Below are 230,686 nucleotides of genomic sequence, written 5' to 3' on the forward strand. Positions count from 1 at the left end.
GGAAAAAAAGCTTCGCATATTCAGACTTGCATTTAAAAATTTATGAGCCTGTAATTTTCATGTATAACTCATCACCTAAACTTCCAAATAAGCAACCCATTTTGGCTCTGTTGAATGTGATTTATGAATAAAGTTTTAAGGTTGTTTTTCGCATTAAATTTATCTAGCTTTTCTGAGTGTGTACTTTCATCACCAGAAGTAGATGCTGAAGCTATTGTTCAAAAAATTATTCAAGAAAGAATGTTTCAGAGGCTGATAAGAACAAATTCGTTAAGGCTTTGCAGCAAGATATAATTAGAGAACCTTACTATGGGCCATATGGTCTATTTAAGTATTACTTGTACACCGAATTATCCTACTTTAGAAACTTTGTTTAAATGCGAACATGCACTTTATTTTATAGCATTGACAAAATTTAAAGATAAAGATACTGACTATCTGTACTCAATAATATTGAATCGAGATTATTAGCGGTTAATAAGATATTAGCCAAATTAACTCCCAATGATGAAATATTCACACACCCAAGATTGATCATTAAAAATATTGGGAAAAAAGGGCTGACATATTATTAAAGTGTGTGGAATTATTTAGAACTTCGGGGATGCCAGTCACAACTAGTGAATGTAAAAAAGTAACTCCCTCTGCACTCACAGGAAAGCCCTGGAGGTTTGTGCCTGAGTTTAAAAAAACTCTCGACAAGGTTCCACTAGTTGAGTAGCTATTTTAAAAAAAACTGTCATTATATTTAAAACTTATAGTTAAATTTTTTTGTTTTACTGTATCTGAAATAGGCAATGTTACAGAGCACTCATTAATAAAAATTTTGTGCATTTATAAGTGATCTAAATCAGAGCTTATTCTAGAATTGCCGATTTAGTTAAAAAGGGGTTAAATTTGGATTGTCGTTGACATGCACAAAAATGTGAGCAGAAAAATCTAAGAAATTTACTAATAGCTACAATTAACGTTTTTTAATCGTAATAATTGTGAGCAAAGGATTTACAGGTAATTCGCAATTCTATTCTAAATCGTAACATTGCTACAATTCTCACTTTTAACTTTCACCTATTAAAAACAACTGATAAATTTTTAGGTCCGTTAAGAAGACTAGGATGAATTAACATAAAGTTATTTTAGTGACTAGATACATAAAATTTTAACAATTTTATTTTAAATTAGTCTTTTCATATAAATATTTAAGATGAATAATTTAGACTGTTTTAAATTAACTGATGATGGATTTTGGAAAGTAAGATTGGATAATAAGTCTGAGGTATCCGTCCCTAGTTTCACTCGCGTTATACTAGGTGATGTCATTAAGGATAGACAAAAATTTACCATTATTGATGGGGTGCACAGGAGTAAGAATGCTTCTATTTCGTTAAAGTACGGCAACCCATTTGTTGGAAAGTGCATAACGTATTATGACAATATAGAACTTGTCTTAAAACTTTATGTTTCTAGAGATCAATCTATGTCCCAGATTCATGGAATTCTAGAAACACCAGTAGGACAATTGAAATGTATGTCATGGGGGCTTGCAAATGAAGAGGGTAAAAAAATAATATTGGACAATGTGTATAAGATAAAGATTCCAGATTTCCCACATAAAAGTATTAGTCGATACAATAATTTCAGCAAGTTTTATAGGGTTTGGTTTGGGCTAGAATTGCTAGTTGGTTATGAGAACTTCTTTAACCGTTACCTACATTTTGGTTCTCTTTCTTGGGGGTGTGTATCCTGCATTTCAGGTTCATTATGGACATCATTGGTTATACTTTTGCTTAGGAGTCGCTTAAAGAATAGTTTAGATAACGTCGGTTTGTTGAAAGTTAATTACATATGAATAAATTTAAACTTTTATTAACTCTAATTGGTCTTATTACTACTCTTTGTTCTCAGTCGTTTGCAACTGATACTAAACATGTAGTCGATATGGACTATATAAATAAAGCTTTGGATGCAAGAGAATCAATTTCAATATTTGAAAATGAGAGATTTTTTTTAGAAGGCAAACAAAAGAAAACAGACTACAGAGAAAACTTAATATATCAACCTAGTCCACAGGGAAAAATATTCTGTGCCTCTGTACTTATGTATCCAACGGCTGAATCGGCATATGAATGTGCATTTAATTACTTTATATTCTATTTGTCCAATACGTACAATAAAAATCCAAACCTTAAGGATATTGATATTGTTTGGATAAACACGAACTTAGAATTAGCACGAATTTTGATGGAGAAATACAATTTTCATTACGCAGAATTCTATTCAAAATACGATAATAAGATTTTTTGGGAGAAAAAAGTATCGCATCTACAAACCTGCCTCGATAATTACACGAGAAACTTCATAAAAGCAAACGTAGATGCCTCTTGTATAATCCCTACCAAATCTCCTTTTTTAAATGAAACTAGAAAATTACCAGATGACGTTATTAAGCATATTTATGGACGGTAACTAATTTTTTTCTTAATTTTATTATTTACAGTCTCTTTATAAATTCAGAAGAATTAATAAAAACTCTTAATCTTAGGCGCTTATTAAGATTTAGTTCCTGCAAATAATAATTTTTGTGAAGTCTTAGTTAACCCCTGGTTTCCCTAATTATTAAAGTATTAAAGGGGTTGAAAGAAAATTTAACGAGATCTTTTTCAATGGACTTTTTTTATTTGGAGCTATTGTAAATTCCAAATTATTTAAATATGTAAATTAGTTGTGCTAAATAAACACATGTTGAAAATATAAAGTATTGAATTTAATTAAACTTCCTGATTCTGTCACGAAATTGAAATACTAAATCCTTATTATTGTCTTAAAGAATTTCCTTCCCATTAATTGAATTTTCATATTTCAGAAGTATTCTAGTTTTACTTCTCAGGAGTTAGTAGTTATGGCAGACCGTCACGCAATCGCACATGTAGCGATACCTAGTCTTCAGTTTTTAAGTCTTAACGGGCATGAATCCCTTTCAAATTTGTATGAATTTGAAGTTGAACTTGTATCTATGGATAATTTTATTGATGTGCGTAAAATGCTTGGCACACAACTTACTGTCGAATTAGAGTCATTTATGTCCACGCCTAGGTACCTGACTGGTCGTGTTCGTAAGTTTGAATTAGTTGGATCTGATCAGGATGGTTCAGAATATTTAATTTACAAGGCACATGTTGTACCTCCTTTGTGGTATCTGACTCAGGGTAAAGATTATAAAATCTTTCAAGAGAAAAAAATCGAAGACATAATCAAAGAAATCTTAGATAAATTTGAAATCAAATACGAGTTTAAGCTTTCAGGTTCTTACAGAAATTGGGAGTATGTAGTTCAATACAATGAATCTCCTTTTAACTTCATTTCAAGATTAATGGAACATGAGGGTATGTACTATTGGTTTAAACATGATAAAAACGAATCTACTATGGTTATCTCTGATGATGCTTCATCTCATGAAGAGTACCCTTCTTATGAAACACTTAATTATTTGTCTTCTGGATTTAAGGTTTTTGATTCCAGAGAGGTTATTACTTCTTGGAGACATAATGCAGTAGTTACGCCTTCGAAATATACGGTTGTGGATTTTGATTTTAGAAAGCCAAGCACTGCATTAGATACAGAGAAAGAAAATCAACTTGATGGTGATGATAGTATTGAAGTTTATGAATGGCAGGGTGGATATCAGGAATTATCTGATGGCGATAATTATACTAAATTAAGACTGGAAGAATTAAAAGTACCTCAGGAAATTGTAGAAGCTGATTCTAATATTCGTGGTATTTGTCCTGGTTATAAGTTTACGCTTGCAAATCATCCAAGGCCTTCTGAAAATCAAGATTATGTAGTTGTTCAAGCCCATTACATGGTTCAGGTTAATGGCTATTCAACCAACTCAGGTAGAGAAGATTTTTTCAGTACTAGCTTTTATTCCTTGCCAGCATCAATACAATTCCGTGCGGCTCGTAGAACTCCAGAGCCTAAAACTCACGGACCTCAAACAGCTACTGTTGTCGGCCCTTCTGGAGAAGTGATTTATACTGATAAATACGGTAGAGTTAAAGTGCAATTCCACTGGGATCGTGATGGTAAAAAAGATGAGAACTCTTCTTGTTGGGTTCGTGTCTCAAGTCCCTGGGCTAGTACTGGTTTTGGTGGTTTACAAATTCCTCGTATTGGAGATGAAGTTGTTATTGATTTTATTGGTGGTAACCCAGATAGACCATTAATTATCGGCAGGGTTTATAACGAGGATAACCAGCCTTTAGTTAATCTACCAAATGATTCTCATACCTCAGGCTTCCGCACAAGAACAATTCAAGGCGGTAGCGACAATCAAAATTTCCTTTTGTTTAGAGACAAACAAGGAGATGAATTGGTGGACGTTCAAGCAGAAAAAGATATGAAGATATTTGTTAAGAATGACTTTTACTTAACAGTTGGTAATTGCGGTTAATAGAGGAGAGTTCAATGCCTAGTGCTTATAAGAAGATTCAGCATAATGTTGAATTTACTGTCCATAATGGTAATGAATCTCATATAGTTGAAAGTGGAAGTAGAACCACTAAGGTCAAACAGCTAGAGAAAGGTACTTTTAAAAATGGAAGAGATGAGCATATTTTAGCTGGTGGTCAAAAAACCCATATTCATGGTAATGAGGAGCGTTCGATACTTTCAGATGATCAAGTAATCGAGGTTAAAGGTGATCAAGTAGTTACAATTAGTTCGGGTACTAGAAGTTTAGAAGTAGGACTTTTTGGTGTTGATAAAGTTGAAGGTAAATATGATTTAACAGTTGAAAAAATAACTGAGAGAACTTATGGAACCTCTGTTGAAGAAACATATGATAAAACTTACGATGTTAAAAGCTCCTCAGTTACCAATACTTTTAAATTGGGTATTGAAGAGAATGTAACTAATAGCTTAACTGAATATAACAGAAATGGTGGGTTTGAGCACAACGTTACTTCAGGTGAATGGATAACTGATGTAGATGGTGATATTGATATTTGGTCTTCAGGAAATATAAAATTTGATTCTCCAAAAATTGAGATTTTAGGGAATGCTAAAATAACAATTGAAACCCCCTTACACTATATATATAAGCAAAATAAAGAAACAGAAAAGCCTTTCAAAGGAGACGTTTACATAGCGTCTTTTACTACAAGAATATTTGATGAAAAAGCGGGTACTGTGTTAGGTGCTGTAAATTGGTTTTCCAAATCGGATTATGGTTTGATAAAGTTAGATAATTATATCAAAAAGTTCGGTACTAAACCTCTTCGTATTCCTGAAAAGAAAGATGTTAATAATGACGCTGGTTCTACTAAAGCCGAAATGGCTGTTGTAAAAAATGATTTATAACTGGGGGGTATGATGGCAGGAAACTATACAGAAAATATTCTAAATAATCTAGAAACTCAAGTTATAGAGGGTAACCTCACTCATTCTGTTAATACTGGTACAAGATATACCAAGGTCAAACTTCTAGAGAAAAATACTTTTTCTAACAGACGTGAGTTATATATATTTAATGGACAAACTACAAGAATCAGTGGTGGTGAGGACCATAAGGTTTTTGATGGTAACCAGACTATAAACATTGAATCTGGATCACAAAAAATAACAGTACTTGAAGGGAATCGGACTCTTGACGTTAAATTAGCCAATTCTGATTGTTTTAAAGATTATAGACAAACTATTTCTGGTGAAACTAACAGAACATTTAGAGGTGAAACTACTGATAAGATAGGTGGAATTCATGTGGTAGATGTTTTAAAGAAAACAACTATAGAGATGGATTCATTAGATGAAACTGTTAAATCTTCTGCGGCTAAATATACTAGTGACTCTGGTTACACTGAAAAAACTAAAATTATTTGGAAAACTTCTGTAAATAGTGGTGAAGCCAACATAAAATCCACATCTAAAATCAACATCTCCAGTAATAGTATTATAGATATTTTGGGTACTAGTGCTATTGACTATCAAACCAACCTTTATTTGTTATTAGCACTTTTAAATGTTGAAGCAGGGGAGTTTAAAAAAGATAATGTGACTTTTTGTATCACAAGTAGAATTGCTTGTGAAGCTAAAGTTGCGGAAGTTCAATTAACACAGTATGCTTGGAAAATTGATAAGATGATACACAAAAATGATTTTAAGGTAATTGAAAAGAAAGAGGAAGCACTAAAAAATACAATTAAACTTGCCGGAATTGAGTTAAGTATAGTAATGATTTCAATTTTTGGATTTAGTTTATTAAACTAATAGAGGGTTCTATGCCAAATGCATTTATAAATATCGAAAATAATTGTTCCGTAAAAGTTCATAATGGGAATGAGAAACTTTTTGTTGACACTGGTTCTCGAACTACATTAATAAATGATAAGGACACTGCAGAGTTTTTTAATAGAAGAGAAGATTATATTGAGAGTTCAGGTCAGCTTGTTAACATTACAAAAGGTGAAATCCACAAGGTATTAGACGGTGGTCAAAACGTTACCTTAACTCAAGGTAACCAATCAATAAATGTCTCGAAGAATAGAATAATGAGAATTAACGGTGATTTAAAGGAAAATTTAAATGATAATCACACTTTAAACGTCGAAAAATCCACAAAACTTAAATTTAAATCACCAGTTAAGGATACTTTCGAAAGCCCTTACGAAAACATTACTGACAAACTTGTGACAAATAATTTTAAATTAGGTCTCAAAGAAACTGTCAAAGGTTTAACTAAGTATACACACGAATCTTCATTTAAAAATGAAGTTACAGGTTCTTATAATTTAAAAGTAAATGGCTGTACAGAATTATCTTCTAACTCAAAAATTAAATTTGAAGCTCCTGAAATTAGATTTTGTGCCCCAATGATTAGACAGGATTCACCTCATAACAAAGTTAATGCTGATGCCAAATGGGATTGGATTGGAGGATTGAAGGTTGATTTTTATTTTGTTTCATTTTATCAAAGACTGGTTGAAGCTAAGCTAAATGGATCTGCTATAACTGGTTACGGTCTCAAATCTGATTTTGGGTTGGTTAAGACAGAATTATGTGCAACTGAATCAAAAAATGATGTTGCTGATTCAGAAGTATCTCTCGGCCCATTAACACTCCTAGTAGGGGTATTTCAAGGAATACGTTCAGCAATTCGTATCCGTCTTTAAAATGAGAATAATTAAACCACTTTCAACTTCACTTTTTTATAGGGTGTACGAGTTTAATAGGCAAACATATCTATCACTGTCTGTTAATTTATATATTGACAAAAATGTTGATGAAGTTGAATTTCGTTTACTTAGTGAGCAACAGATGTGGCAGGATTTCACTTCTATTTCTGTTAAAGATTTTAACAGTGAATTGATTGATTTTGGTATGCCTAAGGATAAACCCGAAATTATTGTAAATGGCTACGCTTATGGTAAATATTCAGAAAACAATAGGTCAGCAGTCAATATTGAGGCAGGTAATATAAATAAAACTTTAACTGTCTATGGTGATAGGTTTTGGATAAATGGTCAGCCTAGCTCCCCAGAGGGTTTTGACAAGTTACCAATTTCTCTGAGTAAAGCTTTTGGAGGAAAAAATGTACCTTCCAATACATTAGGCAAGGGATCTGAAAAAATAACTAAGCCTGATGGAACGGTTGTAACTCCTCTTCCAAACGTTGAGGATCCTAATCAACCTGTGATATATCCAGATAAAGTATATCCAGTAGCAACTTTCGGCGCACTTCCTATTGAATCTCCTAATAGAAATAAATTACTTGGTACATACGATAGGAATTGGCTAGAAAAATTCTTTCCTGGATTTGCAAGTGATATTGATTGGTCTTATTTCAATCTCTCACCGGTAGATCAGCGATTAGCTACAATTAATGGTTTGGAAATGAAATTTACTAATATGAATCCTTACAAAAAAATAGTATATTTCAAAATTCCAGACTTAAAGCCCTTAATTTTTTTATTGCCTAGGGGGGATAAGTCATTAAAAACACCTTTAGAGTTGAAATTACAATCGTGTTTGGCTTATCCTCATAAAGAAACTTATATTCTTAGTTATCATGTTTCAACTCCAGTTGAATCTTCAGAAGTAGCTGATATCTTTGATTTTTTAATGTTGGCTATTGAAAAAACACATAGTAAAAGGTCTTTAGAACATTATCAAAATGTTTTAAACATTAGATCAAATCTGAGAAAAGCCAACCTTTATGCTACCTTTGATGAAATGTTGATAGATCAGGGTATTGATTTTAAGGGTTTGCCCTCTGTGCCTCTAAATAAACTTCTAAAAAGAAAATTATTTGAACTCAAACGAAAATTAAGCAACATTAAAGATATAAACAAAAAAGCCGAGAATTTAGATTTGGAACTTGTTGAAGATGCAAAGTTAAATTTTAGAAATTATTCTTATAAACCAGATTTCGAAAAAGATTTAAAGGATACTTTAGCTCAATTAACTTCAGATTCCTCTCCTGCATCACAGGAATTTAAAAAAATCCTTTCATCTATTGACTCCAATAATTTATATAAATTATTTGAATTAGTTGAATTAGATTATATAGAAATGGATTTCTTACTTAAGTTGCTAGTAGAATTAGATGAAAGCAAAGATGAATCAGTGTTAGAAACTGCTAGAAAAATACATACAAAAAGAAAAGAATTAAATAAAAAAATTGAGTCGATTGAAAATTTTGAAGTTGATCCTGATGAGAAATTAAAATATCTTAACGAAAAATTTAGCTTGACTAGAAACAAACTTATTGAAACAGTAGAAAATAGGAAATTTATTGATACGTCTAATCGTAACAAAACAGATTCGGATTTAGATTCATTTTTTAAAGATCATGATGATAAATCTCTAATGTTTTTTGAAAGCAATGCACCTACGATTGTTTACAACTCGAATTCAGTCAATAATGCTGTCGATTCTGTAGTTGAGCTGACGCATATAAATCAACTTTTTAAGTACTCTGTTAGTGGAATTAAAACTGAAATTATAGATAAGGATTTTAAGGATTTAGATTTAACTGGAAAACCAATGCAACATTGTAGTTTTAGGAATGTTTCATTCTTAGACGTTGATTTCAGTGATAGCTTGTTAGGAGAATCAGCGTTTGAAAACTGCGAATTCATTAATTGTAAATTTTTAAATTGTAATTTAAACGAAGCAGAACTAAAAAGTTGTAAACTAATTTCTTGCGATTTAAACGGCATTAATAATGATAACTCTAAATTTCATAATGTAATTTTTTTAAAATGTAACATTACATTATGGAATCATACGAGATTTGTTTCATCAAACATTTTATTTAATGATTGCAATATTTATTTTGTGACTTTCAATAGAGCAATCATAAAAGATATTGAATTTTACAATTGCAAGATTAATAAACTTACAATAATCAGCGGTAAATATAACTCTATTAAATTAATTAATTCTGAAGCCCTTAGTCTAAATTTTTCTACAGATAAAAGATTTGTTATCGAATCTTTTACAATAGAAAACTCGAAATTAGACTCTTTTTTTATTAAAGATTTATCCAAAGTAAACCATTTCGTTATAAAGGATTCAAAATTAGTATTATCCACTATAAGGCAGTGTGAATTTGATTGTTTTGAAATTTCAAACTGTGATTTAAAATACATTAATCTATCTAAATCAATTATAAGAAACTCTAAATTTTCAAAAGTTGATTTATCTAATTCTATTTTTACTGGATCTAAGATAGAAGATAGCCTTTGGTATGGTATTGATTTATCTTTCTCGCTTTTTAACAAACTAACTATTTTAAAAAGTACGCTTAAAAAAATCAGTTTTTTCTCCTCAGACGTCTCAGAGTTGAGTGTTGATGCCAATACTGTTTTCGATGAGAACTATTTAAATAGAATGAATATTTATCCAAAATTGAGGAATTAGTAAATGCAAAGCAATGATTCTATTAAGTTTGCTGAATTTTTGAATCTAGATCAAATCGAAAATTTTTCCTTTGAAAATTTAAATCTTGATTATAAAAATCTATTGCAAGGTTACGAATTTACAAGATGTATTTTTAAAAATATAAATTTTGAAAAATTGGATATTATCGATAATACTTTTCTTAATTGTGTTTTTTTAAATTGCAAGTTTAATAATTGTAAATTAAATAATAACGTATTTACTGGTTGTAAGCTCTCAAACTGTATTTTTTTGAATTGTTCTATTGATATATTTGCTTTTGCTTATACAGTTTTTGAAACCACTTTTTTAAATTGTTGTACGATAAAAAATTTTTTTATTACAGAATCTGATTCTATAGAATTAAGTATCTTAGATAGCACACTTGAAGTGTTTAGTTTACTGAATCATCAAGTTAAGTTTGCTTGCCCTAAATTGAATTTTTCCAATTCAAAGACTAAGTATTTTACAACGAATATGATTTCATTGGCAAATGCATCATTTCATTTATCTGACATTGAGTCACTTATATATATAGACTCTTCATTGCCCGAAGAATATACTTTTAATAAAGTTTCTTTGATTAAATCCCAGTTTACAAATAGCACCTTAGACAATATTGATTTTTCTGGATGCGATTTATCAAATTCATGTTTTAAATCTTGTAGTCTTAAAAATTGTAATTTTAAAAACGCTAAATTAGAAATGTGTTTGTTTCTTGACTGCAGCCTAGAAAATTCTCTTTTTAATAATTCTTTAATGAATATTTGTAATTTTACTGGTTCAAATATTTCGGGTTCCAATTTTGAAAACTCTGATTTATCGATGTCTATATTTAAGAATGCACAAGCTGTTAAATGCAATTTTAAGGAAAGTAATTTGCAACTATCAGATTTTTCTCATTCAAATATTACTGGATCAAATTTTTTGGAATCAAGCTTGGATCGTACCAAGTTTCACTCTGTTATCGATTTAGACGTTGTATGGGGTAATAAAATTAATTCTATAGGTGATGATAAAGATTTATTGGAGGCAGAACTATGGCTGACAAAAATATAAAAACTAATGAAAAAATTTCTATAGATTTCGACTTTCAAGATGGTTTTGGCAATTCTCTGAAGGATCTTTTAGATAGAGATTTTATTAATCAGGAAAAATCTACTATTGGTCATAGAGCTAAAGTAATTTCAATTGATTCATCAAATCTATACACAGTACTTATTGATAATCAAATTGAAATAAAGTGTAAGAGGTCAGTTAGCTGCTTAATTAAACCAGTATTAGGTGATGTTGTATTAGTGAATTTGGACAAAAATAAATTTGAAGATAATTATATCTTGTACATCCTAGATAGAGATAATGTTAACTTGTCTTATGAAGTGGACTTAAATTTAACATTTACATCACCTTGTTTAAAAGTTTCATCCGCACTATTTTCAATTAGTTCTAAAAGAATGTCAGTGAAAACTCAAGACTATAAATTGCTAACCAGTAATTTTGAAGCTACCACTCAAAATTTTAATGTGTACTCTAACAAATTAAATTTTTTAGCTAATTATTCTTATAAAACCGTTATTTATAAGGATGAATTAAGAGCCATGAATTTCGATCATACGGCTACTGGAATTGCTAAGCTGAGTGGGAACTTGACATACGTTCAAGGCAATGAAGTTCTAAAATATGATGGTAAATTAATGCTAGCAGGTTAAGGAGAAAAATTATGTTTGCAAATTGTCAGTTAGGTGGTATGGATTTAGGTTTTCCAGATGTATGTAAAACCCCAGTACCTCCTGTACCATACCCTAATATTGCACTAGGTCCAACAACTATACCAGTGTGTTTTAATACTTTACTTATGTGTACACCCCGTCATAATTTAATGTCTTTTCGACCCATCACTCAAGGTGATACACCAGGTGTGGGTTTAGGGTTGGTTTCACAGACAGTTATGGCTCAACAAAGGCATGTAACAGGTTCTTTTACATTTATAGTAAAAGGTGCACCACATACTAGAGTTACTAGTATGGGTCCTGCAAATTTAATTAATTGTCCACTTTCTTATAGGACAGTTCCGAGTCAATTTAAAGAAATTCTATTGTGTCCATGAATTTATAAATCCCATCAAATTTTAGAACCTATTCAGGTTATCCTCACTAATTCAATAATGTCATTTAAACATTGTTAGTGGAAATTTACAAAATTAAAAGTAGTTTTATTTTCAATAGCGGAAAACATATTAATTTTTCTTTTCCTGTTTTTGCTGGTTTTTGGGTACCCAATTAGAGCTTTGATTTTAATCAAATTAAATCTCTTATATGGTAAAACTGGGTTTCCCAAATTGACAAACTTAGACTTTAGTATCGAGGCAAATTAACTGCCTGTTACAAAGGGTTGTTTTCACATGAATTTACCATACTTATCTATATACGATAAAATCCATCTCTAAGTGAGTTATTTTTAATTACCAAGTCAATCCTATGGATTACATAATTCAATCACTCTACGCTTGTTGGTATTATTTGGTACTAACAAAGTGGTGGTTTGTCTTAATTGTGACCGTGCTGTTTTTTTGCATTTCAATTTATCTTGAGAATAAAAAGAAAGGTAAAAATAAGAAAAAAAAGAAGTGGATTCTTCTAGACTCTCTTTTTTTTACGGTATTGTTTGGCATATTCTCATATGGCCCTATAGGTTTATTGGGTAATATTATCCAATCTCCCAATATTTATATTCTAAACAAATTAGGTCATGAGGTTGACGTTGAAGTTGTAGATTCATGGGAGTCTAATACTCTGATCAATTACCGGTACGTCAATTGCTTCAAACTTCGCTACAAAACTTTAGACAATCAGCAAATAGAAGTTGACAGGTGTCAACCTTGGTATTTTGAAGGTCATAAAATTGTTTACTTGCCCCATTATCCAAAAGTAATTTCAATTTCAAATAAAGATAAGAACTAATCGGTAAACAAAAATCAAAAATTTCTCATTGGCTATGGCATTGTCTAAAATTCGACATTCTACATTGGCAAAGGCGATAAGCATATTCCAAGTCATACAACTTTTTATAAAAGGCAAATGAGAACACGTACTTATTTTTTTGATAGCATTAAATTAATAAGGTTGCTTAAACGCTATAATTTATTGAATTTACTAGTAAATAAAACACTTATGCCTAGATCAGTATTCAGATTCCTGCAATTATCACTTCTATTCTTTTTGATAAATATAGGTTTTATTTCTGTTGGGGAAAGCAAAAATAAGGTGCCTTTGATCGGGTCTGAGCAATGTAGAGTCGTATTGCCAATTAAGATTAGAAATGATGATTGGAAATCATATGCAGAATACATTTTTTTAAGATTGATTCATGACAACCTTAAACCTATCAATGTAAGACCCGATCTAGTTAAAGCAGAAAGCGTCAGATTTGGTTTTGGTTTCACCTTATCCTGTCCAGCTGTATTTGTTAATAAGTTGATGCATGAGTTTCTTTCGACCAAGGTTATGCAGGAATTTCATGAAATATACGGAGACTTAAATAATAGCGAACCAAAATTTGAACAAGATGGAAATACATGTTTGTTATCGTCTAACTTGCCCTTTGTAGAAGAAACATTCCCAGAGCAATTAAGGATATTTTTAAAGCACCATATGCTTTCTTTTGTTGATTTAAAAGCTACTAGATTAAATATGGTAATGAATAAATATACATTTACTTTCAAGGGCCAATGTGAAGACGTACTAGTTGATTACTATTATCAGAAATTGTTTCCATTTGAATATTTTAAGGATAAGAGTAAAACCAAATAATTAGACTATAGATCACGCTTTTATACTTGGATATTTAAAATTTACTTTTAATTTATTCAAAGGCACTTTCATAGAAACCTCTAACTCTGCAAGCAAATTTACGCATATGATTAAATTAATTTTTAAACTTTTAAAATCTTCGCTTTTGCTTTTAGCTCTTAGCATAGGCTTTATTTCACAAGGGGTATGCAATAGTAGCGTGCCATTGAGAAAATCTGAGCATTGTAGAATTGTATTGCCAATAGATATTAAAGACGAAGATTGGAATTACTATGCAGATTATATTACGTTTAAATTATCTTCAGAAAGTCTTTTCCCAATGAATTTGACTGCCGATCAAATCAACGCTGATAATAGTATGCGATTTGGTTTTAATTTAAGCTTATCTTGTCCAGATGCATATGCTAATAATTTAATGTTTGAGTTGGTCTCGCCTGAAATTTTTGGCGAATTTAAAGAAATGCAACGAGATAAAAAAATCGATTCTAAATTTGAACAAAATGGGAATAAATGTTTAGTTAAATCTAACTTGCCAATAGTACAGGAATCATTCCCAGAGCAAATAAGAACATTTTTAAAACAACATATACTTTCTTTTGTTGATCTTAAATTTTCTAAAGTTAATTTTGAGATGAACGAATATACGTTCACTTTTAATGGCCGATGTGAAGATATATTAGTAGATTATTATTATCAAAAATTATTTCCGTTGGAGTATTTTAAGGAAAAGAGTAAGACAAAAAATTAGAATTTATATCTTAATCTCGGGCTTACATATTTAAAATAAATTAAGTCGTATATTTTTGAAAGCACGAACAGAATTATTACAGCCAGAGAATTAATAAATGCTGCATGAAAATATTCGTAAGCCCAAATATCTTCAGCAGATTGCATATCAAATTTCATCATTACATGAAAAATAGTGAATGCATATTCCATTTCTTCTTCATTTAGGATACTTAAACCTAGATTTAAATTTAGAGTGGATGTCGTTAAGACGAGTGCAATAAAAAGCAAAATAAAAATTATTATCTGATCAATTATTTTGTGTATATTTGAAAGAACATTAATGGCATCGAATTTGATGAAATTAACAATAGAAGTGATTAGTATAGAAGATGCTAAGGAGGAGATAGGAATAAAAATAAGACAGAACTTAACTATTACTTCTAGTGCAAATTCGACATTATAGGGTTTAGGGTCATAGTCGAAGAACTTTTTCAATTCTTCTTCATTCAATTCAAATACAAAATAATAAATGGCTATGAAAGTAAAAATAACCAGTAAAAGTTTAAATGTTTTAGCTAACATACGTTTTTAATAGAATCTAGAGCTCTCACAAGAATGATTCCGTATGTTCTGATACTTGTGTTTGGAATGTTCATCGGCTCTTGGTTTAAAAGCTTAGCCCTTAAAAAATCAAATTCACTTTTATGAGTAAGGGTTATACAACCTAGTGAAACACCACTTCCAACCTTGGGATGGAGACTAAAAAGGCTTCTTTCATTTGAATTATAAGACGTAAAGTCGTCAATTTTATTATCGACTCTAAATAGAGCAAACCAGTCATCTTTCAGTGTTGGTTTTAGTTTTATACCTACACCCTTTTTTAATTTTTTTATCAATCCTACAGGTCTATCAACAATCCAATAACTACCTGGAGGAATAGGAGCGTAGGTTATATGAGCACACTCCAATCTATTGGTATAGGGATCTTTTCCAGTAAAAGCTTCAAATGTACCAATACCAGGACAAATCAACTTAGCTGATTTTTTGGAGCTATTGATTTCAAATCGACAAATAAGCATGAAATTAGTATGATTACTCTAAATATTTGCTACTTACAATAATAATGAATCTTATTTTCATTATTGTTTCAATGGTAATTTCACATGCATAAAAAATTAAATCATAATACTAATAAAATTTTAATAGATACCTCCCAAAAAAATATTACGAAATTGATGATAATTTTAAATCTTTATTAATCCATAAAATTAGTTTCAGCTCCAATGTAAACTTCAACATGAGGGGAATTATTATAAAAATTCCTCAAACAAAAGAAGAGAAATATAAATTAGTCCTTACGGATGGAACTAAAATTGAAGCCTGGAAAGCATCTGGTTGTTTACAATCTTTGAAAGAAGGTGATTTGGTTTCTGTTAATATTCATTGATCCTCTGAAACTTATATAACTTTGTTACTATGTAGTAATGATAAAGAAGCAATTTTTCTCGGTTTTGAGAACGTTCAGAATATTAAAGCTAGAAATCTTTCTATTAATATTGATCTTTTTACATTATTGTCAGCTGATACACAAATTGTTGGTTACACTTTATTTATGGTTCATAACAGAATGATTTCTAATTCTATAAATTTTGATCTCAAAACAAAAAATTCTTGAGTCACTTCAAATCAGTTTAATGATAATGTTTATAACATGAGACAAACATTATTTAAATCAAATAAGAAAGTCATAGGCAAAGATAAAATTAATGCAGGAAATATTGAATATCGTGCTAAGGTAAATTCTAGAATTGATGCTGGAGGCACTACGATTAATAGCAAAAATTTATTAAAACTTGATGGTAAATAAATAATGGCCGGATAGTTTAATTAACTTTTTAGGGAGAATAATATGCTTTTCATTATCACTCACATTAAAGGTTTGGATACTGGATTTCCAGACCTTTGTAAAACTCCGTCCAATGGTGTACCTGTCCCATATACTAATTTTGCAAAAGGTACAGTTGCAAGACCTAACCAGAGAAAGTTGCTTGTTAAGGGCAAACCTGTTCATAATCTTAAAACTAAAAAAAAGAACTAGAGGCGTTTTCCTGGAAAGTTGAGGGGGTTAATATCACAAACTACTGGCTCTACACATAAACATATTAAAGGAGCCAACAAGTTCTATGTTAAAATTTCTAAGGCTACTAGATTAAGTAGCCTAGGAAAAGGTAACAAAGTAAATTGTAGGATTCATACAAGAATTTCACCTGATCAGACAAAGTTTATAGTTATGTGCTGACAATCTTAGCTAATAACTATATCTTTATCTCATAAGCTAACTCAAAATTTACAATTATGGATTACATAATTCAATCACTCTATGCTTGTTGGTATTATTTGGTACTAACAAAGTGGTGGTTTGTCTTAATTGTGACCGTGCTGTTTTTTTTGCATTTCAATTTACCTTGAAACAAGAATGAAGGGTAATAATAAGAAAAAAAAGAAGTGGATTCTTCTAGACTCCCTTTTTTTACGGTATTGTTTGGCATATTCTCATATGGTCCTATAGGTTTATTGGGTAATATTATCCAATCTCCAAATATTTATATTCTAAACAAATTAGGTCATGAGGTTGATGTTGAAGTTGTAGATTCATGGGAGTCTAATACTCTGATAAATTACCGGTACATCAATTGTTTTAAACTTCGCTACAAAACTTTAGACAATCAGCAAATTGAAATTAATAGGTGTCAACCTTAGTATTTTGAAGGTCATAAAATTGTATACTTGCCCCATTATCCATAAGTGATGTCAATTTCAAATAAAGATAAGAATTAAGCAGTAAACAGAAATCAAAAATTTCTCATTGGTTATGGCATTGTCTAAAATTCAACATTCTACATTGGCTAAGGCGATAAGCATATTCTAAGTCATACAACTTTTTATAAAAGGCAAATGAGAACACTTACTTATTTTTTTTGATAGCATTAAATTAATGAGGTTGCTTAAAAGCTATAATTTATTGAATTTACTAGTGAATAAAACACTTATGCCTAGATTAGTATTCAGATTCCTTCAATTATCACTTCTGTTCTTTGTGATAAATATAGGCTTTATTTAACAAGGGGTAAGCAAAAGTAGCGAGCCATTGAGATAATCTGAGCATAGTAGAATTGTTTTGCCAATAGATATTAAAGACGATGATTGGAATTACTATGCACGTTATATTACGTTTAAATTATCTTCAGAAAGTCTTTTCCCAATGAATTTGACTGCCGATCAAATCAACGCTGATAATAGTATGCGATTTGGTTTTAATTTAAGCTTATCTTGTCCAGATGCATATGCTAATAATTTAATGTTTGAGTTGGTCTCGCCTGAAATTTTTGGCGAATTTAAAGAAATGCAACGAGATAAAAAAATCGATTCTAAATTTGAACAAAATGGGAATAAATGTTTAGTTAAATCTAACTTGCCAATAGTACAGGAATCATTCCCAGAGCTAATAAGAACATTTTTAAAACAACATATACTTTCTTTTGTTGATCTTAAATTTTCTAAAGTTAATTTTGAGGTGAACGAATATACATTCACTTTTAATGGCCGATGTGAAGATGTATTAGTAGATTATTATTATCAAAAATTATTTCCGTTGGAGTATTTTAAGGAAAAGAGTAAGACAAAAAATTAGAATTTATATCTTAATCTCGGGCTTACATATTTAAAATAAATTATGTCGTATATTTTTGAAAGCACGTACAGAATTATTACAGCCAGAGAAATAAGAAATGCTATATGAAAATATTCGTAAGCCCAAAAATCTTCGGCAGATTGAATATCGAATTTCATCATTACATGAAAAATAGTGAATGCATATTGTAATTCTTCATCGTTAAAGATGTTTATCATTAAATACACGTTAAGCGTCCACACTATAAGGCTTAATGAAATTAATAACAAAAAAAATTGTATTATCTGATCAACTATTTTGTGTATATTTGAAAGAACATTAATGGCATCGTATTTGATGAAATTAACAATTGAAGTGATTAGCATTGCAGATGCTAAGGATGAGATAGGAATAAAAATAAGACAGAACTTAATTATTACATCTAGTGCAAATTCGCCATTATAAGGTTCAGGGTCATAGTCGAAGAACTTTATCAATTCTTCTTCATTCAATTCAAATACAAAATAATAAATGGCTATGAAAGTATAAATAACCAATAAAAGTTTAAAGGTTTTAGCTAACATACGCTGTTAATAGAATCTAGAGCTCTAACAAGAATGATTCCGTATGTTCTGATGCTTGTACTTGGAATGTTCATCGGCTCTTGGTTTAAAAGCTTAGCCCTTAAAAAATCAAATTGACTTTTATATGTAAGGGTTATACAACCTAATGATACACCACTTCCAACCTTGGGATGGAGTCTAAAAAGGCTTCTTTCATTTGAATTATAAGTCGTAAAGTCGTCAATTTTATTATCAACTCTAAATAGAGCAAACCAGTCATCTTTCAGCGTTGGTTTGGGATTAATACCGAAATACTTAAGAGTTTCCTTGTAATGTCCCAAAGGTCTATCAACAATCCAATAACTACCTGGAGGAATAGGAGCGTAGGTTATGTGAGCACACTCCAATCTATTGGTATAGGGATCCATTCCAGTAAAAGCGTCAAATGTACCAATACCAGGACAAATCAACTTAGCTGATTTCTTGGAGTTATTAATTTCAAATCGACAAATTAGCATGAGATTAATATGATAACTGGGAGTATTTACTAACTGCTATGATAATGAATCTTAATTTAATTATTATTTCAATGGTAATTTCAGATTGACTATTGCAATTATATATTTGAAATTTTAAATCGTGTAAGGCGGAAAACGTAGTCCAGGGGCGAATGATATTGCAAAGAAGCAAATGAAAAATGTCAAAAGCAGTTCAGGTATGTCTGCTAGCTAATGTTTTAAATCTTTATGAGACAGATAAATTTTAGTATTTCGGAAAATTAAAATAATTGAATTGTTAATATAAAAAATTTATTTTTTAAATTCATTGAATAATTTTTCGTAACATTCGCAAAATCACATTTGCTAATACCTTTATACGAGGCTTTGGATAAAGCGGTAATGCATGTGCTAGTAGGATTAGTTTTGCTTAGAATAAGTCGGGTTTATAAATTGATTCCATAATAATTAAGAAACTGAAAATAAAAACTTTAATGGCTAAAGTTGGAACGCTCATTAACTTTAGAATGAGTGAACTTAAGAAATACCTTACACATATCATAGGAGCTCCAAGCTTATAAAACATTAAAACCCCATTTGATGGTTAGTTAAAATTGAAAAGTGAGATATTTTTTTGACATCCCATTTGGTAAAGATACAGCCCTATTCACTCTATAGAATGGGACAAATTATAAATAACCTACCTTCGAGGATTACTTTACATATCTCAAAGGGTCAAATCCAAAAAATAAAACTCAAAGAAGTTTATTTTGGGGGATAGTATGAGATTTATTAAATTTAAGTATTTTTATTCTATCCGTTTTAGGTTCAATCTCTTAATCAGCATTGAAAGAAAACAAAGGAATATGGCATAATTTGAGAAGTTTTACTTTTTCAAGTTGTTTTGCTGGACAAGACAACAAAATCTTGTCTCTAGAAGGGATTATATGGGCCAAAATATATGAAGGCAACTTAGAATTTGACCCTGATAATGTTATTTCCTATAAATGAATTAATTTATTAATCGCTAAAGGAGCCAATTACGTATTACATTGGCTTTTATAAACCTAGTGAAGATCATACTTAAACATTACTAGTAGTTACTTGTTTTGAATATGTGAATAACCCATCTAAGATGAATTTATAAGAAATAAATACAAAAGAATTTTGAAATCTCGATAGGATATATTAAGTTTTTATGAAATTCATTTGCTCCTTGAATTTATTTCAAACAAAATATTATTCTGAACAATGGGAAAATATGGCTAAATACAGGATGTTATACACTTATTGTATAAGAGTGGGATATATTATATTGCGATTAACACATTGGTTTAACTTATTTGGTCGAAAATGCAAATTAATCACCTTTTTTAAATTTAGAAACCGTTATGAGCCGACCACAATACATTGATCTAACTAAACATTATCCTCAAAGAAGTTTATATAAAGATTATATTACGTTGCATAAACATTTGGGGGGTACTGCAGCACTAAATTTAGGGAAAGAGTTCATTAATACTTGTGCTACACGTATAAGTGTCGCCCTTAATGGTGCAGGTCATACAATTGACTCCTATTATTTAAAGAAAATTGGTTTTCAATATTTTTCAGACAAAAATAAAAACCCGATAATCTATAGATTAGATGTATTAGTTAAATATTTGACTTATAAGTGGGGTAAACCAGAAATTTCTAAAAAAAATACTATTGAAGATTTTGGTAGAAATAAGGGAATAATGTATTTTAATATAGCTTTTAAAGATGCTTCAGGGCATATAACACTTTTTAATGGATCTGGAACTAATTTTGGAAAATTCCCTGATATGGTCCATGACGATTATTTTGGTCATAAGGCTTTGAATTACGTGAGTTTATGGATATTAAAAGATTAGTACCAAAATTAGTGATATTTTTTTACTTTGTTGCCTTTATGGCTCTAAAAGCCGATGCTAAGGCACCTGAAGCGGATTATCCTAAGGAAATATTTTTTGCTACGTGTTTAGCTTCACAAAATTTAGACGTTTTTAGAGAGCAAGGTAAGATGTGGTTAGAAGAATTGCGTAAAAATGATCAAAACAATTCTAAAAATTTTGATCATCTTTTTGAAAATTCAGTTCAAATAATATCTTCATTGCCAATTCCATATTTTTCCGTAACAAAAAACAGATATCAGGAACCCGATCGCTTTTACACAAACCCACTTTTCGTCTGCCATAGATATGTGGATTTGTTTGCGAATGAAAGGCCTAAGAATTTTTCAATGTATGAACTTTTGTTTAAGGGTATAGAAACGTTTTACGAAAAAAACATTATTTTTGTAAATTGTATGAGTGAATTAACTAATAATTCTTTTGGTGGTTTAGATTTTATAGATGGTACAGAAGCCGAAATCAAGTTAAGTAGAGAGTTCAAGGATGCATTGCCACTTATACAAGATTTAATCAAAAAAGATAACTCTGATATGAAATCGGTACCTGCGAAATACTGCTACCATTTTCAGCAAAGGCATAGTAGACAAAGATGAAATTCATAAATTATTTTTTGGTGTGCTTTAGTCTATGTTGGGTCACAGTAACAAATGCAAAATACTTTATAGACAATATAGAGCAGGTTGAGGAGGAAATGGCCTTTGCAATTTGCCTTGAAAATCAACCCCATCCATATCTAGCAAACCAGGGCAATGAATGGCGTAAAAAACTAATTTCCAGAACGGCTGGACTGCTCGATTCTTCTGAGTTTTATGATTTTAAAATTCTTTATTTTCTATGGAATTTTCCTCAGCTTTTTGATGAGGATAGAATTAGTAAAAAATATTTTTCAAATGGACTTTTCTTTTGTAAGCGTGCTGTTGAGCAAAGAAAATATTTTGAAAAGTATGAAAACGATTCTCTAAAAAGTTTTTTACAAATTCAAAAAAAGGAAATGATTGAAGGTCTTTCATTCGAGTTTTGTTTGCAGACATATTCAAACGAATATTTGTCAAACCTATCACACTCCTATCAAGACAGAAATATTCAATTTGACAGCGAATTTGTAAATAAGATTAAAAACATTTCAATCCTTCAAAATACTGAATCCGAATCGCCCATTATGACGTGCTATCAAAAAACTAAGGGTAGTCAATTGCAGTCATTCATTAAGGAGTATCTCAGTGAATAAGTATTTCTTTTTATTGATTTACCTGTTTTCTAACAGTGCTTTTGCAAGTGATTTAAACGTAAAAGAAGCTGCATTGATTTCATGTTTTTCGTTACAGCAACATCCACTTTTAGTGCAAAACGCCCTAGAGTGGGAGCAGGAATATAAAACAAATGATTGGTTTGATGAAAGCCAATACACAAAAATTTTTAAATCTGTTTTAGAAATTGAAAAATCTCATCCAATGCATTTTCGCGAAAATACACAGAGTAACTGTGTTTCATGTTCTCAGAGTAGTCATATTGCTGAACCCATATATCACTGTTCTCTTGTATCCAATACTTTATCTAGAAATACCCCGCCTCAAGAATATAAAAATATTAAATTTTCACCACTCACCAAAAAAGAAGCTATTGAAAACTTAATTGTAGAAAAATGTATTTCTCAGTCAGGTGATAATTTTTTTATCAGTCAGTCAAATAGTACATCTACTCGTATGTCAAATGATTTATCTGTATTGGATGAACATTTAGATTTTATAAATAATACTTTATTGCCTAAAGTGAAAGACTTTGCCAGTGAAAATTTTAGAAATTATCATGATCTAAATGGTGTGCTTAAGTTTTGCTTCAAGTTGTCTGAAAAGCCTGAAATACACTCGATATTAAAAAATAATTTTGAGGATTGATATGAACTTACTCTATAGTCAGATAACACTTTTTATAAGTAGTTTAATATTAATATCTCATCCATCATACTCAATTGAAATTGTTGACAAACTAGAGGAAGAAATTGCATTTTTTTCTTGTCTTCAGATGCAGGATGACGATATTTACAAATCAATGGGGAATTCTTGGAAGAAGGATTTTCTAAAGGAAAATCCAGTACATGATATCAATAGACGCAATGTAGGTAAGGCTGTAAAGTCTCTTGTTTCATCATTGCCACTAAAAGAATATATGTACTTGAAGCCAGAGTCAGATGGCGTGCCTAAGATTAATCATAATGTATTTTATTTATGTAAGCGAGTGTCTTATAACTTAAATATAATGTCGCCCCCAATATCATTGGATTATAAAAATTGGAAAATTGAGGAGTTTCCGATTATTAGCGATGAAGAAATGGGAGAAATTATAGCTTTCGAGGGATGTATGGCTAATCTGGGACATGCGTCGTTTATTAAAATGTCCAAACCCAAAATTTACACTGAACAAATTAAAAAGCTAGGCGACGAATTAAAAAAATTTGACTTAAAAGATAGCGACATGGCTGTTCGTGAATGTTTTAATTTCTCGAAAAATGTAAACGTTAAATCAATACGTTAAATCTTTATTCACAAAGAAGGAATAACCAGCCCCTAAAAGAATTATAAATAGCTAAAGAAATTGCCCTTGTCGTTCCACTCACGCCCGCTGAGCTTGAAGACCCTAGCCGTTGACTAAATTCGCTACCTGCCTCCAAACCTAAAAATCTAGTTACATTAAGGTTTGCATATTTTTGTTAAAATTACCGATTTTTTCATTACAAGTTGTATATGCAATACATAATTCAAACACTCTACGCCGCAATTTATTATTTCTTCATATCTCCTTGGATTTATGTACCCGCAGTAGTGGTAGTGGTCGGGGGCATTGCCACATTAATAAATCGAAAAAATCAAACGAATCGGTATGGGTAGGCGAAGAAGATTCTCATAACACAAAAAAGATACCTTTGTTTTGGAGGCTTGTTTTCCTTGCTGGGGTGGCAATACCTTCGTATCTCACCATGCATTTAGTCCAACTATCCAGAGGTCGTAGCTATCCCTGAATAGTCAATGACTCCTAAGCCATAACCCCTCGAAACATGGCTTAGGGGCACACTAAAATATAAATAATATTTTTAGATTCTTTACTTAAACCAAATATCTTTTGGGCTAATACTGACCTTACTATTGTCTTTAAATTTTTTTAGAAAAGATATTATTTTTTCTGGTAGTAAGTTATTTGAAATCCAAATACTCTTATTATCGAAACCTTTTCGTTCTAATTTTTTTAGGAGGTTTTGATCTTTAATAAAGTTTGACTTAAATTCTTTGGAGCCTTGAGAAGAAAATAATTTGTATAGGTCGTTTTTGTTTTTTAACAAAGAGCATGACTTTAACAATTCATCTTCCAAATTGTTAGCCTGACCTAATAAATAAACCTTACTAGCCTCTCTTATTATTAAATTGCAGTTTGATTCAAAATAATCCAAATTGGTTTGATCATCTGTATCGAATATTAGGTAAACTATATTATCTTGACTTCTAGAAAATCGCCTGGTTTGTGTTGAAATCTTATTTTTATTAAACCAACAGCTAAGAATATTTATTCGTCCTGATTGTAAATAATCGTTTTGAATTAATGAATCAACCAAGTGTTTCTCAGTTTCACCCTCAACAAAATACCAATAGACATAGTTCTTTCTAGACATCTAATAAATCTTCCAGCTTAGAAGTATCTGGAATGGTACCAAATACATTGTTACGTAAGTAACCAATTAAACTGCGGTCATTTTTCTTTATCTTGTCTTCAGCTTGAACAACACTTGTGTGTTCTTGAGGTTTGTTCATAAATATATATGAATGTACTGGCAAGTTTAAATCAAGAACATCATAATTGTGAGTTGTATAAAATAACTGGGAGTGTCTAGGTAAATTTTGTATGATTAGGCTAATCATTTCTTGTTCTATTTCAGTGTGCACATAAGCCATAGCCTCATCCACATAAAATATAGAACTTATATCATTATCCCTAAATTGAACCATTACATCGAAGAGTCTGGCTATAGCTAAACCGTTAAAAGTGCCATTGGATAATCGATCTTTGTTTGTTATATCACCATAGGTATCAAGAACCAATTTATCTTTGTTTTTGAAATTGATGGTAAAGCTCTGTAAATTGTGTTCATCATCTTTATTTTCAGATATATTCTCTATCGATGGGTCAAAGGTTTTTAGTACTGCTTCTAGTATTAGATTATTTTTTAATTGAGGCAATTGAGCTAAATCCTTTTGAATATTGGATTCAATTTGATAGAACCATCCAAAACAAGGGTTAGTTAAACCTTGAGAGATTAAAGAGAAAAATTCAAAAGAAAAAATGTTTTCCTTAAATTCATAATAATTTTTGCTCTTCTTACTGTCTGAAATTAGATTAACCCGTTTCCTAGCTGAATAAACAGTATCTTTTAACCTTAGACGTGTGAAGTAGTAGGTGGCATTTATATGTGGAACATTTTCCAATTTAGACGGATGCCAAACTAGTTTCAGACGATTGAGTTTCTTATATTTATCGTTAGGGAAAACATATTCAATTTCTATTTCTGCTTCCGAGGACTTATCATAGATAAATTTTTCTATTGATGGAATACGAGAAAGGCAAACAAGAGCTTGTAAAGCATACAAAAGTTTACCTAAGGAACTTTTCCCGCTTGAATTAGAGCCCGAGATTATACAGACCTTTTTAAATCTGAAGTTATTGAATTCTTCAAGAAATTCATCTGGAATAGTACTATGTTTAGATTTTCGCTTAATGCTTAAATCAATAAATATATCTTTAAAGGAGAAAAAATTCTTAATTTTTATTCCAGTAATTATCATGATAAGTTCCAAATTCTGGAAGTTAATTGAACTTTAATATAACATGTCCAGAATTATATTTCAAAATCTTTGACTAAAAATTTCACCCTAAATATTCTCGTAACAGTTCCCTAGCTACAATACCTTAATTTCCCCCTCAAACTTCTTCTGATGAATACTCCAGCAGCCACATTAAACGAAATTAGCCCTAGATCTGGAATTAAGGGTGGTTTACTTATCTTTTTTGTCTATCAAATTTTGGATCTGGTTGGTTGGATAATCTACTATGGAATGATAAGTACAGTGCTATTTAAATTGCGCAGTTTAGTTATACAAACTTTTCAAAGTCATTCTGTAATTCCTAGTAACTATAATTTTGCACTTAATTTATTGCTTGCTACTGCTAGTTTAAATAATCTTGTGGGCTTTTATTCAATATTCTTAAAATACAAAATACTGCGTTTCACAAGGGATAAAAGCAATCCAAAATCTCCTAGAAAAATCGTTAAATTAATGTGGATTGATTATTTATGTAATCTTATGGGTTATGGGTTTTTATTAATTAGCGTGTTTTCTTTAAATGGATTCAAAACAAATAATGCCCTTGAATTCGGAACTGTCGCTGGCCTAATAGGCTTCAAAATTATGTGGACTTGGTATTTTAAAAATTCAACTAGAGTTTTTAATACATACGGGGCAAATGCCTAAGCTTATATATTTCAGGATTTAAGAATGAATACACACTCAAATCAAAATGCTTTAGCGGCAGAGACTAATAATGTTGGTTTAGTCCCTAATGTAACTCAGAGGATTAACGGTGCATTAGGCTTTTTTTACTTAACAGAATTTATTCAATTGTTATTTACCTTAACTCTTCTCTCTTCAAATGTGGCTTCTAGCTTAGTACTTTATGGGAAAATTTTTTTTGATTATCAAAGAATAGATTTATCAGTAATATTTCTTCTGTTATGTGCACTGACTGCATTCACATTAATACTCTTATGGGTAAAACTAAAATTTAAAAGTATCCGTTTACTTCGTGATGTAAATAATCCATCAGTACCTAAAGAAGTTTTAAAAAATTATTTTAAAGTGTTTTTGCTTGAAACCATATCATTTCCTATAGTGACCCTTTTAATTCCTATGTTCTCACTCAATTTCAAATTGGACAGGGGTGCAACAATAATAGCTTTAATCCTTAACGTGATATTTAAACTAGCTTGGAGGCACTATTTCAAAACCTCCATGCGTGTGCAAAACACTTATGGTGCTTTAGCTTAAATACAAATCGCAAATAAAAAAGGGGTCGTCAAGACCCCTTCATTGCATCTAATTAAAAAATTAGTTCGCTTTCTGACCCGCAGTACCAGCAGTACCCGCAGCACCAGAAGCTTGCTGAGCCGCTTGTTGCTGTTGAGCTTCTTGAATGCGAGCTTGTAGATTTTGCTCGTACAATGCTTGGAAGTTTATATCCGCAAGATTAAGCTGTGGTAAACCAGTACGAGTAACCATATCAGCTAAGTTAACGCGTAGATAGTTAAATAAGTTTGCTGGACAAACAATACCAAGTAATTGATCGATTTCTTGAACTTCAAAGCCAGATATTTCGAAAATACCAGCTTGTGTACCTTCAAGCATATAAAGTGTGTGTTGACCAATTTTCGCATGAACTGTGGCACGTACTAAAGAGTGGAAGTATTTTTCTGAAAGTGGCTCTGCACCGATATTTACAGAGATCTCATATTGAGGATTTTCTTCTGCCATAAAAATATGTGGTGCATTAGGCATCTCAAGAGAACTTTCTTTCAAATAAGTGCGTTGAAGATTAAATGATCTTTGTTGTTCTTGTGGTTGATCCTCGCCGATTTTGCGAATTGATGGCTCGCCCTTAGCTTGGCCCTCTTGAGCAGCCGCAGCCCCAGCCGCTGCTCCAGCCCCTGCCTCAGCACCGTTAGTTTGAGCATTTTCTTGATCTAAATTTTTGTTTTCTTCTGACATATCAGTCCTCAAGTTGTATTCAGTTTAATTTTAGAATTGTATTTGAAATTTATTACAAATAATATTACTCAGCTTTTGCGTCGCGCACAAGTAAGCTGCGTACCGCATCCTCTGGTTTTACGCCCTTAAATAATACATCGCACACCGCTTCTGTAATTGGCAATGCCACCGCCATCTCTCCCGCCTTCGCTAATGTTATCTGCGCACAACGCACTCCCTCAGCCGTGAGCCCCGAGCTCAGAATATCTTCCAAACTTCGCCCACGAGCGATGGCCAAACCGACCTGACGGTTTCTCGACAAATCGCCAGTCGCCGTAAGCACGAGATCACCCATTCCAGTTAGCCCATAAAACGTGCTCAACATAGCTCCCATAGCCACTCCCAGCCGCGACATCTCCGTAAGACCGCGAGTGATTAGCGCTGCCCGAGCATTATGCCCAAGCCCAAGCCCGTCACTTATCCCGCAAGCAATCGCAATAATGTTTTTCAGAGCACCGCCCACTTCCACGCCCACCATATCGCCGCTACCATAGACGCGACATGAGCCATTATGCAGCACATTCGTAACACGTTCGACAACAATATCGCTTGAAGTCGCAACGGTCAAAGCCACCGGCAGCCCTTGTATCACTTCCTTCGCAAATGATGGCCCTGACAGCACACCCACTTCCTGAAATTTACTTTGGGTGGCAATAATCTCGTGAGCTAACATCCCAGTATCGGACTCAAAACCCTTGCAAGTCCATACGATAGGCACATCTTCCGCAAGCCACTCACTCCACGCCTTAACCCCATCTCTCATCCCAGCCACTGGCAATGCAAATATGACAAACGCCTCATCTGGAGATGCCCTCAAAAAATCACGTGCCTGCTCGTAAGAACAAGTCCCCACAACCCTTTGCGGGATTTCAAATTCGCTTAGATAATTAGGATTTTTATGAGTCGCATTGATGACCTCTACTTGTGCACAGTCACGCGACCAAAGAAGAACATCGCCCTTAAGACTGGCAAGGGTAGCCAGAGCCGTCCCCCAGCTACCCGCCCCAATTACTAGAGTCTTATAAGAGCTCATAGACAGGATTAGTTCTCGGAACCTTTTCCGCCACAAGAGCCACAGCAGCCACCTTCGCCGCCTGAACAGCTACCAGATCCTTCGCCTTTTGCTTCGGACGAAGCACCCGAGCCCACATCCGCACCCGCAGATTCAGCCGCAAGCTTAGCATCAAGCCCGCCTTCAGCATTAAGCTTGATTAAATCATCGCATCCACCAATATGTTCGCCGTTAATAAAAATTTGTGGCACAGTAGTACGACCGCCCGAGCGAGAAATCATCTCAGCTTTCGCCTCTGGATTAGTTTCGATCTTAATTTTCTCTATATCGTTAACACCCTTGTCGCGTAGTAATTTTTCCGCTTTGATGCAGTAAGGACAGGTTGTTTTACAGTACATTGTGATTTGAGCCATAACTACTCCTTCGATTTTTTCTTGGATTTGATGGGAAGACCTTCATTTTTCCATCCAGTCAAGCCATCCTTTAAAGTATACACATTTTCTATATTAAGTTTTTTCAATATAGCGGCCGCCTCTAGAGCAGTACGTCCCGTATCACAAACTAGTATTAATGGTTTCTTTGGCAATGAACTCGCTTTCGCTTCCAAATTAGATTTTGGAAAATTCTTAGATTGGGCTATATGTCCTGCCTGATAGGCTTCAGGTTCGCGTATATCTATAAACTGTGCGTGGTCCGTGTTACTAAAGCGAACAGCTTCTTGAGCTGATAGTGTAGATTGACCGCTTTTACGAGAACCAATCACAAGCAATATTCCCGACACTACAGCGGCAATTAGAAACAAATAGTTATTGTTATATAAAAGAAAATCCACTTAAAAAACCTTGAATTTATTGAATAAAAATTAGCCTTAAATTATAACAAGTTAAAATAAGCATTTATTTGAGATTTCCTAACGGACAGCTTATGTATAAATTAGTTTTAATGCGTCATGGTGAGAGTCAGTGGAACCTAGAAAACCGTTTTACGGGATGGGCTGATGTAGATCTCACCGACACAGGTCGTCAGCAAGCGAAAGAAGCAGGAGCCTTACTGAAAGCTGAGGGGTTTGACTTTGACATTGCCTACACATCAGTATTAAAAAGGGCAATTCGCACACTATGGATTGCTTTAGATGAGATGGATAGGTTGCATCTGCCAGTAGTAAAGTCGTGGAGACTGAATGAGCGTCACTACGGGAATCTGCAAGGCTTGAATAAATCGGAGACAGCCCAAAAATTCGGGGACGAACAAGTCCTAATTTGGAGAAGGGCATATGCGATTGCCCCCGATCCTATTGATACAGAAGATAAGCGTCATCCTAAATTTGATGCGAGATATAAAGATTTAGATGCCTCTCAATTACCAAGCACGGAGTGTCTTAATGATACGGTCGCACGCGTAATTCCATTATGGAATGAGCAAATCTCCGAGGATATTAAGGCTGGAAAGCGTGTATTAATCACAGCCCACGGAAATAGTTTACGTGCATTGATTAAACATTTGGATCAGATAAGCGATGAGGATATCGTAACTTTAAATATTCCTACAGGCCAACCTCTAGTTTATGAGCTAGACGAGAATCTTAAGCCAATTAAACATTATTATCTTGGCGATCAGGAGGCCATTGCCGCTGCTGTGGCTGCTGTTGCTGCTCAAGGAAAGGCCAAGTAATGAGATTAGTGCGAGCTGTGTTATGTATCGGGATGGCGGGGCTGTTTGCGGGTGCATTGCCAGCTCAAACTAATTTAGATAAGCAGCAAGATAAGGTCGAAAAACAACGCAGTGCTCTACAAGAGAAAATCAAAAAACTAGAGCAAGAGATTGAGAGCAAGGAGTCGCAAAAAGACGATATCCTTGATGACCTGCGAAAATCAGAAAAATTAATCTCAGAGCACACCAAAAAACTGCAAGAAATCGAGCAAGAAATTAAGGAAACGGAAGGGATTCTCAAGCAGCTAAATCTTGAAAAGCAAGAGCAGATGCGGGCCTTAGAGAAACGTAAAGATGACTTGGCCGCTCAAGTTCAAGATCAATATAAGAGTAAGGTTTCGCCATGGGCGACACTGTTATCGGGAAACGATGCTCAGAAAATCTCACGTGATATGGGATATCTATCGTTTGTGTCTCGAGCTAAGATCCGCATGATTACTGAAATTAATCAGAATTTGGCGCGCATTGCCATAACTCACGAGAAGATTGATAAGTACTCAAAGGAGTTGGCAGCCACTAAATCCAAGGAAATGAATGTAAGGGCTGACCTTAAGAAAGAGCAAAAGGAATATAAGAAAAAACTCGTTAATGTAGAGTCAACTCTAGCAAAAAGACGTAAGGAAGCTAAATCTCTGAAAAACGATGATTTGCGATTAAGTCAAATTATCGAAGGAATTGAGACGAAAATTCAGGCTGAGCGGGAGGCATTGCGAAAAGCGGAGTTAGCTAAGCAGCAGGAAGTTTTAAGGCAAGCCTTGCAGGCCGAGGAAAATCGCAAGAAGGCACAAGCTGAGGTGCAAAAAGCTAAAGAGCTTGCATCAGAGGCTGATTCCTCGGCTAAAGAGGCAGCTATGCAAGCAGATGAAGCTTCTCGCAAAGTTGAGGAAGCTCGCAAAAAAATAGCTGAAACTTCTATTGAATCTAGTCATATAAAGACTGAGTTTTTCAATGCTTCTCCTGAGGAACGCAAAAGAATATTAGCCGAACAGTTGCGTGAAATTGAAATAGCAGAGGCGGCTGCACGTCAATTAGCGGATAATGCAGAAATTGAAGAGGCTAAGGCTAGATTGGCTAAACATAAGGCTCAGAAGGCAGAAACACTACTTAAAAAAGCCCGTGAAGATGAAAAACGTATTAGTGAAAAAAGAAATGCTTCATTGGGATCGGGGCTGCAGAAGAATTCTCCGTGGCCTATTCGTGGTGAGCTTATGGCGTATTTTGGCCAAAATAGAGCTGATACAGGAGATTCTTGGAGAGGAATTTTGATTAAGGCACAAGCAGGTGCACCAGTGAAAGCTATTGCCTCAGGACAAGTAGTATTTTCTAATTGGGTTCGTGGCTTTGGTAATTTAATAATTCTTGACCACGGTAATCACTATTTAAGCGTTTATGCATATAATCAGAGTTTGCTCAGTTCAGTTGGTCAAACCGTTAAGGTTGGTCAACAAATCGCAAAGGTTGGAGCGACTGGCGGTCAGGTTGAACCTGCACTCTATTTTGAAATTCGCAGCGGAACACAAGCTGTCGACCCTTTAATATGGCTTGCTCAATAATATGAAATTGTTTATTAAATTCTTTTTTTTAACTTTTCTAGGTGCACAAATTAATGTGTTGGCACAAGTTCCAGCACAAAAGGCCCCATCAGAAATGCTGGAGCAGGGCGATGCTACATCCGAAGAATATAAAAATACTTTCGATTATCTTCAGTATGACGCACTTGGTTCAAAAGCCACGGAGCAAGCCGAAGAAGAAGCAAATTTCAAATATGAGGAGTTGCGCAGATTTGCCTTAGTATTTGCAAATATTCGCAATCGTTATATTGAGAAAATGACTGACCGTGAGATTGTGGATGCTGCTATCAAAGGGCTTATGGATGATTTAGATCCGCATAGTGTTTATCTTGATGCAGAGGATATGGCCGACCTACAAGAAGAAACTGAAGGCGAGTTCGGTGGTCTTGGAATAGAGATGGGTATGTCTAAAGGCAAGATAAAAATAATAACACCTATCGAAGATACACCTGCGTCGAAAGCGGGATTATTGCCAGGGGATTTAATTACGGAAATAAATGGACAAGAGACAGAAAAAATGACCTTGTCCGAAATTGTAAAGACTGTTCGCGGAGAACCAGGCACAAAAGTCAATCTTGTTATAGAGCGAAAGGGAAATGAAAAACCTCTTGAATTCAATATAACTCGAGAACTAATTCATATCGATAGTATCAAGACAGATATGATTGAAGATATGCTATATATCAGGATTTCGCAATTTCAGCAAAACTCATATGAAGATTTAGCTAAGGCGATTTTAAAAATCGAGAAAGCACCTAAGGCGATTATTTTGGATGTGCGAAATAATCCTGGAGGGCTTCTTAATTCTGCTGTGTTGATTGCGAAGCTGTTCGTTGCCACTGAAAAGCCGATAGTAACTACGAAATCGCGTGATGGGGTGGTAGAGGATTATGCGAGCATGCTTGCGGAGGCATTGGCACGGGAGGATGTGGATCAGGCTAAACTCCCGACATGGCTTAAAACGGCACCTATGGTGGTTTTGATAAATGTTGGTTCTGCTTCTGCATCCGAGATTGTGGCTGGTGCGATGCAAGATTTCCAAAGGGCGAAGATTATAGGCAACCGAAGCTTCGGTAAGGGGTCTGTGCAAATCGTGTTAAATATCGATGACGAGACTGGCATGAAACTTACAACTTCTCGATATTACACTCCGAAAGGTCGTTCAATACAGGCTCTTGGGATTACTCCTGATATTCAAGTGACTGACACGGAATATGGTGATTTATTTCCGCCTGCACGCGAGTCTGATTTAGATGACCATCTTAAAAACGACAAATTGTCCGATAAAGAATCTAATAAGATTTTAGAGAAAAAGGCGGCTAACGATGAGGGAAAAGAGGCACCAAAAGAGAAAACCTCAAGCGAAAGTTCTAAAGATACTAAGATGAAATCTGATACAAAATCAGGGATAGTACCGCCTCTTAAATCCAAGTCAAAAGCTACTGATTTCAAACCTGCAAAAGGTGCAAAATCATTTAAATTTGGTTCGGCTGAGGATTTTCAACTTCAGCAGGCCATCAATTTTCTTAAAGGTAAACCCGTTATAAATGGTCCAACCAATAAATGACGAACAAATGTTGAGATATTCTCGACATTTGATGCTCGATAACTTCGGTTTTGAAGGACAAGAGAAAATAGGATGCGCACGCATTGCCATCATAGGATTGGGTGGGCTTGGATCTGCAGCATCTATGTATTTAGCGGCATCGGGTGTGGGCGAACTTGTATTAATCGACGATGATATTGTGGATCTCTCGAATCTTCAAAGGCAAATCGTGCATAACGAGAGCGAAGTGGGATTCAAAAAAGTTGTATCGGCTAAAGAGTCGCTCTCTAAGATTAATTCTGAGATAAAAATCACTCAAATCGGTAAGAAATTTTCTGACAGTCTTTTAGAGGACAAATTCGATGTAATCCTTGACTGTACCGATAATTTTAAGACGAGACAAGAGATAAATTCGTATTGCGTTAAACATGGCACTCCGCTTGTGTCTGCGGCGGCTTTGCAATGGACAGGGCATATTGCGACATTTGACTTGCGTAAAGAAAATTCTCCTTGTTATGCGTGTCTTTACGATCCGTCCGACGTGGCTCCATGTGAATCATGTGCGACGCTTGGAGTGATATCTCCTTTGCTTGGGATAATGGGAAGTTTTCAGGCTCTTGAGGCGATTAAGCTTATTGTTGGTAGCAGTGAGCAGACACTTTGCGGACAGCTGTTGAAATTCGATGCCTTCACAAGTATGTGGGAGCGGCTAAATTTAAATCGAAATCCACGATGTAGTGTGTGCAAATAATGAAAATAAGATTATTGGTGATAGGCGTGGTCATTGCCACCCTAGGAGTGTTTTATTCATTTGTTCTACCAAAAAATGCAAAGTCCGTGAAAATTGGCTATGCCCTCAACAATGAATCGCACTATGGTGTTAGTGCTGCTCGCATGCGAGATGAGCTAAAAAATAGTTTAGACTTAAAGTTATTTCCAAATAGCATTCTTGGAAGTGAGCGCGTCATGATTGAGAGCCTAAAGCTCGGAACGCTAGATATGGCCATCGTCTCGACGGGTGCATTGCAAAATTTTGTCCCGCAAGTGGGTGTATTTGATATGCCATTTTTATTTCGGGATTTGAATCACGCCCGCAATGTGCTCGATAACGATATCGGTCAGCAGATGCTAAATCAAATCAGTCATGAAGGCATTGTGGCAATGGCTTGGGGTGAGCAAGGATTTAGGCATCTCACAAACAATAAGCATCCCGTACGCGTTTTTGAAGATGCACACGGCCTCAAAATCCGCACCACACAAAATGCGATCCATATTCGTGCTTTTAAAAGCATGGGGTTTTCGCCTGCTCCTATGTCGTGGACGGAAGTGCCATCGGCCATAAGCCAAGGCGTAATCGACGGTCAGGAAAATTCAATAGCTGTGATGCTCTCTGAAAAAGTCTTTCAGTATCAAAAGCATTTATCGATGACGGACCATTTCTATGCACCCGCACTGATTCTTGTTTCTGAGCATTTTTATAAATCATTGGATGAGAATCAGAAAGCAGATTTGTTGAAAGCCGCAGCAGCTGGGGCTGAGCAGATGCGTGCATTTGTAGACAAGATGGAGTCTGATGGTCTCTCGAAATTAAAAGAAGAGGGCATGGAAGTGGTCGAAGATGTGGACAAAGAGTCATTCGCCGCCCATGCCCGCAGCGATGACCCATATTATTTCAAGCTATTTGGTGAGGATTTGATCAAAAAAATTCGGGCTACTCCCTGAGTTTTCAATCTTGATTTTGCCCGCTTCGCATCCGAGGATGACTTCGTATGTTCTAAGCCTATCCCCTCTGAAGACGCTCACTGATACTGATTCTTCGGGGGCATAGCCTTTGAGCAGGTCCTCCCACTTATCGCTTTTCGCTTTGATACCGTCTATTGCAATAAGCTCATCCTTCGCAGAGATGCCTGCTTTGGCCGCCGCCCCGTCCGCGTATACGTTTGCAAAGAAGATGCGGCCGCATTCTGTCTTTAATTTCGCATTCATGGTGGCTGCTTTTGATTTTTCCGTGCTTAGCTTTAGGCCTAACTTCTCTAACATCTCTTTTAGTGGCAATGCCTCCGCCTCATACGCCCACGCTTTTATTTCCTCGTACATACGAATGCCAGTTGCTTCCTCGATTAAATCGACGATATTGAAATCATGGCCACAGCTAGGTTTTTCGATAGATAAAATTCCACCTCGCTCATCAATATCTCGTGCGTAAAAATTCTCGCCCAATTTTTTCCAGATATGGCTTAGTACCTTCTCCAAAGAATGACCCTGAGAGCGCAAATGCAAATCGATGCATAACGCGACCAACGCACCCTTCGCATAATAGCTGACAATGCTATTGGCCGCATTCTCATCTTGTTTGTAGTACTTAGTCCACGCCTCAAATGAGCTCTGAGCCGTCGACTGCATGCGATAGCCGGCAACGCCAAACACATCACTGTATGTTTTCGATAGGATTTCGAGGTATTTTTCAGGGGTGATAAGCGAGGTCATTGCCAACAGCAAATCATCAAAATACGATGTAAACCCTTCAAATATCCACAAAGTATGAATCGGATGCATGCCATCAAGTCGCAATCGCTTATGCTCCGCTGGCACAATCCGCTTCACAAGCCACGTATGAAAATACTCATGGCTCACAAGCCCCAGAAATCGCACATATCCGTCATCAGGCTCGCCCATATTCTTAGTTGGCAATGTATTCCGCGGACATATCAAGGCCGTACTCGAACGATGCTCCAAGCCGCCATACGAATTTTCCGTAACATGCGTCAAAAACACGTAGCGCTCAGAGGTGTCCAGAAACGCCGCCCGCTTATTTTGCGGATCGAACAGCTCAATTTCGTGCTCGCAAATTTTCTTCGTATCCGCTGCAATCCTCTCTAAATCTATATTTGGCAATGCCCCCGTAAACGCCATCAAGTGCTCCGCCCCATGAGCTTTAAAAGATACGGTAAGTGGGGTGCCAATTTCAACAGGACTATCGATAAGCTCAAAATAATCCCTCGCAAGATAACGCCCACAAGAGAATTCGGGCGTTTGCGAATGTCGTTGCAAGGATGTGTATACTTTCCAATTCGCATCGAACCCTTCTATATCCAGAGTGCAGGGAGCGTATTCATATCCACGAATAGCAAAAAACAAGCTTGTGCCATTAAAGAATGCGTGCGTATCATCCACATGGGCAGCACGCACCGACAAATCATATGCATATACAAGATAGGTGATTTTTATATCTTCGTTGGGTGCAGCATTAAGTTCATATGAATGTGGGTCTATGGCAATGCCATTGAGTTTGAGATTTATTATGTGTTTTGAGAAATCTCTTATCATATAGGAGCCAGGTGTCCATTGGGGGAAATAAATTTCTAATTTATTTTCTTTTGTTTGAGCCCCTTGAATAGGGTTTTTAAAGCTCATTTCTATAGATAAAAGATGCTCGGAAAGTTTGTGGGGTTTAACCTTATATAAAACAGTAAAAGCCATAAAATTATTTTTATTAAAGCGATTTTTGTATTTTACATTTAACATAAAACTAGATATACTTATGTCAGTTTTGAGTTCGCAAAACATTAGGGATTTTATCTATTGGAAGCTTATAAACTCACGGCCGAGGAGCGTCTTAGATTAGATGCACAAGCTTCACGTGGATTAATCTGGGTTGTGATATCTCAGCTTATATTCCTCCTTGCAGTATCAGCTTTATTCGCATTGTTCGCTTCGTGGAATCATGCTTACTGGTCATGTATAGGAGGATTAGCTTATTTAATACCTTCAGCTTTTGTCGTATTGCGTATGATTTTACGCATCTACTCTGGTAGGATGGCTTCATTTGGAGGTTTATTTGTAGCTGAGGGTATTAAGGTCTTTGGGACCTTAGTGATTTTGTGGTTGGTTGTACGGTATTTCGGCAATTCTATTATGTGGTTGCCTTTATTAGTTGGCTTAATTGCAACTATGAAATCATACTTCCTTCTTATTGTTTTGAATAAATTTTAGTTCTTATATAGCCTTTTTAGCAGGAGTTTTTTGATGGCAGCAGCAGGTGCATCACCACAGCAAGCGTACATACAGCACCATCTAGGACATTTAAATAATTTTGGGCATCCCCAAGATACTATCGCTAACTTCAGCTATATAAATTACGACTCTATTTTTTGGTCCGTTCTTATGGGCCTTATCGTAATCGGCCTTTTATACATGGCTGCACGTCGCTCAACTTCTGGTGTGCCTTCTCGTTTTCAAGCGGCTGTTGAAATGGTCGTTGAGATGGTTTCTGATCAGGCTAAAAGCATTATCCCTAATGAAAACTCTCGCAAGTTTGTAGCACCATTAGCTCTTACTGTTTTCCTGTGGATTACTTTAATGAATGCTCTAGACTTAGTGCCTGTAGATTTGGCTGGTCAATTATATAACTGGCTAGGTCTTGCTGGTGATCACCATCATCCAGGTCCTTTGTATTATCACCGTATTTTACCTACTGCCGATTTAAATATCCCTTTAGCTATGTCTATGGGTGTATTGCTCCTCTCCTTATATTACGGAGCAAAAATTCACGGCATAGGTCATTTTATTGTCGGATTATTTACAGCACCTTTCCACGCAAAAGGTATCACTGCTATTTTATTAGCTCCAGCAAATTTTGCATTAAACATTATTGAGTATGCTGCTAAAACTGTGTCATTAGGCATGCGGTTATTCGGAAACATGTTTGCTGGCGAACTCGTATTCATGTTGATCGCTTTATTAGGCGGTGCATGGACTGGATTCAATGCATTGAGTATTGGATTGGGTGTTGGTCATGTTCTGGCTGGATCCGTTTGGGCAATTTTCCATATCATGATTATCTTGCTTCAAGCGTTTATCTTTATGATGCTGACTCTAGTTTATATTGGTCAAGCTCATGAGGGACACTAAGTTTATTATTTTTTAATCTGTTAAATTGGTTTATCACTACAAGGAGTTGTTATGACCACTTCAGCTTTCGTAGCACTAGCGTGTGCATTTATCATCGGTTTAGGTGCTATTGGTGCTTGCATTGGTATCGCTATCATGGGCGGTAAATACCTAGAAGCTTCTGCTCGCCAACCTGAGCTTATGAATGCACTTCAAACTAAGATGTTCCTATTAGCTGGTCTTATCGATGCTGCATTCCTAATCGGTGTTGGTATTGCTATGCTTTTTGCATTCGCAAGCCCATTCGGTGCTTAATAGCACGCTTAGTAAGTACTGACCATGAGTTGTCTTGGTCAGTTGTACGATAGATGATCTATCTAATATAGCAAAAGGAAAACGACCGTGAATTTAAATGCGACGCTCTTTTTCCAGATGATCGTATTCTTTGTATTGGCATGGTTTACAATGAAATTTGTGTGGCCACCGCTAATTAAAGCTATTGACGAACGTCGTAAAAAGATTGCAGAAGGCTTGGCTGCCGCAGATAAAGGTAAATCAGACTTAGCTCAAGCACAGGCTCGTATCACTCAAATTGAACAGTCAGCAAAAGCGGATAATCAATCTCGTTTAGCTGAAGCAGAGAAGCAATCTGCTCAAATAATTAGTGATGCACGCGAGGAAGCGGAAGCTGAACGTGCACGCATTCTTGCTCAAGCGAAGCAAGATGCAGAGTTAGAAGTTCAACGTCTAAAAGATTCGTTACGTGATGATGTTGCTTATTTAGCAGTAAAAGGTGCTGAGCAAATCTTGCGTAGAGAAGTAGACGCTGAGGCTCATTCAGATTTGTTAAATCAACTCAAAGCTGAGCTTTAATTAGGATAAGTATGGCTGAACTATCAACACTAGCTAGACCTTATGCAGAGGCGATTTATGGAACTGCACAAAATACAAATGCAGTATCTACTTGGTCTCCTATTTTGGCAGAATTGGCTCAACTAGCATCTCACGAGGATGTGTTAGCTATGCTTCATGACCCTTTGCTTTCGAAAGAACAAAGAAAAAAAGTTTTTCTTGATTTAATTTCAACTCAAGACAAGCCGAAAGAGTTAGAAGAGTTTGTTGAAGTTTTGATCATTAATAATAGGGTTGAAGCTCTACCAGAAATCGCTGAGTTATATGAAATTTTAAAAAGCAAGAATGAAGGGTCGGCAGTAGCTCAGATTATCACTGCTTTTGAAATAAGCGATTCGCAGTTGAACGAAATTTTAAGCGGTCTCGAAAGAAAGTTTGGAACTAAGCTTAAGCCAGAAGTTATTATCGACAAATCAATTATAGGTGGCATCCGCGTTGTAGTGGGTGACCAGGTTTTAGACACATCCGTGCAAGCTCAATTGGAGCGTTTGCGCGAGTCCTTGGCAGCACAATAGTGGCCAAGTAACAAGGGTTTCAGGAGTATAAAATGCAACTCAATCCGTCAGAAATCAGTGATTTATTGCAAAGCCGCATCCAAGGTCTTAATGCATCCACTGATGTACGTACTCAGGGTACTGTAGTTTCAGTAACAGATGGTATCACCCGTATTCACGGCTTATCTGATGTTATGCAAGGGGAGATGTTAGAATTCCCAAATAACACTTACGGTCTTGCACTAAACTTAGAGAGAGACTCAGTTGGTGCCGTAATTTTGGGTAACTATATTGGCATATCTGAGGGTGACCAAGTTAAAACAACTGGTCGCATTCTTGAAGTACCCGTTGGTCCTGAACTTTTAGGTCGTGTGGTTAATACACTTGGTATGCCTATCGACGGAAAGGGCCCTATTAATGCTCAAATGACTGACGTAATCGAGAAAGTTGCTCCTGGTGTAATCGATCGTCAATCAGTGTCACAACCTCTTCAAACTGGTATTAAATCAATCGACTCCATGGTGCCTATCGGTCGTGGTCAACGTGAGTTGATTATTGGTGACCGTCAAACAGGTAAAACTGCTGTAGCTGTAGACGCAATCCTTAATCAAAAAGGCACAGGCGTTAAATGTATTTATGTAGCAGTTGGTCAAAAAGCTTCTACAGTTAACAATGTGGTTCGTACTCTAGAAGAGCATGGTGCTATGGAGTACACAATTGTAGTTTCTGCTACTGCCTCTGAATCTGCTGCTATGCAATATCTTGCTCCATATGCTGGATGCACTATGGGTGAGTACTTCAGAGATCGTGGAGAAGATGCACTAATTATTTATGATGATTTGACTAAGCAAGCATGGGCCTATCGTCAAGTATCACTTCTACTTCGTCGTCCACCTGGTCGTGAAGCATATCCAGGTGATATTTTCTATTTACACTCTCGTCTTCTAGAACGTGCAGCTCGCGTAAATACAGATTATGTGGAAAAGTTTACTAAAGGTGAAGTAACAGGAAAAACTGGGTCATTGACAGCATTGCCAATCATTGAAACTCAAGCAGGTGACGTATCTGCATTCGTACCTACAAACGTAATTTCAATTACGGACGGTCAAATCTTCCTTGAAACTGACTTATTTAATGCAGGTGTTCGTCCAGCGATTAACGCGGGTGTATCAGTATCACGTGTGGGTGGTTCGGCACAAACTAAAGTAGTTAAAAAACTATCAGGTGGTATTCGTACTGACTTGGCTCAGTACCGTGAATTGGCAGCATTCTCTCAATTCGCATCAGATCTTGATGAAGCAACTCGTCGTCAATTGGAACGCGGTAAACGTGTAGTTGAATTATTAAAACAACCGCAATATCAACCTCTTAAAGTTTGGGAACTTGCTATTTCTCTATATGCAGTAAATAACGGTTACTTAGATGATATTAAAGTTGAAGATGTTCTTCATTTCGAGAAACTTCTAAAAGATGATTTAGAGCGTTCTCATAAAGATATTATCGATGATATCGAGAGCAAAAAAGAGCTTACAAAAGAAAATGAAGCTAAGCTTAAGGAAGCTATTGCCAACTTTAAGAAAAATAGTTCATTCTAATTTAGGAATCTAAATGGCTGGAATTAAGGAAATCCGTAAAAAGATAAAGAGTGTTCAAAATACTCGTAAGATCACAAAAGCGATGGAGATGGTTGCTGCATCTAAGATGCGTAAAGCTCAAGATCGCATGAAAGCTGGTCGTCCATATACGGAAAAAATTCGTACTATTGCCATGCATATGATGATGACTAACCCAGACTACAGCCACGCTTATCTTGAAGAGCGTAAAAATCAGAAAAAAGTTGGGGTTGTCCTAATCACTACAGATAAAGGCTTGTGCGGCGGTTTAAATACCAATATCACACGCCTTATGGTTAATCGTCTTAAAGAATTTAATGCTCAAAATATTGAGATTCAAGCTACGGCTTTTGGAAGTAAAGGTATAGGATTTTTACAAAGAGCTGGTGTAGAGATTGTTTCTGAGCAAGTTAATTTAGGCGACAAACCAAATTTAGAATTGCTTATTGGTGCTTTGAAAGTACAGATTGATGATTATATGGAAGGAAGGATAGATGCCTTGTACATTGCCACCAGCCAATTCATCAATACTATGCGTCAGGTTCCATCTTTCTTTAGACTTTTGCCGCTGCCAGATGGTTTAGAGGATCCGTTTGCGACAGAAGTGGGGACTATTCAGGCAGAGGAAGAGCTTAAGCAAGAATATAGTTGGGATTACATTTTCGAGCCAAATGTTCAGGAAGTAATCGATGATTTATTGCATCGTTATGTTGAAGGTGTGGTCTATCAATCTGTAGCGGAAAACATGGCTTCAGAGCAATCTGCACGTATGGTCGCTATGAAAGCCGCATCAGATAATGCTAAGAAAGTTATTAACGAGCTTCAGTTGGAATACAACAAAACTCGTCAAGCAGCAATTACAAAAGAAATTTCAGAAATCGTGGGAGGTGCCGCAGCTGTTTAATCAGCATAAGCGTTGCCCGATGTTTATTTAAGGAAATAAAATGAGTAAAGGTACCATCGTACAGTGTATTGGAGCAGTGGTTGATATCAAATTCCCACGCGATAATATGCCTAATGTTTATGAAGCACTTGTTTTGGATAACAAGGGTGAGGAATCCTCTTACGCTGAAAAAGGTTTAACTTTTGAAGTGCAACAGCAACTAGGCGATGGTGTGGTTCGTACTATTGCACTTGGCTCAAGCGATGGTCTTAGCCGTGGCATGGCAGTAGATCGCACAAATGCACCTATTTCCGTACCAGTGGGTAATGGAACATTAGGTCGTATCATGGACGTATTAGGTCGCCCAATTGATGAGGCTGGTCCAATTGAGCATGAAGAAAAACGCAGCATTCACCAAGCGGCTCCAAAATTCGATGAATTATCTCCATCAGTGGAATTGCTTGAGACTGGTATTAAGGTGATTGACCTTGTATGCCCATTCGCTAAAGGCGGTAAAGTTGGTTTATTCGGTGGTGCGGGTGTAGGTAAAACCGTAAACATGATGGAGCTTATCAATAATATCGCTAAGCAACACTCTGGATTGTCTGTGTTTGCTGGCGTGGGTGAGCGTACTCGTGAAGGTAATGACTTCTATCACGAGATGGAAGAATCTAATGTCCTAGATAAAGTTGCGATGGTGTTCGGTCAGATGAATGAGCCTCCAGGTAACCGTCTACGTGTTGCGCTTACTGGCCTAACTATGGCTGAAAAATTCCGTGATGAAGGTCGTGACATTCTACTTTTCATCGATAATATTTATCGTTACACACTTGCTGGTACAGAGGTTTCGGCTCTTTTAGGACGTATGCCTTCAGCTGTAGGTTATCAGCCAACACTAGCAGAAGAGATGGGTGTGCTTCAAGAGCGTATTACTTCAACTAAAACTGGTTCGATTACTTCTATCCAAGCGGTTTACGTGCCTGCCGATGACTTGACTGACCCATCGCCAGCAACTACGTTCTTACACTTAGACTCTACAGTGGTTCTTTCACGTGATATCGCATCACTTGGTATTTATCCAGCAGTTGACCCGCTAGATTCTTCAAGCCGTCAGCTTGATCCACATGTTGTGGGTGAGGAGCACTACACAGTGGCTCGTGCGGTACAACAGACATTACAACGATATAAAGATTTACGCGATATTATTGCCATCTTAGGTATGGATGAATTGAGTCCAGAAGATAAGCAAACTGTGGCACGTGCTCGTAAAATTCAACGTTTCTTATCGCAGCCGTTCCACGTTGCTGAGGTATTTACTGGTGCTCCTGGTAAATATGTTCCACTTAGCGAAACAATTCGTGGATTCAAGATGATTGTAGATGGTGAGTGCGATTCACTTCCAGAACAAGCATTCTATATGGTTGGTACGATTGACGAAGCTTTTGAGAAAGCTAAGACTCTTTAATTAAAAGGAAATTTTATGTCGACTAAGACTTTAAAAGTTGACGTAGTTAGTGCGGAAGAGAGCATGTTCTCAGGAACTGCAAAAATGGTTGTTCTTCCAGGGGTGACTGGAGAGTTGGGTGTATTGCCAGGGCATACTCCACTAATCTCTCGTGTTAAGCCTGGCCGAGTAAAAATCACTCGCGAAGATGGCTCTGAGGAGACTTTGTTCGTTGCGGGTGGTTTGCTTGAGGTTCAACCATTTGCTGTGACTGTGCTTGCTGATACTGTTGTTCGTATGGAAGATCTTGACGAACAAAAAGCTCTTGAAGCACGCAAAAAAGCAGAAGAATCTCGTAAGAAAGCTACTTCACGCGAAGAGATTGCAGTTATTGAACGCGAACTTGAGATGCTTGCAGCTCAAGCACATTATGCTAGAGTGTATACAGAGAAAGTTAAGAAATAATTTTTTCTTTTTGTTTTATAAAAGGCCGCCTAATTGTAAGGCGGTTTTTTTATGGTGTATTGATTTTTTTTGTCGCAGAAAATGTAGAATAATATGCATTTTCGTCTTTAAGTCTACAAATCATCTATGATTTCAGGTCTTTTTTCAATCAAATTTAAAAGTTTAAGAGCACAACCACTAGGGTTTCTTTGACCCTGTTCCCATGACTTTAGTGTACTTGTAGAAACTCCTATTTGATTTGCAAATTGGCTTTGAGAGAGGCCAACTTTTTTTCTTATATTTGAAACCCTATTTTTATCAATAACAGTTTTTCTAGCAAAAACTTTGTTCTTGCATTGAATTAAAGAGGCTTTCAATTCTTTTTTGTGATTTTTTAGTTCAGGATCGTCTTGTATTAGGGCATTTAAAATGCTGTCGACATCAAAATTACTGGCTTTCATTATTTCTCCTGACTAAACCTTCTATAAATTTGGATTTTAAATTGCTAATCTCAGATTTCCTATAGATATAAAGTAGATAAATTTCCCCATGCATTAAATTGATTTTATAAATTACCCTCAACCCAGCTCTTTTTCCTGTATTATTTATTTCCCAACGAAATTTTCTACAACCGCCACTTGCAGGTATAACATCTCCGATATAAGGATTTAAGGAAAGATAAGAACATAATTTTAGTCTTTCTTCAGTTGAAAGTAACTTATCTACTTTTGATATAAAGATATCTGTCTCATAAATTGTATACATTTTAGCATTGTTTGTGTTCTAACACATTTGTATTTCTGTTATTTTTAATTCTATATTTTTCTATTATGGATATTAAGAGGGGGTAGACATAAAAATCCTGTTTCAACCACTAAATCAAACAAAATTGTGCAGAGTATTTATAAGATGGCATTGTTCAGTTTCTAATCTGAACAACGAAAAAACAAATAAAAAGTTACAAAACATTGACAAATTGTAAATAAGGTTTAGAATGCAAATAATAATGATAATCATAATCATTTATAAATTTAAACCTTTTAAAGTTAATATAATGTCATTTAAGTCCCAATTTCAGCACCATTCTACTGGTGCTACTTTTTTAAATTCTATAAACAAAAAAATAAATCTTTTCTCATTTACAGTTCTCGCTACTTGTATCATTACGGCTTTAACTCAAGCACAAGCGGCCACAAATGAAACAGATAAATCTAAAAAACAAGAAACGAAAAATACAGCTGCATTGCCAACTATTTCTGTTGTAGGTATTAGGAATCAATCTGGCACTGCGATGGTAGAAAATTCAAGCAAAACGGGATCAATAGAAGAAGCACTAGGACTTAAATCGCAAGTTCAAACTGCAAGTAACGCATTTAAAAGCTTGCAGGGAGGCGAAATCAGACCGCCACAAATCTCTATTTCGGGTGGACGGCCTTACGAAAACTTATATATTATCGATGGCCTAAGTAACAATAACTACATAACACCAGAAAAAGTTCAATCTAATATCGTTAATTCGCAGGGGCGTAGCGATTATTTTAATGACTTCCGCAAAGGCAGCGATCCAGCTGCTACAGCTCAAAGCTATAACCTCTCCGTTGACCAGCTGGAAAATATAGAGATTGAAGATTCAAGAATTTCTGTTAAATATAGTGGATTTACTGGAGGCATTATTAAGGCTGAGACACGCAAGCCAGATACAACTCACTTTGGCGGAAAGATTTACTACGGGCATTCAAGAAGTTCTTGGGATATTAAGCATTACGACGAAGCTCAACTAAAAGGCGAAGATTTTTATAAGTCTTATGATGCTACAAGACAGCCAGACTATACGAAGCATTCTTCAGGCGTAATGCTAAATATACCGTTTAATAATAATTGGGGTGCAATCATATCCTATGATAGAAAAGATTCTAAGATTCCAATTCTTTATTACGCTGGAAATGATCCCAAGTCCGCCTCACTGAAAGATCAAAGGCGAAAATCAGAGACTTTTCTAACAACGATAGGCGGAAGAACAGCATCTGGACTAGATATTAAGTTAACTGGTGTTTACTACAAATATAATGGAGATTATTTTAGTAGTCGGGCAATTAAATCAGGCTTTTCTCAAGATCAGGAAACCTATGACCTTTCTTTAAAACTCTCCAAAGATTTTGATTTAGGTAAGGGCACGGCTAAATTCAAATATGGTCAACTGCGAACAGCACGTGATATAGAATCAAGTTTATATTTACCGTGGTTAACTTTAGGCGATAAGAATTGGGGAGCACCTTATCCATATTCAGCAGAAGGATCACAAGCATCTGGCAGCATGTCTTTAAAACAACGAACATTATTAGCTTCTACAGATTTTGAATTTAATCCTATAGAAATAGGAAAAACAAAACACAAGTTTGCTTTAGGTGCTGAAATCGAAACATTTCTTGGCCACATGAAAAATGGCGGCTATATCGACTATATCATGACCCTTACATCTAAATTTCATGGTGCTTTAGCCCCAGGACAGGAAGGTGTTGGATATAACTTTGCAAGAACAAATGGTGACATACCAGATCAATTCTTCATAGCTAAAAACATATCCCCAGCTTTTGATAGATCTGCAAGAACTCAACGCATATCATTATGGCTAGAAGACACTATTACATTTGCTGACTTTAAATTAAGACCAGGCGTTAGATTTGACTATGATGATCAGTTTGAGAATTTCAATATAGCTCCTCGTGTTAGCGGAGAGTGGAATGTACTAGGAAAAGATCGAGTTATTTTAAAAGCTGGTGCTGGTCGTTACTATGGTGGGCCTAATTTGTATCATGCCTTATATAAAGGTTTATTTTCTACACGATACCAAAGAAAAGGGCTTGATCCATTGCCTGACGGTACATTGCCACCATTTGAATTCAAGCGTCATTGGATGAAGGGGGCAGACTATATTGCCAGCGAAATGGAAACGCCTTATTCAGATGAATTTAGTGCTGGATTTGATCTTAATCTACCACGAGGTTTTCATGTAGATTACAACTTTATAAATCGTGATTCGAAAAAAGGAATAACTGAACATCAAATTAAGACTAAAGATGGAGATACTACCTATGCCGCATCAAATGATGGTCGCGGCAATTTCAGAAGTCATACCTTATCGCTTACTAATGACTACTTCGCAAATCATTTCTTTAGTTTAAGTGCTACATGGAGTCGATCAAGATCAAGTTTTACGGATTACAAAACATTCACACTGACTGATTATGATGAGAAATTAAAACGTGATCGTTCGAGAGTGATTTACGAGGGCAACTTAATTGATGCGTCTGAATTGGATGCAGGTCAATTCAATACTCCATGGAATGTTGTTGGCTTCTGGCGTGGTAGATTATCTAAAAATGTTCTTTTATCAACAACCCTTACTTGGAAGGGAAAAACACCAGTCCTATTAGAAAAGGGTTGGAAGAAATTAAGCGATGGAACTCAAGTTAAATCATATGAGAAAAAAGAATTGCCACGTAGATTTACAGTAGATATGTCTTTAGAGGTGGAGATTTTCAAAAAAAGAAACTCCCATCTTAAGGCCACAGTCGATGTATTCAATGTATTTAATAGAAAAAATATAAATGGTATGGGCTTTATAAAAGATAGGAAAACGGACAAAAAAACGTACTTCAACTATTATGCACCAGGCAGATCTGTTCAAGCTCGCCTAGAGTATGTGTTCTAGCAAAATTTTTATGTCTAGTCCAATAATTAGGTGTTCACAGCTTTGCCATAGTTATGGGAGTCACGAAGTTATTAAAGATTTAAGCTTCGAGATTCCTAAAGGTGGCATATATGGATTGCTCGGTAAAAACGGAGCAGGAAAAACTACAACCATCAATATTCTTATGGGCTATCTTGAGCCCTGTAGTGGCGTATGTGAGGTTCTTGGTGATGCGAGTCATAAATTGCACGCCGAAACCAGAAAACGTATCGGGCTTTTGCACGAAGGCTTTATTCAATATGATTTTATGTCCATTGAGCAATTAGAGAAGTTTTATGGACATTTTTATTCCAAATGGCGTGCTGAAATTTTCTATGAATTAGTTTCTAAACTAAAGGTTCCAACAAATCGCAGATTATCAAGACTTTCATTCGGTCAAAAATCTCAGGTCTGTTTAGGCTTGCTTATGGCACAATCTCCTGATCTTATGATTCTTGATGATTATTCAATGGGCCTGGACGTTGGCTATCGCAGGCTTTTGCTAGATTATCTTAAAGAATATGTTCAAGAAAATGGTACAACCGTTTTGCTTACATCTCATATAGTTCAAGATCTTGAAAGACTAATTGACCATATGCTAATCATACAAGACGGCAAGCTTCTTTATTCCGCATCTCGTGGGCATTTTTTTGAAAATCTAAAGCAATGGAGTTTTGAAAATGACGATAATTCCTCTGAAATTAAGGACCCCACAAATATTCTTGTAAGTGTGGAGCGATTGCATAAGCACACATTGGTTAGCTCATTTAATGATGCAGAAGAAGTAAAAAACATGCTTCATAAACAAAATATAAATACAAGAAAATGGCTTGAAATTCCACTTAATTTTGAAGATGCATTTTTATGTTTAACTGGAAAATATTAGCCTTACGATTATATAAATGAAAACAACTCATCCACTTCTCGGTTTAGCTTATAAAGAATGGCTTAAATTACGCTATTTTGTATGGTTGCCTTTTATAGCCGCACTTATTGTTTTATTTTTCGCCTATAGCGAGATGCTTGGTTTAAAAACAGGTCATGGAAGTATCGCTATTTGGCGAATGATTGTGTTTAAAGAAGAAATTCCATTTAAGCATATATCGTATATACCATTTATATCTGGCATTTTGATAGCGGCCGCACAGTGGCTACCTGAAACTTTAAATAAAAAAATTAGATTGTTTTTTCATATACCTGTTAACCCTTATAAGTCATTATTATTGACTCTATTTGTGGGGGTAACTGTGCTTCTTGTTATAGCTTGCATTCTTTCATTTGGTATGCACTTTGTCACAAGCCTCTTCCTTCCGATTGAAGTTGCTCGCTTAATCTTGCTAACTATATTGCCATGGTGCATTGCTGGCTTTATCGCTTATGTCGTAACGGCAATGTTCTTAATAGAAACGCATTCCTTGCGTCGAGCTTTGTATTTGCTTGTCGGTGGCGTTTTTATTTATGCCCTATTTATATCTGAAACATATGGAAGTTATACAAATGCATTGCCATACTTTGCATTAATTGCGTTCGCTTTTCTGGTGGCAATGTTTTCTGTGCTCGACCGTATAAAAAGGGGAAACGCATGATACTTTTTTCGCGTATTTGTTTATATGCAATTTCAGTTTTGGCGATGGCGTCAGTATTGCCAACATATATAAAGCAAATTTTCCCATTAGGTTTTAAAACTACGATAATCGCCTATAGTGCGGATCGCAATAAATTAATTTTTAGCAAATATACTAATGGAGAATGGTCTTACGAAGACTCCGATGGAAAGCATTTAACGAAGGAGGAGTCGCAGAGAGCATTGCCATTTAAAAATTTACATTCATTAATGCGTAATAAGCAATTGCCTGAGCGTGTGGGGTCTTGGAAATTTGATGCAGAAACAGCTGTCAAATATATAGATAAAGAGCGGCTCTCAGCGAATCGATTGGATAAACCTGATACGGGTCTCTATACTCTTATGGAATCTAAACCTGGGATAAAGGGTTTTGCATCTCCAGATGACTTATTTCGCATGACAGCAAATGGCGTGGAATTTATTGATTTAGAAACTAACAAAATTAACTCCTCAAAAAGCAAGTATTTAAGCGATTTAATGCATGCACGTGGATTTAAATTTCCACATAGGTTTGTTGCTGATAGTCCTAGTACAAGAAAAGCTATAGATAATGGGGTGCTTCTTGTAGATAGCGATTATCGCGTGTTTCATTTAAAGCTTTTGGATGGAGAAATCCAACTCATGCGAACAAATGCCGTATTGCCCAAGTCCACAATAAGTATCGATGTGCTAGAGCAGCTTCGCAAGGAATATCATGGGGTGGTTACAACTGCTAGTGATATTTATTTGTTGCGTTGGGATGATTATTCTTTGGTTCGTATACCGTTTAGTAAATATGATCCCTTTTCAGAAAACGTGGCAATGGATGGCGATTATCTAAATTGGGAATTTTCGAGAGCATTGCCAGATAGTTCACGTCGTGATTTTGTTTTAACAGATAGAAATATCACACCAAGTCTAATGCATCATTGGAAGTTAAACGGAGTATTTGATGCTCGGAAAAGCTTGATAAATAATGGGATAGGTTTTTTCTTTCCCTATTATGTGAAATTTTCTCTACACGAACGCTCACAAAATAATATTTATATAAGAGGAACTCAGGCGAATTGGTGGGTCATAGCTCTTGGAATACTCGCCTCGATAGGGGCATATGTCTTGTGCTGGAGAAAGAGGGCGGGAACATTGCCACCTTTAGGAGATGTATTGTTTTTATGTGTGAGTGGATTTTATGGGCTTATCGTATTATTAATTTTAGGCCCAGTTCATAAAAAAGCTCGACGTTTCCGCCGAGCCCCAATAAGTACATTCTAATTCTGGCCAATCACATTCGGAAGCCAAATCGAAATCTCTGGAACGTATGTAATCAAAATCAAGAACAAAAGCATAATCATCAGCCATGGAAGCGTCGCACGAATCACTTTTTCGACTGGCAGCTTTGTAATCGCAGATGATACAAAAAGATTCAACCCAACCGGAGGCGTAATTAAGCCAATCTCCATATTTACGACCATCATTACACCAAAGTGAATTGGATCGATTCCTAGTTGGGTGGCAATAGGGAAGAGAATCGGCACCATAATCAAAATAATCGCCGAAGGTTCCATAAACGCACCTGCAACAAGCAGAATCAAGTTAACAACAATCAAGAACTGCCATGCTTCAAGATTCATATCTGCAACGATGCGTGTGATATCTTGAGGAATATTTTCCGTAGTCAATACATGTGCAAATAACATCGCATTTGCAATGATAAACATAAGCATTACGCTTAGTTTTGCAGCCTCGAGAACTACACGTGGACACTCTTTTAGCTTAATATCTTTGTATACAAACACAGCCACAAAAAACGAATATGCCGCCGCAACAGCCGCCGCTTCAGTTGCTGTAAATGCACCCGAATAAATCCCACCTAAAATAATAAATACAAGAATCAATCCCCACAATGCTTTGCGTGCTGAGACAATCCATTCACGGAAAGTAGCACGAGGTTGTGCAGGAAGATTTTTGCGACGTGCCACGATATAAATCGCAACCATAAGCACAGTACCAAGCAACAGCCCTGGTATCACGCCCGCCATAAACAAGCGTCCCACAGATTGCTCAGTCACAGCCGCATACACGACCATCGTAATAGAAGGCGGAATCAGAATGCCCAAAGTCCCTGCATTTGTAACGATACCTGTGCCAAACTCTAGGGGATACCCAGAGCGGACCATGCCCGCAATCGTAATCGAGCCAACAGCCGCCACCGTCGCAGGACTTGACCCTGACAATGCCGCAAACAACATGCACGACAACACCGACGCAATCGCCAAACCGCCGCGAATATGGCCTACCGTAGCATTTGCGAAATCGATTAATCGCTTAGCCACACCGCCTGTGGTCATAAATGCCCCTGCGAGCAAGAAAAACGGAATCGCAAGCAAAGTGTAGTGCTCTGAGGTTTCGAAAATTTTTACGGCAATCGAGGAAATCGAATCCGCACTAAAGAATAAAATGATAATGCTGCTAGATAGGCCTAATGAAAACGCAACGGGAACTCCCATCAACATAAAGAAGAAAAGAGTGCCAAATAAAACTAATATCGACATTTTAAATTTCTCCTTCAGCTTGCAGTTTCAATGCATCTTCCGTTTCATCGGCCAAACCGATACTGTGTTGTTTGCCCTGCAAAATGCGAATTAATATTTCGACAAAGCGATAAATAAGCAATGCATAGCCAAGCAGCAAAATCAAACCAATATGCCAAAGCTTAATGCCAAACATCTCAAGATCTTCCGCTTCCACATCGGCCGTATACAAAGCATTCACCCATTCCCAAGCCGCATACACAACAATGCCACAGTAAACAATACATAGAACTACAGCTACGGTGGCAATGCTTCTCTGTACATTCAGTGGAAATCTTTTCGTCAGAATATCGATTCCTATATGTCCAGCCGTTCTTACTCCATATGAGGCACCTAAAAACACTAACACGGCACACAATAATTTCGTCAAAGCCAGTGTGTAAGTCATTGAAGAGGCTGCTTCCAAAATAAAAATTCCTACATCTTCAAAAAATGAAATTTTTGAACCTAGCCATAAAAAGGGCTCGTAAAGTTTATTTAGCAAAACATATATGAACGTTACTAAAGTCATAGCCGACAGCCCGAAGATTAAGAAAAATTCTTCTAATCTGCTTAGCACTTTATTAGACATAATTACCACCTACTGCAATGAAAAAAGAGCCCCGTCGCTTATCGCAGCTTCAGGGCTCGGGGGAGGAGTATTCAGTACCCTATTAGTTATTTGATTTTTGGGCAGCCTCGATTAAATCGGTACCGATTTCGCCCTCAAATTTTTTCCAAACAGGAACCATAGCCTTACGCCACTCATCTTTTTCAGCGTCAGTGAGTGTAAGGATTTCAGTTGTTCCAGCTTTAATAATGCGATCTTTTTCTCTTTGATTTAATGCTTGAGCTTCTTGATTAACTTTCACTGTAACATCAGCCAAAATTTCCTCTAAACCTTTACGGATATCATCAGGTAATCCACTCCAGAATTTATCGCTTGTGATTACCATATAACCTAATGGTGCATGTCCGGTTTCAGTTATATATTTTTGAACTTCATGCATCTTTTGAGAGTACACATTTGAGTATGGGTTCTCAGTACCGTCTACAACACCTGACTGAAGACCTTGATAAACCTCAGCGAATGCCATTTTGCGTGGAATAGCAGTTAGTCGTTTAAATTGGGCATCAAGAACGTCCGAAGCTTGAACTCGGAATTTTAATCCACGAGCATCTGAAGGTTTACGTAATGGTTTATTAGCTGACATATGTTTAACATCATTGTTCCAATAAGCTAAACCTATAATTCCTTTATCGCGCATTGAATTGAGTAATTCTTTACCTTTATCACTGATTTGGAATTTCTCTACAGCAGCTATATCTTCAAAAAGGAAAGGCAAATCGAAAATTTGAATTTTCTTTTGATATTTAGAGAATTTCGCTAATGATGGAGCTAGCATCTGAACATTCCCTGTTAAAAGAGCTTCCATCTCTTTACCGTCACCGTATAGAGATGAGTTCGGATAAGTCTCTACTTTAACTCTTCCAGGAAATTTTTCTTCAGCCAATTTTTTAAATAAATCGGCCCCTTTGCCTTTAGGTGTATCAGATGCAACAACGTGTGAAAATTTGATTACGATAGGCTCATCTGCAAATGACGGGCTCACTAGTGCACATCCAAGTGCCACTACTGACAATGCTTTCATAAAAAATGGCTTCATATAAAAATCCTCAGAAGTAAATTTATAAATCTACGATAAGCTATTTTTAAAATGAAGCCCTTAGTACATTCCCTTAAATTAAGGGAAAAACCTAGCCTACGCCAGACATTGATTTAGTCCCTCAGTGAACACATCGTGCGGCAGATTTTTTCCGATAAATACGATTTTGCTTTGTTTCTTAGAAGAGCCCCACGGTTGTCCAGGATTTGTACCCAAGACCATATGCACACCTTGAAGTAGGAATTTTACAGGTGCCCCTTTGATATAAATGATACCCTTGTAACGATACATATCAGGCCCATAAACTTGCACAAGCCCACTTAAGAATTCATCCAAGCGAACAGGGTCAAATGGCTTATCTGAAGTATATACAAATGCCTTTATCGCATCGTTGTGATGTGAGTGGTGGTGGTCATGGTGATGGTGATGATCGTGGTCATGTTCATGGTCATGGTGGCAATGTTCCCCGCACTCATGGTCGTGTTCATGTTCATCGTCTTCGCATTTTAAAAATTCTGGGTCTATCTCCAAAATTTCATTCAAATTAAATCCAGACACACTTAGAATTTTCTTAAGGTCAACCTCACCGAAGTTCACAGGCATAATTTCTGCACGTGGATTCATATGAACTAGTCTATGACGTAGGTCCTCGTATTCTTCTTTGCTTACTAAATCAACTTTAGAAATTAATATCCTATCAGCAAATCCCACTTGAGTTTGAGCTTCAATCTCATTTGTTAATGTGTCCATGCCATGTTTTGCATCTACAATGGTAATAACTGCATCTAGCCTATAGAATGCGGCTACTTCATCGTTAAGAAAGAAGGTTTGGCAAATAGGGCCTGGATTTGCAACACCCGTGGTTTCTATAATAACTCTCTCGAAATTACTTTCACCTGAGTCTAATCTAGCTTTTAAATCTAAAAGTGTATTCTCTAAGTCCACGCGAACAGAACAACAAATACATCCATTATTTAATTCGATTATTTCTTCGCCAGTGGATTGAATCAAAATCTCATTATCGATATTTTCTTCACCGAATTCATTTTCGATTACTGCAATGCGTTGGCCGTGAGACTCTGTAAGTATTCTTTTAAGAAGGGTAGTTTTACCTGCACCTAAAAATCCAGTCAGTACAGTAACTGGGATCATATTTTTCTGTTGCATATATGGATAATTTCTTTTATTAAATAATCTTACATTTTAAAAGAAAATATGTTTTTGGCGACACTCACTACAAATAGAACGAATTTCTGTTTTGGGAGAGCGGTTTTCAAATCCTGCAGATTCTAAAAGGGATGTGATAAAGGGTGAGATATCGGTTGGGTCAAGTTCTTGAACTTTATTACATCTAGAGCATACGGCAATAACGCTTATATCATCTTGGCTTTCTTCGTCTTCGTGATCAAAATTATTACATGCAACCCAACCGTTGATAGTGTCTACTCTGTGTACAAATCCTTCTTGAACAAGAAATTCAAGGGCTCTATAAACAGTTGCTGGCTGAGAGCTTTTATGATGAGCTTTCATCATATCGAGTAACTCATACGCTTTAAGACTACGGGCAGCCTGAAGAAGTAGTATTAAAACCTGTGAGCGAATGGGTGTGAGGCGAAGTCCTCTTTGATTGCAAATTTCTGTTGCTTGCTTAATACGGTCCTGGATATTTGCAGTGAGAATTTTAGGGGCTGCCATAGACTTGCTTAATTTGATATGTTATAACATTGTGAAATAATATAACGATACTATGTATCATTAAGTGTTGAGATATTTTATATTCAATTCTTTACATATTATTGAAACCCGTAAGTCGTTATTAGGTGGATACCATAGAAAAGCGCGATACGAACCATAATCATGATCACGGTAAGGTAAAACGTAGTTTGCTTACTTCTTCCGCTCTAAGCAGATTGGTCATGGTTCTGGTATTATTAGCGATTATGTGGTTTGTAGCTTTTAATCTACTTGAGTGGTAGTTATGGACGCGATTAGGTTATCAAACGTAACTCTGTATCATCCTCATCATACACACTCTCCAATCCTTAACGATGTGACGGGAGAATTTCAAGCAGGGTCTCTCACTGCAGTATATGGGCCTAACGGCGCAGGAAAGACCATGCTCATGAAAACTTTGGCTGGGCTCATAAAGCCTGACCAAGGATGCGTTGACTACGCCCCTTCTCTCCATCGTGATGTGAGTTTTGTGCCACAGATTAGTCACATCGATAGGGGCTTCGCGATAACTGTGGCCGACTTTGTGGCACTGGGAGCTGGTTATAGAGTTGGGCTCTTCAGTCGCTTTAGAGAGGAAGAACTCAGACTAATAGAGCACTCTCTCGAGCGAGTCGGTTTGCACAGTAGGTCAAATTGCCTCATTTCTGAACTATCGGGTGGGCAAATGCAACGCTTACTCATTGCCAGACTAATTCTAAGAGATCCCAAAGTTGTACTACTTGATGAGCCGTTTTCTGCGATAGATAACGATGCATTGCCACTTTTGATGCAAGTTATCCTCGATTTTATTGCGGACGGAAAAACTGTAATCGCCGTCTCCCACGATCAAAATCAAATTCGCACATATTTTCCGCAGACTTTGCTTTTGTCGGGATGCGTTGTTTATTGGGGTGATACGGCAACTGCATTAAATCCAGAGAATTTGTCAAAAGCTCGAGATCTTGCTTTGAAGGGGTTCTAATGTACGAATTTTTTATAGAGCCCTTTGTTGTCGACCTTACCATGTCATATGCCCTTGTAGCGGGCCTATTTCTGTGCATCTCCGCAAGTGTGCTTGGTGTATTTTTGGTTATCCGTCGCATGAGCTTGGTGGCTGATGCGATGTCTCACGCTTTGCTTCCAGGAGTAGCAATTGGGATGATGATCGCAGGGTCCGCATCGCTTGTTGTGCTTGCGGGTGGCGTAATAACGGGGCTGGTAGTGGCTATCGGAGCAGGTATTATTATGCAAAATACGCATCTGAAAGAGGATGCGAGCTTTGCGACTACCTATATTTTGTCCCTCTCTTTAGGTATGATTTTAGTTGGCAATGACGGACACGAGCTCTCCCATATTCTTTTTGGAACTATTTACAATATTTCGGATATCGATATATGGGTCATACTGATTGTTAGCAGTGTAACCATGATTTTGCTTGCTTTGTTTTACCGTCCAATTGTTATGGAATGTCTCGACCCTTTATTCATGAGAATGGACGGCGGTCTTGGGCGAATTACACATCTTTTGTTTTTAGTGATGCTAGCTTTTAACTTAGTTGCTGGGTACAAGGTACTAGGAACTTTATTAGTAGTTAGTGTGATGCTACTGCCTGCGATTACTTCTACATTTGTTACAAGAAGTTTAGAGCGACAAATCGTTCTATCCGCAATAATATCGCTTTGCATTTTGTATTTTGGTCTTGTAATTGCCTACAATTATAATTTTCCTCCTTCCGCTATAATCGCCATTTTAGGCGGTGTTTGCTATGTAGTGGCATTACTTTTTGGTGCTCAAAAAGGGATACTACGCCGCACTAGTAAGATTCAAGCTTCCCCTGTTTAACCACATAAAACAAGCCTTTCCAATAGCCCTATTTTTGTGCATCGATTATTTTCGAGGCTTTTTCTTCGCACGTGGATGTGCCTTATCGTAGACTTCGGAGAGATGTTGAAAGTCCAATCTCGTATATAGTTGCGTAGTAGATATTTTAGAGTGACCTAGCAAATCCTGCACTGCACGCAAATCTTGAGAAGACTGTAATAGATGACTAGCGAAACTGTGTCTTAAAACATGAGGATGAATATTTGATGGGATATTTGTTTTCGCAGCAAGTATTTTAAGCTGCAGTTGCACTACACGAGGCGAGATGCGCTTGCCCTTAGTGCCTAAAAACAAAGCATATTTATCGCTTGCACTCGTCTTAGGGCTTTCCAATTCAACACGCCTCGAAAGCCAATCACGAATCGCCTCCTCTGCCTTCGCCCCAAGCGGCACAATACGCGGTTTGCGGCCCTTACCGATAACAGATATCTCATGTGCATCAAGATCAAGCCATCCTTGCGATTCATAGCTACTGCTTTTGTGAAATTCAATATCCAAATTCACAAGCTCAGACAGACGCAGACCACTTGAATACAGTAGCTCGAACATCGCCTGATCGCGGGCGTGCACAGCAGAATTATCGTCCGTCTGAATACCCACATCGAGCAGCATCTTCGCCTCATCCGCTGTCAATGCCTTCGGAAGCGGTCGTGCCACTTTCGGCGTCTTCACACCCAAAGTCGGATTCATATCCAACCCATATTTCAGCGAATACCATTTATAAAAATTGCGCCACGAAGATAAAATACGCATCAAGGAGCGAGGATTAAAATCTCTCGAATGTAAGGTGGCAATGCCTTGGCGAATCTCCATATTCGTTAATTCGCCCAGCTCCCTCTCGGGATAGAGTTCTGCGAGATGATTAAGATCACGCCTATAAGCGGCCACCGTATGAACCGAGGAATTTTTATCAATTCTCAGACTCTCAAGCCACTCATTTACGTAATCTGACATAAGCTAAACTGGAGTTAATTCAGGAAAATCTTCTTCGTTATCACCCTGATCTAACCGTGACAATGCCGCCACCACCAAATCGTGAATCATCTGCAAAAATGTGGTCCCCATTTCATCACTAAAATGAGAAACAGAACGATGAGAAAACCCTAAGATTCCAACAACTCTTTCTTTATAGGTAAGTGGAATAAGTGCGAAACTTCCAGATTCAGCTGTCCACCACTGCTTGATATCTTCAAGTACCATTGAACCTAAGTATGGCTTCTCAAGCCCTTGAGCCCATTTTTCAACTTCCTCGTTTTTATAATTGTATGGATGATTTTCGTTTATCAAATTCCACAACTTAAGTTCCACATTAAGCTCAGGAAAAACTTTTTGCAAACCAGTATGAATTACAAGTGGCAATTGATGTGGATTCTTTTCGGCCACTAATTGCACACACCATTGCAAAATACTATCGTTTATTTGCTTATTATCGTCTGCAACTGTAGCTAGAACTTCAAGGCCTTCTTCTAGAATAGAATTACGAGCACGTAAAGTGTTTATTTGCTTTTCAAGTAATGAGATGGTCCCACTTCCATTCGGATCAGGCACTTTCATCGAAATAAATAATTCCTCATATTGCATAAAAAAATCGGGGTTTTCCGACAAAAAATTTGCAATCTCTTGAGCCTTTTGATCATTCATTTGTTAATCCCTCTTTCGGAATGTCCGACAGTAATTTATCGATATCGATTTGGCCTTCAAACACCGTAGTCGCAGGCCCTCTCATACACACGTTCGAGCCATAATAGCTAATTTCAATAGTGCCGCCACGCATATTAACACTAACAGGGCTCTCTAATAAGCCACGTCGAATACCCGAGACAACGGCCGCACAAGCCCCCGTCCCGCAAGCTAATGTCTCTCCCGCACCGCGCTCATAGACCCTAAGATTAATTTCATGAACCGATAAAATCTGCATAAACCCTGCGTTTATGCGGTTTGCAAAGTAGGGGTGCGATTCAATTAGAGGTCCCTGAGATAGTACAGGTGCCGTCTGAACATCAGTAACGATTTGAACAGCGTGTGGATTGGCCATGCTTACGACCGTTATTTCTATGGTGCTTCCATTATTTAGTGGCAATGCCCACACATCCGCTTCATTTTCTTTTCGCAAGCTTAATCCTTGCGTATCAAATCCCACATTTTCCGCATCAAATGAAGCAGGGCCCATATCAACGGTGACGGATGAATCATCGTTTCTATATAAGCTAATAACGCCTGTTGCGATTTCAGCTTTAATCGGATTGCGTCCAGAGAGATGCTTTTCATGAACAAACTGAACAAAGCAACGAGCACCATTGCCACAATTTTCAACTTCAGATCCGTCCGAATTAAATATTCGATATTTGAAATCGGCTTCTGGATGGCTTGGATTTTCAACAATAAGAACTTGGTCCGCACCTACACCAAACTGTCTGTGGGCAATGGCACGGATAATTTCAGGCGTAATTTCAAGAAAATCACTAACGGCATCGAGGATAACAAAATCATTTCCCACGCCATGCATCTTAGTGAATTTCCAAATTCTATGCCCTGTAATCATTTTAGTTTTTCAGCCAATACTTCGTTAACTTGAGCAGGATTTGCCTTCCCTTTAGCCACTTTCATTACTTTGCCCACTAAGGAATTAAATGCTTTTTGTTTGCCTGCTTTAAATTCGGCAACAATATCCGCATTCTCCGCTAAGACTTGATCAATCATCGCAGAAATCGCACCACTATCATTGATTTGTTTAAGCCCTTTAGCTTCAATAATTGCATCTGGATCGCCGCCATTTTCGCCGCTCCACATGGATTGAAAAACGTCTTTAGCGATTTTGCTTGATATGGTTTTATCTTCAATGCGCTTAATCAATGTGGCCATATGTTCCGCAGTAATAGGGCATTGATTGAAACCTAATTCTTCGCGGTTTAGATTTGCCGAGATATCGCCCATAATCCAGTTAGCGACAAGCTGAGCATTTTGGCTTCCAGCAAGTGATAGGAGTCTCTCGAAATAGTCTGCCATCTCACGAGATTGGGTAAGTTGAGCTGCATGATACTCAGAAAGCCCGAAATCTTTGCTATATCTAGCTTTGCGAGTTTGTGGAAGTTCAGGCATTTCACTGCGAACTTTTTCAATCCACGCATCATCGATATGAAGAGGCGGAAGGTCGGGACAAGGGAAATATCTGTAGTCATGTGCATCTTCTTTTGAACGCATGCTTCTAGTTTCATCATTTATATCATCGTAAAGACGAGTTTCTTGCGTTACTTTGCCGCCGTCTTCGATAAGCTCAATTTGTCTGCGAGCCTCGTAATGAATCGCCTTTTCCATAAACTTAAATGAGTTTAAGTTTTTAATTTCAGTGCGCGTACCAAACTCATTTGAACCCTTAGGTCTTACGGAGATATTAACGTCGCATCGGAAAGAACCTTCCTGCATATTTCCATCGCATACACCCAACCATACAACAAGACTATGTAATGCACGTGCATATGCAACCGCCTCAGCCGCAGAACGAATTTCAGGCTCAGTCACAATCTCAAGCAAGGGAGTACCAGTGCGATTTAAGTCGATGCCTGATGATTTTTCGCCTAATGGACCTTCAAAATCCTCATGCAATGATTTGCCCGCATCTTCCTCCAAATGAGCACGAGTCAAATTTACAGTGTGCTCCGTTTCACCTACATAGAACTTAACCTTTCCGCCCACAACAGTTGGGTCTTCATATTGCGAAGTCTGATAATTTTTAGGTAGGTCAGGATAAAAATAATGCTTGCGTGCAAAAATCGAAATAGGTGCAATTTTCGCTTCAACCGCAATACCAAACGCTATTGCACGCTCTACCGCCCCATAATTCATTACTGGCAATGTCCCCGGCAACGCCATATCCACTGCATTCGCTTGAGTATTTGGCTCAGCTCCAAATGCTGTACTACTACCAGAGAATATTTTTGATTTAGTCGATAGCTGTGCGTGTGTCTCAAGACCGATAACAATTTCCCATTCCATTATGCAATCTCCAACTCACGTAAATGCCAATCAGTATGTTGTTGATAAATATGACCAAGTGCAAGTAATGCACCCTCATCAAAATGCTTACCGACAATCTGTAAACCAATAGGACGCCTACCCGAAACACCGCCAAATCCGCATGGAATGGACATTCCAGGCAAACCAGCCAAACTAACGCCAAGTGTATAAATATCCGCAAGCCAATCAGCCGTCACATCGTCCGAATTTTCGCCTATGTTTTTAGCGACGGTTGGAGTAACAGGACCTACAATAAAATCGCATTCTTCTTTTAAAGCATGGTCAAAATCCTGAGCCAACAATCTGCGCACTTTCTGAGCTTGCAAATAATATGCATCATAGTATCCGTGTGATAACACATATGTGCCCACCATAATGCGACGTTGCACTTCAGGACCAAATCCTTCAGAGCGTGAACGCGATACCATCTGCTCTATACCCTGATAATCCGAACTTCTATGCCCATATCGCACACCATCGTATCGTGATAGATTGCTTGAAGCCTCTGCTGGTGCAATTACATAATAAGCAGGGATAGCAAATTTTGTCCGTGGCAATGACACCTCGACTCGCCTTGCTCCCAATTCAACCATCTTCTCGATAGCCGCCTCAGTAGCAGCTCTTACTTCATCAGATAGTCCTTCTGCGAAGTACTCTTTAGGAACACCGATTCGTAAACCTTCAAGCGGTTTAGAACCTTTGTTTTCGAACTTTTCTAATGCGGTTTTAAATTCTGCTTTTACGCGTCCTTGCTTGTTTTCAGAAGATCCACAAACTTGAAGCGATGTTGAATCTTTTGGATCAAACCCAGACATAATATCAAGCATTTCTACTAGGTCTTCACATGAATGTGCGATAGGACCCGCCTGATCTAAGCTTGAAGCAAAAGCTATCATGCCATAACGTGACACTGTGCCATAAGTAGGCTTTATACCAGATACACCACAAAGGGCAGATGGTTGTCTAACAGATCCCCCTGTGTCAGTACCTGTAGTAGCACAAACAATGCCTGCAGCTACAGCGGCAGCCGAGCCACCTGAAGAACCTCCTGGTACAGCTTCTAAATCCCAAGGGTTTAAGCATGGACCAAAAGCGGAATTTTCATTTCCAGAGCCCATAGCAAATTCATCGCAATTTAGTTTACCGATATTAACGGAGCCGACTGCATTTAAATGCTCAACTACAGTGGCATCAAAAGGAGATACATAAGATTCAAGCATTTTGCTTGCAGCTGTAGTTCTCCAGCCCTTTGTTACGAATATGTCCTTATGTGCAATAGGTATGCCTGTTAATGCGGTTTGACGACCCTCTGCAATCATCTGATCTGCAATCTTCGCTTGAGCTAAAGTTAACTCTGGATCGATATGTAAAAATGCATTTAATTTTGAGAGTTTTTCGGCTTTCTCTAAACTTAGCTTAGCAAGTTCAGAAGCACTAATTTCTTTGTTATCCAGTGCTTTGCGCACTGAATTTATTGATGTTAGACGCATGAAATTTAATTAAGAAATTTTGTTTAGATTATTTTAATACAAACAACTCTATGAACTTTCTAAGACTTAAACTAATGGCTTAGTTATGAATGTAATTTAGGGTAAGAAGTCGTTTAGTACTTATCTATAGAAATATCAAAATTAATGCCAGCTGACATGAGGCATTAATTTATTCGATAACTTTAGGTACCAAAAATAAACCTTCGGATTTAGCTGGAGCATTAGACATCAAAGATTCTCTCTCTGGTACGCCTGAAGTCTCTGTAACTATATCGTCTCTTAGACGAAGACTTATGGTTTGGTTCAGTGATAGTGGGTGAGAAAGTGGCTCTACGTCACTAGTTTCAACTGACTGCAGAGTCTCTATAAGATTAAACATATCATTAAGCTCGCTATTTAGCTGCTTATGGGCTTCTGAGTCTAGTTCAAGACGTGCTAATTTAGCTATGCGAGTGATATCGGTTGAATCAAGAGACATAAGAAAAAATAATAGTCAATAGTGGTAAAATCGTAAAATTCTACTAATTATAAATTATTCGTTATCCAAATTCTCTAAAAAAAATATGTTCGGATTCCTTAGAAACTATTTCGCCACTGATATGGCCATTGACCTTGGTACCGCAAATACTCTTATTTTCGTTCGCGGAAAAGGTATTGTCTTAGATGAGCCTTCTGTAGTGGCTATCCGTCATGACGGCGGGAATGGTAGGAAGGTTATACAAGCTGTCGGCTTAGCCGCTAAACAAATGCTTGGACGTGTTCCAGGAAATATTGAGGCCATTCGTCCTATGAAGGATGGTGTAATTGCGGATTTCTCTGTTACAGAACAGATGATTAAGCAATTTATTAAGCTTGTTAATCCTAGAGGTTTTTTCTCACCTAGTCCAAGAATTATTATTTGCGTGCCTTGTGGCTCTACTCAAGTTGAAAGAAGGGCTATTCGTGAGGCGGCTATTGGAGCAGGTGCTAGCCAAGTTTACTTAATTGAAGAGCCTATGGCTGCGGCTATTGGTGCAGGGTTAAACGTTTCAGATCCTAGTGGCTCTATGGTTGTTGATATCGGTGGTGGTACTACCGAAGTTGCCGTTATTTCACTAGGTGGTATGGTTTACAAAGGTTCGGTTCGCGTAGGCGGAGATAAGTTCGATGATGCAATCGTAAACTACGTACGTCGTCACCACGGCATGCTTATCGGGGACCAAACTGCTGAGATTATCAAAAAACAAATTGGTGCAGCATTTCCAGGTACTGAGGTTCGTGAAATTGAGGTTAAGGGGCGCAATCTATCTGAAGGTGTGCCTCGTAGTTTCACAGTAAACTCTAATGAGATTCTAGAGTCACTTAACGATCCGCTTAATCAAATCGTATCTGCAGTAAAAATCGCACTTGAACACACTCCTCCTGAATTAGGGGCTGATATCACAGAAAAAGGTATTGCCTTAACAGGTGGTGGTGCTTTATTACGTGACCTTGATCGTCTACTTCAAGAAGAAACTGGCTTACCAGTTATGGTGGCAGAAGATCCATTAACTTGTGTAGTTCGTGGTTGCGGTGAAGCTCTAGAACATCTTGAGAGTCTTGGACCTGTATTTATACAAGAATAATTTTGTATATGATTTGGGGTCGTCATGCCACAAGAGAAATCTTGGCGTTTATTTAAGGACGGAAATCTTTCCAGCTCTACTGTTCTATTGATGATCATCTTTTGCGTGGCAGTGATGATTATCGATTCTAGAACAAGTTGGCTTACGCCTGTTCGTCAAACTCTTGCAGCTGTTATCGACCCTACATATCGCGTTGCAATTTGGCCTAAAAATATTATCGATAAAATTTATCGATGGTTTAATGCGGTAGATCTTGCTCAGCTTAGTGTTCAAGAGTCTCAAAGAAAATCTATTGACCTTACTCAGCTTCAAACTCAAGCATTGCAACTGACAGCAGAAAATGCTCAGCTGCGCAGATTGCTTGAACTTAAGGAAAATATTCCAGTTAAATCGCTTGCTGTTGAGATTCTTTATATTCCTAATAATCCAGTTAAGGGAAATATTGTTCTTAATAAAGGTGAGCGAGAAGGTATAAAAGCTGGTATGCCAGTTATTGGTGAAGGTGGCTTAGTTGGCCAAATTCAAAGAGCCTCAACTCGCACATCTGAGACGATTTTAATTACTGATGAATCAATTCAAATCCCCGCAATTCTGGTGCGTAATGGGCTCAGAGTAGTAGTTTATGGTGCAGGTTCAGGCTATCCGCTGGAATTGCGTTATCTTTCTCCAGGGGCTGATATTATGGTCGGTGATGAAGTTGTGACCTCTGGTATAGGTGGTATATATCCTTCAGGATTGGCTATAGGTAAAGTTATTCGTATAGATCAAAGTTCAGCTCAGGGGTTTGTTGTAGGGCTAGTAGAACCAATGGCTCGTCCTAATCGAAATAAACATTTTCTTGTTCTTAAAACTGAAGGTACTCAGAAAATCGAAGAATTAAATGAAGAGGGAAATCATGAATAATCCCAATCATAAAATTCATACCTTCGATGAGAATCCAGATACCTTTCATCCTAGTTTCTTTTTAGTTTGGGGCAGTCTATTTTTTGCATGGCTTTTTTCCCTTCTCCCATGGCGTGCATGGGAGGGTTCACCTGATTTATTAATTCTAGTGATCGCTTACTGGTTTGCACATAATATACGAGGCATGGGTTTTGCAGTAGCCATTATTGTCGGTATGTTGGTTGATGTTTTTGATACAACATTGTTAGGATCACATTCACTACACTACATTTTGGCTCTCTCTGGAATTGCATTGTCTAGAAATCGTATGATGCAGTATTCTGTATTTGTGCAATTTATAGTCGTACTACCGATATTTATTTTTTCAGCATTGCCATCCCATTTATTTGAATCATGGCTTCATGGGTCATGGGGTGGATGGGCATGGCTTATCTCTGGACTAATAACTGCACTATTGTGGTTTGTGGTCGATATAGTATTTAGGTTCCTAGGTACTATTCATTACGAGGCGAATTAGTATGTTTGAATTCGCTCCAAAAAAAGGCGTTAATCGCAAAAAACTACTTATACGAGTTTTTGTAGCGATGCTTCTTGTTTTAAGTTGTTTTGGGCTACTCATATATAGGCTTTATTTTTTGCAGATTGTGCGATATCAAGGGTTTTCAGAGAGAGCCGAGAGAAATCGCATCACACTTTTACCCATTCCTCCAAAACGTGGTGACGTAGTTGATAGAAATGGAGAGGTGTTAGCTCGCAGCTATCGTGATTACACAATCGAAATAGTGCCGCATGATTTTAAGGATTTAGATGCACTTATAAATGAGCTACAGGAAATCATTGCCATCTCACCGCTAGATATAAAGCGGTTTAAACAACGCGTGGCAGGTTCGAATCGATATACGTCTATTCCATTGCGTAGAAATATTACCGATAAAGAAGCGGCCTTATTTGCAGCGAACTCATATAAATTTCCGAAAGTAAGCTTAAAGGCTAGGTGGGTGCGCGAATATCCTCAAGGGGAGACTGCGGCTCATTTGATCGGTTATGTGGGACGAATCTCTGAAAAAGACCAAGAAAAGCTTGAAGAAAAGGGGATTGAGGGCAATTATCGAGGCACTGATTTAATCGGAAAAAAGGGCATTGAGCTTAGCTATGAAACTCAATTGCATGGGAAAACAGGATGGCAGGAAGTTGAAATTTCTGCTTCAGGTAAACCTGTACGCATTCTGCGCAGTACTGATCCTGAGCCTGGATTAAATCTTAGGCTTTCTGTAGATTTAGGTCTTCAAAAATTAGCCGAAAGCTTATTTGTAAAAAATGGTGTGGTTGAAAGGGGAGCTTTAGTAGCTATTGACCCAAGAAGTGGGCAGGTGCTAGCTTATGTGTCATCTCCATCTTATGATCCGAATCTTTTTGTGGATGGAATCGATGTAGCTGATTGGAGGCGCTTGGCCGATGATGAGAATTCGCCACTATTAAATAGGCCGATATCGGGGACGTTTCCAGTAGGGTCGACTTATAAGCCGTTTGTAGGTCTTGCTGCGATGCAGCTGGGTGTGCGAGCTCCAGAAAAACGTGTCTATGACCCTGGCTATTTTGAATACGGCAAGCAGCGATTTAGAAATGCAGGTGGTGCCGTATATGGAAATATCGATATGCATAGGGCAATCGTAGTTTCCTCCGATACTTTTTTCTTTAGCTTAGGTCCTGAAATTGGTGTGGATCGATTGCACGATTTTACGATTCAGTTTGGATTTGGAAAGCAAACTGGAATAGACCTAGTGGGCGAGAAGAGGGGGATATTGCCATCAAAAGAATGGAAATCCAAGGCATTTAAGGACCCTAAGAAAAAATCATGGCTCGTAGGTGAGACTATTTCTGTAGCCGTTGGCCAAGGCTATAACTCATTTACGATTATGCAGCTAGCTCAAGCCACATCAGTGCTTGCGGCTAATGGTGTGTATATGAGACCGCATTTAGTTAATCTACTTGAAAATCCCCTAGATGGATCTGTTACACCTATCGTAAAAGAGCCTGAATATATCATTCCACTTAACCAAAAATATATCGATGTTGTTAAAAATGCGATGGTGCAGGTAACACGCTCAGGGACCGCAAGACGAGTATTTGCAGGAGCAGATTATCTATCGGCAGGAAAGACTGGTACGGCACAAGTTTTTAACTTGCGTGGTTCTCGCTACAACGCAAGAAACCTAAAAAAACGTTTGCATGACCACGCACTTTATATTGGGTATGCACCTGCAGACAACCCTAAAATCGCATTAGCACTTATAGTCGAAAATGGGGGCTGGGGATCGACCGTAGCCGCACCCATTGCCAGAAAAGTATTTGATTATTGGCTCTCTCCACAACGTCAAAAAGTTTATGAAGAGTCACTTATTAACGATGGCTATGATACAACGATATCACCTGCAATTGAGGACAATATTGATGCAGAGAGTGAAAGCTCACCTGATACCGAAGTGCCAGAGAAGCCATTGTCAAACCCTGAGGATAAGCCTCTAGATACGCGTCCTGAGATATTTAGAGGACCTAATTCGAGCCAGTATCCAGATGAATAAGACCGTAAATAATATCGCAAACATGATTGCTGGATTGATATATAAATCATTCCGCTCAATCGACTGGCCGCTGATGATACTGCTTGTATTGTTTGCGGTGGTGGGTTTGTTCGTTATGCATTCGGCCGTTGGTGGGGCTGAAGGGAGGTTTATCGCACAAAGCAAAAATTTTCTTATTGCTCTTTTTGTTATGTGGTTTGTGTCTCTATGGTCTCCTCCAACAATCATGAAATTTGTGATTCCTATGTATGTTGTGGGATGTTTGCTGCTTCTTGGAGTTTTATTATTTGGAGAAACAAGTAAAGGTGCTACGCGCTGGTTAAATATTGGAATAGCAAGAATTCAGCCTTCTGAGATCATGAAGATTGCTGTGCCTATGATGCTTGCATGGTATTTCGATAAACGAAGAAATGATCTAAATGTCTTCGATTATTTAATAGCGGCTGTGATGTTATTGGTACCATTTGGTTTGATTATTAAACAACCCGATTTAGGAACTGCCTTACTTGTTTTTGCTTCAGGATTTTTCGTAATTTATTTTGCTGGCTTATCCTTTAAATTAATTCTTCCTATTGGGTTGATTCTAGCCGTTGGCATAGGATTAATCATCTATTTTGAAGATACCTTATGTAAACCAGGTTTTGACTGGGTTGTTCTGCACGAATATCAAAAGACGAGAGTTTGCACATTGCTTGATCCAATGTCTGATTCTCTTGGAAAAGGCTTTCATACTATACAAGGCATGATTGCAATAGGCTCTGGTGGGCTTTACGGCAAAGGGTATATGCAAGGAACTCAGACGCATCTAGATTTCATACCCGAGCAATCTACTGACTTTATTTTTGCCGTTTATGCGGAAGAGTTTGGTTTGTTTGGAAGCGTGTTTTTGTTGGTCATGTACACATTGTTAATTGCACGATGCTTTATGATCACATTAAATGCCCAAACTCAATTTAGCACTTTGCTTGCGGGTGCCTTAACCATGATTTTATTTTTCTATGTATTTGTAAATATGGGCATGGTCATGGGTATTCTTCCGATTGTGGGTGTGCCATTGCCTTTTATGAGTTATGGAGGCACAGCACTTCTTACTTTAGGAATTGCGATGGGGCTTATGATGAGTATCTCAAAATATGTCCCACCGCCTCAAAGCAATTAGAATTTTGTGGTTTTCGTGACAGACCATGCGGCTGAAATAGAAGCCACAAGCATAACAATCAATATGCTAATTAATAAATAAAAGAAGTTTGGAAGTTCGAGTGAATAATTAATTCCGTACGTGCTTGCAAATTCGCTTAATGCCCCATTTAGGCTCATCAATGCGATTTTCGCAAAGACTATGGCTAATATACTTGCAAATAATCCCGTAATCGCTCCGAACACGCGAAAAGGCCTGCGCACAAAACTTTCGGTCGCACCCACAAGTCGAGCTACTGCAATTTCGTCCCTTTGTACCAATGCTTGCATGCGAATAGTGTTAAATACAGTCGATACCACGACAATAATTACTCCCAGCGCTAATACCCCAAGTAGTGCTCGCATAAAATTTAGAAGTGATTGAAGTTTCTTAATCCACTCACTGTCAAACTGTAATAGGTCCACTAGATTGTCTCGATTGATGCTCTCTGCAATGCCCTTCGCTTCTTCGCTTGTTACCGAGTCCTTTAGCGTTACGATAATACTATGTGGCAATGGATTCGTCTTCAATGTTTCAAGCGATTCGGCCCATTCAGGTTGCTGTCTCAGGGAGGCGTATGCTTCATCTTTGGACACCACACTTGTGCTAGCAATGGAATCGGAAAATTTAGATTTAAGATTTTGTTCGAAAGATTCCGTCTCTTTTAAACTCACCGACTCTTTCATAAACACGGTGATCACAGGATTTACAGATACTCTTTGAGTTGCAGGTTCTAAGGCTGTAACTATCGAACTTAATACCAATGGAATCGATAATACAAATGCAATAACCACAATATTTAAAATGCTCGAAGCGGGCATCTGAGCCAGTCTTCGAAAGGCAGTGTTTATCGCATAACCGTAGTGTCTTAGCCAAGATTTCATACTTGACCCCCTAAATCGGTGAATTTGCCTGGTTCGATAATAATGGTACGGTTCGCATAATTTTTTAATAAATCCGTATCATGAGATGAAATTAGTGTAGTTACACCTACACGGTTAAAGTCTTGGAATACGTCTAAAATTTTACGTGCCGTATTTTTATCTAAGTTAGCTGTTGGTTCATCTGCAATTAAAACTTTAGGCCGATTAACTATCGCTCTGGCAATGGCAAGTCTTTGCTGCTCTCCGCCAGAGAGTTCAATTGGATTTGCTTTTTCTTTATGCCCTAAACCTACTTTTTCAAGAGCCGCTCTAGCACGTGCTCCCGCTTTATCCCGACTAACGCCCATGACAGCCAATGGTAGCATCACATTTTCAAAAGCATTTCTATCATAAAGAAGATGCGTATCTTGCAAAATAATGCCTATGGCTCTTCTAACATATGGTTGGCTTCTTGAATTTAAATCACTGAATTTTTGATCGTTTACGGTTATGGTTCCGCGTGAAGGAGACTCAAGTCCAGCAATCAATTTTAATAATGTGGACTTACCTGCACCAGATGGGCCAGAAATAAAAACAAACTCTCCATCCTTTATCTGAAAATTAATATCAGCAAGAATATTGGGGTTTTTTCCGTAGGACTTAAAGACGTGCTGAAAAGTAATCATATTGATTTAGGGCATTCACAAATAGAATTTAGTATACATTTAATGGTATATTGCTTTTTTTAAAAGTAATAAAATGTATGAGAAAAATTCGCTTCTCTTGGAATGATGAGAGGTTTAGAGCGATTATTTATCAGATTATAGTTTTTGCACTTGTTGTTGTAGGAATCTGGTTTTTAATTAGCAATCTTTTAGACAATTTACATTCAAGAAATATTCAAACAGGCTTTGCATTCTTAGATAAGGAAGCAGGCTTTGCAATTAGTGAAAGCTTAATTGAATATAAGCTTACGGATACTTATTTACGGGCTTTATCGGTTGGGTTTTTAAATACTCTATTCGTTTCATTTTTAGGCATAATGGGCTGTACGATTTTAGGGACCATCGTCGGTGTCTCTCGACTGTCACCAAATTGGCTAATTAGTCGTCTTGCACTTGTCTATGTAGAGGTTATGCGTAATATACCTCTACTTATACATTTGTTTTTTTGGTATTCATTGCTTACGGAAATATTGCCAGGGCCAAGACAGGCTTTAAATCCTATTGACGGTGTGTATCTTTCAAATCGTGGCATCATTTTCCCTAAGCTTGAAGGGGAGGGGCTTTTATATATATGGATTGGTCTTTTAATTGGGATTGTTCTATCAATATTAAATAGCTACAGATGTAAGTTTAAGCATGCAAAAACAGGTAAGTGCAGTCCTGTGTTTTGGGTTAATACTTTGATGATTATAGGTTTGCCTATTGTGGGTGGATTGCTTGCAAGTTCAAGTATTCAATTTTCTGTACCTGAATTAAAGGGCTTTAATTTTCGTGGAGGGTCGCTATTTACTCCTGAAATGTCTGCCCTGCTAATTGGTCTTGTGCTTTATACATCAGCATTTGTTGCGGAGATTGTGCGATCTGGCATTCAATCTGTTGGACGTGGTCAGTGGGAAGCAGGCGAGTCCTTAGGCTTATCTAAAATGCGTACGTTGCAATTAGTAGTAATGCCACAAGCCATACGTGTCATGATTCCATCTATGTCCAATACATATATGAATTTAATGAAAAATAGTTCTCTTGCCGTGGCCATCGGATATCCTGATATTGTATCGATATCAAATACTATGCTTACACAAACAGGTCAAGCAATTGAAGCCATATTCATAATTATGCTAGCTTATCTAACTGTGAGTTTATGTATTGCACAGTTTATGGCATGGCTAAATCGTCGCATGATAATTGTGGAGCGATAGTATGTCATTAGCTATAACTTCACATTCGGGACCTTGGTATTGGCTTCGCAAAAATTTATTTGCCTCTCCGGCACATATTATTGCCACAGTTCTGATTCTTTGGTTTCTTATTTTTTCGATCCCACTTTTAGTTGAGTGGTTTTTTATTGACGCAAATTTCGATGCCTCAAAAGCTGCGGAGTGTCGCGATTCTACGGGTGCATGTTGGTCTTTTGTACGACAAAAATATCGCATGATCCTATTTGGTCTATATCCATATTACGAGCAGTGGAGACCTCTCGTAGTCACGATATTACTAATTGGAGTGTTGATTTACAGTGCATTGCCACGGGCATGGCATAGATCACTAATATTTGTATGGCTTGTCATTTTAACGATATGTGGCATATTAATGTATGGGGGCGTTTTAGGACTAAGCCACGTTGAGACAGCTCGTTGGGGCGGACTTCCAATAACATTGATGTTGTCGATTTTTGGAATTATGTTTGCGACACCATTGGGTATTGTTCTTGCACTCGGTCGTCGCTCGCATATGCCGCTGATACGAGTATTAAGTACTTTTTATATTGAATTGATTCGTGGGGTACCTTTTGTAAGCTTGCTCTTTATGGCTTCGGTAATGGTTCCTTTATTTTTCCCTGAAGGTGTAACGTTCAATAAACTTTTGCGTGCTCAATTGGCTGTGATTGTGTACATGTCCGCTTATATCGCTGAAGTGGTGCGTGGGGGTTTACAATCAATTCCAAATGGGCAATATGAAGGAGCTAAGTCTTTAGGACTTTCATATTGGCAATACATGCGCTTAATTATCCTGCCTCAAGCACTCACCGTAGTTATACCTCCTCTAGTTAGTATTTTTATTTCGATATTTAAAGATACGTCCCTAGTTGTTATTATTGGTATCTACGATTTAACGCTTTCAGCGAAAGTAGCACTTTCAGACCCTGAGTGGTCTGGATTAGGCTTAGAGGCCTACGTTTTCTTAGCAATCGTTTATTTTATTTTCTGTTTTGCTATGTCTAAGTATTCTCGATATATAGAATCAAGACTGCGCACAGGCCATCGTCATTAATGGAGACCGAATGTCACAAGAACCAATCATAAAAATTCGCAATCTCAATAAATGGTATGGAGATTTTCAAGTTCTCAATAATATAAATTTTGAAGTTGAGACGGGCGAGAGGATTGTAATATGCGGTCCTTCAGGAAGCGGTAAATCTACGCTTATACGATGTATCAATGCTTTGGAATTTGCTCAGGAAGGGGAAATAGTTGTTGATGGTGTGCGAGTAGACCATAATCTCAAACATTTGCGAGAAATACGTCAGAACGTTGGCATGGTGTTTCAGCAGTTCAATCTATTTCCACATTTAACCGTCTTAGAGAATCTGACATTGGGGCCAATCTGGGTTTTAAAAAAATCAAAAAAAGAAGCCCGTGAAGTGGCAATGCAATATCTTGAGCGCGTAAAAATTGCAGATCAAGCTAACAAATATCCTGGTCAATTATCTGGTGGACAGCAACAACGCGTAGCCATTGCCAGAAGCTTATGTATGGCACCTAAAATTATGCTTTTCGATGAACCAACTTCAGCACTTGACCCTGAAATGGTTAAAGAGGTTTTAGAAGTAATGGTGTCGCTTGCGGAAAATGAAGGTATGACTATGCTTTGTGTTACGCATGAGATGGGATTTGCACAGCAAGTGGCGGATCGAGTGGTGTTTATGGATCAGGGCGCTATTGTTGAGCAGGCTACACCGCAGGAGTTTTTCACTAATCCGAAGACCGAGCGTGGACAAGCATTCTTAAAACAGATTTTGTAGATTTCCGCACGATTGAGAACAACATTTTAATGAGATAATTAACCCTGAGGTCGATTACATCTCAGTGTGGCTATTACTAATAATGCTACTTTAAGTGAATCGACATCTATAGAAAATCGATTATGGGGTGGTGTTAAGTTTGTTTCTGGTGTAGTTGAAATGCTAGTGGCAGGTGGTTTGTGTTTGAAATTATTGAATCAAATAAATTTACAGTTGTATTAAAGCCAATTAATTACAATGGGAAACCTTACTTCATATTAACTTCATTTGTAGGAATTTAAATTTAATGCCTCAATTTAATGAATTAGACCTTTTGATATATGGATATCTGAATGAGGACTTCGATTTAATCTGCCACACTGATTCATTAGAAGGTGCTATTGATTATTATGTTACCGATGTAAGCGAAAATACTTTAAAAGCACTCTTAAAAGAACTGAATGATTTTGAACAAACTTATGATGCGAATAGAGATGAAGAATTCGAAAATCTTTTTATGTCAGGAGTCGATTACATCTCAGTTGATCATTTATTAGGTCTAATCAGAAGCACTATCAAAAAACACTATCCTGATTTAATCGAAGGGGCTTAAATGGCCCTTTCAATAACCCCTCATAAGCTCCCTCAAAATCACCTCAAAATAGTAAGCTCTTAATAACCCTCAATTTCGATGTTATCAATTAACCTAGTCTGCCCTTCTATTTTTGCCGCTGTCAGAGCCACCAAAGGCACACCAGTATTAATTTCGTCCATTGAAGGTTCATGCAAATCGCTTTGTTTACGAATTGTGAAATAATCTATTTCCCACCCATCGGAATTTAATCGCTCCTTAGCATCCGCTTCAATAGAAGCAAAATCTTTATTGCCAGAAAAGATTTTTTCTTTAAGACCAACCAATTCTTTGTAAAGTTTAGGGGCTTTCGCTTTCTGAGTCTCAGTTAAATAGCGGTTACGAGAAGATAAAGCCAGACCTGAAGCTTCTCGCACAGTTTCGTGTGCATATATTTGAACTGGCAATGCAAACTGTTTGCACATAGCCCTCACAATCATCAATTGCTGGTAGTCTTTCTTCCCGAAAACAGCAACCTGTGGCTCTACGCATGAAAAGAGCTTCAACACCACAGTACACATGCCTTCAAAAAATCCAGGCCTAAATTCACCCTCAAGAATATGCCCTAAATCAGGCGTCTGCACACGAAAATTCTGAGGCTCAGGATACAGCTCCTCTTCAGACGGTGCAAATAAAACATAAACATCACGTCGCTCCTCAAGCTTCGCAATATCCTCTGCCAATGTTCTCGGATAACTCCCAAAATCCTCATTAGGCCCAAATTGCAGCGGATTTACAAATATGCTCGCAACCACGGGATCGCCTTTTTGAGCAGCCAATCTCATCAATGACAAATGCCCCTCGTGCAGATGGCCCATAGTTGGAACAAATGCTGTCCGTGTCTGACCGCGAAGCTGCTCGCGTAAATCTTCAATAGTGTGTACAACTTTCATTTTATTCCTCAGAAGAAACTACAGGCGTATAACTCAATTTCAAATAGATTGGTGCGTACGGCTCAGTTTGCGTAATATCTATTAATTGCTCACGGCATAGCTCAAGCATGGCCATAAAGTGAACGATTAATACGGCAGGAGGATCGCCCTCGTCGATGCGTTCTAAAAATAAATCTTTAAATTCAATAAATTCGGTATTTGATAATCGACGCAAAATATGACTCATGTGTTCCCGCACAGAAAGCTGCTCGCGACGAATATGATGTTTTTTGTTGAGACTTGCCCGCTTTAAAATATCAAGCCATGCAAGTCGCAAGTCCTCCGCATTTACATCTGGAAGTGGCCGCATTTTGCTTAAAGATGGATCGGCCGAAGCCGCATAAAAATCCCTCCCTAATTGTGGCAATGCCTCCAATTTCTGCGATGCAAGTTTAATCTTCTCATACTCAAGTAGCCTTCGAATAAGCTCTGCTCGCGGATCTTCTATTTCTTCATCCGCATTATCCGCTTTTTTTACTGGCAATAACATCCGCGACTTTATCTCAATGAGCATAGCTGCCATAAGCAAATACTCTCCAGCCAGCTCCAAATTATGATTATGAATCTGTTCAACGTATTGCATATATTGCTCAGTAACTTCCGCCATCGGAATATCGAGCACATTGAAATTCTGCTTGCGAATTAAATATAAAAGCAGATCGAGTGGCCCTTCAAATGTCTCTAAAAATACCTCTAGAGCATCTGGGGGGATATATAAATCATTGGGGATTTTAAAAAGTGGCTCACCGTAAAGCTTTGCGAACGCAATAGAGTCTACAACGTCCGTCGTAGAATCAACCTCTGGATCAATTAAATTATCCAGCTCGGCCTGAAATTGAGCCATAAGAAATTATTTTAGAGAGTAATATTGATAAGGCTTCTGTGGCACGCAAGCTTCCTCAAATTCCTCTTGTTCACGAGGGTCAGTTTTACGCACCCACCAACGAGCACGTCCCGCCTTTTGCCTAGCTTCAAGCTGTGGGTCGTCTTTTTTGAGTTGCTGTAAGAAAAGTGTAGTTTCAGATTCAAAGCTCTTAGCCATGTTTATCTCGAACGCTTAAAAAAGAGATTATAGCAAAAGCAAAAAATCAAGTATGTTTAAAAAATCCATGACTTTTTTGTCCAATTGCGGGTGGCAATGCTTTCTGAAACAATTCAATTTTTAGGAGAATCACATGAACAACATTAAAACCAATTGGAAAATCGAAACCCTTACACCTCGTGAAAATCAAGTCTTAAATTTATTAATGCGTGCTCATACTACAAAAGAGGTCGCAGAAAAACTGGAATGCTCTCCACGAACCGTTGAAGTGCATAGATCTAGAATTTTAAAGAAAACGAACTCAAAAAATTTTGTTTCTCTCATGTGTCGTCTTCACGGAAGGGCCGATGCATGAGACTTTGCTCACAGTCATAGAATTCTTACTAATTTTTGTGAGTGTAAATGCCACTTTAAATTACTTGTTTTTTAACTACTTTAGAAAATATGAGCTAAGAGATTTAATTCTGTCATTTGATGCATTTTATTTAAATACAAAGCAAACACGCACCGCATTATTTATAGCTGCATTCACAGCAGCCCTTTGGACTGAGACTATCTACGAGTCACTTTTTGTAAGCTTACTTTTGCTTATAAGTGTGATGGATTTACGTCTTAATCTAATCCCCTTAAGAAGCGTGATTTGCTTGTTAGCCCTAAAATCCTTGTATGTAGGAGAACTTCTAGAACCCGCATTGGTGCTAATTGCAATACTAGTAATTGCTTTTTTTCCATCTGTATTTATGCTAGGCACTGGTGACATTCTATTGCTGTTAGCTCTAAAAGTGCATTTCAATACGTTAGAATGGCTTAATATGATTCTATTGGCTTGCATAATAGGGATTGTTTTCGGCCTTATGGTCCGCATAATATTGCATAAGAAACTTATCCCCTTTGGGCCATGCATTTGTTTTAGTGCTTGCGTATTTTTATGACTTGTTTAAAAGTAGGACTTACAGGCGGTATTGGTTCAGGAAAATCAACTGTCGCTGAATTTTTAGCTGAATATGGTATTACAGTAGTAGATGCAGATGCTGTTTCTCGTTCTCTTACGGCTTCAAATGGAGGGGCTATTGAGAAAGTTCGTGAAGAGTTCGGAGATGAATTTATCGATTCAAACAATGCCATGGATAGAACCAAGATGCGAGAATTGGTTTTTTCTAATCCTAAGCAGAAAGAAAGGCTTGAAGGCATTCTTCACCCCCTTATAAGAGAAACGATACTTGTAGAGCTAGAGGAGGTGGTACGCAGAGGCATTGCCCCCTTTGTAATTGCAGACATACCATTACTAATTGAATCCATAGACTTTTATAGGTCGGAACTAGATATCATTTGCGTGGTCGATTGTGATATTGAGACGCAAATTGAGAGGGTTGAAAAACGCAATAATTTTAATAGGACTAAAATAATTGATATCATTAATAGCCAAGCCAGTCGCGAAGAGAGGCTTGCTCATGCTGATTTTGTTATCGATAACGGTGCGGACGTAACTTTGGAAGCATTGAAACTTCAAGTGGAACAGTTGCATTTTGAACTGATGAGGCTTTGCGAAGATACAACCGCATAAAGGATTGATTTTGATTTTATACGAGCATCCGTTTAATGAGCGCACGCGATACATGATTCGCTTAGAGTATTTATTTAAGCAGTTATTTGAGTTTTCAAGACTTCCCGAACCCATGTATCAGCACGTAGCTTTCTCGATATTGTTCGAGATATTGGATGTGTGCGAGCGCGGAGATTGTCGCAATTGGGTTATACAGGAAATCGAAAAACAGAAAATCAATCTAGAATCTCTACGTAATCACCCAGACGTTCAGAAAAATTTGCTCGATGACACTCTTAACAAACTTAATAGAGTTTCAAAAAATCTAACAGCTGTAAGTAAGCTAGGTGGCCATATGCGTGAATCAGAGTGGCTGATGTCACTTCGGAATCGCTTTGTGACACCAGGGGCGACATCGCCAATGGACAGCCCTTCATACAATGCTTGGATGAATGGTAGCGAATCTGAGCGACTACAAGTTATGCGTAATCTTGTTGACCCATTTATGCCGCTATACGATGCCATTGCCATGTCGCTTATGGTTTTGCGTGAGGCGGCGGAACCTACAGAAGAAGTGACGGGCTCAAGCGGTGTTTTCGAGAAATCCGTGGGTGGACGTATCTATCAAATGGTACGAGTATGGCTTCCGACTGGGGATAGGATTTACCCCGAGATGTCGGGAAACAAATACGTGGTCATGATTCGCTTTTTTAAAATTAACAAGGATTTTGAGCAATCCTTTATCAAGCATCCAATTCAATTCAAGATGGCACTTTGTCACGTTTAATCATGGATAATTTAAAAATTTTTGAAAAATTAAAGCATTCACGTCAGACGTGGCAGGAAAATCAAAAAGACTATCACGTAATAAGAGGGGTGCGTAGGCCGTCTAGAACAGTTATCGGTGAAAATACAAAAAAACTGGTTTCCGCATTGTTTCCCCTTACGCTTGGCCCTTCGGATTTGCAATTTTCCAATGTGGAAAATTTCGTAGCCTTTACTATCAATAAAGTACTTACGATTTATATAGAGCAATCCGCATTAGAATACGGATTGCTTGGTTGTGAGGATGACTCCGTAGAGATGTGTAAGAAAAGGGCGCAAGAGAGTGTGGAGAAGTTTGCGGAGGCATTGCCAACGATACATGGCCTTGTAGAACGCGATGTAACTTCGGCTTATCGAGGAGACCCAGCCGCTAAAAGCTACGATGAGATACTGATGTGCTATCCAGGCATCCATGCAATGATTTACCATAGGATTGCACACGAGTTTTACAAGCTCGGGCTTACATTGATCGCACGTATTATCTCTGAAATTTCGCATTCTGAGACTGGAATCGATATTCACCCAGGGGCTCAGATTGCGGGTGGCTGTTTTATCGATCATGGTACGGGAGTTGTTATCGGAGAAACGTGCATTATCGGCGAGAATGTGCGGATTTATCAGGCTGTAACTTTAGGGGCGAAAAGTTTTCCTGCGGATTTGGATGGGTCGCTTAAAAAGGGCTTATTGCGGCACCCGATTGTTGAGGATAATGCTGTTATTTACGCAGGTGCGACTGTTTTGGGTCGGATAACGATTGGGAAGAATGCAGTTGTTCCAGGAAATGCTTGGATTACAAAAGACGTGCCAGCGGTGGAGAACTAATTTTATTTTCTATAAAAATTGGAGAACGAAAAAGCCTTCATCCACTCGAACCTAGTGCCTCCCCAATGGGGTTTAACATACTAGAAATGAGTGAAGAAGGCTATGTTAGAACAGGAAAAATTCCTTTTTCTAACATTAAAAACATTATATCTTATTTAATGCATGTTGAGACAGAGCATTTAAATTTTTTAGACTCAATGATGTATGGTTATGAAATACAAACTATAAAAATGTACGGATATTTTAATTTTGCTTATTCCGTAATCTCGCCTCTAAGCACAGCAATTCCATGAGCTCCATGCCTCAATGCCTCTCTAAAAGTATCGGCATTCTGGCCACCAATTGCAAATACAGGTATGGCACTCTCGGCCGCCCATTGCTCAAACTGGCTCCATCCAATAGGCTCAGAATCTGGATGCGAAGCTGTCTCTAAAACATGCCCCAATACAACAAAATTTGCCCCCAACTCATGGGCATATAGCAAGTCCGCCAAATTATGACAGGACACAGCAAGCAAGCCGCTCTCAGGCATGTCTTCTAGCTCCATCTCGATTGCATCCGTCGCTCTAAGGTGCAAACCGTCCGCTTCTTCGGCCCATGCCCTTGGATGACAGCTATTTACAAGCACCTTCGCCCCATATCGGTGGCAATGTTCCCGCATCTCATCCAAATATCTCTTCAATTCTTCAGTCTTAAGCACTTTAGCCGCAGCTGGTTCTCGGAACTGAACGAGCCTCACACCCGCCTCAAGAGCCGCTGTCAATTTCGCCCAAAACGCAGTTTCACGAGGGGCTTGGCCCGCACCATGGCCCACGCCCGCACCTTCGTTCGAATCGAAAAAATTGCTGATCAGATAAACATCCCCATAGGAGAGCCACTCAATGGGCTCCACGGAAGCTGGCAATAAATCTCGGTCCGTCGGCATTTGCGTAAACCATTCAAACGCCTGCTTTTCGAGACTTCGCAGCTCGCCGCTCCACTTAAAACATCGATAAAAATGAAGAAGCACGTCTGTCTTAGGATACTCATAGCTCATAGTCACCCACGGATAGGTGCTCTCGGGATCGAGCTCCACGCCTAGCTCTTCACGGAGCTCACGAATTACGGCTTCTTTAGGCGATTCACCTTCCTCAATCTTCCCGCCTGGAAACTCCCACCAGCCGCTCCAAGACTTATCCTCGGGCCGTTGAGCCATCAAAAATCGCCCCTCCGAATCGATTAGAACACAGGCCGATACATTGAAAAAAGGTTTCTCTTCAGACATGATTTGCAATCCAATATTTTACGAAGTGGGTGGCAATGCGCCCCGATCTCGACCCTCTTTGTGTTGCCCATTGCAATGCTTCGGTGTGCGCTTCGGATGTTCTCTCTTTTGGCCAACCCATAGATATTAAGCCATTGTCCACGACCTCGAGATATTCGCTTTGTGAGAATTGATAAAAAGAGATCCACAACCCAAATCTATCTGATAATGAAATTTTCTCTTCGCTTGCTTCACTAGCGTGAATTTCATTTTCGGAAAAAAATTCTGGCATAAGATGCCTGCGATTTGAGGTCGCATAAATGAGCACATTGGAGCTGCGGCGTGCAATAGAGCCATCGAGAAGAGATTTAAGTTCTTTGTAGCTGACATCGCCTTCATCAAAAGAGAGGTCATCGCAAAATATAATAAATTTTTCGTCTCGCTCACGAAGAACATCGACTAAATCCGATAGATAAATAAGATCAACTTTATCAATTTCAACTAGACGCAGCCCGCTTTCCGCATAGATAGTAAGCATGCACTTAACAAGAGAACTCTTACCTGTACCTCTTGCACCTGTGAGTAGCACATTGTTTGAAGGTTTACCCTCTAGGAAAGCTTTTGTATTTTTATCGATAATCTCATATTGGGTGGCAATGTTCTGTAGGCTCTCTGGCCTTACTTCATCAAGATTTTTTATCGCTTCTAAATAGAATTTGTTTTGAACGGTTCGCAAACGGTAGGCCCAAGCTGACCAATCGACAGGCTTTGGAACTTGAGGAAGATAGAATTCCAGCTGCTCTAAAACCGTCATTGCCTTAGAAATAAACTCATCTTTCATAATGTAAAATACAGAATATCGTTAACCCAACTTGGAATCGTTTTGAGCATTAAAGAGATTTTTCAGCCCATATCAGAGGATATGAGTGCCGTCGATAAAGTAATTAGATCCCGATTGAATTCTGATGTTGTTCTTATACGCACTATAGGTGAGTATATCATTAGTGCAGGCGGTAAACGTATACGGCCTGCTATGCTTTTAATGATGGCCAAGGCCATGGGGTATGAAGGTAGCCTTCATCATTTAATGGCTGCCGTTATTGAGTTTATTCACACATCTACTCTTCTTCATGATGATGTTGTTGATGAATCGGATATGCGTCGAGGAGCTGCTACAGCAAATGCTGTTTTCGGTAATGCGGCTAGTGTGTTGGTGGGTGATTATTTATATTCGCGTTCATTTGAGATGATGGTAGAAGCTGACTCTATGCGTATTATGCAAATTATGTCAGAAGCGACTACTGTAATTGCCGAGGGCGAAGTTCTACAACTACTAAATATTCATGATTCGAATGTAGATTTCGATCGATACATGAATGTTATTAAATCAAAAACCGCAAAACTATTTGAAGCTGCTACTCGAGTTGCAGCTGTTCTTGCGGGTGCAGATAAAGAGACAGAACAACAAGCAGCTTTATATGGAACACATGTTGGTACAGCTTTCCAAGTGATAGACGATGTGTTGGATTATTCTGGATCAGCAGAAGATCTCGGAAAAAACGTAGGGGACGATTTGCGAGAGGGCAAACCAACATTGCCACTTATCCGCGTTATGCAAGTGGGTACGCCTGAGCAAAAGGCTTTAATTCGTCATGCAATTGAAGAAGGTGATGGCGATTTTGAGAGAGTAGCCGAGGCTATTCGAAGTACCGATGCGATTGAATATACCAAAAGCATTGCCAAAGAGCAGGCAGATATTGCTATAGCCGCTTTAGATTCGCTAGCAGAATCACCTTATAAACAATCTCTTAAAGACTTAGTAACTTTTTCATTAGCAAGGACTCAATAATGCCTGACTACCGCTCAAAAACATCTACTCACGGAAAACAAATGGCTGGAGCTCGGGCACTTTGGCGTGCGACGGGCGTTAAGGATTCTGATTTTGGCAAACCGATAATCGCAGTCGTAAACTCTTTTACGCAATTTGTGCCAGGGCATGTACATCTTAAGGATATGGGTCAGCTTGTGGCACGATGCATTGAAGCTGCAGGCGGTATTGCAAAAGAATTTAATACTATCGCAATCGATGATGGTATTGCGATGGGGCATGGGGGGATGTTGTATTCATTGCCATCGCGAGATTTGATTGCGGATTCGGTGGAGTATATGGTGAATGCTCATTGTGCGGATGCAATGGTGTGCATTTCCAACTGCGATAAGATTACTCCAGGAATGCTTATGGCAGCGATGCGGCTAAATATTCCTACGATTTTTGTATCGGGTGGTCCAATGGAAGCAGGAAGGGCCACACTTGTGACAGAGGAAAAAGTAATTAAGCTCGATCTTGTGGATGCCATGATTCATGGGGCGGATCCAGATATCGATAAAGATGATTTGTACGCAATAGAATCGAATGCCTGCCCAACATGTGGGTCCTGTTCGGGTATGTTTACGGCAAATTCTATGAATTGCTTGGCGGAAGCGTTGGGCCTTGCATTGCCAGGAAATGGGACTATCGTGGCTACCCATGCGAGTCGAAAAGCATTGTTTGAGCAAGCTGGTGAGCTTATTGTGCAATTAGCGAAGGCTTACTATGAGGAAGAAAATGATTCGGTGCTACCGAGGAGCATTGCCACTAAGGCTGCATTCGAGAATGCTATGGTCTTAGATGTTGCGATGGGCGGCTCTACAAATACTGTACTTCATATTCTCGCAATTGCACATGAGGCGGGCGTTGATTTTACTATGCGTGATATCGATGCGATTTCTCGACGTGTGCCATGTCTATGTAAAGTGGCACCAGCTACTCAGAAATATCATATCGAGGATGTTCATCGAGCAGGCGGTATTTTGGGTATTTTGGCGGAACTTAACCGTGCGAATCTTTTGAACACAGATGCATTTAATATCCATAGTGGAACTCTAGGAGATGCTATTGCGAATTGGGATGTGTTAGGTCCTAATTCGAATGAGGCTATATTGCAGTATTTCCGTGCGGCCCCAGGTCATGAAAAAACTACGCAGGCATTTTCGCAAAATTCTTACTACAAGGAGAACGACCTCGATCGAGCTAATGGCTGTATACGTGATGTGGCACATGCATATTCCGCAGATGGTGGATTGGCTGTGCTTTACGGCAATTTAGCTGAAAACGGATGTATCGTGAAGACTGCTGGTGTGGACGAGAGCATACTTACATTTACGGGAACCGCTGTAGTATTTGAATCTCAGGAAGATGCATCTGAAGGCATCTTAGGTGGTGCGGTTAAAGAGGGTGATGTTGTAATCATTAGATATGAAGGGCCTAAGGGTGGACCAGGCATGCAAGAGATGCTTTACCCTACCTCATATCTAAAAACGATGGGGCTTGGTAAGCATGCGGCTCTTTTGACGGACGGTAGGTTTTCAGGAGGCTCCTCAGGTCTTGTTATTGGACATGCCTCACCTGAAGCAGCTGAAGGTGGCGCGATAGGTCTTGTTAAGAACGGCGATACGATTGAAATTGATATCCCAAATCGTACAATCCGTTTAGCAGTGTCTGATAATGAATTACGTGAGCGTCGTGAGGAGATGGAATCTCGTGGAGAAGATGCGTGGAAGCCTTTTTCACGAAATCGTGTGGTATCAAAAGCATTGCAAGCTTATGCCGCACTTGCAACCTCTGCGGACAAGGGTGCAATACGGGATTTATCTCAAATTAAACGTAAATAATTATCTAAAGCGGGGGTCTTCTTCTTCGAATACTCCCGTTTCGATATCCTCCTCTTTATGTTGTGATTTTTTCTGCTCGTCAATATAGTCTTGCAAGGCATAAACTAAATTTTGTGTTCCTTCACCTGTAAGAGCACTGATAGTAAAAACAGGTCCTTTCCAGCCATAGGCTTTAACGAATTTCTCTTTTACTTCATCAGGATTTTCAATCATATCGAATTTATTAAGCACTAGCCAACGAGGTTTTTCGTAAAGTTCTTCGCTATATTTTCGCAACTCTTCCGATATAGCACGGGCATCTTTAACAGCTTTTTCGATTGAATCCACTTCAGGGTCAAGACTTGAGACATCAACAATATGCAATAGAAGACTTGTGCGCGTAAGATGTCTTAAGAATAAGTGTCCAAGCCCAGCTCCCTCACTAGCCCCTTCAATTAAACCAGGGATATCAGCCACAACAAAACTTCGCGAATCTGAAGTCCGAACAACACCTAAATTTGGGTGTAGAGTCGTAAATGGATAATCTGCGATTTTAGGTTTTGCATTTGAAATTCTTGTGATTAAAGTACTTTTTCCTGCATTCGGAAGACCCAATAAACCAACATCAGCTAGTACTTTAAGCTCCATGCGAAGACGTCTTTGCTCACCATCTTTACCGTATGTAAATTGCCTAGGAGCACGATTTGTACTCGATTTAAAATGCAGATTCCCTAAGCCACCAGCACCACCAGCAGCAAGCACAACTTTTTCGCCATGCTTATCTAGATCAAATAATTGCTCGCCCGAATCCGCATCATAAATAACAGTGCCCACAGGCATGCGTAAAACAATATCTTCAGCTGCGGCACCATATTGATCTGAGCCACGGCCATTTTCGCCATTTCGTGCACGATGCAGGCGTGCGTATCGGTAATCGATAAGCGTATTAATATTTCGATCTGCTATGGCAATGATGCTGCCTCCGCGTCCACCGTCCCCACCATCAGGACCGCCTTTGGGGATAAATTTCTCGCGGCGGAAACTCGCGGAACCATTGCCACCTTTACCGGCAATCACCTCAATAGTCGCTTCATCTACGAATTTCATCTTAATCCTAAAATAAAAAGAGCACCTAATGGTGCCCTTCAAAAACCAATACGATATTATAAAGAATTTATTCTTTAGGTAAATCGACTGGAACAAAGTACACAGTATTTGCGTCTATTTTTTTAGTAGCTGGCAATATTTTCTGTGACACTTTTCCTTCTTTACTTGATGAAATCGTAAAGTCATCATCGTTTATAACAGCAAGTGTTTTATCGTCTTTCAACCACATCCCTTCAAATTTTTCATGAGGGTAGTTAAGCTCTTTCACTAAATCTACAACAAGTTTTTTGCTCACAGGCTTAATACCTGCAGCTTCAAGCTCTTCCCATGAACTTTGTTCAAGAGTTTTTCCATTTACCATTTTGCCGTTTTTAGATTCATCTGTGTCTGATACATCAGTAGCATCAGCTAAATCGATCAAATAAACATGTTTTTGAACTTCCTCATCTTTACCGAAGAATTTGCCATCGCGCTCGTTCACTAAGAATTTAGTATTGCTAAGAGCAAGGATCTCAGAATTTGAATTATTTTTCTTCTCTTGACGATATAGGTATTGTTTTGTTTTGCCTGTATCAAGATCAAAAGCTACGATACGAGTAACTGTGCGATTTAGATCATCTTTAGAAGGATTAAACATAGTTGATTGCATAATGCCTACTAAAGTTTTACCGTCTGGCGTAATTGTTAAGCCTTCCATACCACGGTTTGGACGACGAGTTGCAAATACAGCAGGAAGCTTGCGACCTTCGTTTTTAAATCCTAATGGGCTGATACGCTCTTGCTGCACACCTTCTGCATTAAATTTGGCAATGTGTGGGCCGTACTCATCTGATACCCAGAATGAACCATCTTCAAGAACTACTAAACCTTCAGTGTCTATACCATATTCATCGACGCCTAACTCTTTACCCTCAGGGCTTACAGCTTTTTCTCCTGTAGCACCATAGCCTTCAGGATTAGGAAGGCCAGTAATTGGTTTTCCATCAGGGCGTTTTAGTTTGATTGCTTTTAAAAGTTTGATTGATTTGCCGTCTTCAGAAAATTCGAAATGACCAAGAGTAGGAGAGTATGATGGAATGACAAATATTTTTTCTCCTTTATTTGCTGAGTCTGCATTAGGACCGCGGTCAGTCAATGCATAAAAGCGATTAGGATTTTTCGGATCCTTATAAGCAGCAGAACCAAAACCGCCTTTACGTACTTCAACATCTCCAGTTGATCCTAATTTTGTGTAAGGAAGTGCGATTTGAGCTTGAGCTGTAGCACCGATAAATGCGATAGACGCAATAAGAGTTTTAAGTATAGTGTTTGGCATTTGATCTCCATTTAGCCATATAGAAACCAACGGATATTAAATTTTTTTAATTACATGTTTGTGAAAAATGTTGTAAATATATGAAACACTAGAAGTTTTTTATGAAACGTGTTGAAAAGATTACATTTATGGCTTAGAATCAATCCATGTGTTGTTTAAAACATAGATCTCCTTTGAAAGTAAGTTGTATGTAGTGGTTAAACCCTTGGTTCTTTTGAACTAAGGGTTTTTTTATTCTATTTAGCCCCTATAATAAGGTTATAAGAAAAGGAGGTGACTTATGAAAAAAGCACTATTAGGTCTATTACTTGCAGCTGGTTCTACAGTTGCTTTCGGTCAAGCTGTGGGTTCAGGTAAAGGTGAGGTTCGTCGAATCGATACAGCGAAAAGTACTATCGCAATTAAGCACGGTGAGATTGCAGATCTTGGACTGCCTGCTGTAACTTTGGTTTATGATATTCCTGCTAACTTATTAAGCGGTATTAAACCAGGGGATAAAGTTAGCTTTACAGCCAAGCACGAAAACAAAAAATATATCATTACAGAGATTAAAAAATAATTAAGTATTGATGTGTTGCAGGACCATTGGTACAAAGTAATGCAAAAAAAGCCCTCACATGATTTGAGGGCTTTTAATTTATAAAACGTACTGCGATAGGTCTTGATCTTTCACGATATCTTGAAGCTTATCATTTACGTAAGTTTCATCGATTGTTATCGTAGTTCCAGATTTTGAATCCGCATCAAATGATATCTGCTCAAGCAATTTCTCCATCACGGTATATAGCCTACGGGCACCAATATTTTCCATATTTTCATTCACTTCGAACGCAAGTTCTGCGATGCGACGAATGCCATCATCTGTAAAATCAAGCTTCACATCTTCCGTCTCAAGAAGTGCACAATACTGCTTGATAAGCGAGGAGTCCGTCTCTTTTAAGATGCGCACAAAATCATCTGTACTTAAAGCATCTAGCTCCACACGAATCGGCAAACGGCCCTGCAATTCCGGGATAAGATCTGAAGGCTTACTAAGATGAAATGCACCTGAAGTTATAAATAGAATATGATCGGTTTTAACCATACCATATTTAGTTTTTACAGTAGTGCCTTCTATTAGTGGCAATAAATCCCTCTGCACGCCTTGACGAGATACATCCGCACTAGATTTTTCTGAATTCGATGTGATCTTATCGATCTCATCTAAAAACACGATCCCGTTTTGCTCTACGTTAACGATAGCTCTCTCACGAATATCTTCTTCATTAAGATGCTTCTCGGATTCTTCATCGGTAAGCACTTTAAGAGCTTTTTTAATATTCTATTTTTTTCTTATTCTTTTTCTCTTTAGTAATGCTAGAGAATAATCCCTTAATGTTATCGCGCATATCATCCATCGCATCGATACCAAGAATCTCCATTTGAACTGGAGGCGGTTTTACGTCGACTTCGATTTCCATATCGTCAAGCTGCCCTTCACGTAGTCTTTTGCGGAAAACCTGACGTGCAGTATTTTCTTCGCGTACAGGATTTCCATCAGAGTCGTGAGTAGGTGTCACGAGAATATCTAAAATCCTATCTTCTGCCGCATCTTGAGCAATAGATTTAACGCGCTTCATATCGGCTTCGCGAAGCTGCTTAACAGATATATCTGTAAGGTCGCGAATTATAGTCTCAACATCGCGTCCCACATATCCTACTTCTGTAAATTTGGTAGCTTCTACTTTGATAAATGGGGCTTTAGCGAGTTTCGCTAGTCGTCTAGCAATCTCAGTTTTACCTACACCTGTAGGCCCAATCATCATGATATTTTTAGGATGTATCTCGTGGCGCAAGGGCTCCGATACTTGCTGACGACGCCATCTATTACGCAAAGCAACCGCAACGGATTTCTTTGCTTTATTCTGTCCGATAATATATTTATCTAATTCGGACACGATTTCTTTAGGAGTCATAACACTATTTTGATCCATTAAGATTCCTCTTTACCTTTAGATTCTTGAAATTCAAGTTTCTGAATTACGTGATTTTGGTTTGTATATATGCAAAGATCACCTGCAATTTGTAAAGATTTTTTAATAATCTCTTCAGGTGATAAATCTGTATTTTGAAGAAGGGCTTGAGCAGCCGATTGTGCATACGAGCCTCCAGAACCAATAGCGGCAATTCCAAGCTCTGGTTCTAAAACGTCTCCATTTCCGGTTAAGACAAGAGTATGGTCCTTATCTGCGACAATAAGCATAGCCTCTAATCTACGCAATACGCGATCCGTTCTCCAATCCTTAGTTAATTCTACGGCTGCACGCAACAAATGACCTTGATGCTTTTCAAGCTTAGCCTCAAACCTCTCTTGAAGTGTAAATGCATCCGCCGTCGCTCCTGCAAATCCAGAGAGCACTTTGTCGTGATAGAGCTTGCGGATTTTTCTTGCGGTACCTTTGATCACAACATTTCCTAAAGTGACCTGCCCATCTCCGCCAATAGCTACCTCGTCCCCGCGACGGACGCACAGAATAGTAGTTGCGTGAAATTGTTCCATGGATTTTCCTTATAAGTTATAGAACTTTTATTTGGGGGCAATGCTTCCGAAATCAACCCACAAGTTAAAAGAATAATATCGGATTAATTTAACGTAAGTGCAATACAGCCTTGCTACATTTGAGTTGCATTCGTACCTTTGATATTTTTTGAGAGGAGTTAATATGAAGAAGATTGCACTATTATTAGGTTTAACCTTTGCTAGCGGAGCATATGCTGCCGAACAATTTCCTGCAACTTTAGTAGGTCACGCATTATTGCCTGCTGCAACATTTATCGATCCACCTGAAGATGCTCCAGAGTACTTCAAAGTTAGTGCTCGTTATAAAAATAGTAACTACAACCGTGTAGATGAAGCTGAAAGTGCTGATGGTTTTAATGGCAAACGAAAAACTGGTCTTAAAAAACCATTCAAAGGTCAACCAATTCAAGGTCACTCAGGTATCAAAATCATGGAAGATGGTACATTTTGGTTGATTTCAGATAACGGCTTTGGTAATAAACTTAATTCGCCAGACGCATTGCTTTTCTTGAATCAATATAAAGTAGATTTTGAATCTGGAAAATTCGAACACTTAAAAACTGTATTCTTTAAAGATCCAAACAGAGTTATTCCTTTCCATATCACTCAAGATGCAACTAAAGAGCGTTATTTAACTGGTATGGACCTTGACCCTGAAAGCTTCCAGCCAATTGGCGATCACTTTTGGGTGGGTGATGAATTTGGTCCATATCTTCTTGAACTTGATGCAGATGGAAATGTAGTCTCAATCTTCGAAACTGAAGTTGACGGTAAAAAAATCATCTCTCCTGATCACTATAGCATCAATCTTCCAGGAAAACCTGACGGCAAAATGCCTGTATTCCAATCAAGCCGTTCTAAAGGTTATGAAGGTATGGCTTCTTCTCCAGACAAAACTAAACTATACCCACTTCTTGAGGGTGCACTTTATGACCACGACAAAAAAGAGTATGAAAATACTGATGGTAAATCTTATCTTCGCATTCTTGAGTTTGATGTAAGTTCAAAAAAATGGACTGGTAAATCTTGGAAATTCCATCTTGAAGATGCAGGTCATGCAATTGGTGATTTCAATATGATTGATGAAACGTATGGATTAATCATCGAACGCGATAACACTGAAGGCTCTGCAGATAGAAAATGTGCTGAGGGTGCTTCTGGAGAAGACTGCTTTGAAACTACTGCTAAATTCAAACGCATCTACAAAGTGAAATTAGATCCAAATAGCGATACAGCAGAAAAAATTGCTTATATCGATTTAATGGATATCCAAGACCCTAATAAAGTTGCACGTAAACCTTTAGTAGACGGTAAATTCACATTCCCATTCTTCACAATTGAAGACGTAGATGTGCTTGATAAAGACCATATCATCGTAGGTAACGATAACAACCTTCCTGGTTCTGCTTCTCGTGACCCTAATAAAGCAGATGATAATGAGCTCATAAAACTTAAAGTTACTGAGTTCTTAGAGGCTAAATAATTATGTTTGAGATGCACTGAGGCCTTTGCTTTGAGCTTTGTGCCTTGTGTGCTCACACATTTTTAGATAGCATTAAGCCCCGCAATATTCGCGGGGCATTTTAATAATAGATTGCACTAATCGTTATAAAGTTTTTGGCGTTTCTCACGACGCTCTTGTGCTTCAAGAGAAAGAGTAGCCGTCGGACGAGCCAATAGACGAGGAATGCCTATAGGTTCTCCCGTCTCCTCGCACCAACCATATTCTTTAGATTCAATTAATTGAAGAGAATTTTGTACTTTTTTAAGAAGTTTGCGTTCACGATCTCGAGTGCGAAGCTCTAATGTATGTTCTTCTTCTATAGTTGCACGATCAGCTGGGTCGGGAACAAATTGAGTTTCTCTAAGATTTTCTGTGGTTACATCAGCATTATTAAGAATATCGCTTTCAAGCTTTTTGAGGCGATCTTTGAAGAAAGCAAGTTGAAGGTCGTTCATATACTCATCTTCAGACATCTGCTTTATTTGTTCTTCTGTCAATAAAAATTCAGTTTCCGTCTTTGACGATTTAGATTTTCTTGATGTTTTGGCGCTTTTAGTAGCTCTAGCCATGATAGATTTCTCCATGCCCTGAGGGGACATACTATCTGTTACTAAAAAAATAATTGACTAGTATAAACCATTTTGAAAATATTCATCGGTTTGTTAGTCAAGCTAGAGATTGTATCAAAATTTATATCTCGTAATACCTCTTGTTACAATTTTTACAACTTTTTGATTTCCCTTTTTCGGAGCGGTAATTTTAAATGTATCGGAAATTTCAAATGCATGCTTTGATAAGGGATTCGCTAAAATTTGAACTCAAATTAGTGTTCCAATTCTAGGTGGACAAAAAAATCTCTACCTAGCCCCAATTTCCATATATTACTGAATTATTACAGTGAAACAACTTTTCACTTCGATGATAGGAATTGTGATGAATTAGGGTAATAAATGAGAGATTTATTGGATTGTGCTGTGTTGTATACAAAATACTTTCGGGACTTGTCTACACGATTAGTAAACATGACCGATAAAGTAAAACGCATTCAATTCAATGAATTTAATATGACCGAAGTCATTAGACAAGATCTTGCTCCCTATGAAGTTAATGGATATACACTACCAAACCCTCTAACTTTAAGAGATCTCGGACCACTTTTCCACAGGTACGATGTTGTAATTATCCCAGTAAATCAAAATGCCCTAATTTGGCTTAGGGTTATGTTAGGGAATTGTGAAAATTTTCCATCTCCCGTGGTAGTACTTAGTGATGATGTGCAACCGACGGCACTGCCAGACCTAGCAAAATTAGGAGTTGTCGATTTTATAAACATTAATGACTCTGTTGATATTATTATGGCTCGAATAAAAAGTGCAATTGAGAGACATACGTATTATCGAAAGCGGGAAATACGGGCCGTTAATAAATTGATGGATGAGTTAGAAGTTCAAAATCGAGATCTCTTATTTGCAAAAGCAGCCGCTCGAGCAGAGATGGAAATGCGGCCTGAGACCCTCAAAACGCTCGAATATACTGAATCACCAGGGAGTTACACACATCTGGAGTTTTTCGATTCAAGCTCCACTCTTAATTACGAAAAGGGAAATACGGGGCAAATAGCAAATGTGGAAACCAGACGAATATCCTTTATCCCACCCTTTAATCCCGCCGATTTTGATGACGCCGCCCTTAAACCTAACTTCCGCCGCCTCCCCAAACGTAAAATCATCAGTGCAAAAATCCACACAGTTACAGAGCCCCAAAGCTACGATAAAAATGATACTTTCAAAGATGCAAAGGACAAGATAGTATCCGCATTTGAAAAAGAATTTATTATTAATGCACTCATAAGCTCAAAAGGGAATATCGCCCAAGCCGCTAAAAGAAGCGATAAAAATCGCCGCTCTTTTTGGGAATTAATGAGAAAACACGAGATATCGGCTGAGCAATATAGGCAATAGTGGGTATAATTTCCTATCTTTACTAACCATAATAAAAATGATGAATGATACTTTTTTAAGAGCACTTTTGCGTCAAAAATGTGAGTACACGCCTATATGGCTTATGCGACAAGCGGGAAGATACTTGCCTGAGTATAGAGCGACTCGAGAAAAAGCTGGGTCATTTTTAAAATTGGCCATGAATCCTGACTTAGCTTGCGAAGTAACATTGCAGCCTATTGAGCGATTTAATTTAGATGCTGCGATTTTATTTTCAGATATCTTGATGGTTCCAGATGCAATGGGATTAGGACTTGAGTTTGTCACAGGTGAGGGCCCACAATTTGCTAATCCAGTTCAAAGTGAAGAAGATGTAAATCGATTGCGTGTCCCTGATATGGAATCACTTAATTATGTGTTCGATTCAGTGCGTCTAATTAGAAAAGAGCTTGATGGACGTGTACCACTAATTGGATTTGCTGGATCTCCTTGGACCATCGCCTGTTATATGGTAGAGGGCAGAGGCTCTAAGGAATATCGCCAGATAAAGTCAATGATGTATTCGCGTCCAGATTTAATGCATAGAGTTTTAGATATTAGTGCACAGGCGACTGCAAAATATTTAATAGAGCAGATGAGAGCTGGTGCTCAGGCACTTATGATTTTCGATAGTTGGGGTGGAGTGTTAGCTCATGGCTATTATCAGGAATCTTCTCTTAAATATATGAAGCAAGTACTAGATGCCCTAAGAGAGGCTATGGTAGCCGAGGGTACAAAGGTGCCTGTTATCGCTTTCACTAAGGGCGGAGGACTTTGGCTCGAGGATATGGTCGTAGCTGGTTTTGATGCATTGGGTCTCGATTGGACCGTATCATTGAGCGAGGCTAGAAAAAGAGTAGAGGATAAAGTTGCTTTGCAGGGTAATTTAGATCCGATGGCTTTATTTGCAGATGAAAAATCTGTTCGTAGTCAAGCAAGAAAAATTCTTGATGATTTTGGAAGTGTTGGTTTTGGTGGACATATCTTTAATTTAGGTCATGGCATTTCCCAATTCACTGACACCGAAATCGTGGCTGCACTTGTTGATGAGGTGCATGAATATAGCAAATCAAAGCATTTATAGCTAAGTTATCCACAATTGTAAATTTGTTTAACTTAGCATGCTTATTTTAAGTGATGGTTTACCATGCATGTATAAGCCCTTGAATTTGCAGTGAAATTTATTTGTCAAGAAAAAAATTTTTATTTTTTTGAGTTTTTTGTAAAACTTTTGAAATAATTGTGGCAATGTTATTCGCAAAGTTATCCACAACTTTTGTAATCAACACTAAATACGCAGGTTTCCATAAAAATGGACAAAAAATGGTGTCGAGTTGCCCTCGATATTCCTCTTTTTAACAACTTTGACTATATCATCCCTGAAGGCGTGAGGGTTGAGCGTGGACAAAGAGTAATAGTCGAATTTGGTACCAAGGAGCTTATTGGAGTAGTTATAGAGCTACTAAGCGAAACGCCCGTCCCAGCAGAAAAACAAAAACCAATTCTCGAAGTGCTCGACGATTTGCCTTCGTTTTCAGAAAAATGGTTAAACTTTTGTGAGTTTGCTTCCAAATACTATATTAGGCCCATAGGAGAGGTCATACTTCCTGTACTTGCACCACCTCTTAGAAATATAAAAGCATATCGTGGCAAAACCCGAACCAGCCCCGTCTATAGGCTCGATAAAAAAAAGAGAAAACCCTTGGAGGAGATGGAGCACAAGAGCATTGCCCCCAAACTAAATCCCGATCAGGAGGCTGCGGCCGAATATATTAAATCAATAAGCGGATTTGAGACGGTGGTCCTTCATGGCATAACTGGAAGCGGAAAAACAGAAGTCTACCTAAATGCAGCCGAAGCAGTTCTCGAAAAGGGACTTCAAGTCGTTTTTCTTGTGCCCGAAATCAATCTCACACCACAATTCGAGGCATTAATTCGTGCCAGATTTGCCCATAAAGTTGGCAATGCCTCCGTCCTCATCATGCACAGTGCTCTCTCCGACGGGGAGCGCCTTGATGCATGGGTTCGCATGCAAAGGCAGGAAGCGAAAATAGTTATTGGAACACGCATGTCCATTTTTTCGCCATTTGAAAATATCGGTCTTATCATAGTTGATGAGGAGCATGATGCATCCTATAAACAGCAGGACGGTCTTCGCTATTCTGCCCGCGATTTAGCTATTTGGCGTGGGCAACAGCTTGGTGTGCCTGTTGTGCTAGGCTCTGCCACACCATCTCTTGAGACTTGGAGGGGCGTTCAAACTGGCCGCTACAAAATACTGAGTTTAAAGGAGAGGGCCAGTTCTGGCTATCCTCCAAACATTCGCATACTTAATACCAAGAAAATTAAAACGCATAATGGGATCGCCGAGCCGCTTATGGATCTTATTTCGAAAAAGCTCGAAGTAGGCGAGCAGGTCATGATTTATCTCAATCGTCGAGGCTTTGCCCCAGTACTTCGATGCGGAAGTTGCGGCTGGGTAAGTGGCTGCCCAAATTGCTCAGTACATATGGTTTTGCATCGCGATTTAAAGCGAAAAATAAATGTGCTCCAATGCCATCATTGCGGTTTTAGTAGCTCGGTTCCGAAGCATTGCCCCGATTGCGGGGAGATCGACTTATCGGCACTTGGTTATGGAACACAAAAGCTTGAAGAGGGGCTTAAAGAGGCCTTCCCGAGTGCGAACATATTGCGTATCGATGCAGATAGCACGAGTCGCAAGGGCTCTGCGGAGCATCTGTTTTCGAAAGCGACTAAGGGAGAAGTCGATATAATCGTGGGCACACAAATGCTCGCAAAAGGGCATGATTTCAAGAAACTGAGCCTTGTTATCGTTCTAAATGCTGATCTTATGTTATTTAACGAAGATTTTCGTGCTGGCGAGCGGCTTTTCGCACAGCTTTTGCAGGTGGCTGGCCGTGCTGGGCGTCATATTTTGGACTCCCTTGTGGTGGTGCAGACCGAGTTCGAGCAACACCCTTTGTACGACGCCCTTGTCGCCCAAGATTACGAAAAGTTCGCTGAAAATTCACTGGCTGAGCGTGAAGAGGCTGCATTGCCACCATATAGCTATCAAATTTTATTTACGGCCCAAGCTCGAGACGTAAACGACGCCCTTGCTTTCCTTGAGCAAGTCGCTAATGTGGCAATGTCCTCGCCCTCATCCGATGTTCGTATATACGACCCAGTCCCCTTGCAAATCGTGCGAGTGGCCAATGTGGAGCGAGCTCAGCTTTTACTTGAATCGAACTCGCGTGCGAGCCTGCATGGGCTGGTTTACGAGATATTGCCACAGATTGATAAGATTAAGTCATCAAAAATTCGCTATCATATAGAGGTCGATCCTCTATCAGTTTAAGGTGTGCCATGTCTGAATGTAAAACTGTATTCCCTGTATCAAAACCAGTAACTATCGCAATCCACGGTAAAGAAGAGCGTTTTCCCGTGGGCCGCATATTTTGCATCGGCCGCAATTATCAAGAACACGCCGCTGAAATGAATTATGAGCCAGTGGACAAAAGCCAGACCGACCCAATATTTTTTATTAAATCTGCGTGCCATGTTGCACATTCACATGCTCAAGAAACTTTGCGTGTTCCTTATCCGATGGGTACGAGTAATTTGCACCATGAGGTGGAGCTTGTGCTTGCATTTGGAAAGGATTTGGATGCGGGTGCGGGTGCGGGCTCAGGGCTGACCAAGGAGCGAATTCTCGATGCGATATACGGATATGCCGTTGGCCTTGATATGACCCGTCGTGATTTGCAATCTGTGGCTAAGAAGAATGGATTTCCATGGGATGGGGCGAAGGATTTTGCAAATTCCGTAATTCTCGGAGAGCTTACAGAAAAGACTGCATTGGCAAATCCGTGGATGGATAATGTAGGCATTAAGTTGACGGTAAACGAAGAAGTGCGTCAAGACGGTGTTACATCTGATCTTATTTGGACAATCGATGAATGCATTGCATATCTTGCTAAATTCTATGATTTTAAAGCAGGCGATTTAGTGATGACTGGTACTCCAAGTGGTGTGGGTCCTGTTGTGAGGGGCGATAAATTGCATGGCTCTGTGGAAGGCTTGCAGGATTTGAGGGTCGAATATTTTTAGGTTGTAGTTGAAAAATTTTGGTTTTTGAGTAAATTTTCAAGTGTGGTTGAAAAAATCCAGTTAAATCTTCAAATAAGATTTAAAATATTTTATGTTTTTAACAATTTTCAATCATGCTTGAAATTTTAGATTCTTTACGAAAGTATAACTTTTGGGAAAATAAACCCTTCGATTTGGGGTTTCCTAGAACCCGATATTTAAAAAGAATAAGCCAATACATTAATAACAAACTAATAAAAGTGCTTGTTGGTCAACGACGAGTTGGTAAAAGTTATATTCTCCGTCAAATTGCTTATAAGTTAATTTCAGAGGGAGTGAACCCAAAAAATATCCTGTATATAAATAAAGAATTTATGGAGTTAATCTCCATACAAAATGCATATGACCTTGAAAAACTTTATAAAACGTACATTTCAGAGTTAGAGCCTGTCGGAAAAGTATTTATTTTTATTGATGAAATTCAGTATATAGACGAATGGGAGAAATTTGTAAATTCTCACTCTCAAGATTTTGCTGAACCATGTGAGTTGTTCATCAGTGGGTCAAATTCGAATTTGTTGTCTGGAGAGCTTGCTACTATGCTTTCTGGGCGTTATGTACAGTTTGAAATTTTTCCCTACAGTTTTGATGAATATTGTGCACTTAATGAGATAGAGCAAAACCGCTCGAGTTATGCAAAATATCTGGATGAGGGGGCATTGCCAGAGTTATTTAATCTGCCCTCGTATGAAATGAAGCATAACTATGTTTCATCCATAAAAGATACGATATTATTGCGTGATATAGTTGCAAGGTATAAAGTCAAGGATATAAAACTTCTCGATGACTTATTTGTATATTTAGTAAATACCGCATCCAGCCTTATTTCTATAACAAATATTATTAATTTCTTCGCTTCAAAAAAGCGAAAGACAAATTACGAGACGCTCGCAGCTTATATTAATTATTTAGAAAATGCGTTCTTGGTACATCGTGTCGAGCGTTATAACATCAAAGGCAAGGAGACGATATCCGGTAATTGCAAATATTATCTGAACGACCTTGCGTTTCGAAATTATCTCTATTCAGCTTACGGTTACGGGATTGGACATTTATTGGAAAATGCTGTTTATTTGAGTTTGCGGCGAGCTGGTTTTCGTGTATTTGTGGGTTCAATTAAAGATAAGGAAATCGATTTTGTTTGTATGAAATCGCAGCTTGTCCTTTATTTCCAAGTTACTCTTCAACTATCTTACGAACCAACTATGGAAAGGGAATATCGACCTTTAAAAATGATCGATGATAATTACGAAAAATATGTGATTAGCATGGATGAATTTAGGGTTCCATCTAATGAAGGTATTAAGCATATTCCTGCATGGGAATTGGATAAATTTTTAGAAGAAAATTTTTAAATTTAAGCTAAATTTTTATAAAATCACTGTAACAGTTTTGCGGCTATGGGCATTCCGCTTATAGTTGGCAATGGTGTCTTGCTTTAAAAAATACAATATGAAAAAACCTGAACTTCTACTACCAGCTGGTGGTTTGGAGCGTATGCGTACGGCTTTCTTTTTTGGAGCTGATGCTGTGTATGCTGGCCAGCCACGATACTCACTACGTGCCAGAAATAATGAATTCGTGCGTTACGAAAAAATGCATGAAGCGATAACAGAGGCACACGCTTTGGGCAAAAAGTTTTACGTGGCATCGAATTTATTGCCACATAATTCAAAGCTTCGGACCTATCTGGACGATCTCGCACCAATCATGGAACTTAAGCCAGATGCATTTATTATGGCGGATCCTGGGCTGATCATGAAAGTGAAGGAGCGATGGCCTGATGCGGTCATTCATCTTTCTGTGCAAGCGAACACGACCAATTATTGGGGCGTGCAATTCTGGCAAAAAATGGGCATCAGTCGGATTATATTGTCTCGGGAATTATCATTGGATGAGATCGAGGAGATTCGTCAAGAGTGTCCTGATATGGAACTTGAGGTGTTTGTGCATGGGGCATTGTGTATTGCTTATTCTGGGAGATGCTTGTTGTCAGGGTATTTCAACCAACGCGATCCGAATCAGGGGACCTGTACTAACTCTTGCCGATGGGATTACAAGGTATTGCCAGCAGTAGAAAGCGATGCTGGAGACGCAAGGCTGGCACCAGGTGCGGAGAGATTTGGATTTGGTGGGGGCGGAGTTTACTCAACAGACGTATGTAACTCACCAGGCGGAGCTGGTGCGGGCGTGAGTCGCTCAGCGGGTGAGGTTTGTTCAACAGGCGGGGGTGATGCGGGCGTGAGTCACTCAGCAGGTGTGGCATATTCACCAGGCGGCGTGGGTTCGCCAGAGGTGCGTTCATCGAGCGAGTTCCGTGTGCCAGACGCAGGTCTTGAGGGATTCGATTTCAACGCAATGCGTGAAGAAGCAGACTCCAAATTCGCCTCAGTAGGCGGTGCTCCACGTCATCCACTTGCCGATAATGTATATCTATTGGAAGAAGGCAATAGACCTGGTCAATACATGCCGATTATGGAAGACGAGCACGGCACATATATTATGAATTCGAAGGACTTGCGTGCAATTGAGCAGGTCGAACGATTGGTGAAAATCGGTGTGGATTCACTCAAGGTGGAGGGCCGCACAAAATCGATGTACTACGTGGGTCGCGTGGCGAATGCATATCGTCTGGCTATTGACGATGCTGTTGCAGGACGTCCGTTTAATCCAGAGCTGTTAGCTGATTTGCAAAATGTGGCGAATCGTGGCTATACGCCTGGATTCCTCGAGCGCCATCAGACACAAGATTATCAGAATTATTTGCACGGTTATTCTGTGTCTAGATTGTCGCAGTTTGCAGGGGTGGTGCGTGATGTGGATGATGACGGGTGGGCGACCGTCGAGGTGAAAAATCGTTTCCGCGTGGGTGATAAACTGGAAGTGATTCACCCAAGCGGCAATATGGTTATAGTACTTGAGGCGATGGAAATAGACGGGGAGCCCACCGACCTCGCTCCTGGCAATGGCCGTGAGGCACGCATCCCTGGTATGCACGGGAAGAATGGGGCATTATTAGCTCGGTTGCTGAGCGAGGGCGAGCGAGAGCGGTTAGTGAAGCTGACAGGGGTGAGCGGGGAGTGAGGTTATGGAAGTTTTAACGGATTTGAAAGCAATAATGCATTCGAAAAGGGCAAATATTTACTATTTGGAACACTGTAGAGTAATGCAAAAAGATGGTAGGGTTTTATATTTGACAGAGGAAAAGAAGCAAAATAGTTACTGGAATATTCCTATTGCTAATACAACTGTAATCCTTCTAGGTACTGGAACATCAATTACTCAAGCTGCGGTTAGAATGTTAGCTTCAGCTGGAGTCCTTATAGGTTTTTGTGGGGGAGGAGGTACTCCCCTTTTTTCTGCTTGTGATGTTGAATGGTTAACTCCTCAAAGTGAATATAGACCTACTCAATATGTTCAAAAATGGCTTGAGTTTTGGTTTATAGAAGAAAATAGACTAAAAGTTGCGAAATTTTTTCAATTAAAACGTATTGATTTTATAAATTATGTTTGGGGGCGAGATAAATTATTTAGTGATTTTGGAATTGGAAATGATGATTTTGAAATTGAACAAGCATTAGAAACAACAAGTAAAAATATAAGTCGTGCACCAGATGCTGAACACTTGTTAAGTCTTGAAGCACAGTTAACAAAAAAACTTTATTCATTTGTAAGCAAAAAATGTGGTCTAAAAGATTTTTATCGAGATCATTCAGGTAATACAACAGAGAATATATTTTTAAATCATGGAAATTACTTAGCTTATGGTCTAGGTGCTTGTACTACATGGGTATTGGGTATTCCACATGGATTTGCAGTGATGCATGGTAAAACCAGACGAGGAGCTCTAGTATTTGATATAGCAGATTTAGTTAAAGATGCGATAGTTTTACCGAATGCATTTATAAGTACTAAGCTAGGACACTTCGAAAATGATTTTAGGCAGACAATTCTTAATAAATTTATAGAACATCGAGCTTTAGACTATATGTTTGAAATAGTAGAATTTGTTTGTTCTGAAGAATTTTGGAGGACCTGTAAATGATGGTGATTTTTACGAGTCAATGCGAAAAAAAAGCTTTATCTAAAACTAGAAGAGTTCTAGATTCATTTGCCGACAGAATTGGTGATAGAACTTGGAAAGCCATTATAACTCTAGAAGGCTTAGAAGCTGTTAATAAATTACTTAGAAAAACGGCCTCTAAAAATACTGCTGTATCATGTCATTGGATAAGGTCAAGAAGTCTAAGTGAATTGATTTGGGTAGTGGGAAATCGGTCTAAATTCAATGAAGAAGGTGTTATACCTGTAAACTCGACTCAAAAAAATATATTGGGAAGTTTAAAAGAGAATAACTGGCACTATTTGCCAGTTATTAAGGCATTATCTGCATTTGTTGGTTTAATACATGATTGGGGTAAAGCCAACGATTTTTTTCAATGTAAATTGAGATCAACTAAATTGATTAGCGACCCTGTTCGTCATGAATGGGTCTCAGCAATTATTTTCAAAGCATTAATTAAAGGTAAAGAAAATGATGATGAAGCTTGGTTAAAGCAATTAGAAGATACAGAATCCTTAAATTTTAATGAGAAATTAGGGATTTTGACTAAAGGACAAGAGGGAATTGAGGGATTTGAAAAATTAATCAATCATAACACATCAGGTACTGTTCTCGTAAATTGGATACTATATCTTATTTTTACTCATCATAAACTGCCTTATCTAACCAATAGAAATAAATTTAATCAAATTTCTGAAGAAAAAATTCCTACCTTATATGATCTTTATTCGATTTTGGATGTTAAATGGGGATACTTAAATGATATTGAAAAAGCGGAAAAATGTTTTGACTTTAGTAAGGGATTTCTAGAAGATTCAAATAGATTTAAAGAGGAACTTTCTAAATGTGCTAATTCTCTATTGGAAGTGTTACCTTTAATTAATGATATTCAAGAAAAAAAATTATGGAGATTAATAATAAATTATTCAAGAATATGCATAATTTTAGGAGATCATTTTATATCTTCTATGAATGAGTCGCTTAAAACATCTGATACAGAAAACGCTGAACTTTATGCTAATACAAATAAAGAAAAAAATTTGAAACAACCCTTGGTCAATCATTTAATAGAAGTTTCAAAACAATCTAAAAAAATATCAAGATATCTGCCACGTTTTGAATATGGTTTTGAAAGTGCTCAAGATATAAAAAAATTAAAGGCTAAATCGCCTCCAGATTTTAAATGGCAGGACAATGCAGTTGAGACAGTAAAAAAAAATCAGAAGAACGAGTTCATAAATAATTGGTTTATTATCAATATGGCTAGTACTGGTCAAGGTAAGACCATAGCTAACGCTAAAATTTTCCACGCCCTATCCCAAGGAGGTCAATCTTTACGTTTCACGTTAGCTCTTGGTTTGCGCACTTTAACACAGCAAACTGGAGAAGTCTATAGCAAGAAAATTGGGGTAAGTAATCAAGATTTAGCTGTAATAATGGGTAGCAACGTTTTTACTTTACTTTCGGAGCATAATGATAATGATGTTAATGAATATACAGAATTTGGGAGTGAATCAGAAGAAAGCCTTCTAGGACATATGTATATATCAGATGATGTTCAAAGCTATTCAATCCCAGATTTTCTAGATTTATCATTAACTAATAATAAGGAAAAATCTTTTCTTATTAAACCCATTGTAATTTGCACCATAGATCATATTATTAATGCATCTGAAGTGGTTAAGGGGGGGAGATTCATCCTACCCTCTTTAAGATTAATGTCATCTGATTTAATTATAGATGAGGTTGATGATTTCGATACTAGAGATCTCGTTGCTATAGGTAGATTGGTACATTTAGCAGGGATGTATGGAAGAAAGGTGATGATATCTTCAGCAACTATACCTCCTAGTTTGGCTAGAGGATATTTTGAAATGTACAAATCGGGTTGGGAGATATACAAAAATTTTAAAGATATCAAATGTGAAACCCTAAATGTAGTGTGGGTGGATGAGTTTGATACCAAGGTAGAAAATATTAGTCTGAAAGAACCAAAGTTTGAATCTAACCACAAAGATTTTGTTAATAATAGATTAGAGAAACTTAAGAAAAAGCCTGTATTACAAAAAGCTGAATTGATAAAGTGCAATCATTTGATAAATGAAGAAAATAAACTAGAAAAATATTTTCAATTAATTTTGGAGAATATTAAATCTTTTCACGAAAATCATAACAGTAAGTTTGAAATATATGGGGCTACTGAGATATTTTTTGTATTGTTAACTACCGCATAGGTAGTTTAGAAAAATCAGCTCCCTATTTCTATCAGTTATTTGTGGTTAACTACCGCATAGGTAGTTTAGAAATAATAATTTTGGTGATATCGAAGTGTTAGATGGTTAACTACCGCATAGGTAGTTTAGAAAAATTCGTCCCAACTATTCGAATTTAACGGTTCGTTAACTACCGCATAGGTAGTTTAGAAAATAATTTACGCAGACACTTATTTCCTATCATCGTTAACTACCGCATAGGTAGTTTAGAAATAAAAGAATTAAGTATTGGTGATAATAATTTTGTTAACTACCGCATAGGTAGTTTAGAAATCGACGAATTGTTGGTAGACGATTGCAATTACGTTAACTACCGCATAGGTAGTTTAGAAATCGTGAAAACCATCTTCTGAAGTGATTCCACGGTTAACTACCGCATAGGTAGTTTAGAAATAATAGATAGATATCATCAACAGATACAGCTGGTTAACTACCGCATAGGTAGTTTAGAAATCAAGCAATATCGGGTCTAAACCATTACCTGAGTTAACTACCGCATAGGTAGTTTAGAAATCAATAAGACTTTAATTATTCTTCTTCGTACGGTTAACTACCGCATAGGTAGTTTAGAAAAATTGTTTCTTTATCTGTGTAATTCATTTCTTGTTAACTACCGCATAGGTAGTTTAGAAATAATAATTTTGGTGATATCGAAGTGTTAGATGGTTAACTACCGCATAGGTAGTTTAGAAAGTACAAATCTAGCATCAGGCATTAGTCCAATTGTTAACTACCGCATAGGTAGTTTAGAAATTATTTAGCGTTTTTACAATCCAGCTAGTTAGGTTAACTACCGCATAGGTAGTTTAGAAAATGATTTACTCCTTTAGTTAATTTAACAGCTTGTTAACTACCGCATAGGTAGTTTAGAAACAAAAACTCTAATGCTTCTTTTAATTCTTGATGTTAACTACCGCATAGGTAGTTTAGAAATCTGTAAAGTTTATTTAAGTCGATATTGAAAGGTTAACTACCGCATAGGTAGTTTAGAAAAATTGATATATGAACTTCTTTCAGAAGAAGAGGTTAACTACCGCATAGGTAGTTTAGAAAGTCTAGTTCAACATCTAAATAAATAAAATAATGTTAACTACCGCATAGGTAGTTTAGAAATGACTGGCTATGAAAGAAATTTTTAATTCTAAGTTAACTACCGCATAGGTAGTTTAGAAAGATTAATATTATCAATATGATTATCTATATAAGTTAACTACCGCATAGGTAGTTTAGAAAATCAACAAACATATAAGAGCCAATCAGTTCCCGTTAACTACCGCATAGGTAGTTTAGAAATTTTTTTAACAAGGGAGTAAAAAAAATAATATGTTAACTACCGCATAGGTAGTTTAGAAACCGAATTGGAGCTATCGGTCTAGCTCCCGATGGTTAACTACCGCATAGGTAGTTTAGAAATAATAATTCTGCTTTTAATTGATTGAGATTTTGTTAACTACCGCATAGGTAGTTTAGAAATCTTCATCTCAATAAACATACCGCAAAACGGTGTTAACTACCGCATAGGTAGTTTAGAAATAACAATAGATGAGCTCCCAAAATTTTTTGAAGTTAACTACCGCATAGGTAGTTTAGAAAACCACGGAGCGTTTTGTGCAGTGAGTGTTTTGGTTAACTACCGCATAGGTAGTTTAGAAATTATTGTAGGTTATGTAAAAAAGAATTAGCTAGTTAACTACCGCATAGGTAGTTTAGAAATTTGACATCCTCAACAATCTGCTCGCCTCGATGTTAACTACCGCATAGGTAGTTTAGAAAACTGCGGAAGCGGTGCTATAGAATCTAAACCAGTTAACTACCGCATAGGTAGTTTAGAAATGCAAATACAACTTGTCGTGGCTGATCTTCCAGTTAACTACCGCATAGGTAGTTTAGAAATGAAGATGGTGGTTCTTACTTGTTCTACGGTTGTTAACTACCGCATAGGTAGTTTAGAAAATCACTTAGAACAGTAACAGGGTGTCTTAAACGTTAACTACCGCATAGGTAGTTTAGAAATATACAGCAGCGGCAGTCGGTGCCCAACGTAAGTTAACTACCGCATAGGTAGTTTAGAAAACAATTATGTAGGCATACTGGTTGTAATAAGCGTTAACTACCGCATAGGTAGTTTAGAAAAGACATAGTTGATACCAGTCATCGATTTGATTGTTAACTACCGCATAGGTAGTTTAGAAATTTGAAATTAAATTCAAAGTCAGGTTTTATAAGTTAACTACCGCATAGGTAGTTTAGAAACAATATTCAAACCATACGTCGATTTCCCCAAAGTTAACTACCGCATAGGTAGTTTAGAAATTGAGAACGGCATAAACGGGCGTCGGGCAATAGTTAACTACCGCATAGGTAGTTTAGAAATTTCATCAGCTTCACATATTTTTAAGTGATTAGTTAACTACCGCATAGGTAGTTTAGAAATGCCTGTGTAATTGCAATCGTCTACCAACAATGTTAACTACCGCATAGGTAGTTTAGAAAAGAACTTTTAGTGATTGACGAAATAGGAATTAGTTAACTACCGCATAGGTAGTTTAGAAAATAACCAACAGATAGCTTGATTTCCTTATATTGTTAACTACCGCATAGGTAGTTTAGAAATTAAAAGGGTATATCTTCGTGAAGATTTTCGGGTTAACTACCGCATAGGTAGTTTAGAAAAAGAGCAGGTCGAACTTTTTTTATGGGCAAATGTTAACTACCGCATAGGTAGTTTAGAAATTGGACTTCGTGTAGATCCAGTACTACCAATGGTTAACTACCGCATAGGTAGTTTAGAAATCTTGGAATTGGTCGTTGTATTCAACGCCTAAGTTAACTACCGCATAGGTAGTTTAGAAATCTTAATTAGTTTATCACCCCCTACAAACATTTAAAATCAGTAAAGCCACGTATACAAGGTGCAATACAATCCCAAGGCACGATACCCACCCAAACTCTTTCATTAATCCACCCTTCAGTTACAATATCTCACAAATTAATTCAAACAAAAATAAAAAAAACAGGAGCTACATCTTGATATCAGCATTGATCATAGCCGCTATTGTCGTTTCCATAGCTATAGGTTATATCTTCAAAATAAATATAGGTCTTCTTGCAATATCATTTGCTTACATAATTGGTACATTCATACTTGATTTAAAACCTTCTCAAATCGTAGCACTGTGGCCCTTGAAATTATTTTTCGTAATTATGGCTGTATCGCTTTTTTATAATTTTGCGACAGTAAATGGCACACTAGAAAAGCTAGCAGATAACTTGATATACAGGTCCAAGAATTATCCTTATCTTCTGACATTCGCCGTGTTTGTAGCCTCTACTCTAATAGCTGCTATGGGTGCGGGCTTTTACTCTGTTCTCGCTTTCATGGCACCGCTAACTTTATTTCTATGCGATAAGACGGGTATGAGTAGAATTGCAGGTGCTATGGCTATTAACTATGGAGCTCTAGGTGGAGCGAATTTTATGACTAGCCAAAGTGGAGTAATTTTCAGAGGCCTAATTGAAGGAACTGGTCGTTACGATGCGGCACAAGCATTTAGTTTTTCTACAGTCATATTTATTGCCACCATAATTGTGCCAATCATAGTTTTATCGGGATTTGTTTTTTCTAATAAAAGAAGCGGACGCATTTCATTAGATAGTGATATGCCCAAGCCAGAACCGATGAACAGTAAACAACAAATTACAGTTATTCTTATCGGATTGCTTCTCGTTATTGTATTGGCTGGGCCGATATTACGGATCGCATTTCCAGAAAGCGAAAGCATTGCCTACTTTAATAGTCGAATTGATATTGGGTTTTTGGCCGCAATATTTACAGTTATCTCACTTTTTTTGAAATTGGCTGACGAGAAAAAGGTAATTGCTCTCGTACCATGGAGTACTTTGATTTTAATTGGCGGTGTGGGTCTGCTTATTGGCGTTGCTGTGAAAGCTGGAACTATAGATTTGCTAGCTCATTCGATAAGTACAGGCGTCCCTAAAGCTGTATTGCCAGTGGCATTGTGTTTAATTGCTGCATTTATGTCTGTATTCTCTAGCACGTTGGGCGTTGTAACTCCTACGTTGTTCCCGATAGTCCCTGCTCTGGCTCAGGCTGCAGGTTTAAGTCCAGCTCTGCTTTTTGCAAGTATTGTTGTGGGATCTCAGTCTACTGCAATTTCTCCGTTTTCTTCAGGCGGAAGTTTGATTATGGGTGCTTGCAAATCAGATGAGGAGAGAGACAATATGCTCAAAGGCTTATTATTTAGAGCAATTCCAATTGGTTTGGCAATGGCCGTGCTTGCAACTGTTTTTATGCACTACATTATTTATTAAGGATTTAGAATGGTTATTGATACACATGCTCACGTATTTCTTACATCCCTAAAATCAGTATCAGATGCAAGATATGTTCCTGATTATGATGCTAGTTTGGCAATGTACTTGGATCAGCTCGATTCTAACGGCGTTGAAAAAGGTGTTTTAGTTCAACCGAGTTTTTTAGGAACTGATAATTCCTATTTGATTGAGTGTTTGAGAAATTCAGATAGATTAAGGGGTATTGTCGTTGTTGACCCTGTTATAGAGATAGAAAGACTTAAAGAATTTGATGAATATAGTGTTGTGGGTGTTAGGCAAAATCTGATTGGAAAACAAATACCTGAGTTTCAGAGTCTTGTTTGGCAGAATCATTTAGATGCACTTGAAACATTAGGGTGGCAACTAGAATTTCAAAGAAATATTACTGATTTGCCGCCAATATTAGAGGCATTAAAAGGATATAACTTCAATATTGTGATCGACCATTTAGGTCGCCCAAATAAAGAGAATGTACCAGGTAGTTCAGCAGTTGATGAAATCGTGAACATTGCCAAAAGGAAAAATAATTTGTGGTTTAAGGTTTCCGGTTGGTATAGGGCACATGTAGATGAGAACCACTTTGAATTTTACGCTTCTTTATTTGAATATCTTCTTGATAAATTGGGACCAGATTGCTTTGTGTGGGGTAGCGACTGGCCACATACAAATTTCGAGCATGAGATAAATTATAAAAAGTCAGTTGAATTTATAAATCGACTTATTAAAGATGATCACTTGAAAGAAAGAATTCTATTTGATAATCCTAAGAGATTGTTTAAGTTTTAACAATCCCCCCCCACACCCCACATCTTAAGTGGGGTTTTTTCATTTTAAATTTCTTTCTCAATACCCAGAAGTTCACTCACAAAAATAAAGATTTTCAGTCGCAATCGTGCACATACCACCCCCTCCTAAACCCTCACCCCAACCTATGGTAAACCCTAATATATTGCCCTAATATTAATTAATATTATTGTTTATGAAATTTCCTTGGAGGATATTACATGTATATAAAGAAAACTATTTTAAATGTTGCTATCGCAAGCATTGCCACTATGGGATTGGCTCAGGCGGCAAATGTACCTGCGGGAACTGAACTAGCAGCTAAGCAGGAGCTTATCTGGAATAATGGTACGAATCCTGCTTCATTCGACCCACAAAAAATTGAAGGCGTTCCTGAGGGTAACGTTGCACGTCAAGTATTCGAGGGCTTAGTTACTTCGGATGTGAAAGGTAATTTAAAACCAGGTGTCGCTGAGAGCTGGGAACATAGTGATGATTTTAAAACTTGGACCTTCCATCTTCGCAAAGATGCGAAATGGTCTAACGGCGATCCTGTCACAGCTCACGACTTTGTGTATGCATGGCAGCGTCTTGTTGACCCTAAAATTGCATCTCCATACGCAAGTTATGTTGAATTCTTAAAACTTAAGAATGCAAAGGATATTATTGCGGGTAAAAAACCTATTACTGATCTAGGTATAGAGGCTAAGGACGATAACACATTAGTACTTAACCTTGACCAAAGCGTTGGGTTTGCAGATAAACTATCTGAACTTTATGTTCTATATCCAGTAAATAAGAAGGTAGTAGAGAAATTTGGAGATAAGTGGACAGCCCCTGAAAACTTTGTGGGTAATGGTGCATTTAAAATCGAATCTTTCACTGTGAATGATAAAACTGTACTAGTTCGTAATGAACACTATTGGGATAACAAAAATACAGTGTTAGATAAGATTACTCTTTTAGCTATAGAAAGCTCAGCAACAGACGTGCAGCGCTATCGTGCGGGGGATGAAGATATAACAGGTACTGGTCTTCCTCTTGAGCTTTTTGCAAAACTGAAAAAAGAGCTTCCAGAAGAACTTAAGATTTCTCCAAGCTTATGTACTTATACATATGAATTCAATAACGAGAAGGCACCATTTAATGACGTAAAAGTTCGTAAAGCTCTTTCATATGCTATTGATCGCGATGTTATCACATTGAAGATTCTTCAAGCTGGTCAGAAAGCGGCATATGGATTTACACCTCCATATATCAGCGGTGGTGAAAAATTAGAGCAACCAGAATGGGCTACATGGGATGCGAAAAAACGCTACACAGAAGCTCAGAAGCTCTTAAATGAAGCGGGATTTAATAAGGCTAATCCTCTTAACTTTACAATTCTCTATAACACTAACGATAACCACAAAAAACTTGCTGTAGCTGTTGGTTCTATGCTTAATAAAAATCTTGGTGGAGCGGTTAATGTTAAGTTAGAAAATCAAGAGTGGAAGACTTATCTTGATAGTCGAAGAGCAGGCAAGTTTGATGTAGCTAGGGCTGGTTGGTGTGCTGACTATAATGAAGCAACTACATTCTTAACTTATTTCTTATCTGATAGTTCAAACAATAAGGCCTTTTACAAAAGTGCTGAATTTGATGACCTAGTAAATGGAAGTTATACAGCTAAGGATGAAGCTGCACGTGCTGAAATGTATGCAAAAGCAGAGGCTGTTCTAGATAAAGACACACCATTTGCACCAGTTTACTACTATGTAGACACTCAACTTGTAAAACCTTGGGTTAAAGGATTTGCATATTCACACCCAGCTAAGAACTACTACATGAAAGATGTATATATAATTAAACACTAATTTTTTTAAACCTGCCCATCGAAAGGTGGGCAGTATTTGTAGTACTAAAATTAATGATTAAATTTATCTTCCGACGTTTATTGGAAGCGATACCTACTCTTTTTGTTCTTATTACAGTATCGTTTTTTCTAATGCGCCTTGCCCCAGGTTCACCTTTTACTAGCGAAAAGGATTATCCGCCTGAGGTCATGGCAAATATCAATGCAAAATATGGTCTCGATAAACCGCTGCTAGTTCAGTACGGTAATTATTTAAACGACCTAGCTCATGGAGATTTTGGGCCATCATTTAAATATAAGGACCAGTCAGTTAACGATTTAGTAGCGAAAGCATTTCCAGTTTCATTAAAACTTGGGATTATCGCATTTATCATTGCAAAACTAATCGGTATAAGTGCAGGCATTCTAGCTGCTATAAAACAAAACAAATGGCTTGACTATTTCATTATGACCTTTGCGATGACAGGTGTCGTATTGCCTAACTTTGTTATTGCCCCCTTGCTAGTATTGTTTTTTGCAATTTTCTGGAATCTACTACCCTCTGGAGGGTGGAATGGGGGAGCACCTCTTTATATGATTTTGCCCATATTTGCACTTACAGTCTCAACAATAGCAGGTACTGCTAGGATTATGCGCGGGTCTATGATTGAGGTCTTGCATTCTAATTACATACGCACGGCAAAGGCTAAGGGCTTGCCTATGCGACATATTATTTTAAAACACGCACTCAAGCCTTCGTTGCTGCCAGTAATCTCTTATCTAGGCCCATCTTTTGTGGCCATAATCACGGGTTCCATGGTGATTGAAAGTATTTTTAGTATTCCTGGGATTGGGCAGCTTTTTGTTCAAGGTGCCATTAATCGTGACTACTCATTAGTTATGAGTTTGACGATTTTGGTGGGTACTCTGACTATTACATTTAATGCGGTCGTCGACATTTTATATGCCTTTATCGATCCAAAACTTAGGTATTAGGAGGCTCGCATGATTACTCAAAAAAATAAAGAATTCGTGCAAGAGTTGGCTACTAATCTTGAGAGTACTGAGTTGGTCAAGGGTCGCAGTTTGTGGCAGGATGCACGTCGTCGTTTTTTTAGAAATAAGGCCGCTTTGTTTAGCCTTATTGTCTTGATTTTGATAACCTGTTTTGTAATTTTCGCACCTATGCTAATCCCTTACGGATATGCCGATACGGATTGGGCGATGATGAGTGTGGCTCCTGATTTTGAATCTATGCATTATTTTGGTACCGATTCCTCTGGTCGCGATTTGCTTGTTCGCGTTGCGGTGGGCGGCCGAATATCATTGATGGTAGGCGTTGCTGGGGCACTTATTGCTGTTATTGTTGGTACGCTTTATGGGGCAATTGCAGGTTTTGTAGGTGGCATTGTAGATAGCATTATGATGCGATTCCTGGAAATTCTGTATTCATTTCCATTTATGTTTTTTGTAATTTTGCTCGTCACATTTTTTGGGCAAAATATTCTCCTTATTTTTGTGGCAATAGGTATGGTGTCATGGCTCGATATGGCTAGGATTGTTCGAGGTCAAACTCTTAGCCTAAAGAAAAAGGAATTTATCGAGGCCGCCATTGTTAGTGGTGTAAGTAAGCGGAAAATTATTTGGAATCATATTGTGCCAAATGTTCTTGGGGTCGTAGTAGTCTACGCATCATTGCTTGTTCCTTCTATGATTCTCTTTGAGTCTTTCTTAAGCTTTTTAGGTTTAGGTACTCAGGAGCCACTAAGTAGTTGGGGTGCACTTCTTAATGACGGTGCGATTTCTATGGAAGTTTCTCCATGGTTGCTTATTTTTCCGTCGGTATTTATTGTGGTCACCCTTTTTTGTTTTAACTTTATCGGGGACGGTCTTCGTGACGCACTCGATCCAAAGGATAGGTAGGAGCATGGATAAAAATAATATAGCTCCGCTTTTAGAGGTAAGTAATCTTAAGGTTTCGTTTAAAACTCCAGACGGCGTAGTTACTGCTGTACGCAATTTATCATTTGAATTGCAACAGGGCCAAACTCTAGGAATTGTTGGTGAGTCTGGTTCTGGTAAGTCTCAAACTGCATTTGCGATTATGGGGCTTTTAGCTCATAACGGTGTGGTTGAAGGTTCGATTCAGTTTGAAGGTCAGGAGCTTTTGCATAAATCGATAAAGGAGATAAATAAATTAAGGGCTGAAAAAATCGCAATGATTTTCCAAGATCCTATGACATCTTTAAACCCTTATCTGAAAGTAGGCGAGCAGCTTATGGAAGTCCTTAAATTGCATAAGGGGATGAGCAACAAGTCGGCCTTCGAAGAAAGTGTTCGCATGCTTGATGCAGTTAAGATGCCTGAAGCACGTAAACGCATGTCCATGTACCCACATGAATTTTCAGGGGGTATGAGACAAAGAGTGATGATTGCTATGGCTCTTTTATGCAAACCCAAATTAATTATTGCCGATGAGCCAACAACGGCCCTAGATGTAACTGTGCAGGCACAGATTATGCAACTTTTAAATGATTTAAAAGCGGAATTCAACACTGCCATAATACTGATTACTCACGATTTAGGAGTGGTAGCTGGTATATGCGATGATGTTCTCGTTATGTATGGAGGTCAACTAATGGAGTATGCAAATACAAACGACATATTCTATGACCCGACACACCCTTACACAACGGGACTAATTGGAGCAGTTCCTAGATTAGACACACAAGAGGATGAATTGATAACTATTCCAGGAAATCCTCCTAATTTGCTTAATTTGCCTGCGGGCTGTCCATTTCAGCCTCGATGTAAGTATGCACGGGAACATTGCCACCAAGAACCAATTATCGAAAGTTTTGAAGATGGTCGAAGAAGGGCTTGTTTTGTGCCAGTGGAAGAATTTCGTACTTTGAGCAGGAGTGAATATGAGCGATAAACCAATTCTGCTTGATGTAAAGAATTTATCCGTAAGCTTTAAGGTCAAGGATAAGAAAGCTTTTATATGGGAGAAACCGCATCTTCTGAAAGCCGTCAATGACGTAAGTTTTCAGCTATACGAGGGTGAAACGCTTGGAATCGTGGGCGAGTCGGGTTGCGGAAAGTCGACTCTTGCAAGGGCTATTATTGGACTTGTGGAGGCTTCAAATGGCACTATAAATTACCTTGGCAATAATCTCCTAGACCAGTCATCCTCTGATTGGCATGAGACTCGCAAATCCATGCAGATGATCTTTCAAGATCCGCTTGCGTCGCTAAATCCTCGCATGACAGTGGGCGATATCATAGCTGAGCCCTTAAAGGTGGTCGAGCCTGGCTTAGGGTCTAAAACAATTAAGGAGCGCGTTCAAAATATGATGCGGAAAGTGGGTTTATTGCCAAACCTAATTAATCGCTATCCGCACGAGTTCTCAGGTGGTCAATGCCAGCGCATCGGTATCGCCCGAGCTCTTATTGTTAATCCTAAGCTATTGATTTGCGATGAGCCCGTGTCTGCATTGGATGTATCGATTCAAGCTCAAGTCATTAATCTACTTAAATCACTGCAACGTGAAATGGGGCTATCATTGATATTCATTGCACACGATTTATCGGTCGTTAAGCATATTTCCGATCGCATTTTGGTTATGTATTTGGGTAATGCTGTCGAGATTGGTAATTATGAATTGGTGTACAACCAGACAAAGCATCCTTATACAAAGGCTTTGATGTCTGCTGTGCCTATACCAAATCCTAAATTGGAGCGTTCGAAGAAGATTCAGATATTAGAGGGCGATCTACCTTCTCCAATCAATCCTCCATCTGGATGTGTTTTCAGAACGCGATGCCCAATTGCCGATAACACATGTGCACAGATTAAGCCTGAGTTAGTGGGCGATAGAGTTCATAAAGTTGCTTGTTTGAAGTCTTAGTAAAACTGATTTGAAAAACAGCAATAGTTTGAGGGAGTCCCCGTGTTTTGCGGGGCTTTCTTTTTTTTATAATCTTTTTGTTCAAATTCATCGCCATGAAATGGGTTTGAAATGTTGGCGTTACAGTTTTGGTATCTACGGGATTAGGATATTTTTGTCCACAACTAATTGCTTAAATAGGATGGGGCATTTAATATTTATTTACTTTTTTTGCATTTGAAAGAATCATGGTCTTCTTTAATAAATTAGATAGAAATCAAAAGGATGGATTGGCAAACTTTTTTGATTTAATTTCTGTACCTTCACTAATTGCTTTTGTATTGGATATGTTTGGATTTACTCAACTTTCAAAAATAGAATTAGTCGCTTTACTAGTGGTGTTTGTGCTATTATTTACGTGTTCACTGACTCTTAGGAGGCTAGAATGGCAGGAGCAATAACACTATTTACGATTGGGATTGTAGCTGTACTTATTACAGCTTATGTAATTGCGGCTGATAAGTGGGGCAAATAATCACTTGACTCATATCCTATTAACTTCCGTTCATGTGAGCGGAGTTTTTTGTGAGTTTTAATTTTGTAAATCCGTTCTAATATTTCAAGACAGATTTATATATTCTAAGTGCTTCATACATAAATAAAACAATACACAGAGATGCAATTGCGTGAATAAATACGTTAACCATGCCGTACACGAATCTTTACAGTGAATGAGAATCTTGAATATCCAATGAAACTAAGAAATTTTTAGCACACCATAAAAAACCCCGTTCAAATCGAACGGGGGAATTCTTCATAGTTTTTAAACTAGAGACAATTAGTTCTTAGTTGATTCAACAACTGAAACTGTATGTTTATTAAGAGCTCCACGATGAGAGAACTTAACAACGCCATCTTTAAGTGCGTATAAAGTGTGATCTTTACCCATGCCTACATTTTCGCCTGCATGTACACGAGTACCACGTTGACGAACGATAATAGAACCAGCATTAATAGCTTGATCACCGTACACTTTTACGCCTAGGCGTTTCGACTCGGAGTCGCGACCGTTGCGGGTGGAACCGCCACCTTTTTTCTGTGCCATGTGATACTCTCCTTAAGCGATAGATTCGATTTGAATCTCAGTAAAATTTTGACGATGTCCTTGGCGCTTTTGATAGTGCTTACGACGACGCATTTTGAAAATACGAACTTTTTCGTGACGTCCGTGCGAAAGAACCTTAGCTTTAACCACAGCACCATCAACAAATGGAGCACCCACTTTAAGCGAGTCGCCTTCACCTACCGATAAAACTTGGTCTAGCGAGATTTCAGCACCGATGTCTGCAGGTATCTGTTCTACCTTTATTTTTTGGCCTTCAGCAACACGATATTGTTTGCCTCCAGTTTTTATGACCGCATACATTTAAGGTTAACCTCTAACTAAAATTAGAAAAACTTCTATTTTAGTAAATGTGGCAATGCTTGTCAATCCAATCTAAATGTGTAAGCTACTGATTTACAACAAAAAAGCCTAATGGCAGCCACATCCCACAGCCGCACTCCACAGCCGCAACCTAAAGCAGCACTCCACCAAGCCTAATGGCAGCCACACTCCACAGCCTTATCCCCAATCGAATGTTTTATAAACGCATCAAGCAAAGCCGCATGATATTCAGGCACCATCTTATAAAGTTCAGCCAGCTTCGCTAAATATGCATCATCGCGCTCACGCATATCGTCGCTCCAAAAGCTATTTGGATAACGCAAGTCCCACGAGAATCGCGGTATCACGTGCCAATGCAGGTGCGGTACTACATTCCCGAACTGAGCAAGATTCACTTTAACAGCTTTAAGCAAGTTGCGTTGAACGCCTTCAATCAAATATATATGGTCCATTAAATAATGACGGTCGGCAATGCTTAAGTCCGTCATCTCTTTAGAATGATCCTCCCAAATCACGCGTGTATACATCGGGAAATCGGAGTCATTTGCATTGATAACTCGAAGTTTTGAATCGCGATAGATAAAAGTGCCACCTAAAGCCTGACAGAATTCGCAAGTCTCTGTGTCGGTCGCAAGATTGTGATTGCAAGGGCTGCAAGTATCGTGAATGTGATAATGTTCGCTCATACGGGTACTTCGCTTTTTTAAATCTGATTAGGACTTGTGCTTGTTATGGTGCTTTGTTTATCGATCGCAGAAATTTTACTACGCATCTCAGAGATTACCTCATTGTAGTTAGCCGCTCCAAAAATTGCGGAGCCTGCAACAAAAGTATCAGCTCCAGCCGCATAAATCTGAGCGATATTATCGAGCTTAACCCCTCCGTCCACTTCTAGAAAAATGTCTCGCCCTGATTCTTCACGGTAAGCATCTAATCGTTTACGTGCGTCTGCAATTTTCTTATAAGCACTTGGTAAAAATGACTGCCCTCCAAATCCAGGATTTACAGACATAAGTAAGACTACATCTAGCTTATCATTGACATAGTCCATATATTCTAAAGGAGTGGCAGGATTGAATACTAATCCCGCAGAACATCCTTGGTCGCGAATAAGGCTTAAAGTGCGGTCAATATGATGCGAGGCCTCAGGGTGAAAAGTAATAATATTGGCTCCAGCTTTTGCGAACATAGGAACAATGGCATCAACTGGCTCTACCATAAGGTGTACATCAATTGGAGTGTCCCCTGCGTAAGGCTTAATCGCCTCGCACACCATAGGACCTATAGTCAAATTTGGAACAAAATGATTATCCATCACATCGAAATGAATCCAGTCCGCACCAGCTGCAATAACTTGCTCGATTTCCTGGCCAAGACGTGCGAAGTCAGCTGAAAGAATACTGGGGGCAATGCGAATGCGACTCGCCTCTCGAGTGTTATACTCAATATTTGACATATTTGGTCACCTATTTTTTGCAATTATTATACATTCGCAGCTCGAATTAGGCTCGGATTAGGCACGGTTAAATAATGAAAAAATTACTATTATCAGGGATTGTTTTGGTGTTGGCTGCATGTGCAGGGCCTAAAGGAGGTGGGTCAGGTTCAGAAGTATCAAAGGGTGAGGCTTTTGATATGAGAGCCCCGTTGAGAGTACCTGACATTGCCACCTTGAAAGATACTAAGCCCCGAAAATTAGTTGGAAAATATGTTAAGTCGGATTGGTCTAAGTTGCCAGGTTGGGCTCAAGATGATGCGAAAGATTTATGGCTTGGTTTGTATAACAATTGTCGTGGATTGATGAGACCAGTGTCGGGGTCGTTGTCATTGCCAGCTAGGGCGGCTCCGCGTGATTGGGTGAGTGTGTGTTCGAAGGTTGCGGCTATGGGTCTTGATGTAGATGCACAAACTGCTAAGCAATATATACAATCGCAGCTGCAGCCTTGGGCTGTGTTTACGTCAAATAATACATCTAAGGGCATGGTCACGGGCTATTATGAGCCGGTTGTGCGTGGGTCTCGCTCTGCAGGGGGTGTCTATCAATGGCCTATGTACTCTGTACCGTCCGATTTGATTACCGTAGATTTAGGGCGTGTGTATCCTGAACTTGCTGGTAAGCGTGTACGCGGTAAGCTTGTGGGGACTAGATTAGTGCCTTATGATACTAGAGGTGATTTTAGTAATAGAACTTCGAGCGAAAAATCTAAGGTTATTGTATATTTAGATGATCCAGTGGAAGCCTTTTTCTTGCAAGTGCAAGGATCAGGCAGGGTTATGCTTCCAGATGGTTCAGCCTTAAGATTGGCATATGCGGACCATAATGGGCGTCCTTACTCATCTATTGGTAAATGGCTTGCAGATAGGGGTGAGTTGCCCATTGCCAAAGCATCTATGCAAAATATTAAGGCATGGGCTCAGCAAAATCCTAATCGCGTGCCTGAGATGTTAAATAGCAATCAAGCACTCGTGTTTTTTAGAGAAGAGCCTATTGTGGATGCCGTAGTCGGTCCTAAAGGTGCATATGGAATTCCACTGATTGCAAAGAGGGCCATTGCCATAGACCCAACTGTAGTTCCTTTGGGGTCACCAGTGTATTTATCGACTACAATGCCTGCGAGCTCTGAGCCGTTGCGACGTATGGTTTTTGCTCAAGATACTGGAGCGGCAATTAAGGGAATCGCAAGGGCGGATTTTTATTGGGGCAGTGGACCTGAAGCGGGTCAGCTTGCTGGTCGTATGAAACAAGACGGATTTATGTGGGTCTTATGGCCTAAGGATGCGGGTCAACCATCCGCACGATAACTTTATTTATAGAGGTACAAGTGAAATTAAAATTTAATTCTATATTTGCGGTGCTTACTTTGTCTTCATTTGCTTCTGTTGTAGCGGCTCAAAATGCGGCTGTGGTGCCGCCTTTGGGGGCCGTGGAGAAAGCACCTGTTGAACAAACTAAAGCGGAGAAGGCTGAGGCGACTTCGGAAAAATCAAATGTGGAGAAAGCGGGGGCATTGCCACAAGAGAAAATTAATGCAATTACATCTAACATCGAAAAATCTTTTGGCGTAAAGGTGCTTGAAGTGAATGCCACTCCATATACGGGCCTGTTCGAGGTTTTGACAAATGAGACTATTGTCTACACAGATGCGGATAGTTCGTTCATTCTTGCTGGGCATTTATTTGATACGAAAACGACCGACAATCTTACTCAACAACGCGTAAAGGAGCAGTCGGCAAAGGCGTTTGCAAAATTGCCTGTGGGTGAGGCTGTCAAGCGCGTCAAAGGCAAGGGGACTAGAAAACTTGTGACATTTGAGGATCCGAATTGCAGATATTGTAAGGCTCTCTATAAGGAGCTTGAGCAAATGGATGATGTAACTATATACACTTTTTTAGTTCCTATATTAGCTAAGGATTCTGTAACTAAGGTGCGTGATATCATGTGCTCATCGAATCCTGCATTGACATGGCATGAATGGATTGAAAAGGGCCAAAAGCCTGCTCCTCAAAGCAAAGCGAATTGCGAAGAGCCGAATCCTAAAACTCTCGATTTAGCTAGAAGCGTGGATGTAAGGGGTGTTCCAGTGATTTTATTTCCGAACGGGGAGCGTCGAAATGGTTTTGTGCGTCTCTCTGAAATCGAAGAGATAATTTCACAAAAATAAAAAAATGGGAGGATATGACACCTCCCTTTTTTTTATGATTGCTGTTTTAATGTATTTTCTAAAGTTTTGAGGAAATCCTCAGAATTATATTTTCCTGCGAAGGATTTTACGATCTCTCCCTTTCGATCAAGTAAAAACATAACGGGAGTGAATCTAACATTACGGTAAGCTTTAGCCAATGAGCCATCTAAATCGTATGCAACATTAAAAGGCAATTTCCACTCATTTACGAAATTCTTTATAGCACCTAAGTCATCATATTTCATAGCTACAGCCATGATATCAAATCCCTGAGGCTTATATTTTTCGTAGTATTTAATGACATCAGGCATATTAGCAACGCAAGTGGTGCAAGTGGTTGCCCAGAATTCGACAAGCGTAACTTTGCCCTTTAAGTCCTCATGCGAGAGTTTCTTCTCTGAAATAAGCTCATATTTCAAATCTTCCAACGGATTTGAACTACTGCGATTCAAAAAATAAAATCCTGCAGCGATTAAAACTATAGCGGTAATAATAGGTAAAACCATTTTTTGCATAGGCAGTTTTCTCCTAATTCACTGGAAATGTTTGTACGCCTGAAGCAGGTTTGCTGACAGGAGCTGGTTGAGCGGGTGCTACAGTAGTAGGCCCGCTATATGAGTTGTTTTGAATTCGATTGTATGTCGGTGCAATAGTCTTGTTTACGGGATCGATAATATCGAACACTTTTACAACTCGCTTAACGCCTTTAACTCTAGAAGCTGCATTTGCGGCTTTATTCGCTTCATCCGCTGAAACTTCGCCCATCAAATACACAACTCCCTGAGATGTTGTGATGGCAATGGGCCTGCTTGGTACGTTTTCCGCTAAAGTCAGCTCTGTGCGAACTTTAGACGTAATCCAGGAGTCGTTCGTTCTTGATTTAAGAGATGACTTAGGTCCCACAACAAGCTCGTTTACGATATATTTAACATCTTTCGATAACTTAGCTGCCTCAGTAACTCTTGCTTTTTCTTCTGCTGAAGCCACCTCGCCCGTAATCAAAGCCCTCTGATTAAACGCCGCAACATTAATGCGTGATGTGTCAGAGTTAACGACCTTTTTCGCCTCATTGGACACCGCAATATCGATTGTTTTATCGGTAAGCTGCATGCCAGTCGTTCGCCTGTCGCTAACAACAACAGCCGTCACAACAGCAGCCGTCCCAACAGCCAATGGAACGCAAGCTGTAAATGTACTCGCAGCTAATGTAGATAAAAGTACTGTTTTGAAAAATCTCATGACTTATCTCCGAAAAGGATGGCATCAATACCATCACACAAAATATGTAATAGAAGAATATGAACTTCCTGAATCCGCATCGTGCGATTACTTGGGACGCAAAGCTCAGTATCATCTTCGCGTAAAAGCCCACGCATAGCCCCACCATCGCGTCCTGTCAGTGCTATGACCTTCATGCTCGCATCATGAGCCGCATGAATAGCCTCGATAACGTTTTTAGAATTTCCGCTTGTACTGATGGCAATGATTACGTCGCCCTCAACCCCAAGCCCTCGCACCTGTCTTGCAAATACATCATCGTATCCGTAGTCGTTTGATACAGCCGTCATAATCGATGTGTCCGTATTTAGTGCAATGGCTGGCAATGCATGCCTCTCTCGCTCAAACCGCCCAATTAATTCTGCAACAAAATGCTGTGCATCAGAAGCGGAACCGCCGTTTCCGCAGGCGAGGATTTTCCTATTTGCTTTTAGGCAAGCATATAGAGTTTGAATAGACCGCTCAATAGACACACCGAGTGCCTCCAAGGCATCGATATGTGCCTTAGCGTTTTCCTCAAAGTGTGATTTAATGCGTGTTTGGAAATCCATAGTAATTAATTTTGCCAAAAATTTTTGCTAATAAGAAATTATAGGGTATTAAATTTATTGCAATATGTTTTTAATCCAGTCCATAGACTCAGCCCCAGCCACACCGTCGATATAAACGACATCAAAACGCATCTGATAATTCTTTACATGTGGATAACTCGCTTTTATTGATGGCAATAAATACGTGGCTGTCATCCTAAATCTTTTGAGTTTGCGAAAAGAGATGGACTCGAGGCCATTGCCAAAATTGGCTTGCTTTCTATATCGCACCTCAACAAAAACAAGCTCAAAGCCATCAGTCATAAGCAAATCTATTTCTCCAACTTTGCATCTAAGATTTTGTTCTAAAAATTCGAGGCCATGAGATTCAAGAAAGTTGCGAGCTTTTGTTTCGTATTGATATCCTGTGCGTTGTGCAGGGGAATTGAGTTGTAATTTCGGAAGCGTTTGTGTGTATGTCATTTTGTGCGAGAATAATGTTTAAATTTATATTTTCTAATTTTGACCTCTCATGTCCAAGCCTGAAGGACAATTTTGTCCACCCCATTTGCTCGATAACTTAAAACATCAAGATTGGCCAGAAGCGGCTCTGTATGTGGTTTCTACACCTATAGGGAATCTGGCCGATATCTCTTATCGTGCTATTTATACTCTGCAATTATGCGATGTGATTGCATGTGAGGATACTCGTACTTCTAAGCAACTTCTGTCGCAGTTACATATTGAGCCTAAGAAATTAATGGCTCTTCATAAATTTAATGAGACGGAATCCATAGATTTGGTTGCATCCTATCTTTCGGAGGGGCTTAGGGTTGCGATGATATCTGATGCTGGAACGCCTGCGGTATCTGACCCAGGAAGTGTATTGATAGAGGCTATGCTCGAACGAGGATTTCGTGTGGTACCTATTCCTGGGGCGTCGGCTGTAATAACTGCTGTTATGGCCTCTGGTGTGAGACCAAAAGATATTTCCTTGAGTGGATTTAGTTTCTTGGGATTTTTGCCATCAAAAGCCAGTGAGCGCAAAGGATTCATAGAACAGGAATTGACTGAGAATATTCGCCCTGCGGTGGTGTTTGAATCGCCTCATAGAATCGAAGAGTCGATGAAAGATATGATGGAGTTGCTCGGTGAGGATAGGTTGATTACGGTGTGTAAGGAGCTTACTAAGAAATTCGAAACTGCTGTGAGAGGCAGTGTGCGTGAGATGGTGGATTGGCTTGCTGCGGATAGCAATAATCAGAAAGGCGAATTTGTGATTATTGTGGAGGGCGTGGGCATTGCCACCCGAGAGGGGGAGGCGGAAAGCGAGAAACTGCTACGACTGATGTTAGGGAAAGGGGTATCGGTAAAGGATGCGGTTGCTGTGGTGCATGAGTTTATGTCAAGCCCCAGGAAACCTATATACGATATGGCTCTTCGCATCAAAAGCGAGGGGGAGGGCTATGGCTAGGGCGTGCCGCACATGGGAAGCCACTTGGGAGCCGCAAAATAGCTACTTAGCTTTCTTATTCTCAGTTTTAAAGCCTACGAGCTCAATCGTAACTTTATCCGTGCCTTTTTTGTGAATCCCCAACTGCTTTGCAGCTGCATACGAGAGATCAATAATGCGATTTTTATGGAACGGGCCACGGTCATTAATATGCACAATCACGCTTTTTCCTGTAGTCTCGCTCGTAACCTTAACAATACTATTAAACGGCAGTTCCTTATGAGCGGCTGTAAGGGCGTTTTGATTATATTTTTGTCCATTTGCTGTGAGGCGGCCATGAAAGCCAGGGCCATACCATGAAGCCGTCCCAGTCTGAGTATATTCCTTTAATTTAGTAAACGGACGATAAGCTTTTCCTGCAACAGTATAAGCCTTACCTTTTTTGGCTTGAGAATCATGGTAGAAATGCGGCTGATCAGCAACGGCAGCGGCACTTAGAGCTACACCGACTCCAAGTAAAATAGAAGATAAATAAGCCTTACAGTCCATAAATATCCTAAATTAAACTCTCGCAAAATGAGAGAGTGCTCTATGCCTTACACGCAGCGGTTTATGTTCTTTGAAAATATCGGCTAGTTTTTCTGCGATATAAACAGATCTATGCTGACCACCCGTGCACCCAATCGCAACCGTCAAATAACTACGAGTGTCCTGCATATACTGTGGAAGCCACTTCCGTACAAAGGTGGCAATGTCCTCGATCATCTCGTTTACTTGTGGTTTGCTACCCAACCACTCCGCTACCTCAGTGTCTAAGCCCGTCAATGGCTTAAGTTGAGCATCGTAGTAGGGATTAGGTAGACATCTTACATCAAAAACAATATCTGCACTACTTGGGACCCCGTATTTGTAACCGAATGATTCAAATGTGATTAGGGTATCTCCACTGCGAACATTGATTAATTCTTTAATCCAGTTTCTAAGTTCGCTTGGTTTAAGTAGTGAAGTATCAATTACTTGCTCACTTTCTTTAATGGAACTTAATAAGTTCTTTTCGTAGTCAATGCACTCCTCTAAAGATGGAGTATGATTTGTCTCATTTTTGATACGCTTAGTGAGTGGGTGGGCTCTTCTCGTTTCAGAAAATCTATGAATTAAAACATCGAAAGCAGCATCTAAATAAAGAACCTGTACGTTGTATCCGAGCTCTCGCATACGTTTAACGGTCTCTGGCAAATGATGAATATCGTTATGGCTTCGTGCATCAACGGCAGCCGCAAGAAAATCTTCTCCCTTAAGGCTAGAGTCATCAATAAAGTTCTTTATAAGCGATACTGGTAAATTATCGACGCAATAGTAGCCTAGGTCTTCAAGCTGCTTGATAGCAACTGATTTACCTGATCCTGAGATTCCAGTAACTATCACGACAGACTTCATATAGGTCCTTTATATCTTTGAATCTTTAAGAATAGCTTCTGATTGTTTCTTCATGAAGTCACTCAGTGTATCGATGCCCCGAATCTTGAGAACCATGTTCCGCACTGCAGCTTCAACTAAAACAGCTAAGTTACGTCCAGCTGCGACTTGAAGAGTAACTTTCCTAATCGGAATGCCCAATATATCATCTGACTGCTCTTGCATAGGAAGTCTTTCGAAAAATTCTGTATTTGCCCTAACCAAATTAACTATAAGCTTTAGGCTCATCTTGCGACGTACAGCCGTCTCACCGAAAATAGTGCGTATATCCAAAAGCCCTAATCCTCGGACTTCAAGTAAATTTCTTAGTAGTTCAGGACAACGTCCTTCAATATAGTTTGGATATGTACGGGCAAATTCAACTGCATCATCGGCTACCAATCCGTGTCCACGTGAAATAAGCTCAAGTGCAAGTTCACTTTTACCCAATCCAGATTCCCCTGTAATTAAGACTCCAACTCCTAACACGTCTAGAAAAACTCCATGAACGGTGGTTTTTGGGGCAAATCTTCTAGTGAGAAAAACTCTAAGCACATCGATTATGCGAGATGCATCAATAGGGGAGGTTAAAAGAGCAACTTTATTTATCTCACAAAATTCAATTATGGATTTAGGCGGGGGTATATCTTCAGCAATTACAATGGCTGGAACTGAGCCATTTTTTAAAGTCTCAAGGTAGTGTTTAGTTTGAGTTTTGTCTAAATTTTGAAAATATTCAGTTTCCACTACACCAAATACTTGCACCCTTTGGGGGTGCATAATATTTAGGTGTCCGATTAAATCTGCGGCTGTAGTATTCGTATCCTCAATTGAAGAAAGCATGCGATCCCCAAAGGAGTCGCTTAGATACCAACTGAACTTTAAAGTACCAGTATTTTCTTCAACTAATTCTTTAATACTAAGCATCAGTATTGTTATTATCCTCTAAGTTGGAATTTAGGTCGGCCTTGGCTTCTGCTTTGACTTGGGCTTCGGCTTCGACTTGTGCGTCGGCTTCAGCTTCAACTTCCGCTTTGAGATCAACTTCAGAATCAAGCCCATTACTAGGCTCATTTTCAGATTCCGATAGAATACTCAATACTTCTTCAGTAGTCTCAACATTAAATAATTTTCGTCTAGTCTCTTCATTTGAGAGTTTTTTGGCAATCAATGCCAACAAGTCCAAATGTTCCTGAGTAGCAGATTCAGGAACAAGCAAGCAGACTAGTAAACGAACATTCTCTCCATCAGGTGCATCAAAGGCAATTGGAGTTTCTAATCGAAGAACCGCAATATGCGTATCTTCTAATTTTGGAATGCGACCATGAGGAATTGCAACTCCATGCCCTAAAGCAGTGGATCCCAATCTTTCTCTTGCAAAAAGGCTATCAAAAACCGTTGCTCTGGCAATGCCATACTGATCCTCGAATATTTGTGCTACTTGCTCAAAGGCTCTTTTTTTACTTGATGCCTGAACATCAAGCAGAATATTTTCTTGTGACAAGTTAGCTGAGATTTGATTCATAATAAATTATCCCTACATACGGAAATTTTCGCCCAAATATACTTTTCGTACTTCGGGATTTAGAATTATTTCATCGGGTGTGCCACTAGTTAAGACACTACCGTCAGAGATTATATATGCTCTATCGCAAATTCCTAAAGTTTCGCGAACATTGTGGTCAGTAATAAGTACTCCAATATTACGCCTCTTGAGGAAATTAACAATTCTCTGAATTTCAATAACTGCTATTGGATCCACCCCTGCAAATGGTTCATCCAAAAGAATAAACCTAGGTTTTGTGGCTAAAGCTCTAGCAATTTCAACCCGTCTTCTCTCTCCACCTGACAATGATATCGCAGGACTGGTTCTTATATGTTGAATTTGCAGTTCAGAGAGGAGATTTTCTAATTCTTCATTTAGATTGAATTTATGGCCTGAAGCCTTTGAGTGGTATTGCTGTATTTCAAGTACTGCTAGAATATTTTGCTCAACCGTGAGCTTTCTAAAAATTGATGCATCTTGAGGTAAATAAGAAAGACCTATTCTTGCTCTTTTATGTATAGGAAGGGTAGTTACTTCCACTCCATCAATTTCAATTAAACCGTAGTCTGCAGGTACTAGCCCTACAATCATATAAAAGCTCGTAGTCTTGCCAGCTCCATTAGGACCAAGAAGACCTACAATCTCTCCGCTATTAACTTCGAGACTGACATTTTTAACTACGGATCTTTTTCCGTAGTCTTTGCGAAGTCCAATGGCCCTTAAAGTACCATCAGAGTTAATTGGAATCATACTTTGTCTTTTATGATTGAAGGCATGGGCTTGCCATTATACTTTTTTTTACATTCCTCTAAAGCTTTGTTACCGTTAGCTCTAGGTTCTAATACAGAACGCACTCTGCTTGAATTGGAGCGTTTTGCTGTATATGTATTATTTGCGTTATCAAAAATAATTTCTTCGCCAGATATACTATCTACTATATATCCGCAAACGCTTCTCGTAATAATTGCGTTACCCTTAAGGATAATTTGGTCAGAACTTCCGTCATAAATTGCCGATTTTCCTGATCCTTTTAATAATTCATATTGCTCTGGCCGTTCATTAAAAAACTCTACCTTCTTTTTTGGCCCAACAACAGCCTCACCCCTTTGGGTACCATCAGAATTTTCTGTGATATGCAATTCATCTGCCGTTAATTTCATCAATCCTCTCTGTAAAATTACATTTCCAGAGAAGACGGTCTCATTTGTATTCTTGTTATATTGAAGAGAGTCTGATAGAACGGTGGTTTTTGGTTCTTCTGCACCTTTTGAACTACCAGTGTTCATAAGATCTTTTAGACCTTGTGCATGAACAACGCTCGTAGAAAATATAGATGCTAAAAGAAAATATAAAAGTCTTGAATTCATAGCTTATCGCAACTCAGTTTTGAATCGCTTTTTATCTGAGCGACCTTTGTTTAAATCTTCTGGGGCAATTTCAAGACCAGAGTTATTAAGAACATTTAGTAGCCCCGTCTTGTTATCGAAAGTCATTCCAACCCCCTTGAGTACCGAATCTCCGTGATGGACAACGACCTCACTTTTAGTTTGTATTAAACCCGTTTTTGTGTGAATTTCTAGTTTATCAGATTCGATTTTTATGTTTGGTTGATTCTCAGTGGCGGGGCGATTTACGATTGCATCCCCTTCAAGAATAATCAAATCTCCATTTTGCATTACCCTAGCTTTATTTGATCGGCCGATTGTTCTTGGATTTTTTGCATCTTCAGCTATTAAGTGGGCATCAGTAATAAGATAGAAATCATTAACAGGAAAATGCTCGATTCGCTGGCCTATAAGTCTATTGATAGCATGCCCTTGTTCATCTGAGGTGATCATTTTAAATTCCCCCGACCATGCATCGGGTTTGTTTTTTTGCACGCTAACTTGATCTATGGGTATAGTTTTTTTTGCGTATTCTGAGGCCCACCAGGTGGCAATGACCAGTAATATCAGCAAGCCAAATGCTAAAAAGGTGGGAAGTCTTTCTCTCATATTACTGTAGGTTTAATTTAGATTTAAGTGATTGGTTTAATAAACCTTGAGCAGCCAAAATAATATCAATAAATTCGCGAGCTGCCCCATGCCCCCCATCTTTAGTGCTTATCCAATGAGCGGCTTCCTTAATATACTCAGGTGCATGTGGAACACTTGCTGAGAGTCCAACAGTTTTAAGTAGGGGATAATCTAAAATATCGTCCCCCATATAAGCGACCTCTTTCAGACTAAGCTTATATTCTTCGAGGATGGATAACATGATTTGATATTTGTCACGGGCATTTTGATATAAGGCGTGAATTCCAAGTTCCGAGGCACGTTTCTCGACAATTGGACCTCCACGCCCAGTAATCCAAACCACCTTAAATCCGTGCTCTTTTAGTCTATTGATCCCACCGCCGTCTTGAGTATGAAATCGCTTCATAACCTCACCATCTGGACCCAAGTAAAGAGCACCATCAGTAAGTACACCATCCACATCAAAGGCAACAAGCTTTATTTCAAGAGCCTTAAGCCTCACACTTGGCGGGACATGTGATAAAACCTGAAGTTCGCATGGAAGCCTTACTTTGTGCATATATACCCCTTAGATTACTTTTGATCTCAATAAATCTTGCATATGCAGAGCCCCAATTAATATTTTATCGGAATCTGTCACAAGCAGAAGATTAATAGAATGCTTCTCCATAATATTTAAAGCCTCAGTGGCCATCAATGTATCGGAGATAGTTTTGGGATTTTTGGTCATCACATCGGACATCTTAAACGAGCGAATATCGCCTTGTTTTTGAATAAGTCTTCGCAAATCTCCGTCTGTAAAAATGCCAGCAGCACGTCCTTGCTTATCCGCATAGCAAGCCATACCAAGAGTTTTAGATGACATGGTTTTAAGAATTTCGTCCATACTCGCATCCTGTGATACGCATGGCAAATCGGCAAGCGGTCTCATAATATCTGATACTTTAGTAAGTAACTTACGCCCCAAAGCCCCGCCTGGATGAGAGCGAGCAAAATCATCGTGATTAAATTGCATAGCCTCCAAGCATGCGATGGCAATGGCATCGCCCATAGCCATAGTAGCAGTTGTACTACTTGTCGGTGCTAAGCCCATAGGACATGCCTCTCGCTCCACTCGCACACTCAATACCACATCTGAAATTTGTGCAAGTTCAGATTTAGTGTCTCCAGTTATGGCAATAATGCGAGCCCCTGACCTTTTTATTAGTGGCAATATCGTCGCAAACTCTACGCTTTGCCCAGAGTAAGAAATCGCAATCACAATATCACCCTTGGTAATCATCCCAAGATCCCCATGCACAGCCTCTGCCGCATGGACAAAATATGCAGCAGTCCCTGTCGATGCCAATGTAGAAGCGATTTTACGTGCCACATGACCAGACTTACCTATACCCGTAACGACTACACGTCCCTTACGAGTAAGAATAAGCTCACATGCCTCAATAAACTCATGTCCAATATGGGTGGCAATGTTCTGTAGGGCACTCGCTTCTATATTAAATGTAGTCCTAGCAGACTTTAAGTGATTGATTGATTTCATGCGCATATTTTAACTTAGCTTATAATAATTAAGTTACAAATCTCCCCCATAATCATGCAATACAACCCCATCGAAACAGTAAGACAAAACATTCGCACAATTCCAGATTGGCCTCAACCTGGAGTTAACTTTAGAGACATAACACCCGTTCTGCAGGACCCGCGTTGTTTTCGTATGCTTATCGATATATTTGTCTCTCGCTATATGAGTCAAAATCTCGATGTTGTTGCAGGGGTTGATGCACGTGGATTTATTTTAGGAAGTGTTGTTGCCTATGAATTGAATTTAGGCTTTGTCCCAATTCGTAAAAAAGGAAAACTTCCTTTTGATACTTTAGGCGAAGATTACAATCTTGAATATGGGAGTGCCTCAGTCGAAATACACACTGATGCTGTTCATGCTGGGCAGAGGGTTCTTTTAATGGATGACTTGATAGCTACAGGAGGCACATTGCTTGCTGCGAGTCGATTATTAAAACGTCTTGGGGCTAACATTGTGGAGGCCTGTGCCATAATCGACCTTCCAGATCTTGGAGGTTCCAAACTTATAGAAGAATCTGGAACCTCTGTTTTTAGTCTATATAAATTCTAGTAACTATAAGAACATTTTGTAAGCAGGGTTATCGGTTTCATTTACATACCTATAACCCAAATTTTTAAGCACTTCTTTAAATGCCTTTTTGCTGTCTGGAGGCACCTGTATTCCGCAGAGTACATGCCCAAAGTCTCCTCCAGTATTGCGATAGTGAAACAGACTAATATTCCACTCAGGATTCAAAGCTAATAAGAAGTTCATCAAAGCCCCTGGTCTTTCAGGAAATTCAAATCTATATAGCAACTCATTTTCCGCAAGAGGGCTCTTACCACCTACCATATGACGTATATGCGTTTTAGCTAAATCATCATTACTAAGGTCGCGAACATCATAAAACTCCTTATCGAGTTGAGCATGAAGCTTACGAATGCCTTCTTGATCAGTAGTCTGAATTCCGATAAATACATGAGCTTGCTGTTTATCTGAAATGCGGTAATTAAATTCTGTCACCTGACGGTTACCGATAGCAGCACATAATTTTTTAAAACTTCCCTTTTTCTCGGGCATCGTAACTGAGAACAGGGCCTCTGTGTAATCACCTACAGATGCACGCTCTGCCACAAATCGTAGCAAATCAAAATTCATATTAGCTCCTGTAGTTACAGCAACTAAATTAGTGCCTTTTAGACCTTTCTCATAAGCATATTTCTTAGCCCCTGCCACTGACAATGCCCCCGCAGGCTCCACCACATTTCTCGTATCAAGGAACACATCTCTAATAGCAGAACAAATCTCATCTGTATTCACGCAAACATAATCGTCCACGTAGTTTTTACAAATCTCATATGTATGCGACCCAACCTGTTTTACGGCAGTACCATCAGAAAATAGCCCTACATCTGACAATGTCACCCGCTTATCCGCTTCTATACTTAATTTCATGGCAGCTGAATCCTCAGTCTGAACACCTATAACTTTAATATGCGGATACAAAGCTTTGATATAGATGGCAATGCCCGAGATCAATCCACCCCCACCGATTGGACAGAAAATCGCCTCAATATCTGGAGTAGTTTGTCTCATAATCTCCATGGCAATGGTTCCCTGACCTGCAATTACATATGGATCGTCAAATGGATGAATAAATGTCAGGTTTTGTTCTTTACAGAGTTTTTTTGCATGGGTTTGCGTCTCTGTATAAGACTCACCATGAAGTACCACTTCAGCCCCTAGACGTCTAACGGCATTTACCTTTACTGCGGGTGTTGAAACGGGCATACATATAATCGCCTTACAGCCTAGTTTTCTAGCTGATAGGGCAACGCCTTGTGCATGGTTTCCTGCTGAAGAGGTAATAACTCCACGCTCAAGTTCTTTTGGAGTCAGATGTGCCATCTTGTTGTAAGCTCCGCGAATTTTGAAGCTAAATACGTCTTGGCTATCTTCTCGTTTAAAGTAAATGTTGTTATTAATTCGGGCTGAAAGTATCGGAGCAAAATCTAGTGGAGTTTCTTCTGCGGCCTCATAAACCTTAGAAGTAAGTATTAGTTTCAGATAGTCATTCAGCATTTTTCGTTACAATTCAAAACGATTTAAAAACTAACTATTCTATAATATTTTGTTCTTCTTGTTCAAAATTCTGAATTGGGAATATTAGGCTAAATGTACTACCTTGGTTCAATTTAGATTCAATTAAAAGTTTAGCTTGATGCCTTAAAGCGACATGCTTAGTAATAGCAAGACCTAAACCAGTCCCACCCGAAGCTCTAGAGCGGCTCTTGTCTACACGATAAAATCTTTCCGTTATTCGAGATATATCTGTTGGAGATATTCCTAAACCTGAGTCTTTGACGCTAAATACAGGGTTCCCTTTATCATTTAGCCCCCAAAATACATCAATACTGCCTCCCTCAGGAGTATATCTGACAGCATTTGTCAAAATATTAGTAAATGCTGATCCAAGTTCCGTCTGTTTTCCACGTATGGTTAAATCCTCATCTACATTCCAAGTGATTTTATGATGCCCCCCTGAGAGCATATCGATGGAACGCTTAGCCGATTCTAGTAGGGCAGAGACCTTCACTTCGGGTTGCTGAGAATAGTCTAATTTAGAGGATTCAAGTTCAGATAATGCAAGTAGATCGGATATGATCGCCTGCATTCTTATGGCCTGCTCTTGCATTAATTGGTGAAAATGCTCTTTTTGCTCATTTGTCAGTGAGTCTGGCAGATTACCTAATGTTTCCAAAAAGCCAATAAGTACAGTAAGTGGAGTTTTTAGTTCATGAGAAACATTTGCCACAAAATCTTGTTGCGTAGTTTTCATGCGATCAATAGCTGTATTATCAAAGCATAGTACCAGTATTCCACCGTTATGGTATTTGGTTAGTTCATATTTCAAGTTATACGTTTGCTCATTTTTATGCACATAACTCAAATAGGGTTTTGTCCAAATTCCAGAAATTACGTATTTATAAAAATCAGGTGATCGCAAGATATTAAAAATACTAGTACCAATATCTCGTCTATTATCTATACCGATAAGACTATAGGCATTTTTATTGCACCATTGGATTGTGTAATCACTATTTAAAATAATTACACCTGCAGGGTAAGCGTTTGCCGCTTCCATAATATCCCTGTTTAGGGACATAAGATTTTTATTTTCGTGAGTCAGTTTTTTGAAATGACGAAAAAGAGGACTAATAATAGGTTCTAAATACCCCATGTAAATTGGAGGGGTCGACTCAAGATTATTTACCCATGACCTAATTTTGTATAGCTTAACGCGGTTGATTATATGGAAAATCATTAATACACCGAATGCTATTAAGATTCCCCAAAAGGAGTGCAGATAATACTGAGCAACTATGCCAGCAAAAAAGGAGAGAATAATGGCAAAAAATGGAGGGAACATAACGATCCCTGTTACTAATTTGAAGAAGGCAGTCTAGTAGTAAATCTATAACCGCTACCACGAACAGTTTCTATTAGTTGATCATGACCACTAGGCTCAAGTGCTTTACGAAGTCTTCTGATATGCACATCCACAGTGCGTTCTTCTAGGAAAACGTGATCACCCCATACGTGATCTAATAGCTGGCCACGACTAAAAACTCGCTCCGCATGAGTCATAAAGAAATGAAGCATACGGAATTCAGTAGGACCTAAAGAGAGAAGGGTGTTATTACCTGTAACTCGATGCGATCCTGGGTCCAAATGTAAGCCAGCTATATTAATTTCATCATCTGTAAGCTGAGGGGCTCTTCTTCGAAGAACAGCTTTGATGCGTGCTAATAGTTCTTTAGGAGAGAAAGGCTTTGTAATATAGTCATCAGCACCATTTTCCAAACCCTCTACTTTATCAGCTTCACTATTTTTTGCCGTAAGCATTATGATAGGTATATCCTGAGTTCTCTCATTGCTACGGAGAGATCTAGCAAGAGAAAGTCCAGATGTATTAGGTAGCATCCAGTCAAGAAGAATCAAGTCAGGAAGTTCCGCATCAATTAGAATTTTCGCTTGTACGACATCTAAGGCACGAAGCACTTTATGTCCCGCAAACGTAAGGTTTACTGAAATAAGCTCTTGAATAGCTGGTTCATCTTCTACTACTAAGATTGTGCTTGCCATAATACGGTAAAATTAAAAGGATTAAATAATGGTTTTGTTGGCTGTAACTTTGTTACAATCAACCAATATTAAATTCATTATATGTCATGTTTGTGACATTATTCTTTTTTGATTCATATGCAAAACCAAATTCCCCCAGATGAAAGCAAAAAAACCCATTTTGGCTTTCAAACAGTAGACGAAGATAAAAAAGCGGAAAAAGTCGCTGATGTATTTCATTCTGTAGCAAAACGATATGACATTATGAATGACTTTATGTCAGTAGGTCTTCATAGAGCATGGAAGTTGTTCACCATAGGAAAAGCCAATGTGCAAAAAGGCATGAAGGTGCTTGATGTAGCTGCAGGTTCAGGAGATTTGACTATCGCCTTTGCAAAAAAGGTGGGCAAAGAAGGGGAAGTCTGGCACACAGATATAAATTACTCGATGTTAAGTGTGGGACGAGACCGTCTAATCGATAATGGGTTCAATATTCCTAGTGTTGTATGTGATGCGGAAGCATTGCCATTTAAAGATAATTACTTTGATGTTGTGACTGTTGCTTTCGGTTTGAGGAATATGACTCATAAAGATAAGGCAATTGCTGAAATGTTTCGTGTTCTTAAGCCAGGCGGTAAATTGCTTATTCTTGAGTTTTCAAAAATTTATCAACCACTTGAAAAAGCATATGATTGGTATTCGTTCAATATATTGCCTTGGCTGGGCAAGAACATTGCCAAAGATGAAGACAGTTATAGATATTTAGCGGAGTCTATTCGCATGCATCCAGATCAGGAAACTTTAGCTCAGATGATGCGGGGCGTGGGGTTCGAGATGGTTGATTATCATAATCTTAGTATGGGTATAGTCGCACTTCATGAGGGTTTCAAGCTATGAGTTTACTGACAGATTTACTAAATGGGGTAGGCGGCTTATTAGAGCAAGCCACACGTGCATCAAGTTCAAGCGGAATTGGTGCCTTAGTCTCAAAAATAAATCCCATTAAATTAGGCGTTCTGCTCCTTAACTCTGCAATTGTTAAAAATCCACAAATCAAAGGTCAGCTCGATCAATACTCTGGGAAAATTTTGTGTGTTCGAATACTAAATAAAATCCATTATTTTAGAGTCATGGGTGGTACGGGTCTTGAGTATATAGATGGTGCTCAAGCTTATGAACCGAACGTTACTTTAACATTGGATAATAGTGTTTTATTTAAAATTCCTTCATTACTAGCTGATGGAATTTCTATTGATGACTTGACGGAACTTATGCATATTGAGGGGGAAGCAGGTTTAGCAAAAACATTGGCAGAATTGGTGGTCCTACTTAAAGAGAGTGGTGTGGCTGAGTTAAGCAATACTATTGGTCCTCTAGCGGCAGGTACTATTTTTGAGGGTCTAAGAAAAAGTAAAGAGCTTTCATCATCAATTTCTAATAAAGGTTTTGAGCGAGCAAGGGAATTTATGTCTAAAGACTTTCATGTAACTGTTACTAGAAATGAGTTTTTAGAACTTAAATACGATATTCAAGATTTAGATCACCGTCTTGATAAATTAAATTGGAAACTTAAGACGGCGAATTCTGTAGTTGAAGATGCTGTAATGCTAGGTGAATAATGAGGCTATTTCGCTTACTACGTATAGGTTTTGTAGGTTGGAAGTATAGTCTTGATGAACTCGTCTTGGAGAGGATGAGAAATCCTTATGCAACTACTTTTCTTAATCTAACTCGCTTTGGTCGCAACCCAACCAAATCTAGAGGGGTGCGCTTGCGTGAGGCTCTAGAGGAACTAGGTCCAATATTTATTAAATTTGGTCAAGTACTCTCTACTCGCAGAGATATAGTACCTCAGGATATAGCCGACGAGCTTCAGTTATTGCAGGATCGAGTCCCTCCATTTCCATCAAAAGAAGCGGTATCTATTATTGAATCGACTTTTGGAAAATCTGTCGATGAACTATTCGCAACTTTTAATAAAGAACCGTGTGCCTCAGCCTCTGTTGCTCAAGTGCATGAAGCGACTTTGCATAATGGAAGACGTGTAGCCGTAAAAATTTTAAGACCTGAAATGCAAAAAGTAATCGAAAAAGATTTGCTTTTATTGCATAGTTTTGCTGGATTTATTCAAAGATTCGTACCCGATGGAAAGCGTTTAAAGCCTAAAGAAGTTATAGCCGAGTTTGATCAATATCTTCATGATGAGCTCGATCTACAAATTGAGGCAGCTAATTGCAGTCAACTAAGAAGAAATTTTAAGAAAAAAGGTCGAGAAAATTTATTGCTTATACCTGAAGTGCATTGGGACTATTCTAATTCAAAAGTTTTCACTATGGATTGGATGGAAGGGATTCCGATAGCTCAAATTGACTCTGTAATTGAGGCAGGTGTTGATATTAAAAAACTTGCACGTATGGGTGTAGAAATCTTTTTTATGCAAGTTTTTGAAGACGGATTTTTCCATGCGGATATGCATCCAGGAAATATTTTTATTTCCGTAAATCCACAAACTTTTGGTCAGTATGTCGCACTGGATTTTGGTATTGTAGGCTCCCTCTCTGACTTTGATAAGAATTATTTAGCTCAAAATTTTCTTGCATTTTTCCAAAGAGACTATCGAAGAGTTGCGCAGTTACACATTGAGTCCCAATGGGTGCCGCCAAATACCCGAGAAGAACAATTGGAAGCAGCCATTCGTACAGTTTGTGAGCCTTATTTTGATAGACCTATAAGTGAAATAAGTTTAGGAAATGTTTTAAAAAGATTATTTCAAATCTCAAAACGTTTTCATGTATCTATTCAACCGCAGCTAGTCTTGCTTCAGAAGACTTTGCTTAATGTAGAGGGCATGGGTCGCGAACTTGATCCAGATTTGGATTTATGGTCTACGGCAAAGCCTTTCCTTGAGAGGTGGATGATAAATAGGGTGGGGCCTAAGAGATTTGTTGAGCAACTCAAACATGAATCTTCTCAATGGGCTGATATGCTACCGCAAATCCCAAGACTTGTTTATCAAAACTTAGAGCGTCAAGATAGAACAAAAGATCTTTTAGAAAAAATAGATAAGCTTAATGAGCAACAGGACTTGAATTCAAAATCAATAATCTTCGTCTTGATACTTATGCTTATTATGTTCATCTTATTTATCATCTATTGATATGGTTGGATACGAAGCGAAGATATTGCCACCAAAAGAATTGCAATTAAGGCTTAAATACGAGTCGAATATTGTATTTACCAATGGTGTATTCGATATTTTGCACCGTGGGCATGTAACATATTTAGCACATACCAAGGAGCGATTTGGCGGCAAACTTGTGGTCGCACTAAACACGGATAACTCGGTGAAGCTCTTAAATAAAGGGGATGCGAGGCCCTACAATAATTTGCAAGATAGAATGGCAGTGGTGGCTGCTTTAGAGAGTGTGGATTATGTTACTTATTTTGATGAATCCACTCCATATGAATTGATAGAGCTTTTAAAGCCTCAAACGATAGTAAAAGGCGGTGATTATGATATGTCTAAGTTGCCCGAGAGTGAGTTAGTTAAATCGTGGGGCGGTCAGGCGATTGCTGTTCCATTTGAACATAATCGCTCGACCACTAAGCTAGTAGAGAAAATCAGAAACTCTAATTAAAAGGTGAAATTTGATTCGACAAAAGCGGCTCCGTGCAGCTTATCGATTAAAGTTTCTGTCAGTGTTTGCTCTTCAAATTCCGAAGCACTTAGACGAGTAATCAACTTCATTTCAATAACAGGTGGTGTCCCAACAAATGCAACGAGACGGCCTCCAACAGAGAGCTGATATTTAAAAGCATCAGGAAGTTTTGGGCATGATCCTGTAATTGCAATAGCATTATATTCGCGTGAACCCCATCCAGCAGATGCATCCCCGACTTGCACACGAACATTACTAATATGATTTCGTGCAAGATTTTCCATAGCAAAATTTGCGATATTAGGATTGATTTCAACAGTCTCAACTTCAGAACAAAGTCTGCTAAGAAGAGCCGCTTGAAAACCGCTACCTGTCCCAATTTCAAGACAAGTGTCTGTAGGCAAAAGAGCTAGCGATTCTGCAATTCTCGCTTCAGTGATGGGAGTGAGCATATTTTCGCCTGAGGGTTCTCCGTTGATTACAATAGGAATCGACGTATCAGAATATGCCACAGTGTCAAATTCAGGTGCGACAAAGGCCTCACGTGATAGACCCAAAAGAGCGTTGAGCACACGTTCATCCAACACGCCAGCAGGCCTAATTTGCTGTTGGATCATATTGATGCGACTTTTCTCGAGTAGTGAATTTAAGCTTGACATAGAACACCTTTAAATTGAGAACACATTTTACCAAACATTGTAGAAATGATGTATGGGCCCATGACCATTGCCCACTGTCAATAAGCCCGCATTTTCTATAGCTTCATGTACATAATCTATGGCAATGCGCGTCGCTTTCGGAACGTCTTCGTATTTAGTTTGCAAAGCACATATCGCAGATGAAAGCGAGCACCCCGTGCCGTGCGTGTTCTTTGTTTCATGTTTGGCATTCACATGTTCTATCATCTTATCGCCATTAAAAAGCAAATCAACCGTCTCAGAGCCGCTTGAATGGCCGCCCTTGAGCAATACCCAACTCTCGCGTGATTGGTTCATTAGTTTATGCAATCGTTCAGTTGCCTTATATGCTTCTTGTATGGTGGCAATGCTCATGCTTTCCAACAACTCAGATGCTTCCGGCAAATTCGGTGTAATCATCTGTGCAAATGGAATAAGTTCTTCTCTAAGAGATTTAATAGCAGAGTCCTCTAATAATTTATCGCCGCTTTTTGCAACCATAACGGTATCGAGAACGATAAATGGTGGTTTATGTTTTTCAAGACCATCTGCTACAGTTCTTATGGTTACTGCATCACCAAGCATGCCGATTTTTACGCCATCAATTCGTACATCTTCAAAAAGTGTATCTATTTGAAGTTTTATAAATTCCTTATCTATAGGTTTTACGCCCGATACTCTTTGAGTATTTTGAGCTGTTAGGGCGGCAATGATACCGCATGCATATGTGCCTAAAGCAGACATTACTTTTATATCTGCTAGTACTCCAGCTCCACCCGATGGGTCAACGCCAGCAATTGTTAATGTATTTTTAATCATGGTTTAGTTAGGATAATTTAGTGATTTAATAATATTGTAAAGGCTTCAAGTAGTAAAATATCGAATGTTACATTTTCAGATTACGGGAGCCCCATATGGTCGCTAAGAAACCCTCTAGCGCAACTAAAAGGACTACAAAAAAGTCTACTGCAAAATCATCAACTACTGCTAAAAGAAAGACTTCAACTAAATCATCATCAAAACCCTCTTCTACAACTGCACGTAAAGCTATAGAAGGAGATACAGTAGTTGGTTCTACTCAAGCTGGCACTCGTAGAAATGTAGTATCTCATAAGGTTCAATCAAAAGCGGAGCTTCAAGCGGCTAATTTAGCACGTGAACTCTCTCATGCAGAAACATCAGTTGATAGACATGAAAGAGCAAATGCACTTTTAGAAATATTGTCACCTGATGATAGGAATGCACTTCTTAAAGTGTTGCGTGAGGAAAAACGTAGGCTTGAAACAACTAGTAAAACCAATCCTGACTTAGAATTGGTTGATGATTGGCAAAAAGAAGGCGTCTATCCATACAAATATTTGATGAGTCGCCGCAATTATGAGTTCCAAAAATATAATCTTCAGGTTGAATTATTAAAACTTCAGCAATGGGTTCAAGACTCTGGTGCTAGGGTAGTTATTATTTTTGAAGGACGAGATGCGGCTGGTAAGGGTGGTACTATTAAGAGATTTATGGAGCACTTAAATCCTCGTTATGCACGCATCGTGGCTCTTCAAAAACCAACTGAGCGCGAAAGAGGTCAGTGGTATTTTCAAAGATATGTAGAGAATCTTCCTACAAAAGGTGAGATAGTTTTATTTGACCGCTCTTGGTATAACCGTGCAGGTGTGGAGCGAGTAATGGGCTTCTGTACTGATGCTGAATATCAGGAATTTATGCGTCAAGCTCCTGAATTTGAACGTATTCTTGTTCGCAGTGGCATAACGCTTATTAAATTTTGGTTCTCTGTAAGTCGTGATGAGCAACGTCGTCGATTCCGTGAGCGTCAGCACCACCCATTAAAAAGATGGAAATTATCGCCTATTGATCTTGCATCCTTAGATAAATGGGATGATTACACAAAAGCAAAAGAAGCGATGTTCTTTTATACGGATACAAGCGATGCTCCTTGGACTGTGGTTAAATCAAATTGTAAAAAACGTGCACGTTTAAATGCTATGCGTTATGTTTTAAATAAATTTAACTACAACAATAAGGATATGGAAGCTATCGGAAAAATAGACCCACTTATTGTTGGTCGCTCAAATGTTGTTTATGAATCTGGTGAGGAATTCATAACTCATATGACTAAGAAATAGATATAGCTTGCTTATCAAGCAAAACGGCAATACTTAGTATAATGAGTATTGTCGTTTTTTTTGGAAGTTTTTATGCATTCTTATGATTATGATTTGTTCGTAATAGGTGCTGGTAGTGGAGGCGTTCGTGCTTCTAGAATGGCTGCTAGTGCTGGTGCTAGGGTGGCTGTGGCTGAAGATGCCCCACTTGGTGGAACATGCGTAAATGTAGGTTGTGTACCAAAAAAACTCTATAAATATGCTTCTGAATTTTCAGGCGAGTTTGAAGCATCCAAGGGATACGGATGGTCTCTTGAAGGGGTTTCTTTTGATTGGGAAATATTAAAAGCTAATCGTGCAAAAGAAATAACTCGTTTAAATGGAATTTACCAAAATATATTAGAAAAACCAGGTGTTCAAATTATTCGCGGTCATGCGAACTTAGTAGATGAACATACTGTGGAAGTAGACGGGAAGCAGTACACAACAAAATACATACTTATTGCCACAGGTGGGTGGCCTGTTATACCTCAATTTGAGGGTGCAGATTTGACAGTAAATTCAAATCAAATTTTCGACCTTGAAACATTGCCAAAGAAAATATTAATTGTTGGCGGAGGTTTTATCGCATGTGAATTTGCATCTATATTTAATGGCCTTGGAGTAGATGTTAGACAAATAGTTCGCTCGAAAATATTAAAAGATTTTGATGCCCCAAGTATCGAATTTTTGAAGGAAGAGCTTATTAAAAGCGGTATCAATATATCTGAAGCCGTAAATATTAAAGCTGTTAAAAAAAATCCTGAGGGTTCAGAATATAAGCTTACCGCTGAACTCGACACTAATGAGACTTTGCAAGTAGATGAAGTTTTACTGGCCTTAGGGCGCAAACCTAAAATTGATGGTTTGAATTTAGGGAAAGTAGGTGTCCAAATTAAGGATTCTGGACATATCAAAGTAGATGAAAATTCACAAACCTCAGTTGCATCTATTTATGCAATAGGTGATGTTGTAGGACGTATGGACTTGACTCCTGTTGCGATAGCCGAGGCTATGGCTTTTGTAAGCCATGTTTTTGGAGATGGCAGTCGTAAAATGTCATATGAAAATGTGCCATTTGCAGTATTCACTAAGCCAACGATGGGGACGGTGGGGCTTACGGAACAAGAGGCTCGAGAAAAATATGCAGATGATATAGTAATTTTCGAATCTAACTTTAAGGCCATGAAACATACATTATCTGGTTTGGATGAGCGTACACTGATGCGATTAATCGTTCAAAATTCAACGGATAAAGTATTGGGGGTGCATATGGTCGGAGACTATGCCCCTGAGATTATTCAAGGCTTTGGCGTTGCCTTAAAAGCAGGTGCGACTAAGGCACAGTTTGATGCTACTATCGGTATCCATCCAACATCTGCTGAAGAATTCGTTACTATGCGTTCACCAAAATCAAATTAGGAATTGATATGACTATTATTTCATCGACCGTTGCTGTAGGAACTTTAGGGGGAACTATCACAATGACTAGTTCCGATAAGTTGGCGGGCATTGAGTCGACACTTGGAGCAGAGGAATTGTTAGAAGCTGTTCCAGGTTTGAAAGATATGTCACTTGATATATGGCACAAGACCATTGCCAACGTAGCGAGTGGGTCTTTGAGTTTTGATTTGCTATTTACGGCATTGGCTTGGGCTAAGCAACAGGTAGAGCGTGGTGCTCAGGGTATTGTCCTTGTGCAAGGGACGGATACGCTTGAGGAGACATCATACTTACTTGACCTATATTGGCCATATGCAGTGCCTTTGGTATTGACAGGGGCTATGCGACATCCTGAAGTCGCAGGTGCGGACGGGGCCTCTAATTTACTAAACGCAATTAAGGTAGCGGTTGATATAAGATCTAGAGGGCATGGGGTGTTTGTAGTTATGAACGATGAGGTTCATCAAGCTCGATATGTGATGAAAACTCACGCAAATGCGGTAAATGCTTTTGAATCACCGCAGGTTGGTCCGATTGGTGTGATTTTGGAAAATCAATTTATTCTAAGAAGGCAGGCCAATGAGCGATTGTTATTTCCAGTTCCAGAAGATACGAGCCCTTGCGTTTTGCTCCTTGAGTCTACTCTTAATGAGTCCGAGGAAATATATGATTGGATTTTGCATTCATCCTATAAGGGACTTGTGATTGCTGGATTTGGGGCGGGGCATGTTCCCGGAAACATTGCCAAAAAACTTGTACCTATTATTGAAAATATGCCTGTAATGATATGCACTCGTACGGGACGGGGCTCAACTACATATAAAACATATGCGTATGAGGGTAGTGAAATTGACCTTCAACGCAAGGGTGCGTTAATGGGGGGATTTATTTGCCCTCGAAAAGCTCGTTTGCTACTGACTGCTATGCTTTGGTCAAAAATGGATAAAACTAAGATAGCTGAACATCTTCGCAATTACAGCAAGGATTCTAACTAAAGCATGGAAAATAAGGCTTTAGTTATTTTTTCGGGCGGTCAAGACTCGACGACTTGTTTGCTTCAAGCGATTGAAAAATACGGTGTCTCAAATGTAGAGACCATTACTTTTTTATATGGGCAACGACACGATATTGAGCTTCAGAAAGCTCGTGAAATTGTGACTGAACTTGGTGTGAAGCAAACTATTCTGGACCTTAGTGTGATCAAGGGCATTACATCTAATGCTTTAATGGAAGAGGGTGCAGAGATAGGCCAAAACGAAGATGGTTTGCCAAATACATTCGTGGATGGCCGCAATGCTTTGTTTATTTTGTATGCCTGTATATATGCCAAATCTCAGGGTATTCGCAATATTGTGATTGGAGTTTGCGAGACTGACTTTAGTGGATATCCCGATTGTCGCGATATCTTTGTGAAATCGATGAATGTTAGTATGAATTTGGCTATGAATTTTGACTTTGTCATTCATACTCCTCTTATGTGGCTCACTAAAGCTCAAACATGGGAGCTGGCCGATAAGTTGGGATATTTGGAATTTGTTCGAAATCGCACGCATACTTGTTATGAAGGTGTTGAGGGTGGATGCGGTAAATGTCCTAGCTGCATTCTTCGCAATCGTGGTCTTGAGGAATACTTAGCTTCTAAAGATGAAAGTAGTAAAAACGTTTAATTTTGATATTGCCCACTTGCTTGATGGTCATGATGGTAAATGCAAAAATTTACATGGGCATACCTATAGGCTTGAAGTAGAAGTGACGGGTCCAGTAATTACAGAGGGGCCGAAGATGGGCATGGTTATTGATTTTGCTGATCTTAAATCGATTGTGGAAGAGCTTGTTATTGAACCTATGGACCATGCGTTTTTATATGATTCTACAAATGATAGAGAGTCTGAGATTGCGAAATTGTTAGATGGGTGGAAGATGAAGACGTACGCATTTGCACATAGAACAACTGCAGAAAATATCTCGAGCCATATCTTAACTAAATTGCGCTCCAGAATTGAAGGCGTATCTAGAGTGCGTTTGTGGGAGACGCCCTCATCATATAGCGAATGCATTTTTAATGAAGACTATTAATATTAAGTCACTGTCCGATGCCTCGGACGAACCACAATTTCGCATAGTTGAGATATTTAAAAGCCTTCAGGGCGAGGGGTATAACACAGGAATGCCCTCGGTTTTTGTACGGCTTGGTCGATGTAATTTATCATGCGAGTGGTGTGATACAAATTACGAAGAATTTGAGTATAAGCCATTGTCAAGGGTGCTCGCAGCTGTTGGGGCATTTGATGTGCGAAATATAATTCTGACTGGTGGAGAGCCTTCGGTTCATCCGCGGGTTGAGGAATTGGTGGCGGCGTTTAAGGCACGGGGCTACTTTATGTGTATCGAAAGTAATGGGCTTGCGAGAGTGCCGGTCGGAATCGATTTCATTGCCATCAGTCCGAAGTATTGCTATAAGGAACGCTACGAGCAGGCTGTTGGGTTTGATGTGGATGAGTTGCGTATCGTTGTCGATAGTGTGGCAATGCTCTCGCATTCCATCGATGATTTTATGTCTTGGGCTGAAGCTATGGCTTCGAAGTTTCCCGCTAAGCACAGATTTCTGTCACCGCTTGAGCTTGAAGGTCAGATGAATATTCTTCAAACAATCGAAACTATTGGGAAATTAAATGCTAAGGGAAAGCAGAGATGGGCTCTTAGCCTGCAAACTCATAAGCTTGCAGGCATCGAGTAGTTAGTTAATTATGCGACCTGACCCTTCAAAGACATCTGCGTCTTTTGCATCAAAAGGGTTTTTGGCTTTAGCCTGTGATTGAGCCTGAGCTTGCATACGGGCAAGTTCTTTAAATCTTTGCTCTTGATTGTGTTCAGATAGTGCATAAACGGCCCATATTGCGGCTGGAATCCATCCAATTATGGTAATCATCAGAAAAAGGTTAGTATCCCTAGTCCTGGTCTACCAATTGTAAAAAATAAAATTGGCGGAAAGAAAATAGCTAGAAATAAACGCATAACATCTCCCAAAGAAAATAGACATTAATGTAACCAAATATTTCGCTGCATCTATTATTATATATAGTTATTAAAACTAAAAAATCAATAAAAGGAGAACTAAGTGTCTAGTTTTTACGAGTTACAAAAAAAGCGTCGCTCTATATATGCACTAGGGAAAAATGTTGATATTTCTAAAGAAGAAATCACAGATTTAATCAAAAATGTTGTAAATGAATCTCCTACAGCCTACAACTCAATGTCTAATAGAATAGTGATTTTGTGGGGCGAAGAACATAACAAATTATGGGAGCTTGTAAAAGCCTCAATTAAGGCAGTTGTTAGTGAAGAAGATTATCCAAGTTCAGAGCAGAAAATTAATTGTGCATTTCAATCGGGAATTGGAACTATCCTATTTTATGAGGATAGCAAAACAATAGAAGAATTGAAGAAAAAATTCCCTTTATATGCAGAAAGCTTTCCTAAATATGCTCAACAAAGCAATGGAATGTCCCAATATGCCGTATGGACCGCGCTGGCAGAGAAAGGTATTGGAGCTTCGCTTCAACACTATAACGAACTAATAGAGGATAAACTGCGTGAGATTTTTAATATTCCAAGCGAGTGGATATTGATTTCACAAATGCCTTTTGGATCTAAAGAGGCTGCACCAAATGAGAAAAATTATTTATCTGACGATGAGAGATTTAAAGTATTGGGGTTAGATGGATAGGGTTTTTATTTTGGTGGTTTGGGGCGGAATCGAACCGCCGACACGCGGATTTTCAATCCGCTGCTCTACCAACTGAGCTACCGAACCATATTTGACTGTAAGCTGTATATCATACTTAAAAACTAATAATTTGTGAAGTAAAAATAGAAAGTTTTCAAAAATAAGTTATGGTCTGACACGAAATTGTATTATTTCAGCATTTAAAACCCTATAATATGTAATTGATTTGAAGACCCATTGAATCTAATGACTAGTGTATTTACATTTGGACTTAACCATCATTCTGCACCAGTAGATGTGCGAGAAAGGGTTTCTATGTCTGGTGATCTGGTACGTCCTGCATTAGATGGTTTAAGAGCCTGTTTTAACGGCCGCGTGAAAGAAGCGGCCATTTTATCAACCTGTAACCGCACAGAAATTTATGTTGCAGCTCAGCCTGATGCTGCTGAACATATAGGTCAGTGGATGGCTGATTTTAATTCGCTCGACTCTTCTGTTATTTCTCCACACCTTTATGAATACTCTCAGGATATGGCTGTGCGACACGCTTTTCGTGTAGCTTCTGGTCTTGATTCAATGGTGCTTGGTGAAGCTCAAATACTGGGTCAGATGAAAAATGCTGTCCGTGCAGCATCTGAAGCAGGTGCTCTTGGTACTATGCTCAATCAATTATTCCAAAAAACATTTTCAGTAGCTAAAGAAGTTCGTTCCAACACTGCTATTGGTCAAGAATCTGTATCTATGGCTGCTGCGGCCGTACGAATGTCCGAAAGGGTGTTCGGTGATTTGGATAATTCTAAAGTTTTATTTGTGGGTGCAGGTGAGATGATTGAGTTGTGTGTTACTCATTTTGCAGCTCATAATCCTAAGCAAATTGTTATTGCGAATCGCACTATTGAACGCGGTGAAGCACTTGCATCAAGGTTCCGTGCAGACGTGATTAAGCTAGCGGAACTGCCAGAGCGTATTCATGAATTTGATGTAGTTGTATCCTGTACGGCGTCAACATTGCCAATTTTAGGGTTAGGAATGATTCAAAGTGCCCTCAAGCATAGACGATTCCAACCTATGGTTATGGTTGATCTTGCGGTGCCGCGTGATATCGAGCCAGAAGTTGGACGACTTGGAGAGGTGTATCTTTATACCGTAGATGATTTAGGTCGTATGGTACAGATGGGTAACGATATGCGTAAAGCCGCTGTTGTAGAGGCTGAACAAATTATCGATTCAAGTGTAAGCAATTTTATGAATTGGCTTAAAACTAGAGAAGTCGTTCCTGTAATTCAATCTCTTAATAATTCTGCTCAAACACTTGCTCAAATTGAACTCGATAAAGCTCGCAAACTTTTAGCTAAGGGTGTGAGTCCAGAAGAGGCTTTAGAGCGACTTGCTCAAGGCCTAACTCAAAAATATATGCATGCACCTATGCGTGCTCTTAATAAATCTCAAAATGAAGAAAGAGAGCAAATTCTCGACGTTCTTCCTAAGCTATTTCCTACTCATTAGCTAATTCTTTTTCCTTTTTATTATGAAAGATTCTATGCGCTCCAGATTGGAGCAGTTAAGTCAAAGACTTGTTGAAGTTGATGCCCTATTGGCAGAACCCGATGTTGCGAACGATATGGATCGCTTCCGTAAGCTCTCACGCGAAAGAAGTGAGATTGACCCAGTAGTGGCTCTGTTTAAGGAGTTTGAAGCGGCTGAGAGTGATCTAGAAGCTGCAGTAGAAATGATGTCCGATCCTGAACTCAAAGAGATGGGTGAAGAGGAGATGAAGGCTACAAAAGAGAGACTGGAGCAGCTAGAAGAGAAGCTGCAGTTGGAATTATTGCCTAAGGATCCAGATGATGCACGAAGTGTGTTCCTAGAAATTCGTGCTGGCACGGGTGGAGATGAAAGTGCCATATTCTCAGGCGATCTATTTCGCATGTATAGCCGCTATGCAGAGCAAAAGGGGTGGAGAGTTGAACTTATGTCGGAGAATCCATCGGAACTAGGGGGCTATCGCGAGGTCATTGCCAGAATAGAAGGGGATGGGGTCTACGGACAACTTAAATATGAATCAGGAGCTCATCGTGTGCAACGCGTTCCAGAAACTGAATCGCAAGGCCGTGTCCATACGTCTGCTTGTACTGTGGCCGTTATGCCAGAAGCCGATGAATTGGCGGAAGTAGTTTTAAATCCAGCTGATTTGCGTATCGATACGTTTCGTGCGAGTGGTGCGGGTGGTCAGCATATTAATAAAACCGACTCCGCCGTTCGCATTACGCATATTCCAACGGGCATTGTTGCGGAGTGTCAGGACGATAGGTCGCAACATAAAAACAAAGCTCGTGCCATGAGCGTTTTAGCGGCTCGTATCAATGATATTCAACGTCAGGAGCAGCAAAGTAAGGAAGCGGCAGAGCGCAAAAGTCTGGTAGGTACTGGCGATCGTTCGGAGAGGATTCGCACGTACAATTATCCGCAAGGCCGCGTTACCGATCATCGCATTAATCTTACGCTTTATAAGTTGCCACAAATAATGGAAGGCTCGCTAGATGAGCTAACTAATGCCTTGATTAGCGAAAGGCAAGCGGAATTGCTTGCGGCTTTAGGCGACGAATAATGTCAAGAGTCTCTATCGCAGCGGCTCTTCGGGAATGCAAGCTCGATAGATTGGAGGCCCAGCTATTGTTGGGGCATGTCTTGGGTGTCGATCGCGTTTGGCTTCTAACGCACGATGATGAGGTGCTTTCTGATGAGCAGCGGCTTCAGTTTGAGAGCCTTGCAGATAGGCGAAATGCGGGCGAGCCCATTGCCTACATACTTGGGGTGCGTGAGTTTATGGGCCTTGAGTTTGAGGTAAATCCTAGTGTCTTGATTCCGCGTCCTGATACGGAAATTTTGGTCGAGTTGGGTTTGTCTTTTTTGCACGAGCGCTCACGCTCACAATCACGATCACGCTCACGAGAACCTGCGAGGCCCGCTCGGGTGCTTGATCTTGGGACGGGTAGTGGTGCTATTGCCATCTCGATTGCACGGTATTGCGATTCGTGCGAAGTATATGCGACAGATGTGTCGGATGCGGCTTTGCAGACGGCCGCTCGGAATGCTCAAAAGCACGGAGTTGCGGTGCAGTTTTATGCGGGGTCGTGGTGGGAGGCATTGCCACCTGAGATAGGGGCGTTCGATTTAGTGCTGTCGAATCCGCCATATATTCGTGCAGATGATAAGCACTTGAGTTGCGGAGATGTGCGGTTCGAGCCATTGTCCGCTCTTGTCGGTGGCAATGACGGCGTGAACGCATACCGTGATATTGTTTCTCGTTCTCGCGAATTTATGCGATCTGGGGCGATGCTTGCGTTTGAGCATGGGTGGGACCAGGGTGAAGTTGTGAGAGAGATTATGGGGCGGGGGCATTGCCACAAGATAGAAACGCATAGGGACTTAGCAGGGCATGACAGGGTCACTTGTGGGGTTATAACGTGAAGCCTGAATTTTGTAGGTACAATTAGGAAAAATGGAGATTTAGATGAGCGAAATTCAAGAATATATTAAAAAAATCTTAAGCGAAAATCCTGTCATTCTTTTTATGAAAGGGACGGCAAATGCCCCGCAGTGCGGCTTTTCGATGAGGGCGGTCGAGGCTTTGCGTGAGGTAGGCGTGAAGAAACTTGCGACCGTAAATGTGCTTGATGATCAGGAAGTGCGTGAGGGCATTAAACAATACGCAAACTGGCCTACTATTCCGCAACTTTATGTGAACGGCGAATTTATCGGCGGCTGCGATATTATCCTTGAGATGGCTGAGAGCGGCGAACTTAAGGAAGTGCTTGAGCCTACAGGCGTTTTGAATGACTAAGAGATTGGTTGTCGGAGTCACGGGGGCGACTGGTGCTATATACGCTCTTAGGCTCTTGGATAGGGTGCGCTCGATCAGAGATGTGCAAGACGTGGAAGACGTGGAAGACGTGGAGACGCATCTTATTGTGTCGCCAGCTGGCTTGATTACGATAAAGCACGAGCTTGGTATGGATCGCAAGGAGTTTTGTGAGCATGCGGATTATACGCACGGATACAGGGATGTGTCGGATATGCTTGCAAGCGGCTCAGCGGCTAGTATTGGGATGGTTGTTCTGCCATGCACGATGCATACCTTAGCTTCGTGTGCACATGGGCTGGCCGATAATTTGCTATCGAGAGCGGCTGATGTGCATCTGAAAGAGCGACGCCGATTAGTGCTTGCGGTAAGAGAGACTCCTTTAAATCTCGCTCATTTGAGAAATATGACGGCCGTTACAGAAATGGGGGGCGTGATTTTCCCGACATTGCCAGCGTTCTATCAAAAACCGCAAAGCATCGACGAGATAGTCGATCATTCTGTAGACCGCATACTAGCACTTTTTGGATTTGATTTGCCCGAAACTTCTACTTGGCAGGGACTGTAGTCAATTCGCGTCCATCTTTACGGATTTTATCGAGTAATGCTAAGCCGTAGTGTGTGCAGGAGATAATAGAATACACGGGCATGATTAGGCCTAATAATGGAATTAAAGACAGCAAAGCACATATAAATCCAATAATCCAAAAGCCACTTTTATAATTTGAAACTACATATTTTCTCTCTTCTGGAGTTGCATGCTCAACGATGGCATCCACTTTGGTCATATTTGCGTATGCATAGCTAATCCAAAATAGGGATAGTACGATGGAGAGCCCAGGTATCAACCAAAGTGGCAATGTTATAAGCCATCCTAAAGCGAAGATTACTGTCACTTTAATTGAATTCAATATACTGATTCCAGTAGCATATTTACCATCACGAGTAAGGTAGGGATAATGATTTTTGCTAATAAGATTTACGGCAAGCGGGGTCACTAAAATACCTGCTATTACAAGCCCAATAATTAAGCTCAACACAATAACGCAAATTAAAGTGATTATCCAAGCAAAAAACTCTCCGAAGCCACCAGCATTAAGTCCCACATCATTCAAGAGTATGCCAATTTGATTTAAGATCCACCAATCACTTGTAGATGTAATAAGCCATGAACTTATATCCGACCATATGAAAATACAAAATATAACGAAGGCTGCGACACTGGCAATTAATGGCAGAAACGCAGCAAATATCATTTTTGGGTGAAACATGGTTTCAAAACCATTTTTGAGAGCTCTAAAAATTTCAAACATAATCAATCCATAAAAAAGAGCCTAATGCAGAATACATCAGGCTCTTAGATAAGCGAGTTTGTTAGATAATCCTAAGTATTATTTTAGATGACCTAACCAATCCCAGTAAGTTCCTGCAAATAGAACCATCAGTAAGTAACCAATTATAGTAATAGTGATACCAACTTTTGCGAATTGTTTTGCATTAAATGTGTCTGTACCTAAACATACCATATTTTGTGGAGCGTTTACAGGAAGTATGAAACCATAAGAAATTACAAAACCTAGTATCATGGTCATACCTAGACGATCCACAGATCCATCTGGCATAGTTTTTAGGATAGAAATCACAATAGGAATCATTGAAGATGAAAGTGCAGTTGCACTAGCAAAACCTAAGTGAATAATAATTAAGAACGCAGCTAGGATTGCAAAAATCATCAATGGTCCAAGAGTATCCAATCCTGTCCAAACCACGATTTGATTACCTAACCATTCACCTGCACCAGATTTAAGAATAGAGCTACCTAAACTGATACCAGTACCGAATACAATCAAGGTACCCCATGGTGTGCGTTTTTGCATTTCTTTCCAATTGATTACACCGATTTTAGGAATCAATAGAACACCTAGGGCTACGATTGTTGTAGCTGCAGTACTGTAGTTATGCAATTTACCTTCAGTAGCCCAAAATCCAATTAGGATAGTGGAAACAATCAAAAGTCGAAGTTGATCGGAAGTCATAGGACCGATTTCATCTAGCTGCTTACGAACAGATTGTTTACCGCCTTCTAGTTTTTTAACTTCAGGACGGAAGAAGGTTAGAACTACAAAGTAAAGTACAAATGACATGATAATTGACCATGGCAATGCAGCAATTAACCAATCAATCCATGCTACACGTTCGCCTAGCAACTCAGTCATAAAGCCTACAGTAATTAAGTTTTGTGCTGCGGCTGTTTGAATACCTACGTTCCAGATACTGATACACTCAGCCACCAGAATCATAAGCCCTACAGCAAGTTTAGATTTATTTTCCACACCAAATGCAGCAACCATACCCATAGCGATTGGAATCATCGCTGCGGCACGTGCAGTAGCAGAAGGTACAACTAAAGATAGAATGATAGTTACAAGAATCATTCCGAAGAAAATGGATTTTGTACTTGTACCCACAAGATTCATGGTATTAAGGGCGATACGTTTATCTAAGCCTGTATACGTCATGCAAGCTGCGATAAATAATGCCGCTGCTACTAATGCAAGTCCAGAGCTACTAAAACCAGCTAAGGCCATAGTCAAGGCACTTTTAACGCCCCATTCCACTGTCGGGTCCTTGAGTGAAGGAGATAAACCCACAAGGAATATAATAAGCCCCATAATAATAATTGAGCTTGCCTCATAAGATACGGCTTCAGAAACCCACACGATAATAGCAAATACCAAAATCGCTAACATGCGGTGACCTGCTGGTGAAAGTCCTTCAGGCGTAGGCAGTAGCAGAATACCGATTAGTGCGGCGAATCCAATAAATAAGAATAAGGGGAATTTTTCGGGGCCAAAAAACGATCGTTTTTGGTGAGATTGGACGTTATTAGTATCCATATTTAACTCCAATGATTAACATGCGTTATCAGTATAAATCTAAAAAATGACAAATAGGTAAAACCCTAATATTTTTTGATTTACATTAAGTTAAAAATATAAGATTTGGGTGGCAATGTACTTCGGTTTTACACATTATGAATATTCTAGTGATTGGTGGTGGAGTAATCGCAGTAACTGAATACGGACCCATTGCCACCCCAGAGCTTATTCGAAGCATACCCTCTCTTTTAATTAGCAAAAATACGCCTATAACATTGCGGGCCACCTATTTGCCGCAAATGCTGCCTTGGCTTATAAAGTTTGCAAAATCCGCAAATAAAAAGCAGGTCGCTCATGCATGCGAAGCATTGAATGCATTGTTGCTAGCGGCCGCAGAAGCACACTATAAAATTGCACAGGCTGCGGGTGTGCAAGGTATGATTGAGCCCAATGGATGGTACAAAGCATTTGAGACGGATACGGGCTATGCCGCTGCTAGAGCGGGTTTTGAGATGGCCGCAAATTATGGCATCGAATATGAATATTTGTCGCAAGACGAATTTTACGCACGCGAGCCGAATTTGATTTCTGGAGGAATGCGCTTCAAGCACGCCGTTTATTCGCCCCAGTGCCCACAAATTCGCAATCCTGGCCGATATGTCGAGCTTTTAGGTGAATATTTTCTTAAGCAGGGCGGTAGATTGGAGATAGCTGAAATAAGTAAGCTTGTGATGAACGATGGCGTGATTACGCATGCTTTGAGTGGAACGCATATGATAGATGCGGATGCATTTGTGATTGCTGCAGGTGCGTGGTCTAGGAGATTGGTGGCTGAATGTGGGTCTAATATTCCACTTGACACTGAGCGCGGGTATCATATGGAGATAGAGGCGGATGCTTCGAAACTCGCTTCAGCACCTATTCTTTGGGGTGAGCGCTCTATCGTGATGTCTCCGAGAGATGACTCTTTGCGTGTGACGAGTAGTGTGGAGTTCGCTGGGCTTCACGCAAAGCCTCACTATGTTCTTGTGACGAAGCACGAATCTGCGGTGCGCTCGCTTTATGGCGAGAATTTGGGGCAGATGCAGAGTAAATGGCTTGGATTTAGGCCTTCCATGCCTGATTCGCTTCCCGTGATTAGCAAATCCAAGGCCGATAATGCTTTTTTGGCTTTTGGTCATGGTCATCTTGGTCTGACGCTTGGCCCTATTACTGGCCTTTTGATTGCAGATCTTCTCTGTGGCAATGCCCCCTCATTCGACCTTTCTCCTTTTTCCGCAAACAGATTTTGATTCATTCGTGAGGCTTGCGGTGCTTCGGGTGTGTGATGCGAGGCGTTGAAATATGCATAAACGCAACATGATTTGGAGCTTAAATTAGGGTTAACGCTAAAAAGATTTGACAAAGACTTTAAGTTTTATGTATATTAATAATCTTTCACTTTTCCCACATTTTACGAATTTATTACATATGAATTTTGTGTGTGGGTGGTAGTGAAAAAAATGTTCTTTAAAAATTAATACAGCCGATAAGTGTGGGTACTTGATTTTGTTAAATGTTAGGTTTTAATACATCAAGTCTTACGCTTATAAATGTGAAGAGAAAAAGAGAGTAGATAAGAGCAAGAGAGATTTTTACTTATGACCAATAATAAAAAGAGAGTGGTTTATAGTTGAAGTCTTAATTGAGAAGTTAATTCTTTTTTTTTGAAGTTTTAAGCAATAAAAGTAAGCGATAAATATAGATATAGCAGGAATTGAACTGAAGAGTTTGATCCTGGCTCAGATTGAACGCTAGCGGAATGCCTTACACATGCAAGTCGAACGGCAGCATAGGGAAGCTTGCTTTCCTGATGGCGAGTGGCGAACGGGTGAGTAAAGTATCGGAACGTGCCCAGTAGCGGGGGATAACTACGCGAAAGCGTAGCTAATACCGCATACGCCCTGAGGGGGAAAGAGGGGGATCAGCGATGACCTTTTACTATTGGAGCGGCCGATATCGGATTAGTTAGTTGGTGGGGTAAAGGCCTACCAAGGCATCGATCCGTAGCTGGTTTGAGAGGACGACCAGCCACACTGGGACTGAGACACGGCCCAGACTCCTACGGGAGGCAGCAGTGGGGAATTTTGGACAATGGGGGCAACCCTGATCCAGCCATTCCGCGTGTGCGATTGAAGGCCTTCGGGTTGTAAAGCACTTTTGTCAGGGAAGAAAAGTTTTAGGATAATACCCTAGGATGCTGACGGTACCTGAAGAATAAGCACCGGCAAACTACGTGCCAGCAGCCGCGGTAATACGTAGGGTGCGAGCGTTAATCGGAATTACTGGGCGTAAAGCGTGCGCAGGCGGTTCGGAAAGAGAGATGTGAAATCCCAGGGCTCAACCTTGGAACTGCATTTTTAACTGCCGAGCTAGAGTATGTTAGAGGGGGGTAGAATTCCACGTGTAGCAGTGAAATGCGTAGAGATGTGGAGGAATACCGATGGCGAAGGCAGCCCCCTGGGATAATACTGACGCTCATGCACGAAAGCGTGGGGAGCAAACAGGATTAGATACCCTGGTAGTCCACGCCCTAAACGATGTCAACTAGCTGTTGGGACCTTAAATGGTTTTGGTAGCGAAGCCAACGCGTGAAGTTGACCGCCTGGGGAGTACGGTCGCAAGATTAAAACTCAAAGGAATTGACGGGGACCCGCACAAGCGGTGGATGATGTGGATTAATTCGATGCAACGCGAAAAACCTTACCTACCCTTGACATGTTTGGAATCCTGAAGAGATTTAGGAGTGCTCGCAAGAGAACCGAAACACAGGTGCTGCATGGCTGTCGTCAGCTCGTGTCGTGAGATGTTGGGTTAAGTCCCGCAACGAGCGCAACCCTTGTCATTAGTTGCTACGTAAAAGGGCACTCTAATGAGACTGCCGGTGATAAACCGGAGGAAGGTGGGGATGACGTCAAGTCCTCATGGCCCTTATGGGTAGGGCTTCACACGTCATACAATGGTCAGGACAGAGGGATGCGAAGCCGCGAGGTGGAGCTAATCTCACAAACCTGGTCGTAGTCCGGATTGCAGGCTGCAACTCGCCTGCATGAAGTCGGAATCGCTAGTAATCGCGGATCAGCATGTCGCGGTGAATACGTTCCCGGGTCTTGTACACACCGCCCGTCACACCATGGGAGTGGGTTTTACCAGAAGTAGTTAGTCTAACCGCAAGGGGGGCGATTACCACGGTAGGATTCATGACTGGGGTGAAGTCGTAACAAGGTAGCCGTAGCGGAAGCTGTGGCTGGATCACCTCCTTTAAGAGAAAAAGAGAACCAAAAATTTGGCATATTTTTAAGTATCCACGCTTATCGGCTGTTGAACAGTTCATTTATGGGTCAGTAGCTCAGTCGGTTAGAGCACCGTCTTGATAAGGCGGGGGTCGCTGGTTCGATTCCAGCTTGACCCACCATAGAGATGCTCTATAAAGAAAGAAAGAGAGAGTATGAAAAAAAGAATGTGGGGGATTAGCTCAGTTGGGAGAGCGCCTGCTTTGCACGCAGGAGGCCGTCGGTTCGATCCCGTCATCCTCCACCACCCATGATTTGAAGCGGTATTCTTTAAGTGGTTTAATTTTTAAGCCTAAGCCTCTGAGAATGGATTTTAGGGTATTTTATTAATAGCTCTTTTTTAAAAAGAAAGAAAGAGTGAATTAATAAAGTATCTTTTTTTAAAAAGCAATAAATAACAAGAAAGAGAGATTACTTTAGGCTGTTCTTTAACAATTTGGAAGAAGCACAACAAGTAAAACAACAAAAGAATGGTTGTGTGAGTACGTATAAGCCTATAGAGAGTGATTTTAAGGAGTCACAGATATAAGGTAGTGCTTACATAGCTGTCTAAATTTTTTATGGGTTGTGATTGCAAAATTAAAAAAACACACAAAAAGAAATTTGAATGCGAAAGCTGTAAGTTTTTTTATAAGTTCTCAAAATAGAAATCAAGAATATTCTAAGATGAGCGGCTAGAAAAGAAAATTAACGCGATACTCAAAAAAAATGAAAAAAAAGTTTTAAAAGGGCTTTTTTTTCAATAAGTGATATGGTTATAAGAGACTTATGACTGAAGTGTTAGTGTTAGTTATCATATAGAGATATATGATGAGAGATAGACACTGATGAAGTTATAGGATCAAGTGACTAAGTGCACATGGTGGATGCCTTGGCGATCACAGGCGAAGAAGGACGTAATAGCTTGCGAAAAGCTGCGGGGAGTTGGCAAATGAGCATTGATCCGCAGATATCCGAATGGGGAAACCCACCTCTTTTTAGGAGGTATCCTTATCTGAATACATAGGGTGAGGAGGCGAACCGAGTGAACTGAAACATCTAAGTAACTCGAGGAGAAGAAATCAACCGAGATTCTGAAAGTAGTGGCGAACGAAATTGGATGAGCCGCAACGAGATAGTAATTGTAGTAGTCGAACTTACTGGGAAGTGAGACCGTAGAGGGTGATAGTCCTGTAGACGAAACTATAGTTATGGTACTAGGCGTTGCAACAAGTAGGGCGGGACACGTGTAATCCTGTTCGAAGATGGGGGGACCATCCTCCAAGGCTAAATACTCGTGATCGACCGATAGTGAACCAGTACCGTGAGGGAAAGGCGAAAAGAACCCCGGGAGGGGAGTGAAATAGAACCTGAAACCGTGTGCATACAAACAGTCGGAGCCCTAGACTTAAGGGTCCTGCAATTTAGGGGTTCTTTGTGATGCCTTAAGGCATCACTAAAGATATTCCAAAGTAAATAGAATCGATATATTTGATAAGGAAACTAAAAGAAGTGAGGAATGCCTTAAGGCATCACTAAAGATATTCCAAAGTAAATAGCAAGCGATGTAATTTACAAATTTAGTAGGGTCTTTAAGTCTGGGGTGACGGCGTACCTTTTGTATAATGGGTCAGCGACTTACATTCAGTGGCAAGCTTAACCGAATAGGGTAGGCGTAGCGAAAGCGAGTCCGAATAGGGCGTCTATAGTCGCTGGGTGTAGACCCGAAACCAGATGATCTATCCATGGCCAGGTTGAAGGTGCCGTAACAGGTACTGGAGGACCCAACCCACTAATGTTGAAAAATTAGGGGATGAGCTGTGGATAGGGGTGAAAGGCTAAACAAATCTGGAAATAGCTGGTTCTCTCCGAAAACTATTTAGGTAGTGCCTCATGAATAACTGTTGGGGGTAGAGCACTGTTATGGCTAGGGGGTCATGGCGACTTACCAAACCATGGCAAACTCCGAATACTGACAAGTTCGATCATGGGAGACAGAGCACTGGGTGCTAACGTCCAGACTCAAGAGGGAAACAACCCAGACCGCCAGCTAAGGTCCCTAAAATTGGCTAAGTGGGAAACGAAGTGGGAAGGCATAGACAGTCAGGAGGTTGGCTTAGAAGCAGCCACCCTTTAAAGAAAGCGTAATAGCTCACTGATCGAGTCGTCCTGCGCGGAAGATGTAACGGGGCTAAGCCAGTTACCGAAGCTGCGGATGCATCCGCTCTTTTAAGTTTTTTGAAAAAAAGGAATAAAGGTAAGATTAACCTTAATTGAATTTTCAGAAGATTTGAAAGAGCGGATGCGTGGTAGGAGAGCGTTCTGTAAGCCAGAGAAGGTGAATCGAGAGGTTTGCTGGAGGTATCAGAAGTGCGAATGCTGACATGAGTAGCGATAAAGGGAGTGAAAAGCTCCCTCGCCGTAAGTCCAAGGATTCCTGCGCAACGTTCATCGGCGCAGGGTTAGTCGGCCCCTAAGGTGAGGCAGAGATGCGTAGCTGATGGGAAGTGGGTTAATATTCCTACACCGGCTTGTGATGTGAAGGGGGGACGGATTGCGGAATGTGTACGGGCTGTTGGATATGCTCGGTATTGTAGCCAAGAAGTTGATTAGGCAAATCCGGTCAAAGGATTCAAGGCTATGATTCGCAGAAGACTTAAGGTCTTTGAAGTCACAGGAAGTGGTTCCAGGAAAAGCCTCTAAGCGTTAAATTACAAGTTGACCGTACCGCAAACCGACACAGGTGGACGGGATGAATATTCCAAGGCGCTTGAGAGAACTCAGGAGAAGGAACTCGGCAAATTGATACCGTAACTTCGGGAGAAGGTATGCCTTTGTATGGTGAGTAGCCAGAAGAGGCCGCAGAGAATAGGTGGCTGCGACTGTTTATTAAAAACATAGCACTCTGCAAACACGAAAGTGGAAGTATAGGGTGTGACGCCTGCCCGGTGCTGGAAGGTTAATTGATGTGGTGAGAGCTATTGATCGAAGCCCCAGTAAACGGCGGCCGTAACTATAACGGTCCTAAGGTAGCGAAATTCCTTGTCGGGTAAGTTCCGACCTGCACGAATGGCGTAACGATGGCCACACTGTCTCCTCCTGAGACTCAGCGAAGTTGAAGTGTTTGTGATGATGCAATCTCCCCGCGGCTAGACGGAAAGACCCCATGAACCTTTACTGTAGCTTTACATTGGATCGTGAACCGGCCTGTGTAGGATAGGTGGGAGGCGAAGAAGGAGGTACGCTAGTACTTTTGGAGCCGTCCTTGAAATACCACCCTGGTTTGTTTGTGGTTCTAACCTTGGCCCATGATCTGGGTTGGGGACAGTGTATGGTGGGCAGTTTGACTGGGGCGGTCTCCTCCCAAAGTGTAACGGAGGAGTTCGAAGGTACGCTAGGTACGGTCGGAAATCGTGCTGATAGTGCATTGGCAAAAGCGTGCTTGACTGTGAGACAGACAAGTCGAACAGGTGCGAAAGCAGGACAAAGTGATCCGGTGGTTCTGAATGGAAGGGCCATCGCTCAACGGATAAAAGGTACTCTGGGGATAACAGGCTGATACCGCCCAAGAGTTCATATCGACGGCGGTGTTTGGCACCTCGATGTCGGCTCATCTCATCCTGGGGCTGTAGCCGGTCCCAAGGGTATGGCTGTTCGCCATTTAAAGAGGTACGTGAGCTGGGTTTAAAACGTCGTGAGACAGTTTGGTCCCTATCTGCCGTGGGCGTTGGATACTTGACGGAGGCTGCTCCTAGTACGAGAGGACCGGAGTGGACGTACCGCTGGTGTATCGGTTGTCATGCCAATGGCATTGCCGAGTAGCTACGTACGGAAGAGATAACCGCTGAAGGCATCTAAGCGGGAAACTCGTCTGAAGATAAGGTATCCCTGAGCGTAAAGCTCCTTTTAAGGGTCGTTCGAGACTAGAACGTTGATAGGCTGGGTGTGAAAGTGCAGTAATGCATGTAGCTAACCAGTACTAATTGCCCGAGAGGCTTGATCCTATAACTTTATCAGTGTTATGGGTCGCTTAAATTAGAATATATAGAGAGAAAAACATAATAGCAATCTAAGACTCTCAACCCCACCTTGTAGTGCTTCTTCCAAATGGCTAAAGATAAAAAAAGCCATAACCAGTTTGTAGCTTGACGACAATAGCAAGGTGGCCCCACTCCTTCCCATCCCGAACAGGACAGTGAAACACCTTAGCGCCGATGATAGTGGGTGGACACCTGTGAAAGTAGGTCATTGTCAGGCTCTTTTATTCATATACCCCTTATAAATAATAACAACCCTCCTTATACTCAAAGCCCTCTAAGGTATCACCTCAGAGGGCTTTTTTGTTGCTTAAAAAAACCGCATTACTAAAAAAATCAGAAATATATCGTAATCACTTTGTTAAAGTATTGTACAGAACATATAATACATGGTTTCATCTTGTATATAAGAGCTACAAGTGGTTACCTAGATAGAGTTTTGTAAGGGTGGTCTATGAATGTTTTAGTTATAAGGGATATTAATTTTAAAAAGAGACTCATATTGCCAGTGGCTTTATTGAGTGCTCTGCTTTCAGGTTGTCAGAGCCAAAGTAAACACTATCAAACTTCAATCGATAGAACAAAATTACCTAATAGCCAATTAATGCAACTAGCTGATCGAACCTTTTATAGAGAGCTGGATAGATTGGATAGGTACTGTCTTAAAGTGACAGATATTAATGGTCAACTTAAATCTAACTCAGAAAATCAAAAATATAACGACCAAATCTGTATGCAAAATAGAAATAACTATGTTGGTTCTATGAGGGATGATTCTAAAAAAGTAGACAGAATTTATGTTCTTCTTAATAGTAGAAATAGCTTAATTGCAAATCGTATGGCTAGTAATAAAAGAGATTTGTATATCCAGTCTAATTCAACAGTAGATTCCCAATTAAATGAGCTTTATAAAGAAGATGGTAGGGTTGATGAAATGCTCTACGAATGGTCTCGCGTTAATAGAGAGCTATCAGCTATAGAGAATATCGATACATGTCATCAGATATCCTCTATTCCTCAGAATCAACCTGCACAATACTGGCACGAACAGCAAAAAAATAATGCATGGATTGTCAATTCACCAATCGTAAACACCAGTTGTGATCAATGGACTTTGAATAAGTCATCTACCAGCAACCAAACAAATTAATTTTTAGAGTGCCTATTATGAAGAAGTCTAATACATACATTTTACGTAGTAACTCAAATAAAGTTTTTAAGAAATCTACACTTAGCCAAGCAATGGTATATGCAATAGTTGCATTATCTGCTACTTATTCAAGTCAAGCATTAGCTCAAAATCAGTTAGCTTATCAAAATTCGCAAAACGCAAATCAAGCATACCAAAATCTACAAAATATTCTTAATAGAAAGTCAGGTCAAGATTGGTCAGCTCTTAAAAATGAGCAATATAAACTTCTTGAACAAGGTAGACAAGTAGTTAAACCTTGGGAGCATGAATGGCAATTCGGGTTGAACTATTGGTTTGGTGGATCTTTTGCAAACAAGGGTGAAAAATACAAATCTTATGCTTCAGGTTTTCACACACCAGTAATTAAGTCATCACCAATCAAACTAAGCAAATTACCAGAAATTGATGTAAGTCTCGACTATGACCCTAAGGTTAGTAATCGTCTATTAAATAGAGATGAATTAGATCTTGATAAAGATGCAATTATAGGTTCATTGGTATTTTCGAAAGCAACGGGTGCATTGCCACCAACAGAATTACCAGATGTTAGACTGAATCCAAATGTAATATTTCCGTCTTTTACCATCGTAACTCCGAAAGCGGAAAATCCTGTTGTGCCGTCACCAGCTCCGCATGTGTATTTGGCTTTTTCTGACTGTAATTTTTGTCAGAATTCACAACTTGGTTATTCAACTAATATAGGTACTCCTTACACCGACCCTCATTTTTATTTAATTCATCATACCTGGTCAACTCAGTATCCGGATAAACATAATGAACATTTATATTTCAAAGCCGCATATTTAGATGAATCTACTTATAAACCAAAAAATCTTGAAGATAAAATGTTGAATGGAACAGCAACTAAATTAATTAATATTGATTCATTCAATGAGGATTCCACCACATTTAATAATGGTCAAACTTTAGGTCGTGCAGATTGGGAAAAATCTGGTCCTGATTCTGGATCCAACATACCTAACTTTTATAAAAGAAGAAATAATCAATATTTTTTTGTCGGTGGAAGTAGAGGGTATGAGTATGACAATCACAATGGCGGCAACTTTATCGAGGGTCATGAATTAAGTTTGGCAGGCCCACTTGTATTTGGTATTACTAATCAAGATGCTGGTCCTAACCGTAACGTATCTATAAATTATGGCTCAATCACCGATAAGTACGAAAAAGATAAAGACTATGTTATCAATATGCCTGTTGATAGCGAAGGTTATCTTCTTAATACAATCAAATATAAAGATGATCAAGGCAATATTGTTGAAGAGGATGTTTTAGGTAAAGTTGGTGGGCCTAATGAAGGAAAATCCGTTTTAATCGGTCCAAGACTTCCAAGTTCTGTAAGTGATTGGACTACATACAATGAAAGCCAAAACTTCTATGAATATCGCATTAGAAAAAGTACGGATGGATATTTAGGTTATAAAATCGCCATCGCAAAAATAGAAGAAGAAAATAATGTTAATGGTGAAATGCACAATTACGGATCTGTTGATCTAAGAGGCGAGAATAGTGTTGGCCTTTTCGCATATATTCCAAAATATATTTTCTATAATAATACCTCCCTAATCAATCAAGCTGGTTTAGGGCTTCTCCCATCTAATAACACAAAAGAATATCGTGGAGAGATTCTAATTAGTGGCCATGATTCCTATGCAATGAAATGGTCAGCTCAGGAATACTCTGAATCTACAAAATATTCAGCTTTCGAAAATAAAGGCTCCATCGTCTTAAGACGTAATCCAGATGGCGTGGATAAAGCCGATCACTCCATCGGCATGGGTATAAATGTAGACCCTGCTATGGAGAAAAATAAATTCGTTTCTCTTAACTACAACACAGCTAAAAATTCACCTACTGGCGTAATTCGTCTTCAAGATAATATTGAAGGCTCAGTTGGAGTTTTCGTAGATATAGGCACCAATTTCGCTAACCAAGGTATCGTAGAAATTGAGACGCAGCCCGACACTCACGGAGATGGTACTGAACCGCTTTACAATATCGCTTTGTATGCAAAACAGGTCAGTGCCGCTAATAAAGGTTTTCTTAACGCATCTTACAATAGGGAATTTGAAGGCCGCGAATATGAAACTTCGGTAGTCAACGATTTCTCGGGAAAAATTAAACTTCAAGGCTCATATAGTATCGGTATGATGGCTGAGGGGTCTGAAACCGGCTTTTTCACAGCTGCCGATCAAACTCGCAATGCATCTGCAATTAATAGAGGCGAGATCATTAACACCCCATTCGACGGCAAAAATATCCTTGGTATGGTCGCTAAAGATGGTGGTCAAATCTACAATAGCGGAAAAATTAATCTTAGTTTATCGAATGCGTCGCAAGGCCCGTTGGTGGGCATGATTGTATTGCCAGAGTCTTCTGGTGTGCTTCAGGGCGAGACAGTGGTCAACGGTATGAGAACCATTGCTCTGCATAATGAAGGCACGTTTGAGATGAAGGCTCCTGATGCGGGAGTGACGGCACCTGCATTGCCAGCGAATAATTTGACGCTTAGTCCAAGCACAACAAATATTGATATTCCGACTAAGGCCCTTATCAAAGCTAGCGGATCAGAGAGTATTGCAATTTATGCTAAAGGCGAAAATACCGTCACAACCCTCCGCGCTGGCAATGCTGAAGTGACCGACGGCGGTATGGGTGTTTATTCGGACTCGTCCACTATCCACTTGACACCAAGTTCAGAAGGCAGCCTTGTACTCACAGCTACTGGCGAAAACACGCTTCTCTTCGTAAATACGAACAGGCCTGGCACAGTGGATGAACCTACTGGCATATATGATTTAGCGAATCAAAACCCTACAGCTACTAATTACAACACTATCGCTAAAGTTTCTGACGGGGCATATGCATTTTTCTTAAAGAGTGCGAAAGTTGTTAAAGGCAGGGTTATTGGTATCGATAGGTATATGGATAAAATGCTTATCAATTCCAAAAATGATGGCTCTAAGCTTGAGTTAAACCTTGGTGTCCGTGGCAATGCCTTTGCTCTTTATAAACCTCAGGGTGGGGAAATTTATTTATCAAGTATCCCTGACCCTCTAACTGAAACTCCTAACTTTGGTCGCAATCTTTTGATTAAGACTCCATCGGGAGAAACTCGTTACACGTTCTACTCTATCTATCGAGGCTCATTCTTGTATGACCAAGATGTTAACCTAGATATGGATGGATCTGATGCTAGTAGTTTGCCACTTGATGATATTTATAAAATCAATATTGTATCTACATCTCAAGCTTTAAAAGGAGGTTTCACAATTGACGGTACTAAGCCAGGACAAACAGGATTAGTAGGAGTTAACTTTGTTGAGGAAATTGATAATGTTAAAGAGATTGGTACTCTTGATGATATCAAAATCATAAACCGAGGCAATATACACTTAACTGGTGATTCCGAGCCAGCTAAAAGCACAATGGCTATGGCTGGTATCTTCGTAACCCTTAATAATGAAGGTACTATCGAAGTATTAGGAAAACGCAATCTCGGTATTTATTCTGCTAGTGGTAGTGCCGTAACAAATTCAGGGTCAATTATTCTGGATAAAAATTCTGGTGGAATTATCGCTCAAAGTCGTTATAAAGATCCAAGGTATGCTGGCTTAGGTGACGGTGGTATCGATATTACTCATACTGGTACCATATCGACTAAAACTAATGCGACACAACCTGAAAACTTCATAGGTATAATCGCCAAATATAATGATATCCCTGAGAATCAAGGGGCTAAACATAAACGTGTGATTAATAAGGGCACAATCGACTTCTCTAAGGCATCAAAAAGTATTGCGGTCTATCTAGAAAATCTAAATTACACTGCTGATACAAGCACTAAAATCAATGTAGGCAAAAGCTCTATAGGCGTTCAGCTTCTTGATAGTAATGCACAAGATGACGGTTCTACAATTACATTCTTCGCCGATGGTGCTGCAGCTTATCAATTCTCTAAAGATAAGGACAATAATAATTTTGTAGGTCGCTCAATAGTAACAAATCCAAATATTGTTATAGATGCGGCTGTAGGTGATGGCATTAATATCGTCTACTCTATCGACGGTGCAGATTTAAATCAAGCAACGAAAGCCGACTTGGACATTGCCAGCATAACAAGTAATAGTCCGAAAGCAGGTTTAAATTTAATCAATTTAACTAAAAAAGCGAAATACACATTTGCAAAACCATTGAGTGCACCTCTTCAGAATTTAAACGAAAGTGTAGTCTTGCTACTTCGTGAAGGAAGTGAAGTTAAGCTAGCAACAGATGTCCAATTAGAGGGCAATAACTCTATAGTCGCTTATGTGACTGGTTCTGATAGCCGCATCATAACTGAGAACCCTGTGAATCTTACGCTCACAGGAAACAATAATATGGGCATGTTCTTTCATCATGTGAAGAAGGATGCATTGCCAAATGATATTATCGATTTGAAGGCAAATGTGACTATCAAGGGTGGAGAAAGCGGTATCGGGCTATTCCGTCGTGAAGCGAATTATGAAGCTGATGCTAGCTTTATAAGTCGTGGTAATCTTGTTATGGAATCTAAAGGTACCAAAGCACTAGGTGCACGCAATGTCGGTACATTAGAGCAACATGGAGAAATCTCATTAAAAGCTGATAAAACCATCGGTATATTGCCACTAGAAGTTGGTACTTTATCGATGAATAAGAAAATTTTAATGGGTACATCCGTTAATAGAATTTCTGATAGTATCGGTGTGCAATCTCTAAATCTATATAATCTTAATATCGCTGCTGGTAGTGGCATAGAAGGATATGGAGATGGCTTGATTGGGCTTGTCTCTTTTATAGACCCTCAAGCAGACCAAGATATTGTATGGAATAATGCAGGCAAAATTTCTCTTGAAGGCGAAAATAATGCTGCTGTCCATTTAACAGGAGCCGCAGAGGGTAATGTAAATAACCACACAGGCGTATTTACAAATACTGGAGAAATCTCTATTGGAGATTTACCAGATAATGCTCAACACCCATCAGTAGCCATTTATTCAGATCGCAAATACTATACGATCAACAATAATGGGTTGCTTAAAGCTGGGAGAAATGTTGTTGGCATAGTTGGTCATGATATTAATTCAAACAATGCTTCTGAATTAAATATTGGGACTAAAGGGACCGGTATCATTGCCACAGGTAATCTAAACTTAGAAGGCAAACTCGTGCTTGCTGAGGGTGAAGATACTATAAGCAAACAAACGGTTGGTGTGCTTCATCGAGGTATTGGTACAAGCGTAACTCTTAATCATAGTCCTATTACGCAAGCGGATTATTCCATCCCTTATGTTATAAGCGGTTCTAATAATACAGTGACCGTGAATACTCCATCTAGCCAACTAAGTCACGGCTCTATATTCTTATATAGCGACAGTCCTGACTCAAGCATAGTAGCTAAGACAAACATTACTACGACTGCACAAGCTTTTGACGGACCAAATAGCAAGGGACGTAATATAGGCTTTTTTGTGGCTGGTGACCTTAAATCTAGTGGCAATATTGATATGAGCAATAGCTACTGGAACATTGCCATCCTATCAAGAGGAGAGCTAAACAATACTAAATCTGCCATTAATGAAGGCACAATTAAACCAGGACTTTCGTATGTGACTAGGGTTGAAGGCGAGCGTTCATTGTATAGCATAGGCATGTTTGCTCTAGGCGGTGCGACTCATACTGGGCATGTCGTGAACAATGGCACTATTGAGATTGATGCTGCTGGAAGCATTGGTTTAGCGGCAGCTGGGGCTGGATCTACGGCTATTAACAAAGGCATGATTAAAGTAAATCAAAGTGCAACAGGTGCTATAGGTATGTACGCAGCTGAAGGTGCAACTATTGAAAATAGCGAAACTGGCGTGATTGAACTACATGCTAAAAACTCTATCGGTATGTACGTTAAAGGCGGTGCATTGCTTAAAAACTATGGTCGCATAATTGTTAAAGAGACGGCTGTGGAAGCGGCAGATATTGTAAACAATGGCGGAAGCATTGCCTCTGATAGTAAGCCTGGAGAATATGAAAGTTCAAATGGCTCAGGCTCAAAGTACGATGTTAATGTCGAAATAGGAAGTCATACAGAAACATTGAATATTGATAAATTAGCTGCGGGCCGTGTGGTAAATGTAGCTGTTATTCCGAATGCAATGGACCCTGACAAGATGGTAGAGATCACTGATCCATTGGAAGGCATTGAGACTTTGACACAAGACGAGATCATTGCCAGATTAAATGGATATAATGCACCTGCTGCAAACTTTGGTAAACCTGAAGATCTTGCTATGTACGTAGATACTTCTGGTAAACGCTTTACTAAGCCTATAGAAAACTTAGTATTAGATCCACAGGGCGAAAAGGCTATGACTTTAGTGGTGGGTACGGAAGCATCTGTGCATACTAATAGCAAAGTAATCGAAGTGGATGCATCTATTATTGAGCCATTCAATCAACAGATTTTAAGCACTTCTCCAAAAGAGGTTTATGTTAAGACTGATGCCTTGCATTGGGCTACTATAGCCAATTCTGCGGATGCTGGTTCTAAATTGGGCAAAGTGTATTTGGTTAAATTACCTTATGACCATTATGTAGATAAAGGAAACAAACATCATAACCTGCTTAAAGGATTGGAAGATAGATATTCTGATGTTGAGCTTGATTCTAATGAAAAACAACTCTTCAACAAGATGAATCTATTTAGAGCATCTGAGCTTGGTTTATTTATGCAGGCGGTTGATGAGATTTCTGGGTATCAGTATGCTACACAAAATCGTCGATATACAGAGACTAAAAACTTATTCGATCGAGAATTTAATCAAATCCTTGATTGGGATACAAGTACTAAACATGCGACTAAGCTAAAAGTGTTTGGAGAATACAGTGAATTTAACACTGATGAAGCAGGTTTATTTAGTCATAAGAGAAATGCTCGTGGCTTTATGCTTGTGCATCAAAAAGAGACTGTTAAGTTAGGCGATAAGGCTGGGCTTTTCTTTGGATATGCACGCGATAATATCAAATTTAATGATATGGGCGGAAGTAAAGAAGATGCTCAATCTCTATACTTCGGCATGCATTATGCGAAAGGCTTTGGCCATAACAGAGAAAGCATATTCTCATTGCGTTTAGGCGGAGAGGCAAGCATGCGTGAGATGGAACGTAAATTTGTTGTCTCAGGTGAGAAATTCCAAAGCACAGGCGAAAGCCAAATGATTGGTGGCTTTGTGGATATGAATTATGCGTGGAATAAGCGTGTAAGTCCTAGTTTGTTGGTTAGCCCATCAATTGGTCTTGATCTTGGTGTTAGAAAAATCTACAAATTCAGTGAAAGTGGTGACCTTCGTTTAGATGTGAATGAGGCGACTTACTACACCTTGAAACCAAAAGTAGGTTTCGGTCTAGAACATCAAACTGAGTTAGCTGATGGTCGTGTTGTTAATCGACTAAACGTGACTGCTGGTTATGATTTTGCATACAATCGTGACCCAATGCAAGTACGCATTTCACAAGCGAAAAACGATTGGACTGACTTGAGTAAAGATAATAAAGGGGCTTTAGATATCGAGATTCTTGGACGTACAAGTCTTGAGAAACGCCATTGGGGTATCGGAGGATTCGCTGGAATTAAACCTACTACAAAACAATGGACTGTTGGCCTTGAAGGAAAAATTAAATTCTGGTAGATGGATGCAGGGCCTTGTGGCCAGCTCAAAGAAATTCTTGAGTTGGCCTATTTTGTTGCCTTAATATATTTAATAATTTTTGGGTAGTGAAAGCATAGTATTATAAGCATGCATAGTAGAAATTAACTAAGCGTTATGTCAGAAAATTCAAATCATTTAACTAATTCTCCACCATCAACTCAACTAAGATACGTTAAGCTTGGTGGTTGGTTAAAGTTTTTCTATGTGACAGACATAATCATTCTTGTTATTACTATTGCAGTAATCTTTGGACCAATGATTGATATTCTTAGAATGCTAGATTTTGTTGTTGAATATTTAGTTAACAATGAAAGACTCAATTTTGAAATTCAATTAGAGTCTGTTTTTTGGGAAGTATTATTAATAGATAATCTTTGGGCTATCCTAATTTTCTTTGGTATCTATCTATTGATTAAAAGAATAAAGTTTTTGAAAAAGGTGAACCACCCTGAAATTCCAAAGAAAATTGTGAAAATTTATTGGCTTGAATTCTATGTTCAAGTGATTCTTAAAATATTATTGGCATTTAAAGCCTTCAATTATTCAGATTATATATTTAGTGATATAGATGAAACGATAGAAGCTCAAAAGGAAACTTTGATAGAAATGTTTTCGTTAGTATTCTTAATATTTTTTAGAATTTTATGGACTTCTTACTTCAAAAGGTCCAAACGTGTTCTACATACCTACGGGGCTAATGCATAGTTATAAGAGGCTTTAAAGCCTCTTTTTTGTTAGAATAATTTTTTCAATTCTTATTTAGCAAATGGAACTTTCGCATCTTAAAGATATCGATCGCAACCATATTTGGCATCCATATACTTCTATCACTAATCCTCCGATAATCTATCCAGTTTCTCATGCAGAGGGAGTGTATATCCACCTCGCAGACGGAAGAAAATTAATCGATGGGATGTCTTCATGGTGGTGTACTATACACGGGTACAATGTGCCTCAACTCAATGAAGCTGCCTGCAAACAAATCGATAAGATGAGTCATGTTATGTTTGGTGGGTTGACGCATGAGCCTGCAGCACAGCTTGCAGAGCGGCTTTTGGGTCTATTGCCTATGCAGCTGAATAAGATTTTCTTTGCAGATTCTGGGTCAATTGCTGTTGAAGTTGCGATGAAAATGGCTATTCAATTCCACGCCGCACACGCATCCTCACCCATATCCGAAGCAGCATCCGCGCCCTCGCGCACTAAATTTGCGACCATACGCTCTGGCTATCACGGCGATACATGGCATGCGATGTCAGTATGCGACCCTGTAAACGGAATGCATGGGCTGTTTGGAAGTTCATTGCCAGTACAGTTTTTCTTGCCGCAGCCTAAAAGTAGATTCGGGCATGAATTCGACCCACACGACATAGAGCCACTGAAGAGCCTGCTTTCAGAGCATTCGCACGAAATTGCTGCTTTGATTTTAGAGCCTATCGTGCAGGGTGCGGGCGGTATGTATTTTTATAGTCCTGAGTATTTGCGAGCTGCAGCCACTCTCTGCAAAGAGCATGGTGTTTTGCTAATATTCGATGAAATCGCAACAGGTTTTGGCCGCACGGGACGCATGTTTGCACTTGAGCATGCACAGGTGGTTCCCGATATCATATGCATCGGTAAGGGCCTCACAGGCGGCTATATGACGCTCTCAGCTACTATCGCACAGGAACATGTCGCACAAGGCATATCGCAAAGCCCATCTCCTGCGTTTATGCATGGGCCTACATTCATGGCCAATCCACTCGCTTGTGCCGTCGCATCTGCATCCATTGATCTCTTGCTAGCATCTCCTTGGCAGGACCGCGTTCACAATATCGCGGTGGCAATGCTCTCGCATCTCTCCACTCTCTCAAATACCAAAGGCGTAGCCTGTATTCGAGTTCTCGGTGCTATCGGTGTCGTAGAGCTCGATGAACCTGTTGATATGCAACGCATACAGCCTATGTTTGTGGATGCAGGTGTATGGATTCGCCCATTTGGCAATCTCGTTTATATTATGCCCGCATATGTGATTACAGAGGACGAATTGAGTCGCTTGTGTGAAGCCCTAGTAGGTGTTGTCCGTGAGTATTTACAAAACTAGGCTCGAAGAACTTGAGCTGATGGGGCGATCGAGGGTATTGCCACATCCAGAGGCCATCGCAAGTGCTCGCATAAATCTCACATCGAATGATTACTTAGGCATTGCCACCGATATAAATTTGCGTAAGCAATTTCTAGAAACTCTGACACACGAAACCCTTCTGGGCTCTACATCCTCACGTCTTCTTACGGGCAACTCACAAGCCGCAAACCAGCTTGAGGCTACGATTTCCGCACTTTATGCAAATGCTTGTCTCCTCGCAAATAGCGGCTATCATGCGAATATTGGGATATTGCCAGCTCTCGCAAATAAAAATTCACTCATTCTTATGGATAAGCTTGCTCATGCGTCTCTAATCGATGGGGCACGCCTATCAGAAGCTCGTCTGCTTCGCTTTAGACATAATGATATGCAGCATCTTAGTCAGCTGCTTGAGCAAAATCACGCACAGTATGAGCAAGTGTTTATCGTGGTCGAGAGCCTCTATAGTATGGACGGCGATTTTTGTAATTTGCAAACGCTTGCAGAGTTGAAACGCACATACGCAAATGCCTCGCTTTATGTCGATGAAGCTCATGCCGTGGGCATCTACGGAGATCGCGGTCTTGGCTATTGCGAGCAATGCGGCGTTCTTGAGGATATCGATATTCTTGTGGGCACTTTCGGCAAGGCGTTCGGTTCCTATGGTGCCTATATTATCTGTTCGCAGGAGCTGAAGCGGTTCTTGGTGAATTCAATGCGATCATTGATATTTACGACTGCATTACCACCGATTACGTATGCTTGGAGTGATTTTGTTGTGAATGCAGTGTCCGCACAGGATTGGCGGCGTTCGAAATTGCTTAAAGCGGCGGCCACATTGCGTAGGGCCATCTCTTTAGGTGGCAATGCCTCCCATATCATCCCCTTGATTTTAGGCTCGGACGAGGCGGCTGTGAGACTATCGAAAACCTTACGTGATGCGGGATTTTATTGTATGCCCATACGGCCGCCCACTGTGCCTGAGGGGACCTCACGGATTCGGTTTTCGTTGACAGCGGATGTGGAAGAAGATGATTTGCAGCAATTAATTGAGTTTCTTAGAAATGAAGCGGCGATTGATTAAGGGGGCAGGACCATCGGAGCGATTGATTTTGTATTTCGCAGGATGGGGAACAGGGCCTGAGTTAGTAGAACATCTGGTAGTACCTGAGAGCTTTGATGTGCTCTGTTTGTGGGATTATCGGACGGTGGATGAAGGCGTAGGCATTGCCACAGGGTATAAGGAGGTGCATATTATTGCGTGGTCGCTTGGCGTGCTCATGGCCAATACTTTGTGTGCAAATATGTCTATAAGCTCTGCGTGTGCGATAAATGGCACTTTGCAGGCCATTGATTCTGAATATGGACTGGATCCGCAGCTATACCAAGATATGATGCACTCTTTGGATGAGGGACAGCTTCAAAAATTTAATAAACTTATGTGTCTGACTAAAGAGTCGCTTAACTTTTTCGAAGCTCGCAATTTGCGGAATCTGGATGAGAAGCGGGCGGAACTTAAGGCTATTTATGAAGTTGCGATGGGCAAGCAAGGCAATCCTATAATGTGGACGCGTGCTATCGTGTCAGATAAGGATTATATTTTTCCTTCACGCAAACAGCTTGCAAGTTGGCAATGCTCCCGCAACACCATCATCGATTCTAATCCTTACGACCATATGTTTTTCGATACAGTTAATTCATGGAGTGAATTGCTGGGATGAATATTATCGATAAATCACGCATTAGGTCTAAATTTGCAAGTGCAATTGCGACTTATGATACGCAAGCAATAGCTCAGAAAGCGGTAAATTCAAGGCTTATTGAAATTATAAAGGAATATGGACGTACCCAATTTAATAGTGTTTTAGAACTCGGGTGTGGGACAGGTGATTTTAGTGTGCGACTTGTGGAGTCTTGTTCTGCAAATAAGTGGGTCTTCAATGATTTGATTGCTGATATTGAAGATATTATTAGAGGCAAGCTGCCTTTAGTAGATTTTAAATTTTTATGCGGTGACTCTGAATTTCTTGAATTTAATGATAGATTTGATTTAATTGCTAGTGCTAGTACGGTTCAGTGGTTTGAGAATCTGGAGGTTTTTTTAATCAATTTAAATGACCATCTTAATAACAATGGCTTACTTTTAATTAGCACCTATTTACCTGATAATTTAAAGGAAATCCAAACGCAAACTAGTTTAAGTTTGAACTATTTATCAGAAGAGAAAATTTTAAACGCTCTTAGAAATCGCTACGAGTTGTTGTACTATGAGCCTCTTAAAGTTCAACTAGAATTTGATTCAGGAAGAGATATGCTTAATCATTTGAGAGAAACAGGGGTAAATGCAGTTTCCGATAGATCTTTTTCTCTATCAGATACTAGAAAATTAATAAAAAGGTATGAAGAAGCGAGTGCATTGCCAAATGGAAAATTCTCTCTTACATACTCGGCTTTTTTATTTTTAGCTAAGAAATTATGAACCCAAAAATTATTTTTATAAGCGGCATTGATACTGATGTAGGTAAAACATTTTACACAGGTTATTATGCAAAGTGCCTTATGAATATGGGACGTGGTGTAATCACGCAAAAACTTGTGCAGACAGGCTGTGATGGGGTTTCGGATGATATTCGCACTCATCGTCGCATTCAGGGCATAGGGATGATGCCAGAGGACTATGAGGGACTGACCTGTCGCTTTATTTATAAATATCCATGTTCACCCCATATGGCTATGGCTCTAGAGAACAGACCTCTAAATTTAGAGCAAATCTATAAGGACACTTTGGAGCTTTCTAAAAGCTATGAATTTGTTCTTTTGGAGGGGGCAGGGGGGCTTATGGCACCATTAACAGAAGAAGTGATGACACTCGATTTTATTGCCACCTATAAATTGCCAGTAATTTTAGTGACCAACGGGAAACTTGGTAGCATTAATCATGCACTATTAAGTCTTGTGGCATGCGATACTATGGGCATACAAGTACAAAAAGTTGTATTTAATAAGTATTTGATGTTTGACCCAAAAATCACTAATAATACGATCGAGTTTTTAAGGGGCTATATAGAGAAAAAATACCCTCAAACTCAATTTGAAGAATTCGAGGGCATTGATATAAATTAAGCCACAAATAGCCCATTTGGGGAAAAGTAAAAAAGCAACAAATGAGATAGGGATTTGTCATTTAATTTCTATATTTTTTGTTAATAATAAACCGCCTTTTTCCCCATTAAATGGAGTTATTATGAAATTTTCAAAAATTGCCCTAGCAGTTGCTTTTTCTGCTGCTGCTATTTCACCAGCATTGGCTCAAGCTCAAATGGACAACAAAGATAAAATAGTTGTTGCTCACCGCGGAGCTAGCGGTTATATCCCTGAACACACTTTAGAGAGTAAGGCTCTTGCATTTGGTCAAGGTGCAGATTATCTTGAGCAAGATCTTGCTATGACTAAAGATGACCGTATCGTAGTTATTCACGACCACTTTTTAGATGGTTTAACAGATGTTGCAAAAAAATTCCCTGATCGCAAACGTGCTGACGGCCGTTTCTATGTTGTAGATTTCACATTGGATGAAATTAAAACTCTAGAGATGACTGAAAATTTCAAAGAAAAAGACGGTAAGCAGGAAGCTGTGTACCCTAATCGTTTCCCGCTTTGGAAGTCTCATTTCACAATTCATACTCTTGAAGAAGAAATTGAATTTATTCAAGGTCTAGAGAAATCTACAGGAAAGAAAATTGGTATCTATCCTGAAATCAAGGCTCCATGGTTGCACCATCAAGAGGGTAAAGATATTGCCAAAGCTACTTTAGAGATTTTGAAAAAATATGGTTATGACTCAAAAGATGACCCTATATATTTTCAAACTTTTGACTTTAATGAATTAAAACGCGTTAAAACCGAACTTTTTCCTGAATTAGGTATGGACCTTAAACTAGTCCAACTTATTGCATATTCTGATTGGGGCGAAACTCAAGAGAAAAATGCTGAAGGCAAATGGGTTAACTACAGCTACGATTGGATGTTCGAGCCAGGTGCCATGGATGAAATCGCAAAATATGCGGATGGTGTAGGACCAGGTTGGTATATGCTTGTGGATGATAAAAAATCACAACCAGGTAATATCGTGTATACACCATTAGTTGAAGAGCTTAAAAAACAAAAACTTGAAGTTCACCCATACACAGTGAGAAAAGATGCACTTCCTGCATTTTTCACTGACGTAAACCAAATGTATGATGCTTTATTAAATAAAGCAGGTTCAACGGGCATTTTCACTGACTTCCCTGATACTGCTGTTAAATTTTTAGGTAAATAATTATTTGCCATTTATTCCGCATGAATACGAGTGTTTATGCGGAATTTTAATAGCAAAAAATAACCCGCAAACTCTTTAAATAGAATTTGCGGGGCTATCAATCAACTAAGTATGAATTTCTAGAAGTGATTAAGGTTTAATAGCAACTTTAAGAACACCATCACGTTGATTCATGAATAAATCATAAGCTTCAACGATATCATCTAGTTTATATTCGTGAGTTACTAGAGGTTTAAGATCAACACGACCACTATCAACTACTTTAAGTAGACGACGCATACGTTCTTTACCACCAGGGCAAAGAGCAGTATTGATTTTGTGATCGCCTAGACCTGCTGCAAATGCACCAAGAGGGATAACTAAATCTTCAGAATACACACCAAGGCTAGATAATGTACCACCTGGTTTTAAAACTTTAAGTGCTTGCTCAAATGTTGTTTGAGTACCAAGACATTCGATTGAAGCATCTGCACCGCGACCTTTAGTGATTTTCATAACTTCATCGATAACGTCTGCATTACGGAAGTTAATAGTAACGTCAGCACCTAGTTTTTTAGAGATAGCTAGACGCTCATCATTTCCGTCAACGGCGATAATTGTAGAAGCACCAAGAAGCTTAGCACCTGCAGTTGCACATAAACCAATTGGACCTTGAGCAAAAACTACAACGAAGTCACCAATGCGAATATTCGCATTTTCTGCACCTTTAAAGCCAGTAGACATAATGTCTGGGCACATAAGTACTTGCTCGTCAGTTAAACCTTCTGGTACAGGTTCCATATTAGCTTCAGCATCGGGAACTAAAACATATTCAGCTTGAGTACCATCAATAATATTACCGAAACGCCAGCCAGCTGTAGCTTTATAACCGTGGCAAGAGCAAGTACCATCAGCTGTTAAGTATGCACCGTCTTGTGATGGAACGCCGTCTTGGCAAGGATAAGAAATAAAACTAGGGCAAATCGCACCTGCAATAACGCGTTGGCCTTCTTTATAACCCTTAACGTTAGAACCTAGTTTTTCGATAATACCTACTGGCTCGTGACCAATAGTTAGATTTTTTTCTACTGGATATTCACCTTTATAGATATGAATATCAGTACCGCAAATAGTAGTAGTTGTGATCTTAATTAGTGCATCATTAGGACCAACATCTGGAATTTTTTTATCGATTAGTTCGATACGATTTTTTTCAACAAAAACCGCTGCTTTCATCATAGTCATAGTCAACCCTCCTAAGGTTTGCTATTAATCGGGTCTTATAATTATTACAAAATACACGCAAAAGTACAAATTACACAATTGCTTACATTTTATTTATGTACGGTGAGCATTTTTTTGTAATGTTGGCAATGCAAGTGCCTTATAATTCTAAGTTCACTTCAATACCGCCTTAATATCTGTCTAGACAAGCACATACTTTTTAATTAACTTTAAGCATAAAAATTTAAATGGATTTTGTACCAATTTGTAAATTTTGTAACGAAATGTCTATAGGTCTTTTGACGTTAATTTCATTGAAATAATTCCCCAATAATATGGTTTTATTTGGAAGGCAAGGGGTGGTATGTGTATATAGAAAATTTAGAAATTTTTAAATCTGTAAATCTGTTTAATGATTATTCTTCTCCTGATATGAAGTGTGGAGATTTAAATTTAGAAACTCTGCTTTCTAAATTTAAAATAATTAATCCATCTCAACTCTTAAATCCCTACACTGGACAGCTGTTTCAACTGGACCCGAACCCTATAACTGGATTTAAATATAAACCAAGAAAAAAGTTGAATACCCAACTAATTACTGAAATGTTATTTGACGAATTTCGACATTTCGTTGGTTATTATTCTATGTTTGGATTAGGAGGACCTTCCACAAGGATAATATACAAATTGATAGATAGATTTCAACAAAATTCATCCGCTCCGTTCAATCATCCTGACCTAGATAGAATCTATAAGTCTCGTATATATAAGGATGCAGGTGTAGGTATTAGTAAGGACGGTTATTTGAGCATAACTCATATAGAAGAAATTTTAAATAACAATTCTGATAAATCAAAATCTCAACTCGTCGAAATGCTGCATGAACTCATTGCTGGTAAAAAATTACCAAAATTTAATTCATTCTGGGATTACTTAAATGGAACAATTATTTCTATACACGATATACATGCAACTAGGATAGTTATTAAACATTTAGATATAAATAAAAATGGGTACGATGGGGTGATTGGATTCTATGCTCAAGATCATTTCGGTTTGGACGATAATGATGTTCTTAAAATTCCTCAAAATTATATACAACCCTTTGGAATATGGTTTCTCCTTCAAAGATATGAAAAGTTTGCTTTCAAACCATTTTTATTTAATATGCAATCAGAAATAAAAATACAAAAAAGGTTGTGATATGTTCAAATTTATTTTGAAAATATTTATTCTGGTTTCATTGATATGGCTCGGAGTAAATGCATACTATGTAATCACAGCCGAAAAATTAGATGCACTTTATTTTCTTAAATTAAAAGAAATCGTTATTAATGGGTCTAAGCGCCCAGCCAATTATACATATAACTTGATTTTGAACAGAAAACCCTATTCAATGAATAGCTATATTAAGTGGTGGGATAGTTATTATTTAAAAATTATTAATGAAATTGAATTTGACGACGAAAAAGAAATAACCGTGTGGTTAGCTGAAGGCGGTCTAGTAGGAGCCCCAGATAATTATAAGCTCGACGGTATTTTTGCCAATGATGGGGATTATTACTGTTTTGATGAAATTAAATCTCCAAAGTGTTGTGTGCCAAAATCTAATTTATTCGGTGTTATATACATCAAAAAGGATGGGAACTACGAACTTCATAGACCTGATGCATCAATAATTGAGCCCTATTTAGTTTATGATTCTAAGTCAGGGAAGATTATTGATCCATACGCAAAAAATCTTAGGGTATTTAAGCCAAATTTTTGAGCATCATTTCAAATTACATAATTCAAAAAATCATCTCATCTAATTTAAGTAAAGTGGCTACTCCTAATAATATGAAAAGTAATGCCGCTACATACCTAATTGTTTTAAACCGCAATTTCTGAGACATCTTATGTCCAAAATAAACCGCTGGTACATTTGCGATCATTAATCCTGTAGTTGTTCCCATAATTACTGCCCACGCAGGATGATATTTTGCTGCTAATCCAATTGTCGCTATTTGAGTTTTATCGCCCATCTCCGCAAGAAAAAACGCAACCAAAGTCACAACGAATGCACCATATTTATTACCCCGTGACTTTATTTCACCATCGTCAAGTTTATCGGGAATGAGAGACCAAAAGCCCATAACCACGAAAAGGCCGCCAATAATATATCTAAGAGTTTCAGGTGAAATCTGTGTTTGGATCCATGCACCAACAGCTCCAGCCAATGCATGATTTAATACTGTAGCAATAAGAATTCCAGTCACGATGGCAATAGGTTTTTTATATCGTGCCGCTAGCAATAGTGCAAGTAGCTGTGTTTTGTCGCCTATTTCAGCGACAGCTACTAAAAAAGTTGATACAAGGTAAGTGTTCATAGTGGTGTTTTATAGAAAAAAACATATTAGCACCGTAGAAGTAACAAAATATATTTCTTACGTTTTAACAAATATGTGGTAAATCAAGATGAGAATTACTATCATATAGAGTTTCATTTTAGGGGACCTTATGAAGCCATATGTTATATGCTCTGATAAATAACAATATCGATCTTTTTGAATCCGTACTACGAGGCATTGCCACCTGAAGCTAAGGAGCCGATTGTTCAGTCGTGGGCAGGAGGGCTTACGACTCAATTTGAGGCCTCAAAGCACTTTAAGAAATTCGATGGAATTGGCTTCTTTAATAATGTCCAAATTAACCACGACTATGAGTTAGGTGCCACCATTTGGCATAGAAATATTCACTTTAAGGGTCTCACCCCAAGGATAAATTACACCTACCATAAAGCGAAAAGCAATGTGCCGTTATACTCTTATAATAAGCACAATCTTTATTTTTCAGTGAGCAAAAGCTTTTGATTACTGACGGAATTGGCGTTTTTCCTTTAAGTCTTCGTAATCCTCTACGCTGCCAGCTGTTTCCCTAAAAGGATTGATATCCAGTCCGCCGCGTCTTGTGTACATTGCAAACACAGATAAATATTTGGGTTGGCAATGCTTCCATATATCCGCATATATTTTTTCTACGCACTGCTCATGAAATCCAGAGTGATTTCGATACGAAACGATATAGCGGAGTAATCCTTCATGATTTATTTTTTTATTGCCTGAGTATTTAATATGAACTGTTGCCCAATCGGGTTGACCAGTAACGGGACAATTAGACTTAAGTAAGTGTGACTCTAATTCTTCAGAAATATAAGTCGAACCTTGAATGTCTTCTGTCTGAAGTAAATTTGTGTCAGGATAATATTGAAAAAAATCTATATCCAATTTATCTATATTTTGAATCTTAGAAGTGGCATTTCTCCTTATTACCGAATAAGAAAGCAGTTCTTCAGATTTATCTATATCAAAAAATTCAATTTTTACATCACCCTTGGTTGCATTTTTCAAATCTCGTGTCATAAGCTTTAAAACTTCCTCTTTTTCTAAATGTTCATTGTTAAATGAGTTTAGATAAAGTTTGAATGATTTTGACTCGATAAGAAAAGGGTTACTTGCTGGAAATGTAAACCTAATCACCGCAATCTCAGGTTTTCCATTTGGATTAAGCCAAGAGAATTCATAAGCATACCAAATATCGACCCCTTGAAAATCTATTTGATTAAGATCGATTTCTGAACGCCCCAAATCCCGAGAGAATGGTTGAAGCAAACTAGAATCGTATCCTTGAGGATATTCGGTTGCTTTGCCTAGTGCTGACTGACTTAAATCCATAACTATATACTCCAAAATATGCAGCTCCGGGACGCAATTTTGCTTTAACCCTTGAGCTTAAGTATTAAATCTCAAAGAACCTAAAGATGAAAGTCTTTAGGTTTTTTTCTTTATTTATCTCTTTTAAGATTGCTTATGTTAATGACTTGTTCGTTTTCTAAATCTGGAAATGTGTCTTGATCAAAGGCCGTATCACCGTCTTCAAAAAATTCACCAGTAGTTTTAAGATTTAAAAAATCAAAAAGATCTGTGTCCAAAAGATGAGATGGAGCTACTGCAGATAATGCTTTAAATGTATTCCATACTTTTTTAGGACTCTGCTTTTCCCAAGTACGAATCATGTCGCCCACTTCCTTGCGTTTTAAATTTTCTTGAGAGCCACATAGATTGCATGGAATAATTGGAAATGCTTTCTGTTTTGCGTATTCTATTATGTCTTTTTCAGCTACAAAAGTAAGAGGCCTAATAACCATATGCTTACCGTCATCGCTAACCAATTTCGGAGGCATAGTTTTAAGCTTGGCTGCATAAAAAAGGTTAAGAAAAAAAGTAGCCAAAATATCGTCGCGATGATGACCTAAAGCAATCTTATTGCAAGATAATTCATCGCTAACTCTATATAAAATTCCACGTCTTAATCTAGAACATAAAGAACAAGTTGTCTTCCCTTCAGGAATTACGCGCTTCACAATAGAATACGTGTCTTGATTTTCTATATGATATGGAACACCGATGCTTTCAAGATATTCAGGCAATATATGTTCTGGAAATCCAGGCTGCTTCTGGTCCAAATTCACAGCTACAAGATCAAATTTTATCGGGGCTCTGGTTTGAAGAAGACGCAAAACTTCAAGAAGCGTGTATGAATCCTTTCCTCCTGAAAGGCACACCATTACTCGATCTCCGTTCTCAATCATTCTATATTTTGTGATGGCAATGGCCGTCTCACGAACAATTCTTTTTTCTAATTTGTTGTCCATATTAGAAATCAGTTCTTGTAGAAATTAGCTGAACACCAACTGCATCAGAATCGGAGAAAGCTGCTGGTTTCCCAATCTTAAGATCGATTTTTTCTATCTCCTCAAATTCTCTATAGAGTCTTTTTGAGATAGAAATAAGTAGTGTCTCAACCAAATGCACATGTTGTCTCACGGCTTCTTCATGAATAATATTTCTGATTTTTCTGTAGTCGAGTACTGTTTTTATATTTTTATCATCAACTTTAGTAGGTGTTTTTATATCTAAAACTATATCCACTTCTATGATTTGAGTGGATCGTAGCTCATGCTCAAGAATTCCTATCTTCGCATCGATTTTCAGTTTATTAAAAAATATTTTCATCTGAGGCATTTTATTCGAATAGCTATAGCCAATTAATAGCAAGAATTGTAATGTTTACAGAGATTAAATTGGTTACAATCACTAAATTATTTCCACTAATTTTAATTTATGGCTAATCAAGTTTATGATGCTGTGATTATAGGGGCAGGACCTGCGGGCGTGTCCTGTGCAGTATGGCTATCATTGCTAGGGTTTAAGGTTGTAGTTATAGAAAGATCAAACCATATCGGAGGATTAGCTGCAAATAACCCATATCAAGATGTATGGAATGTGACGGCACCTGAATTAACAGGAGAAGATGCCGCAAAACAGATGCGTAAAAGTATTGACCATGCCCGTGTTCCCGTGCTTTTTGAACAATCTGTATATGATATTCAATCCGTAAGTTCACCATCAGATTTCAAACTCAATAAAGTAGAGCGTGGAGCTCCCCAATACAAAATCTTCTTTAAAAATACGAAGGACGGTTTGGAATCAAGAGCAATAGTGGCTAGAAGCGTGGTCATTGCCACAGGTGTAAAGTATAAAAGGCCACCAGAGATGGGGTCTAAAAATTATCCTCAAATTTTAGTGGGCCCAGGAAAACATGTATATCAGCATGATTTTGTTATGCGAGAAATTGCTATTCTCGGCGGCGGGGATAATGCTATGGAAAACGCTATATACCTTGCTCAGAGAGGGGCGAAGTCTATCGATGTATATAGTCGCACGCTTAGAGCGCAAAACAAATGGATGAAAAATATTCCTCAAGACTCTTTACATCTAGGCCCATATAAATTTGACCCCGATCATATGTCCGTAAACGGTAAACGATATGACACGATTTTAGTGTTCTACGGATATGAACCGCAGCTCGATGGTTTGCCAGATATTGGATTGCGTGTTCAGGAGAATGGCTATTTATGGACCGATGAAAAGACGGCACAAACCAATATACCAGGAATATATGCGATTGGAGAGGTTGCTAATCGTATGCATCCGTGTGTTGTTACTTCGATGGCTGATGGCATTGTTGCGGCAAAAGCCATTCAATTTGTATTGGAATTCAAGGACTAGTGCTTTTGATGGAATGGTTCTCTGAACACATTGGTTTTGTTATAGGCCTAATATGGGTCTTATATATGATAGGAGTGGCGTTTTGGATTATTCTTCAAAAACGTGAGCCTTCCTCGACCCTTGCATGGATTATGCTTTTGGGGTTTTTACCTTTTATCGGTATTGTCGTTTATTACTTTTTTGGTCCTAAAAAATTCAAACGTCAACGCAACGCTCGAAGACGAAGCCGCAAAACAATTTCGAAAAATGCAAATATTTGGGGTATTCAAGACGGATCACATTACATAGATCCAAGCTACAAAGACATATCTTTACTTATTGATAACACTAGCCATACACCAACTACATATAGTTGGGAGTATAAATTTTATTCGGACGATGATATTTTTGAGGCTATTTTTGAAGGAGTTAGAAATAGTACAGAGTATGTTTTAGTGCAGTACTATCAATTCGATAGTGACACAATTGGTACTCGCTTTAGAGACTTACTTATTAAGAAACTACATCAAGGAGTAAAAGTCTATTTGCTTGTGGATGCCTATGGTTCTAAAAGCCTGACTCGTCGTTTTTTAAAACCTTTTTTAGATGCAGGTGGTCATCTTGAGTTTTTCCATAATCTAAGTTTTAAACGACTCCCGTCATTACTTAATTTTAGGAATCACCGAAAAATCGTAATTTGCGATGGTTTATATGCCTTTACAGGCTGTACGAATATGACGGATTTGGAATATCATGCGGCAAATCCAGAAGCCTTCCATGATGTGCATATCAGGCTAAATGGTCCGTCTGTTATGTGGCTCGAGAGTGTATTTGCACAGGATTGGATCTATTCAACAGGGAATAAAGATTTATTTAGAGTTCTAAAAGATAGTTATAAGCGAAGAAATAATCGCAAACTCAATAAAGTAAATTTAAACACATCTTCACCCGACGATAGCGAAGATGATTCTAGATTTAGAGTTCAACTTATTCAATCTGGTCCAGACACAAAATATGCACCCATTATGCGTGCAATGATGGCTGCCATTCATAGAGCAAGAAAGCATATCTATTTAATCACGCCTTATTTCGTACCAGATGAAGCGGCAATTGAAGGGCTTACTTCAGCTGCATTGCGTGGCGTGGACGTACAAATTCTAGTACCTCTTATGAGCGATTTTAAATGGGTGACTCTTGCAACAAGATCTTGGTTTGATGAGCTCTACAAAGCAGGGGTTAAGATTCATCTATATCAACCAAGTATGATTCATTCAAAAATTCTTATTGTGGATGAGGATATTAGTTTCTTAGGCAGTGCGAATTTCGATAACAGAAGCTTTTATATTAATTTTGAAATTTCGATTCTCTGTTATGAAAAAGAGGCAAACAGCATACTTACTAAAGAGTTTAGAAATTGTGTCACTAATTCAGAAACGTATGTCCCACAAAAACTAGGTCTTTGGACTCGATTCGTACATGCCCTAGCACGTTTATCGAGCCCTTTATTATAGCGATTTAGAAGCTAGCACAAGCCTTTTCTCTACACGTTTATAAAGATAAATAAATGAGAAAGTCAAGCACAAATACACAATACCAGCCGCAGTGTATGCGATAAATGGCTCATAGAAAGTGCTATTAAATAGGCTGGCCGCATTAGTTACTTCATTTATAGTTACAGTACTTGCTAGAGAAGTTGCATGTATGGTCATAAGCACTTCATTGCTATATGCTGGCAATGCTCTCCTTAAACTCGAAGGTAATATAACTCTTCTCATAGTCTGTTTTCTGTCCATGCCATATGCATAAGCAGCTTCTACTTCTTTGCGATCCATATTTTTAATAGAACCTGAGAAGATTTGTGTAGTATATGCGGCTGTGTTTAAGCCTAAAGCCGCAAAAATATAAATTTTCCCATCTTTTAAAAATTCAAATCCAGGCTGTTGCATAAGGTCCTGAATAAATCCGATGCTTGGAATCCCAAAGTAGAAAATATATAACTGAACTAGAAGTGGCGATCCAGTAAAAAAGAAAACATATGCTTTTATTAGAGGAGTAAAAATTGTTTTTCTCTGAAGCATAACAGCTAGTGGTACAGAGATACATATTCCAATGATTACAGACACTATGGATAAAAATAGTGTCATAGGCAATGCTCTAATACAATCGCTTAAGGCTTGCAACAACAAATCTAGGGATTCCATCAAACTTCAACCCCCTGTAAAACGCCTCTAGAATAATGCACTTCAAGATATTTGAATAATCTTAATGAAAGCCATGACCCCATTAAAAATACCAGAGCTGATAGAAGATTAAACGTAAAGGACATATGAGTAGCAGTACCTGCCATATGAGCTATTAGGGTCATATCTTCTAGTCCTATAAGCGATACCAATGCAGTTGCTTTATTTAGAACTAACCAGTTATTTTTCATCCCTGGTATAGCAAAACGCATCATAAGAGGGAAAATAATTCTAGTAGCCACTTGGAACTTGCTCATACCATAGGCTTCTCCAGCTTCAATTGAGCCTTTCGGAATGGCCAAAATAGCACCTCTAAATGTCTCTGTAAAGAAGGCCCCATAAATAAAGCTTAGGGTAAGAACGCCTGCAATCATAGGACTGATTTCAATATAATTCCATCCCATATATTCGGTGACTTGATTTAAGCCTATCTGGATACTGTAGAAAATCATAAGCATCCAAACTAATTCTGGAACCCCTCGGACAAAAGTAGAATAGAAAGTACCGATAGAACTTATGACTAGATTTTTAGAAAGCCTAAACAAAGCCCCTACAAAACCAATTACTACAGCCAGTACTACAGAAAGTAATGCAACTTCTAGAGTAACCAATGCTCCTTGCAGAATACGGGGCAAATACTCTAGAAAAACTTCGAAATCTGTCATTTAGCACTATTTTGAACAATGAAACAGCAATTATTATAGAAATATCAAAATATTAAAAGTTGGTATTTTTACCCATATCCTTAAATAGTTCATATGATATATTCAAGTTACTAATTTCAAAATAAAGGGGGTTTTATGACTCTAGTTAGAAAAATTCTACTTGCTGGTTTTATGGCTTCGTCTATTGTTGGAGCAGCACAAGCAGAAGAAAAAGTTATACGTTTCGGCTCTGATGCCACGTATGCGCCTTTCGAATATATGAATGCTGAAGGCGAAGTGATTGGATTTGACATAGACATTGCCAAAGCGATGTGCGAGAAGATGAAAGCGAAATGTACTTTCCAAAATCAAGCTTGGGACGGAATTATTCCTGCACTTCGTGCTAAGAAATTCGATGTAATTGCATCATCTATGAGTATTACCCCTGAGCGCCAAAAAGCTGTAGCATTTACAAAGATGATTTGGAACTCTCCAAACCCACTAGTAGGTAAAAAAGGTACTAAGGCTCAGCCTACTCTAGAAGGTACTAAAGGTAAAGTTGTTGGCGTACAGCAAGCTACTATTCAAGATAGATATGCAACTAAGTATTTCAAAGATGCGACTATCAAACGTTATAAAACTTTCGATGACGCTCTAAATGACTTAGTTCTAGGTCGTGTTGAATTAGTATTCTGTGACGTTGGTGTGGGTGATGAATTCTTAAAATCATCTAAGGGTGGAGATTTTGAATTTATCGGAGATGCTGTACTATCTAAAGATGATCCAGAAATTTTCGGTGTAGGTACTGGTTTTGCGGTTCGTAAGCAAGATACAGAGCTATTAGAGGCTTTAAATAAAGCATTTGATGAAGTGCGTGCAGACGGTACATACGATAAGATTCAAAAACAATATTTTAAAGTCGATATGTATCAGTAAGCTTTAACTATTGACGCATCCAAGTCTTCGCAGGGGTCTCTTCAGGCCCCTCATTTGTTTCTGCTTCAAGAAGTTCTCTGTGATCAAGAGCCCAAATTTCTGCCTCTTGAGCCTCCGCCCAGTCAGCTGGACTTAAATCATCTTTCCATGTCACAGTAATATCAGGCCTATCTTCTGGGGTGGCAATGACATTCTCTTTCTCCATCTCAGGTGCAGAATCGAACACGACTGGCGGAGAATTTAGGCGTTTAACTATCTGTCTGAGATCATCTAAAAGCGGTGTGCTAGAAATATACAAAAGCACTAAGCCCACATAAACGGTAAATGAAAAGCCAAAATAACTATAGCCAATCGCCCCCGATACTCCCCCAATAAAAAATAAAATCAACACTTCGACCAAAAGCCAAAGTTTTTTCATATTTGCCCTAACTGGATGCACTTTCTGACCATCTCGATCGGCACGATTCCAGTAGAAGGCCTTTCCTAGCTCGATTCCAATATCAGTTACTGTGCCCGTCATATGCGTAGAACGTAATTTGTAATTAGATATATCAGTGATAATCGCATTTTGCAGACCCATAATAAAACACAATGTAGCAACCGTAAACGGCGTCCACAGCCATGAAACGTTAAGTTGGAGCCCGTCCATCACACCAAAAAATATTAAACCATTAGCCTCAATAAAAATTGGCAATGCATACTCACTCTGCCAATATCGATGCCTCGCAAAATTGATAATCATCGATGTACATGCAGATCCTGCAATAAAGGCCATTAATGCACCTAAGCCCCAAAATAGATACTCAAGATCTCCTATGGTTAGCATATCAGCCATATGAGAGACTATTCCAGTCATATGTGACGTGTATTCACCAACAGCAAAAAAACCACCAGCATTTATTGCACCCGCAACAAATGACAAAAAGCATGCAAGTTCCACATTTGCAGAATATGTGCGTGCTTTTCCAGTGAGTCTTCGTGAATATTTAGCTAACATCGCTTAAAATGAAGGAAAATGTAGTTATCTTTATTGTTTGATTTAAATTGCACTAAGTCGCAGATAAATTTAATATTACATATCTTAATACAATTCAGTTACATAATAATGGAAATAAAAAGTATTTCAAGGCATTCATTGGACAAATGGAATGTAAATATGGCTATGGAGCTATTTGATATGCCATTTATGGACTTAGTTTTTTTAGCACAAAAAATTCATCGTGATTATCATGATCCCAATAAAGTCCAACTCTCTACATTAATGTCAATTAAGACAGGTGCTTGTCCTGAGGACTGCAAGTATTGCCCTCAATCAAATCGCTATCAAACACATGTAGAAAAAGAGAGGTTAGTTGCGGTCGAAGAGGTGGTTGAGGCTGCAAAGGCAGCAAAAGCTAGTGGTGCTACACGTTTTTGTATGGGTGCTGCTTGGAGAGGCCCTAAAGAGCAGCATCTTGAGGTAGTAAAAGAAATGGTTAAAGCGGTAAAAGAGCTAGGCATGGAGACTTGCGTAACCCTAGGCATGCTTAAAGAGGGCCAAGCAGAAGAGCTTAAGGATGCAGGTCTTGATTACTATAACCATAATTTAGATACGTCCCCAGAATTTTATGGTGAAATTATCACTACTAGAACTTACGAAGATCGCCTTGATACTTTACAAAAGGTGCGTGATGCAGGAATAAAAATCTGCTGTGGTGGTATCGTAGGTATGGGTGAATCTAGGGCTCAAAGAGCAGGTTTATTGGTTCAACTTGCAAATCTAAATCCTCCGCCTGAATCTGTCCCTATAAATCAACTGATTCGTGTGCCTGGCACGCCTTTAGAAAATGTGGATGATCTTGATCAATTTGAATTTATAAGAACAATAGCCGTAGCTCGTATTATGATGCCTAAATCGGTTATACGATTATCAGCAGGTAGAGAGCAAATGCCCGAAACAATGCAAGCTTTATGCTTTATGGCTGGGGCTAGTGCAATGTTTTATGGAGAATGTTTACTCACTACTTCAAATCCGCAAATTAATGCGGATCGAGCTTTGATGAGTAATTTAAAAATTCAAGCCGTAGCTGGTGGAGTGCAGGCTGCTACTCAGGTTTAGTTTCAGGTGCTTCTTCTTTTTTGGTATCTTCTGACTTAGGTTTTTCTTCTGGATTAGAAGTTCTAAAAACTAAAACAGAAACTTTAGCTAAAGAAATAACTTTATTAGTTACACTTCCAAGAAGAAGGCTAGATAAGCCGCTGCGACCATGAGTAGCCATAAAAATTAGGTCGCAATTTTGCTCTTCAGCAATATTAACGATGCCCTCTGCAACATTGTAATTTCCGCTAATGATAGAGGTGAACTTAACATGCTCATTATTCGCATGTTCTAAGATAGGCTCAAGATATTCTTTCGCCTCCTGTTGAGCCGCTTCTTCAAAATCACCATCTGAGATTGCATAAGAAGCAACCATTCCATCAAAACCAATCAAGGTAGAGAAGGGTTGGGTAATATTGAGTGCTAAAACCTCCGCACCCATAGCTTTAGCTAAGGAAATACCAGCTTTAGCCGCTTCAAGAGAAATATCAGAACCGTCTATAGGTAGCAAGATACGTTTGTACATAAAAATCTCCCAACATTTGATAATATAATTTTACCACTTGTTATATCGTCAGATGTACAGTCAAATTTAGTCAAAGACTCATATCGGAAGCTCAACTTGACCCATATTTAATGCAATGTAAACTTCAGCCAACATTTGTGCATCTAACAAGGCACCGTGAGGATTTCTGTGTATTTTGGGATTGTAATTTTTATTTACTAATGTTTTATACAAAGCATCTAAAGAATATCGTTGCCTCGGGAACTCTGCCTTTGGAAATTTTTTTCTTCCGAGCAATACCGTATCAATAATATCAACCACATATTTTTTGAGGCTCGGTTTTCCACAAAGCCTAAGCTCATTATTTAAAAATCCAAGATCAAAAGCTGCATGGTGAATTACTAGAATAGTGCCTTCAATAAATTTAAGAAATTCTTCGGCACAATCCGCAAATTTTGGTTTATCCATCAAAAATTGGCGACTAATTTTATGAGTTCTATAAGCCCCTGGAGACGAATCTCGCTCAGGATTAAAATACATCTGAAGATTATGTCCCGTGCACTGGCCATCGATGACTTCCACGCAACCAAGCTCTATAACTCTATCGCCCTCGTAGTATTTAGATCCTGTGGTTTCAGTATCAAGACATATATATCGCATTTACCAGTTGATTTCTTTTTTGCTTTCAGCCGCTAGGGTGGCAATGTACTCGCTATGAGCCTTCATCTCTTCTTCGCTAACCTTAACTAGTTTCAAATCAAATTTGGATAGGTCTACTGATCCAGAAGTAACAGCTTCTCCATGTTCTTGTTTTGCTTCTACCTGAACTTCTGAAAACAAATCGTTTTGGCCAGAATTTAATTTAATAAAAACTTTAGCCAACATGGTGGCATCAAGCAGAGCCCCGTGGATTTTTCTGTCTTTTGATTTATCGAATGTTTCGTCGACTAAGTCTTTATATAGTTTATCGAGAGTGATTACGGCTGATGCAAATCCATTTTCTCGAGCATAATTACGAGAATCAATAAAGCCGTTTATAAACGAGTCTAATAATGGTTTTCCACATAATGAAAACTCAGTATTTAAGAACCCCATATCGAACGCCGCATTGTGAATAATAAGCTGAGCACCACTTAAATATTCGATAATTTGATCTGCTTTATCTGCAAATAAGGGTTTGTCCGATAAAAACTCAGTAGTTAATCCGTGAACTCTTAGTGCATCTGGGTCCGAATCTCTTTCAGGATTAAAGTAGATATGTAGATCGTTACCAGTTAGTTTCCCATCAAGTAACTCAACACAACCAAGTTCAATAATTCGATGCCCAGACTTATAGTCCAAGCCAGTTGTTTCAGTATCTAGACAAACCTGACGCATTATTCATTCATGCCAGGAATTACCGCGTGGAAGCCATTATCCACGTGAATGATTTCGCCCGTAATGCCCTTAGATAAAGGAGATAGAAGGAATGCCGCTACATTTCCCACTTCCTCAATAGTTATATTTCTACGCATAGGCGCGTTCGATGCTACATAGTCTAGAATTTTGCTAAAGCCTTTAATGCCAGACGCAGCCAATGTTTTAATTGGGCCCGCAGAAATGGCATTACAGTTTACGCCTAGAGGGCCTAGGTCAGCGGCTAAATAACGTACAGATGCCTCTAGAGCCGCTTTTGCAACACCCATAGTGTTGTAGTTTGAGATTACTTTCTCAGACCCCAAGTAAGTTAAAGTTAAAACTGAACCTTGTGCCTTCTCTAAATATGGCAATGCTTCCTTAGCCAATGCAGGAAAGCTATATGCAGAAATATCGTGAGCTATCTTAAATGCATCTCTGCTTAAACCATCCAAAAATTTACCCGCTATTGACTCACGTGTGGCGAATCCAATAGAGTGTACAAGTCCATCAATAACACCCCATCTTTCACCAAATTGTCCGATGGCATTTTTAATTTCGTCATCACTTGAAACATCACATGAGATTACAAAATCGCTACCAAAACTAGAGGCTAATTCTTCTACACGCTCCTTAAAACGATCACCAACATAAGTGAAAGCTAGTTCAGCACCTTGCTCATGACAAGCTTTGGCAATACCGTAGGCTATGGAACGGTCTGAAATTAATCCAGTGATAACTATCTTTTTCTTATCTAGAAATCCCATGGTTTTTCCTTATATTAAATTCTGAAATTTGAAGTTATCTTATCATACCCTAGTTTGTATGAATGGCCATTTTAATATTGGTGACATATTAGGGAATTAGTCTTATATAACCTTTTTTAAGGAGACAAAAAAATGAAATTACTAAATCGTTTCCGTAATGAGTTTACTTCTAAAGACTGCTCATCAACTGTTCCTGAAACTACTGTGGATAAGGAAATTCAACAAGTAATTAATGAATTGACTCAATCAATTCTTCCAAATAAAGACGATTCTATTAAACCATTAATGGAAGTAAGTCTTAAATAAAATAAGGGGCTTTTAAGCCCCTCAAATCACATTAAATCACACACAAGCTCACAAGCAAAATAATCCGTGTTCCTAGTCAAATACTACAGTCTTACTGCCGTTGATTAATATGCGATGCTCAATATGGCTTCGCACTGCACGTGATAACACCAAAGATTCAATATCGCTCCCTACATTAACAAGATCTTCCGCCGTGTGTCTGTGATCTACATGCTCGATTTCTTGCTCTATTATCGGACCCTCGTCTAAATCCGAAGTTACATAGTGAGCAGTAGCGCCGATAATTTTTACCCCACGTGCATAAGCTTGATGATATGGTTTCGCACCTTTAAAACTAGGCAAGAAACTATGATGTATATTTATGGCTTTGCCGCTCAAAGCTTCACACATTTCATTTGAAAGAATTTGCATATATCTAGCAAGCACAACAAGATCAACTTCTAATTCATCAACAAGACGCAAAATTTCAGCCTCTTGCTCCTTGCGATTTTCTTTCGAAACAGGTAAATGATAAAAAGGAATTCCATAGCTTTTCGAGAGTTTCTCAAAAACTCTATGATTAGAGACTACGCCCACGATATTGATGGGCAGATTGCCGCTTTTTGTCCTAAAAAGCAAATCATTAAGACAATGTCCCTGTTTACTTACTAGAATAAGAACATTGCTTTTTTGCTCTAAATCCCATATTTTCCAATTCATATCGTATTGGGTGGCAATGCCCCCGAACTTCTCCCGCAGAGTTTCTAAATCAAAATTTTCAAGCGAGAAATGCACACGTAAGAAGAAAGTTTTGGAGTCGTAATCACCAAACTGCTGGGAATCGATAATATTTCCGCCAAGATTAAGAAGAAAACCAGATACAGTGTGAACAATACCTGTACGATCAGGACATGATAGTGTGAGAATGTAATGTTTCATGAAAATAAAAAACCCAAAGCAATAGGGGCTTTGGGTCTGAAAAATAAAAATAAAAATTAACTTTTACCTAATATACCAGATTTAGAAGTATCAGTTGATGAACTAATTGTGTAATTTCTAACTGTACCGTTTTTATTAAATTCGAAAATGATAGATTTGCCTTTGCTGTCATTACCTGAAGAGAACATATCTACTACAGGAATAAAGTTAGTTACGTGAGATGTAGATTCGCCATAACGATAAACCCAAATTTCATAACCATCGTTATAAGTCAATTCATTAGGTTCGCCATAATATGCCCTAATATCATATTTTGTAGTTTTGCCTTTAACAACAGTTTCTTTTAGTTCTTCAACCGTAACATCTTTAATAGCAGCATTTCCTGAGCTCGCACAGCCAGAGATAATAGCTGCAGAAGCTAAAACTGTAGCAATAAGAATATTTTTCATGAGGAATTCCTTAGAGAGGTGTTTCAGACGATTATATTATATGTATGATACTGTTACATAAGATTAATTAATAAGCTAAATAAATTGGCTTGATTGTTTTAGGGTAATGATGGGGGGTAAAAGCTGAAAATAAAATGTGAGACCCGCATAAATACAGGCTTTCAAGCAAATTTTTGGTGCCCGAGGCCGGAATCGAACCGGCACGCCTTGCGGCGGGGGATTTTGAGTCCCCTGCGTCTACCAATTTCACCACTCGGGCTTACGTGGAAAAGTTAAAAATTATACCAATAAATTCTATTATTGTTAAAGTTTTATGAATTCTCTAAAGATTGTGGTATTTCTCTAAAAGTGCAACCAGAATCTTTTCTATATTTTGCCCAGTTGAAAAATGGACCTGGGTCGTTTTTTCTTCCAGGGGCGATATGCTCATGTCCCCTGATATCGGTAATTGGGTAACGGTTTTTTAAGATCTTAGTAAGTGACGAGAGGCTCTTATATTGTTCTTCTGTAAATGCATCTATTTCAGAGCCTTCTAGTTCTATGCCCACTGAAAATTCATTGCATTTTTCACGTCCACCGAAAAAAGAAATACCAGCATGAAAAGCCATCTTATCCGTACTTACAAATTGAATTATTTCGCCCGTCCTTTTGATTAAAAAATGAGAGGATACTCTTAGATGTGAAATATTTGCAAAATAGGGGTGATCGTGTGGGTCCAATGAATTTGTGAATAATTTCTCTACATAAGTCCCACCATATTTATAAGGTGGCAATGATATGAAATGCACTACAAGTAGTGAAATTTGAGTTCCAGAAGGGCGTTCTACGAAATTAGGAGATAAAACTTTGGGGCAATTGCTTAAAAAGCCGCATCTATCGATATATGTATAATTCAATTTTCTTTTTTAGGTTGAGATAGGGCCATGCGTTTATGGTCATCGCAACAGTAGTGTTTTCCATCGGCTTTAACGATTTCACTTTCAGGAGTATGTAAGCCGCAGAAATCACACTCAATCATATTTTCTGGAGATGCATGAGATGCCTCTGAGTCAAAATTTTTATAGCTTTCTTCAACACGTTTGCGGTTTTCTCGGGCAATCTGACTGGAACGATTGAACTGACGAAAAATACCCCAAGCACCTACAAGAAAGAAAAATACTATCGCTAAAGATAGAACAAAAAACAGAAGCCTAATCATAATAACAACTAAACCCTATGTAGTAGAACTTCAAGTATAAACCGAGTTCCAGTATAAGCTAGAAAAAGCAATGCAAACCCTATAAGAGTCCAACGCAAATAACTTCGTCCCCGCCAACCCCAAATCGATCTACCAATCAGTAATACACCAAAGATTATCCATGAGAACAAGGTAAAGAAAGTCTTATGGTCTCGTGGCAATATAACCCCTCGCATATCCATAGACACGAAAATGCCAGTAATTATGGAAATTGTTAATAATAAAAAACCAACCCAAATAATGCGATAAAGCATTCTCTCTTGCACCATAAGAGGCGGTTGTGCATTTATCAATCTTGCAAAAATAGAAGTTTGCTTAGTTAAGTCAGTAGGTCGCCTTAAGTACTTATCTAAGATAAACATAATAATTACTTGAATAGCAGCAATTGCGATAATGGCATAAGCAAAAAATGAAAATACCATATGCACTAAAAACATATTATTAAGTATTGGTATACCTATGCTTTGTTCTGATGGTGGAAATATCGCCGCAATCAAACAACTTAAAGCTGCAGCTGGGAAAATTAGATATAGGTAACCTCTAATTTTCAATAATGTACTTTCAAACAAATAGAATAGAAGACCTAACCACATCATAAAAGATATGCTTAATGCCCAATTAATTTTTATAGTCGTTAAACCATGGTGGCTTGGGGTGAACATATTAAAATGAACAGCAAAGCCATGTACAACTGCTGTTGCGATAAGCAATAACTGGAGAAGAATATTTTGGCGTTCGCGCTGTAAAAGTAAGCCTAAAAGCAAATACATCAGAGCAGCAACGTAATGAAGAACGACATCATTCGACATCTATAAAGCCTTCAACTTATAATTGATGTAAATCACAAGTATAACCTATTAAATCTCAATTAAATGTTCGAAAATTTATCAAATCGTTTAGCCCGTGTAATGCAAACAATGCGAGGCGAAGCACGTCTAACAGAGCAAAACACAAAAGACATGCTGCGCGAAATTCGTATGGCCCTGATAGAGGCCGACGTGGCATTGCCAGTAGTGAAATCTTTTATAGATGAAGTCAAGTCTAAGGCTATGGGGCAGGATGTGGCCACAAGCCTAAATCCTGGTCAAGCCTTGGTGGGCGTTGTTCATAAAGAATTAACAGCTCTTATGGGTGGAGATTTAGGGGAGCAAGCATCACAACTTTCTTTAGCCGCTCAACCACCAGCAGTGATATTAATGGCTGGTCTACAAGGGGCCGGAAAAACTACCACCGTAGGAAAATTATCGAGATTGCTGGTTAAGGGTTTATTGCCAGCAGGGAATAATAAAAAGCATAATTCAAAAAAAGTGCTTGTTGTTAGTGCGGACGTATATCGACCAGCGGCCATAGAACAATTAAAAACTGTCGCCCAACAGGCGGGGGTGGATTTCTTTCCATCGACTTCAGATCAAAAGCCGCTTGATATCGCAAAAGCGGCTCTAGACCATGCGAAACGTCAATTCTACGATGTGCTTATTGTGGATACGGCGGGGCGTCTTGGTATCGATATGAACATGATGAATGAGATTAGTGAGCTGCATAAGTTCTTAAATCCAGTTGAAACTTTGTTTGTGGTCGATGCGATGCAGGGGCAAGATGCCGTAAATGTAGCGAAAGCTTTTGCGGAGGCATTGCCACTAACAGGTGTAGTGCTCACGAAGATGGACGGTGATGCACGAGGCGGGGCAGCTTTATCAGTACGTAAGGTAACTGGAAAGCCTCTGAAATTTATAGGTGTCTCTGAGAAGCTAGATGGGCTTGAACCATTCCATCCTGAACGCATGGCTCAAAGAATTTTGGGGATGGGTGATATCGTCTCTCTTGTTGAGCAGGTGCAGAGTAATATCGATATCGCTGAGGCCGAGCGCATTGCCAAAAAAATTAAATCTAAAGATAAATTTGATTTGAATGATTTTAAAGATCAGCTTCAACAGGTCAAGAAAATGGGCAGCATGACTAGTCTTATGGAAAAACTGCCTGGACAATTCTCGCAAATGGCTGGCCAAATCGATGAACAGCAAGCAGATAAGCATCTTCGCCGAACTGAGGGCATTATTAATTCAATGACACCGCACGAGCGACGTAAACCTGAAATTATTAACGGAAAACGCAGGCAGAGGATTGCAAAAGGTGCGGGTGTGCCTGTTCAAGAAGTCAACAAATTGCTTAGGCAATTTGAGCAGATGCAGGGCATGATGAAGCAGCTCAAAAAAGGCGGTATGGGCAAGCTTATGAAAGGTATGAGCAGTCTTGCGGGTATGGGTCGCTTTATGGGTGGAAGACGATAAAAAATAAAAAAAGTGCACCACGAGGGTGCACTTTGGTTTAAGCTTAAAAAATTAAGCTACGTTTTCTGGAATACGAAGAACTTGACCGGGATAGATTTTATCTGCTGAAGAAAGCATAGGTTGATTTGCTTCGAAGATTGAGTTGTATTTGTTAGCGTCACCGTAAACTTCTTGAGAGATTTTAGAAAGAGTGTCACCTTCTTTTACAGTGTACATTTTTGATTCTTTCTGACCATCAGGAACTTGAACGTTACTTTCAACTTGAGAAATACCTTTATTATTTCCTAAAGCTAGTGCAATACGCTCAGCAACTTCTTGAGATTTAGCAATACCATCTAAAAAGATTTTTTCGCCATCACGTTTGATTTCGATACCGTCAGTGTCGATATTTTGTTTAGCAAGTTGGCTTTTAAGTTGCTCAGGAGATTGATTTTGATCGTCGTCTGAACCGAATAAAGATTCACCAGCTTCTTTAATGAAATTGATAATACCCATTTTTCTTCCTTCATAAATGTAAGTTAAGGAAAGTTTATTATACAGGTCGTAAATTAATGTTTTTTGAAAACCAAGTCCCAAGAGCCGTGACCTAGCCTAAATCCACGAGTTTCAAATTTGGTTTGCGGTCTATAACTAGGTTTGTCAGAAAACCCGTGTTCATAGGGGCTTTGATTAATCAGCGATTTGTTTTTAGATAAAACTTCAAGCATTTGTTGAGCGTATTCTTCCCAATCAGTTGCACAATGAATGTAACCTCCTGATACAAGTCTTTGGCAAAGAATTTCTACAAATTCATCTTGTATCAAGCGTCTTTTGTGATGTCTTTTTTTATGCCAAGGGTCAGGAAAGAAAATATGTACTCCACTTAAGCTCCCTAATGGAATCATCTTCGTGAGCACCACATAAGCATCTTCTTTTATAAGCTTAATATTGCTTAAATTAGAGTCGCGGATTCGCATAAGCATGGCACCAACGCCTGCAGCAAAAACCTCAACGCCGATAAAATTATGGTCGGGTTTAGCTAAGCAAATCTTTTCGGTTGTTTCGCCCATGCCAAACCCAATTTCTAGTATAGTGGGGGCAATGCGTCCGAATTCATGCTCAAAATTTAAAAGCTTATCAGACGAGGGTATAAGCCACTTAGGGCCTAAAATCTCAATAGCCCGAGCCTGCCCCGTGGTCATACTATTTCGTTGAGAACTAAAAGAACGTATTCTTTTAAATTCTTCCGGAATGGAATTGTTTGACTGCTTTTGAGTCATATTAACCAATACGCATTCCTGGTTGAGCTCCAGATTGAGGCTCTAAAATCCAAAGCCCTGGATGTGCATCTCTATCCGCATGAGCTGCAGATAAAACCATGCCTTCTGATACACCAAATTTCATTTTTCGAGGAGCTAAATTTGCTACGACTACAGTCAGTTTCCCAATTAAATCCTCTGGTTCGTATGCAGATTGAATGCCTGAGAAAACATTGCGGTTACGGCCTTCTCCAATATCCAGTGTTAATTGCAAAAGCTTAGTAGAGCCTTCAACTTTTTTACAATCAACAATTTTCGCAACACGCATATCAATTTTCGCAAAATCATCTATAGTGATAGTTTCTCCAATTGCTTGACCACCTGGCAGGATAGTTTCATTTTCAGAAGCAGAATCTGTAACTGATTTTGAAGCAGCTTCTTTAGTAGAAGCTTCAATTAAATCGTCCAATTGTTTTTCCTCAACTCTTTGTAATAAATGTTTAAAAGGATTTATTGTGAGAGGCTCATCGTATGCATCCTCCCAAGTTAAATCTTTGCTTATATTAAAAAGGTCCTTATATATCGATAAGCTAAGCTTAGGAGTTATCGGATAAAGCCATGTGCATATCGCTTTAAATCCAGCTATAGCTTGCGAACAGATATCTTGTAACTGAGCTTTAGTCTCATCGCTCGCCTCATTAAATCCTTTTGCTAGAACCCATGGTTTCGCTTGATCAAAGTCAGTATTTATCTTATCTGCGAATGCCATGATTGCACGTATCGCTTTTGAATACTCAAAGCTCTCCAAGTCCGCTTTTATCGTCTCAGTTGTAGATTTAATCTCATCGAAAAGAGTCTTTGAGCTTTCACTATAGCCTAATTTTCCATCGAAAAATCTATTTATAAATGTGCTTGCTCTGCTGGCAATGTTCACGTATTTACCCACTAAATCTGAATTAACGCGCACAATGAAATCTTCAGCTGTGAAATCCACGTCTTCCACTTTCGAGCTTAACTTAGCGGCTATGTAATAACGAAGATATGCTGGATTTAAGCCAACTTCAAGAAACTTCAAAGGTGAAATTCCCGTACCACGGCTCTTAGACATCTTCTCGCCTTTGATGGTTATAAAGCCATGCACCTGTATCCTATCTGGAACCTTGCGATCGGAAAATTTAAGCATAGCAGGCCAAAACAATGCATGAAAATAGATAATGTCTTTACCGATAAAGTGTATTTGTGCCGTATCACCACTAGGGTCCACAATCGCATCAAAATCCAAGCCTTCTTTTTTTGTAAATGCTTTAAGAGCCGCTAAATAACCTACTGGTGCATCAAGCCAAACATAAAAATATTTGTCTTTTTGATCAGGAATAGGAATACCAAAATAAGGCGCATCACGAGATATATCCCAATCCCCTAGCTTGCTTTCATTTTCCGAATCGCCCAACCACTCCTTTGTCTTAGCTAACACTTCATTTTGAAGATGCGGCGTTTCTAATTGTCCACTGCTATTAGTCCACTGATGAAGAAATTCAATACATCTCGAATCGGATAAATTAAAAAAGAAATGCTCAGAACTTCTAATTTCGGGCTTAGCCTTTGTGAGAGTAGAGTATGGTTCGATTAAGTCTGTAGGTGCATAAACAGCTCCGCAACTCTCGCATGAATCCCCGTATTGGTCCTTCGCATGACATTTAGGGCATTCGCCTTTAATATATCTATCAGGAAGAAACATCCCCTTTATAGGGTCAAAAAATTGCTCAATCGTTTTTGAGGATATAAAGCCATTAGACTTAAGTAACTTATAGATATTTTGTGAAATTTCTACATTTTCTTCACTATGAGTGCTGTGCCAGAAATCATGTTCAATTTCAAAGCCATTTAAGTAGTTTGGTCTTTCGCTGGCAATGCGTCCGACTAGCTCCTCTGGTGTGATTCCTTCAGCTTCAGCTTTAAGCATAATTGGGGCACCATGTGCATCATCCGCACCCATAAAATAAACAGTGTGCCCCGACATTCGCATAGACCGAACCCAGATGTCGGCCTGAATATATTCCATAATATGACCGATATGAAAAGATCCATTTGCGTATGGTAATGCTGTGGTAGCAAATATGGTGCGTGCCATGTGTGTCCTATTTTGTTTTTGTTTCTACAAAGTCAACGTCCGTGATTTCTTCAGGCTCACGGCGGCTATAAGTCGGATGTCTAAATTTTTCCGCAAAGTCTTTCTGAGTTTTAACGGCTTTAGATCTTGTGCGTTTCATATAGTCTCCAAATGAGAAGGCTCTCCCAGTTAATTTATTCGCAATGAACATAAAACCTCCAAAAATGAAGGCAATTAAAATTAAAAAGAGAACTAATAAAAAGCCAAGAATTGAAATCCCTATAATAAAAATATTTTGCAAGATACCAAGGATTAATTCCATTAAACTAACTCCTATACTTTATGAGGTGTTTTAATCCTGAAAGACTAAAACAAGATATTATTACAGAAATCGATATTTAAATGTATACCCATGAATGAAACAGAACTCATTATCGAAACTTTAAATCAACTAAAAGACCCACTTACAGGCCTTGATCTAAGAGGAATTCTTAAGCCATCACATGTAAAAAACGAAGGTGGCACCTATAAAGTTAACTTTCCAGTTGGGTATAGTTTAAGTGATAACGAAATATTAAATCTTCAAGAGCAAGCTAGGAATTTACTAGTTTCAAATGACTTAAAAAATGTGGATATAAATTTCGATACCACAGTAAGAAAGCATAAAGTACAAGCTGGTCTAAAGCCACTGGAGAAGATTAAAAATATTATTGCCATAGCATCAGGAAAAGGTGGTGTCGGAAAGAGTACTTGTGCAATTAATATTGCTATTGGTTTATCTCAATTAGGGGCTAAAGTAGGTTTGCTTGATGCGGATATATATGGCCCGAGTGTCCCTACCATGATGGGTTTACATGAAAAGCCTCAGATAAATGCAAATCAACTTATGGTCCCTCATTACAAACATGGTATTTGGACAAATTCCTTTGGCTTTTTAGTTGAGGATGATGTGGCAGCCATTTGGCGTGGGCCTATGGTTGTGCAAGCTTTAAATCAATTGATTTCTTATACTGATTGGCCAGAGTTAGATTACTTAATCGTGGATATGCCTCCTGGAACTGGAGATATCGCTTTGAGCATGTCACAGAAAATACCAGTGGTTGGAGCTGTGATTATCACGACACCTCAAGATCTCGCTTTAATGGACGTTAAGCGTGGAGTTGCAATGTTTGAAAAAGTGGGGGTCCCAATTTTGGGAGTGGTGGAGAATATGTCCATTTTCATTTGTCCTAAATGCGGGCATTCGGAGCATATTTTTGGCAAAGATGGCGGTCTCGAACTGGCGAAAAAAATGGGATTGCGGTATTTGGGGGCATTGCCACTAGAAATTAAAATTCGAGAGGGCTCTGATGCGGGTGTTCCATTAACTTTAAACAATCCTGACGCAGAGGTTTCAAAAATCTATCGAAACATATCGAGACAGATTGCAATATCTATTTCGAGGACTCCAAACGATATGGCCCATAAAATGCCTAACGTTGTGGTACAAAGTTAAAGATATAATTAACATTTGTTTAAATTATTGCTTCAGGAAAGTTCATGAGAGTAAGCACATGGCTCAGGCTATGTCTTTTATTTTCAATATCTGCCTCATCGTCTGCTAATCATAAGCCAGAGGTCCTTCTCATTCCGAGTGGTCTATCACCGGAAGAACTTACCGCCGTCCAAAAAGCTATTAGTGCCGTAGTGCGTCAAGCCGATGACCAAGATGGAGGCGAGGCGGCACGTATCAGAAGAAAAGGTCATGAGGCAGTTGTGACTGCACTTGCAACTATGGGTTATTATTCTCCATTAGTGACACTTGAAGTAGGTCAAGACATTGGAGGCGATACTTGGGATATTTCCATAGAAGCTGGTGAAATAAGTAAAGTTACTCAGGCCACGACTCAGTTCAAAGGTGCGATAACTAAACCAAAACATGTCACTAGAGTTCAAAGTATCAAAGCTTCATGGGAATTGCCCGAGGGAAGTGCTTTCATTAATAAAAATTGGTCTGAGGCTAAAACAGATATATTGGATGAAGTGCTACAAAGAGATTTTTATCTTGCCCAACTTCGTCAAACTAGGGCTGTTGTAGATCCAAAAAAATCTTCAGTTGAAACATTAGTGCTTATCGATAGTGGGCCCGAAGTTAAATTGGGTCATATTGAAATTTTTGGCCTTAGGCGTGTACCTAGGAAAATTGTTGAAAAATATCTAAATTACAAACCAGGTAGAGCTTACGATAGAAACGATTTCGATAAGTGGGTTAGTCTCTTACAGCAAACTAATTATTTTCGTGGCGTTTTTATAAACCCTATCGTTCCTAATGATCCAGATATTATGAACAGGGAAGTGATTGAGCTACCAGTTCAGGTTAGGGTTACCGAGGCTCCAGCAAGTGTATTGACAGGTTCAATAGGTGTGGATGATAGTGTGGGTGCCCATGCTGAAGCGGTTTATAGACAGAATATTATTATCCAACAGCCACTTGTTATAGAAGGCGGTGTAGGAGTCGATAAGAAAGCTCAACGTGCTTATTTTGATGTTTACTTTCCTCCAAATCAGAATCACTCAGTCGATAGCATGGGGGTTATGGTTCGTAGATCGAATATAAATAATGAGAAAGTTTTGCGTTTTGGTTTTGGATTTAGAAGAAAACGCGACTTCAAACTTGATCCAGACAGTAATGTTGAATGGTCAAACGGTTGGGCGATTATGGCGAATCGGGATAGGATTAAGAGGCCAGAAGATCCGATAAATAAAGATTATGTATTGCCATCCGTAGTTGCTACTTATGAAGTTGTCCGCCGCGATATAAAGTCAAAAGAAGACCCTCGTGCGGGAAATGCATTTGGAATGGGTGTAGGCATTGGGCGTAATCTGAAGCAGCAAAGAATGTTCTACAGAGCCTCGATTCGTGGTCAGTACTGGTTTCCAGTAGGAAAGCGTGATGTTGTGACCATTCGTGGTGAAATTGGTCGTGTATGGGCTAGTGAAGGGACTTTATATCCCGATGATTTTGCCTATCGAACTGGTGGAGCACGTTTAATTCGCGGTTATAAATATTACGGTCTTGGGAAATCCATAGGTGACACCATAGTTGGAGCTAAGAATCTGGTTGTAGTAAGTGCAGAGTATCAAAAATATTTTGATGACACATTTGGCATGTCAGCTTTTATTGATATAGGAAATGCGACCGAAAAACTTCGTGACATGAAGCCTAAGGTCGGTATTGGTGTCGGAGCTTTAGTTAAAACTCCAGCTGGCCCATTAAAAGCGGATTTAGCTTGGGCTATAAACGATAAGAAAATTCGGCTCCACTTCACGCTAGGAGCTTCGTTCTAATATGAAAGCATTATTAAGAATTTTCCTGGTTCTCTTTCTACTGTTTTTGATTATTTTCGGTGTAACTTTTTATACCGTGATATTTACAAATTTTGGTCTTAGGATTATGACTGACCATGTATTGCCAAAAGCTGGAATTCATGCGGACGATGTGCAAGGCAATCTTTGGGATGGCATATTAATCGGAAATTTATTGGTTGATACACCAACTATTAAAGTTGATGCCCAAGGATTGGCTCTAAAAGCCAAGTTAGCCAAATTACTCGATAGACAAGTTTATATCTCATCCTTTACTGGTCGTAATTTACATATGCAAATTGTGGCTAAGGATGCTGCAGAAGTTGTTGAAGATGTAGCCAAAGAAGTCGATAAAAGAGAAGGTAGTGTAATTGAATATCCAAGCCTACCTGTAGACATAATTGTGGAGCGTGCCAGTCTTTATAACTTTGATATTCAACAAACGGTAAAGAAAGGGAACATTCTTAAAGAAAGCCCTCCTATGGTTGAAATAGCAGGCAAGGTTGATGATTTAAAACTTAATTTTTTAAGAAAAAAACATCTTGATTTTGAACTTGATTCAAACATTACACTAACTGGTCAGGGCTATCGCATCACATCTGATATAAAAGGTGAGGGTTCGGGTTTAAGTCCTGTTGTTTGGGATAATCTTAATATTGATGCAAAACTAGATGATAAGAGCCTTCTCTTAAATCAGGCAGTTGCAGGTGAAGCAAAAATTCTTATCGATTCTAGTAAGCAAATTAAGCCTCTTGTTGATATTCAAATTGGAGATAATAAACTTCATATCGGTGGATCATTGCCTATTGAAAAGGGTGAGCAATCTGAAGGGATTTTATTAAAAGCGACCGCTCCTAAGTTAGATAATATGGCACCAGGGGCGGGTAAATCATTAACACTTGATGCAAGAATAACGGGAGATATTGCTGCTCATAAATTTAAGGTGAATGGAGTGTATGAGCCATTGCCAGATTTTCCTTTAGGAAAGGATAATTTATTAATCGATATCGAAGCTTCTGGTCAAGGTTCAGATAAGTCTTGGATTGGGGATATCACGAAAATTGATATTCATAATAATGAAAATAAACTTTTTAATAACGCCCCAATTCATATCGATGTGCAGTTTGGTCCGCCTGCAGAATGGAAAATAGCTGAAACTGAGTTAGTATTTGAACGTAAGGGTATGACGGATACTGTTATAGTTCATGAATCGAGTCATGGTTTTAAAAATCAAATTTTCTCTGAAGGTTATGTGCAAGATTTGATGTATGAAAATCAACTCTACGATGCTAGATGGAACCTTAAAAAAGCACCACTTCTTGAGGCGGATATAACTCTGTCACGTAAGGGTGAAGAGAGCCTTGATCTTCAAAAAAATCCACTTTTAAATGTTAAGGAATTAATTCTCAATCTAAAAGCAACTCCTGAAGAAAAACTAGTTGTTAATTTGAAAGGTCATGGTGAATCAACTGAAGTTAAGGGTGATTTCATCGTTGACCCAAAAAATATGATTGGTTTTGAGACAGGCGAAATCGATATCACCCTCTCAAATGGAACTTCTTTAAAAGGCAATATTGGCCCTGATGCAGAGGACGAGCAATCCATTGCATTAAACGTAAATACTAATCGATTAGATGTTGAATTGCTTACTGCAGGAGCAGTTAAAGACTCAGTTATTAATGGAAATATAAACGGAATACTAAGATTAAATAAAAACAAAATTCCTACTAAAGGCAGTCTTAAACTTGATATCTCTAAAGATAGTAAATGGTTGGGCAAACCTATTTCAGGGGTTGCGGATTTAAAATTCGTTCCATTTGATGAAGAGCTTGTAGAAAACTCAACTATATTCACACCCGTGTTATATATATTCGAGAAAGCCGATACCAATTTAAAAATCGGTTCTAACTCTATAGTTTCAAGCGGCTCTTTCGGTAGGCCAGACGATAAACTACAGGGTAAAATCGATGCCCCTAATTTCAAAGAATTATGGCCCACATTAGAAGGGGGTGCGAAAATCGAGGGCTCTACAACAGGTACTGCTGCAAGACATACCACAACAGGTAAACTGCAATATGCACCAAATGGCTTTGGTGGAAAAGATCCTCAAATTATTGATTTATCTGGTTCGGTGACAGGAGGATTGATTACTGATGGTGATGAAATTAAAGCTTGGGCTGGTGAATTAACTAATATTAAATCAGAATTCGAAAAATACAATTTATCGAGTGACGATTCTATTCATATTGAGATTAAGAAGGAGAGTGATCTTAGTGATTTAAGTTGGAAAGTCACTAAAGGTACTCTTAATCTAACCATGCCTAATAAGCATGTCATAACTCTGAATCATATCAATTCAGAAGGTCAAGGGAATAAGTGGCGCTCCTCTGGAGAAATTAAAAACATAGTCCTTGATAAGTACTTAAGCGATTTCACAAAAATGCTTGAATTCGAAGAGAATTCTGGTCCTGGTGGAATAGTCGTTAGAAATCCAGCAGATAAAAAATCTAGTGATTTAAAAGTTGATGCCCAGTGGGGTATTGAATTTGATGAAGCATTGCGTGGAGGCTTAGTTGTTAAGCGGGTTTCGGGCGACTTTGTATTGCCACGTAGTAATAATAAACATATGGGTATTAAAGAGTTTGATATCAAGGCAAACTTTGCTCCAACCACTGGAAATCGCAGTGATTTTAATGCGTCGATTGTTTTAAATACCAATACTACAGGTAACCTTAAGATTGTTGCAAAAGTACCATTTATTGGGTTACAACCCCAATTAAGAAGCGGTACTCAAGTTACGGCCGTCGGAAAAATTAATGATATTGCATGGGTGTCCGCTTTTACGGATGATTTGCTAGAACTTGGAGGGGAAGCTGATTTTGATATAAAACTTAATACAAAATCAGATGGAAATTGGACTACGACGGGATATCTTAATGCGAAAAATTTGAAGATTGTTGAAGTCGAAAATGGGGTGCGTTTCTTAGAAGGTACACTAAAATCACATCTTGATTCTGGACGATACTTTATAGATGAATTAACGTTCCCAAGTGTGTTTCGCGTTAAACCAAATGAGCCTCGCACAAGATTATGGGTCGATAAAAATGGATCTGGGGGGTATTTTAAACTTAACGGTTTCTGGGATTTAGTCGATTCAAATGGAGAATTTAAAGCTGAAGTTCGTAAATATCCAATCGTTCAAAGATCGGACCGTTTCATAATGGTCAGTGGCAATGGTGAAATAACCGCTCCTCTTCCTCAAATTAATATCACTGGTGATTTCACTACGGATGCTGGCTTTGCGAGCGTTGATATTCTTGAGTCGACTCCTAAACTTGATAGCGATATCATCATTCTAAAAGAAGGTGAGGCAAATCCTGCACCACGAAAAACTGATACTAAATTAGATTTAGATATCGATTTTAATTTGGGAAATAGATTCTTTATTGTGGGTCTTGGACTTGATTCAAAAGTTAGAGGTTCATTAAATATCGTAAAAAAAGATGGTCCTATTTCTGCAGAAGGTATGTTTGAGACTGATGGCGGAAAAATTGAAGCTTATGGTCAGCAGTTATCCATCGAAAAAGGACAAATTACATTTAATGGAGCTATCGAAAATCCAAACCTTGATATAGAGGCGATTCGCAAAGGATTTGAAGTTGAAGCAGGTATTCGAGTCCAAGGAAATGCAAGATTACCTAAGATCTCACTTGTCTCATATCCTGATGTGAGCGAAGTTGAAAAACTCTCATGGCTAATTATGGGTAGGGGGCCAGATAGTAGTGGTGCCGATTTGGCTTTGCTTTTATCTATCGGTACTTCATTGCTTGGTGGTGAGGAACCACTTTATAGAAGGCTCGGTATAGATAATATTGGTGTGCGTTCAGGGGCAGTGGGTGCGAGCGGAGCGATATTGCCACAGAGATCTGTAGCAGATAGTACTTCATATCGAGGTAGTGAAACTTCAGAGCAATTACTGTATATCTCAAAACAATTAACAGAAAACTGGTCTGCTGCTTTGGAACAATCCATATCAGGGGGTGGTACAGTTATACGAGCAAGTTATAAATTATTCGAGAACGTAACGGCCGATATTAAAGCTGGTTCAGTGAATGGTATAGAATTAATTTACAAAAGAGTATTTAAGTTTTAGTTTTATATGGGTATTAAGAACGATAGATGGATTCGAGAACACGCACTCAATGGCATGATTACACCTTATGAAGAAGGTCAGGTGCGTTACGTAAACGAAAATAAAATTGTAAGTTACGGCACTAGTAGTTATGGATATGATGTTAGATGTGCACGTGAATTCAAAATATTTACAAACATTAATTCCACTATAGTCGATCCGAAAAAATTCGACGAAAAATCATTTATTGATTTCGAAGGTGATGTTTGCATAATTCCGCCTAATTCTTTTGCTCTTGCAAGAACCGTTGAGTACTTTAAGATTCCGCGTGATGTCTTAACGATATGTCTTGGAAAAAGCACATACGCACGTTGCGGAATAATCGTTAATGTCACACCACTTGAGCCAGAGTGGGAGGGGCATGTAACACTGGAATTTTCGAATACGACGCCATTGCCAGCGAAAATATATGCAAATGAAGGCTGTGCTCAATTCTTGTTTTTAGGGGCGGACGAGATTTGCGAAGTATCCTATAAAGACAGAGGCGGCAAGTATCAAGGGCAAGAGGGCGTGACATTGCCACGAATCTAATGCAACTGAGCCAATCTTACGATATAGTCGTAATTGGGGCAGGGGCCTCCGGGCTTATGCTTGCGGCTGAACTTGCGGGTTGCACTGGTATGGAGGTTTGTCCCTTCAAAGATTCATTACGAATTTGCTTGCTTGATCATGCAAAACGACTTGGAGAGAAGATACGCATCAGTGGCGGTGGACGGTGCAATTTCACCAATAAAAAAGTAACTCCAGATAATTTTGTTTCCCAAAATCCAAAGTTTGCAAAGCATGCATTAATTGCATATAAGCCCGATGATTTCCTACGATTATTAAAGCGTAACTCAGTAGAATGGGTTCTTAAAAATGATGTGCAGTACTTTACACGTGATGGAAGTCATGCAATCGTGAATCTGCTTCTTAAACACTGTGATACACCAAATATTGAAATACATAATCCTGTGCGTGTGCTTGAGATGCAAAAGGAAGGTGATGAATTTAGGATTATTTGCGATAAAGGTGAGGTTAGAGCAAAGTATTTAATCATTGGCACAGGCGGTATGGCTGCACCAGCAGTGGGTGCAACGGATTTCGGTCTTCAGATTGCTCGCAAATTTGGTCACACTATTGTTCCAGCAAAGCCCGCATTGGTGCCGCTTGTGTTTGACCCAAAAGAGTGGGAGCCATTTTCGCAGCTAGCAGGCGTAAGTCTGAGGGCCATTATTGCAATTGGTGGATGCGTTTTCGAAGATGATATGCTTTTTACACATAAGGGTTTGTCGGGGCCTTTGATACTAAATGCATCGACATATTGGGAGGATGGTCAGGAACTTAGCATTAATTTGTGTCCTGGCATTGATTTAGCTGAAGTCTTAATTGAAGCGAGTAAAACGAGTGGATCGAATAAGTCAAAACCAGCTTCGATATTAGAGCAATATATGCCGAAAAGGCTTGCGGCGGTGATGGCGGGGGCATTGCCACCTAATAGGAATCTATCGGAATTAGGCCATAAGGCTTTGCGACAACTGGCCGACTCGATTCATAATTTTCGTGTGAAACCGACGGGCACTCAAGGATATAAAAAAGCGGAAGCCATGTCGGGAGGGGTGGATACGAAGGAAGTTGACCCGAAATCAATGCAAAGCAAGCTCGTGGACGGCCTATATTTCATAGGCGAGGTCCTCGATATTACGGGCCATTTAGGTGGCTATAATTTTCAGTGGGCGTGGTCGAGTGCCGTCACATGTGCTCGGGCACTCAAATCGAGATTATCCGAATAACCTTTTCTCTGCGATGCGCGTACCTTCCACTAAGCTCTCAAGCTTGGCCCATGCGATTTGATGATGTAATCGGCCGCCCAAACCGCAGTCGGTAGATGCGATAACATTTTCAGGGCCTACGAGCTCGGCAAATCTTATGACCCGCTCTGCCACTAGCTCAGGGTGTTCCACGACATTTGTGCTATGGCTTACGACACCTGGCACAATTTTCGTCCCTGGTGGCAATGCATGGTCTTTCCACAATGCCCATTCATGGGCATGTCGCGGTGATGATGCTTCAAAACTATAAGCACCAGCATTTACAGCCAAACACTGGTCCACAATATCCTTAAATGCTATATCCGTAGTGTGCGGTCCATGCCAAGACCCCCAGCAGATATGTAGTCGCACTAGCTCACGTGGAATCCCTTCGATAGCACGATTTATAGCATCGATGCGAAGCTGCAACCAATCCTGATAATCCTTTATCGATGGCTCGGGATTTATTTGATCCCATGATTCCGCTAGATCTGGGGCATCCAATTGAACGATAAATCCTGCATCAGTAATCGCTTTATATTCGTGTGCCATGGCCCTTGAGCAAGCATCTAGCACCTCCTTGTCTGAAGCATAATATTCATTTTTGATGCGTGCACACGACCCAGGTGATAGGGCGGCAATAAATCCGCGTTCGACTCCATATTTTTCAAATGCGGCTTTCATAAGTTTTATATCGGTTTGTACTTGATCAAGCCCGATATATGTAAGTTCTGAGGTTATCTTTGGATTTCCAACTTTTTTGCGGCCTGTGAAGATGCCTGAATCGGGGTCTTCGTAAGCTTCTTTGAATTTGATGCGATCTCGTCGATCTGTAAATGAGGTTAGTTTTATATCACCAGGGGCTGAACGGACCTTATCTTGATTGGCCCAACGATCTTCGTCTGTTAGAGTTAGGCCACCTAAGCGACTAAATGAATAGTTCCACCAGGCACCGTAATCAACTGCACCGCTTGTGATATGGCCATATTCGCCCTCATTAATGATATCTAATCCGATATCGACTTGACGTTTTACAACACTATCTACGGCCGATTGCAGAATTTCAAAAAATTCCTTATCGTCAATTTGGTTTGCGGCTCTTCTCTCATTGGCCTCAAGAAGTTCTGGTGTTCTGGGCAATGAGCCCACATGACTAGTTAAAATTTTATTGCTCATAAATGGCTCCTTATTTCATAAAAGAATATACCCGTTAACTTCTATAACCACCATTATATTTAAATAAAGAAAAGTCATAAGATACAATTAAGGATTAATTTTGGAGACTATATGAGCGCAAAACGCACGCAACTTTATGAATTACATCTTGAGTCAGGAGCAAAATTAATCGACTTTGGAGGATGGGAGATGCCCGTCTCCTACGGGTCACAAATTGAAGAACATAATGCTGTGCGAACGAACGTTGGATTATTTGACGTTTCTCATATGTTGAATATCGATTTATCAGGTGCTAGGTGCGAGGAATTTTTACGCACACTTCTAGCAAACGACGTATCAAAAATCTCTACAATCCCTGGAAAAGCCCTATATTCCTGCATGTTAAACGATGCAGGAGGCGTTATCGATGACCTTATCGTGTATTTTATTAATGATGGGGCATGGCGTCTTGTCGTAAATGCAGGATGTGCCGATAGCGATTTGGCATGGATCGAAAAACAAGCGGCGGCCTACGATATCGAAGTTAAATCTCGTAGGGATTTAGCCATGATTGCTGTGCAGGGTCCAAACGCAGTGGATAGAGTAGCGGAGGCATTGCCACAAATAGAGGGGCTCTCCGATATTAAGCCATTTTCAAGTAAGCAAACGGAATCCTATTTTATAGCCAGAACAGGATATACAGGCGAGGATGGGTTCGAAATTTCTGCAACACCCGATTTAATCATTAAATTATGGAAGGATTTGGTGGCACTAGGGGCTCAGCCATGTGGATTGGGTGCACGAGATACTTTGCGTCTTGAAGCGGGTATGAACCTCTATGGGTCTGATATGGACACGTGCACTCAGCCTTCTGAGAGTGGCTTACAGTGGACTGTAGCTCTTAAGGATGAGGGCCGAGATTTTATTGGACGTTCTGCATTAGATGATTCACGCAAAAAGGCATTTTTAGGGGTGCGATTATTGGGACGCGGTGTTATGCGCTCTCATATGAAAGTTCGCACGGCTGATGGGGCCGAAGGTGAAATCACAAGTGGGACCATGTCGCCCACATTAGGTTATTCGATTGGCTTTGTTCGCATGCCGCTTGGGACAGAGCCTAATCAAAAAGTTGAAGTCGATATTCGCGGCAAATGGCACGAAGCGGAGTTAGTGAAATTGCCATTTGTTAAAAACGGAAAAGCATTAGTTTAAATTTAAAGGAAATTTTATGAATCTACCTACAGATCGCAAATATACAAAATCTCATGAATGGGTAAAACAAGAGGGTGACTTATTCTTAGTCGGAATTACAAATGATGCACAGGATCAATTGGGTGATCTTGTTTTTGTCGGTGATGCAAAAGTAGGCGAAACTCTAAAAGCAGGTGAAACGGCTGCTGTAGTTGAATCCGTTAAAGCTGCTTCTGATATTTATGCCCCTGTTGATGGTGATATCGTTGAATTTAATGAGGCTTTGGATTCTGATCCAACTTTGATAAATCAAGATGCATATGCAAACTGGATTTTTAAAATCAAAGCTAGTGATGCTTCTCAATTTGATAGCTTGCTAAATTCAGACCAATACGAGGCTTAGTATTATATGAGTATTCCAGTAGGACTTTATGGTCCAGAAATTGGTTTTTCAAGGCCCCCGATATCTAAAAAGTCTTTTAAAGATAGACATATTGGTTTGAGTAAAGCTACTCAAGAAGAAATGCTCTCAGAGCTTGGCTACGATTCTCTAAAATCATTTATTGAGGATATAGTGCCTGCGTCTATATTTGATCCTCAAAGAAATATCTCAATTTATGATTATTTTGGCTCAAGTGAGGAAGGTGCACTTGATGAAATAAAAAAAATAGCAGCCGAAAATCAGCTTAAATTGAATTTTATTGGTCAGGGTTATTACGGCACGATAACACCAAGCGTCATTAAAAGAAATATATTGGAGAATCCTGCTTGGTACACAGCATACACACCATATCAACCTGAGATTTCGCAGGGACGTTTGGAAGCACTTTTGAATTTTCAGACTATGGTGTCGGATTTGACAGCATTGCCAATAGCAAATGCATCATTGCTAGATGAAGGAACAGCAGCCGCAGAAGCGATGCTCGTAATGTATAGGGCAGCGAAAAATAAAAGTAAAACATGCTTTGTTTCAAAATATCTTCATCCGCAAACTATTGAGGTTTTAAAAACTAGGGCCGCTCCGCTTGGAATCGAGCTAGAAATAGGCGATGAGTTTGATGGATTCGGTGATTGCTTTGGAGTAATCCTGCAATATCCTCAATCTACAGGTGATGTGTGCGACTATTCTGAAGAAGTACAAAAGGCTCATGCACAAGGATCTTTAGTAGCTGTGGCTACAGATTTATTGGCACTTACATTGCTAAAACCGCCTGGAGAGTGGGGTGCGGATATTGCCTTCGGGAATTCTCAGCGATTTGGTGTGCCTATGGGCTTTGGTGGCCCTCATGCGGCATTTTTTGCAGTAAGCGAAAATATAAAGCGCTCAATTCCTGGTCGTATCGTTGGTGTTTCAGTTGATGCTCAGGGTGCCCCTGCCCTTAGGTTGGCAATGCAAACGCGAGAGCAACATATTAGAAGAGAGAAAGCCACTTCCAATATTTGTACAGCACAGGCTCTATTAGCAATTATGGCTAGCATGTATGCCGTATATAACGGACCAGACAATTTAACAAAAATTGCTTTGCTTATTTATCGGGCTACAGACGATTTCGCTAAGATAATTCGTAGTATGGGTTTAAAAATATTAAATAGAAAATATTTTGATACTCTACATATTGCCTGCCCATGGGCTCAAGAACTAGTAAACGATTTGGCTCAAAAGGGAATTAATATTCGTTTAGTGGACTCTAATTCTGTATCTATTAGTTTTGATGAGCTTAATTATCTAGAACTGATAGAGCTTGATGAACTTATATCTGAATCTATAAAGAAATATGGAGAGGATTATGAATTTATTCCTAATTATGGAGGTGATGAAGGCAAAAGTTCAGGAAAATTTAATTCAACAAGGGGCCTTTTTGAAGAAACATTTGGCCATTTGGCAAGAACCTCTAAATTTCTTACACACCCCGTCTTTAATACGTATCATTCTGAGACTCAATTGATGCGTTATATGCGTAAGCTTTCTGATATGGATTTGGCATTAGATCGCAGTATGATTCCTTTGGGGTCATGCACCATGAAGTTGAATTCGGCTTCATCAATGATTCCGATAACATATCCAGAATTTGCGAATATGCATCCATTTGCTCCAGCTGATCAAGCAACTGGGTATGGAACGCTTATAGAGCGTCTAACAAATATTTTGAAAAAATTGACTGGATATGATGCGTTTTCATTTCAGCCTAATTCAGGGGCTTCGGGAGAGTATGCAGGATTACTCACTATTCGTGCATATCACGAGGCAAATGGTGAAGAGCATCGCAATATATGTTTAATTCCAGCATCAGCTCACGGAACAAACCCAGCTTCTGCAGTTATGGCTGGCTATCAGGTCGTAATTGTTAATACCACTAAAGATGGCTATGTAGATATTGAAGACTTGAATGCCAAATTAAATGAGCTGGGCGATAAAGTGGCCGCTTTGATGATTACTTATCCTTCTACTCATGGTGTATTCGAAGAAAATATTATTCGAATATGCGATATGGTTCATATGGCTGGAGCTCAAGTATATCTTGATGGTGCAAATATGAATGCCATGGTTGGGCTTGCGGCACCTGGTGAATTTGGCTCTGATGTATCTCACTTTAATTTACATAAAACATTTGGTATTCCTCATGGTGGGGGTGGGCCAGGTGTTGGTCCAATAGGTGTAAAAGAACATCTTGCCCCATTTTTACCAGGTATATTAAATGAGCAAGGAGTTCTTACGGATTCTGATGAAGCAGGACCCGTTTCATCTGCACCATTTGGATCGGCAGGGATATTGCCAATTCCATATATGTATTTAATTATGCTTGGAGAAGAAGGTTGTCAACTTTCATCTATATGTGCGATTTTAAGTGCGAACTATATTGCTCATAGATTGGCTGATTATTATCCGATTTTATACACAGATCAAAATGGTTTTGTAGCTCATGAGTGTATTATCGACTTGCGTCCAATTAAGGAGTCATGCGGTGTTACGGTAGATGATGTAGCCAAACGCTTGATGGACTATGGTTTTCATGCACCAACCATGAGTTTCCCTGTGCCTGGAACACTTATGATTGAACCGACTGAATCAGAGGATTTTGGAGAATTAGAGCGATTTATCAATGCGATGATAGAAATTCGAAAAGAGATTGCTCAGATTGAATCGGGTGCTGCGGATGCAAATGATAATTTGCTTAAAAATGCACCTCATACTGCTCAAATGGTTGCTTCAAACGAATGGACTCATCCATATTCTCGCCAAGAAGCCGCATTTCCTGATGGAGTAGATCCTAAAACAAAATACTGGTGCCCTGTAGCTCGTGTGGATAATGCCTACGGAGACAGAAACCTTGTGTGTACTTGCCCAAATATAGAGGCTTATATTTAAAATGCGACAATACGAAGATTTTATGCGTCATGTATTTGAAAATGGCGTGGATAAAACTGATAGAACTGGAACTGGGACGAAGTCCTTATTTGCTTATCAAATGCGATTTGATTTGCAAGAAGGCTTCCCGATGGTCACCACAAAGAAACTTCATCTAAAAAGCATAATCTACGAACTGCTTTGGTTTTTAAGAGGCGATTCGAATGTGAAATGGCTTCAAGAAAGGGGAGTTTCAATTTGGAACGAATGGGCCGATGAAAACGGTGAACTTGGCCCAATCTATGGGGTGCAATGGAGAAGTTGGCCTGCACCCGATGGCTCAAAAATCGATCAGATTTCTCAGATTGTCGAGCAAATTAAAGCTAATCCCGACTCCCGCAGATTGATTGTGAGTGCATGGAATGTAGGGCTTATCCCTCAAATGAAGCTTCCTCCGTGTCATGCATTTTTCCAATTTTATGTGGCTGAGGGCAAGTTATCGTGCCAGCTATATCAAAGAAGTGCGGATATATTTTTGGGAGTTCCTTTTAATATTGCAAGTTATTCTTTGCTTACACATATGATTGCTCAACAGTGCGGTCTTGACGTTGGGGAATTTATTTGGACGGGCGGAGACTGCCATATTTATTCAAATCATTTTGAACAAGTAAAAGAGCAGCTTTCAAGAGATCCGTACCCATATCCGAAGCTTAATATAAAGCGTAAACCTGAGAGCATTTTCGATTACGAATTTGAAGACTTCGAGATTATCGACTATCAACATCATCCACACATTAAAGCACCTGTTGCCGTTTAAGAATGCCTAAAATTTGCTTAATCGTAGCTTACTCAAAGAACCATGTTATCGGCTTAGACGGTGATATGCCGTGGAGGCTTAAAGGCGATTTGGCCTATTTCAAAAAAACAACCATGGGCTGCCCCATAATTATGGGGCGTAAAACTAGAGACTCCTTAGGGAGACCCTTGCCAGGACGACTTAATATCGCAATTACTAGAGATAAAACGTACAAGGCAGAGGGGACGGAAACATTGCCATCTATAGAGGATGCATTGAAATTTGCACAGAAACACTCTGAAACTCGAGATATTTTTATAATAGGCGGAGGGCAAATATATAAACAGGCTTTGCCCCTTGCGGACAGAGTGTATGCAACCGAAATTCAACATGAGTTCAAAGGCGACACTTTTTTTCCGCAATTAGATGGGTCGGAGTGGATTGAAATTTCACGAGATCCACAACCCGAAGAAAACGGAATTTCGTACGACTTTGTCGTGTACGAAAAAGGAGTTAAAAGTGAAACTTGAGGATTTGAAACTGGCCGTAGTTGGGCTAGGTTACGTTGGTCTACCGCTTGCAGTGGAATTTGGAAAAAAACGCGAGGTGCTCGGATTTGATATCAATCAAAAGCGCATCGATCAGCTAGAAGCAGGAGAGGATATCACTCTTGAGGTAGAGAATGAGGAATTAGCCGAGGCCAAGCATCTCAAATTTTCAAGCAATCCAGAGAGTCTTAAAAATTACAATACTTTTATAGTAACTGTACCGACTCCAATCGATGACCACAAAAGTCCTGATTTCACACCGCTTGTTAAAGCGAGTGAGACTATTGGTGGTGCCCTTAAAAAAGGCGATATCGTAATCTATGAATCGACTGTATATCCAGGGGCTACAGAAGAGGTCTGTATTCCCGTTTTGGAGAAAGTCTCGGGTCTTAAATATAACGAGGATTTTTATGCAGGTTACAGTCCAGAGCGTATTAATCCAGGCGATAAACAGCATCGAGTATATAACATCAAGAAGGTTACTTCAGGCTCTACTCCTGAGATAGCGGATTTGGTTGATGAACTTTATAAATCCATAATCACAGCTGGTACGCATAAAGCTTCGTCGATAAGAGTCGCTGAGGCGGCGAAAGTTATAGAAAATACGCAAAGAGACGTAAACATTGCCCTCATAAATGAGCTTGCACTGCTTTGTAATCGCTTAGGTATCGATACGGAAGATGTGCTTGAGGCGGCTGGTACAAAATGGAATTTCTTGCCATTTAGGCCTGGTCTTGTGGGCGGGCACTGTATTGGCGTCGATCCATATTATTTAACGCATAAAGCTCAATCAATCGGCTACCATCCTGAAATTATTTTGGCTGGCCGTCGTCTGAACGACTCTATGGGACGTTATGTTGTGGAACAGCTTGTGAAAGCTATGACTAAGAAAAATGTTAAGGTCGTTGGAAGTCATGTGCTTGTTATGGGCCTTACATTTAAGGAAAACTGCACCGATATCAGAAATACGCGAATTGTTGATATCGTGGAAGAACTTAAAGACTATAACATCCATGTGGATGTTTATGACCCATGGGTCGATCCAGAAGAGGCTCAACAAGAGTATGGAATTACACTTACCGATTCAGTGAAAGATGGACAGTATGACGGCATAGTGCTTGCTGTAGGTCATAAGGAATTCCGCGAAATGGGAGTGGATAAAATTCGTGCGCTCGGCAAAGAGAATCATGTGCTTTATGATCTTAAATATGTCATAGATAAAGAGAATTCCGATATCCGTTTGTGATTTGTAATCTGAGACTCTAGGCTCGCTTCTCATCTGGGGCGAGCCTTTTGTTTTAGCCGAATTCTGCAATTTTTGCGTGTACAAAATCAAGCAAAGCCTCTAAATGCTCCTTGGAATCTGCCTCTGCCCGTATCGAAAGCACTTCTTCCGTTTTTGAGGGCCGTATCAATAAGAATCCATGCTCTGTTTCAATCCTAATTCCATCAATTTCAATAATCTGTTTCGGCTTTAGTAAAGCGGTAGCTTCGTCTTTCGCAAAAGCCAAAAACTCCGTAATGTGTTCGTGTGAATATGGAATCCGTAGCTCTGGAATTGACTCATCTTGCGGCAAATTATCGAAAGCCTCACGCCCGGCCAATGATAGAAATCGCAATAGCTTATACCCTGAGTAGACCCCATCGTTTAAAACATAACCGTCTTTGAAAAAATAGTAGTGTCCACTGTATTCAGCCCCAAACAACACACCGTCTTTATGATGAATATCCCATGTCATATTTGAGTGCCCTGTTTTACATATCAGTGGCAATGCCCCCGCTTTCAAAATCTCTTTTTCAATATGCCTACTTGATTTAAGGTCATACGCAATTTTTACTTTTTCGCCTTTATGTAGCATTTCATGAGAAAGATGATATTTCATCATTTGCCGTATAAAGAAAATGAATACACGATCTGGGTCCACAATTTCACCGCGATAATCTACAACGCCCAGTCTATCCGCATCTCCGTCAAATGCTAAGCCAATATCACAGTTGTTTTCGCGAACAAAATTTTGTAGCTGAACCATATTTTCAGGAATTGACGGGTCTGGATGATGATTCGGAAAACTCCCATCTGGCTCGCAATTTAATTCCAACACCTCGTGTCCCATTTTTCTGTAGAGTTCACTGGCAATGATACCGCCGACTCCATTGCCACCGTCAACAGCAACTCTAAATTTATACTTCGGCTGTTCCAAAAAAGGCTCAGCCAAAATCGCATCTATATAGTAGGAATTATCAAGCCTCTCAATAGGGGGCTCAGCGAAATTTTCTGCATCAAATTTATATGCACTCGCATCAGCCCCTATAAGACTTAAGGCACTGACTTTTACGATATTTATTAGTTCACTATTAAAGGGTAAGCGATCGATATATATTTTGAATCCGTGATAGCCTAGTGGATTGTGACTTGCCGTAATATAAATCGCCAGAGCACCATCTATGCTCAGATTCAGAACGCCCAAACCCCCTGAATGCTGCAAGCCCAAAAATTTAATTTTATTTTCAGGAACTTTTGTTTTAAGAGCGTGATATAAGGCTTTGGCCAATTCTTGTCCGCCTTCTCTGGCATCGTGAGCAATAAGGACACATCCAAGTCTATTAGGTGCAAATATTTTCATTAGAGCAATACCTAAGATATAAGCAAATTGAGGGTTAATTTCCTCTGGGTATTTGCCCCTAATATCGTATTCTTTAAATACTTTAACTGGCAGCTTGTACATAGGGTTTCCTTTAAATTTATATTGCTACAAATTATTGTAAAATCAAATTTTTATTTACACCGCTTAAGTATGTCATTATTAGAAGATTTAGTTGCATTAATTGGAAGTGAGCATGTACTCACTGGAGAAGAAGCAAGCCCTTATCTTACAGATTGGCGTAATCGTTACACAGGTAGGTGCTTAGCTGTTGTTAAACCAGCTGATACCGAAGAGTTGGCGGAAGTTGTTAAACTTTGTCAGCAGGCGGATGCCCCTATGGTTCCACAGGGCGGAAATACTGGATTGTGTGGTGGTGCGACCCCTTCAAATAAGGGAGATGCCGTTATCATTCTTCTATCCCGCATGAATAAGGTTCTTGATGTTGATACAGCAAATGACACGATGACTGTTCAGGCTGGTTGTATTCTTCAAGATGTTCAAGATGCGGCAGATAAAGCTGGCAGATTGTTTCCACTAAGCTTGGGAGCGGAAGGCAGTTGTACTATAGGCGGTAATCTAGCTACAAATGCTGGTGGTACTCAGGTTCTTCGTTACGGGAATGCACGTGATCTCTGTCTTGGACTTGAGGTGGTTACGGCTGAGGGTGATATTGTTAATACCTTGAAATCTTTGCGTAAAGATAATACTGGTTATGATTTACGTAATCTTTTTATTGGTAGCGAAGGTACTTTAGGGATTATTACAGCAGCTACATTAAAACTATTTCCAAAACCAGCTGCGGTTACTACAGCTTTCTTGGCTTTGGAAGGGTTTGAGCAGGCGATTAAAGTTCTAAATCGCTCTAAACGTCAGTTTGATGCTTCGTTGACAGGATTTGAATTGATTTCTGATTACTGTTTATCGATTGTTCAAAAGCATTTATCGCATATTAGAATTCCATTCCCAGTAGATACTGCTCCATGGTATGTTTTGATGGAGATATCAGATTCTGAAGGTGAAGACCATGCTCGCGAGATGTTTGAACGTGTAATCGGCGAAGCATTTGAAAATAATGAAATTTTAGATGCGGTAATTGCTGAGTCTATCCAACAGAGTAATGAACTTTGGCATCTACGTGAAGCGGTGCCATTGGCAGAGGCAGAAGTAGGAAAAGCTATTAAAAACGATATCTCTATTCCTGTATCTAAAATGGATGAATTCGTTCGAATCACAAATGCGAAGCTTCAGGAATTTATGCCAGGTATTCAGATGAGTGTGTTTGGTCATTTAGGTGACGGCAATCTCCACTATAATGTATGTCCACCTGATGATGAAAGAAAAGCAGATTTTCTTACTCATCAAGATGAGATTTTTAAAATCGTGTTTGATTCTGTGCATGAGTTTGATGGCTCTATATCAGCCGAACATGGTATTGGGCAACTTAAAAGGGACATATTGCCAGAGTATAAGGATGAAAATGCTATGTGGATCATGCGTAAAATCAAACGTGCACTTGATCCTAATTCATTGCTTAATCCAGGCAAAGTCATAAGCAGTGTTGAAATTAATCCATAAAATATTTCTAGGACTTTTACTTACATCAAGCACTTACATAATTAGTGCAGCAGCGGTGGGTACAAACATACCCACCGATTCTAACTCTACAAATAATAAAACTAATCAAGTTCTACAAAAACTATTAGACCACTCAAAAAACACTGAAAAACTTTTTAATAGCAAATCAAATGCAGTGAATCCTGAAGAGGCATATGAGGTCATGTTGATTGAGATGTCCCTTATAGATCAGGATTACAAGGAATTTGTCCGACTAGTTGCAAGATTCACGAAGCAGCATCGAGTTTTTCCTGAATATATAAGACTAGCCATTCTTTCTATTCCAGCTACGCATATGACTGAGGAGATTCTTGAGCCCGCTCGAGAGTTATATGCACTTGACCCTGATTCAAAGCCACTTCAAAGTTTGATGGCATTATTGTTTGCGGCTTCTGGAAGATATGAAGAACTAGAATTGATATTAGATAAAAATTTCACAGTAGAGGTTTTAACAAATAAGGATAGGGAAAAAGTAGATGAAACAGTAAAACAACTTGCAGCTGTTTTAATTCTTATGCCTGAACCCTCAAAAGCACTTGAGTATTTCGAAAAATATTCAAAGGGCGTGAATCCGAATAATCTAGTTTATCTTCAACAACTTGCCCAATTTTCTCTGTCAGCGAAAAACTATTCCAAAGCATGGGATGCGGCTAGCAGATATTATGATTTAAATCCCAACAAAGTCGAGGGGATAGACCTTATCTATGCATTTTTAGGTGTAGAAGAATATAGACAAAATGCTTTTGAAATTATCAAAGCTTTCAACGTTAGGGCTCCTAAACCAATTTATGAGAGTTCCGAATTTGCCATGCTTTTGCATTCGGCTGTTGAGACACGGGCACTTTCTCATGAATATATAGATTGGTTAAGAAAGTCCTATCCTGATGCAATCCAGTTTATTTTGGTTGAAGCCATGATGGCGTATATTGAAGTAAATGATGCGAAGGCATTAAAGCTGGTAGAGGAATTCTATAGCATTGCCAACAAAAGGCTAGAGATGGATCCAAACGATAGGCCATCTTTGCTACTAATGTCGCGTGCAAACCTAATTAAGCTTGATGTTTTGATACGCGAGCCTATTAAGGATTATAAGGAAATCCTGCGTCTCTTGGCCCTTGTGCCTGAAGATGAGATGGATTTTAAATATTTGATATCCAAGTCTGAGGCCCTAATGCAGACATGGAGGGTGCCAGAGGGCATTGCCTTATTGCAAGATACGATTACTCGATATCCTGATTTGACGCAGCCGGCCGTATCATATGGGGTGCGGACATTGATTGATGTGGGCCGCTCCCATATGGCCCTTGATTTAGTTAAGCCTTATTATTATGCAAACCCAAAATCTGGTACTTACAGCGAGCTTATGGCATGGGCTTATCAAGCAAGTGGAGATATCAAGAAAGCGGAAGAGGTGTATAGATTTTGTTTGCGACATAATCCTGATGAGGTGTCTTGCTTAAATGGGCTTGGATACATGTTCGCAGATTTAAATTTTAATCTTGATGAAGCCTTGGATTTGCTGCGCACGGCCCATTCTCTGGACCCGAGCAGCCCATATGTGAAGGATAGTTTAGGCTGGGTATACCATAAATTGGGTATGACGGATATGGCTTTGCTTTATATTCAGGCTTCATACAATGAAGAGCCGATGGCAGAGACGGCTGCTCATTTGGTAGAAATTTATTATGGCATGGGCGATGGGCGTAGGGCGAAGCAATATGCCCGAGAAGGGCTTAAACTCTATCAATTCACAGAGTACCTGCAAAATACACTTCGTAAACTAAAAATTGATTTAAATGAAGATAAGAAAATTAAATAAAATTTTGGTCTGTGGGTGCGTGGCACTTTTGGCCGCTTGTAGTACTGTTGAGGGCCCTACTTCAGTTAACAATACTCCCGTTCCTCCTCTACCTTCGACAGGTGCGGCGGATGTTGCGGGTGCTGCGGATGCTTTGGGCTCAAAAATTGTGCGACATGGCAAATTCGCATTGAACACATATGATACAAGGGACGAAAAATATATCGATTCGCTTAGCGGAAATTTCGACTGGATAGATGAAGGGGGAGCTTTGGTATTAGCATTGTCTACGACCACAGGCCAGACCATTGCCACCATAAAAGCGAATGATGCGGGGGCGGTTCTAAATGATGCTAAGGGCAATGTATATACGGCACCTACTGCGGATGAGCTTGTATACAGTGTTGTGGGGCAGAGGATGCCTGTAAGTGATATTAGAAATTGGATTCGAGGTAAGGCTTCGGATACGGCCACTTCTATAAAACGCGATTCAAGTGGTCGCATAAGCGAATTTCGTCAATCGGATTGGGTCGTGCAATTATTTGACTATGATGCTATAGGGCCTAAGCGCGTTTATCTGATGCAAGATAAGGATGCGGTTGTTACTAAGGTACGAATTTTTGCCAGGTAGTGAGGTATGCGTATTTTAAAAGTACCAGCTCCTGCGAAATTAAATCTTTTTTTGCATCTTACTGGCAGACGTCCCGACGGATATCATAATCTGCAGTCAGCTTTTGTATTAATTAATCTCTGTGATGAACTTGTGTTTGAACTTATCGAAGAGGATGAAGTTCGAATTGAGATTTTGGACAAAAGAGCTGGTGCGAGTTTTCTAAATCAAAAGATTGATATACCAGATAATCAGAATCTAGTTTTTAGGGCGGCCACAAAACTTAAGGAAATGGCTAAGTTGCGAGGGGTTGAGATATCTGGTGTTATGATTCGAGTTGAAAAGCAAATTCCACTTGGAGCAGGGCTTGGTGGCGGATCGAGCGATTGTGCAAGTACATTGATGGCTTTAAATAAGATTTGGAATTTAGAGCTTAGTTGTGAAGAACTTAAGCAAATAGGTTTAAGCTTAGGTGCGGATGTCCCTTTTTTTATTGGCGGAAAGTCGGCCTTGGTTGAAGGCATAGGTGAAATTCTTAAACCATTTCACTTGAATCCATTGTGGTTTGTTTTAATTAATCCAGGCTTTAGCATATCAACGCCCCAAGTTTTTACTCACCCTAAGTTAAATCGAAACTTTAGAGTTATGGATTCTGATGCCATTGAAAAAGCAAGAGCTGAAATTAATGCAGGACGATTTTATGGTTCTAATTATTTGGAATCAGCTGCATTTGAAATTAGGCCAGAACTAGCTAATTTTTTGGATTTTGCAAAGCCTCTTCAATTGCGTATGTCTGGTTCGGGCTCAAGTATTTTTAGTATGCATGTTAGTTCTGATGATGCTGAAACTGCGTATGCTGATTTGTTAGCTAAATTAGAGGAACAGAAGGACATTCGATCATATGAATGTGGTGTATACAAAAGCTATGAGAAGCACCCTATCTTTGATGTTTTATAAGTGGTGGTGTCTTCAGTTTTGATCGGAGGAAATTTTTTTAAAAAAAGAGGTGGGAAATTTTTGTCTAAAGTGGCGGAATATTTCTTTATAAATAAGCGGTTTTTTCGGATTGTTGTAAAATAGCTATCGAATTTGCTGTTTATTTAAAAGAAAGTGTCAAATTAATTGGAAATTCTCAGTGAATTTTTTAAAATAATTTTCTTTATTGCATAATAAATTGCATTTGTTGGGGCGTCGCCAAGCTGGTTAAGGCACCGGATTTTGATTCCGGCATGCGAAGGTTCGAATCCTTCCGCCCCAGCCATTGTCTAATTAGACTCTTTCACATGTGGCTTACTTATCATGGCTCATAACAATTTCATGATCTTCACTGGCACGGCTAATCCACGTCTTGCTATTGATGTCGCAAATCACCTAAACATGTCTCTAGGGAAGATGACTGTGGGACGTTTCTCCGATGGTGAAGTTATGGTTGAAATTCTTGAGCATGTTCGTGGTCGTGATGTCTTTGTTCTTCAACCTACATGTGCACCTACAAACGATAATCTTATGGAGATTATGGTTATGGTTGATGCTCTTAGAAGGGCTTCAGTAGGTAGTATCACAGCAGCAATTCCTTATTTCGGATATGCTCGTCAGGACCGCAGACCGAGATCCGCACGCGTTGCCATCACAGCAAAAGTAGTAGCAAATATGCTTCAGTCTGTAGGCGTGGATAGAGTTTTAACTATGGACTTACATGCAGATCAAATCCAAGGATTCTTCGATATTCCTGTGGATAATATTTATGCTAGTCCTGTTATCGTGGCCGATATATTGCGTCGCGATCTTAAGAATTTAGTTGCGGTATCACCTGATGTGGGTGGTGTTGTTAGAGCTAGGGCCTTGGCTAAGCAGCTTGAAGCGGAGCTTGCGATTATCGATAAACGTCGCCCGAAAGCGAACGTTTCTGAAGTGATGAATATTATAGGTGATGTAGATGGTCGCACTTGTATCATCATTGATGATATGGTGGATACGGCTGGTACTCTTTGTAAGGCTGCACAAGCTCTGAAAGAAAGAGGGGCTTCTACGGTGTACGCTTATTGTACGCATCCTGTATTGTCGGGTGCTGCCGTTGAGAGGGTTACTGAATCTGTTATTGATGAATTAGTAGTTACAGATACTATTCCACTTTCACCTGAGGCTACTGCTTGCGAAAAAATTCGCCAGCTTTCAACAGCCGCTTTACTTGGAGAAACTATTTCGCGTATTTCTTCTGCGGAATCTGTAAGCTCCATGTTTGCCGAATATTAGATTTTGAATTTTTCCTGCTGGTCGCGGCAGGGATTAGTGGGGTGATATCACCCTTTTTTTTAACCTTAAAAATTGGAGTTATCCATGAAATTTTCAGCTAAAGCACGTAGCGTACAGGGATCGAGTGCGAGCCGCCGCCTGCGCCGTGAAGGTCGCCTTCCAGGCATCGTTTACGGTGGAAAAGGGGAGCCTTTAAATATCGACCTTGACCACAATGAAATTTTCCACGCATTACGTAAACAAGAATTCCACTCATCACTTTTAGAGATGGATTTAGATGGTAAAACTGAAACTGTTTTACTTCGTGCTGTTCAATGGCACCCATACAAACCGCAAGTTTTGCATATTGACTTCCTACGTATTGAGCGTGGTCAGCCAATCACTACAAAAATCCCTCTTCACTTTATTAACGATGAAAATTCTCCTGCAGTTAAATTGCATGGAAATCTTATTTCTAAAATCGTTACTGAAATTGAAGTTACTTGTTTACCTAAAGATTTACCAAGTGAAATCGTGGTTGATCTTGGTGAACTTGAAGCGGATAGTGTTATTCACTTGAGTAGCATTAAAGCTCCTGAGGGTGTAGAGTTTGTGGCTCATGGACATGAGGAGGATTTGGTTCTTGCTTCTGCTTCAACTCCTCGTGCAGTTACTGAGTCTGCAGATCCAGTTGAAGGACCAGCTCCTGAAGAAGCACCAGAAGAGGAAAAAGAAGAAGAGTAAAAAGTATCTTTTTACAATTATTACCTACGCAGACAGGAAAAATAGGAGAGAACGGACCGAGTGTTACTGATAAGGGCATTAGTGCAGGTGGAATGAACATATCTAATGTCGTACCACCTACACAACCACATCATGCTTCCACAAAGGCTATGTTGACACTTATGTAAGGCATCTTGAGAGTAAGATCAATGAGCGCTACAAAGATGCTTTAGGTGCGTCCGCTTTGGCTATGGCTATGGCTTCTTCTGGGCTTATGCCGCCATCGCCTGGCAAGAGTGCATTCGCAGTTGCTAGCGATGTTCGAAGTCAAGTTGGTGGCGGTGTCGGTGCTTCTTATCAGTGGTAATTTGTTTCCTAAAATAATAATAAAAAATCTAGCTCATAAAAACCTACCCCTAGCCCCTGAATTTCGCCTCCGAATTCAGGGGATTTTTTGCTAAGCTTAAATAATAGTAAAATCTTAAGTTTTAACTTTTGCCTTCGCAACCGAAGCGTAAAAAAACTCATGAACACATCCCTAAAACTTATTGTCGGTTTGGGAAATCCTGGCCCCCAGTACGAGCAAACCCGCCACAATGCTGGCTTTTGGCTTGTCGATCGCCTCGCTCAAAAGCATGGCTGTGCGTGGGCTTTGGAATCCGCGTTTCATGGCTATTTAGCAAAGCTCCCCTCCGCCAGTGGCAATGTTTACCTACTCAAACCATCCACTTACATGAACCTCTCAGGGCGTGCTGTTCAAGCCGTATGTCATTTCTACAAAATCGCCGTCGACGAAATCATTGTTGCACACGACGAGCTCGATTTGCCAATCAATGAAATCAAGCTTAAGAAAGGCGGCGGTCATGCGGGGCATAACGGATTGAGAGATATTACGGCGGCATTGGCATCGCCAGAGTTTTGGCGGCTTCGAATTGGCATCGACCATCCACGCAAGCGAAATATGGTGCAGCCAGTTGCCGACTATGTTTTGCATAGGCCCAATTCCGAAGAAGCGGCACAAATTTTAAACAGCATCGATCGCGGCGTTGAGGCGATTGCGAAATTATTGATAGGGGAGAAGCAGGAGGCCATTGCCACGCTCAAAGCCCCAGCACCCGCACCCACCGCAGCACCCGCACCCGCCACAGCTCCCACTAAAGAGGCACCGCACAATGATTAAGTCCATAAAAGAATTATTGCACTATATCGTGCATCCGCAGTTTATCGAGCACGGACCGTCACATTCCGATTTTGCGTTGCATGTGCCGCTTGGTCGCATTTCCAAATGGGTGTTTTTGCTTTGGCTTATTAATATTTTTCTGCTCGCTCCTATTGTTGTGCTAGTGACCAATAAGCTTGGGGTTGAAAATCAAATCGACCCGCGCATGCCTTATTTGGTGCCGCTTGCGGCGATATGGGCGCCTATTGTGGAGGAGCTGATTTTCCGCTTTTCTTTGCGGCGGCCGATGTTTTGGATAATATGCATACCGCTTGGATTCATGGTTATGAGCTCAGGGCCTATGATTTTAAGTCTAGGGGTGGTTGCGGTTACTTTGCTTGTGGCAATGTACCTGGACACCACCGGAAAATTGGAGGAGAAGTATGCATTGCCACCTAAAAGTAGGGCGTTTTATTATGCGTATTTCCCGTGGGTTTTTCATATAAGTGTTATCGTGTTCGCATGTTTACATGTGTATAACTACAATATCAAGGACCTTTCCGTCCTTATGATTTTGTTGGTCGTGCCGCAGCTTGTGACGGGCTATGTTATCGCATGGTTTAGAATGAAATACAGCTTTGCGGCGGCCGTGGTTTTTCATGCGATATTTAATGCAGGTCCCGTGATTTTGGTATGGCTGGCGATGAGGGCGATGGAGTCATTGCCACCGGAAGAAGTAGAAAAAATAATGAAGGGCATGCAAAACATGCTCGAGCAAGTTTTATATTTAATTTGAGGTTTTAAATGGCATTACAATGCGGAATCGTTGGGCTTCCAAATGTAGGGAAGTCGACTCTTTTTAACGCACTTACTAAGGCTGGGATTGCGGCCGAGAACTATCCATTTTGCACGATTGAGCCTAATGTGGGGATCGTGGAAGTGCCAGATGCGAGGCTTGAGAAATTAGCGGAAATTGTGAAACCAGAGAGGGTATTGCCAGCGACTGTTGAATTTGTGGATATTGCGGGGCTCGTGGCTGGTGCGTCTAAAGGTGAGGGGCTTGGAAATCAGTTCCTTGCAAATATTCGAGAAACAGATGCTGTAGTGCATGTTGTGCGCTGCTTTGAAGATGGCAATGTTGTCCATGTCGCAGGCCGTGTAGATCCTGTGAGCGATATTGAGGTTATCAATACGGAGTTGGCATTGTCAGATTTAGCGACGGCGGAAAAGGCACTGCTTAAGAATCAAAAAGTTGCACGTGCAGGGGATAAGGAAGCTCAAAAACTGGTTGCTGTTTTAGAGAAAATTGTTCCACATTTAAATGAAGCAAAAGCAATTCGTTCTCTTGGATTAGATGAGGATGAAATGCATGCGATTAAGTCATTTGGATTTATAACCGCGAAACCATGTATGTATGTCGCAAATGTTCGTGAAGATGGTTTTGAAAACAATCCACATCTTGAAGCTGTTCAAAAATATGCGGCGGCTGAAAATTCTCCAGTAATCTCAGTTTGTGCTGCTATTGAAGCTGAAATCGCCGATCTTGATGATGAAGATAAGGAGATGTTTTTAGCAGACATGGGTATGGACGAGCCTGGCTTAAACCGCTTGATACGTGCGGGCTATGACCTTCTTGGTCTACAAACATACTTTACGGCCGGTGTGAAAGAAGTGCGTGCATGGACCATTCGCAAAGGCGATACAGCACCTAAAGCAGCTGGAGTTATACACACTGATTTCGAACGCGGATTTATACGTGCTCAGACAATTTCGTACGATGATTTCATACAGTACAAAGGCGAGCAGGGAGCTAAGGAAGCTGGGAAAATGAGGGCAGAAGGAAAAGAATATATCGTCAAAGATGGTGACGTGCTTAACTTCTTATTTAATGTGTAAGTTTAGCCATACGTAAAGTTATGGGGCTTACCTTCGATCAACTGGATTGGTAGGGACCTCGCTTCGAGCCCCATTACCGCGCGCCGCTTACGCTTGTCCAGTCAATTTCTTAAATTTCTCCATTAATTGTTCTTCTGTTTCTGGATGATTTGGGTCTTTCGAAATACAGTCCACGGGACAAACCGACATACACTGCGGTTCGTCGTGATGACCCACGCATTCAGTGCATTTATCGGGTTCAATCACATAGATCTCTGGCCCCATATAAATAGCTTCGTTTGGGCACTGCGGTTCACAAACGTCGCAGTTAATACAGTCTTCATCAATTTTTAATGCCATTACTCTGATTCCTTTTGCGCTTTCAAATAAGCGACTTTATCTGTGAGACGTTTTTCAACTAGAGGGAACACGAACTCACTAACATCCCCTCCTAAAATTGCAACCTCGCGCACAAATGTGCCTGATATAAATTGATATTGCTCAGATGGAGTCATAAACAAAGTTTCCACCTCTGGCAATAAATACCTATTCATCCCAGCAAGTTGAAATTCATATTCAAAATCGGATACCGCACGCAAGCCACGCACAATCACTTTTCCGCCTTCCTGACGTACAAAATCTTTTAACAAACCTGTGAACGATTTCACTTCCACATTTTTATAGTGACTTAAAACTTCTTTGGCAATGTCTAGGCGTTCGTCAAGTGTGAAGAATGGTTTTTTAGCTTTGCTTTCCGCAACGCCCACCACTATATTATCGAAAAGCTTTGAAGCTCTGCGAACCAAGTCCTCATGCCCACGCGTTATTGGGTCGAACGTGCCTGGATAGATTGCTGTAATCATAAAGTTTCTCTATTAAATTTAAATAAGTAAAAATAAACTTGTCCTGCTTTTGATTCCCTCAAAAGCTCAAATGAATCGTTTAATATTTGTGGTTTGTCTGATTCAATATATACAAGCCCTTGTGGCAATAATATATGTTCCAAATATGGTTTCGTAATCTCAAGTAATTCGCTATGAAATGGAGGATCAAGAAATACTAAATTGAACCTACTCGCATCCATACGTTCAAGAATTTTTGGTACTCCTAAGGAATTTATACGCACTGCATTAGCATTTAATTTATCGCGAGATTTTCGAAGTTGTTCAATAACTTTTTGGTTCTGGTCTGCAAGAAGCACATATTGTGCACCTCTTGATGCAGCCTCAAATCCTAAAGCACCAGTACCTGCAAATAAATCTAACACAGATTTATCTTGGTAGACTCCAGACCATATATGGTCAATCCAGTTAAATAATGTCTCACGAACACGATCTGGTGTGGGTCTAAATCCTTCAATCTCTAAGACTGGCAATGTAGATTTTTTATACTGACCACCAATTATGCGAACAGTGCGACCCATAGGTCTTAAATTCCAAGGTAAAACATTAATTATAAAATAAATTTTGTAGTTAAAATAATGGCTTATTACAGATAGAAGTTTTATATGTTCCGATTTTTTAGAAAAAAGAAAAATAAAGATGAAGCTCGAGTGGATGAAGTTGAGCAGACTTTAGAATCACAAGAAGAGGTGGCGGAAGCAGAAGCGGAGGTATTGCCACAAGAAATGCCACAAGAAACGCAGGAGTCTGAATCGATTTTGCCTGAGAATTCTTCTTTTGATAATTTATGGCCTACTCCAGATGCGCAGGGCAAAGTTCATATTAAAGTGAGTTTGTCGGATGCATTGCCACCGATTAGCGATGAGGAGCTCGAGAGGGCGGCTTTGGCTGAGGTGCGTGAGGATGATTTGAGTCGCTTTGGGTACGGGGATGAGCCAGAATATGAGGATGAGGAGGAGCTTGAACCTGATCCTGAGCCTGGGATGCATGAGGAGCCAGACCCGCAGCCTGAGCCAGAGCTTCAAGCCGTGCTCGCAGATAAAAAAGGTTGGTTTTCGCGTCTTAAATCTGGACTTGCTCGATCCAATATAGGGGCTATATTCGTTGGCTCTCGCATTGATGAGGATCTTTTCGAAGAACTGGAGAATTCGCTGTTGATGGCGGATGCGGGGGGCATTGCCACAGAGAAAATTATTAATGAGCTGCGTCAGGCCGTCAAAAAGCAAAGGCTTGAAACGGCGGACGAAGTGAAGCAGGCACTGTGCGATATTATTGCCAGCTATCTTAAGCCGCTCGAGAAACTTTTCGATATTCACGAGGATCGTACAAATGTCGTTATGATTGCGGGCGTAAATGGTGCAGGAAAAACTACTTCTATCGGCAAACTTGCGTATCATTTTCAAGCACATGGAGCGAGTATGTTGCTGGCGGCTGGGGATACATTTAGGGCGGCGGCCCGAGAACAGCTTCAGCAGTGGGGACTGCGTAATGATGTGCAAGTTATCTCGCAACAAGGCGGCGATCCAGCTAGTGTAGCGTTCGATGCCGTAAATTCAGGGAAAGCCAAAGGAACTACGGTTGTGATGATCGATAC

The 230,686-nt window shown here is 39.1% G+C and carries 221 protein-coding genes, 5 tRNA genes, 3 rRNA genes, 4 pseudogenes and 1 CRISPR repeat array (1 of these 234 only partly in view); of the genes and pseudogenes, 145 read left to right on the plus strand and 88 right to left on the minus strand.

The annotated features are described in order from the left end of the window. The first annotated feature begins 1,204 nt into the window (after positions 1-1,204). The 12 genes from TASI_RS00535 (at position 1,205) to TASI_RS00595 (ending at position 14,496) form a co-directional block, all read left to right on the plus strand. A complete protein-coding gene (locus TASI_RS00535) occupies positions 1,205-1,849 on the plus strand; it encodes a hypothetical protein (RefSeq protein ID WP_014110796.1) in 645 nt (214 codons plus the stop codon). After that, entirely contained in the window at positions 1,846-2,466 is a 621-nt protein-coding gene (locus TASI_RS00540) for a hypothetical protein (protein ID WP_014110797.1), read from the plus strand. The genes TASI_RS00535 and TASI_RS00540 overlap by 4 nt, the downstream gene beginning before the upstream one ends. Positions 2,467-2,899: 433 nt before the next feature. Next, entirely contained in the window at positions 2,900-4,453 is a 1,554-nt protein-coding gene (locus TASI_RS00545) for a type VI secretion system Vgr family protein (protein ID WP_014110798.1), read from the plus strand. A 14-nt stretch (positions 4,454-4,467) separates the two neighbouring features. Next, positions 4,468-5,361: a hypothetical protein gene (locus tag TASI_RS00550; RefSeq protein WP_014110799.1), complete on the plus strand. Its 894-nt coding sequence runs from the start codon at positions 4,468-4,470 to the stop codon at positions 5,359-5,361. Between the two features lie 9 nt (positions 5,362-5,370). After that, positions 5,371-6,267, plus strand: coding sequence for a hypothetical protein (locus TASI_RS00555; RefSeq protein WP_044977871.1), 897 nt, complete (start codon positions 5,371-5,373; stop codon positions 6,265-6,267). A gap of 11 nt (positions 6,268-6,278) precedes the next feature. Beyond that, positions 6,279-7,169, plus strand: a complete 891-nt coding sequence (locus TASI_RS00560; protein ID WP_014110801.1) for a hypothetical protein — start codon at positions 6,279-6,281, stop codon at positions 7,167-7,169. Between the two features lies 1 nt (position 7,170). Continuing rightward, a complete protein-coding gene (locus TASI_RS00565; protein ID WP_014110802.1) occupies positions 7,171-9,921 on the plus strand; it encodes a DUF2169 family type VI secretion system accessory protein in 2,751 nt (916 codons plus the stop codon). 3 nt (positions 9,922-9,924) lie between these two features. Then, the gene (locus tag TASI_RS00570) at positions 9,925-10,998 is read left to right on the plus strand and encodes a pentapeptide repeat-containing protein (RefSeq protein WP_014110803.1); all 1,074 of its coding nucleotides are present in this window, start codon (positions 9,925-9,927) and stop codon (positions 10,996-10,998) included. Next, a complete protein-coding gene (locus TASI_RS00575) occupies positions 10,980-11,648 on the plus strand; it encodes a DUF3540 domain-containing protein (RefSeq protein ID WP_014110804.1) in 669 nt (222 codons plus the stop codon). The genes TASI_RS00570 and TASI_RS00575 overlap by 19 nt, the downstream gene beginning before the upstream one ends. An 11-nt stretch (positions 11,649-11,659) precedes the next feature. Beyond that, positions 11,660-12,046, plus strand: a complete 387-nt coding sequence (locus TASI_RS00580; RefSeq protein WP_014110805.1) for a DUF4150 domain-containing protein — start codon at positions 11,660-11,662, stop codon at positions 12,044-12,046. A 970-nt stretch (positions 12,047-13,016) separates the two neighbouring features. Further along, positions 13,017-13,748: a hypothetical protein gene (locus tag TASI_RS00590; RefSeq protein WP_014110806.1), complete on the plus strand. Its 732-nt coding sequence runs from the start codon at positions 13,017-13,019 to the stop codon at positions 13,746-13,748. Between the two features lie 106 nt (positions 13,749-13,854). Beyond that, positions 13,855-14,496: a hypothetical protein gene (locus TASI_RS00595; RefSeq protein ID WP_044977873.1), complete on the plus strand. Its 642-nt coding sequence runs from the start codon at positions 13,855-13,857 to the stop codon at positions 14,494-14,496. Here the strand turns inward: TASI_RS00595 and TASI_RS00600 are convergent. Next, entirely contained in the window at positions 14,493-15,059 is a 567-nt protein-coding gene (locus TASI_RS00600) for a hypothetical protein (RefSeq protein WP_014110809.1), read from the minus strand. The two genes, TASI_RS00595 and TASI_RS00600, sit on opposite strands and share 4 nt — an antisense overlap. Then, positions 15,053-15,556, minus strand: a complete 504-nt coding sequence (locus TASI_RS00605; protein WP_014110810.1) for a DUF2778 domain-containing protein — start codon at positions 15,554-15,556, stop codon at positions 15,053-15,055. Before TASI_RS00605 ends, TASI_RS00600 begins: the two co-directional genes overlap by 7 nt. A gap of 632 nt (positions 15,557-16,188) precedes the next feature. Here TASI_RS00605 and TASI_RS07835 point away from each other — a divergent pair. From TASI_RS07835 to TASI_RS00625, 3 genes are all read left to right on the plus strand, one after another. Further along, positions 16,189-16,344 carry a hypothetical protein gene (locus TASI_RS07835; protein WP_014110813.1) on the plus strand — a complete coding sequence of 52 codons (156 nt, stop codon included), beginning with the start codon at positions 16,189-16,191 and terminating at the stop codon, positions 16,342-16,344. A 42-nt stretch (positions 16,345-16,386) separates the two neighbouring features. Next, positions 16,387-16,575 carry a PAAR-like domain-containing protein gene (locus TASI_RS07740; protein ID WP_014110814.1) on the plus strand — a complete coding sequence of 63 codons (189 nt, stop codon included), beginning with the start codon at positions 16,387-16,389 and terminating at the stop codon, positions 16,573-16,575. 1,080 nt (positions 16,576-17,655) lie between these two features. Then, entirely contained in the window at positions 17,656-18,168 is a 513-nt protein-coding gene (locus TASI_RS00625; RefSeq protein ID WP_014110815.1) for a hypothetical protein, read from the plus strand. Here the strand turns inward: TASI_RS00625 and TASI_RS07960 are convergent. Beyond that, positions 18,165-18,386 (minus strand): hypothetical protein, encoded by a 222-nt coding sequence (locus TASI_RS07960; protein ID WP_228359746.1) that lies wholly within the window; start codon positions 18,384-18,386, stop codon positions 18,165-18,167. The two genes, TASI_RS00625 and TASI_RS07960, sit on opposite strands and share 4 nt — an antisense overlap. Positions 18,387-18,489: 103 nt before the next feature. Between TASI_RS07960 and TASI_RS08035 the strand changes: the two genes are divergently transcribed. Continuing rightward, complete coding sequence (locus tag TASI_RS08035; protein WP_266105240.1) at positions 18,490-18,612, plus strand: hypothetical protein; 123 nt, start codon at positions 18,490-18,492, stop codon at positions 18,610-18,612. A 112-nt stretch (positions 18,613-18,724) separates the two neighbouring features. On the opposite strand, the gene TASI_RS00635 is transcribed toward TASI_RS08035, so the two are convergent. Further along, a complete protein-coding gene (locus TASI_RS00635) occupies positions 18,725-19,228 on the minus strand; it encodes a DUF2778 domain-containing protein (protein ID WP_014110817.1) in 504 nt (167 codons plus the stop codon). 1,370 nt (positions 19,229-20,598) lie between these two features. Here TASI_RS00635 and TASI_RS00640 point away from each other — a divergent pair. Genes TASI_RS00640 through TASI_RS00660 form a run of 5 tightly spaced genes read left to right on the plus strand, consistent with a single transcriptional unit; the run spans position 20,599 to position 23,673 of the window. Next, positions 20,599-21,102: a T6SS effector amidase Tae4 family protein gene (locus tag TASI_RS00640; protein ID WP_049885991.1), complete on the plus strand. Its 504-nt coding sequence runs from the start codon at positions 20,599-20,601 to the stop codon at positions 21,100-21,102. Then, positions 21,084-21,734 (plus strand): hypothetical protein, encoded by a 651-nt coding sequence (locus TASI_RS00645; protein WP_014110819.1) that lies wholly within the window; start codon positions 21,084-21,086, stop codon positions 21,732-21,734. The genes TASI_RS00640 and TASI_RS00645 overlap by 19 nt, the downstream gene beginning before the upstream one ends. Continuing rightward, positions 21,731-22,369 (plus strand): hypothetical protein, encoded by a 639-nt coding sequence (locus TASI_RS00650; RefSeq protein WP_014110820.1) that lies wholly within the window; start codon positions 21,731-21,733, stop codon positions 22,367-22,369. The genes TASI_RS00645 and TASI_RS00650 overlap by 4 nt, the downstream gene beginning before the upstream one ends. After that, the gene (locus TASI_RS00655) at positions 22,362-23,036 is read left to right on the plus strand and encodes a hypothetical protein (RefSeq protein ID WP_014110821.1); all 675 of its coding nucleotides are present in this window, start codon (positions 22,362-22,364) and stop codon (positions 23,034-23,036) included. Before TASI_RS00650 ends, TASI_RS00655 begins: the two co-directional genes overlap by 8 nt. A 1-nt stretch (position 23,037) precedes the next feature. Further along, positions 23,038-23,673 (plus strand): hypothetical protein, encoded by a 636-nt coding sequence (locus TASI_RS00660; RefSeq protein ID WP_014110822.1) that lies wholly within the window; start codon positions 23,038-23,040, stop codon positions 23,671-23,673. A 565-nt stretch (positions 23,674-24,238) separates the two neighbouring features. Here TASI_RS00660 and TASI_RS00665 read toward each other — a convergent pair. Together TASI_RS00665 and TASI_RS00670 are read right to left on the minus strand one after the other, a co-directional pair. Next, positions 24,239-24,802 carry a hypothetical protein gene (locus TASI_RS00665; RefSeq protein WP_014110824.1) on the minus strand — a complete coding sequence of 188 codons (564 nt, stop codon included), beginning with the start codon at positions 24,800-24,802 and terminating at the stop codon, positions 24,239-24,241. After that, positions 24,795-25,970 (minus strand): OLD family protein, encoded by a 1,176-nt coding sequence (locus TASI_RS00670; protein WP_014110825.1) that lies wholly within the window; start codon positions 25,968-25,970, stop codon positions 24,795-24,797. The genes TASI_RS00665 and TASI_RS00670 overlap by 8 nt, the downstream gene beginning before the upstream one ends. 150 nt (positions 25,971-26,120) lie before the next feature. On the opposite strand from TASI_RS00670, the gene TASI_RS00675 reads away from it, so the two are divergent. Beyond that, positions 26,121-26,657 (plus strand): hypothetical protein, encoded by a 537-nt coding sequence (locus TASI_RS00675; RefSeq protein WP_014110826.1) that lies wholly within the window; start codon positions 26,121-26,123, stop codon positions 26,655-26,657. 24 nt (positions 26,658-26,681) lie between these two features. Then, positions 26,682-27,230, plus strand: coding sequence for a hypothetical protein (locus TASI_RS00680; protein WP_014110827.1), 549 nt, complete (start codon positions 26,682-26,684; stop codon positions 27,228-27,230). Positions 27,231-27,290: 60 nt separating this feature from the next. On the opposite strand, the gene secB is transcribed toward TASI_RS00680, so the two are convergent. The 4 genes from secB to TASI_RS00700 form a co-directional block, all read right to left on the minus strand. Then, a complete protein-coding gene (gene secB, locus TASI_RS00685) occupies positions 27,291-27,947 on the minus strand; it encodes a protein-export chaperone SecB (RefSeq protein WP_014110828.1) in 657 nt (218 codons plus the stop codon). 64 nt (positions 27,948-28,011) lie between these two features. Then, a complete protein-coding gene (locus tag TASI_RS00690) occupies positions 28,012-29,019 on the minus strand; it encodes an NAD(P)H-dependent glycerol-3-phosphate dehydrogenase (RefSeq protein WP_014110829.1) in 1,008 nt (335 codons plus the stop codon). Between the two features lie 8 nt (positions 29,020-29,027). Further along, on the minus strand, positions 29,028-29,411 hold the full coding sequence (gene grxC / locus TASI_RS08105; RefSeq protein WP_014110830.1) for a glutaredoxin 3: 384 nt from the start codon (positions 29,409-29,411) through the stop codon (positions 29,028-29,030). A 2-nt stretch (positions 29,412-29,413) separates the two neighbouring features. Continuing rightward, the gene (locus tag TASI_RS00700) at positions 29,414-29,830 is read right to left on the minus strand and encodes a rhodanese-like domain-containing protein (RefSeq protein ID WP_014110831.1); all 417 of its coding nucleotides are present in this window, start codon (positions 29,828-29,830) and stop codon (positions 29,414-29,416) included. A gap of 92 nt (positions 29,831-29,922) precedes the next feature. Here TASI_RS00700 and gpmA point away from each other — a divergent pair, with 92 nt between their 5' ends. From gpmA to TASI_RS00725, 5 genes are read left to right on the plus strand one after another with little or no spacing between them, the layout of a single operon-like run. Next, positions 29,923-30,669 carry a 2,3-diphosphoglycerate-dependent phosphoglycerate mutase gene (gpmA, locus tag TASI_RS00705; protein WP_044977875.1) on the plus strand — a complete coding sequence of 249 codons (747 nt, stop codon included), beginning with the start codon at positions 29,923-29,925 and terminating at the stop codon, positions 30,667-30,669. Next, the gene (locus tag TASI_RS00710) at positions 30,669-32,261 is read left to right on the plus strand and encodes a murein hydrolase activator EnvC family protein (RefSeq protein ID WP_014110833.1); all 1,593 of its coding nucleotides are present in this window, start codon (positions 30,669-30,671) and stop codon (positions 32,259-32,261) included. Before gpmA ends, TASI_RS00710 begins: the two co-directional genes overlap by 1 nt. A gap of 1 nt (position 32,262) precedes the next feature. After that, entirely contained in the window at positions 32,263-33,846 is a 1,584-nt protein-coding gene (locus TASI_RS00715; RefSeq protein WP_014110834.1) for a S41 family peptidase, read from the plus strand. A gap of 7 nt (positions 33,847-33,853) precedes the next feature. Next, on the plus strand, positions 33,854-34,576 hold the full coding sequence (locus tag TASI_RS00720) for a HesA/MoeB/ThiF family protein (protein ID WP_044978209.1): 723 nt from the start codon (positions 33,854-33,856) through the stop codon (positions 34,574-34,576). Next, the gene (locus TASI_RS00725; protein WP_044977877.1) at positions 34,576-35,547 is read left to right on the plus strand and encodes a TRAP transporter substrate-binding protein; all 972 of its coding nucleotides are present in this window, start codon (positions 34,576-34,578) and stop codon (positions 35,545-35,547) included. The genes TASI_RS00720 and TASI_RS00725 overlap by 1 nt, the downstream gene beginning before the upstream one ends. Here TASI_RS00725 and TASI_RS00730 read toward each other — a convergent pair. Continuing rightward, complete coding sequence (locus TASI_RS00730; RefSeq protein ID WP_044978211.1) at positions 35,503-37,305, minus strand: M61 family metallopeptidase; 1,803 nt, start codon at positions 37,303-37,305, stop codon at positions 35,503-35,505. The two genes, TASI_RS00725 and TASI_RS00730, sit on opposite strands and share 45 nt — an antisense overlap. Positions 37,306-37,407: 102 nt before the next feature. On the opposite strand from TASI_RS00730, the gene TASI_RS00735 reads away from it, so the two are divergent. From TASI_RS00735 to TASI_RS00775, 9 genes are all read left to right on the plus strand, one after another. Beyond that, positions 37,408-37,818: an ATP synthase subunit I gene (locus TASI_RS00735; protein WP_014110838.1), complete on the plus strand. Its 411-nt coding sequence runs from the start codon at positions 37,408-37,410 to the stop codon at positions 37,816-37,818. A 33-nt stretch (positions 37,819-37,851) separates the two neighbouring features. Next, positions 37,852-38,736 carry a F0F1 ATP synthase subunit A gene (gene atpB / locus TASI_RS00740; RefSeq protein ID WP_014110839.1) on the plus strand — a complete coding sequence of 295 codons (885 nt, stop codon included), beginning with the start codon at positions 37,852-37,854 and terminating at the stop codon, positions 38,734-38,736. A 51-nt stretch (positions 38,737-38,787) separates the two neighbouring features. Continuing rightward, the gene (gene atpE / locus TASI_RS00745) at positions 38,788-39,030 is read left to right on the plus strand and encodes a F0F1 ATP synthase subunit C (protein ID WP_014110840.1); all 243 of its coding nucleotides are present in this window, start codon (positions 38,788-38,790) and stop codon (positions 39,028-39,030) included. Between the two features lie 87 nt (positions 39,031-39,117). Next, a complete protein-coding gene (locus TASI_RS00750; protein ID WP_028884483.1) occupies positions 39,118-39,588 on the plus strand; it encodes a F0F1 ATP synthase subunit B in 471 nt (156 codons plus the stop codon). 11 nt (positions 39,589-39,599) lie between these two features. Next, positions 39,600-40,142: a F0F1 ATP synthase subunit delta gene (locus tag TASI_RS00755; protein ID WP_014110842.1), complete on the plus strand. Its 543-nt coding sequence runs from the start codon at positions 39,600-39,602 to the stop codon at positions 40,140-40,142. 32 nt (positions 40,143-40,174) lie between these two features. Beyond that, entirely contained in the window at positions 40,175-41,716 is a 1,542-nt protein-coding gene (atpA, locus tag TASI_RS00760; RefSeq protein WP_014110843.1) for a F0F1 ATP synthase subunit alpha, read from the plus strand. Positions 41,717-41,729: 13 nt separating this feature from the next. Beyond that, positions 41,730-42,638, plus strand: coding sequence for a F0F1 ATP synthase subunit gamma (gene atpG, locus TASI_RS00765; RefSeq protein ID WP_014110844.1), 909 nt, complete (start codon positions 41,730-41,732; stop codon positions 42,636-42,638). Between the two features lie 40 nt (positions 42,639-42,678). Continuing rightward, on the plus strand, positions 42,679-44,082 hold the full coding sequence (atpD, locus tag TASI_RS00770) for a F0F1 ATP synthase subunit beta (protein ID WP_014110845.1): 1,404 nt from the start codon (positions 42,679-42,681) through the stop codon (positions 44,080-44,082). A gap of 15 nt (positions 44,083-44,097) precedes the next feature. After that, a complete protein-coding gene (locus tag TASI_RS00775; protein WP_014110846.1) occupies positions 44,098-44,526 on the plus strand; it encodes a F0F1 ATP synthase subunit epsilon in 429 nt (142 codons plus the stop codon). A gap of 113 nt (positions 44,527-44,639) precedes the next feature. Here TASI_RS00775 and TASI_RS00780 read toward each other — a convergent pair whose 3' ends face one another. Continuing rightward, positions 44,640-44,966, minus strand: coding sequence for a helix-turn-helix domain-containing protein (locus TASI_RS00780; RefSeq protein ID WP_014110847.1), 327 nt, complete (start codon positions 44,964-44,966; stop codon positions 44,640-44,642). Between the two features lie 593 nt (positions 44,967-45,559). Between TASI_RS00780 and TASI_RS00790 the strand changes: the two genes are divergently transcribed. Genes TASI_RS00790 through TASI_RS00805 form a run of 4 tightly spaced genes read left to right on the plus strand, consistent with a single transcriptional unit; the run spans position 45,560 to position 51,110 of the window. Then, positions 45,560-48,217 carry a TonB-dependent receptor gene (locus TASI_RS00790; RefSeq protein WP_014110849.1) on the plus strand — a complete coding sequence of 886 codons (2,658 nt, stop codon included), beginning with the start codon at positions 45,560-45,562 and terminating at the stop codon, positions 48,215-48,217. Positions 48,218-48,227: 10 nt separating this feature from the next. Continuing rightward, entirely contained in the window at positions 48,228-49,121 is an 894-nt protein-coding gene (locus TASI_RS00795) for an ABC transporter ATP-binding protein (RefSeq protein WP_014110850.1), read from the plus strand. A gap of 16 nt (positions 49,122-49,137) precedes the next feature. Beyond that, positions 49,138-49,821 (plus strand): hypothetical protein, encoded by a 684-nt coding sequence (locus TASI_RS00800; protein ID WP_014110851.1) that lies wholly within the window; start codon positions 49,138-49,140, stop codon positions 49,819-49,821. Further along, a complete protein-coding gene (locus TASI_RS00805) occupies positions 49,818-51,110 on the plus strand; it encodes a DUF4857 domain-containing protein (protein ID WP_014110852.1) in 1,293 nt (430 codons plus the stop codon). The genes TASI_RS00800 and TASI_RS00805 overlap by 4 nt, the downstream gene beginning before the upstream one ends. Here TASI_RS00805 and TASI_RS00810 read toward each other — a convergent pair. From TASI_RS00810 to TASI_RS00830, 5 genes are all read right to left on the minus strand, one after another. Beyond that, a complete protein-coding gene (locus TASI_RS00810; RefSeq protein WP_014110853.1) occupies positions 51,107-52,390 on the minus strand; it encodes a TRAP transporter large permease in 1,284 nt (427 codons plus the stop codon). The genes TASI_RS00805 and TASI_RS00810 overlap by 4 nt on opposite strands. A 1-nt stretch (position 52,391) precedes the next feature. Further along, positions 52,392-53,000: a TRAP transporter small permease gene (locus TASI_RS00815; protein WP_014110854.1), complete on the minus strand. Its 609-nt coding sequence runs from the start codon at positions 52,998-53,000 to the stop codon at positions 52,392-52,394. A gap of 82 nt (positions 53,001-53,082) precedes the next feature. Beyond that, positions 53,083-54,075, minus strand: coding sequence for a TRAP transporter substrate-binding protein (locus TASI_RS00820; RefSeq protein WP_014110855.1), 993 nt, complete (start codon positions 54,073-54,075; stop codon positions 53,083-53,085). 96 nt (positions 54,076-54,171) lie between these two features. After that, positions 54,172-55,242, minus strand: a complete 1,071-nt coding sequence (locus tag TASI_RS00825) for a CobW family GTP-binding protein (protein WP_014110856.1) — start codon at positions 55,240-55,242, stop codon at positions 54,172-54,174. 36 nt (positions 55,243-55,278) lie between these two features. Then, positions 55,279-55,770: a transcriptional repressor gene (locus TASI_RS00830; RefSeq protein ID WP_014110857.1), complete on the minus strand. Its 492-nt coding sequence runs from the start codon at positions 55,768-55,770 to the stop codon at positions 55,279-55,281. A gap of 283 nt (positions 55,771-56,053) precedes the next feature. Here TASI_RS00830 and TASI_RS00835 point away from each other — a divergent pair, with 283 nt between their 5' ends. Both TASI_RS00835 and TASI_RS00840 read left to right on the plus strand, forming a co-directional pair. Beyond that, a complete protein-coding gene (locus tag TASI_RS00835; protein ID WP_044977881.1) occupies positions 56,054-56,770 on the plus strand; it encodes a metal ABC transporter ATP-binding protein in 717 nt (238 codons plus the stop codon). Continuing rightward, positions 56,770-57,630, plus strand: coding sequence for a metal ABC transporter permease (locus TASI_RS00840; protein WP_014110860.1), 861 nt, complete (start codon positions 56,770-56,772; stop codon positions 57,628-57,630). The genes TASI_RS00835 and TASI_RS00840 overlap by 1 nt, the downstream gene beginning before the upstream one ends. A gap of 45 nt (positions 57,631-57,675) precedes the next feature. On the opposite strand, the gene TASI_RS00845 is transcribed toward TASI_RS00840, so the two are convergent. The 6 genes from TASI_RS00845 to gatC all read right to left on the minus strand — a co-directional run bounded on the left by TASI_RS00845 (position 57,676) and on the right by gatC (position 63,651). Beyond that, positions 57,676-58,623 carry a tyrosine recombinase XerC gene (locus TASI_RS00845; RefSeq protein WP_044977883.1) on the minus strand — a complete coding sequence of 316 codons (948 nt, stop codon included), beginning with the start codon at positions 58,621-58,623 and terminating at the stop codon, positions 57,676-57,678. A 3-nt stretch (positions 58,624-58,626) separates the two neighbouring features. Beyond that, positions 58,627-59,310, minus strand: coding sequence for a DUF484 family protein (locus tag TASI_RS00850; protein ID WP_014110862.1), 684 nt, complete (start codon positions 59,308-59,310; stop codon positions 58,627-58,629). Next, the gene (gene dapF / locus TASI_RS00855; protein ID WP_014110863.1) at positions 59,303-60,211 is read right to left on the minus strand and encodes a diaminopimelate epimerase; all 909 of its coding nucleotides are present in this window, start codon (positions 60,209-60,211) and stop codon (positions 59,303-59,305) included. The genes TASI_RS00850 and dapF overlap by 8 nt, the downstream gene beginning before the upstream one ends. Next, positions 60,208-61,662, minus strand: coding sequence for an Asp-tRNA(Asn)/Glu-tRNA(Gln) amidotransferase subunit GatB (gene gatB, locus TASI_RS00860; RefSeq protein ID WP_014110864.1), 1,455 nt, complete (start codon positions 61,660-61,662; stop codon positions 60,208-60,210). Before gatB ends, dapF begins: the two co-directional genes overlap by 4 nt. Next, complete coding sequence (gene gatA, locus TASI_RS00865) at positions 61,662-63,173, minus strand: Asp-tRNA(Asn)/Glu-tRNA(Gln) amidotransferase subunit GatA (protein ID WP_014110865.1); 1,512 nt, start codon at positions 63,171-63,173, stop codon at positions 61,662-61,664. Before gatA ends, gatB begins: the two co-directional genes overlap by 1 nt. A gap of 169 nt (positions 63,174-63,342) precedes the next feature. Then, entirely contained in the window at positions 63,343-63,651 is a 309-nt protein-coding gene (gene gatC, locus TASI_RS00870; RefSeq protein WP_014110866.1) for an Asp-tRNA(Asn)/Glu-tRNA(Gln) amidotransferase subunit GatC, read from the minus strand. A gap of 85 nt (positions 63,652-63,736) precedes the next feature. Between gatC and TASI_RS00875 the strand changes: the two genes are divergently transcribed. From TASI_RS00875 to rodA, 5 genes are read left to right on the plus strand one after another with little or no spacing between them, the layout of a single operon-like run. Then, entirely contained in the window at positions 63,737-64,777 is a 1,041-nt protein-coding gene (locus tag TASI_RS00875; RefSeq protein ID WP_014110867.1) for a rod shape-determining protein, read from the plus strand. Between the two features lie 24 nt (positions 64,778-64,801). Next, positions 64,802-65,680 carry a rod shape-determining protein MreC gene (gene mreC, locus TASI_RS00880; protein ID WP_014110868.1) on the plus strand — a complete coding sequence of 293 codons (879 nt, stop codon included), beginning with the start codon at positions 64,802-64,804 and terminating at the stop codon, positions 65,678-65,680. Beyond that, positions 65,673-66,197, plus strand: coding sequence for a rod shape-determining protein MreD (mreD, locus tag TASI_RS00885; protein ID WP_014110869.1), 525 nt, complete (start codon positions 65,673-65,675; stop codon positions 66,195-66,197). The genes mreC and mreD overlap by 8 nt, the downstream gene beginning before the upstream one ends. Position 66,198: 1 nt before the next feature. Further along, positions 66,199-68,262: a penicillin-binding protein 2 gene (gene mrdA / locus TASI_RS00890; RefSeq protein WP_014110870.1), complete on the plus strand. Its 2,064-nt coding sequence runs from the start codon at positions 66,199-66,201 to the stop codon at positions 68,260-68,262. Beyond that, on the plus strand, positions 68,255-69,421 hold the full coding sequence (rodA, locus tag TASI_RS00895) for a rod shape-determining protein RodA (RefSeq protein WP_014110871.1): 1,167 nt from the start codon (positions 68,255-68,257) through the stop codon (positions 69,419-69,421). The genes mrdA and rodA overlap by 8 nt, the downstream gene beginning before the upstream one ends. On the opposite strand, the gene TASI_RS00900 is transcribed toward rodA, so the two are convergent. Beyond that, entirely contained in the window at positions 69,418-70,323 is a 906-nt protein-coding gene (locus TASI_RS00900) for a cell division protein FtsX (RefSeq protein ID WP_014110872.1), read from the minus strand. The two genes, rodA and TASI_RS00900, sit on opposite strands and share 4 nt — an antisense overlap. After that, positions 70,320-70,988 (minus strand): cell division ATP-binding protein FtsE, encoded by a 669-nt coding sequence (gene ftsE, locus TASI_RS00905; protein WP_014110873.1) that lies wholly within the window; start codon positions 70,986-70,988, stop codon positions 70,320-70,322. The genes TASI_RS00900 and ftsE overlap by 4 nt, the downstream gene beginning before the upstream one ends. Positions 70,989-71,065: 77 nt before the next feature. Here ftsE and TASI_RS00910 point away from each other — a divergent pair, with 77 nt between their 5' ends. From TASI_RS00910 to TASI_RS00925, 5 genes are all read left to right on the plus strand, one after another. After that, positions 71,066-72,223 carry an amino acid ABC transporter permease gene (locus tag TASI_RS00910; RefSeq protein ID WP_014110874.1) on the plus strand — a complete coding sequence of 386 codons (1,158 nt, stop codon included), beginning with the start codon at positions 71,066-71,068 and terminating at the stop codon, positions 72,221-72,223. Between the two features lies 1 nt (position 72,224). Then, positions 72,225-73,295 carry an amino acid ABC transporter permease gene (locus TASI_RS00915; protein ID WP_014110875.1) on the plus strand — a complete coding sequence of 357 codons (1,071 nt, stop codon included), beginning with the start codon at positions 72,225-72,227 and terminating at the stop codon, positions 73,293-73,295. A gap of 10 nt (positions 73,296-73,305) precedes the next feature. After that, a complete protein-coding gene (locus TASI_RS00920; protein ID WP_014110876.1) occupies positions 73,306-74,046 on the plus strand; it encodes an amino acid ABC transporter ATP-binding protein in 741 nt (246 codons plus the stop codon). Between the two features lie 66 nt (positions 74,047-74,112). Beyond that, positions 74,113-74,268 (plus strand): hypothetical protein, encoded by a 156-nt coding sequence (locus TASI_RS07895; RefSeq protein ID WP_014110877.1) that lies wholly within the window; start codon positions 74,113-74,115, stop codon positions 74,266-74,268. 64 nt (positions 74,269-74,332) lie between these two features. Then, a complete protein-coding gene (locus tag TASI_RS00925) occupies positions 74,333-74,638 on the plus strand; it encodes a contact-dependent growth inhibition system immunity protein (protein WP_014110878.1) in 306 nt (101 codons plus the stop codon). A 59-nt stretch (positions 74,639-74,697) separates the two neighbouring features. Here TASI_RS00925 and panC read toward each other — a convergent pair whose 3' ends face one another. Genes panC through TASI_RS00940 form a run of 3 tightly spaced genes read right to left on the minus strand, consistent with a single transcriptional unit; the run spans position 74,698 to position 76,630 of the window. Next, positions 74,698-75,549 (minus strand): pantoate--beta-alanine ligase, encoded by an 852-nt coding sequence (panC, locus tag TASI_RS00930; RefSeq protein ID WP_014110879.1) that lies wholly within the window; start codon positions 75,547-75,549, stop codon positions 74,698-74,700. Between the two features lies 1 nt (position 75,550). Continuing rightward, positions 75,551-76,432 (minus strand): segregation and condensation protein A, encoded by an 882-nt coding sequence (locus TASI_RS00935; protein WP_014110880.1) that lies wholly within the window; start codon positions 76,430-76,432, stop codon positions 75,551-75,553. A 6-nt stretch (positions 76,433-76,438) separates the two neighbouring features. After that, complete coding sequence (locus TASI_RS00940; protein ID WP_014110881.1) at positions 76,439-76,630, minus strand: DUF3460 family protein; 192 nt, start codon at positions 76,628-76,630, stop codon at positions 76,439-76,441. 133 nt (positions 76,631-76,763) lie between these two features. On the opposite strand from TASI_RS00940, the gene TASI_RS00945 reads away from it, so the two are divergent. From TASI_RS00945 to TASI_RS07840, 6 genes are read left to right on the plus strand one after another with little or no spacing between them, the layout of a single operon-like run. Further along, on the plus strand, positions 76,764-76,985 hold the full coding sequence (locus tag TASI_RS00945) for a LuxR C-terminal-related transcriptional regulator (RefSeq protein WP_014110882.1): 222 nt from the start codon (positions 76,764-76,766) through the stop codon (positions 76,983-76,985). Next, complete coding sequence (locus tag TASI_RS00950) at positions 76,978-77,562, plus strand: prepilin peptidase (RefSeq protein ID WP_044977886.1); 585 nt, start codon at positions 76,978-76,980, stop codon at positions 77,560-77,562. Before TASI_RS00945 ends, TASI_RS00950 begins: the two co-directional genes overlap by 8 nt. Continuing rightward, a complete protein-coding gene (gene coaE, locus TASI_RS00955) occupies positions 77,559-78,194 on the plus strand; it encodes a dephospho-CoA kinase (protein WP_014110884.1) in 636 nt (211 codons plus the stop codon). Before TASI_RS00950 ends, coaE begins: the two co-directional genes overlap by 4 nt. A 10-nt stretch (positions 78,195-78,204) precedes the next feature. Continuing rightward, on the plus strand, positions 78,205-78,960 hold the full coding sequence (zapD, locus tag TASI_RS00960; protein ID WP_014110885.1) for a cell division protein ZapD: 756 nt from the start codon (positions 78,205-78,207) through the stop codon (positions 78,958-78,960). Positions 78,961-78,962: 2 nt separating this feature from the next. After that, a complete protein-coding gene (gene epsC / locus TASI_RS00965; protein ID WP_014110886.1) occupies positions 78,963-79,820 on the plus strand; it encodes a serine O-acetyltransferase EpsC in 858 nt (285 codons plus the stop codon). Next, a complete protein-coding gene (locus tag TASI_RS07840; protein WP_144312769.1) occupies positions 79,784-80,113 on the plus strand; it encodes a hypothetical protein in 330 nt (109 codons plus the stop codon). The genes epsC and TASI_RS07840 overlap by 37 nt, the downstream gene beginning before the upstream one ends. Here the strand turns inward: TASI_RS07840 and TASI_RS00970 are convergent. Next, a complete protein-coding gene (locus TASI_RS00970) occupies positions 80,074-81,084 on the minus strand; it encodes a Nudix family hydrolase (protein WP_014110887.1) in 1,011 nt (336 codons plus the stop codon). The two genes, TASI_RS07840 and TASI_RS00970, sit on opposite strands and share 40 nt — an antisense overlap. After that, a complete protein-coding gene (locus TASI_RS00975; protein ID WP_014110888.1) occupies positions 81,077-81,904 on the minus strand; it encodes an ATP-binding protein in 828 nt (275 codons plus the stop codon). Before TASI_RS00975 ends, TASI_RS00970 begins: the two co-directional genes overlap by 8 nt. Positions 81,905-81,985: 81 nt before the next feature. On the opposite strand from TASI_RS00975, the gene ispB reads away from it, so the two are divergent. Next, entirely contained in the window at positions 81,986-82,912 is a 927-nt protein-coding gene (ispB, locus tag TASI_RS00980) for an octaprenyl diphosphate synthase (protein ID WP_420804478.1), read from the plus strand. Then, the gene (ilvD, locus tag TASI_RS00985; protein WP_014110890.1) at positions 82,912-84,774 is read left to right on the plus strand and encodes a dihydroxy-acid dehydratase; all 1,863 of its coding nucleotides are present in this window, start codon (positions 82,912-82,914) and stop codon (positions 84,772-84,774) included. Before ispB ends, ilvD begins: the two co-directional genes overlap by 1 nt. On the opposite strand, the gene obgE is transcribed toward ilvD, so the two are convergent. Together obgE and TASI_RS00995 are read right to left on the minus strand one after the other, a co-directional pair. Further along, the gene (obgE, locus tag TASI_RS00990; RefSeq protein ID WP_014110891.1) at positions 84,775-85,860 is read right to left on the minus strand and encodes a GTPase ObgE; all 1,086 of its coding nucleotides are present in this window, start codon (positions 85,858-85,860) and stop codon (positions 84,775-84,777) included. Between the two features lie 67 nt (positions 85,861-85,927). Beyond that, the gene (locus tag TASI_RS00995; protein ID WP_014110892.1) at positions 85,928-87,175 is read right to left on the minus strand and encodes an esterase-like activity of phytase family protein; all 1,248 of its coding nucleotides are present in this window, start codon (positions 87,173-87,175) and stop codon (positions 85,928-85,930) included. A 280-nt stretch (positions 87,176-87,455) separates the two neighbouring features. On the opposite strand from TASI_RS00995, the gene TASI_RS01000 reads away from it, so the two are divergent. Further along, positions 87,456-87,734 (plus strand): copper-binding protein, encoded by a 279-nt coding sequence (locus TASI_RS01000; RefSeq protein ID WP_014110893.1) that lies wholly within the window; start codon positions 87,456-87,458, stop codon positions 87,732-87,734. A gap of 78 nt (positions 87,735-87,812) precedes the next feature. Here TASI_RS01000 and hslU read toward each other — a convergent pair. Both hslU and hslV read right to left on the minus strand, forming a co-directional pair. Then, positions 87,813-89,148, minus strand: a pseudogene (hslU, locus tag TASI_RS01005) (ATP-dependent protease ATPase subunit HslU). After that, a complete protein-coding gene (gene hslV, locus TASI_RS01010) occupies positions 89,148-89,714 on the minus strand; it encodes an ATP-dependent protease subunit HslV (protein WP_014110894.1) in 567 nt (188 codons plus the stop codon). The pseudogene hslU and the gene hslV overlap by 1 nt, the downstream one beginning before the upstream one ends. Positions 89,715-89,877: 163 nt before the next feature. Between hslV and TASI_RS01015 the strand changes: the two genes are divergently transcribed. Further along, complete coding sequence (locus tag TASI_RS01015) at positions 89,878-91,218, plus strand: esterase-like activity of phytase family protein (protein WP_014110895.1); 1,341 nt, start codon at positions 89,878-89,880, stop codon at positions 91,216-91,218. A gap of 116 nt (positions 91,219-91,334) precedes the next feature. On the opposite strand, the gene dksA is transcribed toward TASI_RS01015, so the two are convergent. Next, complete coding sequence (dksA, locus tag TASI_RS01020) at positions 91,335-91,823, minus strand: RNA polymerase-binding protein DksA (protein ID WP_044978215.1); 489 nt, start codon at positions 91,821-91,823, stop codon at positions 91,335-91,337. 366 nt (positions 91,824-92,189) lie between these two features. Here dksA and TASI_RS01025 point away from each other — a divergent pair, with 366 nt between their 5' ends. The 16 genes and pseudogenes from TASI_RS01025 (at position 92,190) to TASI_RS07900 (ending at position 115,027) form a co-directional block, all read left to right on the plus strand. Beyond that, the gene (locus TASI_RS01025; RefSeq protein WP_014110897.1) at positions 92,190-93,200 is read left to right on the plus strand and encodes a helix-turn-helix domain-containing protein; all 1,011 of its coding nucleotides are present in this window, start codon (positions 92,190-92,192) and stop codon (positions 93,198-93,200) included. A gap of 40 nt (positions 93,201-93,240) precedes the next feature. Then, complete coding sequence (gene hemE, locus TASI_RS01030; protein WP_044978217.1) at positions 93,241-94,302, plus strand: uroporphyrinogen decarboxylase; 1,062 nt, start codon at positions 93,241-93,243, stop codon at positions 94,300-94,302. A gap of 228 nt (positions 94,303-94,530) precedes the next feature. Then, complete coding sequence (locus TASI_RS01035) at positions 94,531-96,576, plus strand: primosomal protein N' (protein WP_014110899.1); 2,046 nt, start codon at positions 94,531-94,533, stop codon at positions 96,574-96,576. 8 nt (positions 96,577-96,584) lie between these two features. Further along, positions 96,585-97,328, plus strand: coding sequence for a fumarylacetoacetate hydrolase family protein (locus tag TASI_RS01040; RefSeq protein WP_014110900.1), 744 nt, complete (start codon positions 96,585-96,587; stop codon positions 97,326-97,328). A 113-nt stretch (positions 97,329-97,441) separates the two neighbouring features. After that, complete coding sequence (locus TASI_RS01045; RefSeq protein WP_014110901.1) at positions 97,442-98,722, plus strand: ATP-binding protein; 1,281 nt, start codon at positions 97,442-97,444, stop codon at positions 98,720-98,722. A 97-nt stretch (positions 98,723-98,819) separates the two neighbouring features. Then, positions 98,820-100,451 (plus strand): peptidase U32 family protein, encoded by a 1,632-nt coding sequence (locus tag TASI_RS01050; RefSeq protein ID WP_044977889.1) that lies wholly within the window; start codon positions 98,820-98,822, stop codon positions 100,449-100,451. A 4-nt stretch (positions 100,452-100,455) separates the two neighbouring features. Beyond that, positions 100,456-101,412 carry a type I-F CRISPR-associated endonuclease Cas1f gene (gene cas1f / locus TASI_RS01055; protein WP_014110903.1) on the plus strand — a complete coding sequence of 319 codons (957 nt, stop codon included), beginning with the start codon at positions 100,456-100,458 and terminating at the stop codon, positions 101,410-101,412. Continuing rightward, positions 101,412-103,550 (plus strand): annotated as a pseudogene (cas3f, locus tag TASI_RS07745) (type I-F CRISPR-associated helicase Cas3f); the annotation flags it as partial. The gene cas1f and the pseudogene cas3f, both read left to right, overlap by 1 nt. A gap of 98 nt (positions 103,551-103,648) precedes the next feature. Then, positions 103,649-106,556: a CRISPR direct-repeat array (repeat unit 28 nt; unit sequence GTTAACTACCGCATAGGTAGTTTAGAAA). A 174-nt stretch (positions 106,557-106,730) separates the two neighbouring features. Continuing rightward, on the plus strand, positions 106,731-108,035 hold the full coding sequence (locus TASI_RS01060) for an SLC13 family permease (protein WP_014110905.1): 1,305 nt from the start codon (positions 106,731-106,733) through the stop codon (positions 108,033-108,035). 9 nt (positions 108,036-108,044) lie between these two features. After that, positions 108,045-108,845, plus strand: coding sequence for an amidohydrolase family protein (locus TASI_RS01065; protein ID WP_014110906.1), 801 nt, complete (start codon positions 108,045-108,047; stop codon positions 108,843-108,845). A gap of 218 nt (positions 108,846-109,063) precedes the next feature. Then, positions 109,064-110,698: an ABC transporter substrate-binding protein gene (locus TASI_RS01070; RefSeq protein ID WP_014110907.1), complete on the plus strand. Its 1,635-nt coding sequence runs from the start codon at positions 109,064-109,066 to the stop codon at positions 110,696-110,698. 53 nt (positions 110,699-110,751) lie between these two features. Further along, the gene (gene oppB / locus TASI_RS01075) at positions 110,752-111,672 is read left to right on the plus strand and encodes an oligopeptide ABC transporter permease OppB (RefSeq protein ID WP_014110908.1); all 921 of its coding nucleotides are present in this window, start codon (positions 110,752-110,754) and stop codon (positions 111,670-111,672) included. Between the two features lie 9 nt (positions 111,673-111,681). Next, on the plus strand, positions 111,682-112,599 hold the full coding sequence (oppC, locus tag TASI_RS01080; protein ID WP_014110909.1) for an oligopeptide ABC transporter permease OppC: 918 nt from the start codon (positions 111,682-111,684) through the stop codon (positions 112,597-112,599). A 4-nt stretch (positions 112,600-112,603) separates the two neighbouring features. Beyond that, entirely contained in the window at positions 112,604-113,614 is a 1,011-nt protein-coding gene (oppD, locus tag TASI_RS01085) for an oligopeptide ABC transporter ATP-binding protein OppD (protein WP_014110910.1), read from the plus strand. After that, positions 113,604-114,587, plus strand: a complete 984-nt coding sequence (gene oppF / locus TASI_RS01090) for a murein tripeptide/oligopeptide ABC transporter ATP binding protein OppF (protein ID WP_014110911.1) — start codon at positions 113,604-113,606, stop codon at positions 114,585-114,587. The genes oppD and oppF overlap by 11 nt, the downstream gene beginning before the upstream one ends. A gap of 227 nt (positions 114,588-114,814) precedes the next feature. Continuing rightward, positions 114,815-115,027, plus strand: coding sequence for a hypothetical protein (locus TASI_RS07900; protein WP_187286165.1), 213 nt, complete (start codon positions 114,815-114,817; stop codon positions 115,025-115,027). A gap of 377 nt (positions 115,028-115,404) precedes the next feature. On the opposite strand, the gene rpmA is transcribed toward TASI_RS07900, so the two are convergent. The 4 genes from rpmA to rpe form a co-directional block, all read right to left on the minus strand. Further along, positions 115,405-115,671: a 50S ribosomal protein L27 gene (rpmA, locus tag TASI_RS01095; protein ID WP_013522010.1), complete on the minus strand. Its 267-nt coding sequence runs from the start codon at positions 115,669-115,671 to the stop codon at positions 115,405-115,407. Between the two features lie 12 nt (positions 115,672-115,683). Then, a complete protein-coding gene (gene rplU, locus TASI_RS01100; protein WP_014110913.1) occupies positions 115,684-115,992 on the minus strand; it encodes a 50S ribosomal protein L21 in 309 nt (102 codons plus the stop codon). Between the two features lie 173 nt (positions 115,993-116,165). Beyond that, on the minus strand, positions 116,166-116,699 hold the full coding sequence (locus TASI_RS01105) for an HIT family protein (RefSeq protein ID WP_044977891.1): 534 nt from the start codon (positions 116,697-116,699) through the stop codon (positions 116,166-116,168). A gap of 17 nt (positions 116,700-116,716) precedes the next feature. Then, a complete protein-coding gene (gene rpe / locus TASI_RS01110; protein WP_014110915.1) occupies positions 116,717-117,469 on the minus strand; it encodes a ribulose-phosphate 3-epimerase in 753 nt (250 codons plus the stop codon). A 74-nt stretch (positions 117,470-117,543) separates the two neighbouring features. On the opposite strand from rpe, the gene mltA reads away from it, so the two are divergent. Further along, complete coding sequence (gene mltA, locus TASI_RS01115) at positions 117,544-118,815, plus strand: murein transglycosylase A (protein WP_014110916.1); 1,272 nt, start codon at positions 117,544-117,546, stop codon at positions 118,813-118,815. Positions 118,816-118,835: 20 nt separating this feature from the next. Continuing rightward, positions 118,836-119,675, plus strand: coding sequence for a DsbC family protein (locus TASI_RS01120; RefSeq protein WP_014110917.1), 840 nt, complete (start codon positions 118,836-118,838; stop codon positions 119,673-119,675). 32 nt (positions 119,676-119,707) lie between these two features. Here TASI_RS01120 and TASI_RS01125 read toward each other — a convergent pair whose 3' ends face one another. The 4 genes from TASI_RS01125 to TASI_RS01140 are packed head-to-tail and all read right to left on the minus strand — an operon-like array spanning position 119,708 to position 121,987. Then, positions 119,708-120,211: a TlpA disulfide reductase family protein gene (locus TASI_RS01125; RefSeq protein WP_014110918.1), complete on the minus strand. Its 504-nt coding sequence runs from the start codon at positions 120,209-120,211 to the stop codon at positions 119,708-119,710. 13 nt (positions 120,212-120,224) lie between these two features. After that, a complete protein-coding gene (locus TASI_RS01130; RefSeq protein WP_014110919.1) occupies positions 120,225-120,935 on the minus strand; it encodes a BON domain-containing protein in 711 nt (236 codons plus the stop codon). Further along, a complete protein-coding gene (locus TASI_RS01135; protein ID WP_044978219.1) occupies positions 120,932-121,525 on the minus strand; it encodes a phosphoheptose isomerase in 594 nt (197 codons plus the stop codon). Before TASI_RS01135 ends, TASI_RS01130 begins: the two co-directional genes overlap by 4 nt. A gap of 54 nt (positions 121,526-121,579) precedes the next feature. Continuing rightward, on the minus strand, positions 121,580-121,987 hold the full coding sequence (locus TASI_RS01140; RefSeq protein ID WP_014110921.1) for a YraN family protein: 408 nt from the start codon (positions 121,985-121,987) through the stop codon (positions 121,580-121,582). A 49-nt stretch (positions 121,988-122,036) separates the two neighbouring features. Here TASI_RS01140 and rsmI point away from each other — a divergent pair, with 49 nt between their 5' ends. Next, positions 122,037-122,978, plus strand: a complete 942-nt coding sequence (gene rsmI, locus TASI_RS01145; protein WP_014110922.1) for a 16S rRNA (cytidine(1402)-2'-O)-methyltransferase — start codon at positions 122,037-122,039, stop codon at positions 122,976-122,978. Between the two features lie 42 nt (positions 122,979-123,020). Here the strand turns inward: rsmI and TASI_RS01150 are convergent, their stop codons facing one another. From TASI_RS01150 to TASI_RS01190, 9 genes and pseudogenes are all read right to left on the minus strand, one after another. After that, entirely contained in the window at positions 123,021-123,506 is a 486-nt protein-coding gene (locus TASI_RS01150) for a septal ring lytic transglycosylase RlpA family protein (protein WP_014110923.1), read from the minus strand. 12 nt (positions 123,507-123,518) lie between these two features. Further along, positions 123,519-124,394: an RNase adapter RapZ gene (rapZ, locus tag TASI_RS01155; RefSeq protein ID WP_014110924.1), complete on the minus strand. Its 876-nt coding sequence runs from the start codon at positions 124,392-124,394 to the stop codon at positions 123,519-123,521. A gap of 9 nt (positions 124,395-124,403) precedes the next feature. Then, positions 124,404-125,339, minus strand: coding sequence for an HPr(Ser) kinase/phosphatase (hprK, locus tag TASI_RS01160; RefSeq protein ID WP_014110925.1), 936 nt, complete (start codon positions 125,337-125,339; stop codon positions 124,404-124,406). Positions 125,340-125,538: 199 nt separating this feature from the next. Further along, positions 125,539-125,937 (minus strand): annotated as a pseudogene (locus TASI_RS01165) (PTS sugar transporter subunit IIA); the annotation flags it as partial. Between the two features lie 12 nt (positions 125,938-125,949). Beyond that, entirely contained in the window at positions 125,950-126,708 is a 759-nt protein-coding gene (gene lptB / locus TASI_RS01170; RefSeq protein WP_014110927.1) for an LPS export ABC transporter ATP-binding protein, read from the minus strand. Further along, positions 126,705-127,325 (minus strand): lipopolysaccharide transport periplasmic protein LptA, encoded by a 621-nt coding sequence (gene lptA / locus TASI_RS01175; RefSeq protein WP_014110928.1) that lies wholly within the window; start codon positions 127,323-127,325, stop codon positions 126,705-126,707. Before lptA ends, lptB begins: the two co-directional genes overlap by 4 nt. 3 nt (positions 127,326-127,328) lie before the next feature. Next, on the minus strand, positions 127,329-127,952 hold the full coding sequence (gene lptC / locus TASI_RS01180) for an LPS export ABC transporter periplasmic protein LptC (RefSeq protein ID WP_014110929.1): 624 nt from the start codon (positions 127,950-127,952) through the stop codon (positions 127,329-127,331). 1 nt (position 127,953) lies between these two features. Beyond that, complete coding sequence (locus tag TASI_RS01185; protein WP_014110930.1) at positions 127,954-128,532, minus strand: KdsC family phosphatase; 579 nt, start codon at positions 128,530-128,532, stop codon at positions 127,954-127,956. Between the two features lie 9 nt (positions 128,533-128,541). Beyond that, positions 128,542-129,519 (minus strand): KpsF/GutQ family sugar-phosphate isomerase, encoded by a 978-nt coding sequence (locus tag TASI_RS01190; protein WP_014110931.1) that lies wholly within the window; start codon positions 129,517-129,519, stop codon positions 128,542-128,544. A gap of 48 nt (positions 129,520-129,567) precedes the next feature. On the opposite strand from TASI_RS01190, the gene TASI_RS01195 reads away from it, so the two are divergent. Beyond that, complete coding sequence (locus TASI_RS01195) at positions 129,568-130,104, plus strand: adenine phosphoribosyltransferase (protein ID WP_014110932.1); 537 nt, start codon at positions 129,568-129,570, stop codon at positions 130,102-130,104. 3 nt (positions 130,105-130,107) lie between these two features. Here the strand turns inward: TASI_RS01195 and ilvA are convergent, their stop codons facing one another. The 3 genes from ilvA to phoB are packed head-to-tail and all read right to left on the minus strand — an operon-like array spanning position 130,108 to position 133,680. Then, complete coding sequence (ilvA, locus tag TASI_RS01200) at positions 130,108-131,616, minus strand: threonine ammonia-lyase, biosynthetic (RefSeq protein ID WP_014110933.1); 1,509 nt, start codon at positions 131,614-131,616, stop codon at positions 130,108-130,110. Between the two features lie 34 nt (positions 131,617-131,650). Further along, a complete protein-coding gene (gene phoR, locus TASI_RS01205) occupies positions 131,651-132,964 on the minus strand; it encodes a phosphate regulon sensor histidine kinase PhoR (RefSeq protein WP_014110934.1) in 1,314 nt (437 codons plus the stop codon). A gap of 14 nt (positions 132,965-132,978) precedes the next feature. Further along, positions 132,979-133,680, minus strand: coding sequence for a phosphate regulon transcriptional regulator PhoB (gene phoB, locus TASI_RS01210; protein WP_014110935.1), 702 nt, complete (start codon positions 133,678-133,680; stop codon positions 132,979-132,981). Positions 133,681-133,797: 117 nt separating this feature from the next. Between phoB and ubiE the strand changes: the two genes are divergently transcribed. The 4 genes from ubiE to TASI_RS01230 are packed head-to-tail and all read left to right on the plus strand — an operon-like array spanning position 133,798 to position 137,297. Further along, positions 133,798-134,556, plus strand: a complete 759-nt coding sequence (gene ubiE / locus TASI_RS01215) for a bifunctional demethylmenaquinone methyltransferase/2-methoxy-6-polyprenyl-1,4-benzoquinol methylase UbiE (RefSeq protein ID WP_014110936.1) — start codon at positions 133,798-133,800, stop codon at positions 134,554-134,556. After that, positions 134,553-135,278, plus strand: coding sequence for a hypothetical protein (locus TASI_RS01220; RefSeq protein WP_014110937.1), 726 nt, complete (start codon positions 134,553-134,555; stop codon positions 135,276-135,278). The genes ubiE and TASI_RS01220 overlap by 4 nt, the downstream gene beginning before the upstream one ends. After that, entirely contained in the window at positions 135,278-136,816 is a 1,539-nt protein-coding gene (gene ubiB, locus TASI_RS01225; protein ID WP_044977894.1) for a ubiquinone biosynthesis regulatory protein kinase UbiB, read from the plus strand. The genes TASI_RS01220 and ubiB overlap by 1 nt, the downstream gene beginning before the upstream one ends. Before the next feature lies 1 nt (position 136,817). Continuing rightward, positions 136,818-137,297: an adenylyltransferase/cytidyltransferase family protein gene (locus TASI_RS01230; protein WP_014110939.1), complete on the plus strand. Its 480-nt coding sequence runs from the start codon at positions 136,818-136,820 to the stop codon at positions 137,295-137,297. On the opposite strand, the gene TASI_RS01235 is transcribed toward TASI_RS01230, so the two are convergent. Together TASI_RS01235 and thiD are read right to left on the minus strand one after the other, a co-directional pair. Next, entirely contained in the window at positions 137,294-137,977 is a 684-nt protein-coding gene (locus TASI_RS01235; RefSeq protein ID WP_014110940.1) for a protein-L-isoaspartate O-methyltransferase family protein, read from the minus strand. The genes TASI_RS01230 and TASI_RS01235 overlap by 4 nt on opposite strands. A gap of 27 nt (positions 137,978-138,004) precedes the next feature. Then, on the minus strand, positions 138,005-138,814 hold the full coding sequence (thiD, locus tag TASI_RS01240) for a bifunctional hydroxymethylpyrimidine kinase/phosphomethylpyrimidine kinase (protein WP_014110941.1): 810 nt from the start codon (positions 138,812-138,814) through the stop codon (positions 138,005-138,007). Positions 138,815-138,909: 95 nt separating this feature from the next. Between thiD and ppk2 the strand changes: the two genes are divergently transcribed. From ppk2 to TASI_RS01270, 6 genes are all read left to right on the plus strand, one after another. Then, positions 138,910-140,133 (plus strand): polyphosphate kinase 2, encoded by a 1,224-nt coding sequence (gene ppk2 / locus TASI_RS01245; protein ID WP_014110942.1) that lies wholly within the window; start codon positions 138,910-138,912, stop codon positions 140,131-140,133. Positions 140,134-140,205: 72 nt separating this feature from the next. Beyond that, positions 140,206-141,573, plus strand: a complete 1,368-nt coding sequence (gorA, locus tag TASI_RS01250) for a glutathione-disulfide reductase (RefSeq protein ID WP_014110943.1) — start codon at positions 140,206-140,208, stop codon at positions 141,571-141,573. Positions 141,574-141,581: 8 nt separating this feature from the next. After that, the gene (locus TASI_RS01255; RefSeq protein ID WP_014110944.1) at positions 141,582-142,589 is read left to right on the plus strand and encodes an asparaginase; all 1,008 of its coding nucleotides are present in this window, start codon (positions 141,582-141,584) and stop codon (positions 142,587-142,589) included. A 3-nt stretch (positions 142,590-142,592) separates the two neighbouring features. Then, positions 142,593-143,261 (plus strand): 7-cyano-7-deazaguanine synthase QueC, encoded by a 669-nt coding sequence (gene queC / locus TASI_RS01260; protein ID WP_014110945.1) that lies wholly within the window; start codon positions 142,593-142,595, stop codon positions 143,259-143,261. Beyond that, positions 143,239-143,670, plus strand: a complete 432-nt coding sequence (gene queD / locus TASI_RS01265) for a 6-carboxytetrahydropterin synthase QueD (RefSeq protein WP_014110946.1) — start codon at positions 143,239-143,241, stop codon at positions 143,668-143,670. Before queC ends, queD begins: the two co-directional genes overlap by 23 nt. Beyond that, the gene (locus TASI_RS01270) at positions 143,657-144,331 is read left to right on the plus strand and encodes a 7-carboxy-7-deazaguanine synthase QueE (RefSeq protein ID WP_014110947.1); all 675 of its coding nucleotides are present in this window, start codon (positions 143,657-143,659) and stop codon (positions 144,329-144,331) included. Before queD ends, TASI_RS01270 begins: the two co-directional genes overlap by 14 nt. Before the next feature lie 105 nt (positions 144,332-144,436). Here TASI_RS01270 and TASI_RS07970 read toward each other — a convergent pair. Further along, a pseudogene (locus TASI_RS07970) lies at positions 144,437-144,609 on the minus strand (YqaE/Pmp3 family membrane protein); the annotation flags it as partial. A gap of 103 nt (positions 144,610-144,712) precedes the next feature. Between TASI_RS07970 and TASI_RS01280 the strand changes: the two are divergent. Further along, positions 144,713-145,321, plus strand: a complete 609-nt coding sequence (locus tag TASI_RS01280) for a nitroreductase family protein (RefSeq protein WP_014110949.1) — start codon at positions 144,713-144,715, stop codon at positions 145,319-145,321. Between the two features lie 11 nt (positions 145,322-145,332). Here the strand turns inward: TASI_RS01280 and TASI_RS01285 are convergent. Continuing rightward, positions 145,333-145,408, minus strand: a tRNA-Phe gene (locus TASI_RS01285). A 159-nt stretch (positions 145,409-145,567) separates the two neighbouring features. Between TASI_RS01285 and hemA the strand changes: the two genes are divergently transcribed. From hemA to TASI_RS01310, 5 genes are read left to right on the plus strand one after another with little or no spacing between them, the layout of a single operon-like run. Beyond that, positions 145,568-146,827 (plus strand): glutamyl-tRNA reductase, encoded by a 1,260-nt coding sequence (hemA, locus tag TASI_RS01290; RefSeq protein ID WP_044977897.1) that lies wholly within the window; start codon positions 145,568-145,570, stop codon positions 146,825-146,827. Between the two features lie 22 nt (positions 146,828-146,849). Continuing rightward, the gene (gene prfA / locus TASI_RS01295; protein WP_028884647.1) at positions 146,850-147,929 is read left to right on the plus strand and encodes a peptide chain release factor 1; all 1,080 of its coding nucleotides are present in this window, start codon (positions 146,850-146,852) and stop codon (positions 147,927-147,929) included. Next, positions 147,929-148,792, plus strand: a complete 864-nt coding sequence (prmC, locus tag TASI_RS01300; protein WP_014110952.1) for a peptide chain release factor N(5)-glutamine methyltransferase — start codon at positions 147,929-147,931, stop codon at positions 148,790-148,792. Before prfA ends, prmC begins: the two co-directional genes overlap by 1 nt. A gap of 43 nt (positions 148,793-148,835) precedes the next feature. Next, positions 148,836-149,165: a Grx4 family monothiol glutaredoxin gene (gene grxD, locus TASI_RS01305; RefSeq protein ID WP_014110953.1), complete on the plus strand. Its 330-nt coding sequence runs from the start codon at positions 148,836-148,838 to the stop codon at positions 149,163-149,165. Next, positions 149,158-149,751 (plus strand): UbiX family flavin prenyltransferase, encoded by a 594-nt coding sequence (locus tag TASI_RS01310; RefSeq protein ID WP_014110954.1) that lies wholly within the window; start codon positions 149,158-149,160, stop codon positions 149,749-149,751. Before grxD ends, TASI_RS01310 begins: the two co-directional genes overlap by 8 nt. On the opposite strand, the gene TASI_RS01315 is transcribed toward TASI_RS01310, so the two are convergent. Further along, on the minus strand, positions 149,732-150,496 hold the full coding sequence (locus TASI_RS01315) for an EI24 domain-containing protein (RefSeq protein ID WP_014110955.1): 765 nt from the start codon (positions 150,494-150,496) through the stop codon (positions 149,732-149,734). The two genes, TASI_RS01310 and TASI_RS01315, sit on opposite strands and share 20 nt — an antisense overlap. A 78-nt stretch (positions 150,497-150,574) precedes the next feature. Further along, positions 150,575-152,080, minus strand: a complete 1,506-nt coding sequence (locus TASI_RS01320; protein WP_014110956.1) for a DASS family sodium-coupled anion symporter — start codon at positions 152,078-152,080, stop codon at positions 150,575-150,577. 137 nt (positions 152,081-152,217) lie between these two features. Here TASI_RS01320 and TASI_RS01325 point away from each other — a divergent pair, with 137 nt between their 5' ends. The 15 genes from TASI_RS01325 (at position 152,218) to glpQ (ending at position 174,769) form a co-directional block, all read left to right on the plus strand. After that, positions 152,218-153,354, plus strand: coding sequence for an NAD(P)/FAD-dependent oxidoreductase (locus TASI_RS01325; protein WP_014110957.1), 1,137 nt, complete (start codon positions 152,218-152,220; stop codon positions 153,352-153,354). A 466-nt stretch (positions 153,355-153,820) separates the two neighbouring features. Then, positions 153,821-155,364, plus strand: a 16S ribosomal RNA gene (locus TASI_RS01330). 75 nt (positions 155,365-155,439) lie between these two features. Further along, positions 155,440-155,516 (plus strand) — tRNA-Ile (locus tag TASI_RS01335). Between the two features lie 49 nt (positions 155,517-155,565). Next, a tRNA-Ala gene (locus TASI_RS01340) sits at positions 155,566-155,641 on the plus strand. Between the two features lie 592 nt (positions 155,642-156,233). Beyond that, positions 156,234-159,377 (plus strand): 23S ribosomal RNA (locus tag TASI_RS01345). A gap of 140 nt (positions 159,378-159,517) precedes the next feature. After that, positions 159,518-159,630, plus strand: a 5S ribosomal RNA gene (gene rrf / locus TASI_RS01350). Together the 16S, 23S and 5S rRNA genes with 2 tRNA genes alongside form the textbook arrangement of a ribosomal RNA operon. A 234-nt stretch (positions 159,631-159,864) precedes the next feature. After that, on the plus strand, positions 159,865-160,560 hold the full coding sequence (locus tag TASI_RS01355) for a hypothetical protein (RefSeq protein WP_014110958.1): 696 nt from the start codon (positions 159,865-159,867) through the stop codon (positions 160,558-160,560). 17 nt (positions 160,561-160,577) lie between these two features. Further along, a complete protein-coding gene (locus TASI_RS01360) occupies positions 160,578-168,323 on the plus strand; it encodes an autotransporter domain-containing protein (RefSeq protein WP_044977899.1) in 7,746 nt (2,581 codons plus the stop codon). Between the two features lie 135 nt (positions 168,324-168,458). Next, positions 168,459-169,049, plus strand: a complete 591-nt coding sequence (locus TASI_RS01365; protein WP_014110960.1) for a DUF2569 family protein — start codon at positions 168,459-168,461, stop codon at positions 169,047-169,049. A 61-nt stretch (positions 169,050-169,110) separates the two neighbouring features. After that, positions 169,111-170,427 (plus strand): adenosylmethionine--8-amino-7-oxononanoate transaminase, encoded by a 1,317-nt coding sequence (bioA, locus tag TASI_RS01370; RefSeq protein WP_014110961.1) that lies wholly within the window; start codon positions 169,111-169,113, stop codon positions 170,425-170,427. After that, positions 170,408-171,532, plus strand: a complete 1,125-nt coding sequence (locus TASI_RS01375) for an aminotransferase class I/II-fold pyridoxal phosphate-dependent enzyme (RefSeq protein ID WP_014110962.1) — start codon at positions 170,408-170,410, stop codon at positions 171,530-171,532. The genes bioA and TASI_RS01375 overlap by 20 nt, the downstream gene beginning before the upstream one ends. Beyond that, positions 171,513-172,169 (plus strand): DUF452 family protein, encoded by a 657-nt coding sequence (locus TASI_RS01380; RefSeq protein ID WP_044977901.1) that lies wholly within the window; start codon positions 171,513-171,515, stop codon positions 172,167-172,169. Before TASI_RS01375 ends, TASI_RS01380 begins: the two co-directional genes overlap by 20 nt. Continuing rightward, positions 172,166-172,927 carry a malonyl-ACP O-methyltransferase BioC gene (gene bioC / locus TASI_RS01385; RefSeq protein WP_014110964.1) on the plus strand — a complete coding sequence of 254 codons (762 nt, stop codon included), beginning with the start codon at positions 172,166-172,168 and terminating at the stop codon, positions 172,925-172,927. The genes TASI_RS01380 and bioC overlap by 4 nt, the downstream gene beginning before the upstream one ends. Then, positions 172,924-173,571 (plus strand): dethiobiotin synthase, encoded by a 648-nt coding sequence (gene bioD, locus TASI_RS01390; protein WP_014110965.1) that lies wholly within the window; start codon positions 172,924-172,926, stop codon positions 173,569-173,571. Before bioC ends, bioD begins: the two co-directional genes overlap by 4 nt. A gap of 121 nt (positions 173,572-173,692) precedes the next feature. Further along, complete coding sequence (gene glpQ / locus TASI_RS01395) at positions 173,693-174,769, plus strand: glycerophosphodiester phosphodiesterase (RefSeq protein ID WP_014110966.1); 1,077 nt, start codon at positions 173,693-173,695, stop codon at positions 174,767-174,769. Positions 174,770-174,898: 129 nt separating this feature from the next. Here the strand turns inward: glpQ and TASI_RS01400 are convergent, their stop codons facing one another. Further along, positions 174,899-175,993, minus strand: coding sequence for an NAD(P)-dependent alcohol dehydrogenase (locus tag TASI_RS01400; protein WP_014110967.1), 1,095 nt, complete (start codon positions 175,991-175,993; stop codon positions 174,899-174,901). Positions 175,994-176,338: 345 nt separating this feature from the next. Here TASI_RS01400 and TASI_RS01405 point away from each other — a divergent pair, with 345 nt between their 5' ends. Continuing rightward, positions 176,339-177,175, plus strand: a complete 837-nt coding sequence (locus tag TASI_RS01405; RefSeq protein ID WP_014110968.1) for a DUF3289 family protein — start codon at positions 176,339-176,341, stop codon at positions 177,173-177,175. Position 177,176: 1 nt separating this feature from the next. After that, on the plus strand, positions 177,177-177,740 hold the full coding sequence (locus TASI_RS01410) for a DUF943 family protein (RefSeq protein ID WP_014110969.1): 564 nt from the start codon (positions 177,177-177,179) through the stop codon (positions 177,738-177,740). A 22-nt stretch (positions 177,741-177,762) separates the two neighbouring features. Here the strand turns inward: TASI_RS01410 and TASI_RS01415 are convergent, their stop codons facing one another. Beyond that, complete coding sequence (locus tag TASI_RS01415; protein WP_014110970.1) at positions 177,763-178,341, minus strand: TMEM165/GDT1 family protein; 579 nt, start codon at positions 178,339-178,341, stop codon at positions 177,763-177,765. A 177-nt stretch (positions 178,342-178,518) separates the two neighbouring features. On the opposite strand from TASI_RS01415, the gene TASI_RS01420 reads away from it, so the two are divergent. Next, complete coding sequence (locus tag TASI_RS01420) at positions 178,519-178,824, plus strand: surface lipoprotein assembly modifier (protein ID WP_014110971.1); 306 nt, start codon at positions 178,519-178,521, stop codon at positions 178,822-178,824. Here TASI_RS01420 and queF read toward each other — a convergent pair whose 3' ends face one another. The 3 genes from queF to TASI_RS01435 all read right to left on the minus strand — a co-directional run bounded on the left by queF (position 178,825) and on the right by TASI_RS01435 (position 181,026). Beyond that, positions 178,825-179,685 (minus strand): NADPH-dependent 7-cyano-7-deazaguanine reductase QueF, encoded by an 861-nt coding sequence (gene queF, locus TASI_RS01425; protein ID WP_014110972.1) that lies wholly within the window; start codon positions 179,683-179,685, stop codon positions 178,825-178,827. 110 nt (positions 179,686-179,795) lie between these two features. Further along, entirely contained in the window at positions 179,796-180,665 is an 870-nt protein-coding gene (gene ttcA, locus TASI_RS01430) for a tRNA 2-thiocytidine(32) synthetase TtcA (RefSeq protein ID WP_014110973.1), read from the minus strand. A 1-nt stretch (position 180,666) separates the two neighbouring features. Next, on the minus strand, positions 180,667-181,026 hold the full coding sequence (locus TASI_RS01435; RefSeq protein ID WP_015552101.1) for a dihydroneopterin aldolase: 360 nt from the start codon (positions 181,024-181,026) through the stop codon (positions 180,667-180,669). A gap of 108 nt (positions 181,027-181,134) precedes the next feature. Here TASI_RS01435 and TASI_RS01440 point away from each other — a divergent pair, with 108 nt between their 5' ends. Together TASI_RS01440 and cls are read left to right on the plus strand one after the other, a co-directional pair. Then, complete coding sequence (locus TASI_RS01440) at positions 181,135-182,082, plus strand: NAD(P)/FAD-dependent oxidoreductase (protein ID WP_014110975.1); 948 nt, start codon at positions 181,135-181,137, stop codon at positions 182,080-182,082. 8 nt (positions 182,083-182,090) lie between these two features. Beyond that, entirely contained in the window at positions 182,091-183,572 is a 1,482-nt protein-coding gene (gene cls, locus TASI_RS01445) for a cardiolipin synthase (RefSeq protein ID WP_014110976.1), read from the plus strand. On the opposite strand, the gene TASI_RS01450 is transcribed toward cls, so the two are convergent. Together TASI_RS01450 and TASI_RS01455 are read right to left on the minus strand one after the other, a co-directional pair. Beyond that, positions 183,567-184,262 (minus strand): ABC transporter permease, encoded by a 696-nt coding sequence (locus TASI_RS01450; RefSeq protein ID WP_014110977.1) that lies wholly within the window; start codon positions 184,260-184,262, stop codon positions 183,567-183,569. The two genes, cls and TASI_RS01450, sit on opposite strands and share 6 nt — an antisense overlap. Further along, positions 184,262-184,966: an ABC transporter permease gene (locus TASI_RS01455; protein ID WP_014110978.1), complete on the minus strand. Its 705-nt coding sequence runs from the start codon at positions 184,964-184,966 to the stop codon at positions 184,262-184,264. Before TASI_RS01455 ends, TASI_RS01450 begins: the two co-directional genes overlap by 1 nt. A gap of 135 nt (positions 184,967-185,101) precedes the next feature. Here TASI_RS01455 and TASI_RS01460 point away from each other — a divergent pair, with 135 nt between their 5' ends. Then, positions 185,102-185,881 (plus strand): transporter substrate-binding domain-containing protein, encoded by a 780-nt coding sequence (locus tag TASI_RS01460; RefSeq protein ID WP_014110979.1) that lies wholly within the window; start codon positions 185,102-185,104, stop codon positions 185,879-185,881. Between the two features lie 7 nt (positions 185,882-185,888). Here the strand turns inward: TASI_RS01460 and TASI_RS01465 are convergent, their stop codons facing one another. Next, positions 185,889-186,878, minus strand: coding sequence for a YoaK family protein (locus tag TASI_RS01465; protein WP_014110980.1), 990 nt, complete (start codon positions 186,876-186,878; stop codon positions 185,889-185,891). Between the two features lie 108 nt (positions 186,879-186,986). Here TASI_RS01465 and bioB point away from each other — a divergent pair, with 108 nt between their 5' ends. Further along, positions 186,987-187,979, plus strand: a complete 993-nt coding sequence (gene bioB, locus TASI_RS01470; RefSeq protein ID WP_044977904.1) for a biotin synthase BioB — start codon at positions 186,987-186,989, stop codon at positions 187,977-187,979. Here the strand turns inward: bioB and TASI_RS01475 are convergent. The 4 genes from TASI_RS01475 to TASI_RS01490 form a co-directional block, all read right to left on the minus strand. Further along, positions 187,966-188,484, minus strand: coding sequence for a universal stress protein (locus TASI_RS01475; protein WP_014110982.1), 519 nt, complete (start codon positions 188,482-188,484; stop codon positions 187,966-187,968). The two genes, bioB and TASI_RS01475, sit on opposite strands and share 14 nt — an antisense overlap. A 78-nt stretch (positions 188,485-188,562) precedes the next feature. Then, positions 188,563-189,123: a DNA polymerase III subunit epsilon gene (dnaQ, locus tag TASI_RS01480; RefSeq protein WP_014110983.1), complete on the minus strand. Its 561-nt coding sequence runs from the start codon at positions 189,121-189,123 to the stop codon at positions 188,563-188,565. Beyond that, positions 189,124-189,840 (minus strand): DNA polymerase III subunit epsilon, encoded by a 717-nt coding sequence (gene dnaQ / locus TASI_RS01485; protein ID WP_014110984.1) that lies wholly within the window; start codon positions 189,838-189,840, stop codon positions 189,124-189,126. Continuing rightward, complete coding sequence (locus TASI_RS01490; RefSeq protein ID WP_014110985.1) at positions 189,840-190,625, minus strand: enoyl-ACP reductase FabI; 786 nt, start codon at positions 190,623-190,625, stop codon at positions 189,840-189,842. Before TASI_RS01490 ends, dnaQ (TASI_RS01485) begins: the two co-directional genes overlap by 1 nt. Before the next feature lie 132 nt (positions 190,626-190,757). Here TASI_RS01490 and TASI_RS07905 point away from each other — a divergent pair, with 132 nt between their 5' ends. After that, positions 190,758-190,931, plus strand: coding sequence for a hypothetical protein (locus tag TASI_RS07905; RefSeq protein ID WP_014110986.1), 174 nt, complete (start codon positions 190,758-190,760; stop codon positions 190,929-190,931). Between the two features lie 72 nt (positions 190,932-191,003). Here the strand turns inward: TASI_RS07905 and purU are convergent, their stop codons facing one another. The 6 genes from purU to TASI_RS01520 all read right to left on the minus strand — a co-directional run bounded on the left by purU (position 191,004) and on the right by TASI_RS01520 (position 194,344). Continuing rightward, a complete protein-coding gene (gene purU / locus TASI_RS01495) occupies positions 191,004-191,849 on the minus strand; it encodes a formyltetrahydrofolate deformylase (RefSeq protein WP_014110987.1) in 846 nt (281 codons plus the stop codon). Positions 191,850-191,905: 56 nt separating this feature from the next. After that, complete coding sequence (locus tag TASI_RS01500) at positions 191,906-192,298, minus strand: hypothetical protein (RefSeq protein WP_014110988.1); 393 nt, start codon at positions 192,296-192,298, stop codon at positions 191,906-191,908. 174 nt (positions 192,299-192,472) lie between these two features. Beyond that, positions 192,473-192,557 (minus strand) — tRNA-Leu (locus TASI_RS01505). A gap of 52 nt (positions 192,558-192,609) precedes the next feature. Next, positions 192,610-193,194, minus strand: coding sequence for a 1,6-anhydro-N-acetylmuramyl-L-alanine amidase AmpD (gene ampD / locus TASI_RS01510; RefSeq protein ID WP_014110989.1), 585 nt, complete (start codon positions 193,192-193,194; stop codon positions 192,610-192,612). After that, a complete protein-coding gene (locus tag TASI_RS01515) occupies positions 193,191-193,496 on the minus strand; it encodes a PP0621 family protein (protein ID WP_014110990.1) in 306 nt (101 codons plus the stop codon). The genes ampD and TASI_RS01515 overlap by 4 nt, the downstream gene beginning before the upstream one ends. Before the next feature lie 8 nt (positions 193,497-193,504). Further along, on the minus strand, positions 193,505-194,344 hold the full coding sequence (locus TASI_RS01520) for a cytochrome C assembly family protein (protein WP_014110991.1): 840 nt from the start codon (positions 194,342-194,344) through the stop codon (positions 193,505-193,507). 63 nt (positions 194,345-194,407) lie between these two features. On the opposite strand from TASI_RS01520, the gene ffh reads away from it, so the two are divergent. Next, positions 194,408-195,823, plus strand: a complete 1,416-nt coding sequence (gene ffh, locus TASI_RS01525; RefSeq protein WP_014110992.1) for a signal recognition particle protein — start codon at positions 194,408-194,410, stop codon at positions 195,821-195,823. Between the two features lie 51 nt (positions 195,824-195,874). Here the strand turns inward: ffh and lysM are convergent, their stop codons facing one another. The 4 genes from lysM to TASI_RS01545 form a co-directional block, all read right to left on the minus strand. Continuing rightward, positions 195,875-196,318, minus strand: a complete 444-nt coding sequence (gene lysM / locus TASI_RS01530; RefSeq protein ID WP_014110993.1) for a peptidoglycan-binding protein LysM — start codon at positions 196,316-196,318, stop codon at positions 195,875-195,877. 53 nt (positions 196,319-196,371) lie between these two features. Beyond that, the gene (gene trmB / locus TASI_RS01535; protein WP_228359747.1) at positions 196,372-197,004 is read right to left on the minus strand and encodes a tRNA (guanosine(46)-N7)-methyltransferase TrmB; all 633 of its coding nucleotides are present in this window, start codon (positions 197,002-197,004) and stop codon (positions 196,372-196,374) included. 79 nt (positions 197,005-197,083) lie between these two features. After that, on the minus strand, positions 197,084-199,192 hold the full coding sequence (gene metG / locus TASI_RS01540; RefSeq protein WP_014110995.1) for a methionine--tRNA ligase: 2,109 nt from the start codon (positions 199,190-199,192) through the stop codon (positions 197,084-197,086). Between the two features lie 7 nt (positions 199,193-199,199). Continuing rightward, positions 199,200-199,493, minus strand: coding sequence for a hypothetical protein (locus TASI_RS01545; protein WP_014110996.1), 294 nt, complete (start codon positions 199,491-199,493; stop codon positions 199,200-199,202). A 90-nt stretch (positions 199,494-199,583) separates the two neighbouring features. On the opposite strand from TASI_RS01545, the gene apbC reads away from it, so the two are divergent. Genes apbC through TASI_RS01570 form a run of 5 tightly spaced genes read left to right on the plus strand, consistent with a single transcriptional unit; the run spans position 199,584 to position 208,480 of the window. Continuing rightward, complete coding sequence (apbC, locus tag TASI_RS01550; protein WP_014110997.1) at positions 199,584-200,666, plus strand: iron-sulfur cluster carrier protein ApbC; 1,083 nt, start codon at positions 199,584-199,586, stop codon at positions 200,664-200,666. Positions 200,667-200,710: 44 nt separating this feature from the next. Further along, complete coding sequence (locus TASI_RS01555) at positions 200,711-202,498, plus strand: autotransporter assembly complex protein TamA (RefSeq protein ID WP_044977912.1); 1,788 nt, start codon at positions 200,711-200,713, stop codon at positions 202,496-202,498. Position 202,499: 1 nt separating this feature from the next. Further along, positions 202,500-206,669, plus strand: coding sequence for a translocation/assembly module TamB domain-containing protein (locus TASI_RS01560; RefSeq protein WP_044977915.1), 4,170 nt, complete (start codon positions 202,500-202,502; stop codon positions 206,667-206,669). Between the two features lie 6 nt (positions 206,670-206,675). Continuing rightward, positions 206,676-207,239 carry a dCTP deaminase gene (gene dcd / locus TASI_RS01565; protein ID WP_014111000.1) on the plus strand — a complete coding sequence of 188 codons (564 nt, stop codon included), beginning with the start codon at positions 206,676-206,678 and terminating at the stop codon, positions 207,237-207,239. Next, complete coding sequence (locus tag TASI_RS01570; protein ID WP_014111001.1) at positions 207,239-208,480, plus strand: BaiN/RdsA family NAD(P)/FAD-dependent oxidoreductase; 1,242 nt, start codon at positions 207,239-207,241, stop codon at positions 208,478-208,480. The genes dcd and TASI_RS01570 overlap by 1 nt, the downstream gene beginning before the upstream one ends. On the opposite strand, the gene TASI_RS01575 is transcribed toward TASI_RS01570, so the two are convergent. Beyond that, positions 208,469-209,674 (minus strand): cobalamin-independent methionine synthase II family protein, encoded by a 1,206-nt coding sequence (locus tag TASI_RS01575; RefSeq protein ID WP_014111002.1) that lies wholly within the window; start codon positions 209,672-209,674, stop codon positions 208,469-208,471. The two genes, TASI_RS01570 and TASI_RS01575, sit on opposite strands and share 12 nt — an antisense overlap. A 111-nt stretch (positions 209,675-209,785) precedes the next feature. On the opposite strand from TASI_RS01575, the gene gcvT reads away from it, so the two are divergent. Genes gcvT through tviB form a run of 6 tightly spaced genes read left to right on the plus strand, consistent with a single transcriptional unit; the run spans position 209,786 to position 216,780 of the window. After that, complete coding sequence (gene gcvT, locus TASI_RS01580) at positions 209,786-210,865, plus strand: glycine cleavage system aminomethyltransferase GcvT (protein ID WP_014111003.1); 1,080 nt, start codon at positions 209,786-209,788, stop codon at positions 210,863-210,865. 16 nt (positions 210,866-210,881) lie between these two features. Then, complete coding sequence (gene gcvH, locus TASI_RS01585) at positions 210,882-211,247, plus strand: glycine cleavage system protein GcvH (RefSeq protein WP_014111004.1); 366 nt, start codon at positions 210,882-210,884, stop codon at positions 211,245-211,247. A gap of 6 nt (positions 211,248-211,253) precedes the next feature. Then, positions 211,254-214,211: an aminomethyl-transferring glycine dehydrogenase gene (gcvP, locus tag TASI_RS01590; protein ID WP_014111005.1), complete on the plus strand. Its 2,958-nt coding sequence runs from the start codon at positions 211,254-211,256 to the stop codon at positions 214,209-214,211. A 1-nt stretch (position 214,212) separates the two neighbouring features. Further along, entirely contained in the window at positions 214,213-215,007 is a 795-nt protein-coding gene (locus tag TASI_RS01595; RefSeq protein WP_014111006.1) for a thymidylate synthase, read from the plus strand. A gap of 2 nt (positions 215,008-215,009) precedes the next feature. After that, positions 215,010-215,516 (plus strand): dihydrofolate reductase, encoded by a 507-nt coding sequence (locus tag TASI_RS01600; RefSeq protein WP_014111007.1) that lies wholly within the window; start codon positions 215,010-215,012, stop codon positions 215,514-215,516. Next, positions 215,506-216,780: a Vi polysaccharide biosynthesis UDP-N-acetylglucosamine C-6 dehydrogenase TviB gene (tviB, locus tag TASI_RS01605; protein WP_014111008.1), complete on the plus strand. Its 1,275-nt coding sequence runs from the start codon at positions 215,506-215,508 to the stop codon at positions 216,778-216,780. Before TASI_RS01600 ends, tviB begins: the two co-directional genes overlap by 11 nt. Before the next feature lie 52 nt (positions 216,781-216,832). On the opposite strand, the gene TASI_RS01610 is transcribed toward tviB, so the two are convergent. Then, positions 216,833-218,260, minus strand: a complete 1,428-nt coding sequence (locus TASI_RS01610; protein WP_014111009.1) for a phosphohexomutase domain-containing protein — start codon at positions 218,258-218,260, stop codon at positions 216,833-216,835. A gap of 69 nt (positions 218,261-218,329) precedes the next feature. On the opposite strand from TASI_RS01610, the gene TASI_RS01615 reads away from it, so the two are divergent. The 10 genes from TASI_RS01615 to ychF all read left to right on the plus strand — a co-directional run bounded on the left by TASI_RS01615 (position 218,330) and on the right by ychF (position 228,211). After that, the gene (locus tag TASI_RS01615; protein ID WP_014111010.1) at positions 218,330-219,754 is read left to right on the plus strand and encodes an FAD-binding oxidoreductase; all 1,425 of its coding nucleotides are present in this window, start codon (positions 218,330-218,332) and stop codon (positions 219,752-219,754) included. Continuing rightward, positions 219,735-221,612, plus strand: a complete 1,878-nt coding sequence (locus tag TASI_RS01620; protein WP_044977918.1) for a tetratricopeptide repeat protein — start codon at positions 219,735-219,737, stop codon at positions 221,610-221,612. Before TASI_RS01615 ends, TASI_RS01620 begins: the two co-directional genes overlap by 20 nt. Before the next feature lie 19 nt (positions 221,613-221,631). Then, a complete protein-coding gene (locus TASI_RS01625) occupies positions 221,632-222,222 on the plus strand; it encodes an outer membrane lipoprotein LolB (RefSeq protein ID WP_014111012.1) in 591 nt (196 codons plus the stop codon). A 6-nt stretch (positions 222,223-222,228) separates the two neighbouring features. Next, positions 222,229-223,158, plus strand: coding sequence for a 4-(cytidine 5'-diphospho)-2-C-methyl-D-erythritol kinase (ispE, locus tag TASI_RS01630; RefSeq protein ID WP_014111013.1), 930 nt, complete (start codon positions 222,229-222,231; stop codon positions 223,156-223,158). Positions 223,159-223,385: 227 nt separating this feature from the next. Beyond that, positions 223,386-223,462 (plus strand) — tRNA-Gln (locus TASI_RS01635). A 38-nt stretch (positions 223,463-223,500) separates the two neighbouring features. Further along, positions 223,501-224,454 carry a ribose-phosphate pyrophosphokinase gene (locus TASI_RS01640; RefSeq protein ID WP_014111014.1) on the plus strand — a complete coding sequence of 318 codons (954 nt, stop codon included), beginning with the start codon at positions 223,501-223,503 and terminating at the stop codon, positions 224,452-224,454. An 84-nt stretch (positions 224,455-224,538) separates the two neighbouring features. Then, positions 224,539-225,177 (plus strand): 50S ribosomal protein L25/general stress protein Ctc, encoded by a 639-nt coding sequence (locus TASI_RS01645; protein WP_014111015.1) that lies wholly within the window; start codon positions 224,539-224,541, stop codon positions 225,175-225,177. Positions 225,178-225,682: 505 nt separating this feature from the next. Continuing rightward, positions 225,683-226,336: an aminoacyl-tRNA hydrolase gene (pth, locus tag TASI_RS01650; RefSeq protein ID WP_081462447.1), complete on the plus strand. Its 654-nt coding sequence runs from the start codon at positions 225,683-225,685 to the stop codon at positions 226,334-226,336. After that, positions 226,329-227,111, plus strand: a complete 783-nt coding sequence (locus TASI_RS01655; RefSeq protein WP_014111019.1) for a CPBP family glutamic-type intramembrane protease — start codon at positions 226,329-226,331, stop codon at positions 227,109-227,111. Before pth ends, TASI_RS01655 begins: the two co-directional genes overlap by 8 nt. A gap of 8 nt (positions 227,112-227,119) precedes the next feature. Next, complete coding sequence (ychF, locus tag TASI_RS01660; RefSeq protein WP_014111020.1) at positions 227,120-228,211, plus strand: redox-regulated ATPase YchF; 1,092 nt, start codon at positions 227,120-227,122, stop codon at positions 228,209-228,211. Between the two features lie 87 nt (positions 228,212-228,298). Here ychF and TASI_RS01665 read toward each other — a convergent pair whose 3' ends face one another. Genes TASI_RS01665 through rsmD form a run of 3 tightly spaced genes read right to left on the minus strand, consistent with a single transcriptional unit; the run spans position 228,299 to position 229,613 of the window. Continuing rightward, complete coding sequence (locus TASI_RS01665) at positions 228,299-228,550, minus strand: YfhL family 4Fe-4S dicluster ferredoxin (protein ID WP_014111021.1); 252 nt, start codon at positions 228,548-228,550, stop codon at positions 228,299-228,301. After that, a complete protein-coding gene (gene coaD, locus TASI_RS01670; protein ID WP_014111022.1) occupies positions 228,550-229,053 on the minus strand; it encodes a pantetheine-phosphate adenylyltransferase in 504 nt (167 codons plus the stop codon). Before coaD ends, TASI_RS01665 begins: the two co-directional genes overlap by 1 nt. Further along, positions 229,050-229,613: a 16S rRNA (guanine(966)-N(2))-methyltransferase RsmD gene (rsmD, locus tag TASI_RS01675; RefSeq protein WP_014111023.1), complete on the minus strand. Its 564-nt coding sequence runs from the start codon at positions 229,611-229,613 to the stop codon at positions 229,050-229,052. Before rsmD ends, coaD begins: the two co-directional genes overlap by 4 nt. Positions 229,614-229,697: 84 nt before the next feature. Here rsmD and ftsY point away from each other — a divergent pair, with 84 nt between their 5' ends. Beyond that, positions 229,698-230,686, plus strand: the 5' portion of a protein-coding gene (gene ftsY, locus TASI_RS01680) for a signal recognition particle-docking protein FtsY (RefSeq protein WP_014111024.1). Its footprint extends 349 nt past the window's final position; only the first 989 of its 1,338 coding nucleotides appear in the window; the start codon lies at positions 229,698-229,700; its stop codon lies beyond the right edge, outside the window.

This window comes from Taylorella asinigenitalis MCE3 (assembly GCF_000226625.1).
Lineage (GTDB): Bacteria > Pseudomonadota > Gammaproteobacteria > Burkholderiales > Burkholderiaceae_B > Taylorella > Taylorella asinigenitalis.

Bases quoted from the DNA above. Each gene is read 5' to 3' on its own strand.
- TASI_RS00535 (WP_014110796.1), top strand. From the start codon at position 1,205: ATGAATAATTTAGACTGTTTTAAATTAACTGATGATGGATTTTGGAAA.
- TASI_RS00540 (WP_014110797.1), top strand. From the start codon at position 1,846: ATGAATAAATTTAAACTTTTATTAACTCTAATTGGTCTTATTACTACT.
- TASI_RS00545 (WP_014110798.1), top strand. From the start codon at position 2,900: ATGGCAGACCGTCACGCAATCGCACATGTAGCGATACCTAGTCTTCAG.
- TASI_RS00550 (WP_014110799.1), top strand. From the start codon at position 4,468: ATGCCTAGTGCTTATAAGAAGATTCAGCATAATGTTGAATTTACTGTC.
- TASI_RS00555 (WP_044977871.1), top strand. From the start codon at position 5,371: ATGATGGCAGGAAACTATACAGAAAATATTCTAAATAATCTAGAAACT.
- TASI_RS00560 (WP_014110801.1), top strand. From the start codon at position 6,279: ATGCCAAATGCATTTATAAATATCGAAAATAATTGTTCCGTAAAAGTT.
- TASI_RS00565 (WP_014110802.1), top strand. From the start codon at position 7,171: ATGAGAATAATTAAACCACTTTCAACTTCACTTTTTTATAGGGTGTAC.
- TASI_RS00570 (WP_014110803.1), top strand. From the start codon at position 9,925: ATGCAAAGCAATGATTCTATTAAGTTTGCTGAATTTTTGAATCTAGAT.
- TASI_RS00575 (WP_014110804.1), top strand. From the start codon at position 10,980: ATGGCTGACAAAAATATAAAAACTAATGAAAAAATTTCTATAGATTTC.
- TASI_RS00580 (WP_014110805.1), top strand. From the start codon at position 11,660: ATGTTTGCAAATTGTCAGTTAGGTGGTATGGATTTAGGTTTTCCAGAT.
- TASI_RS00590 (WP_014110806.1), top strand. From the start codon at position 13,017: ATGAGAACACGTACTTATTTTTTTGATAGCATTAAATTAATAAGGTTG.
- TASI_RS00595 (WP_044977873.1), top strand. From the start codon at position 13,855: ATGATTAAATTAATTTTTAAACTTTTAAAATCTTCGCTTTTGCTTTTA.
- TASI_RS00600 (WP_014110809.1), bottom strand. From the start codon at position 15,059: ATGTTAGCTAAAACATTTAAACTTTTACTGGTTATTTTTACTTTCATA.
- TASI_RS00605 (WP_014110810.1), bottom strand. From the start codon at position 15,556: ATGCTTATTTGTCGATTTGAAATCAATAGCTCCAAAAAATCAGCTAAG.
- TASI_RS07835 (WP_014110813.1), top strand. From the start codon at position 16,189: ATGAGACAAACATTATTTAAATCAAATAAGAAAGTCATAGGCAAAGAT.
- TASI_RS07740 (WP_014110814.1), top strand. From the start codon at position 16,387: ATGCTTTTCATTATCACTCACATTAAAGGTTTGGATACTGGATTTCCA.
- TASI_RS07960 (WP_228359746.1), bottom strand. From the start codon at position 18,386: ATGATAAACATCTTTAACGATGAAGAATTACAATATGCATTCACTATT.
- TASI_RS08035 (WP_266105240.1), top strand. From the start codon at position 18,490: ATGGCATCGTATTTGATGAAATTAACAATTGAAGTGATTAGCATTGCA.
- TASI_RS00635 (WP_014110817.1), bottom strand. From the start codon at position 19,228: ATGCTAATTTGTCGATTTGAAATTAATAACTCCAAGAAATCAGCTAAG.
- TASI_RS00640 (WP_049885991.1), top strand. From the start codon at position 20,599: ATGAGCCGACCACAATACATTGATCTAACTAAACATTATCCTCAAAGA.
- TASI_RS00645 (WP_014110819.1), top strand. From the start codon at position 21,084: ATGGATATTAAAAGATTAGTACCAAAATTAGTGATATTTTTTTACTTT.
- TASI_RS00650 (WP_014110820.1), top strand. From the start codon at position 21,731: ATGAAATTCATAAATTATTTTTTGGTGTGCTTTAGTCTATGTTGGGTC.
- TASI_RS00660 (WP_014110822.1), top strand. From the start codon at position 23,038: ATGAACTTACTCTATAGTCAGATAACACTTTTTATAAGTAGTTTAATA.
- TASI_RS00665 (WP_014110824.1), bottom strand. From the start codon at position 24,802: ATGTCTAGAAAGAACTATGTCTATTGGTATTTTGTTGAGGGTGAAACT.
- TASI_RS00670 (WP_014110825.1), bottom strand. From the start codon at position 25,970: ATGATAATTACTGGAATAAAAATTAAGAATTTTTTCTCCTTTAAAGAT.
- TASI_RS00675 (WP_014110826.1), top strand. From the start codon at position 26,121: ATGAATACTCCAGCAGCCACATTAAACGAAATTAGCCCTAGATCTGGA.
- TASI_RS00680 (WP_014110827.1), top strand. From the start codon at position 26,682: ATGAATACACACTCAAATCAAAATGCTTTAGCGGCAGAGACTAATAAT.
- secB (WP_014110828.1), bottom strand. From the start codon at position 27,947: ATGTCAGAAGAAAACAAAAATTTAGATCAAGAAAATGCTCAAACTAAC.
- TASI_RS00690 (WP_014110829.1), bottom strand. From the start codon at position 29,019: ATGAGCTCTTATAAGACTCTAGTAATTGGGGCGGGTAGCTGGGGGACG.
- grxC (WP_014110830.1), bottom strand. From the start codon at position 29,411: ATGGCTCAAATCACAATGTACTGTAAAACAACCTGTCCTTACTGCATC.
- gpmA (WP_044977875.1), top strand. From the start codon at position 29,923: ATGTATAAATTAGTTTTAATGCGTCATGGTGAGAGTCAGTGGAACCTA.
- TASI_RS00710 (WP_014110833.1), top strand. From the start codon at position 30,669: ATGAGATTAGTGCGAGCTGTGTTATGTATCGGGATGGCGGGGCTGTTT.
- TASI_RS00715 (WP_014110834.1), top strand. From the start codon at position 32,263: ATGAAATTGTTTATTAAATTCTTTTTTTTAACTTTTCTAGGTGCACAA.
- TASI_RS00720 (WP_044978209.1), top strand. From the start codon at position 33,854: ATGTTGAGATATTCTCGACATTTGATGCTCGATAACTTCGGTTTTGAA.
- TASI_RS00725 (WP_044977877.1), top strand. From the start codon at position 34,576: ATGAAAATAAGATTATTGGTGATAGGCGTGGTCATTGCCACCCTAGGA.
- TASI_RS00730 (WP_044978211.1), bottom strand. From the start codon at position 37,305: ATGGCTTTTACTGTTTTATATAAGGTTAAACCCCACAAACTTTCCGAG.
- atpB (WP_014110839.1), top strand. From the start codon at position 37,852: ATGGCAGCAGCAGGTGCATCACCACAGCAAGCGTACATACAGCACCAT.
- atpE (WP_014110840.1), top strand. From the start codon at position 38,788: ATGACCACTTCAGCTTTCGTAGCACTAGCGTGTGCATTTATCATCGGT.
- TASI_RS00755 (WP_014110842.1), top strand. From the start codon at position 39,600: ATGGCTGAACTATCAACACTAGCTAGACCTTATGCAGAGGCGATTTAT.
- atpA (WP_014110843.1), top strand. From the start codon at position 40,175: ATGCAACTCAATCCGTCAGAAATCAGTGATTTATTGCAAAGCCGCATC.
- atpG (WP_014110844.1), top strand. From the start codon at position 41,730: ATGGCTGGAATTAAGGAAATCCGTAAAAAGATAAAGAGTGTTCAAAAT.
- atpD (WP_014110845.1), top strand. From the start codon at position 42,679: ATGAGTAAAGGTACCATCGTACAGTGTATTGGAGCAGTGGTTGATATC.
- TASI_RS00775 (WP_014110846.1), top strand. From the start codon at position 44,098: ATGTCGACTAAGACTTTAAAAGTTGACGTAGTTAGTGCGGAAGAGAGC.
- TASI_RS00780 (WP_014110847.1), bottom strand. From the start codon at position 44,966: ATGAAAGCCAGTAATTTTGATGTCGACAGCATTTTAAATGCCCTAATA.
- TASI_RS00790 (WP_014110849.1), top strand. From the start codon at position 45,560: ATGTCATTTAAGTCCCAATTTCAGCACCATTCTACTGGTGCTACTTTT.
- TASI_RS00795 (WP_014110850.1), top strand. From the start codon at position 48,228: ATGTCTAGTCCAATAATTAGGTGTTCACAGCTTTGCCATAGTTATGGG.
- TASI_RS00800 (WP_014110851.1), top strand. From the start codon at position 49,138: ATGAAAACAACTCATCCACTTCTCGGTTTAGCTTATAAAGAATGGCTT.
- TASI_RS00805 (WP_014110852.1), top strand. From the start codon at position 49,818: ATGATACTTTTTTCGCGTATTTGTTTATATGCAATTTCAGTTTTGGCG.
- TASI_RS00810 (WP_014110853.1), bottom strand. From the start codon at position 52,390: ATGTCGATATTAGTTTTATTTGGCACTCTTTTCTTCTTTATGTTGATG.
- TASI_RS00815 (WP_014110854.1), bottom strand. From the start codon at position 53,000: ATGTCTAATAAAGTGCTAAGCAGATTAGAAGAATTTTTCTTAATCTTC.
- TASI_RS00820 (WP_014110855.1), bottom strand. From the start codon at position 54,075: ATGAAGCCATTTTTTATGAAAGCATTGTCAGTAGTGGCACTTGGATGT.
- TASI_RS00825 (WP_014110856.1), bottom strand. From the start codon at position 55,242: ATGCAACAGAAAAATATGATCCCAGTTACTGTACTGACTGGATTTTTA.
- TASI_RS00830 (WP_014110857.1), bottom strand. From the start codon at position 55,770: ATGGCAGCCCCTAAAATTCTCACTGCAAATATCCAGGACCGTATTAAG.
- TASI_RS00835 (WP_044977881.1), top strand. From the start codon at position 56,054: ATGGACGCGATTAGGTTATCAAACGTAACTCTGTATCATCCTCATCAT.
- TASI_RS00840 (WP_014110860.1), top strand. From the start codon at position 56,770: ATGTACGAATTTTTTATAGAGCCCTTTGTTGTCGACCTTACCATGTCA.
- TASI_RS00845 (WP_044977883.1), bottom strand. From the start codon at position 58,623: ATGTCAGATTACGTAAATGAGTGGCTTGAGAGTCTGAGAATTGATAAA.
- TASI_RS00850 (WP_014110862.1), bottom strand. From the start codon at position 59,310: ATGAATGATCAAAAGGCTCAAGAGATTGCAAATTTTTTGTCGGAAAAC.
- dapF (WP_014110863.1), bottom strand. From the start codon at position 60,211: ATGATTACAGGGCATAGAATTTGGAAATTCACTAAGATGCATGGCGTG.
- gatB (WP_014110864.1), bottom strand. From the start codon at position 61,662: ATGGAATGGGAAATTGTTATCGGTCTTGAGACACACGCACAGCTATCG.
- gatA (WP_014110865.1), bottom strand. From the start codon at position 63,173: ATGCGTCTAACATCAATAAATTCAGTGCGCAAAGCACTGGATAACAAA.
- gatC (WP_014110866.1), bottom strand. From the start codon at position 63,651: ATGTCTCTTGATTCAACCGATATCACTCGCATAGCTAAATTAGCACGT.
- TASI_RS00875 (WP_014110867.1), top strand. From the start codon at position 63,737: ATGTTCGGATTCCTTAGAAACTATTTCGCCACTGATATGGCCATTGAC.
- mreC (WP_014110868.1), top strand. From the start codon at position 64,802: ATGCCACAAGAGAAATCTTGGCGTTTATTTAAGGACGGAAATCTTTCC.
- mreD (WP_014110869.1), top strand. From the start codon at position 65,673: ATGAATAATCCCAATCATAAAATTCATACCTTCGATGAGAATCCAGAT.
- mrdA (WP_014110870.1), top strand. From the start codon at position 66,199: ATGTTTGAATTCGCTCCAAAAAAAGGCGTTAATCGCAAAAAACTACTT.
- rodA (WP_014110871.1), top strand. From the start codon at position 68,255: ATGAATAAGACCGTAAATAATATCGCAAACATGATTGCTGGATTGATA.
- TASI_RS00900 (WP_014110872.1), bottom strand. From the start codon at position 70,323: ATGAAATCTTGGCTAAGACACTACGGTTATGCGATAAACACTGCCTTT.
- ftsE (WP_014110873.1), bottom strand. From the start codon at position 70,988: ATGATTACTTTTCAGCACGTCTTTAAGTCCTACGGAAAAAACCCCAAT.
- TASI_RS00910 (WP_014110874.1), top strand. From the start codon at position 71,066: ATGAGAAAAATTCGCTTCTCTTGGAATGATGAGAGGTTTAGAGCGATT.
- TASI_RS00915 (WP_014110875.1), top strand. From the start codon at position 72,225: ATGTCATTAGCTATAACTTCACATTCGGGACCTTGGTATTGGCTTCGC.
- TASI_RS00920 (WP_014110876.1), top strand. From the start codon at position 73,306: ATGTCACAAGAACCAATCATAAAAATTCGCAATCTCAATAAATGGTAT.
- TASI_RS00925 (WP_014110878.1), top strand. From the start codon at position 74,333: ATGCCTCAATTTAATGAATTAGACCTTTTGATATATGGATATCTGAAT.
- panC (WP_014110879.1), bottom strand. From the start codon at position 75,549: ATGAAAGTTGTACACACTATTGAAGATTTACGCGAGCAGCTTCGCGGT.
- TASI_RS00935 (WP_014110880.1), bottom strand. From the start codon at position 76,432: ATGGCTCAATTTCAGGCCGAGCTGGATAATTTAATTGATCCAGAGGTT.
- TASI_RS00940 (WP_014110881.1), bottom strand. From the start codon at position 76,630: ATGGCTAAGAGCTTTGAATCTGAAACTACACTTTTCTTACAGCAACTC.
- TASI_RS00945 (WP_014110882.1), top strand. From the start codon at position 76,764: ATGAACAACATTAAAACCAATTGGAAAATCGAAACCCTTACACCTCGT.
- TASI_RS00950 (WP_044977886.1), top strand. From the start codon at position 76,978: ATGCATGAGACTTTGCTCACAGTCATAGAATTCTTACTAATTTTTGTG.
- coaE (WP_014110884.1), top strand. From the start codon at position 77,559: ATGACTTGTTTAAAAGTAGGACTTACAGGCGGTATTGGTTCAGGAAAA.
- epsC (WP_014110886.1), top strand. From the start codon at position 78,963: ATGGATAATTTAAAAATTTTTGAAAAATTAAAGCATTCACGTCAGACG.
- TASI_RS00970 (WP_014110887.1), bottom strand. From the start codon at position 81,084: ATGTCTGAAGAGAAACCTTTTTTCAATGTATCGGCCTGTGTTCTAATC.
- TASI_RS00975 (WP_014110888.1), bottom strand. From the start codon at position 81,904: ATGAAAGATGAGTTTATTTCTAAGGCAATGACGGTTTTAGAGCAGCTG.
- ispB (WP_420804478.1), top strand. From the start codon at position 81,986: ATGAGTGCCGTCGATAAAGTAATTAGATCCCGATTGAATTCTGATGTT.
- ilvD (WP_014110890.1), top strand. From the start codon at position 82,912: ATGCCTGACTACCGCTCAAAAACATCTACTCACGGAAAACAAATGGCT.
- obgE (WP_014110891.1), bottom strand. From the start codon at position 85,860: ATGAAATTCGTAGATGAAGCGACTATTGAGGTGATTGCCGGTAAAGGT.
- TASI_RS00995 (WP_014110892.1), bottom strand. From the start codon at position 87,175: ATGCCAAACACTATACTTAAAACTCTTATTGCGTCTATCGCATTTATC.
- TASI_RS01000 (WP_014110893.1), top strand. From the start codon at position 87,456: ATGAAAAAAGCACTATTAGGTCTATTACTTGCAGCTGGTTCTACAGTT.
- hslV (WP_014110894.1), bottom strand. From the start codon at position 89,714: ATGGAACAATTTCACGCAACTACTATTCTGTGCGTCCGTCGCGGGGAC.
- TASI_RS01015 (WP_014110895.1), top strand. From the start codon at position 89,878: ATGAAGAAGATTGCACTATTATTAGGTTTAACCTTTGCTAGCGGAGCA.
- dksA (WP_044978215.1), bottom strand. From the start codon at position 91,823: ATGGAGAAATCTATCATGGCTAGAGCTACTAAAAGCGCCAAAACATCA.
- TASI_RS01025 (WP_014110897.1), top strand. From the start codon at position 92,190: ATGAGAGATTTATTGGATTGTGCTGTGTTGTATACAAAATACTTTCGG.
- hemE (WP_044978217.1), top strand. From the start codon at position 93,241: ATGAATGATACTTTTTTAAGAGCACTTTTGCGTCAAAAATGTGAGTAC.
- TASI_RS01035 (WP_014110899.1), top strand. From the start codon at position 94,531: ATGGACAAAAAATGGTGTCGAGTTGCCCTCGATATTCCTCTTTTTAAC.
- TASI_RS01040 (WP_014110900.1), top strand. From the start codon at position 96,585: ATGTCTGAATGTAAAACTGTATTCCCTGTATCAAAACCAGTAACTATC.
- TASI_RS01045 (WP_014110901.1), top strand. From the start codon at position 97,442: ATGCTTGAAATTTTAGATTCTTTACGAAAGTATAACTTTTGGGAAAAT.
- TASI_RS01050 (WP_044977889.1), top strand. From the start codon at position 98,820: ATGAAAAAACCTGAACTTCTACTACCAGCTGGTGGTTTGGAGCGTATG.
- cas1f (WP_014110903.1), top strand. From the start codon at position 100,456: ATGGAAGTTTTAACGGATTTGAAAGCAATAATGCATTCGAAAAGGGCA.
- TASI_RS01065 (WP_014110906.1), top strand. From the start codon at position 108,045: ATGGTTATTGATACACATGCTCACGTATTTCTTACATCCCTAAAATCA.
- TASI_RS01070 (WP_014110907.1), top strand. From the start codon at position 109,064: ATGTATATAAAGAAAACTATTTTAAATGTTGCTATCGCAAGCATTGCC.
- oppB (WP_014110908.1), top strand. From the start codon at position 110,752: ATGATTAAATTTATCTTCCGACGTTTATTGGAAGCGATACCTACTCTT.
- oppC (WP_014110909.1), top strand. From the start codon at position 111,682: ATGATTACTCAAAAAAATAAAGAATTCGTGCAAGAGTTGGCTACTAAT.
- oppD (WP_014110910.1), top strand. From the start codon at position 112,604: ATGGATAAAAATAATATAGCTCCGCTTTTAGAGGTAAGTAATCTTAAG.
- oppF (WP_014110911.1), top strand. From the start codon at position 113,604: ATGAGCGATAAACCAATTCTGCTTGATGTAAAGAATTTATCCGTAAGC.
- TASI_RS07900 (WP_187286165.1), top strand. From the start codon at position 114,815: ATGGTCTTCTTTAATAAATTAGATAGAAATCAAAAGGATGGATTGGCA.
- rpmA (WP_013522010.1), bottom strand. From the start codon at position 115,671: ATGGCACAGAAAAAAGGTGGCGGTTCCACCCGCAACGGTCGCGACTCC.
- rplU (WP_014110913.1), bottom strand. From the start codon at position 115,992: ATGTATGCGGTCATAAAAACTGGAGGCAAACAATATCGTGTTGCTGAA.
- TASI_RS01105 (WP_044977891.1), bottom strand. From the start codon at position 116,699: ATGAGCGAACATTATCACATTCACGATACTTGCAGCCCTTGCAATCAC.
- rpe (WP_014110915.1), bottom strand. From the start codon at position 117,469: ATGTCAAATATTGAGTATAACACTCGAGAGGCGAGTCGCATTCGCATT.
- mltA (WP_014110916.1), top strand. From the start codon at position 117,544: ATGAAAAAATTACTATTATCAGGGATTGTTTTGGTGTTGGCTGCATGT.
- TASI_RS01125 (WP_014110918.1), bottom strand. From the start codon at position 120,211: ATGCAAAAAATGGTTTTACCTATTATTACCGCTATAGTTTTAATCGCT.
- TASI_RS01130 (WP_014110919.1), bottom strand. From the start codon at position 120,935: ATGAGATTTTTCAAAACAGTACTTTTATCTACATTAGCTGCGAGTACA.
- TASI_RS01135 (WP_044978219.1), bottom strand. From the start codon at position 121,525: ATGGATTTCCAAACACGCATTAAATCACACTTTGAGGAAAACGCTAAG.
- TASI_RS01140 (WP_014110921.1), bottom strand. From the start codon at position 121,987: ATGACATACACACAAACGCTTCCGAAATTACAACTCAATTCCCCTGCA.
- rsmI (WP_014110922.1), top strand. From the start codon at position 122,037: ATGTCCAAGCCTGAAGGACAATTTTGTCCACCCCATTTGCTCGATAAC.
- TASI_RS01150 (WP_014110923.1), bottom strand. From the start codon at position 123,506: ATGGACTGTAAGGCTTATTTATCTTCTATTTTACTTGGAGTCGGTGTA.
- rapZ (WP_014110924.1), bottom strand. From the start codon at position 124,394: ATGAAGTCTGTCGTGATAGTTACTGGAATCTCAGGATCAGGTAAATCA.
- hprK (WP_014110925.1), bottom strand. From the start codon at position 125,339: ATGCTTAGTATTAAAGAATTAGTTGAAGAAAATACTGGTACTTTAAAG.
- lptB (WP_014110927.1), bottom strand. From the start codon at position 126,708: ATGATTCCAATTAACTCTGATGGTACTTTAAGGGCCATTGGACTTCGC.
- lptA (WP_014110928.1), bottom strand. From the start codon at position 127,325: ATGAATTCAAGACTTTTATATTTTCTTTTAGCATCTATATTTTCTACG.
- lptC (WP_014110929.1), bottom strand. From the start codon at position 127,952: ATGAGAGAAAGACTTCCCACCTTTTTAGCATTTGGCTTGCTGATATTA.
- TASI_RS01185 (WP_014110930.1), bottom strand. From the start codon at position 128,532: ATGCACAAAGTAAGGCTTCCATGCGAACTTCAGGTTTTATCACATGTC.
- TASI_RS01190 (WP_014110931.1), bottom strand. From the start codon at position 129,519: ATGCGCATGAAATCAATCAATCACTTAAAGTCTGCTAGGACTACATTT.
- TASI_RS01195 (WP_014110932.1), top strand. From the start codon at position 129,568: ATGCAATACAACCCCATCGAAACAGTAAGACAAAACATTCGCACAATT.
- ilvA (WP_014110933.1), bottom strand. From the start codon at position 131,616: ATGCTGAATGACTATCTGAAACTAATACTTACTTCTAAGGTTTATGAG.
- phoR (WP_014110934.1), bottom strand. From the start codon at position 132,964: ATGTTCCCTCCATTTTTTGCCATTATTCTCTCCTTTTTTGCTGGCATA.
- phoB (WP_014110935.1), bottom strand. From the start codon at position 133,680: ATGGCAAGCACAATCTTAGTAGTAGAAGATGAACCAGCTATTCAAGAG.
- ubiE (WP_014110936.1), top strand. From the start codon at position 133,798: ATGCAAAACCAAATTCCCCCAGATGAAAGCAAAAAAACCCATTTTGGC.
- TASI_RS01220 (WP_014110937.1), top strand. From the start codon at position 134,553: ATGAGTTTACTGACAGATTTACTAAATGGGGTAGGCGGCTTATTAGAG.
- ubiB (WP_044977894.1), top strand. From the start codon at position 135,278: ATGAGGCTATTTCGCTTACTACGTATAGGTTTTGTAGGTTGGAAGTAT.
- TASI_RS01230 (WP_014110939.1), top strand. From the start codon at position 136,818: ATGGTTGGATACGAAGCGAAGATATTGCCACCAAAAGAATTGCAATTA.
- TASI_RS01235 (WP_014110940.1), bottom strand. From the start codon at position 137,977: ATGTCAAGCTTAAATTCACTACTCGAGAAAAGTCGCATCAATATGATC.
- thiD (WP_014110941.1), bottom strand. From the start codon at position 138,814: ATGATTAAAAATACATTAACAATTGCTGGCGTTGACCCATCGGGTGGA.
- ppk2 (WP_014110942.1), top strand. From the start codon at position 138,910: ATGGTCGCTAAGAAACCCTCTAGCGCAACTAAAAGGACTACAAAAAAG.
- gorA (WP_014110943.1), top strand. From the start codon at position 140,206: ATGCATTCTTATGATTATGATTTGTTCGTAATAGGTGCTGGTAGTGGA.
- TASI_RS01255 (WP_014110944.1), top strand. From the start codon at position 141,582: ATGACTATTATTTCATCGACCGTTGCTGTAGGAACTTTAGGGGGAACT.
- queC (WP_014110945.1), top strand. From the start codon at position 142,593: ATGGAAAATAAGGCTTTAGTTATTTTTTCGGGCGGTCAAGACTCGACG.
- queD (WP_014110946.1), top strand. From the start codon at position 143,239: ATGAAAGTAGTAAAAACGTTTAATTTTGATATTGCCCACTTGCTTGAT.
- TASI_RS01270 (WP_014110947.1), top strand. From the start codon at position 143,657: ATGAAGACTATTAATATTAAGTCACTGTCCGATGCCTCGGACGAACCA.
- hemA (WP_044977897.1), top strand. From the start codon at position 145,568: ATGACTAGTGTATTTACATTTGGACTTAACCATCATTCTGCACCAGTA.
- prfA (WP_028884647.1), top strand. From the start codon at position 146,850: ATGAAAGATTCTATGCGCTCCAGATTGGAGCAGTTAAGTCAAAGACTT.
- prmC (WP_014110952.1), top strand. From the start codon at position 147,929: ATGTCAAGAGTCTCTATCGCAGCGGCTCTTCGGGAATGCAAGCTCGAT.
- grxD (WP_014110953.1), top strand. From the start codon at position 148,836: ATGAGCGAAATTCAAGAATATATTAAAAAAATCTTAAGCGAAAATCCT.
- TASI_RS01310 (WP_014110954.1), top strand. From the start codon at position 149,158: ATGACTAAGAGATTGGTTGTCGGAGTCACGGGGGCGACTGGTGCTATA.
- TASI_RS01315 (WP_014110955.1), bottom strand. From the start codon at position 150,496: ATGTTTGAAATTTTTAGAGCTCTCAAAAATGGTTTTGAAACCATGTTT.
- TASI_RS01320 (WP_014110956.1), bottom strand. From the start codon at position 152,080: ATGGATACTAATAACGTCCAATCTCACCAAAAACGATCGTTTTTTGGC.
- TASI_RS01325 (WP_014110957.1), top strand. From the start codon at position 152,218: ATGAATATTCTAGTGATTGGTGGTGGAGTAATCGCAGTAACTGAATAC.
- TASI_RS01355 (WP_014110958.1), top strand. From the start codon at position 159,865: ATGAATGTTTTAGTTATAAGGGATATTAATTTTAAAAAGAGACTCATA.
- TASI_RS01360 (WP_044977899.1), top strand. From the start codon at position 160,578: ATGAAGAAGTCTAATACATACATTTTACGTAGTAACTCAAATAAAGTT.
- TASI_RS01365 (WP_014110960.1), top strand. From the start codon at position 168,459: ATGTCAGAAAATTCAAATCATTTAACTAATTCTCCACCATCAACTCAA.
- bioA (WP_014110961.1), top strand. From the start codon at position 169,111: ATGGAACTTTCGCATCTTAAAGATATCGATCGCAACCATATTTGGCAT.
- TASI_RS01380 (WP_044977901.1), top strand. From the start codon at position 171,513: ATGAAGCGGCGATTGATTAAGGGGGCAGGACCATCGGAGCGATTGATT.
- bioC (WP_014110964.1), top strand. From the start codon at position 172,166: ATGAATATTATCGATAAATCACGCATTAGGTCTAAATTTGCAAGTGCA.
- bioD (WP_014110965.1), top strand. From the start codon at position 172,924: ATGAACCCAAAAATTATTTTTATAAGCGGCATTGATACTGATGTAGGT.
- glpQ (WP_014110966.1), top strand. From the start codon at position 173,693: ATGAAATTTTCAAAAATTGCCCTAGCAGTTGCTTTTTCTGCTGCTGCT.
- TASI_RS01400 (WP_014110967.1), bottom strand. From the start codon at position 175,993: ATGACTATGATGAAAGCAGCGGTTTTTGTTGAAAAAAATCGTATCGAA.
- TASI_RS01410 (WP_014110969.1), top strand. From the start codon at position 177,177: ATGTTCAAATTTATTTTGAAAATATTTATTCTGGTTTCATTGATATGG.
- TASI_RS01415 (WP_014110970.1), bottom strand. From the start codon at position 178,341: ATGAACACTTACCTTGTATCAACTTTTTTAGTAGCTGTCGCTGAAATA.
- queF (WP_014110972.1), bottom strand. From the start codon at position 179,685: ATGGATTTAAGTCAGTCAGCACTAGGCAAAGCAACCGAATATCCTCAA.
- ttcA (WP_014110973.1), bottom strand. From the start codon at position 180,665: ATGGACAACAAATTAGAAAAAAGAATTGTTCGTGAGACGGCCATTGCC.
- TASI_RS01435 (WP_015552101.1), bottom strand. From the start codon at position 181,026: ATGAAAATATTTTTTAATAAACTGAAAATCGATGCGAAGATAGGAATT.
- TASI_RS01440 (WP_014110975.1), top strand. From the start codon at position 181,135: ATGGCTAATCAAGTTTATGATGCTGTGATTATAGGGGCAGGACCTGCG.
- cls (WP_014110976.1), top strand. From the start codon at position 182,091: ATGGAATGGTTCTCTGAACACATTGGTTTTGTTATAGGCCTAATATGG.
- TASI_RS01450 (WP_014110977.1), bottom strand. From the start codon at position 184,262: ATGGAATCCCTAGATTTGTTGTTGCAAGCCTTAAGCGATTGTATTAGA.
- TASI_RS01455 (WP_014110978.1), bottom strand. From the start codon at position 184,966: ATGACAGATTTCGAAGTTTTTCTAGAGTATTTGCCCCGTATTCTGCAA.
- TASI_RS01460 (WP_014110979.1), top strand. From the start codon at position 185,102: ATGACTCTAGTTAGAAAAATTCTACTTGCTGGTTTTATGGCTTCGTCT.
- TASI_RS01465 (WP_014110980.1), bottom strand. From the start codon at position 186,878: ATGTTAGCTAAATATTCACGAAGACTCACTGGAAAAGCACGCACATAT.
- bioB (WP_044977904.1), top strand. From the start codon at position 186,987: ATGGAAATAAAAAGTATTTCAAGGCATTCATTGGACAAATGGAATGTA.
- TASI_RS01475 (WP_014110982.1), bottom strand. From the start codon at position 188,484: ATGTACAAACGTATCTTGCTACCTATAGACGGTTCTGATATTTCTCTT.
- dnaQ (WP_014110983.1), bottom strand. From the start codon at position 189,123: ATGCGATATATATGTCTTGATACTGAAACCACAGGATCTAAATACTAC.
- dnaQ (WP_014110984.1), bottom strand. From the start codon at position 189,840: ATGCGTCAGGTTTGTCTAGATACTGAAACAACTGGCTTGGACTATAAG.
- TASI_RS01490 (WP_014110985.1), bottom strand. From the start codon at position 190,625: ATGGGATTTCTAGATAAGAAAAAGATAGTTATCACTGGATTAATTTCA.
- TASI_RS07905 (WP_014110986.1), top strand. From the start codon at position 190,758: ATGAAATTACTAAATCGTTTCCGTAATGAGTTTACTTCTAAAGACTGC.
- purU (WP_014110987.1), bottom strand. From the start codon at position 191,849: ATGAAACATTACATTCTCACACTATCATGTCCTGATCGTACAGGTATT.
- TASI_RS01500 (WP_014110988.1), bottom strand. From the start codon at position 192,298: ATGAAAAATATTCTTATTGCTACAGTTTTAGCTTCTGCAGCTATTATC.
- TASI_RS01515 (WP_014110990.1), bottom strand. From the start codon at position 193,496: ATGATTAGGCTTCTGTTTTTTGTTCTATCTTTAGCGATAGTATTTTTC.
- TASI_RS01520 (WP_014110991.1), bottom strand. From the start codon at position 194,344: ATGTCGAATGATGTCGTTCTTCATTACGTTGCTGCTCTGATGTATTTG.
- ffh (WP_014110992.1), top strand. From the start codon at position 194,408: ATGTTCGAAAATTTATCAAATCGTTTAGCCCGTGTAATGCAAACAATG.
- lysM (WP_014110993.1), bottom strand. From the start codon at position 196,318: ATGGGTATTATCAATTTCATTAAAGAAGCTGGTGAATCTTTATTCGGT.
- trmB (WP_228359747.1), bottom strand. From the start codon at position 197,004: ATGACCACGGGGCAGGCTCGGGCTATTGAGATTTTAGGCCCTAAGTGG.
- metG (WP_014110995.1), bottom strand. From the start codon at position 199,192: ATGGCACGCACCATATTTGCTACCACAGCATTACCATACGCAAATGGA.
- TASI_RS01545 (WP_014110996.1), bottom strand. From the start codon at position 199,493: ATGGAATTAATCCTTGGTATCTTGCAAAATATTTTTATTATAGGGATT.
- apbC (WP_014110997.1), top strand. From the start codon at position 199,584: ATGAATGAAACAGAACTCATTATCGAAACTTTAAATCAACTAAAAGAC.
- TASI_RS01555 (WP_044977912.1), top strand. From the start codon at position 200,711: ATGAGAGTAAGCACATGGCTCAGGCTATGTCTTTTATTTTCAATATCT.
- TASI_RS01560 (WP_044977915.1), top strand. From the start codon at position 202,500: ATGAAAGCATTATTAAGAATTTTCCTGGTTCTCTTTCTACTGTTTTTG.
- dcd (WP_014111000.1), top strand. From the start codon at position 206,676: ATGGGTATTAAGAACGATAGATGGATTCGAGAACACGCACTCAATGGC.
- TASI_RS01570 (WP_014111001.1), top strand. From the start codon at position 207,239: ATGCAACTGAGCCAATCTTACGATATAGTCGTAATTGGGGCAGGGGCC.
- TASI_RS01575 (WP_014111002.1), bottom strand. From the start codon at position 209,674: ATGAGCAATAAAATTTTAACTAGTCATGTGGGCTCATTGCCCAGAACA.
- gcvT (WP_014111003.1), top strand. From the start codon at position 209,786: ATGAGCGCAAAACGCACGCAACTTTATGAATTACATCTTGAGTCAGGA.
- gcvH (WP_014111004.1), top strand. From the start codon at position 210,882: ATGAATCTACCTACAGATCGCAAATATACAAAATCTCATGAATGGGTA.
- gcvP (WP_014111005.1), top strand. From the start codon at position 211,254: ATGAGTATTCCAGTAGGACTTTATGGTCCAGAAATTGGTTTTTCAAGG.
- TASI_RS01595 (WP_014111006.1), top strand. From the start codon at position 214,213: ATGCGACAATACGAAGATTTTATGCGTCATGTATTTGAAAATGGCGTG.
- TASI_RS01600 (WP_014111007.1), top strand. From the start codon at position 215,010: ATGCCTAAAATTTGCTTAATCGTAGCTTACTCAAAGAACCATGTTATC.
- TASI_RS01610 (WP_014111009.1), bottom strand. From the start codon at position 218,260: ATGTACAAGCTGCCAGTTAAAGTATTTAAAGAATACGATATTAGGGGC.
- TASI_RS01615 (WP_014111010.1), top strand. From the start codon at position 218,330: ATGTCATTATTAGAAGATTTAGTTGCATTAATTGGAAGTGAGCATGTA.
- ispE (WP_014111013.1), top strand. From the start codon at position 222,229: ATGCGTATTTTAAAAGTACCAGCTCCTGCGAAATTAAATCTTTTTTTG.
- TASI_RS01640 (WP_014111014.1), top strand. From the start codon at position 223,501: ATGGCTCATAACAATTTCATGATCTTCACTGGCACGGCTAATCCACGT.
- TASI_RS01645 (WP_014111015.1), top strand. From the start codon at position 224,539: ATGAAATTTTCAGCTAAAGCACGTAGCGTACAGGGATCGAGTGCGAGC.
- pth (WP_081462447.1), top strand. From the start codon at position 225,683: ATGAACACATCCCTAAAACTTATTGTCGGTTTGGGAAATCCTGGCCCC.
- TASI_RS01655 (WP_014111019.1), top strand. From the start codon at position 226,329: ATGATTAAGTCCATAAAAGAATTATTGCACTATATCGTGCATCCGCAG.
- ychF (WP_014111020.1), top strand. From the start codon at position 227,120: ATGGCATTACAATGCGGAATCGTTGGGCTTCCAAATGTAGGGAAGTCG.
- TASI_RS01665 (WP_014111021.1), bottom strand. From the start codon at position 228,550: ATGGCATTAAAAATTGATGAAGACTGTATTAACTGCGACGTTTGTGAA.
- coaD (WP_014111022.1), bottom strand. From the start codon at position 229,053: ATGATTACAGCAATCTATCCAGGCACGTTCGACCCAATAACGCGTGGG.
- rsmD (WP_014111023.1), bottom strand. From the start codon at position 229,613: ATGGGTCGCACTGTTCGCATAATTGGTGGTCAGTATAAAAAATCTACA.